The sequence below is a fragment of the Variovorax sp. GW821-FHT10C12 genome (assembly GCF_059415405.1).
Genome location: NZ_JBWKNE010000004.1, coordinates 961 through 225,606 on the forward strand (window position 1 = coordinate 961; position 224,646 = coordinate 225,606).

Consider the following 224,646-nt stretch of genomic DNA (forward strand, 5'->3'; position numbering starts at 1 on the left):
CAGGCTGCTGACATTGCTGTTCGCTGTGCTCAGGCCGGACGACGTCGAGGTCGACAGGCTGCTGACGTTGCTGTTCGCTGTGCTCAGGCCGGACGACGTCGAGGTCGACAGGCTGCTGACGTTGCTGTTCGTCGTGCTCAGGCCTGTGGACAGACTGGAGATTCCGCTGGTCGCGGTGCTCAGACCTGACGACGTCGACGTCGACAAACTGCTGACGTTGCTGCTCGCGGTGCTCAGACCGGACGACGTCGAGGTCGACAGGCTGCTCACATTGCTGTTCGTCGTGCTCAAGCCGGTAGACAGGCTGGAGATGCCACTGGTCGCGGTGCTCAGGCCAGACGACGTGGAGGTCGACAAGCTGCTGACGTTGCTGTTCGCTGTACTCAGACCGCTCGAAGTGGACGTCGACAGACTACTGACATTGCTATTCGCTGTGCTCAGACCGGACGACGTCGAAGTCGACAAGCTGCTCACATTGCTGTTCGTCGTGCTCAAGCCGGTAGACAGACTGGAGATGCCACTGGTCGCCGTGCTCAGGCCAGACGACGTTGAGGTCGACAAGCTGCTGACGTTGCTGTTCGTGGTGCTCAGACCCGTCGACAGACTGGAGATGCCACTCGTGGCCGTACTCAGACCGCTCGAAGTCGACGTGGAGAGACTGTCAATGCGGCTGTTGGTGGTGCTCAGGCCCGACGAGGTCGAAGTCGACAGGCTGCCGACGTTGCTGTTTGCTGTGCTCAGCCCGCTCGACGTGGAAGTCGAAAGACTTCCGACATTGCTGTTTGTGGTGCTGAGGCCAGTGGACAGGCTCGAGATGCCGCTCGTGGCCGTGCTCAGACCAGACGATGTGGAAGTCGAGAGGCTGCTGACGCTGCTGTTCGCTGTACTCAGACCCGACGACGTCGAGGTCGACAGGCTGCTGACGTTGCTGTTCGTGGTGCTCAGGCCCGTGGACAGGCTGGAGATGCCGCTGGTCGCTGTGCTCAGACCCGACGACGTCGAGGTCGAGAGACTACTGACGCTGCTGTTCGCTGTGCTCAAACCGGACGACGTCGAGGTCGACAGGCTGCTCACATTGCTGTTCGTCGTGCTCAAGCCGGTAGACAGGCTGGAGATGCCACTGGTCGCGGTGCTCAGGCCAGACGACGTCGAAGTCGACAGGCTGTTCACGTTGCTGTTCGCCGTGCTAAGACCACTCGAAATGGACGTCGACAGACTACTGACGTTGCTATTCGCCGTACTCAGGCCCGACGACGTCGAGGTCGACAGGCTGCTGACGTTGCTGTTGGTCGTGCTCAGGCCCGTGGAAAGGCTGGAGATACCGCTGGTCGCCGTACTCAAACCGCTCGAAGTGGACGTCGACAGACTACTGACGTTGCTATTCGCCGTACTCAGACCCGACGACGTCGAGGTCGAGAGACTACTGACGCTGCTGTTCGCTGTGCTCAGACCGGACGACGTCGAGGTCGACAGGCTACTCACGTTGCTGTTCGTGGTGCTCAGTCCGGTAGACAGGCTCGAGATGCCACTGGTCGCAGTGCTCAGGCCACTCGAAGTGGACGTCGAAAGACTACTGACATTGCTATTTGCTGTGCTCAAACCCGACGACGTCGAAGTCGACAGGCTGCTCACATTGCTGTTCGTCGTGCTCAAGCCGCTCGACGTGGACGTCGAAAGACTGCTGACGTTGCTGTTCGTGGTGCTCAGACCCGTCGACAGGCTCGAAATGCTGCTCGTGGCCGTGCTCAGCCCCGACGAGGTCGAGGTCGACAGGCTGTTGATGCGGCTGCTCGCCGTGCTCAGGCCCGACGATGTAGAGGTCGACAGGCTGCCGACGTTGCTGTTGGTGGTGCTCAGGCCGGTCGACAGGCTGGAGATGCCGCTGGTCGCCGTGCTCAGGCCGCTCGAAGTCGAAGTCGACAGGCTGCCGACATTGCTGTTCGTGGTGCTCAGCCCGGTCGACAGGCTGGAGATTCCACTGGTGGCTGTGCTCAGACCGCTCGAAGTCGACGTCGACAGACTGTCCACTTCGCTGTTCACCGTACTCAAGCCCGTGGACAGGCTCGAGATGCCGCTGCTCGCCGTGCTCAAGCCGCTCGACGTGGACGTCGAAAGACTGCTGACGTTGCTGTTCGTGGTGCTCAGGCCGGTGGACAGGCTCGAAATGCTGCTCGTGGCCGTGCTCAGCCCCGACGAGGTCGAGGTCGACAGGCTGTTGATGCGGCTGCTCGCCGTGCTCAGGCCCGACGACGTGGACGTCGACAGGCTGCCGACGTTGCTGTTCGTCGTGCTCAGGCCAGTCGACAGGCTGGAAATACCGCTGGTCGCCGTGCTCAAACCGCTCGACGTGGAAGTCGACAAACTGTCCACTTCGCTGTTCACCGTACTCAAGCCCGTGGACAGGCTCGAGATGCCGCTGGTCGCCGTGCTCAACCCGCTCGATGTGGACGTCGAGAGGCTGTTGACGCGGCTGTTCGCCGTGCTCAGACCCGACGACGTGGACGTCGACAGGCTGCTCACGTTGCTGTTCGTGGTGCTCAGGCCGGTCGACAAACTCGTGATGCTGCTGGTCGCGGTGCTCAAGCCCGACGAAGTCGAGGTCGAAAGACTGCCAATGCTGCTGGCCGTCGTGCTCAGGCCTGTGCTCAGCTGCGCGACCGTCACGGCGTCCTGGAGCGCAGAGCCATCCGCCACGTTCGTGATACGGCGGCGAGCCGTGGTGGAGCCAACGGCGACCTCGGATGCGGGCGCCGCCGTACCAGTGAGAAAGCCTGTGCCTGTAGGCGCCGCAGCACCTGTCACGCTGCCCTGACCCAACGCGACGCTGCCATCGTAGGCAGCGTTCGAACCATTGCCGATGGCGACAGTCGCCGTGCCATTGCTGATAGCCAGAACGCCCAACGCGACCGAATTCGCCCCGACAGCGCTTGCCCCCGTACCTGCAACAGACGCGCCCCCGATTGCCACGCTGTTCAAACCGCTCGCGTTGCTGGATCGACCGATCGCTACGGCCTGCGGGCCCGAAGCAATTGCACCTCCGGTGTTCTGGCCGCTGCCGCCGCCAATAGCGACTGAAGACTGTCCAGTTGCCGTGGTGTCATTGCCCAGCGCAAAGGCCCCTGCGGCACTGGCGATGGCACCGGAGCCGATGGCTGTTGCACTGCCCCCTTGGCTGCTGGACCCAGTCGCAAACCCTGCCGTTGCGCTCGCATTGTTGCCAATCGCGATGTTGTAGCCAAATCCGCCGGTAGTCGTGGCGCCGATGCCGATCGCGACGTCCGCCACGCTGTTGGCAAAGGCATTTGTGCCGATCGCAACCGAGTTGGCACCATTCGCGTTGGCCCGAGCGGTTGCGCCGGTCCCGGAACCAATAGCAATACCTGACGCATTGGCCGTACCGACGACGGAACTGCTGCCGACATATGAAGCCTGCGCCATGCCCCCCAAGCCCCCTGCGGCAGCCACGGCCAGGACGGCCGCAGCCACCTTCGACTTGCTGCGCTTGCCTCTCGCCGAAGTGATTTCAGACGCCGCAACCCAGGCCCCCAGGGCTTCATTCCAGATACTTCGGTAAGACTTGTTCATATTCTTCAGCTCAGTTCAGAGGGCGGGCGCGGGATCAACGGCGGAGAAGAAAGGGCAACGACTGCCCGCAGTTCGTTGCCCCAGCCAGGGTCGTAGTTACCCTGACGTTCACAATGGACGCGGTAATGTACGCAGCCGTTTACATTTGCAGCCATTTCGGGCTACCGGAAACCGTCAAATGATGATTTAGTTCACAAACTTTCACGATTGGCGACAAATCCGAGCCCGCCGATGTCGCCGTGGAACGTCGATCCGAACGCCACGCCTAGAATCGCCGCCGCTGTCTGTCACAGCGGTTTTCCTCACAAAAGGTGCCCAATGAAGCCGTTTCTCCCCCGTTTCCTGGCCGCATGCACGCTGGCCCTGGCCGGTTCCTGCGCCCTGGCGCAGGACGGCAACTCCGCCGACGAACTCGTCCAGTCGGGCCTCGCCAACCTCAAGCAGATTGATGAGGACCGGTCGGGAGATATCTGGGACACCGCGTCGGCGTTCGTGAAGACCCGCTTCTCAAAGGATGAGTTTGTTGCCAATACACGACGCTCGCGCCAGGGCGTTGGCACCGTCGCCCGCCGCGACTGGGCCAGCGTCGTGCGAATCCGCTACCTCGACGACAGCACCGGCGTTCCCGCGGGCCAATACGCCAATGTCGATTTCGCTACCCATCTGACCAACAACAAGACGGTCTTCGAAAAGCTCAGCTTCCGCCTCGAACCCCAAGGCTGGCGCCTGACCGGCTACATCCCCCGCGAAAACCAATGACCACCGCCTCGGGTGCCGGCCTGCGCATCGGCATCACGATCGGCCTCCATCACGAGGCCGAGACCCTCTGGAACAACGGCATCAAGCAGAACGCCGTGTTCCTGGCAGAGGCGCTGAAGCACTGCCCCAGCGTCGCTTCGGTGGTGCTGGTCAACACCACCGCCACCCCCATCACCCCCGCTCTGCCCTGGGACCAGGCCCGCTGGCCGACCGTGACTTTCGAGGCGGCCAAGGACAGCGTGGACGTGCTGATCGAGCTGGGCGGCCAGATCGACGCCGACCAGACCGACCACCTCAAGCGCCGCGGCGCGCGGCTGGTGTCGTACTGCTGCGGCTTCGAGTACGTGCACGCGATGGAGTCGATGCTGTTCGGCAAACCGCTGTGGGGCCGCAACCTGTTCATCAACCAGCGCTACGACGACATCTGGATGGTTCCGCAGGTGGCCCACATCAGCCAGCCGTACTTCGAGGTGCTGCGCCGCGCCGAGGCGCGCGCGGTGCCCTTCGTCTGGAGCCCGGTGTTCCTGGAAGAGCGCGCCCGCGCCCTGCCCGACGGCGGCGCGTACCAGCCGCGCAGCGGCCCGCGGCGGCTCAGCGTGATGGAGCCGAACATCAACGTGGTGAAGTTCTGCGTCTACCCCATCCTGATCGCCGAGCTGGCGTATCGCGCCCGGCCCGACGCGATCGGGCTGCTGCAGGTCACGAACGTGGAGCGCATGGCCAAGGACAGCATGGAGTTCATCACGCTGATGAACCAGCTCGACCTGGTGCGCCAGCACAAGGCGGTCTTCCTGGGCCGGCACGAAACCCCGGTGTTCCTGGCGCAGAACACCGACATCGTGGTCTCCCACCAGTGGGAGAACCCGCTCAACTACTTCTACCTCGAGACCTGCTGGCAGGGCTATCCGCTGGTGCACAACGCCCACCTGTGCGCGGACCTGGGCTACTACTACGCAGAGAACGACGTGGCCGCGGGCAGTGCCCGCGTGCTCGAGGCCATCGACGGGCACGACGCCCAGGCCCAGGCCTACCGCGACCGACAGCGCGCACTCATCGGGCGCTACCTGCCCGGCGACGCGACGGCCACGCAGACCTACGACACCCTGCTGCAGGGCCTGATGCAGCGCCCCGCCCGCTAGACCCACGGAGCCCCCTCGCATGCTCGATCCGTCCGAACTCCGGCACTTCTACCCCGTGATCGTGACGCCGAGCCACGATGGCAAGTTCTTCCAGAACTACGTGGCGTCGCTGCTGAACTTCACCATCAATGCCGAGCGCGCCGGCATGAAGATGCAGGTGCTGATGCACCAGGGCGAGAGCCTGGTCACGCGCGCGCGCAACAACTGCGTGGCCCAGTTCCTGGCCAACCCCGAGTGGACCCACCTGTTCTGGATCGACGCGGACATCGGCTTCTCGGCCGAGGCGGCGTTCCGCCTGCTGCTGTCGGGCTACGACATCGCCGCCGGCGTGTACCCGTTGAAGCGCGAGAACTGGCCGCAGGACGGTGTGGCGGCAGGCACCACGCAGCAGCAGTTCGAGGCCGCCTTCACGCGCTACACGGTCAATGCCCAGCCCGAGGAAGGCGCAACGCAGATCGAGCTCGAGGTGCAGCCCGACGGCTTCATGAAGATGACCGAGGCCCCGACAGGCTTCATGGCGATCCGGCGCCAGGTGTTCGAACGCCTCATGGCGGCCTACCCCAACCTGCAGTACACGCCTGACAGCATCGGCGAGACCGACCGCGGGCTGCACTACCGTTTCTTCGACGTGATGGTCGACCCCGTCACGCGGCGCTACCTGTCGGAAGACTACGGCTTCTGCCGGCTGTGGTCGGGGCTGGGCGAGTCTGTCTACATCGACGCCAATTCGAACCTGACCCACCAGGGCGCCAAGCTGTACCGGGGAGACTTCGCCCACTCGCTGCAGGCATCGCTGCCCAATGCAGTCGGCGGTACGACCGGGATGGCGATGCTGTTGAAGGGCCAGGAGCACTTGAAGTCCAATCCGTCGCACGGCTGAGACCGAACGAACGCCCATGAAAAAGCCCCGCCAAAGCGGGGCTTTTTCACGAGGCCGGCAAATCGCTCGCCGGCTGCAAAGACCCTCAGGCCGTGACCGTGTCCGCCACGCCCTTGTAGTCCTCGATCTTGTCGAAGTTCAGGTACTGGTAGATCTGCGCGCTGGACGCGTCGATCACGCCCGTGGCGGCCATGTACTCCTCGCGGGTCGGGATGCGGCCCAGGCGCGAGCAGATGGCGGCCAGTTCGGCCGAGCCCAGGTACACGTTGGTGTTCTTGCCCAGGCGGTTCGGGAAGTTGCGGGTGCTGGTCGACATCACCGTCGCGCCTTCGCGCACCTGCGCCTGGTTGCCCATGCACAGCGAGCAGCCCGGCATTTCGGTGCGGGCGCCAGCATTGCCGAACACGCCGTAGTGGCCTTCTTCGGTGAGTTGCTGCGCGTCCATCTTGGTCGGCGGTGCGATCCACAGTTTGACCGGGATGTCGCGCTTGCCTTCGAGCAGCTTCGACGCGGCGCGGAAGTGGCCGATGTTGGTCATGCACGAGCCGATGAACACTTCGTCGATGGTGGCACCGGCCACGTCGCTCAGCGTCTTCACATCGTCGGGGTCGTTCGGGCAAGCCACGATGGGTTCGTGGATCTCGGCCAGGTCGATCTCGATGACGGCGGCGTATTCGGCGTCGGCATCGCCCTTGAGCAGCTGCGGGTCCTTGAGCCAGGCTTCCTGCGCGGCGATGCGGCGTGCCAGTGTGCGGGCGTCGGCGTAGCCTTCGGCAATCATCCACTTCATCAGCGTGATGTTGCTGTTGATGTACTCTTGGATCGGTTCCTTGTTCAGGTGCACCGTGCAACCGGCGGCCGAGCGTTCGGCCGAGGCGTCGCTCAGCTCGAAGGCTTGCTCGACCTTCAGGTCGGGCAGGCCTTCGATTTCGAGGATGCGGCCCGAGAAAATGTTCTTCTTGCCTTGCTTGGCCACGGTCAGCAGGCCCGACTTGATGGCGTACAGCGGAATGGCGTTGACCAGGTCACGCAGCGTCACGCCGGGCTGCATCTTGCCCTTGAAGCGCACGAGCACCGACTCGGGCATGTCCAGCGGCATCACGCCGGTGGCGGCCGCGAAGGCCACGAGGCCGGAGCCCGCGGGGAAGCTGATGCCGATGGGGAAGCGGGTGTGGCTGTCGCCGCCCGTGCCCACGGTGTCGGGCGTCAGCAGGCGGTTGAGCCAGCTGTGGATCACGCCGTCGCCCGGGCGCAGCGACACGCCGCCGCGGTTGGCCATGAACTCGGGGAGTTCGTGGTGCATCTTGACGTCGACCTTCTTGGGGTACGCCGCCGTGTGGCAGAACGATTGCATGACGAGGTCGGCCGAGAAGCCCAGGCAGGCCAGGTCCTTCAGCTCGTCGCGGGTCATCGGGCCGGTGGTGTCCTGCGAGCCGACCGAGGTCATCTTGGGTTCGCAGTAGGTGCCCGGGCGCACGCCCTGGCCTTCGGGCAGGCCGCAGGCGCGGCCGACCATCTTCTGTGCGAGCGAGAAGCCCTTCTTGGTGTCGACCGGGCTTTGCGGCAGGCGGAACAGCGTGGAAACGGGCAGGCCGAGGGCCTCGCGCGCCTTGGCCGTGAGGCCACGGCCGATGATCAGCGGAATGCGGCCGCCGGCGCGCACTTCGTCGAACAGCACGTCGCTCTTGACCTGGAATTCGGCGATGACCTGGCCGTCCTTCAGGGCCTTGCCTTCGTAGGGACGCAGCTCGACCACGTCGCCCATGTTCATCTGCGTCACGTCGAGCTCGATGGGCAGTGCGCCCGAGTCTTCCATCGTGTTGTAGAAGATGGGAGCGATCTTGCCGCCGAGGCAGACGCCGCCGAAACGCTTGTTCGGCACGAAGGGAATGTCTTCGCCGGTGAACCACAGCACCGAGTTGGTGGCGCTCTTGCGCGACGAACCCGTGCCGACCACGTCACCGGCGTAGGCCACGAGGTGGCCGCGCGCGCGCAGGTCTTCGATGAACTTCACCGGGCCGCGCTTGCCGTCTTCTTCAGGGACGATGCCGGGGCGGGCGTTCTTGTGCATCGCCAGGGCGTGCATCGGAATGTCGGGACGCGTCGTCGCATCGGGTGCGGGCGACAGGTCGTCGGTGTTGATTTCGCCAGCCACCTTGAAGATGCTGACGGTGATGCTTTGCGGCACTTCCGGGCGGCTGGTGAACCACTCGGCATCGGCCCAGCTTTGCAGCACGCCCTTGGCGTGGGCGTTGCCCTTGTCGGCCTTTTCCTTGACGTCGTGGAACTGGTCGAACATCAGCAGGGTTTTCTTCAGGCCTTCGGCTGCCGTGCTGCCTACTTCGGCGTCGTCCAGCAGGTCGATCATGGGGCTGATGTTGTAGCCGCCGAGCATGGTGCCGAGCAGTTCAGTGGCGCGGGCGCGCGTGATGAACGCATTCTGCTCGGTGCCGTGGGCCACGGCCGCGAGGTAGCTCGCCTTGACCTTGGCGGCGTCGTCGACGCCGGCGGGCACACGGTAGGTGAGCAGGTCCAGCAGGAAGGCGCCGTCCTTGGCATTCGCGCTCTTCAGGAGCTCGATCGCTTCGGCGGTCTGCTTCGCGCTCAGGGGCAGCGGCGGGATACCGAGCGCGGCGCGTTCGGCAACATGATCAACGTAGGCTTGCAACATCTTCTTTTCTCCGGAAACTAGGCTATCGGGTGTGCGCAGCGGTCTCGAGCGGCCAAGCAAGAGCCGCGCCGCACCCCGGGTTCGGTGCTCTTCTTACTTCTTGGCTGCGTCGGCACCTTCGAAAAGGGCCTTCGGGGGGTTCTTCTTCATCTCGTCGGCGAAGGCGACCTGGGCGGCGGTCTGGCATTCGTCGGCGATGCGCAGGCCGGCCTTCTGGTTCATCAGCATCGACTTGTTGCCGAGCTGGAGCCACATGGCGCCGGCACGCGGGTCTTCGAGGCGGATGGCGCCGGTGCGGCTTTCGACCGGGTGCATGCGGTACTTCAGGCCCTTGGTGGTCACGTTGAAGAAGCCGGGCTTCTTCTCGTCGGCCGTCACGGTCACGTCGGCGCCGAGTTCGCACTGGGCCTTGCCGGTGGACACGCGCTGCGCCACGGCCAGGTCGGCGTCGTTGAGCACCACATCGGTGTCGGTGTTGATCGGCGTCACTTCCTCGACGGCCTTGGCGGCCTTGCGGGTCACCTGGCGCTTCGGCGGGGTCTTCTTGGCTTCGGCCTTGGCGGCAGCCGGCTTGGTGGCGGTGGCGTTCTGCGCCACGGCGGCCAACGGCAGGGCCAGGGCAACGGCGGCGATCAGTGCAATTTTCTTCATGTGCGGGGTTCCTTCAGGCTGATTCAGTGGGTTTCAGGAGACCGCGATGCAAACCAGGCTTTCGCCTCGGAGGGCAACGCGCGCCCTGTTGCGTGGGCGCGCGTCAGGACCTGCCAGAAGTGGCGGTAGCTCGCGCGGTCGTGCAATGTGCCATCAATTTGTGTCGGTGCCCAATCCGCGTCTGCGGCTTTTGTAATGATTTTTGTGGCAATTTGAATCTGCGCCTCGTCGGGCGCGAAGGCCTCGAGGATCGGCCGGATCTGGTTCGGGTGGATGCTCCACATGCGCGTGTAGCCGAATTCGGTGGCCGCCTGGCGGGCCGCGGTGCGCATCGCATCCATGTCGTTGAACTCGGTGACCACGCAGTGCGAAGGCACCTTGCCGTAGGCATGCGCGGCCGAGGCCAGTGCCAGCTTGGCACGCACGACCAGCGGATGGCTGAACTGCCCCGCCGCGCCCATGCCGTCGGCCGGAATGGCGCCGGCATGCGCCGACACGAAATCCATGAGGCCGAAGCTCAGCGACTGCACGCGCGGATGCGCGGCGATCTCGAAGGCGTTGTGCACCGCCAGGGGCGATTCGATGAGCACGTGCAGCGGCAGCGCGCCGGCATCGGCGGCGTCGAGCGCGGCAACAGCCTGACACACATCGGCCACGGATTCGACCTTGGGCACCATGAGGTGGCTCAGCCGATGACCGGCGCGTCCGGCGATGGTGACCACGTCGCCGGCGAAGGCCGGGTGGTCGACCGGGTGCACGCGCACGCCCACGCGCATGCCGGGCTCGGCGGCCAGCGCGAGCTCGGTGACAAGCGCGGCATGCTCCGCCTCGCCGCCGACCGGGGCACCGTCTTCGCAGTCGAGGGTGACGTCGAACACGCAGGCCCCGAACTCCTGCGCCATCTCGGCCTGGAGCGCGAGGCTCTTCTTCATGCGGGCTTCGACGCCGCTGTAGTGGTCGCACACCGGCAGGGTCACGGCGCCGGCCTGTGCGCCGAGCAGCACGTCCGCGGGATGGGCGACGTTCTTGGTGGTCATGCGTCTTTTTTCTTGTGCGCCACGATGAACATGCGTGGGAAAGCGAGCAGGCGCTTGCCGTCGGTGCGCACCGGATAGGCCTCGTCCACCCGGCGTTCGTATTCGGCGAGATAGCTCGCCTGCAGATCGGGCGGCAACCGGTCGACGAAGGGCTTCAGGCCCGTGCCGCGCACCCATTCGACGATGGAAGCGGCATCGGCCATGCGGTGCTGATAAATGGTGTGCCAGACATCGACGTTGGCCGCCTGCGGCGCCAGCAGGTCGTAGTAACCGCCGAGCGGCAGCAACAGGGTGCGCAGCTTGTCGGCGTCGCCGATGGGCTCGGCCCAGGGCGCTTCGGCCGCCACCGCCCGCATCAGGCGGTGCGTGGGCTCCTGGCGGTTGTCGGGCATCTGGACGGCGAGCACGCCGCCCGGGGCCAGCGCGTCGAACAGGCGGGGGATCAGCGTCTCGTGATCCGGCACCCATTGCAGGGACGCGTTGGCATAGATGAGATCGGGCGCTTCCTTTTCACGCGGCGCCCAGGTCGCGATGTCGCTCAACTCGAAGCGCGCCGCCGGCAGCCGCTCGCGCGCGCTGACCAGCATGGCTTCGGAGTTGTCGGTGCCCGTGACCTGCGCCTTCGGGAACCGACGTGCCAGCAGCTCGGTGGAATTGCCCGGTCCGCATCCGAGGTCGACCACATGGGCGGCCTCGGCAAGCGGGACCCGCGCCAGGAGTTCCTGTGCGGGCCGGGTACGCTCGTCCTCGTAGCGACGGTAGAGCGCGGGGTTCCAGTCGAGCATGCGGGCGGGTTTGCTTTACAGCAGGTGGGCGACGCCGGCGCGTTCGCCTTCGAGCTCTTCGAGCGTCTTGTTGATGCGTTCCTGGCTGAAGGCGTCGATCTCGAGGCCCTCGACCAGCTTGTACTCACCGTTTTCGCAGGTGACCGGGAAGCCGAACATCACGTCCTTCGGAATGCCGTATTGGCCGTCCGACGGAATGCCCATCGTGACCCACTTGCCGTTGGTGCCCAGGGCCCAGTCGCGCATGTGGTCGATGGCGGCGTTGGCGGCCGAGGCAGCCGACGACAGGCCGCGTGCTTCGATGATGGCCGCGCCGCGCTTGCCGACGGTCGGCAGGAAGGTGTTGGCGTTCCATTCCTGGTCGTTGATCATCTTGGCGACGCTTTCGCCGTTGATGGTCGCAAAGCGGTAGTCGGCGTACATCGTGGGCGAGTGGTTGCCCCAGACGGTGAGCTTTTCGATGTCGGCCACGGCCTTGCCGGTCTTGGCGGCGATCTGGCTGGCAGCGCGGTTGTGGTCCAGGCGCAGCATGGCGGTGAAGTTCTTGCGCGGCAGGTCGGGCGCCGACTTCATGGCGATGTAGGCGTTGGTGTTGGCGGGGTTGCCGACGACCAGCACCTTCACGTTGCGCGAGGCGACGGCGTTCAGCGCCTTGCCCTGTGCCGTGAAGATGGCGCCGTTGACGGCCAGCAGCTCGGCACGTTCCATGCCGGGGCCACGGGGGCGCGAACCGACCAGCAGGGCGTAGTCGGCGTCCTTGAAGGCGGTCATCGGGTCGCCGTGGGCTTCCATGCCGGCCAGCAGCGGGAAGGCGCAGTCGTCGAGTTCCATCATCACGCCCTTGAGCGCCTTCTGGGCCTTCTCGTCGGGGATTTCGAGCAGTTGCAGGATGACCGGCTGGTCTTTGCCGAGCATTTCGCCGGAAGCGATACGGAACAACAGGGCGTAACCGATTTGACCGGCGGCACCGGTAACGGCAACGCGGACAGGCTTTTTGCTCATGGGAAGACTCCAGAAGGTAGTGAAACGGGTTAGCGCTCTCGTGGGGCGCCGCGGTCCAGCGGGGGGAAGCTTTCCCGCGGCGCGGGACCGGGCCGCATTTTAAGCCGATTCGACAAAGGCCGTCTTATGTCTTATATAAGATATCCTCTGGGGGTCCGCCACGGCGCACCCCACCGCTGCCATGAACACGCCCTCCACCCTCGACGAGCCCACGACGCCGTCCTTCAGTCCGCTCTACCAGCAGATCAAGACCCTGATCCTGCAGAGCCTGCAGGCCGGCGAGTGGAAGCCGGGCGAGCCCATCCCCAGCGAGATGGACCTGGCGGTGCGTTACCGCGTGAGCCAGGGCACGGTGCGCAAGGCGATCGACGAGCTGTCGGCCGAAAACCTGGTGGTGCGCCGCCAGGGCAAGGGCACCTTCGTGGCCACGCATGCCGAGCAGCACGTGCAGTACCGCTTTCTCAAGCTGGTGCCCGACGCCGGCAGCCCGAGCGCCGAAGGTCCGGCCGAGCGCACCATCGTCGACTGCAAGCGCCTGCGCGCCTCGGCCGACGTGGCGCGTGCGCTGAGCCTGCGCACCGGCGACGCCGTGCTGCAGGTGCGCCGCGTGCTCGCTTACTCCGGCGTGCCGACCATTCTCGAAGACCTCTGGCTGCCCGGCGCGCCCTTCAAGGGCCTCACGGCCGACCGGCTGCGCGCCTGGCCCGGCCCGATGTACGCGATGTTCGAAACCGAATTCGGCGTGCGCATGGTGCGCGCCGAAGAAAAGATCCGCGCCGTGCTGCCCGATGCCGAACAGGCGCAGCTGCTCGACGTGCCGCTGCAGATGCCGCTGCTGAGCGTGGAGCGCGTGGCACACACGTACCACGACATGCCGATGGAACTGCGCCGCGGCCTGTACCGCACCGACACCCACCACTACCGCAACCAGCTGGGCTGATCCGATGGCGCCGAAGAACCTCGCCCGCGCGGGCACAAACGCGCACACTCAGCCCGCGCAACGCAAGCTCAATCCCCGAGCATCCGACTGCCACAGTGCGTTGACTCCTGTGCGTCCGGTGCGCGATGGTGCATTGCAATAGAATTTTGCGTTGTTTGCATTCCGCAGAAGAAACAAAAGCGTTCGCTCTCAGAACAAGCCAACAAGTCACAAAGCCACGAAAGCCATCTCCCTATGACAGAGCTTGCAACTCCCCCCCGGCCGCCGCGTCGCGAATTCCGGAACATCAACGCCTTCACCGATCTCACGACCTACCGGCTGCCGCCGGCCGGCATCGTGTCGATCCTGCACCGCGTGAGCGGTGTGCTGATGTTCCTGCTGATGCCCTTCATCATCTGGATGTTCGACACCTCGCTGTCATCTGACTATTCGTTCGCGAAATTCAAGTCTGCTTTCAACATCGGCATCGGCTTTGCCCCGGGATGGTTCTTCAAGCTCGTCGCACTGGCGCTCATCTGGGCCTACCTGCACCACTTCATCGCCGGCCTGCGCCACCTCTGGATGGACGTGAGCCACTCCGCCGTGACCAAGGAGTTCGGCCACAGCTCGGCCATCTTCACGCTGCTCGCGAGCATCATCCTCACGCTGGTGCTTGGCGCCAAGCTGTTCGGCCTGTACTGAAAAGGAGCCCCCATGTCTGTGAATTACGGCTCCAAGCGCATCGTCGTCGGCGCGCACTACGGTCTGCGCGACTGGCTCAGCCAACGCATCACCGGCGCCCTGATGGCGCTCTTCACGATCATCCTGCTCGCGCAGGTGATCTTCTCGCGCGGCCCCATCGGTTACGACCTGTGGGCCGGCATCTTCGCCGCACAGTGGATGAAGGTCCTGACCTTCTCCGTGATCGTTGCCCTGCTCTATCACGTGTGGGTCGGCATGCGCGACGTGTGGATGGACTACGTCCAGCCTGTCGCCATCCGCCTCGTGCTGCAAGTTTTCACCATCGTCTGGCTTGTCGGTTGTGCGGGTTGGGCCATTCAAGTGCTTTGGAAGATCTGACCCACCATGACCTACACAAAAGAAAACATCACCAAGCGCAAGTTCGACGTCGTCATCGTCGGTGCCGGCGGCTCCGGCATGCGCGCCTCGCTGCAACTCGCCCGTGCCGGCCTCAACGTGGCCGTGCTCTCCAAGGTGTTCCCGACCCGTTCGCACACCGTCGCTGCCCAGGGCGGCGTGGGCGCCTCGCTCGGCAACATGAGCGAGGACAACTGGCACTACCACTTCTACGACACGATCAAGGGTTCCGACTGGCTCGGCGACCAGGACGCGATCGAGTTCATGTGCCGTGAAGCACCGAAGGTCGTGTACGAGCTCGAGCACTTCGGCATGCCCTTCGACCGCAACCCCGACGGCACCATCTACCAGCGTCCGTTCGGCGGCCACACCGCCAACTACGGCGAGAAGGCCGTGCAACGCGCCTGCGCCGCGGCCGACCGCACCGGCCACGCGATGCTGCACACGCTCTACCAGAAGAACGTCGAAGCCCGCACCCAGTTCTTCGTCGAATGGATGGCGCTCGACCTCATCCGTGACGACGAAGGCGACGTGGTCGGCGTCACGGCCCTCGAAATGGAAACCGGCGACCTGCACATCCTGCAGGCCAAGACCGTGCTGCTGGCCACCGGCGGCGCAGGCCGCATCTTCGGTGCGTCCACCAACGCGTTCATCAACACCGGCGACGGCCTGGGCATGGCCGCACGTTCGGGCATCCCGCTGCAGGACATGGAGTTCTGGCAGTTCCACCCCACCGGCGTGGCCGGCGCGGGCGTGCTGCTGACCGAAGGCTGCCGCGGCGAAGGCGCCATCCTGCTGAACAGCAACGGCGAACGCTTCATGGAGCGCTATGCGCCCACCCTGAAGGACCTGGCACCGCGCGACTTCGTGTCGCGTTCGATGGACCAGGAAATCAAGGAAGGCCGTGGCTGTGGTCCCAACAAGGACTACATCCACATGAAGCTGGACCACCTGGGCGCCGACACCATCCACAAGCGACTGCCGTCGGTCTACGAGATCGGCATCAACTTCGCCAACGTCGACGTCACCAAGGAACCGATTCCCGTGGTGCCCACCATCCACTACCAGATGGGCGGCATCCCGACGAACATCAACGGCCAGGTCGTCATCCAGAAGGGTGAAGACAACAGCGCCGTGGTGAACGGCCTGTACGCCGTGGGCGAATGCTCCTGCGTGAGCGTGCACGGCGCCAACCGCCTGGGCACCAACTCGCTGCTCGACCTCTTGGTGTTCGGCCGCGCGGCCGGCAACCACATCGTCGAGTTCAACGACAAGCTCAAGGAACACAAGGAACTGCCCAAGGATGCGGCCGACCGCACCCTGCAGCGCCTGAACGAACTCGAAGCCTCCACCGGCGGCGAGTACGCCCAGGACGTGGCCGGCGAGATCCGCGCCGTCATGCAGCAGCATGCCGCCGTGTTCCGCAAGCAGGCCTCGATGGACGAAGGCGTGGTCAAAATCGCCGCCGTGCGCGAGCGCGTCAAGTCGATCGGCCTGAAGGACAAGTCCAAGGTGTTCAACACCGCCCGCATCGAAGCGCTGGAAGTCGACAACCTGATCGAAGTGGCGCAAGCCACGATGGTCTCGGCCGCTGCCCGCAAGGAATGCCGCGGCGCCCACACGGTGGAAGACTACGAGCGTCCCGCGGACGACCCGGTCGCACCGCTGGGCCGCGACGACGCCAACTGGATGAAGCACACGCTCTGGTACAGCGCGGACAACCGCCTCTCGTACAAGCCCGTCAAGCTGCAGCCGCTGACGGTGGCATCCGTGCCGCCCAAGGTCCGCACGTTCTAAGAATATTTACAAGGTCCATACGATGAAGCGCACATTCCAGATCTACCGCTACGACCCGGACAAGGACGCCAAGCCCTACATGCAGACGGTCGAGGTCGAACTCGACGGCCACGAACGCATGCTGCTGGACGCCCTGATGAAGCTCAAGGCGCAAGACCCGACGCTGTCGTTCCGCCGCTCGTGCCGCGAAGGCGTCTGCGGCTCCGACGCGATGAACATCAACGGCAAGAACGGTCTGGCCTGCCTGACCAACATGAACACGCTCAAGGGCACCGTCGTGCTCAAGCCGCTGCCGGGCCTGCCCGTCATCCGCGACCTGATCGTCGACATGACCCAGTTCTTCAAGCAGTACAACTCGATCAAGCCGTACCTGCAGAACGACACCGTGCCCCCCGAGAAGGAGCGCCTGCAGTCGCCCGAAGAGCGTGAAGAGCTCGACGGCCTGTACGAGTGCATCCTGTGCGCGAGCTGCTCCACGAGCTGCCCGAGCTTCTGGTGGAACCCCGACAAGTTCGTCGGCCCGGCCGGCCTGCTGCAGGCCTACCGCTTCATCGCCGACAGCCGCGACGAAGCCACCGCCGAGCGCCTGGACAACCTGGAAGACCCGTACCGCCTGTTCCGCTGCCACACGATCATGAACTGCGTCGACGTGTGCCCGAAGAGCCTGAACCCGACCAAGGCCATCGGCAAGATCAAGGAACTGATGGTGCGTCGCGCCATCTGACCTTTTTTCAAGACACCACCATGCAAACCGCCGACGAACTCCAGCAGCCGCTCAGCGAACGTGCGCTGAGCAAACTGAAATGGCGTTGCCGGCGCGGCCTGCTCGAGAACGACCTGTTCATCGCCCGCTTCTTCGAGCGGCACGAATCCCACATGACCAACGGTCAGGCGGGAGCGATGGAGACATTGATGGACCTGTCGGACAACGACCTCCTGGACCTTTTGCTGCGCAGAAAGGAGCCCGAGCCCGAATGGGCCGGCGCCGAGGTGGTCGCATTGCTGCATCTGATGCGTACCGATGGCGCGCAGCGTCCCGCAATCTCTCCTTCGTCCTGAATCCTCCTCTGAAAGTAAACCGAAATGAAAGCATCCGATACCAAGGCCACGCTGTCGTTCAGCAATGGCGGCGACAACGTCGAACTGCCGATCTACAAGGGCACCATCGGCCCTGACGTGATCGACATCCGCAAGCTGTATGCACAGACCGGCATGTTCACGTACGACCCGGGCTTCATGTCGACCGCCGCTTGCCAGTCGGCCATCACCTACATCGACGGTGACAAGGGCGAGCTGCTGTACCGCGGCTACCCCATCGAGCAGCTCGCGACCAACTGCGACTTCATGGAGACCTGCCACCTGCTGCTGTACGGTGAACTGCCAGACGCAGGCAAGAAGGCCAGCTTCACCAAGCTCGTGACGAACCACACGATGGTCAACGAGCAGATGCAGTTCTTCCTGCGCGGCTTCCGCCGTGATGCCCACCCGATGGCCATCATGACCGGCCTCGTGGGCGCCCTGTCGGCCTTCTATCACGACAGCACGGACATCAACAATCCCGAGCACCGCGAGATCGCCGCGATCCGCCTGATCGCGAAGATGCCCACGCTCGTGGCCATGGCCTACAAGTACACCGTCGGCCAGCCGTACATGTACCCGAAGAACGAACTCAGCTATGCAGGCAACTTCCTGCACATGATGTTCGCCACGCCGTGCGAGGAGTACAAGGTGAACCCGGTGCTCGAGCGCGCGCTCGACCGCATCTTCATCCTGCACGCAGACCACGAACAGAACGCCTCGACCTCGACCGTGCGCCTGTGCGGCTCGTCGGGCACGAACCCCTTCGCGGCCATTGCAGCCGGCGTGGCGTGCCTGTGGGGCCCGGCCCACGGCGGTGCCAACGAAGCAGCGCTGAACATGCTGTACGACATCCAGCGCGAAGGCGGCGTGGAAAAGATCGGCGAGTTCATCAAGAAGGTCAAGGACAAGAACTCGAACGTCAAGCTGATGGGCTTCGGCCATCGCGTGTACAAGAACTACGACCCGCGCGCCAAGCTGATGCAGGAAACCTGCAACGAAGTGCTGACCGAGCTGGGCCTGGAAAACGACCCGCTGTTCAAGCTCGCCAAGGAACTCGAGAAGATCGCCCTGGAAGACGAATACTTCGTGTCGCGCAAGCTGTACCCGAACGTCGACTTCTACTCGGGCATCGTGCAGCGCGCCATCGGCATCCCCGTGCCGCTGTTCACCGCGATCTTCGCGCTGGCCCGCACCGTCGGCTGGATCGCCCAGCTGAACGAAATGATCGGCGACCCCGAGTACAAGATCGGCCGCCCGCGCCAGCTGTTCGAAGGCTCGCCCAAGCGTGACGTGAAGCCGATCTCGGCCCGCTGATCGACCGGCTGCGGAACCTCCGCCCCCTGAAAAAGCTGCCTCCGGGCAGCTTTTTTATTGCCCGTTCGGCATGCCCCTCCTCGCCAGTCGGCAGCGAGGTCATCGCGCATCGCGATGGCAGCGGCCTAAAAACAGGAAGAAAATAGACAACTCATCGCCAAATGCGATGCCCAAGCCCCCATGAGCACCTCCGAACGCAACTTCGCCCGCCGCATCGACCTCACGTCGCTGCAGCTGTTCGTGGCTGTGTGCGAGCTGGGCAGCATCGGGCGCGCGGCGGAGCGCGAGTTCATCGCGGCCTCGGCCGTAAGCAAGCGGCTGTCCGACCTGGAAGCCACGCTCGGCACCGCCCTGCTCTACCGCCATGCGCGCGGCGTCGACCTCACGCCGGCCGGCGAAAGCCTGCTGCACCACGCCCGCTCGGTGCTCTACAGCCTCGAGAAGATGCAGGGCGAGCTCAGCGAATACGCCGACGGCGTGCGCGGGCACGTGCGGGTGCACGCCAACATCTCGGCGATCGTGCAGTTCCTGCCGGAAGACCTGGGCGTGTTCTCGCGCGCCCACGAGGCCATCAAGATCGACCTCGAGGAGCACCTGAGCAGCGAAGTGATCCGCGCGGTGCAGGAAGGCGCGGCCGACCTGGGCGTGTGCCACGTGGCCGGCGGCGCGGGCGAATTGCAGAGCCTTTCCTACCGGCACGACCGCCTCGCACTGATCGTTCCCGAGGGGCACGCGCTGGCCGCGCACGAAGCGATCGATTTCATCGACTCGCTGGCCTTCGACCACGTGGGCCTGCACACCAACAGCTCGATCTACGTGGCAATGCACGAAGCGGCGCTGAGCGCCGGGCGCAGCGTGAAGCTGCGCATCCACGTCACGGGCCTGGACGCCATGTGCCGGATGATCGACAACGGCCTGGGCATCGGCGTGATGCCGCAGCGCGCCTTCGAACTCATGCACAACGGCATCGGCCGCGGCCTCGTGAGCGTGACGCTCAACGACGCCTGGGCGGCGCGCGAGATCCGGCTGGTGGCGCGCGACTTCTCCACCCTGCCGGTGGCGGCGCGCACGCTGGTGAACCACCTGCACGCAGCGGCCGATTCGGCCGACGCCACCGAACGACTCGCGGCCTAGACCGCGTCGACAGACAATCCATTTCCCCACGAAAGACAAGAGACCGACATGGCACGCACGCTCTACGACAAGATCTGGGACGAACACGTCGTCCACACCGAGGAAGACGGCACCGCGATCCTCTACATCGACCGCCACCTGGTGCACGAAGTGACCAGCCCGCAAGCCTTCGAAGGCCTGCGCGAAGCCGGCCGCAAGCTGTGGCGCATCAGCTCGGTGGTGGCCACCGCCGACCACAACACGCCGACCACCGGCTGGGAGCGCGGCTACGAAGGCATTGCCGACCCGACCAGCAAGGAACAGGTCACCACGCTGGACCACAACATCGCCGAGTTCGGCGCCGCCGCGTTCTTCCCGTTCCTGAGCAAGCGCCAGGGCATCGTGCACGTGATCGGCCCGGAAAGCGGCGCGACGCTGCCGGGCATGACGGTGGTCTGCGGCGACTCGCACACCTCCACGCACGGCGCGTTCGGCGCGCTGGCGCACGGCATCGGCACCAGCGAGGTCGAGCACGTGATGGCCACGCAGACGCTGCTGGGCAAGAAGGCCAAGAACATGCTCGTGAAGGTCGAAGGCAAGCTGCCGCTGGGCTGCACGGCCAAGGACATCGTGCTGGCCATCATCGGCAAGATCGGCACCGCCGGCGGCACGGGCTACACGATCGAATTCGCCGGCTCGGCCATCCGCGACCTGAGCATGGAAGGCCGCATGACGGTCTGCAACATGGCCATCGAGGCCGGCGCACGCGCCGGGCTGGTGGCGGTCGACGAGAAGACCATCAGCTACGTGAAGGGCCGTCCGCTCGCGCCCACCGGCGTCGAATGGGACCAGGCCGTGAGCTACTGGCGCACGCTGCAGTCCGACCCGGGCGCGACCTTCGACGCCGTGGTCGAGCTCGACGCCGCGCAGATCCAGCCGCAGGTCACCTGGGGCACGTCGCCCGAGATGGTGGTCGACATCAACGGCCGCGTGCCCGATCCCGACAAGGAAAAAGACGCCAGCAAGCGCGGCGCCATCGAACGCGCGCTGGTCTACATGGGCCTGGAGCCCAACAAGGCCATGAACGACATCTTCATCGACAAGGTGTTCATCGGCTCGTGCACCAACAGCCGCATCGAGGACATGCGCGAAGCCGCCGCCGTGGTGAAGAAGCTCGGCCAGAAGGTCGCGAAGAACGTGAAGCTCGCGATGGTCGTGCCCGGCTCGGGCGTGGTGAAGGAACAGGCCGAGCGCGAAGGCCTCGACCTGATCTTCAAGGCCGCGGGCTTCGAATGGCGCGAGCCCGGCTGCTCGATGTGCCTGGCGATGAACGCCGACCGGCTCGAGCCCGGCGAGCGCTGTGCATCGACCAGCAACCGCAACTTCGAAGGCCGCCAGGGCGCGGGTGGCCGCACCCACCTCGTGAGCCCCGCGATGGCCGCCGCCGCCGCCGTGCACGGCCACTTCGTCGACGTGCGCACCTTCGCCTGACCTGGAGACATCACATGCAGAAATTCACCGTGCACAAGGGCCTCGTGGCCCCCATGGACCGCGAGAACGTCGACACCGACGCGATCATTCCCAAGCAGTTCCTCAAGTCGATCAAGAAGACCGGTTTCGGCGTGAACCTGTTCGACGAGTGGCGCTACCTGGACGCCGGCTTTCCGGGCCAGGACCCGGCCAGCCGCAAGCCGAACCCCGACTTCGTGCTGAACCAGCCGCGCTACGCGGGCGCTTCGGTGCTGCTGGCACGCAAGAACTTCGGTTGTGGCTCGTCGCGCGAACACGCGCCGTGGGCGCTCGACCAGTACGGCTTTCGCGCGATCATTGCGCCGAGCTACGCCGACATCTTCTTCAACAACAGCTTCAAGAACGGCCTGCTGCCGATCGTGCTGCCCGAGTCGCAGGTCTCGCAGCTGTTCGACGAAGCCTTCGCCTTCCCGGGCTACACGCTGACCATCGACCTGGAGCGCCAGGTGGTCGTGAAGCCCGACGGCCAGGAGTTCGCGTTCGACGTGCAGGCCTTCCGCAAGTACTGCCTGATCAACGGGCTGGACGACATCGGCCTGACGCTGCGCCACAAGGACAAGATCAAGGCCTTCGAGACCGAGCGCCTGGCGCAGAAGCCCTGGCTCGCGCACACGATGATCTCGTGATCGGCGGCATTTCCGTTTTCAAGAAAAAACCTCAGACCAACTTATGAAAATCGCAGTTCTCCCGGGTGACGGCATCGGCACCGAAATCGTGGCGGAAGCCGTCAGGGTGCTCGAAGTCCTCGACCTGAAGTTCGAGATGGAATCGGCCCTGGTCGGCGGCGCGGCCTACGAGGCGCACGGCCACCCGCTGCCCGATTCGACGCTCAAGCTCGCGAAGGAATCCGACGCGGTGCTGTTCGGCGCCGTCGGCGACTGGAAGTACGACAAGCTCGACCGCCCGCTGCGTCCCGAGCAGGCCATCCTGGGGCTGCGCAAGAACCTGGGCCTGTTCGCCAACTTCCGCCCGGCCATCTGCTACGAGCAGCTGGTGGGCGCCTCGAGCCTGAAGCCCGAGCTGATCGCGGGTCTGGACATCCTCATCATCCGCGAGCTGACCGGCGACATCTACTTCGGCCAGCCGCGCGGTCGCCGCGTCGCCACCGACGGCCACTTCCCCGGCGCTGAAGAAGCCTTCGACACGATGCGCTACTCGCGCCCCGAGGTCGAGCGCATCGCACGCGTGGCCTTCGAGGCCGCCCGCAAGCGCAGCAAGCGCGTGACCAGCGTGGACAAGGCCAACGTGCTCGAGACCTTCCAGTTCTGGAAGGACATCGTGACCGAGGTCGGCAAGGAGTACCCGGACGTCGAACTCGACCACATGTACGTCGACAACGCGGCCATGCAACTCGTGAAGGCGCCCAAGAAGTTCGACGTGGTGGTCACCGGCAACATGTTCGGCGACATCCTCTCGGACGAGGCCGCGATGCTCACCGGCTCCATCGGCATGCTGCCCTCGGCCTCGCTCAATGCGAGCAACCAGGGCCTGTACGAGCCCAGCCACGGCAGCGCGCCTGACATTGCTGGCAAAGGGGTTGCCAATCCTTTGGCTACAATCCTGTCCGCTGCCATGATGCTCCGCTTCTCCCTCAACCAGCCCGAAGCTGCCGACCGTATCGAGTCGGCGGTCAAGCACGTGCTCGCCTCCGGGCTGCGCACGGGCGACATCTGGTCCGAAGGCACGAAGCGCGTCGGCACCCGCGAAATGGGCGACGCGGTCGTAGCAGCCATCACCAAAAAGACGATTACCGGCTAACCGCAGCCCGCTTCGTCACGCCCTCCCCCGGCCGACGAGTCGGGGGCAAAAAAGACTGATTTTTTCTTTCTTCACTAAGGGCAAACTGAAATGGCGAACGCATCCAAGCAACCTCTGGTCGGCCTCGTGGGCTGGCGCGGCATGGTCGGCTCGGTCCTCATGGACCGCATGCAGGCCGAAGGCGACTTCGGCCTCATCGAGCCGGTCTTCTTCTCGACCTCGAACGCGGGCGGCAAGGCCCCGGCGATGGCCAAGAATGAAACCACGCTCAAGGATGCGAACGACATCGAGGCACTGAAGAAGTGCGACATCGTCATCACCTGCCAGGGCGGCGACTACACCAGCGAGGTCTTCCCCAAGCTGCGCGCCGCCGGCTGGAACGGCCACTGGATCGACGCAGCCTCCACGCTGCGCATGAACGATGACGCGATCATCGTGCTCGACCCCGTCAACCTGCCCGTGATCCAGAACGCGCTCGCCAAGGGCGGCAAGAACTGGGTCGGCGGCAACTGCACCGTGAGCTGCATGCTCATGGGCGTGGGTGCCCTCTACAAGGCCGGCCTGGTCGAGTGGATGACCAGCATGACCTACCAGGCGGCCTCGGGTGGCGGCGCGCAGCACATGCGCGAGCTGCTGACCCAGTTCGGCACCCTGAACGCCGAAGTGCGCGCGCTGCTCGACGACCCGAAGTCGGCCATCCTCGAGATCGACCGCAAGGTGCTGCACAAGCAGCAGAACCTGAGCGCCTCCGAAATCGCCAACTTCGGCGCCCCGCTGGGCGGCTCGCTGATCCCCTGGATCGACAAGGACCTGGGCGACGGCATGTCCAAGGAAGAGTGGAAGGGCGGCGCCGAGACCAACAAGATCCTCGGCCAGGGCGCGGGCTTCGGCACCGCCGCCACGCCGGTGGACGGCTTCTGCGTGCGCATCGGCGCGATGCGCTGCCACAGCCAGGCCCTGACATTCAAGCTCAAGAAGGACGTGCCGGTGGCCGACATCGAAGCGATGATCGCCGCCGACAACCCCTGGGCCAAGGTCGTGCCGAACACGCGCGAAGCCACCGTGAAGGACCTGACGCCGGTGGCCGTGACGGGCACCATGGACATCCCGGTCGGCCGCATCCGCAAGCTGGCGATGGGCCCCGAGTACGTCGGCGCCTTCACCATCGGCGACCAGCTGCTGTGGGGCGCGGCCGAACCGCTGCGCCGCATGCTGCGCATCCTGCTCGAAGCCTGATGCGGGCAGCTCAGGGCCTTGAAATACAAAAATGTTGCCGAAAGGCAACACAGGATGTCATCGGAAGTATGCGCGCACTGGGTAGATCAGGCGCATTGCCTTGTCAGTGCATGTTGATGATGCTAACGTCCTCTTACAAATTCAGGGCCTGAGCCGCCCCTATCAGCATGACAAGACATCTGTTGCCCGCGGCCCGCCCTTCGGCCGCCCGCCCCGCCCTGCCGTCGAATGGCTGGCGCCTTTCCATCCTGGGTGCCGCTGCGGCCCTGACGCTGGGACTGGCCAGCGCCGACGCCAGCGCCTTCGCGCTGGGACCACTGCGGGTGCAGTCGGCACTGGGCGAACCGCTGCGTGCCGAGATCGATGTCACTGAAATGGCCGCCAACGAGGCAGAAGGCCTGAAGATCAACATCGCCACGGCCGAAGCCTTCAAGAACGCAGGCATCCCGTACAACGCGGCCCTCGGTGACGTGAAAGCCACGCTGCAACGCCGCGCCGGTGGCCAGTACGTCGTGCGCCTGGCCGGCAACCGCCCGCTCAACGACCCCTTCATCGACCTGCTGCTCGAAGCCAATGGCGCCTCGGGCCGCATCGTGCGCGACTACACCGTGCTGCTCGATCCGCCGGCCACGCGCCAGGCGGCAGCCGCACCGGCGACGCCCATCGCGCCGCAGATCACCACGCCGGTCGAGCGCCCCGCGCCCGCCCCGCGCGTGCGCCGCGAACCCGCGCCTGCCGTTGCCGCAACGCCCGCACCCGCTGCGGCTGCGCCGGCCCCTGCAGCCGCACCGGCTCCTGCGCCGGCACGTGCCGCCGTCGCCGCCCCTAGCGGCGGAAGTGGCGGCAGTGGCGAACAAGTCACGGTGCGCCGTGGCGACACCGCCGGCAAGATCGCCTCTGCGCACAAGCCAGCCGACGTGTCGCTTGACCAGATGCTGGTCGCGCTGCTGAACGCCAACCCCGACGCCTTCGTCGGCGGCAACGTCAACCGGATGAAGGCCGGTGCCGTGCTCGACCTGCCGAACGCCGCCGCAGCGAGCGCCGTGCCAGCCGCCGACGCACGCCGCACGATCACCGCGCAAAGCCGCGACTTCGGCAGCTACCGCCAGCGCCTCGCCGAAAACGCCCCGACCACCAACGTGGCCGCAGCGAGCCGTCAGGCCTCGGGCAAGCTGCAGGCCAGCGTGGAAGACCGCAATGCCGCCGCCAGCGCACCCGACAAGCTCACGGTGTCGCAAGGCAACGCCGCCGCACGCGCCGCTGACGAAAAGGTCGCGCAGGCCCGCCAGGCGCAGGACAGCAGCAACCGCGTCGCCGAGCTCGCGAAGAACATCAGCGAGCTGAACAAGCTCAAGGCCGGTGCTGGCACCGGCACCGGATCGTCCGCTGCGGCCGCCGCGCCTGCGGCGCCGGCCACCACGCCCGGCATCGCCGTTCCCGCGCCGCTGACCGGCGCCACGACGCCGTCGCCTGCGATCACGGCCGGTCCTGCACCGGTCGCGGCCCCTGCAGCCGCTGCCACTGCACCGGCAACGCCGGCTCCGGCAGCCGCACCAGCCGCTCCCGCTGCAACGCCCCCTGTCGCCGCTGCCTCTGCTGCAGCCCCCGCCGCAGCAGCCGCAGCAGCCGCACCGTCCGCCACCGACGCAGCCGCCCTCCCCGTGGCTGCCGCTGCCAGCGCTGCGGCAGCCGCAGCCCCCATCGTCGCGCCCAAGCCGGTGGTCAAGGCCTCGCCGCCGCCGCCCCCGCCGGAGCGCAGCTTCTTCGACGAGCTGCTCGACAACCCGCTGATGCTCGCGGGCGCTGCGCTGATCGCGCTGCTGGTCGGCTTCCTGCTGTACCGCGTGCTGGGCCGCCGCCGCGAAGAGATGAGCGAAAGCGTGTTCCTCGAGAGCCGCATTCCCAAGGACTCGTTCTTCGGCGCCAGCGGCGGCGAATCGGTCGACACCAAGAACCGCGGCGACTCCACCGTGTCGTCGCTGTCGTACTCGCCGAGCCAGCTCGACGCGGGCGATGTCGACCCGGTCGCCGAAGCCGACGTGTACCTCGCCTACGGCCGCGACCTGCAGGCCGAAGAAATCCTGCGTGAAGCGCTGCGCCTGAACCCGGACCGCACTGCGATCCACCTGAAGCTGCTCGAGATCCATGCCAAGCGCCGCGATGTGCGCGCCTTCGACGGCCTGGCCACCGAAGTGCACAAGCTGACCAACGGCGCGGGCTCCGAATGGAACCGCGTGGTCGACATGGGCAAGGACCTCGACCCGGGCAACCCGCTGTACGAATCGGGCACGGGCACCGCGCGTGGCGCCAGCCAGGCCGAGACCGCCGCATTCGCCGGCGCGCTGGCAGCCGCTGCCAAGCCGGCTGCTGTAGCCGCAGCAGCCGTCGTGGCACCGCCGCCTCCAGCCGCACCGCCCGTGGCGTCGGCCCCGCCGGCCTTCATGCCTTCGGTCGCACCGCTGGACTTCGACCTCGATCTGACCCAGCCACCTGCTCCGGCGCCCGCCCCGGTCGGCGCCAGCCTGCCGAAGTCGGTCTACGCCCCGACGGCCGCCCCCGCCCCGCTGAGCAACGGCCACGCCGCGGCACCGGTCGACCTTGAAAACGACTTCGACACGGCCCCCGGCGCGTTGACGGCCCACACGCGCCCCTCGTCGCTGAACGACGCAGAGCACAACACCCGCCCGGCCATGCTGCGCGACACGCTGCCCGCCGACTCCGGCTTCATCGAGTTCGACATGAGCGCCCTCGCCGGTCTGCCGGCCCGCTCCGCCGCAGCCGAAGCACCGCGCTCCGCAGCCGTGGCCACCTCGCCGTCCGCACTGGACGACGACGGCGACGACAACCCGCACGCCGTGAAGCTCTCGCTGGCGCGCGAACTGCAGGCCATCGGCGACGTCGAAGGCGCGCGCTCGCTGGTCGAGGAAGTCGAAGCCGAAAGCGCCGGCGACCTCAAGTCGCAAGCCAAGCAGCTGCTCGCCGAACTGCGCTGAGCCGCTTGCCGACTGCCCTTCTGATCGCTTCGTGAGGCTGGCACTCGGCATCCGCTACAACGGCCAGGCATACGAGGGCTGGCAGAGCCAGCGCTCGGGCCGCACGGTGCAGGACAAGCTCGAAGCCGCCCTCGCGAAGTTCGCCGGCATGCCCGCCGGCAGCCGGGTCAGCACGCTGTGCGCCGGCCGCACCGATGCCGGTGTGCACGGGCTGATGCAGGTGGTGCACTTCGACACCGACATCGAACGCGACCCGTTCTCCTGGATGCGCGGCACCAACCGCTACCTGCCCGACGACATCGCGGTGCAGTGGGCGCATCCGGTGCCTGACGAATTCCATTGCCGCGCCAGTGCCCTGGCGCGTCGCTACGTCTACGTGCTCTCGCAGTCGCCCGTGCGCCCCAGCCTCGATGCGGGCCGGGTCGGTTGGTCGATGTACCCGCTCGACGGCGATGCGATGCGCGCCGCGGCGGCGCTGCTCGTCGGCCGGCACGACTTCAGCTCGTTCCGCGCCTCGGCCTGCCAGGCCCTCTCGCCGGTCAAGGACCTGCGGCGCCTGGAGATCACGCGCGTGGGCGACGGCGAACGCTGCCGCTGGCACTTCGAATTCGAGGCCGACGCCTTCCTGCACCATATGATCCGCAACCTGATGGGCAGCCTGGTGCGCATCGGCCGCGGCGATGAGCGGCCCGAATGGATCACCGAGGTGCTCGAAGCGCGCAGCCGCAAGGTCGCGGCGCCCACCTTCTCCGCCGACGGCCTGTACTTCCTCGGCCCGTTGTACGACGCCAAGTGGGGTCTGCCGGCCGAGGCCACGTTCCAGGGCAAGCGGGCTTCGTATGATGGCCCGCCATGACATCCCCTGCTCCTCTCGCCCCGCGCACCCGCATCAAGATCTGTGGCCTCACGCGTGAGGCCGACGTGGACGCGGCGGTCGAGGCCGGCGCCGACGCGATCGGCTTCGTGCTCTACCCGAAGAGCCCGCGCGCCGTGAGCGTCGAGCGCGCCGCCGAGCTGGCCTCGCGCCTGCCGCCCTTCATCACGCCGGTGCTGCTTTTCGTGAACGCGGACGCTCCCGAAGTCCTGGCTTCTCTGGCCCGCGTGAAGGGCGCCATCGCGCAGTTCCACGGGGAAGAAACGCCCGAACAGTGCGAGGAAGCCACCGGCCCGGGACGCTTTCGTTACATGCGCGCCGCCCGGATTCCGCTGGGGGCTGCCGGGGCCGGCTTCGACCTCGTAAAATACGCGTCCGATTACTCCCGCGCCCAGGCCATCCTGCTCGACGCCCATGTCGAAGGTTATGGCGGAGGCGGCAAGGCTTTCGATTGGTCACTTCTTCCACCCGCCGTCGACGCTCACCTCGTCTTGAGTGGTGGGCTCACACCTGCAAACGTGAGCGATGGCATTCACAGCCTGCGGACGCGCTGCAAGACGCTGTCCGTTGATGTGAGCTCGGGCGTCGAAATCGACGGTCCCGGGCACAAGGGCCTCAAGGACGCCGGAAAGATCCGGGCATTCGTCGCCGCCGTGAGAGCCGCAGATACGGCGCACACTGTCAAAGCCTCGGCTGCCGACGCTTCGTCCTTCTCCAGTTAGCCGCCGCACCCGATCGCATTCGGGCTGCGGCCCATCGATCGAGAACCATGCAAAGCCAATTCCAGGACTACCAGCAACCCGACGCCAGCGGCCACTTCGGCCCCTACGGCGGCACCTTCGCGAGCGAAACGCTCACCCACGCGATCAACGAGCTGCGCGACGCGTATGCGAAGTTCAAGGACGACCCGGCCTTCCTGGCCGAGTTCCACTACGAGCTGAAGCACTTCGTCGGCCGCCCCTCGCCGATCTACCACGCCGCGCGCACCAGCCGCGAAATGGGCGGCGCGCAGATCTACCTGAAGCGCGAAGACCTCAACCACACCGGCGCGCACAAGATCAACAACGTGATCGGCCAGGCGATGCTCGCGCGCCGCATGGGCAAGCCCCGCGTGATCGCCGAGACCGGCGCCGGCCAGCACGGCGTGGCCACGGCCACCATCTGCGCGCGCTACGGCCTCGAATGCGTGGTCTACATGGGCAGCCAGGACGTGAAGCGCCAGAGCCCGAACGTCTACCGCATGAACCTGCTGGGTGCGACTGTCGTGCCCGTCGAATCGGGCAGCAAGACGCTCAAGGACGCGCTCAACGAGGCCATGCGCGACTGGGTCACCAACGTCGAAAACACCTTCTACATCATCGGCACGGTGGCGGGCCCGCACCCCTACCCGACCATGGTGCGCGACTTCCAGAGCGTGATCGGCACCGAGTGCATCGCGCAAATGCCCGCCATGCTGGCGGCCGACGGCATCACCGGTGAAGCCGAGGGCAGGCAGCCCGACGTGGTGGTCGCCTGCGTGGGCGGCGGCAGCAACGCGATCGGCATCTTCCACCCCTACATCCCATTTGCCGGCACACGCCTCATCGGCGTGGAAGCGGCCGGCGAAGGCCTGGACAGCGGCAAGCACGCCGCCTCGATCCTGCGCGGCAGCCCCGGCGTGCTGCACGGCAACCGCACCTACCTGCTGCAGAACGACGACGGCCAGATCACCGAGACGCACAGCGTCAGCGCCGGCCTCGACTACCCGGGCGTCGGCCCCGAGCACGCCTACCTGGCCGACATCGGCCGCGCCGAGTACGTCGGCATCACCGACGTCGAGGCGCTCGAAGCCTTCCACTACCTGTGCCGCACGGAGGGCATCATCCCCGCGCTCGAATCCAGTCATGCCATGGCCTACGCCCTGAAGCTCGCCAAGACCATGCGCCCCGACCAGTCCATCCTCGTGAACCTCTCGGGCCGTGGCGACAAGGACATCGGCACCGTCGCCGACCTGTCGGGCGTCGATTTCTACGACCGCCCCTCGATGCGCGGTCTGAGCGTGAAGGGAGGCAAATGATGAGCCGCATTGCCGCCAAGTTCCAGGCCCTGCAAACGCAAGGCCGTCGCGCGCTGATCCCTTACGTCACCGCCGGCTTCCCCTTCGCCGACATCACGCCCGAACTCATGCACGGCATGGTCGAGGCGGGTGCCGACGTGATCGAGCTGGGCGTGCCCTTCTCCGACCCGATGGCCGACGGCCCCGTGATCCAGAAGGCCGGCGAGGCCGCGCTGGCGCTGGGTGTCGGCATGAAGCAGGTGCTCGCCATGGTGGCTGCGTTCCGCGCCCAGGACACGACCACGCCGGTCGTGCTCATGGGCTACGCCAACCCGGTCGAGCGCTACGACCTCGTGCACGGCAAGAAGGCCTTCATCCGCGACGCGGCCGCGGCCGGCGTCGACGGCCTGCTGGTCGTCGACTACCCGCCCGAGGAATGCGAGGACTTCGCCGCCGACCTGAAAGCCGCCGGCATCGACCTGATCTTCCTGCTGGCCCCCACGAGCACCTCCGAGCGCATGGCGCAGGTGGCGCGCATCGCGAGCGGCTACGTGTACTACGTGTCGCTCAAGGGCGTGACCGGCGCCGGCCACCTCGACACCGAGGCGGTCGGGCGCATGATCCCGCGCATCCGCGAGCACGTGAGCATTCCGGTCGGCGTGGGCTTCGGCATCCGCGACGCGCGCACGGCGCAGGCCATCGGCTCGGCAGCGGACGCCGTGGTCATCGGCACGAAGATCATTCAACTCATCGAAGACCAGCCGCGCGAGAACGTGGTGCCCACGGTGCGCGAATTCCTGGCCGGCATCCGGGAGGCGCTCGACGCCCTGCCGGCGGCTACCGCCAAGAACGCGGCTGGCCGATAATCGCTGCTGCCCTCACCCCCAACCCCTCTCCCGTGCGGGAGAGGGGAGCTAAGTGTCAGGAAGGCATCCTTCCTGAGAAATTCGGAGTCCCATGAGCTGGCTTGAAAAACTGCTACCCGCCAAGATCGCACAAACCGACCCGTCCGAGCGCCGCCAGGTGCCCGAGGGCCTGTGGATCAAATGCCCGGCCTGCGAGACCGTTCTGTACAAGACCGACCTCGAGCACAACCAGAACGTCTGCCCGAGCTGCAGCCACCACCACCGCATCGGCGCCCGCGCCCGGCTCGATGCGTTCCTGGACGCCGAAGGCCGCTACGAAGTCGGCCAGGAAGTGCTGCCGGTCGATGCCCTGAAGTTCAAGGACAGCCGCAAGTACCCCGAGCGCCTGAAGGAAGCCCTGGAAAACACCGGCGAGACCGACGCACTGGTCGTGCTGGGCGGCTCCGTCCACAGCATCAGCGTGGTCGTGGCCTGCTTCGAGTTCGAGTTCATGGGCGGCTCCATGGGCAGCGTGGTCGGCGAGCGCTTCGTGCGCGGCGTCGAGACCGCCATCGAACAGAAGGTGCCCTTCATCTGCTTCACCGCCACCGGCGGCGCGCGCATGCAGGAAGGCCTGCTCTCGCTCATGCAGATGGCCAAGACCAACGCCGCGCTCACGCGCCTGGCGAAGAAGGGCCTGCCCTACATCAGCGTGCTGACCGACCCGACCATGGGCGGCGTGAGCGCCGGCTTCGCCTTCGTGGGTGACGTGGTGATCGCCGAGCCCAAGGCGCTGATCGGCTTTGCCGGCCCGCGCGTGATCGAATCGACCGTGCGCGTGACCCTGCCCGAAGGCTTCCAGCGCGCCGAGTTCCTGCAGACCAAGGGTGCGATCGACTTCATCAGCGACCGCCGCGAACTGCGCAAGACCATCGCCAGCACGCTGGCCATGCTGCTGCGCCAGCCGGCCGACGCGGTGCTCTGACCTTCACCGTAGCTCAGGCTTCGGCCTGTACGCCCGCACGCCGAGAGGCGGAGCGGGCGTTTTGCTGTCCGGGGTACCCCGACGCGTCAGGCGCCGAGCCGGAACGCGAAGACCAGCAGGTTGCCCAGCACGATCGCCGCCACCTGCAGCACCACGATGGCGGCCAGCGGCGACAGGTCGACCCCGCCGATCAGCGGAATGAAGCGGCGGAAGGGCCGCACCAGCGGCTCGGCCAGGCGCGAGATCAGGTCGAGCAGCATCGGCGAGGCGCCCGGAATCCACGACAGCACCGCGTACACCACCAGCAGCGCCGTCAGGCCCGACACCGCCAGCTGCAGCAGGCCGACCAGCGACACCAGCGGCAGCGCCGTGATCCGCGCCAGGCTGCCGGCCAGCAGCCACAGCACCAGGAACTTGAGCATCACCAGCAGCCAGGCCGCGATCAGGCTCGCGAGGTCCCAGCGCTTCACCGCGGGCACGATGCGCCGCAGCGGCAGCACGATCCAGTCGGTGATGGCGAACACGAAACGCCCCAGCGGATTGCCGAAGGGCACGCGGTGGTACTGCATGTACAGGCGCAGCAGGCAGGCGCCGCCGAGCAGGCCGACGATCACGTCGAGAAGAAACGAGGGTATCTGGTACAACATGTCGGATGGGCAGAGAGGTGCGCACGCGCGCGACTGCTCCGATTCTGGACCACAAGCCTCGCCCCCGGCCACACCGCCCTACGGAACTCCATGCCTTTGCTCAGCGTCGTTCTCCCCACCTTCAACAGCGGCGACCTCCTGACCGAAACGCTTCAATCGGTGCTGACGCAGAGCTTCACCGATTTCGAACTGCTCGTCATGGACGACGCCAGCACCGATGGCACCTGGGAGCGGCTGGCGGGTCTCGACGACCCGCGCATCCGGCGGCACCGCAACGACTGCAACCTCGGCCTGCCGGCCAACATGAACATCGCGATGGCGATGGCGCGCGGCAAGTACCTGGCGCGCGTCGACCACGACGATTGCGCGATGCCGAGGCGGTTCGAGAAGCAGGTCGGCTTTCTCGAGGACAACCCCGAGGTCACCATCGTCGGCAGCCAGCTGGAGCACTTCCACGACCAGTCGGGCATCACCGGCCTGCCGCTGGACGACGCGATGATCAAGGCCCGCATGGTCGAGGGCGCCAACTACCTCGCCAACCAGAGCACGATGGGGCGCATGGACTTCTACCGCGCACACGCGCTGCGCTTCGACCCCAACCTCTACGTCGTCGACGACCTCGGCTTCTGGATGGACTGCATGCTCCACGGCGCGCGTTTCGCCAACCTGCCCGAACCGCTGACCCGTTACCGCATCCATGCGGGCATGACCTCCCGCACCCTGCAGCGGGACCGCCTCTATGCCTCGAAGGACCGCATCTACCGGCGCTTCCTGCCGCTCGTCTTCCCGCGTCTTCAGGGCCGCGAATGCGAACAGCTGTTGACCCTGTACCGCCAGCCAGAAGACATGCCGCAGACACTGCAGCACCTGGTCGACCTGCATCGCGCGGCCCACTCCGCCTTCCTGGATATCGACACCCGCTGGGGCCAGAGTGCGAGCGGCTGCAAGGAGTCGCTGGTCAAGCTGCTCAATGGCGCGCGCCACGCCTGCCAGGCCAGCGGGCTGCTGCGCCCCGAACACGCGGCGGTCCTCGACGTGATCTTTCAATCCAGCTGATCCCTGCACCTGCGCAGGGCCCTTTCAACGTGCTCATTCCCCTTTTCCCGCTCGGTACGGTCCTGTTTCCCGATGGCCTGCTGCCGCTGCGCATCTTCGAGGTCCGCTACCTCGACATGATCGGCAAGTGCCGCAAGGCCGGTGCCCCCTTCGGCGTCGTCAGCCTGACCAGCGGCACCGAGGTGCGCAAGGCCGGCGCCGAAGCCGAAAGCTTTGCCGCCGTCGGCACGCTCGCCGACATCCGCACGTTCGACGCGCCGCAAAGCGGCCTGCTGCAGATCGAATGCGTCGGCACGACGCGTTTTCGCGTGCGCAGCAGCGAGCTGCAGAAGCACGGCCTGTGGGTCGCCGAGGTCGAAGCCGTTGCCGAAGACATCGCGCTCGACATCCCCAACGACCTGCGCCACACCGCCACCGCGCTGCGCCGCCTCATCGACACCCTCGAAGAGCGCCGCCGCGCGCAAGGCGACGCGGTGCGCCTGCCGATCGGCGCGCCCTACCGCTTCGACGATTGCGGCTGGGTGGCCAACCGCTGGTGCGAGCTGGTGCCGATGCAGGTCGAGCTGAAGCAGCGCCTGATGGAACTCGACAGCCCGCTGATGCGCCTGGAACTGGTCAGCGACCTGCTGACGCGCACCGGCATCACCGAATAGATCGGTCGGCGAGATGAGCCCGGCGCCGGTCCGCTTCCACTCGATCCTGCTGCGCGCGGGCGCAGACGCCTTCGCGGACAACCACCGCGCCTACTGCGCCCGCTGGGGCTACACGCACCGGCTGCACGCCATCGGCACGCCGCACAACAGCGCGCGCACGCTGCTGGTCTACAAGTACAGCGTGGTGAGCGCCGCGCTGGCCGATGCGCCCGACGGCACGCTGCTGGTCTTCGCGGACGACGACGCGGCCTTTCTCGGGCCGCTGCCGGCACCGGCCGTGATCGGCGACGCAGCGCACTGGATCGCCGAGAACGAGCACCACCACCGCCCCGAGGGCAGCTGCTTCATGCTGCGCGCCGGCCCTGAAGCCACGGTCCTGGTGAACGCCGTGCTCGACCGCCTGCGCATCGCGACCGAAGCGGACACCGACCGCTGGGCGCACCGCGAGCTCGAAGGCATCGCGGCCCATCCGCACCACCAGCTCATCGACGGCCGGCACTACCCCAACCTGCTGTTCGCCCGCTTCGGCCACTACCTGCCGGAGGTCTCGGCCTTCGTGCTCTCGTTCAATCCCGCGGTCCACGTCGATGTGCAGGACCGGCGGGTGCGGGGCATCTTCGTGGACTACCTCAACACGGTGCTGGCGCGCGACGGCCAGCTCTACGACGACCTGCCGCCCCCCCCCACGGGCCAGCCGGACTACGCCGTGCGCAACGCCGGCCGCCCCGTTGCCTTGCTGACCAGCTACACGCCCAACATCGCCGGCTATGCCACGCTGTCGGAGCGCAACATCGCCGCCTACGCCGACCACCACGGCTACACCCACCACGTCTACCGTGACCTGCCCGCCGACCTGCGGGGCCGCGTGGCCGGCAACTGGATCAAGCCCCGGCTGCTGCTCAAGCACCTGGCCGAGCACGAACAGGTCGCGTGGGTCGATGCCGACATCCTGATCCACGACCGCACACGGCCGCTCGCGTCCCTGCTGCGCGGCCGGCCGGTGGCGCTGGCGCGCGACGTGTCGGGCTACGAGTTCAACAGCGGCTTCATGGTGTTCTCGAACACGCCGGCCTGCATCGCGTACCTGGAGCGTGTGCAGGCGCTGATCGACGAGGTCGCCGACAAGAGCGGCATCTACCTGTCCGGCGGCGACCAGGCATTCTTCGTCGCCGCCTGGCGCGAAGCGGGCAGCGAGGCGGCGATGCCGCTGTCGGATGGCGTGTCCTTCAACTCGCACCCCGCGCTGCAGGACAGCGACAGCCTCATGCTGCACTACATGGGGTACCCGGACCGCTTCCGGGCGGTGGTCATGGGCCATGACGCCCTGCGCATCGAACAGGGGGCCGGCCGGCCGCACGACACGAAGGCCCCGGCGGCGCTGCGGCCTGCGCGCCGCAAGCCGCGGCTGCACTTCACGCACCTGCACGGCATGGCGGACATCGACCAGTTCGACGACATCGTCGAGTCGTACCGGCTGGCGGCGGAAGCGCTCGGCTACGAAACCCGTTTTTCGCCGCACCAGGTCGACCCCGACCCCGATGCCGTGAATGTCGTGTTCTTTGCCTGGCAGGGCGATTGGCGGTGGTTCAAGGACATCCACTCGCGCTGCATCATCGTCAACTTCGAGCACCTGGCGCCGGGCAATTTCTGCTTCACCGAGGGTTACAGGGCCACGCTGGGGGCGTACTACGTCTGGGAGTACAGCCTCGCCAACTTCCAGAAGAACGTCGAGCTGGGCTTCACCGCCTCCGACCACGTGCCGCTCGCCTACCAGCGCGGTGCCGGTGCCGAGCCGGCCGCGGACGCCGTGCTGCCCGATGCCGAGCAGGACATCGACGTCGTCTTCTTCGGCGCCACCACCCCGCGCCGCGTGCAGGTGCTGGAAGCGCTGATCGCGCGGGGCGTTCGCGTGGTGCTGCCCATGCCGCAGCCGTGGCGCAATGCCGAGCGCGATGCCCACCTGCAACGCGCCAAGGTGGTGATCAACATGCACCAGCTGGACAACTCGCGCATCGTCGAAATTCCCCGGCTGACGGTCCTGCTGCGCAACCGCAAGGCGGTGGTCTGCGAGCTCTACCCGGACAGCGACATCGATCCGAGCCTGCGCGACGCGGTGGAAGGCGCCCCGTGGGAAGGCCTGGTCGATGCCACGCTTCGCCTGCTGGCCAACCCGGCGCGACGGGCCGAGCTGGAACGCATCGGGTACGAACGCCTGACCGCCCGGGCGCAGACGCGCTGGCTCGGTCCGGCGCTGGACCGCTTCTTCCAGTGGCAGGCCCAGCAGCCCGGCACCTGGCGCGAGGCGGCGCATGCGCAGCGATTCCGGGTGGCGGTCGTGATTGCGGCGGAACATACGGCAACCCAACTCCTGCCCGGCCTCGCGGCACAAGTGCAATGCGAGCTGGCGGTCATCCGGGCCACGTCCGCTGTGCGCGCCGGCGAGATGACGGCTTACCCCGACGACACGGTCATCCTGCTGCCGGGCAAGTTCAACCGGGCCAACGCCCGCGACGCCGCGGTCCGCCAGGCCGATGCCGACTACCTCGTGTTCTGGGACAACGGCGACACCGCCGCCCCCGACCGGCTCCACCGCCAGGCCGCCTTCCTGGCCGCGCATCCCGAGATCGACATCGTCGGCAGCTGGCTCGAGGAAGGCGAAGGCGAGACACTGCAGATGCACCGGGCACCCGAACTCGACCACGAAATCCGCGCCGAGTTTCTCGGCACCGACCGTGTGCTGCGCGCACGCACCTGCATGTACCGGCGCGAATTCCTCGTGCGGCACGACCTGCGCCATGACGATGCGTTCGACGGCGACCTCGAGGCTCAGTATTTCCTGCACCGCTGCGCGACGGCGGGCGCCCGCCTGGCCGCCATCGCCGCGCCGCTGTGCCGTCGCGGTACGCCGACGACGCCGAGCGAGGACGAGGCGCTCGCGGCCAGCGACGCTGCCGTTCGTTCGCAGCATGCCTTGCTGCGCGAGTACTTCCCCTCGCTCGCGGCACACGAACACGAGCAGCTGGCGCAGATGCGCGCCGCCTACTGGCCACCCGACGCCGCGTTTGCCGCGTCCGTGCTGGGCCTGATGGCACGCGTCGCGGCACTGCCGTCCCTTCCCTCGAACCTGGAAACCGCCACGCTGGCACGCGTACTCCGGCGCGAGGCCGTGCGGCTGATCCTTCGCTACCGCATGGCCGGGCTGATCGACGCCGCCTGGCTGGCGCAGCGCATGGACACCCCGGAAGTCGCGTACTTCCTGGCCCCCGCGCGCGATCAACTGATCGGAAAAATCTGACCCACGCAAGGAGCGCCCTTGACTGATATGCTCCTTTTTTCATAGCGCATTGCACAAGACCGACGGGCGCTCGCTGCAGCTTTTGCGCAAGACCTATCGGCTAAAATGCCAACCCCGCGCACGCTCCCGGTTGCGCCTCACCCGCCTCCCATGTCCGACCCACAGACCCCCCCCGTTTCCACGCCCGCCGTCGACGACAACCAGCTCATCGTCGAACGCCGCGAAAAGCTCAAGCTGCTGCGCACGGCGCAGACCGAAGGCAAGGGGGTCGCATTCCCGAACGACTTCAAACCCGGCCACCGCGCCGCGGCGCTGGTCGAGCAGCACGGCGGCACCGAGCCCGAGGCGCTGGAAGCGCAGGCCGTGGCCGTCAGCGTGGCCGGCCGCATGATGCTCAAGCGCGTGATGGGCAAGGCCAGCTTCGCGACCGTGCAGGACGCCACCGGCCGCATCCAGCTCTACGTGACGCGCGACGCCATCGGCGAAGAGGCGTATGCCGACTTCAAGCGCTGGGACCTCGGCGACATCCTCGGTGCCGAAGGCACGCTCATGAAGACCAAGACCGGCGAACTGTCGATCAAGGTCAGCCGCCTGCGCCTGCTCACCAAGAGCCTGCGTCCGCTGCCCGACAAGTTCCACGGCATGGCCGACCAGGAGCAGAAGTACCGCCAGCGCTATGTCGACCTGATCACCGACGAATCGGCCCGCGTGCGCTTCACCGCGCGCAGCAAGGCCGTGAGCGCGCTGCGCGAGTTCATGGTGGCCAACGACTTCCTCGAAGTCGAGACGCCCATGCTGCACCCCATTCCGGGCGGGGCGAACGCCAAGCCCTTCAAGACGCACCACAACGCGCTCGACCAGGAGATGTTCCTGCGCATCGCGCCCGAGCTGTACCTCAAGCGCCTGATCGTCGGCGGCTTCGAGCGCGTGTTCGAGATCAACCGGAGCTACCGCAACGAGGGCATCTCGGTGCGGCACAACCCCGAGTTCACGATGATGGAGTTCTACGCGGCCTACTGGAACTACCGCGACCTGATGGACTTCACCGAGACGCTGATCCGCACCATCGCCGACAAGGCCGTGGGCACGCAGCAGCTCACCTACGGCGGCAAGGCCGTCGACCTCACGCAACCCTTCGAGCGCCTGACGATCCGCGAAGCGATCCTCAAGCACACCGATGCCGGTGATGGCGTGGACGACAGCGCCTGGCTCATCAACGCCCTGCGCAAGCTCGGCCTGAGCGAAGAAAAGGACAAGCTCTCGCAGCGCAGCCTCGCCAGCCTGCAGGTGATGTACTTCGAGGAGACCGTGGAAGAGAAGCTCTGGCAGCCGACCTTCATCATGGAGCACCCGACCGAGATCTCGCCGCTGGCACGCGCCAACGACGAGCGCCCCGAGGTCACCGAGCGCTTCGAGCTGTACATCACCGGCCGCGAGTTCGGCAACGGCTTCAGCGAGCTGAACGACGCCGAAGACCAGGCCGCGCGCTTCAACGCGCAGGTGGCCGCCAAGGACAGCGGTGACGACGAAGCCATGTTCTACGACCACGACTTCGTGCGCGCCCTCGAATACGGCATGCCGCCCACCGGCGGCTGCGGCATCGGCATCGACCGCCTGATGATGCTGCTGACCGATTCGCCGAGCATCCGCGACGTGATCCTGTTCCCCGCGCTGCGCCGGGAAAGCTGACGACACCGCCCCCCTTCGCGCTCACCATCTTTCTGCACCCATGACCACCCAGGCGCCCGAAACTGTCTTCTCCGACATCTTCAAATCGAACGCCTGGGGCTCGGCAGAGAGCGTGTCCGGCGCGGGCTCCGAGCTCACGAACACCGCGCAGGTGATCCGGGAGCTGCCGCACCTGCTGCGCGAGCTGCAGGTGCACAGCCTGCTCGACGTGCCCTGCGGCGACTTCAACTGGATGCAGCACGTCGACCTGACGGGCATCGACTACCACGGCGCCGACATCGTCGATGCGCTGGTGGTGCGCAACACGGGGCGCTTCGCGCGGCCGGGACGCCGTTTCAGCCGGCTGGACCTTCTGAGCGACGCCTTGCCGACCGTCGACCTCGTCCTGTGCCGCGACTGCCTGTTCCATTTTTCCCATGCCGATGCCTTCCGGGCCCTGCATGCGGTGGCGGCCAGCCGGTCGAAGTGGCTGCTGACCACCACCTTCACCTACCGCTCGCTGCCGCGCAATGCAGACATCCAGACGGGCGGCTGGACACCGATCAACATGGAGATGGCGCCCTTCCATCTGCCGCCGCCCCGGCGCCTGATCGTCGAGGGCAACGTCACCGAATCCATCATCTACGCCACGGACGACGGCTCGCGCCAGTACCCGCAGAGCGATCGCAGCCTCGGCCTGTGGCTGGTGGACGACGTGCGCGACACGCTGCACAAGCTGGGCCGCTGAGCGCCCCGCTTCAGCTTCAGCTCAACCCAGGCGCTTGGACCGCGCGTCCACGTCCGCCATGTACACCGACCGGTAAGGCTCCCCGAGCCCCACGAAGTGCACCAGCAGGCTGTCGTCGCCCGCCAGGTGCGGCGGCGTGTTGATGCTCAGCAGGTCGGTAATGACCGCATCGCCGATCAGGCCGTGCTCGCCGAGCACCACGTTCGTGTAGTACTGGTCGCCCTGGCTGGCGTACACGGTCGACTTGTCGTCGACGCCGGTGATGCGCTCCCACAGCTGCGTGAGCAGCGCGAGGTTGCCCTCGGTGTGGCGGAAGCCCATCACGCCCGAATTCACGTCCCACGCGCCGATGTCCTTCGCGAACAGCAGGTCGCGGCCTTCGAGCAGCGGCTCGATGCGTTTCGCCTGGTTGACGAACAGCGTGTCGGCATCGACCCACACCACCCACTGGTGCTGTGCGAGATGCCGCTTCACGAGCCAGCTCTTCACCCAGGCGCCGCTGATCGACGGATCGAGTTCGTCCGGGATGCCGCGGTAGACGTGGTAGCCATACCCGTGCCGCTCGCAGTAGCGCCGCACGTTGTGCTCCGACACGCGCGCGTAGTCGTTGATGTGGTGCGTGTAGAGCGTGACGAAGGCGATGGACGCCTGCGGGTTGACGCACGAATACGCGTCTTCAGAGATCGCCGGGTAGGCCGGCGACGGCAGCACGGGCTCGCCGTCGATCAGCGCCGCGTTCACCCGGCGCACCAGCAGGCGCTGCAGGTTCGCGTCGTGCAGCAGCTCTTCCATCACGCGGCCTTCGGCATCCAGCTCCGGCAGGGCCGCCAGGTGCACCACGAAGATGCGGGCATGGAACCAGGTCGCGATGCGCCACGAGACGTTCACATAGCAGTCGCCGATGGGCCCGTTGCACGGCAGCAGGCCGGCCGGCTGCAGCAGCGCCGCCGCGTCGAGACGGGGCGTGACGCGCGCGACGACCTGGCTCGCCGCCCGGATGAGCGCATGCAGCAGCGCGCGGTTGGCCGCCGTGTTGCGCAGGATCATCAGGTTGACGAGCGGCAGGCCCTTGGGCCCGTCCACCACGAGCAGGTCGCGACCTTCCAGGAGCGTTTCGACGGCCACCGGGTGGAACACCACCGAATCACCATCGAGAAAGAGCAGCCAGTCGCCCTCGTCGAGCCCGCGCAGGCGGCGCAGCATCTCGGCGTATTTCGCGCAGTCGCGCAGCGCGGGGTGCCCGGCGCGCTCGGTCTCCACCCAGGCATGGGGGTAGCCGAAACGGCGGCAGTAGTGGCTGTGGTTGCGCAGCACCGGCTCGTCGAGCCGGTCGAAGAAGGTCAGGCACAGCGGCATCGACGGCGTCCGGGTGGGGTGGTCATTGGGCCGCAGTCTATCGCGCGCTTCGGCCGACCCTCTACACTCTTGGGCCCTCCGATTTCCTGCTTGAATGAATCCCCTACGCACCCCGGCCATCGGCATCGATTTCGGCACTTCGAATTCCGCGGTCTCCTACGCCTCCCCCGGCGAGGCCGCGCGCCTGCTGCCCATCGAAGGCAGCGCCACCACCCTGCCGACCGCCCTCTTCTTCAACGCCGAGGACCGCAGCACGCACTTCGGCCGCGACGCCATCGCGCTGTACCTGTCCGGCGTCGAAGGCCGGCTCATGCGCTCGCTCAAGAGCCTGCTCGGCAGCCCGCTGATGCAGGAAAAAACCGCCGTCTACGACGGGCTGGTCAGCTTCGAGGACATCATCGCGCGCTTCCTGCACGAACTGGTGACGCGCGCCGAACGCGAGCTGGGGCAGCGCCCCGAGCGCGTGGTCATCGGCCGCCCGGTGCACTTCGTCGATGACGACGCCAAGCGCGACCAGCGTGCCGAAGAAAGCATGCGCCACGCCGCGCGTGCGGCCGGCCTGCGCGACGTGTCCTTCCAGTACGAACCCATTGCCGCGGCCTTCGACTACGAGCAGCGCGTCACGCGCGAGTCGCTGATCCTGATCGTCGACATCGGCGGCGGCACCTCCGACTTCACCGTGGTGCGCCTGGGCCCCGAGCGCATGGCGCGCCCTGACCGCGCCGACGACGTGCTGGCCACCAGCGGCGTGCACATCGGCGGCACCGACTTCGACCAGCGCCTGAACCTGGAGCGCGTGATGCCGCTGCTCGGGCTGCGCCACCTCGGCCCGAGCGGGCGCGAGGTGCCCAGCAAGGTGTTCTTCGAGCTGTCGTCCTGGCACCTGATCAACTGGCTCTACGCCCCGAAGGCCGTGCGCCAGGCGCGCGAACTGCGCACCAGCTACAGCGACCGACACCTGCACGACCGCCTGATGACGGTGCTCGAGGAGCGCCACGGCCACCGCATCGCCAGCGAGGTCGAACAGGCCAAGATCAACGGCTCGGTCAGCGACGCCGAGGTACAGATCGACCTGTCGTGCATCGAGGCGGGGCTGGTGTCGGCGCTGACGCCGGCCGACATGGCGCAGCAGCTCGCGGCGCCGCTGGAGAACGTGGTGGCCTGCGCCCACGCCTGCGTGAAGCGCGCCGGCCTGCGCAGCGGCGACCTCGACGCCATCTACCTCACCGGCGGCTCGTCGGCCCTGCGCCCGTTCCAGCGGGCGCTGCGCGCGAGTTTCGCCGGCGTGCCGCTGATCGAAGGCGACCTGCTCGGCGGCGTCGCGGCCGGGCTCGCCTATTCGGCGCGCACGGCGGGGTGAGCCGCAGATGAAGTACCTGTCCGCGTACCCGCCCGCGCTGCTGGCGCAGGTGAGTGAGCTGATGGCGGCCGACAAGCTCGGCGCCCTGCTGCGCGGACGCTACGCCGGCCTGCACGACATCCGCACCGACCGCGCGCTGTACGACTACGCCTGCGAACTCAAGGGCGAGTACATGCGCAAGGCCGAGCCGCTGGCCAAGGCGGTGTTCGACAACAAGCTGCATGTGGTGCGCCACGCGCTGGGCACCCACACCACCATCGCCCGCGTGCAGGGCAGCAAGCTCAAGACCAAGCGCGAGATCCGCGTGGCCAGCCTGTTCAAGACCGTGCCGCTCGAATGGCTGCGCATGATCGTCGTGCACGAACTGGCCCACACGCGCGAGAAGAACCACGACAAGCCCTTCTACGCGCTGTGCACGCACATGGAGCCCGAGTACCACCGCTTCGAGTTCGAGCTGCGCCTGTACCTGACGCACCTGGAGGCGGGCGGTGCGCCGCTGTGGCCCGCGGTGGTGGGCGCGCCAGGTTCGGATTGACCTGACCCGCTACAGTCGTCGCCATGACCCTGCCACGGCTGCACTTCACGTCACTGTCCGAGGACGCGGTCTGCGGCGACATCGTGCGCACCTACCAGCTGGCGGCCGAGCGGCTGGGCTACCCGACGACGTACACGCCGCACAACATCGATCCGGGCGCGATCAACCTGCTGTTCTTCTTCTGGAACATCCCGTGGCAGCGCATCGCGGCATTCCACCCGAACTGCATCGTCGTGAACCTCGAGCCAATGATCGAGGGCACGCATGCCTGGAACGCCAACTACCTCGACCTGCTCCCGCGCTGCTACCTGTGGGAGTACAGCAAAACCAACTTCCAGCGTCACCGCGAGCTCGGCTACCAGAACGCCGACTGCGTGCCACTCGGCTGGGAGCCTGACGCGGCGCGCACCCTGCCGTGGTCCGAGGTGCTGCCCGAGGAAGCACGGGACATCGATGTCTGCTTCTTCGGCTCGCTCACGCAGCGGCGCATCGACATCATCGAAGCGCTGCAGGCGCGGGGCCTGCGCGTCGAGGTCACGAACGGCGGGTTCTGGTCGCTGGAGAAGCGCGAAGCGACCATGCGCCGCACCAAGGTCCTGCTGAACCTGCACAACTGGGAGGACTCGCGCGTGGTCGAGACGCCGCGCCTGTCGACCTTGCTGCGCCACCGCAAGGCCGTGGTCTGCGAGCTCTATCCCGACAGCGAGGTCGACCCGGCCTTCCGCGATGCGGTGGTGGGCGTGCCCTACGACCAGCTGGTCGACACCGTCGTGGCGCTGGTCGCCGATGCGCCGCGCCGCGCCCGACTCGAACGCGAGGGGCTCGACAAGATCAACGCAGCCGTGGCGCCGCCGGACATCGGCCCCGCGCTCGAACGCTACTTCGCCTGGCGCGCCCAGCAGCCCGACCGCGTACCGCCCGTGACCATGCCGCGCGTGACGGTCTGCCTGACGCCCGACGGCAGCCGCGACGACTGGCTGCAGGACTTGCGCGACTGGGCCGCACAGGCCGACGTGGCGCTGGAGCTGGTCGTGGTCGCGGCAGGCCTTCCAGCAGCGGCTGAAAGCGAGGCGCGCGCCATCGCCCCCGGCCTGCGGTGGATCGCGCTGCCCATGGCCTGCGACCGCCCCACCCTGCGCAACCTCGCGCTCGCGCAGGCCACCGGCGACCACGTGGTCTTCGCCGATGCAGGCGACCGCGCCCTGCCCGGCCGCCTGCAGCGCCAGGCCGCGCTGCTCGCCGCCTGCCCGGACCTGGACATCGTCGGCTGCTGGAGCGAGACGCCGGCCGGACCGCTGAAGTGCGCCCAGCGGCACGACGAGATCGTGGCCGAAGCCTTGGGCCCCGAGCCGCTGCGGCTGTCGGCCTGCCTGGTGCGCCGCGGCTTCCTGGAACGCACCGGCGTGCGCCACGACCCCGAGTTCGCGGCGGTGCACGACGACCTGCAGATGCTGTGCCGCTGCATCGTGGCCGGCGCGCGCTTCGCGGTCATTCCCGAACTGCTGCACCGCGCGGCGCCGGTCGAGCCGCCAGCCAACCTCGCGCATGCCGCCTCGCTCGCCATGCGGGCGCGACGTGCGGTGCTGCGCCACCTGCTGCCGCGCAGCCGCGTGGAAGACATCGACCTCGTGGCCCAGCTCTACGCGCACCTGTGGCCGCCGCAGCGCGACTTCGCCGAACAGGTGTTGCGCACCGTGGCGCAGGCCTGCGCGGCGCTGACGCCCGTCGGCACGCCGCGGATCGACGCTGAAATGCTGACGCGCGCGCTGCGCACCGAAACCCTGCGGCTGCTGCAGGTCTTCTTCCGGGCCGGCCTGGCCGACAAGCCCTGGCTGGAATCGCTGTTCAAGACACCCGAGGTGGCCGCGTTGCTCGGCCCCGCGGCGAATCAGCTGCCGGTGCGGCCCTTCCGCGACTGAGCGCCGGCCAGCAGGCGCTGCGCCTGCACGTAGCGCGTCGAGGCCGTGAGCGCCTGCCAGTCAAGCGCTTCATCGCTCGGCAGCAGCGACCGGCGCCGTGCTTCGCTGGCCGCATCGCCCTGCCAGCGGCCGTCGGCCGCCGCGGCGGTGAAGCCGTCGAGCATCTCGTCCAGCGGCCGGCCTTCGCCGATGCTCTGGTTGCACAGCAGCGCCAGGTCGCAACCCGCCGCGAGCGCCGCCAGTACGGCATCGGTGTAGCTCAGCAGCTGGCCGTCGATGTAGCGCCCGGCCTCCATGCTCAGGTCGTCGCTGAACACGGCGCCGTCGAACGCGAAGCGCTGGCGCAGGATGTCCTTCAGCCATTTTTCGGAGAAACCCGCCGGCCGCTTGTCGACCTTCGGGTAGATCACGTGCGCCGGCATCACGGCCGCGAGCGTGCCGCCCAGCCAGTCGTAGGGCCGTGCGTCGTCGGCCAGGATGGCCTTCAGGCTGCGCCGGTCGACCGGGATCTCGACGTGCGAATCGGCCTGCACGAAGCCATGCCCCGGAAAGTGCTTGCCGCAATTGCGCATGCCCATCTGCAGCATGCCGTGCATCACGCTCTTGGCGAGCAGCGCGACCACGCGCGGGTCGCGGTGGAAGCTGCGGTCGCCGATCACGCTGCTGCCACCGTAGTCCAGGTCGAGCACCGGTGCGAAGCTGAAGTCAACGCCGCAGGCGCGCAGCTCGCCGGCCAGCACCTGCCCGGCGGCGGTGGCGACCTGCGTGGCGCGCAGGGCATCGTGCATCCACAGTTCGCCCAGGCTGCGCATCGAGGGCACCCGCGTGAAGCCGTCGGTGCGAAAGCGCTGCACGCGGCCGCCTTCGTGGTCGACGCAGATCAGCAGGTCGGGGCGGATCGCCTTGATCTCGGCGTTCAGCGCAGTCATCTGCGCGCGGTCCTGCCAGTTGCGGGTGAAGTGGATCACGCCGCCCACATGCGGGTTCGCGAGGCGCCGGCGGTCGGCGGCGGTGAGTTCGGTGCCGGCCACATCGATGAGGAGCGGCGCGTGGTTCAGGTCGGTCATGTCGGTCGATCGGTCGGCAAGGCGCAACGGCGCCGGAGATTCGTTCAGGCCTTTTCCACCACCACGAAGCTGGCGGCGTACTCGGTTTCGTCGGTGACGGTCACGTGCGCCGTCAGGCCCTGCGCCTCGAACCAGTCTTTCAGCTCGCCGTGCAGCACGATCACCGGCTTGCCGCTGCGCAGGTTGGCGATCTCGCACAGGCGCCAGCTCATCGGCATGCGCATGCCCAGGCCGATGGCCTTGCTGAAGGCTTCCTTGGCGGAAAAGCGCGTGGCGAGGTAGCTCAGGCCGCGCTTGGGCCAGCGTGCAGCGCGGGCCTGCCAGATGGCGAACTCCGCGTCGCTCAGGACCCGGCGGGCGAAGCGCTCGCCCTGGCGCTCGAAGGTGGCCGCGATGCGGCGCACGTCGCAGATGTCGGTCCCGATGCCGTAGATCATGCGGCGTCGGCGATGCAGCGCAGGTAGTCGCGCGTGGTGGCGGCGTACCCGAGTTCGAGCGCATCGGCGACGAAGGCATGGCCGATCGACACCTCGTGCACGCCGCGCACCGCGCGCAGGAACGGCGTGAGGTTGTCGCGGCTCAGGTCGTGGCCGGCGTTGACGCCCAGGCCCGCCGCATGGGCGGCCTGCGCCGCGGCCACGTAGCGCGCGAGCACGGCGGCTTCCTGCGGCGTGCCGCGCGAGGCGGCGTAGCCCTCGGTGTAGAGCTCGACGCGGTCGGCGCCCACGGCCTTGACGGCGGCCATCATCTCGGGGATCGGGTCCATGAACAGGCTCACGCGCACGCCCAGTGCCTTGGCTTCGGCGATCAGCGGGCGCAGGCGCTCGGCGTCTTCCGGGAAGCTCCAGCCGTGGTCGCTGGTCGACTGGGTTTCGCTGTCGGGCACGAAGGTGGCCTGGTGCGGCTTGAGCTCGCGCACGAAGTCCATCAGGTTGTGGAAGGGATTGCCTTCGATGTTGAACTCGATCTTTGGCCAGTCGCGCGCCAGCAGTTCCGACAGGTCACTCACGTCGTGCACACGGATGTGGCGCGCGTCGGGGCGCGGATGCACGGTGATGCCCTGCGCGCCCGCCGCCAGGCAGGCCTGGGCGGCGCCCACCACGCTCGGGATGCCCAGGTGGCGCGTGTTGCGCACCAGGGCCACCTTGTTGAGGTTGACCGACAGGGCCGTGGTGGTGCGAGGGAGGGAGGAGGAGGTGCCGGAGGTATCGCTCATGGACGCAATCGCTTTCTTCTCTTCGTTCATGCGCCGCCCGCGCCGGCCCGGAGGTCGTCGGTGGGGGTGACAGCAAGCCAGTGACAGTAGCCGCCGAGCGTCGTCCTGTCGATGTCGCCGGGCGCCATGTGGTCGTAGGCGCCGGCACGGAAATGATGCTTGGACCAGTACTGGTCGGTGTGCCAGCCGTGGATGTGCAGCACGTCGCCGCCCAGCCTGCGGTCGGTGTACGGCAGGTGGTCGAGCAGGCCCAGCGAGCAGCGCTGGGGGTAGGTGCGCCGCAGCGCCAGCTCGCCGGCGTACATGGTGAGCACGTTCTTGCACCAGCCGGGCCACTCGCCCTGGAAGTCGCGAAACTCTTCGTCGAGCAGCTTGTGGCAGTAGTCCAGCTGGGCCTGCACGAAGTTGCCCACGAACTCGGTCGGCCCCAGCACCGACGCGCCCACGTTGTGCAGCCCCGAATGCGGAAAGCCCCAGCGCGCGCTGCACTCGGACAGCTTGCGGCGCACCTCTTCCTGGTACGCATAGGCGCCGAAGCCGAAGCACAGGCCAGTCGGCTCGAAGCTGGCCAGCGCCGGCGTGACGAAGGTGTCGCAGTCGGTCTTGAGGATGGCGTCGTAGTTGCGGCATACGGCGAGCACCGCCGGGTCGCACAGGTTCGCGATCGAATTGATGTAGCCGTAGCCGGCCCACTCGGCGTACTGGTCGGCGTAGGGCAGGCCCGGAATCACGACGATCCGGTCGTCAGTCGGCAGCCGGGCGATCACGTTCGGGTGGCACACCGCGATCAGCTCCCCGCCGCGCGCGAAGACGCCGGAGACGATCATGCTCCGGTACAGCCAGTGGAACTCGTCGACGATTTCTTTCTTGTCGTCGACGTAGACGAGGACACCCAGACGCATGGCTTCGGTTCTCAGGTTGGCGTTTCGATCGATCGTGCGCCGGGCTAGAGCGCTTGCAGGTCTCTCATCATCTGCCGCGTGCGCAGCGTGGTCACGCCGCAATGGTAGTTGAGCAAGGCCCGCAGCTGGTTGCGCAGGGCACTGTTGCTGCCGACGTTCATCGTCGCGACCTCGCGCAGGGTGGCGGTGAACGGCGTGCGATCGTCGAGCACGCTCTGCAGCGCCCGCCAGTCGGCACCGGCCAGCGCGGCCTCGTCCTTGGCCGCCTGGCGCAGGCCGGCTTCCGGCACGAGGCTGTAGCGCGTGCGGGCCGCCAGCGGCTCCAGGGTGAGCGTCTGCGCGTCGAGCGAAGGCAGCAGGCCGACCGAACGCAGCAGCAGCAGTTCGAAGGCGCGCAGCGCGGCGGCCTGTGTCGCGGCCTGGGCGCCCGCGTGGTCGCCGGCCAGCACCTGCACCACGCCGGTGTAGGCGTCGAACAGCGCCTCGTGCGCGTCGTCGCGCGCCAGCAGGCGCAGCAGGAGTTCGTTGACGTAGTAGCCCGAGAGCAGCGCCTCTCCCGTCGGCATGACGTGGCCGCCCATCCACTCGGCGCCTTTCAGCGTGCGGATCTCGGCGTCGCCGCCGTAGTTGAGCTGCAGCGGCTGCAGCGGCAGCAGCACCGGACGGAAATTGGAACTCGGCCGCTTCGCCCCCTTGGCCACGAGCGCGATGCGCCCGTGGTGGCGGGTGAAGACCTCGAGGATCAGGCTCGACTCGCTCCAGTCGTAGCGATGGAGCACGTAGGCCGGTTCATGCGAAACGCGATGAGCGGCGGCCACTTCATTCGTAGCCGAAGGAGCGCACGCGGGCTTCGTCGTCGGCCCAGCCGGAGCGCACCTTCACCCACAGCTCGAGGAACACCTTGGCGTCGGCCAGCTTCTCAAGCTCGACGCGGGTTTCCATGCCGATGCGCTTGATGCGCTCGCCCTTGTCGCCGATCACCATGGCCTTGTGGCCGTCGCGCTCGACCACGATGGTGGCGGCAATGCGCAGCAGGCGCTTCTGGCCCTTTTTCTGGGGCGGCTCTTCCTCGAACTTGTCGATGATGACGGTCGAGGTGTAGGGCAGCTCGTCGCCCGTGAGGCGGAAGAGCTTCTCGCGCACCAGCTCGCCGGCGAGGAATTTCTCGCTGCGGTCGGTGAGTTCGTCTTCGTCGTAGAACCAGGGCTGTTCGGGCAGGTACTTCTCGCAGATGCCGAACAGGCGCTCGACGTCCTTCGCGTTCTTGGCCGACATCGGCACGAATTCGGCGAAGCTGTGCTTGGCCTGCATGGTCTGCAGCCAGGGCGCGATGTCGCCGCGGCGGTGCACGTTGTCCAGCTTGTTGGCCAGCAGCACGGTCGGGATGCCCTTGCCGAGCAGCTTGAGCACGCGCTCGTCGGCCGGCGTGAAGCTGCCGGCCTCGACCACGAACAGGATCAGGTCGACGTCGCCGACCGCGCCCTGCACGGTCTTGTTGAGCGACTTGTTCAGAGCGTTGGCATGCAGGGTCTGGAAACCCGGCGTGTCGACGAACACGAACTGCGTGGCGCCCAGCGTGCGCATGCCGGTGATGCGGTGGCGCGTGGTCTGCGCCTTGCGCGAGGTGATGCTGATCTTCTGGCCGACCAGTGCATTGAGCAGCGTCGACTTGCCCACATTGGGCTTGCCGACGATGGCGATCAGGCCGCAGTGCTGCGGCCCGGTGGCAGGCGTGTCGCCTGCGGTGTCTTCGGGTCCCGCTTCGGGATGGGTCACATCGTTCATTCTGATTTCACGCGGCGCCGCGTGCCTTGAGCCGGATCAACATGGCGGCCGCGGCAGCTTGCTCGCCGGCGCGGCGCGAGCCGCCGATGCCGCGCTCGCGAAGGCCCAGCTCGGGCACCTCGCACTCGACATCGAAGGTCTGCTTGTGCGCTGCACCCAGCGTCGCTGCCACGCGGTACACCGGCAGCTTCATTTTGTGGCCCTGCAGCCATTCCTGCAATTCGGTCTTCGGGTCTTTCGCGGCCGCCTCCATGCGCGGATTGATCTCGACCGCCTCGTAGAGCCGGTGCACCAGCGCCTGCGCGGCGGCAAAGCCGGCGTCGAGGTAGACCGCGCCGATCAGCGCTTCGAGCGCGTCGGCCAGGATGGAGGGCCGGTTCGGGCCGCCCGAGCGGGCTTCGCCCTCGCCCAGGCGCAACAGCGGCGACAACGCCAGCCCCAGCGCGAGCTGGTGCAGCGTGTCCTGCTTGACCAGGTTGGCCCGCACGCGCGACAGGTCGCCCTCGGGCAACGCCGAGAGACGGATGTACAGCAGATGCGAAACGGCCAGGTTCAGCACCGAGTCGCCGAGAAACTCGAGGCGCTCGTTGTGATCGGCCGAGAAACTGCGGTGCGTGAGCGCGAGCTGAAGCAGCCGCGGGTCCGAAAACGTGTGCTGAAGGCGCGCCTGCAGCGCGACGAGGCTGCCGTCCACCTTCTTGTTCGACACCGCGGTCAGCGGGACGCGCCCTTGTATTTGAGCGTCAGGTAGGCCGGCCCGAACAGGGGAATCTCGCGTTCGTACGCATACGACACGACGACCTTGTCGCCCACCTTCTTGATCTCGAGGTCCCGGCCGCTGACCGACTTGAAGTCGTCGATGGCCTGGGCGCGGTCGAAGATCGCGCGGATCTCGGGCACCGTGGCGCCTTCCTTGGCCTTGTTGGCGGCCTTGTCGATGGCCTGCCACTCGATCAGCGTCGGAATGACCTGCGCGATGACGACGCCCGCGCAGCCCAGCACCGCCGCGACGAACACCAGGCCGATGAACGAGATGCCGCGCTGGTGCGCGGCACTGCCACGGACGGACCGACTGTTGGTTCTCATGCCCTCTTACCCCTCGAACAGTAACGTTGACTGTTGATTAATTATTGAAACGGACCGATGCGACCGAGATCGCCGAAGTTCATCCAGACAAAGAAGGCCCTGCCCACGATGTTCTTGTCCGGCACGAACCCCCAGAAACGGGAATCGGCCGAATTATCGCGGTTGTCGCCCATCATGAAGTAGTTGCCTTCGGGCACCTTGCACACCACGCCCTCGACCGAGTAGCGGCAGTTCTCGCGGAACGGGAAGTCGCTGGCGCCCGGCACGAAGGCGGGGGCGTTCTCGTCGTTGAGGATCTTGTGCTGCTTGCCGCCGAGGTCTTCGTCGAACTGCTTCAGGATGCGCATCGACTCACCATCGAGGTAGTCGGCGATCGGGGCCTTGCCCACCGGCTGGCCGTTGATCGTGAGCTTCTTGTTCAGGTAGGCCACCTCGTCGCCCGGGATGCCGACCACGCGCTTGATGTAGTCCATGCTGGGCTTGGGCGGGTAGCGGAACACCACCACGTCGCCACGCGCCAGCGGCGTGCCGTCGGTGATCTTGGTGTTGATGACCGGCAGGCGCAGGCCGTAGGTGAACTTGTTCACCAGGATCAGGTCGCCGGTCAGCAGCGTGGGCATCATCGAGCCCGAGGGAATTTTGAAGGGCTCGTACAGGAACGAGCGCAGCAGGAACACCACCAAGATCACCGGGAACAGACCCGCCGTCCAGTCGAGCCACCAGGGCTGCATCAGCAGGCGCTCGCTGGCCTTGGCGTCGGTGGTGTCGACCTGGGTGATGCCCTGCCCTGCCAGCCGCGTGTTGCGTTCGGCGATGGAGCTGTCGAGTGCGGCGGCGGCGCGTTCGCGCTGCGGCAGGAAGTAGAAGCGCTCGGCCAGCCAGTAGACCCCGGTGACCACCGTGGCCACGAACAGCAGCAGCGCGAAGTTGCCTTCGAGCGCGCCGAAATACCAGGCGCCGACGTAGCTGGCGAACGCCGCGAGAACCAGGGTGGTGAGGTATGCCATGTTCGTGGTGATCAGTCTTCGACTTGCAGAATCGCGAGGAAGGCCTCTTGCGGGACTTCGACGGAGCCGATCTGCTTCATTCTTTTCTTGCCCGCCTTCTGCTTCTCGAGCAGCTTCTTCTTGCGGGAGATGTCGCCGCCGTAGCACTTGGCGAGCACGTTCTTGCGAAGCGCCTTGATTGTCTCACGCGCAATGATCGTGACCCCGATGGCCGCCTGGATCGCCACGTCGTACATCTGGCGCGAAATGATCTCGCGCATCTTCGACACCACGGCCCGGCCGCGGTACTGCGACTGGCTGCGGTGCACGATGATCGACAGCGCATCGACCTTGTCGCCGTTGAGCAGGATGTCGACCTTCACCACGTCGGAGGCGCGGTACTCCTTGAACTCGTAGTCCATGGAGGCGTAGCCGCGGCTCACCGACTTCAGCTTGTCGAAGAAGTCGAGCACGATTTCGCCCAGCGGCATCTCGTAGGTCAGCATGACCTGGCGGCCGTGGTAGGCCATGTTCAGCTGCACGCCGCGCTTCTGGTTGGCCAGCGTCATGACCGAGCCGACGTATTCCTGCGGCATGTACAGGTGCACGGTGACGATGGGCTCGCGGATCTCCGCCATCTTGCCGACGTCGGGCATCTTGGACGGGTTCTCGACCATGATCACTTCGCCGTCGTTGCGCACCACCTGGTAGACCACGCTCGGCGCGGTCGTGATCAGGTCCTGGTCGAACTCGCGCTCCAGGCGCTCCTGCACGATCTCCATGTGCAGCAGGCCGAGGAAGCCGCAACGGAAGCCGAAACCCAGCGCCTGGCTCACTTCGGGTTCGTAGCGCAGCGACGAGTCGTTGAGCTTGAGCTTCTCGAGCGCGTCGCGCAGCGAGTCGTACTCGCTGGCTTCGGTCGGGTACAGGCCCGCGAACACCTGCGGCTGGATTTCCTTGAAGCCGGGCAGCGCCTCGGTGGCCGTGGCGGCCGCGCCGCCGGTGCCGGGCCGGATCAACGTGACCGTGTCGCCGACCTTGGCCGCCTGCAGCTCCTTGATGCCCGCGATGATGTAGCCCACCTCGCCGGCTTCGAGCGACGCGCGCGCTTCGTTGGCGGGCGTGAAGACGCCGATGCTGTCGGCGTTGTACATCGCGCCCGACGCCATCATCTTGATGCGCTCGCCCTTCACGAGGCGGCCGTCGACCACACGCACCAGCATGACCACGCCGACGTAGGCGTCGAACCAGCTGTCGATGATCATCGCGCGCAGCGGGCCGTCGGGATTGCCGCGCGGCGCGGGCATGCGCGCGACGATGGTCTCGAGAATCTCGTCGATGCCGACGCCGGTTTTTGCGGAGCACGGAATCGCGTCGGTCGCGTCGATGCCGATCACGTCTTCGATTTCGGTGCGCGCGTTGTCGAGGTCTGCGTTCGGCAGATCGATCTTGTTGAGCACCGGGATCACCTCGACGCCGAGGTCGAGTGCGGTGTAGCAGTTGGCCACCGTCTGCGCTTCGACGCCTTGCGATGCATCGACGACGAGCAATGCGCCTTCGCATGCCGACAGCGAGCGACTCACTTCGTACGAGAAGTCGACGTGGCCCGGCGTGTCGATCAGATTGAGGTTGTAGACCTGTCCATCGCGTGCCTTGTAGTGCAGCGCGGCGGTCTGTGCCTTGATGGTTATCCCACGCTCTTTTTCGATGTCCATCGAGTCGAGCACCTGCGCTTCCATCTCGCGTTCAGCGAGACCGCCGCAACGCTGGATCAAACGGTCTGCGAGTGTCGACTTGCCATGGTCGATGTGCGCAATGATCGAAAAATTTCTGATGTGATTCATCAACGGGAACGCTTAAGTACTTGAATTGGCTCGGGCGCCGAGGGGCGAGGCCAAGAAAAAAGGGCGCGTCTTCTGGAGACGCGCCCTGAACCAACAAGCAATGGCAACTGCAGTAGTTGGAACTTCATTGTAGGCAAAAAGGGAAGCACGTACATCCGGGAACAGGGTCCAAAGGGCTCGTTGCAGGTCCACAACATCAAAGATACAAACAGGTTATCCACAGGATGGGTGGAGCACTCACTGAACAACTTGTGGGCGATCTGTGGAGCACCGGTGGACGGCTGTCTGACATCTCGCATCGTGAAGGCCATCGCCCTCTTTATGCGCTGACTGGCCGCCAGGAGCTGTCTATTCTACCGAAATTCGTCCTTAGGCCTTTTATAAGTTAGTGAATGCAAACAAGTTTTGGCGTTTTCAAGGCCCCGGATTTTTTTAGAGGCCAGCGCCGAAGCGTCGTAAACACCTCGAAAAAATGGCCCCAAACCCGACTGCCGGGTGGGGCCACTTGACGCCGGCGCCGTATCAGCGTGCGGGTCGGATCAGGGCGTACTGCGCCCAGTCGCCTCGGCGATAGAGCACGCTCAGCGGCTTGCCCTTGTCCGCCTTGGCGACCGCCGCCTCGAATTCGCGGGCATTCGCCACCTCGAGATTGCCCACGGCCATGATGATGTCGCCCTCGCGCAGGCCGGCCCGCGCGGCAGCATCGTTGGCGGCATCGACCTTCACGCCGCCCTTGAGCTTGAGCTCTTTCTTCTGCGCGTCGGTGAGGTCGCTGACCCCGAGGCCCAGCGACTTCAGGGCTGCGGAGGCAGACGGCTTCGCGGCCGGCTCGTCACGATCGCTCGCGCGCTTGGCCGGCTTGTCGGGCTCGATCTCGGCGATGGTCACGCTGAGGTCGCGCGCGCTGCCGCGGCGGAACACGGTGAGCGTGCTCTTGGTGCCCGGCTTGGTGTTGCCCACGAGGCGCGGCAGGTCGCTCGGTTTCTCGATGGCCTTGCCGTCGAACTTGGTGATGACGTCGCCCGGCTCCACGCCGGCCTTCTCGCCCGGCGAACCGGCCTCGACGCCGCGCACCAGCGCACCCTGCGCCTTGCTCAGGCCGATGGCTTCGGCCACGTCCTTGGTGACCTGATCGATCTGCACACCGATGCGGCCGCGCGAGACGCGCCCCGAGGTGCGCAGCTGGTCGCTCACGCGGATGGCTTCGTCGATCGGAATCGAGAACGAGATGCCCATGAAGCCGCCCGAGCGCGAATAGATCTGGCTGTTGATGCCCACCACCTCGCCGCGCATGTTGATCAGCGGGCCGCCCGAGTTGCCGGGGTTGATGGCCACGTCGGTCTGGATGAACGGCAGGTACTCGCCGGTGTCGCGCTGCTTGGCGCTCACGATGCCGGCCGTGACGGTGTTCTCGAGGCCGAAAGGCGAACCGATCGCCATCACCCACTCGCCGACGCGCAGCTTGGAGATGTCACCCACCTTCACCGCGGGCAGTCCCGTGGCTTCGATCTTGACCACGGCCACGTCGGTGCGCTTGTCGGCGCCGATGATCTTGGCCTTGAACTCGCGCTTGTCGGGCAGCGTGACCAGCACCTCGGAGGCGTCTTCCACCACGTGTGCATTGGTCATGACGTAGCCGTCGCCCGTCAGGATGAAGCCCGAGCCCACGCCGCGCGGGCGCTCTTCTTCCTGCTGCGGACGGTTCGGGCGCGGTCCCTGGCGCGGGGTGCCCGGCGTCGGCTGGCCGAAGAAGCGACGGAAGAACTCCTGCATCTCCTCGTCCATCTCGCCGTTGCCGCCGCCACGCTGCGCGACCTTCTCGACGGTGCGGATGTTGACCACGGACGGACCGACCTGGTCGACCAGGTCGGTGAAGTCGGGCAGCGTGCGCGTCTGCGCATGCACCGACTCGACCGGCAGGAAAGTGGCACCGGCCGTCAGCGCCAGCGCAAAGGCCAGCAGACCGGAACGAAGCTTGTGTCCCTCGACTTTGAACATCATCGGTTGTCTTTCAAAAAGAACAGAGCTGCAAATAACGACAGAGGCTATGAGTGCGCGACGCCAGCTTGGTTCAGCATGAGCGCCTGCATGGCGTCAGCCCATCGCCCGTCAGCGCGTGCGCGCAAGGCTCTGGGCAAAGGCATTGAGCGTCTGCTGCGGCACCTCGCCGACCGCGGTCAGCCACCAGTCACTGGCCGGTGCGGGCAGTCGCCGGCGGATCGCGTTGGTGGCGCCGATGGTCAGCACGCCGTCGCCCGGCGTGCGCGTGGGGTCGTAGCGTTCGATGAAGAGCGAGACCGTCGCGAGGCCGTCGGAGAAGGTCCACTGGACGGTGGTCGCCTCGGGCTTGGGCGGCTTGCCGTCGCTGCCGGGCAACGCGGGGCGCCGGAAGAAGCTTCGAGGCTTGAATCCGGCCACGGGTGTGCGCAGCATCCAGCCTTCGTCCTGCGCCGTGCTGCGCTCGAGTTCGAGCCTCTCGATGCGGTAGCCGTTCGTGTTGGCCATCATCTGCGCGAGCGCCTGTGCCTTCACGGGCGCGTCGAGCTGCAGCTCGGAGAACGCCGACTGCTCGACCACGCGGGTGTCGCTGTCGACGGTCTGGAGCTTCACCACGAGGCCGGAGCGTCGCTCGCTCCAGATGCGGTAGCCGAAGCGCAGGCCGTCGCGCGGCACCAGCTGCACCACGTCGGTATCGAAGCCCGCGACGCGGTCCTTGCCGATCGCGCGCACGTCGTAGTAGTCGCCCACCGACGAATCGGGCTTGTCGGGCAGATTGGGGAAGAGGTCGAGGTTCTCGCGCTTCTCGACCTTCACGACCTTCGCCTCGGGAAGGAAGGTCATCACGTTGCGGTTACGCCGGAAGGTCGAGCGCGGCGGGCCCGACAGCGCTTCGATGCGCTCCAACTGGTGATCGCCGTCGCGCACATGCCAGATGCGCGCGCTCGACAGGTCACCGCCCGGGGCCGACACCACGAAGGTGCCCACGTAGCTGCGCTGCCGTGCGCCCGCATGCATGCGCTGCAGCCATTCGGTCACGCCCATGGCCGGCGGTTCGTCGGTCTGCGCCGAGGGCACGCTCTTCGTGTTCGCCGCACCGTAGCGGGTCTGCGCGGTGGCCATCTGCCCCAGGCAAAGAACAGCAAACGCGAGCACCAGGGTGCGTGCGGAAATCGGCATGTGAACAACGGTCATTGCAGGCGGCGACGGGCGCGCAATCAGCGCGTGGGGCCCTCGAAGGTGGCGTTGCGCAGGAAGCCGGACGGCATTTGCGATGCGCCACCGGCCTGCTGGTGGGCTTCGAGCAGCTGGTCCAGGCGCGGATCGCGCAGCATGACCTGCGGATTGCCGCTGCCGACCAGCACGCGGGTCGGTGTCAGGGCACCGTTGCCCGGCAGTTCGCTGCCACCGGCTGCGGCCGCCAGCACCGAGTTCGCCACGGGCGGCTGCACCGCGGCAAGTTGGGCACCGCCGCTCGGCACCGCGGCGCCGTTGCCGACCAGCGTCCAGCTGATGGCCGCCACGGCCATCAGCGACGCGGCGCCCGCCACCAGCTTCCAACGGAACACCGGCTCGTTGGCCGCTTCGGCACGCTGCCGCACGGGCATCGCAGCCGGCACAGCGGCCAAGGGCGCCACGGCCGCGGGCGGAGCGATCACGACCGGCTCTTCAGCAAGCCGCTGCTGGAAGCGCGCCAGGAAGGCCGAGGTGTCGCTGCAGCGCGAATGCGCCGACGAGCGCAACACATCGCCCACCACGTGGTACGCGTGCCAGGCGTCGCGCGAGTCGTCTTCAGCGCAGACGGATTCGATCGCACGCGCGAACGCTTCGCCCTGCAAATGGCCGTCCGCGAGTGCGGACACCTGTTCCCGAACCGTCATCGTCTGATTCATGTCATTCACCTGCTGATCTACCAACGCTTGCCGGACTGGTTGTCCAGCAGCGGCTTGACCCTGGCCGAAATGGCCTCGCGCGCCCGGAAAATACGCGAACGCACCGTGCCGATCGGACAATCCATGACCTCGGCAATCTCTTCGTAACTCATCCCCTCGATCTCGCGCAGCGTGACCGCCTGGCGCAACTCCGTGGGGAGCGCTTCCATGGCAGCCTCGACGGCACTGGCGATTTCGTTCGCCGCCATGACCGATTCGGGGGTTTCATCGGTGGTTGGTTCGTTTCCAGGGCGGTAAGTTTCATCTTCGTCGTCCGAGGACGAACGCAGTGCGCTTTCGGAGACGGTCGGATCGCGCTTCATGTCCACCAGCGCCTTCTTGGCGGTGTTCACCGCGATCCGGTACAGCCAGGTGTAGAACTGCGCCTCGCCGCGGAACTGGTGCAGCGCGCGGTAGGCGCGAATGAAGGTTTCCTGGGCGATGTCCTCGATCAGGTCGACATCGCGCACCATGCGCCCGATCAGGCGCTCGATGCGACGCTGGTACTTGATGACCAGCAACTCGAACGCCTTCTGGTCGCCCGCGACGGTGCGCTGGACCAGCTGGAAGTCGACCTCACCCGGGCGCGGCGCCTCGGCCGCCCCATCGGGCGGCGCGGACTCCGGGGGCGCGGGCGGCAAGGAAGTGGTCATCGAAACGGGTCAGGGCGCATCGGCCGGAGCGGTCGCGCGCCAGGGGTCGCCGGCCGGTTCGGCCGCCGGGGGCCGCGCGTAGACCGCACGGCGCACGTCGCGCCAGCGTTCGGGCATGGCCCGCTGCTCGAGCCAGACCCAACGCGCCGCGCGGCCGGGTTCGGCCAGGCGGATCAGCAGCAGCGACTGGAAATCGAGCGCCACGACGGCGCGCGCGGCGAGCACGCCACGCGTCGGATCGGCACCGGTCAGCGACCAGTGCGATCCGTCGAAGTGCAACGTGGCTGCACCGTCCCGCCGCAGGCCAAAGCCCGCGGCGACACCGGAAAAGACGACGCTGAGGAGCAGCAGCAGCTGGCGCCAGCCATTGCTATCGAACAGATAGCAAGCCGCGCCCGCGCAGCAGACGCCCAGGGTCCAAAGGGCCAGGAGAATCCGGGTTGCGCCGCGGGTGCGCCCCACCGGATAGGTCACCGACGGTGCGCTGTGCATGGGAGAGCGACGCTCAAGCGCGCTTGAACACCAGCGTACCGTTGGTACCGCCGAAGCCGAAGTTGTTCTTGACCGCGACGTCGATCTTCAGATCGCGCGCCTCGTTGGCGCAGTAGTCGAGATCGCACTCCGGATCCTGGTTGAAGATGTTGATCGTCGGCGGGCTCTTCTGGTGATGCAGCGCCAGCACCGTGAACACCGATTCGATGCCGCCCGCGCCGCCCAGCAGGTGGCCGGTCATGGACTTGGTCGAATTGACGACGAGTTTCTTCGCGTGATCGCCGAAGGCGAGCTTGACCGCGTTGGTCTCGTTGAGGTCACCGATCAGCGTCGAGGTGCCGTGCGCGTTCAGGTACTGGACCTCGTCGGCGTTGACACCCGCATTGGCCAGTGCCATCGCCATCGAACGGCGGGGGCCGTCGACGTCGGGCGCGGTCATGTGGTACGCGTCGCCGGTCATGCCGAAGCCGGAGACTTCGGCGTAGATCTTGGCGCCGCGCGCCTTGGCGTGTTCGTACTCTTCGAGCACCAGCACGCCGGAGCCCTCGCCCAGCACGAAGCCGTCGCGGTCCTTGTCCCACGGGCGCGAGGCCGTGGCGGGATCGTCGTTGCGGGTGCTCAGCGCGCGAGGCGCGGTGAAGCCACCGATGCCCAGCGGAGAGATGGTCGATTCGGCACCGCCTGCAATCATGACGTCGGCGTCGCCGTACTCGATCATGCGTGCCGACGTGCCGATGGCATGCAGGCCGGTGGTGCAGGCGGTCACGACGGCGATGTTCGGGCCCTTGAAGCCGTACTTGATCGACACGTGGCCCGAGATCATGTTGATGATCGACGCCGGCACGAAGAACGGCGAAATGCGGCGCGGGCCGCGGCTCGCGTATTCGCCGTGCGTCTGCTCGATCATCGGCAGACCGCCGATGCCCGAACCGATGTTGCAGCCGATGCGCACGGCCTTTTCATAGGACAGCGCGTCGCCGGTCGGCAGTCCGCTGTCCTGCACCGCCTGGATGGCGGCGGCGAGTCCCAGATGAATGAAGCGGTCCATGTGACGCGCTTCTTTCTCCGAGATGTATTGGGTGATGTCGAAACCCTTGACCTCACCGGCGAACTTGCAGGCGAAGGCGCTTGCATCGAACGCGGTGATGTTCGCAATGCCCGACTTCCCGGCCAACAGGTTGGTCCAGGATTCGGTTGCGGTGTTTCCGACAGGAGCGATGCAACCGAGTCCGGTCACGACGACGCGGCGTTTGGTCATGCCGGCAAACCTTTCTGGAAGCGCTGGACAGCTGCCGAGCGGCGCGGGCGGTTGAAAAAAGAGCCGCCGGCCGTCGTTGCAGTGTCAGCTGGCCGATCAGGCCTTTTGATTCTTGGTGGCGTAGTCGACGGCGTTCTGCACCGTCGTGATCTTCTCTGCGTCTTCGTCCGGGATCTCGATGCCGAACTCGTCTTCGAGTGCCATCACGAGTTCGACCGTGTCGAGCGAGTCAGCGCCGAGGTCGGCCACGAAAGCCTTTTCGTTCGTCACTTGGGACTCTTCCACGCCGAGCTGCTCGGCGATGATTTTCTTGACACGTGCTTCGATATCGCTCATTTGATTCCCTCTAAGGGTTGTAGGTAACTGGTGGATTTTAGCCGGGCGGCCCGTGGCATTTGCCCCGCGCTCCGGTACGGAAAAAGATTGCGCCTTTCGGCTACATGTGCATGCCGCCGTTGACGTGCAGTTCCTGCCCCGTCACGTACGAGGCCTGCGGCGATGCGAGGTAGGCCACCGCATGCGCGATGTCGGCCGGCTTGCCCAGGTGGCCCAGCGGGATCTGCGAGAGCAGCGCCTGTTGCTGGGCTTCCGGCAGGCTGGCCGTCATGTCGGTTTCGATGAAGCCCGGCGCGACGCAGTTGACCGTGATGTTGCGGCTGCCCAGTTCACGGGCCAGTGCGCGGGTCATGCCCGACACGCCGGCCTTGGCGGCCGCGTAGTTGGCCTGGCCGGCATTGCCGGACGCACCCACCACGCTCGTGATGCTGATGATGCGGCCGTAGCGCTGCTTCATCATCGGGCGGATCACGGCGCGCGAGAGGCGGAACACGGCCTTGAGGTTGGTGTCGAGCACCGCGTCCCAGTCGTCGTCCTTCATGCGCATGGCGAGCGTGTCGCGCGTGATGCCGGCGTTGTTGACCAGCACGTGGATCGCGCCGTAAGCCTGCACGATCTCATCGATCAGGGCTTCGACGGCAGCACCGTCGTTCACGTCGAGCGCACGGCCACGGCCGTCGAACGCGCTCAGCGCCTGGGTGATCTTGGCGGCGCCGTCGTCGGTGGTGCCAGTGCCCACGACCTTGAGGCCGCGCTGCGCGAGTTCGAGCGCAATGGCAGCGCCGATGCCGCGCGTTGCGCCGGTGACCAGGGCGACCTGGCCTTCGAATTTGGGAGTGCTCATAAAAGAGAAAGAGTATCGGGGCCTGGCGGCGTTCAGCCGGCGAGCGATTGTCGGACGTCCGCGAGGGTGGCCGGGTCGTACACCGACGCGGCTTCCAGTTCGGGGGCGATGCGCTTCACCATGCCGGCCAGCACCTTGCCGGGACCGCACTCGATGATGGCGGTTGCACCGCGCAGTTTCAAGGCCTGAACGCTCTCGACCCAGCGCACCGGGCCGGCAGCCTGGCGCACCAGGGCGTCGCGGATGCGGTCGGCATCGGTCTCGACGGCCACGTCGATGTTGTTGAGCACCGGAATCTGCGGGGCGGCCAGCACCACGCTCGCGAGCTTCTCGCGCAGGGCTTCAGCTGCGGGCTTCATCAGGCTCGAATGAAATGGCGCCGACACCGGCAGCGGCAATGCGCGCTTGGCGCCATTGACCTTCAGCAGCTCGCAGGCCTTGTCGACCGCGGCCTTGCTGCCGGCGATCACGGTCTGCATCGGATCGTTGAAATTCACGGCCTCGACCACCTCGGCGCTGCCGGGGCCGAACGTGGCGGTAGCTTCCGCGCAACCTGCGATGACCTTGTCCGACGCCATGCCGAGGATCGCCGCCATCGCGCCGACGCCGACCGGCACCGCCTGCTGCATGGCCTGCGCACGAAAACGCACCAGCGGCGCGGCCTGCGCGAGCGTCAGCACGCCCGACGCCACCAGCGCCGAATACTCACCCAGCGAATGGCCGGCCACCACGGACGGCGTGGCGCCGCCCTCGGCCAGCCAGGCGCGCCATGCGGCCACACCGGCCACCAGCATCACGGGCTGCGTGTTGGTGGTGAGCGCCAGCTCTTCCTTGGGGCCGTTCTTGATCAGGGCACCGATGTCTTCGCCCAGCGCTTCGGAGGCTTCGCGCAGGGTCTCGGCCACGGCCGGGTGATCGCCCCAGGCGTCGAGCATGCCGACCGCCTGCGAGCCCTGACCCGGAAAGACAAAAGCAAAGGATTTCATTGTTGTTTCTTCGTCACCGCGCCGACGCCCGCTCCGGGGCGCCGCGACACACTACAGATTCAATAGCACCGCGCCCCAGGTGAAGCCACCGCCCACGCCTTCCAGCATGAGGGTCTCACCCTTCTTCACCTTGCCCGAGCGCACGGCTTCGTCGAGCGCCAGCGGGATCGAGGCGGCCGAGGTGTTGCCGTGCTCGTGCACCGTGACCACCAGCTTCTCGCGCGGCAGCTTCAGCTTCTTGGCCGTGCCTTCCATGATGCGGATATTGGCCTGGTGCGGGATCAGCCAGTCGATGTCGGCTTCGGTCTTGCCCGCCTTGGCGAGCGTGGCGCGCGCGGCATCTTCGAGCACGCGCACCGCCAGTTTGAAGACGGCCTGGCCGTCCATGTGCAGCAGCGGCGTGCCGAGCACGTTGCCGCCCGACACATGGCCGGGTACGCACAGGATGCCGACGTGCTTGCCGTCGGCATGCAGGTCGCTGGCCAGGATGCCGGGCTCGTCGGAGGCTTCGAGCACCACCGCGCCCGCGCCGTCGCCGAACAGCACGCAGGTCGTGCGGTCGTTGAAGTCGAGGATGCGGGAGAACACTTCGGCGCCGATCACCAGCGCGCAGCGCGCAGTGCCCGTGCGGATCATCGCGTCGGCCACTGTCAGTGCGTAGACGAAACCGCTGCAGACCGCCTGGACGTCGAAGGCCGGGCAGCCGGCAATGCCGAGCTTGTGCTGGAGGATCGCGGCCGACGACGGGAACACCATGTCCGGCGTCGAGGTCGCGACGATGATCAGGTCGACATCGCTCGCCTTGCGGCCGGCGGCTTCCAGCGCGTGCTTTGCGGCTTCGAGGCCGAGATCGCTGCTGCTGACATCGGGCGCGGCGAAGTGGCGCGCGTGAATGCCGGTGCGCTCGACGATCCACTGATCGGAAGTTTCGATGCCGCGTGTCGCCAGATCCTTGGCAAGGTCGTCATTGGTGACGCGGCGGGGGGGCAGGTAGCTGCCGGTGCCGGTAATGCGCGAAAAAGGGGTCATCAAGCGTGAAGGGCTGTCGCGTCGGCCGGCGCCGCCGACTCCTGCCGCGCGAGCAAAGGCGCGGCGTGGGCGATGCGGGCCCGCACGCGATCGAGCAGGTTGTTGCGAGCGGCATCATAAGCGCGATCCAACGCATGGCCGAAAGCCACTTCGTCGGCCGAGCCATGGCTCTTGAATACCAGCCCGCGCAGACCCAAAAGGGCTGCGCCGTTGTAGCGCCGGTGATCCAGACGACCTTTGAACGCTTTTAGAACCGGGTAAGCGACAACTGCAACCAGTTTGGTGAAAATATTCCGCGAGAACTCGACCCGAATGAACTCGCCGATCATCGAGGCGACACCTTCGCTGGCCTTCAACGCCACATTGCCGACAAATCCATCGCACACGACGATGTCGGTCGTGCCCTTGAAAATGTCGTTGCCTTCCACGTTGCCGTAGAAGTTCAGATCCTTGGAGTTGGCAGCCGTACGCAGCAGTTGGCTCGCCTTCTTGATGGTTTCGCTGCCCTTGATGGCTTCTTCGCCAATATTGAGCAGACCCACTGAAGGCGACTCGTTGCCAGTCAGCGCCGAAACGAGCGCCGAACCAAGCACGGCGAACTGCAGCAGGTCTTCGGCGTCGCAATCAACGTTGGCACCGAGATCAAGCACGGTGGTCGCCCCGCCCTTCACGTTCGGCAGCTGGGGAGCGATGGCCGGCCGATCGATACCATCGAGCGTCTTGAGCAGATAGCGTGCAATCGCCATCAATGCACCCGTGTTGCCAGCAGATATGGCCGCTTGCGCGGTGCCATCTTTGACTTGCTGGATCGCGACGCGCATCGAAGAGTCCTTCTTCTTGCGCAAGGCGATTTCAATGGGATCGTCCATGCCGACCACTTCGCTGGCCGGCACGATGCGGGCACGCGGATGGTCGGCAAACCCTGCCAAAGCGGCCGGCGCACCGACCAGCAGCAACGAGGCTTCGCTGTGCCGCTCGAGAAACGCGCGGCAGGCCGCGAGCGTGACACGCGGCCCATGGTCACCCCCCATGCAATCCACGGCGAGCGTGATTGCGGCGGGCGCAGCAGTGAGTTCGGGAGAAAAAGGCGCAGCCATCAAAACAAAGGCCCGACGCTACAGCAAAAGTAGCTTCGGGCCTTGGCCTTGGGATTCGAGATCAGGCTTCGGACTTGTTCTTGAGCACCTGACGGCCACGGTAGAAACCGTTGGGGCTGATGTGGTGGCGCAGGTGCGTTTCGCCAGTGGTCGGCTCCACGGCGATGCCGGGGACAACCAGAGCGTTGTGTGAACGGTGCATGCCGCGCTTGGAAGGCGACTTCTTGTTTTGCTGGACGGCCATGATGGCTCCTGGACGGTTAGGTGGGTGACTGGATGCGGGCTCAAGCGGTGGCAATGAGGCGAAAGCTCCGGCGGCATGCATGGAATGCCACGTTCTGCCTTTGCCTTGTATGCATTGCTGCTCACGGCGGCGCGCGCGAAGCCCATGATTATAGCCCAGCTGCAGAGAAAGGGCTACTTGCCCTCTTCCGGCTTGCGCGGACGCAACGCGCCGAGCACGGCAAAGGGGTTCGGCTTGGCCTCTTCGGCCGCCTGGAAATCGTCGTCGCTGGACGAGAGGCGGACCGGCGTCGGGCATACGTCGTGGACCGGCATGGTGGGGATTTCCATCAGCAGCTCGTCCTCGATGAGCTCGCGCAAATCGAAATCGCGGCTGATCACCAGCAGGTCCTCGTCGGAATCCTCGTCTTCCGCCTCGGCCGTGGCTTCATCGGCCACGAAACGGAACCAGCGGTCCACGAACAGCTCGGTATCGACGGGCGACAGGCAGCGCTGGCACACCAGCGACACGGTGGTTTCGACGTCCAGGTGCAGCCAGGACGTCGCCTTGCCGTCGGCGCCGGGGCGCTCCTCGCCAGTCGCTTCCCAGTGGACCAACGCATCGGTGGCCGGCGTTGCCAGTTCGGCGGCGAGGCGCGCAAAGCCAGGAACCGGGTCGTCGCCGTCCAGGGTGGCGGCCGCCGCGGTGAACGCGGGCACATTGAGCCTTTCGGGGGCAAATTCTCTCTTCATCCGTCCCAGTCTAGCGCGCCGGCCGGCTTCCCAGGCGAGCAACCCACCGCACGGGTCGGGTCCGGTCGCTCACGCACAATCGCTGCATGCAACGCACCGTGATCCTTGCCTCGACCTCGCGCTACCGCCGCGAACTGCTCACCCGCCTCCATCTGCCCTTCGAGGTGCATGCCCCCGACGTCGACGAAACCCCGCACGCAGGCGAAACGCCCCGCGCGCTGGCCGAGCGCCTGGCGCTTGAAAAGGCCAATGCCGTGGCCGCACGCTTTCCCGACGCGGTGGTGATCGGCTCCGACCAGGTCGCCGACCTGGCGGGCGAGGCGCTCGGCAAGCCCGGCGACCACGCACGGGCCACCGCCCAGCTGCGCCGGATGCGCGGCCAGACGCTGATCTTCCAGACCGCCGTGGCCGTCGTCTGCCATGCCACGGGCTTCGTCCAGCGCGACATCGCCCCCGTGCGCGTGGTGTTCCGCGACCTCTCCGATGCCGCCATCGAGCGCTATCTATTGGCAGAGCAGCCCTACGACTGCGCCGGCAGCGCCAAGAGCGAAGGCTTCGGCATCGCGCTGCTCGACGCCATCGACAGCGACGACCCGACCGCGCTGGTCGGCCTGCCCCTGATCCGCACCTGCCGGATGCTGCGCGCCGCGGGGGTCGACCTGCTGTGACCACCCCAGGCAAGCTCTACCTCGTTCCCGCGCCGCTCGATTTCGGCTGCGACCTCCAGGCACCACTGCAGGACGCCCTGCCCCTAGGCACGCTGCAGGCCGCCGCCGGCATCACGCACTGGATCTGCGAGAACGCCAAGTCGGCGCGCGCCTACCTGAAGCGCATCGACGCAGTCGCCCCGCTGGCCGCGCCGCTGCAAGCGCAGAACATCCAGGAACTGCCGCGCGAAGTGCACAAGAAAGGCGACCACGCCGGCCAATTCGACGCCCGGCCGCTGCTGGCCCCCGCACTCCAGGGCCACGACGTCGGCCTGCTGAGCGAAGCCGGCATGCCCGCCGTGGCCGACCCGGGCTCGTCGGTGGCACGCGCCGCGCACGACCTGGGCATCACCGTCGTGCCGCTCACCGGACCGGTGTCTTTGCTGCTGGCCCTCGCAGCAAGCGGCCTGAACGGACAGAACTTCGCCTTCGTCGGCTACCTGCCGCAGGACGGCGGCGAACGCCAGGCGCGCATCCGCGAGCTCGAGGCGCTCGCACTCAAGACCGGCCAGACGCAGCTCTTCATCGAAACGCCGTACCGCAACGCCGCCCTGCTGCAGGCGCTGGTGCAGACGCTGCAGCACAACACCCGGCTCGCGGTCGCGCGCGGCCTGACGCTGGCGACCGCGCAGGTGCGCAGCGAGACGGTGAAAGCCTGGCGCGCCGCCAAGCCGCAGGCCACGACCGACGAGCGCCTGCCCGCCGTGTTCGCGATCGGGCGCTGACGGTGGGGCCGGGCGTCACGGCCGGTACGCGCTGGGCGTCGCGCGCCCAGTTCTTCGCGTCGGGCTTCATCTTTGCGACCTGGGGCGTGCATGTGCCGACGGTCAAGGCGCACTACGCCATCGACGAGGCCCAGCTTGGGCTCGCCATGCTCGCGGCCGGTGCCGGCGCGATGGTCGGCCTGACCAGCGCCGGGCGCTGGATCGGCCGTCACGGCCCGCGCCGCATGGCCGCGCTCTGCGGCTGCATCTACGCACTGCTGATCGCCGGCCTCATCGCGATGCCGGGCTATGCCGCGCTGCTGGGCCTGCTGGCGGTGTTCGGCCTCGTCACCAGCGTGTTCGACGTGGCGATCAACACCGAGGCTGCGCAGCTCGAGTTGCGCGGCAACCAGCCGTTGATGAGCGGCATGCACGGCATGTTCAGCCTCGGCGGCATGGTCGGCGCCGCGAGCGGCAGCGCGGCGCTGGCCGCCGGCATGGCACCCCAGACGCACTTGTGGACAGTGGCCGTAGTGATGATCGGGGTCGTCGCAATCGCATCGACGCGCATGCTGCTCACGCCGACCGCACCCGCTGACGGCGCAGCCGCAGCGGACCACGGCTTTCGCCTGCCGCGCGGCGTGCTCGCGGTGCTCGGCGTGCTGGCCGCGCTGGGACTGATCGCCGAGGGCGCCATCTACGACTGGAGCGTGCTCTACATGCAGCAGGAACTGGGAAGCCCGCAGCAGCAGGCCGCACTGGCCTATGCGAGCTTTTCCGCCGCGATGGCGGCCGCGCGTTTCGGCGGCGACGCGATGCGCGCCCGCTTCTCACCCACCGCATTGCTGCGTGGCAGCGGCCTGCTCGCGGCAGCGGCCATGACGTTGGTATTGCTGACCGACCTGCCCTGGCTCGCGCTGCTCGGCTTCGCGGGGGTCGGCGTCGGTTTTGCGAACGTGGTGCCGATCCTGTTCGGGGCCTCGGCCCGCGTGCCGGGCGTGGCGCCCGCCAACGGCATTGCGGCCGTGTCGGCCATCGCTTACTTGGGGTTCATGGCAGGGCCTGCGGTGATCGGCCTGCTGGCGCGGGTCAGTTCGCTGACCGCCGCGCTCTATGTGGTGGTGGCCTTTGCCGCCGCGCTGGCAGCCTTGGCCCGGTTCACCGGCAGCGGCGACAGCAGCGCCGCCTGACAAGAGCCGCGCTCAGCGCAGCGCCGGCGAAGTCCTCAGTGCGCTCACCGAAGCCGCGCCCATGGCGGCGCCGAACTTCTTGGCCAGCTTCTCAGCCACGTTGTCGCGGCGCGTGTAGTCGATGACTTCCTCGGCCTTGATCACCTCGCGTGCCACGAAGTCGACGTTGCCCAATTGGTCGGCCAGGCCGAATTCGACAGCCTGCTCGCCGCTCCAGAAGAGGCCGCTGAACAGGCCCGGGGTGTCAAGCTTGAGGCGGTCGCCGCGGCCGGTCTTCACGACGTTGATGAACTGCGTGTGGATCTGGTTGAGCATCGTCTGGGCATGCGCGCGCTGTGCGTCGCTCATCGGACTGAACGGGTCGAGGAAGCCCTTGTTCTCGCCGGCCGTCAGCAGCCGGCGCTCCACGCCGACCTTTTCCATCACGCCGGTGAAGCCGAAGCCGTCCATCAGCACGCCGATGCTGCCGACGATGCTGGCCTTGTCGACGAAGATCTTGTCTGCGGCGGCGGCGATGTAGTACGCCGCCGAAGCGCAGGTTTCTTCGACCACCGCATAGACCGGCTTCTTGTGCTTGGCCTTCAGGCGCTTGATCTCGTCGTTGATGATGCCGGCCTGCACCGGGCTTCCGCCGGGCGAGTTGATCAGCAGCACCACGCCCTTGGCGCCCTCGTCCTCGAAGGCCGTCTTCATGGCGGCAATCACGAACTCGGCGCTGGCGTCGCCGCCGTTGGCGATCTCGCCCTTGATCTCGACGACGGCCGTGTGGGCCGTGGTCTTGGCGGTGCTGGGCGTGCTGCGCGAGAACGCGAACCAGGCCAGGAACACGAAGAAAGCCAGCCAGCCCAGGCGCACGAAGGTCTTCCAGCGGCGCGTGGCCTTCTGCTCATTCAGGGAGGCGAACGCGAGTTTCTCGAGCGTGGCGCGCTCCCACCCGGGGCGCTGCGTGGGGTCTTGGGCCATGGTACGGGGGCTGTCTTGGGATGTCGTGAGGGGGACGGCCGGCTCCAGCGGTTCGAAACCCTGGGGTTCCCTGCGGTTCGGATCGGTCATGTCAGAAGGAAAGAGGTTGGAGGTTCCAGTCAGTATGCCAGTGCACCACGCCGTCTTCTTCGCTCAGCGCGATCTTCACGAGCCCGCCGCGACACGGCCCGCCCGCGCATTCGCCGCTGTCGGGCTTGTAGACGGCGCCGTGGGTGGCGCACAGCAGCCACTGGCCGCTGTCGTCGAAGAAGCGGTCGGGCTGGAAGTCCATCTCCATCGCCACATGGCTGCAGCGGTTGAGGTACGCATGCGGCAGGCCCTCGAAACGCACTGCGAAGGCGCGACAGGTTTCGCCGCCGTGGACCACGTCGAAGGGCACGGCGTTGCCGCCCTCGACCAGGTCCGAAGCGTTGCACAGCGGGATGCGCTGGTTGCTCATGCCCTGCCCCTCAGGCGTTGTCGAGCAGCCAGGCCTGCAGCTCGGCGATCGACTGCGCCACGTACAGCGGCTTGAATTCGTCGAAGGTCGACGACGCATGCGCGCCGAAGCCCACGCCCACGCTGGCACAGCCGGCGTTCTGCGCCAGCTGCAGGTCGTGCGTGGTGTCGCCGATCATCAGCGTGCGCTCGGCCGGCACGTCGAGCTCTTCCATGAGTTCGAGCAGCATGCGCGGATGCGGCTTGCCGAAGGTTTCGTCGGCGGTGCGCGAGGCGTCGAAGCGGTCGCGCAGCGCCACCGTCTTCAATGCTTCGTTGAGGCCGCGGCGCGACTTGCCCGTGGCCACGGCCAGCTTGTGGCCGCGCGCGCGCAGCGCGTCGAGCATGGGCAGCACGCCGTCAAACAGCACAAGGTCGTCCTGGTGCTGCAGGAAGTGGTAGCGGTAGCGGGCGCCGAGTTCGGGGTACTTTTCCTTCGGCACGTCGGGCGCCGCGCGCGCGAGCGCCTCGGCCAGGCCCAGGCCGATCACCCAGGCGGCATCGTCCTCGCTGGGCTTGGCGCCGCCGACATCCACCACGGCCGCCTGGATGCAGCGCACGATCAGGCGGGTGGAGTCGTAGAGCGTGCCGTCCCAGTCGAAGGCGATCAGGTCGAAGCGAGGGGAACGTGCAGGGCGGGCGGAAGAATCAGTCATGGGCCGTGGGGGTGGGATGTTGGGCCATCGCCTCGAGCGCCGCACGCGACATCAGCGCATGCAGCTCGGGCGGCAGTCCGGCCTGCAGCGCGATGCGCTCGCCACTGGCCGGGTGGTTGAATTGCAGCCGCCACGCATGCAGGAACATGCGCTTGAGGCCGAGCTTGTGCAGGGCACGCTGCCGATCGGACTCGCCGTACTTGTCGTCGCCGGCAATCGGATGTCCGGCCGAGGCCAGGTGCACGCGGATCTGGTGGGTTCGCCCGGTCTTGATGGTCACCGCCAGCAATGACAGCGGCGTGGCGTCGCCCGGCAGGCTGAGGCGGGCCAGCACGCGCACCAGCGTGACGGCGCGCATCGCGTCGGGGTGGTCCTTGGCGACCACGCGCACGCGGCGCTCGCCGGCACCGGCGCCCGAACCATCGGGCAGCAGGTACTTGGCCAGCGGCGCGTCGAGCACCTTCTTGTTGGCAGGCCAGTCGCCTTCGACCAGCGCCAGGTAGGTCTTGCCAGTTTCGCGCTCGCGAAACTGGTCCTGCAATGCCACCAGTGCGCTGCGCTTCTTGGCGACCAGCAGGATGCCGGAGGTTTCGCGGTCGAGCCGGTGCACCAGTTCCAGGAACTTGGCGCCCGGACGCGCCGTGCGCAATTGTTCGATCACGCCGAAGCTCACGCCGCTGCCGCCGTGCACCGCGACACCGGCCGGCTTGTCGATGGCCAGCACGGCCTCGTCTTCGAGCAGCACCGGAAACTCGCGCGCCGGCGCGGGCGGCGTGGCGCCCTCTTCGGCGCGTGGCGAGATGCGGACCGGCGGAATCCGGACCAGGTCACCGTCTTCGATGCGGGTCTCGGCCTGGGCCCGGCCCTTGTTGATGCGCACTTCGCCCGACCGGATGATCCGGTAGACGTGCGTCTTCGGCACGCCTTTCAGATGGCGAAACAGGAAGTTGTCGAGCCGCTGCCCTGCGGATTCAGCGTCGACGGTCAGGAAGTGGATGGCGGCGTGCGGCGTGCCGGTGTCGGCGCCCGCGGGTCGATCCGCGGGATTTGGAGCCCCCGCGGGGCTTTTCTTCGCACCTATAATGTTTTTCACCAGCGCGGTCGTGTAAGTGCTTGATTAGACAGAAGTTTAGAGCACTGACGACCATGCTGTGAGGTCGATGCCGCTTTGGCGTCCAGCCCGCAAACCCCGCGCAATCGCGCAAAGTGGCAGGCCAGGCACCCAAGTCAAGCCGACACCCACGAAACACCGATACGGAATACCCAGCCTGCAGCTTCCAAGCTGCAGGCGGATCGAAGCGAGTCCCTTGTTGTGTTGATGCTGCTGATTCAAATATGCCTGCGCTGGTCGACCTGGTTTCGACCAGTCGCCTCAGGCATTGAATCGCCTGCAGTGCGCGCCACCCTTGCGCAATCGGCTATCAAAAAGATAGCTACCCAACACCGAATCTGGCTCGCGCCCATCCACGCGCCCCCACCCCGGCTGTCTTCTTGAGCTGACGCTCGAGAGGCCTGCTCGCGCCTGGCGCGGCAGTCACAGCATCCGGGGCCAAGCGGCAATTCCCTGGTTTCGCGGGCGTCGTCCGTGCATCGTTGGCTCGTCATGAGCCGCAAGAACGATACATATAAGGACAACGCATCATGAAGCGGATGCTGATCAATGCCACGCAGGCCGAAGAACGCCGCCTGGCCATCGTCGACGGGCAGAAACTGCTCGACTACGAAATCGAAATCGAAGGGCGCGAACAGCGCAAGGGCAACATCTACAAAGCGGTCGTGACCCGCGTCGAGCCGTCGCTCGAAGCCTGTTTCGTCGACTACGGCGAAGACCGCCACGGCTTCCTGCCGTTCAAGGAAATCTCCAAGCAGTACTTCGCCGAAGGCGTGTCGGCCAGCCAGGCCCGCATCCAGGACGTGATCCGTGAAGGCCAGGAACTCACCGTCCAGGTCGAAAAGGAAGAACGCGGCAACAAGGGCGCGGCCCTCACCACCTTCATCTCGCTGGCCGGCCGCTATGTCGTGCTGATGCCCAACAACCCCCGTGGCGGAGGCGTGTCGCGCCGCATCGAGGGTGACGACCGCGCCGAACTCAAGGAGGCGATGGACCAGCTCGAGTACCCGAAGGGCATGAGCATCATCGCGCGCACCGCCGGCATTGGCCGCTCGGCGCCCGAACTCCAGTGGGACCTGAACTACCTGCTCAAGCTGTGGACCGCCATCGACGGCGCGGCCAAGGGCGGCAAGGGCGCCTTCCTGATCTATCAGGAATCGTCGCTCGTCATCCGCGCCATCCGTGATTACTTCAATCACGACATCGGCGACATCCTGATCGACACCGACGACATCTACGACCAGGCGCAGCAGTTCATGGCGCACGTCATGCCCGAGCATGCTGCCCGCGTGAAGCGCTACCGCGACGACGCGGCGCTGTTCAGCCGCTTCCAGATCGAGCACCAGATCGAGTCGGCCTACGCCCGCACCGTGCAACTGCCCTCGGGCGGCGCCATCGTGATCGACCACACCGAAGCACTGGTGTCGGTCGACGTGAACTCGGCCCGCGCCATCAAGGGCGGCGACATCGAAGAAACCGCCACCCGCACCAACCTCGAAGCCGCCGACGAAGTGGCCCGCCAGATGCGCCTGCGCGACCTGGGCGGCCTGATCGTCATCGACTTCATCGACATGGACGAGTCGAAGAACCGCCGCGAAGTCGAAAGCCGCCTGCGCGATGCGCTGCGCCAGGACCGCGCCCGCGTGCAGTTCGGTTCGATCAGCAAGTTCGGCCTGATGGAAATGAGCCGACAGCGCCTGAAGCCGGCGCTGTCCGAAGGTTCGTCGATCCCCTGCCCCCGTTGCGGCGGCTCGGGCCACATCCGCGACACCGAATCGAGCGCGCTGCAGATCCTGCGCATCATTCAGGAAGAGTCCATGAAGGACAACACGGCCGCCGTGCATGTGCAGGTGCCCGTGGAAGTCGCCTCGTTCCTGCTGAACGAAAAGCGCCCCGAAATCGCCAAGATCGAGCTCAAGCAGCGCGTCACCGTGCTGATGGTGCCCAACAAGACGCTCGAAACGCCGAACTACAAGCTCGAGCGCCTGAAGCACGACGATCCGCGCCTCGATCACATCGAAGCCAGCTACAAGATGGCCGACGAGATCGAAGACCCGACCTCGGTCACGCGCCGTTCGCAAGAACCCACCAACAAGCAGACGCCGGTCATCAAGGGCGTGCTGCCCGACGCACCCGCGCCGGTGGTCCCGCCCAAGCCCGAAGCGGTGCGCGCTGCGCCCGCGCCCGCACCGGTGGCCCCGCCCGTGGTGGTCGCTCCGGCCCCGGCACAGACCGGCTTCATGGCCTGGATCAAGAGCTTCTTCGGCGGCGCCTCGCCGGCGCCCGCACCGGCTCCGGCCCCCAGCGCCATTCCGGTCGAAGCACCGAAGCCCCGCCGCGATGGCGGTCGTGGTGCAGGCCGTGACGGCGAAACGCGCGGTGCGCGCGGCGCCGACGGCGAACAGCGCCGCGGCGGACGCGGCGGCGAAGGCCGTGGCGAAGGCGGCGGCCGTTCGGGTGGGCGCGACGGCGACCGCCGTGGCGGACGCGGTGGCGAGCGCCGTGAAGGCGGCGGTGGCGAACGCCGCGGCGAGGCTCGCAACACCGAGCAGCGCAACGACAGCACCAACCCGGCACGCGAGCAACGCGAGCCCCGTGAAGCACGCGCACCGCGCGACGGCGAACAACGCCGTGGCGGTCGCGGCGAGCGCCGCGAAGGTGGCGAAGGCCGCAACGCGCCGGCCGAAGCCTTGCTCGACGGCAACCTGAACCTCGACGCGCAGCAACAGCAACCGGCACCCGGTGGCGACGAGAACGGCAATGCCGCAGCGGAACGCGCACCCCGCGCCCGCGGCGAGCGCCGTGAACGTGGCGAGCGCGGCGAGCGTGGTGAACGTGGCGGCGAACGCAACGAGCGCGGTGAGCGCAACGGCGACGCGCAGCAGCAACAGCCGCGCGATGAAGCCACCGCCGGCGACGGCGAACGCCAGCCCCGCAACGGCCGTGGCGACGAGTCGCGCGGCCCGCGCGGTGAGCGCAACGACGGCCGCCGCGAGCGCCGCAACGACGCGCCCGCTGCCAACGAAGGCGACGCACGCGTGGCCGAATCGGCTGCCGCTGGCGATGCCGAGCAAGGCAACAACGAAGGCAACGAGCAGCAAGCCCCGCGCCGCGAAGGTGAAGAGCGCCGCGGCCGTTCGCGCGACCGTTACGGCCGTGACCGCCGCGAACGCGGTCCGCGTGACGACGCCGGCAACGGTGGCAACGAAGCCAACGGCGCGGAAGCCGCACCGGTCGCCGAAGGCGCCGTGGCTGCCGAAGGCCAGGCCGAGCGCCAGCCGCAGCAGCAACTGCCGCTGGTGGCGGAAGCCGCCGCAGTGGCCGTGGTCGCCACCGCGGTCGAAGTGCGCGAACCCGCGCCGCAAGTGCAAGAGCAGCCGCGCTTCGAGCGCCCCGCCGCACCGGCACCGGCACCCGTCGCAGCGCCCATCGTGGTCGAAGCCGCAGCCAAGCCCGCAGCAGCAGCAGCGCCCGCCGGCAACGGCCGCGCACTGCCCAAGGTGCAGGCCTTCGAACTGCCGCTGAACGAGCTCGCGCAGATCGCCGAAAGCTCGGGCCTGCAGTGGGTCAACTCGGATGCCGACCGCATCGCGCAGGCGCGCGCCGCAATCGCCGCCGAGCCGAAGCCGGTGCACGTGCCGCGCGAGCGCCCGCCGGTGATCGTGCTCGACGAAGGTCCGCTGGTGCTGGTCGAAACCCGCCGCGACCTCGGTTCGATGTCGCTGCCGTTCGAGCAACAGCAGCAGCCGCAGGAACAGCAGCGCTCGCTCTGAGCCCTGCTCCCTCGCAAATGAAAACGGCGCCTTCGTGGCGCCGTTTTTTTTGGTCTCGCGCTGCTTCAGGCCTGCGGTGGCAGCGCCTCGACGCCGGGCAGGTCCGGCATCTCCAGGATCAGCTGCCCGAAGCGGCAGGCGCACGGCGTCTTGCCGTTCTCGCTCCAGATCAGCGAGAAGTTCGCGCTCGGCAGCGGCGGCAGGCCGTAGCGGCCGTCGACGATCTTCATGCCCGGCTCCACCTCCTCGCGCGTGAGCACCGTCACCGCGAGCCCCGCCAGCACCGCCGCGCGAATGCCCTGCGGACTGGCCGAGGTGAAGACCACGTGCCAGTCGAGCGACGACGTGAGGTCGAGCGCCGACCCGGCCACCTGCCGGTTGACGCACGGCTTCGGAAAGAAGGCCAGCGGCAGCGATGCGCCCTTCGGCACCTCGAAGGTCTCGGCCGCGGCCCACACCAGCTGCGTGCGCCGCAGGCAGGTGCCCTCCACCACGTCGGGCGGCGACATCACGACCGCGAGGTCGAGCTCGCCGGCGCGGATGGCCGCGCGCAAGTCGGTGTGCATGCTCACGCAGACCTCCATGCGCACCGCCGGGAACCCGCGCGCGAACTGCGAGAGCAGCGGCGGCAGGCGGTCGCCCATGAAGTTGTCCGGCACGCCGAAGCGCACCACGCCCGAGATCGGCGAGGGCTGGAAGCGCCGCGTCATCGCGTCGAGCGTGTCGAGGATCTGCGTCGCGTAGCGCAGGAAGTCTTCACCGTCCTCGGTCACCGTGAGGCGGCGCGTCGTGCGGTGCAGCAGCGGCCGGCCCACCTGCTCTTCCAGCTTGCGGATCTGGTGGCTGATGGCCGACTGCGTCAGGTGCAGGCGCTCGGCGGCGCGCGTGAAGCCACCGGTTTCCTTGACGGCCACGAAGGCGCGCAACAGCGTGGGGTCGAAGTCCATGGCGAATCTTGATCAATGATGTTTCCTAATGAATTCTAGGAAATCAAATCATTTCCATCATGAAGAGGGTTTCACCAGAATCGGCCGCTCTGCCTTTTTGGAAACCGTCCGATGTCCCTCTCCCCTGCCGGCAAGAACCGGATCGCCCTGTCCGCGGTCTGCCTCATTGCCTTGATGTTCGGCCTGGAAATCTCCAGCGTGCCGGTCATTCTTCCCACGCTCGAAAAATCACTGCACGGCGACTTCAGCGACATGCAGTGGATCATGAACGCCTACACCCTCGCCTGCACCACGGTCCTGATGGCGGCCGGCACCGTGGCCGACCGCTACGGCCGCAAGCGCGTGCTGATCGTCGGCGTGGTGCTGTTCGGCCTCACCTCGCTGGCGTGCGGCATCGCGGGCAACGCATGGGTGCTGATCGTCAGCCGCTTCCTGCAGGGCCTGGCCGGCGGCGCGATGCTGATCTGCCAGCTCGCGGTGCTCTCGCACCAGTTCCAGGAAGGCAAGGAACGCAGCAAGGCCTTCGCCATCTGGGGCGTGGTGTTCGGCATGGGGCTGGGCTTCGGGCCGATCGTCGGCGGCGCGATCGTGGCGCTGTCGAGCTGGGAATGGGTGTTCCTGGTCCACGTGCCGCTGGCCGTGGTGGCGCTGGCGCTCGTGTGGGGCAGCGTGGAAGAGTCGAGCGACCCCGACGCGAAGCGGCTCGACCTGCCGGGCATCGTCACGCTGTCGCTCGCGGTGTTCGGCCTCACGTACTTCATCACGCAGGGGCCGGGCCTCGGGTTCGCGAGCCCCACGGCCATCGGCATCCTCGTGGCGACGCTGGCCTGCTTCGCGGTCTTCCTGTGGGTGGAGAAGATCAACCCGCACCCGATGTTCGACTTCTCGGTCTTCCGCATCCGCAATTTCTCGGGCTCGATCGTCGGCTCCATCGGCATGAACTTCAGCTTCTGGCCGTTCATGATCTACCTGCCGATCTACTTCCAGAGCGGCCTGGGCTACGACGCCGTCACGGCCGGCTCGGCGCTGCTGGCCTACACGCTGCCCACGCTGGTGCTGCCGCCGCTGGCCGAGCGGCTGTCGATGCGCTACCGGCCCGGCGTGGTCATCCCGGCGGGGCTGTTCGTGATCGGCCTGGGCTTCGTCGCGATGCGCTGGGGCAGCGGCGTGGCGCACGCGAGCTGGCTCACGCTGCTGCCCGGCTGCCTGCTGGCCGGCATCGGGCTGGGGCTGACGAACACGCCCGTCACCAACACCACCACCGGCTCGGTGTCGAGCGCCCGCGCGGGCATGGCCTCGGGCATGGACATGAGCGCGCGGCTGATCACGCTGGCCGTGAACATCGCGCTGATGGGGTTCCTGCTGCTCGAAGGGATTCACGCGCACCTGAAGCAGGCCTTGTCTGCGTCGCTCGATGCAGCGCAGCTGCGCGCGCTGGCCGAGAAGGTCGCGGCGGGCAGCTTTGCGTCGCTGCCCGAGAGTTTTCCGGTGCTGTCACAGGTCGATCCGTCGGGCACCGCCGTGCATGCGGCGCTGGTGCACAGCTTCGGCTGGGTGATGCTCTACGGTGGGATCGGGGTGTGGGTGCTGGCCGGCTTCAGCCTGCTGATCTTCGGCAACGGCAAGCCGTCGGTGCGAACGACCGGCCTGGCGACCGCCAAGGAATCCGCATGCTCTTGAAGCCGGCGGACCGAGACAACGCTCAGGGGGTGTTGTCGATCTGCGCCGCGCGCTTCCACGCGTCGGCCGCCTGCGCGTGGTCTTCGCGCGCCTCGGCCAGCTGGGCCAACGCGAGCCAGGCGCGCCGGTAGAGGTCGGGGTCCTGCAGGCCCAGCCCGGCCTGCGTGAGCAGCTGCTGGGCCTTGCCCCAGAGCTGGCGCTTCATGCAGGCCATGCCGGCGAGGTACTGCAGGTTCGGGTCGCGCGGATTGTTGCGCTGCGCGCTCTCGATGCGCGCGAGCCAGTCGGCGTCCACCGAGTCGAGCCCCGCTTCGAGTGCGCGCGTGAGCTTCACGCGCAGCCCGTCGCCGAGGCCGCGCGGGTTCGCCACCATGCGCTCCCAGGCCGGCAGCAGCCAGCCGCGTGCCAATGCCAGGTCACCGCGCAGCGCGACCATGCGCTGGGCCGCGTGGATGGCCACTTCGGGCATCTGGCGCTCGGCCGAATCGAGTTCGGACCACGCACGCAGCAGCTGCGCCGGGTCGTGCGCGCCGGTCAGCAGCTCGGTCGCGAGGCCGCGCACGATGCTTTGCGCCGCCGCGTCGGAGAAGGCGCGGTGCTTGGCCAGCAGGCGCGCGGTGTCGAGCGCCTCGACCGTGCGACGGTCCTGCCGCGCGGCCTTGAGCCGCAGCCGCAGCGCCAGCGTGCGGCGCTGCGCGCCTTGCGGCAGTTCTTCGAGCCGTGCGAGCGCGGCCGTGGGGTCGCGGTCGTCGAGCGCCCAGCGTGCGGCGCGCAGCTGCACGCCTTCGCGGGTTTCAGGGCTCGCGAGCACGGTGCGGTCGGCGCTTTCGTTGAGGGCCTGCTGCAGATGGGCGTCGCGCGCGGCCTTGTCCTGCAGGGCCTGCGCGCTTTCGGCGGCCAGCAGGTGCGACAGCACGCGCACCTGCTGCGCCTGCGGCAGGTCGGCGCCGAGCGCGGCCAGTGTCTTTTCTTGGGTGAGCGCGGCCTGCGCGGCCTTGCGTGCGCGCGAGAAGCGGCCGGCGATCAGCTGCACCATCGCATCGAGCAAGGCGGAGTGCAGCATGCGTTCCTTCTGCTGCAGCCGCCAGTGGCGCGCCTGCGTGGGCAGCGAGAACAGCGCCGCGAGCGCGCGCAACGCGACGTGCAGCAGCACGAAGGTCAGCAGCAGGATCACGAGCACGAGGTTCAGCGAAAGGTCGACCCGCCACGGCGGCCAGAACACGGTGATCGTGCCCTGATTGTTGCCGGCGAACAGCGCCACCGCCGCAGCGACGGCGAACAGCGCGAGGAGCCAGATTGCAGCGCGCATGAACGGATCAGCGCCCTGCGGCCGCGGTGGTCAGCGCGGCCAGCGTGTCGTCGATGCGCACCGGCTCCGTGCTGCGCACGAGCTGCTGCAGTTGCTGCAGCTGCGTGGCTGCGGCCTGCGTGCGGCGCGAGGCCGGATCGAAATAGCGGTTGAGCGACGCGGTCACCTGGCCCAGTTCGCCACGCGCGGCATCCATCTGACGCGACAACAGCGACAGCCGCGCGTTGAGCAGCTTGAGCTTGAGGTTCTCGCGCAGGAAGTACGACTGCTCGGGCGCCAGCAGCACCGCCTCGGGGCTCTCGATGCGGCCCACGCGCACCAGCGAGCGGGCCTCGCCGCGGATGGTCAGCAGCACGCGCTGCCACCAGGGCGCATCGGCGGGAATGGGTTCGGGCCGCCAGGCGTTGACGCCGTTACCGCGCACAGCCACCGCGTTGAGCGTGGGCAGGTCGTCCACGCTGCGCACCAGTTCGTCGAGCTTCTGCAGCGCTTCGGCGCTGTCGGTGCTGGCGCTGCTGCGCAGGCGGTCGGCATCGCGCTGCATCGCGCGTTGCACGGGCGCCAACCGGGGCTGCGCGGCGCGTGCGATGCGCAGGTCGCCGGCCTTGAGCGCGGCGAGCAGCGGCTCGAGGCTGCCGGTGACCTGTGCCTGCTGCAGCGCGAGGCGCACGGCGGATTCGATGTCGATCACCAGGTTCTCGTCGCGCGAACGCGAGAGGCTTTGAATGAGTTCTTCGAGCTGCGAGCGCTGCAGCGCGACTTCGGCCACTCGGGTCTCGATGAGGGCCACGCGGGCGGCGGCATCGCGCACCGTGTCGCTGGCCTGGCGCGCCAGCGTGCGCGCTTCCATCGACTGGGCGGTGGCCTCGGCGCTCTGGCGCGCGAGCTGTTCCTTCATGCCGCTGACCTTCTGCCACAGCGCGATCGTCGACAGCAGCGCGATCAGCGCCACGAGGGCCACGAGGCCCATGCCGATGCGCACCAGCAGGGTGGCCGCGGCCGCCTGGGCGGCGGGCGTCTGGTGCGGCGCCACCGTGGCGGGCACATGCGCCGTGGGGGCGGAAGGGGGAGAAAGGTCGTCGGACGGGGACGCGGCGCTCATGCGAAGGATTCTATCGACGCGATCAGCGCTTCCCGCAGGGGTGTGCAGACACGCAACGCCCCGAAACCCGCGGCCTGCGCGGCTTCGCCGATGCGTGCATGGGTGGCGATGGCGCGCGCGGCCTGCCACGAGGTGCCCGGCATGGCGCGCTGCAGGTTGCCGATGGCTTCCGAACTGCTGAAGAGCCAGATGCCGTGTCCGGCGGCGGCTTCGGTCGCGATGCGGCGTTGCGCCTCGTCGAGCGCGGGCGCCAGGCGCCGATAGGCCACGACGGTGTCGCGCACGCCGCCGGCGGCGTCGATCTCGCGGGCCAGCCATTGGCGCCCGGCCGGCTGGCCGGCTTCGTCGCCGCCGCGCACGATGAGCACGCGCACGCCCGGCGACACCTGCCCGTGGGCCAGCGCCCACAGCGCCTCGGAGTCGAAGCGCGTGGCGCCGGGTGGTGGCGCGTCGATGGCGGCGGGCGGCACGCCGGCGCGCAGCAGCGCACGCTCGGTGCCGGGGCCGGTGGCCCAGAAGCGGCAACCGGCGAGGGTCGAGCTGCCCCGGTGCTGGAAGAAGTGGTCGACGGCGGTGGCGCTCACGAACATCAGCGCCGCATAGTCCGCGAGCCGCGCCCACGCTGCGCGCAGCGGTTCCACATCGAGCGCAGGCGCAATGGCGATCAGCGGCAGCGCCACGGCATCAAGGCCGGCCGACTGGAAATCACGAACCCACGCCGCCGCTTCGTGCGCCGGCCGCGTGACGATGACAGGCCCCGCGCTCATCGCTCGGCGCCCACCGTGATCAGTGGGCACCGGCGTCGCGCAGCAGCCCGGCGGCGCGCTGGCCGAGGGCATCGGCCCCCGCGAAGTCGCCGGCCTCGGCCTGGGCGTGCACGCGCACCAGCGGCGCGTCGCCTTCCGGGTCGCCCCAGGCGGCGTCGATGCGCAGCGTGCCGTCGGGCTGGCGGCGCGCATGGGCCGCGAGCGGCATGGAGCAGCTGCCGCCCATCGCGCGGCTCACGGCGCGCTCGGCGGTGGTGCTGAGCCAGTCGCCCTTGTGGGCCAGCGGCGCCAGCAGGTCGATGAGGTCTTGCCGGTCGGCGCGCACCTCGATGCCGAGGGCGCCCTGCCCTGCGGCGGGCAGCATGGTGTCGGGGTCGAAGGCGACGCGGATGCGGTCTTCGAGGCCCAGCCGCTTGAGCCCGGCCGCTGCGAGCACGATGGCGTCGTAGTGGCCTTCGTCGAGCTTGCGCAGGCGGGTGTCGAGGTTGCCGCGCAGCGGTTCGATGCGCAGGTCGGGCCGCTGCGCGCGCAGCAGCACCACGCGGCGCAGGCTGGAGGTGCCGACCACCGCGCCTTGCGGCAGTGCGTCAAGCGAGGCGTAGCGCGGCGACACCAGCGCGTCGCGCGGATCTTCGCGTTCCAGCACGCAGGCCAGCGTGAAGCCCTCGGGCAGCTCCATCGGCACATCCTTGAGCGAATGCACGGCGATGTCGGCGCGCCCGTCTTCGAGCGCGGCTTCGAGTTCCTTGACGAAGAGGCCCTTGCCGCCGACCTTGCTCAGCGTGCGGTCCAGGATCTGGTCACCACGGGTCGTCATGCCCAGCAGGCTGACGCTGTGGCCTCGTTCTTGCAAAAGCGTTTGCACGTGTTCGGCCTGCCACAGGGCCAGCCGGCTTTCGCGCGTGGCGATCACGATGTTGCTCAAGATCGCTCCCAAAAAAGTACATGGTTTCTGACCTCTGGAATGCTAGCATGTTGCGCCGCAGCAACGGAGGCGGCGCGTCCATTCAAGTCCCCAGGAACAACATCGAATGAAAGCCAGCAAGACTCCTGCATCTCCCGCCAAGCGCCGCCAGACCGAAGACCAGCCATTGATCGACGACATCCGGCTGTTGGGCCGAATCCTCGGCGACGTGATCCGGGAGCAGGAGGGTGACGAAACCTACGCGCTGGTCGAGAAGATCCGCACCCTGTCGGTGTCGTTCCGGCGCGACGCCGACCATGCCGCCGACCGCGCGCTGAAAAACTTGCTCAAGGGCCTGAGCGCCGCCGAAACGGTGCGCGTGATCCGCGCCTTCACCTACTTCAGCCACCTGGCCAACCTGGCCGAAGACCGCCACCAGATCCGCCGCCGCACCGAGGCCGAGCGCGAAGGCGTGCAGGCCGACGGCGACCTGCAGACCGCCCTGGCCCGCATCCGCAAGGCCGGCATCAAGCCCGACGAGATCGTCGCCTCGCTGGCCCACAGCTACGTGTCGCCCGTGCTTACGGCGCACCCGACCGAAGTGCAGCGCAAGAGCATCCTCGACGCCGAGCGCGCCATCGCCCTGCTGCTGACCACGCGCGACGAGATCAAGCTGCGCCAGAACGCCTATGCGGGCGGAAAAGACGCGCTCTCGCCCATCGAGCTGGCCGACAACGAAACCCAGGTGCGCATCCGCGTCACGCAGATCTGGCAGACGCGCATCCTGCGCTTCTCCAAGCTCACCGTGGCCGACGAGATCGAGAACGCGCTGAGCTACTACGAAGCCACCTTCCTGCGCGAAATTCCGCGCGTGTACGCCGACCTCGAGAAGGCGCTGGTGCAAGGCGGGCAGACGCCCTCGGTCGCGCCCTTCCTGCGCATGGGCCAGTGGATCGGCGGCGACCGCGACGGCAACCCCAACGTCACGGCCGAAACGCTCGAGTACGCGCTGAGCCGCCAGTCGGAACTCGCGCTGCGCCACTACCTCACCGAGGTCCACTACCTGGGCGGCGAGCTGTCGCTGTCGGCCACGCTGGTCGACGTGTCGGTCGAGATGCAGGCGCTGGCCGAGCGTTCGCCCGACACCAATGAGCACCGCAAGGACGAGCCCTACCGCCGCGCCCTCACCGGCGTGTACGCGCGCTTGGCCGCCACGCTGCGCGAACTCAGCGGCGGCGAGGCCGCGCGCCATGCGGTCGCGCCGCAGAACCCGTATGCGAACGCCGAAGAATTCCTGGCCGAGCTGCGCACCATCGAGGAATCGCTGGTCGAGAAGCACGGCACCGTGCTCGCCGCGCCGCGCCTGCGCCCGCTGATCCGCGCGGTGGAGGTGTTCGGCTTCCACCTGGCCACCGTCGACCTGCGCCAGAGCTCCGACAAGCACGAGGCCGTGATCGCCGAGCTGCTGGCCACCGCGCGCATCGAGCCGTCGTATGCGTCGCTGGCCGAAGAGGCCAAGCAGACGCTGCTGCTCAAGCTGCTCGACGACGCGCGCCCGCTGCGCGTGCCCGACGCCGACTACTCGCCGCTCGCCAGAAGCGAGCTGGCCATCTTCGCGGCCGCGCGCACCGCGCGTGCACGCTACGGCGCGGCGGCCATCCGCCACTACATCATCAGCCACACCGAAACGGTGAGCGACCTGCTCGAGGCGCTGCTGCTGCAGAAGGAAGTGGGCCTGCTGCGCGGCGCGATGGACAGCAACGCGACCTGCGACCTGATCGTGGTGCCACTGTTCGAAACCATCGAAGACCTGCGCAACGCCGCGCCCATCGTGCGCGCCTTCTACGCGCTGCCCAACATTCAGGCGCTCATCGAGCGCTCGGGCGCCGAGCAGGACGTGATGCTGGGCTATTCCGACAGCAACAAGGACGGCGGCATCTTCACCAGCAACTGGGAGCTGTACCGCGCGGGCATCGCGCTGGTGTCGCTGTTCGACGAGCTGAACAAGAAGAAAAAGAACCCGATCCGCCTGCGCATGTTCCACGGCCGCGGCGGCACGGTGGGACGCGGCGGCGGCCCGAGCTACCAGGCCATCCTGGCGCAGCCGCCGGGCACGGTGCGCGGCCAGATCCGCCTCACCGAGCAGGGCGAAGTGATCGGCTCGAAGTACGCCAACCGCGAGATCGGCCGGCGCAACCTCGAGACGCTGGTGGCCGCCACGCTCGAGGCCACGCTGCTGCCGCAAGGCAAGTCGGCGCCAGCGAACTTCCTGTCGGCCGCGGGCGAACTCTCGACCGCAAGCATGGCCGCGTACCGCAAGCTGGTGTACGAGACCCCGGGCTTCGGCGACTACTTCTTCGGCTCCACGCCGATCCGCGAGATCGCCGAGCTCAACATCGGCTCGCGCCCCGCTTCGCGCAACCCGAGCCACAAGATCGACGACCTGCGCGCCGTGCCATGGAGCTTCAGCTGGGGCCAGTGCCGCCTCACGCTGCCGGGCTGGTTCGGCTTCGGATCGGGCGTGGAGCAGTTCCTGGCCGCCGCCGGCACCGCCGCGGGCAAGAAGGAGCGCCAGGCGCTGCTGCAGCGCATGTACGCGCAGTGGCCGTTCTTTCGCACGCTGCTGTCGAACATGGACATGGTGCTGGCCAAGAGCGACCTCGCGCTGGCCTCGCGCTATGCCGAGCTGGTCACCGACCGCAAGCTGCGCCAGAAGGTGTTCTCGATGATCGAGGCCGAATGGCAACGCACCTCGGACGCGCTCACGCTCATCACGGGCGCCAAGCAGCGGCTCGAGGGCAATGCCGAGATGCAGCGCTCGGTGCGCCACCGCTTCCCCTACATCGACCCGCTGCACCACCTGCAGGTCGAGCTGATGCGGCGTTACCGCGCGGGCGACGGCGGCGAGCGGCTGCAGCGCGGCATCCACATCTCGATCAACGGGGTGGCGGCGGGGCTGCGCAACACGGGCTGACCGGCAGGCAGCCTCCATGGACAAAGGGCGCCTTGTGCGCCCTTTCCTACGTGCGCTGTCGGCAATGAGGTACCTGTAAGGTCATTTAAAAGGGTACGGTCGGGACACGTTCACAGTTCTCGCAATCGCGCGGCAGCTCGAAGTCGTTTCACAGGAGCCCGTTGCAATGTCCGTCCCGCAGTCCCTTTCCCATTCGCATGTCGATTTCGTCGGCAGCGATTTCGAGGCCCTGGCTTCCCACATGCACCACTGTGCACGTGCCCACGGGCGGTGGTTCTCGCTGCGAAGCCACATGCAACGTGTGCGCGCGCTCGCTGCGGGCCGCATTGTCACGATGGCCTGCGTGGCCGTGGTGTTGGGCATCGGCCTGTTCGCGGTCACTTGAGCGCCGCTGCCGTCGTCGACCGCCTCCAAGGGCTCAGTCACTACGCCCGGACCCTTCTGCTTGGTCCGCACGACCCGGTAGCCCTCCCGATCCGCGCCGAACTCTTCGGCGCCCAACGTTTCGAACAGCACGGCCACAGCCTGGCCCGTGCCCAGGTGGTGGAAGACGAACACCACCGCGCGCGCGAAGGCGCGCCCTTCTTTCCGCGTGTCGACGAAAACCTCGAGTCGCTGCGCGCCGCCTTCGACTACATCGCGCTGATCTCGCTGAGCGGGCGCTATGTGTCGCCGGCGGCCGAATGGCTGCTCGACAACTTCCACCTCGTCGAGGCGCAGCTCCAGCAGATCCATGACGGCGTGCCGCGCAGCTACTACGCGCGCCTGCCCAAGCTCGTCACGCCGCCGCTGGCGGGACTGCCGCGCGTGTACGGCATTGCGTGGGCGTATGTGGCGCACACCGACAGCGTGCTCAACAAAACGCTGTTCACGGCCTTCCTCAACGCCTACCAGGACATCGACGAGCTGATGCTCGGCGAGCTGTGGGCGCTGCCCACCACCCTGCGCGTGGTGCTGCTCGAAAACCTGCGCCGCGTGGCCGAGCGCATTGCCGAGAACAAGGTCGCGCGCGAGATCGCCCATGCCGCGTGGGACGCGGCGCCGCACCTCTCGGTGCAGGACCTCGACGTGCTCTACCGCGCACTGCAAAGCCACGGCCTGCAGGACAGCTACCTCACGCAGCTGTGGCAGCGCCTGCCCGTCGAGCACGGCGACGACATGCCCGCGCTGGTGCGCTGGACCGAGCAGCACTGCCCCAACGGCCCGGCGCTGATCGGCGACGCGCAGAACGCGCAGGCCGCGGCCAACCTCACGGTCGGCAACATCATCACGACCTTGCGCATGATCGGCCAGGTCGAATGGAGCGACCTCATCGAACCGGTGAGCCGCTCGCTGCGCGTGCTGCGCGAACTGCCGAGCTTTGCGAACGAGAGCGAACTCACGCGCCAGCAGATCACGCATGCGATGGAGCAGGTGGCGCGCAGCACCGAACGGCCCGAGCGCGAAGTGGCGCAGGCCGTGGTCACGCTGGCATCGGGCGCGCCGGCCGACGAAGCCGGTGCGGAGACCGACCGCGCCGACGGCACCGCCGGCTACTACCTCTTCGGCCAGGGCCGCCCCGCGCTGATCGCATCGCTGCAGGCGAACGCAACGCCGGGCCAGGCCGCACGCACCGCGCGCACACGCCCCGCGCGCAGCCATCGCGGCTGGCGCCTGCCCGTCTACGTGGGGTCCGTCGCCCTCGGCACGGCGCTGCTGCTGGCGGCCGTGGTGCACAGCCTGCCGCATCGCGGCGACTGGACCACCGTCGCGGCGTTGCTGCTGCTCGCGTGGCCGCTGTCCGAGGCGCTGATTGCGCTGGCGCAACGCATCATGGCGGAGTCGGTGCGTGTGCAGGCCCTGCCACGCCTCGATTTTGCGAACGGCATTCCCGAGCGGCACCGCGCGCTCGTCGTCATGCCCACGATGCTGGGTTCGACCGCGAACAACGCCAGGCTCGCGCACCGGCTCGAACTGCACTGGCTCGCCAACCGCGAGGCGCACGCGCAGTTCGCGTTGCTGACCGACTGGGCCGACGCGTCGCAAGCCGCGATGCCCGACGACGCGCCCTTGCTCGACGACGCCCAGCAACGCATCGCCGCGCTCAACGCCAAGTACCCGCCGACCGAAGGCAGTGCGCCGCGCTTCCTGCTGCTGCACCGTCCGCGCAACTGGAGCGAGACCGAGCAGCGCTGGATGGGCTGGGAACGCAAGCGCGGCAAGCTCGAAATGCTGATGCGCCTGCTGGCCAGCGGCGACGCCAGCGGCTTTCTGCCGCTCGCACCGGGCCAGCAGCTCGCGCCCGGCCGCACGCCCTATGTGCTCACACTCGACAGCGACACGGGCCTGCCGCCCGGCGCGCTGCGCGACCTCGTGTCCATTGCCGCGCATCCGCTGAACGCGCCCGAGATCGACATGCCGAGCCGGCGCGTGGTCGCGGGCTTCGGCATCCTGCAGCCGCGCATCGTCACGCCGTTCCCGATGCGCAGCGAGCGCTCCTTCTTCCACTGGGTGTTCGCCGGGCAGTGCGGCCTCGACCCCTACGGCAGCGGCGCCTCCGACATCTACCAGGACGTGTTCGGCAGCGGCTCCTTCACCGGCAAGGGCTTGCTCAACGTGCGCGCGGTGCACGCCACGCTGAACGACCGCCTGCCCGACAGCGCCGTGCTGAGCCACGACCTGCTCGAAGGCAGCGTCGCGCGCTGTGCGATGGTGAGCGACGTGGTGCTGGTCGAAGACCATCCGCACCATGCCGGCGTGGCCGCTTCGCGTGTGCACCGCTGGGTGCGCGGCGACTGGCAGCTGCTGCCCCTGATGTGGCGCGCGCGCCGTTTCGGCATCGACGCGCTGGGCCTCTGGAAAATGTGCGACAACCTGCGCCGCTCGCTGGTCGCGCCGGCGTCTTTCGCGCTGCTGGTGCTGGTGATCTTCACGCAGGCCATGCCGCTGGACTGGGCGCTGGCGGCCGTCGGCGCGGCGCTCACGCTGGGCCCGCTGCTGGGCGCGCTGGCCGGCCTGGTGCCGACACGGCGCGCCATCGAGCTGCGTCACTTCTTCGACGTGGGCGCGGTCGAGCTGCTGCGCGCCATGGCCGGTGCGGCCTGGCAGTTCGTGCAGCTGGCGGCGCAGACGCGCCTGCAGCTCGATGCGGCCTTCCTCGCCACCTGGCGGCTGGTCGTGAGCCGCAGGCACCTGCTGCAGTGGACGACGGCCGACCAGGCGCAGGCGCAATCGAGCCAGCGCCTGAAGCCTTTCGTGCGCAGCGCGGCCCTCAGCAGCGCCGTGTGCCTGGTGCTCGCCCTTCTCGCGAACTGGAGCGCCTGGCCGGTGCTCGGGCCCCTGCTCTTCGTGCTCTGGGCGCTGGCGCCCATTGCAGCCTGGTGGGGCAGCCGCGTCGACGCACACGCCGAAGACCCGCTCGCGCCCGCGCAACGCAGCTACCTCGAGACGCTGGCGCACGACACCTGGCGCTTCTTCGAGCACGTGGTCGGCCCGGACGACCACCACCTGCCGCCCGACAACCTGCAGCTCGAGCCGCAGCCGACCCTCGCGCACCGCACCTCGCCGACCAACATCGGCATGTACCTGCTGGCCACCTGCTGCGCGCGCGAGTTCGGCTGGATCGACACACAAGCCCTGCTGGCGCGCCTCACGGCCACGCTCGACACCGTCGACCGCATGCACAAGCACAACGGCCACCTGTTCAACTGGTACGACACGCAGACGCTCAAGCCGCTGCCGCCGGACTATGTGTCGAGCGTGGACAGCGGCAACTTCGCAGGCCACCTCGTGGCCGTGGCGCAGGCCTGCCGCGCTTTCTCAGCGGAAGAAGGCTGCCAGAGCCATGAAGCCCCCGCGCTGGAAGCACTGGCCCGACGCTGCGACGCACTGCACGACGGCACGGACTTCAGCGGCCTCTACGACGCCAAGCGCCACCTGTTCCACATCGGCCTGCGCGTCGAAGAGAACGTGCTCGACGCGAGCTACTACGACCTGCTGGCCTCCGAGTCGCGCCTGTTGAGCTTCCTGGCGATTGCGAAGGGCGACGTGCCCCGCCGCCACTGGATGGCACTGGGCCGGCCCTTCCTGCTGGTGGGCTTCCAGCCCAGCCTGAAATCATGGTCGGGCTCGATGTTCGAGTACCTCATGCCGGCGCTCGTGATGACCGAGCCCACCGACGGCCTGCTGCAGGTGGCCAACGCCGCGGCCATCGCCGAGCAGCAGGCCTTCGGCCGTGCACAGAAGATGCCGTGGGGCGTGTCCGAGTCGGCCTACTTCGCGCAAGACCATTCGCTGGCGTACCAGTACTCGCCCTTCGGCGTGCCGCGCCTGGCGCTGCGGCGCACGCCACCGACCGATCGCGTGGTGGCGCCCTACGCCAGCCTGATGGCCGCGCCGTTCGCGCCCGAAGCGGCGGTGCACAACCTCGAACTGCTCGAATCGCTCGGTGCGCGCGGCGAATTCGGTTTTCACGACGCGATCGACTTCACCACCTCGCGCCAGGCCGAGGGCCAGGACTTCACCGTGGTGCGCAACTTCATGGCGCACCACCAGGGCATGTCGCTGGTGGCGCTGTGCAACGTGCTGCGCGACGACGCGCCGCGCCGCTGGTTCGGCAGCGCCGCGCTGGTGCAGGCGCACGAGTCGCTGCTGCACGAGCGCACGCCGCGCCAGATCATCGGCAGCGCCGACCCGCGCACACCGCCCGAGCCCAGCCAGGCCGAGCTGGCGCCGCTGTTCCAGCCGCGCCTGGTCGACCCGACGGGGCCGGGCTTCCAGCCCACGCACCTGCTGTCGAACGGCCGCTACACGGTGGCGCTGCGGGCCAACGGCGCGGGCGTGAGCCGCTGGCGTTCGTTCAACGTGACGCGCTGGCGCGACGATCCGCTGCGCGACAGCTACGGCACTTTCTTCTATGTGCGCGACGAAGGGAAAGCCGAGCTCACCTCGCTCACCGCCCTGCCCGCGCCCGGCGCCGACTGGCACTACCGCACCCGCTTCCTGGCCGACCAGGTGCAGTTCGATGCGACCGGCTCCGGCCTGCAGGTGCGCACCACGGTGCTCATCAGCCCCGAGGACGACACCGAGCTGCGCAACATCACGCTGCACAACTCGGGCGACGAAACGCGCACGCTCGAACTCATCTCGTACTTCGAGCCGGTGCTGTCGAACCCCAAGGCCGACGAGGCGCATCCGGCCTTTGCCAACCTGTTCGTCGAATCGCGCTGGGAGCCCACGTGGCGCGCGCTGCTGCTGTCGCGCAAGCCGCGCCTGCATGGCGATGCGGTGGTGGCCGCGGTGCACTTCGTGGCCTCGGTCGATGCCCACGTGCTGTCGATCGACTGCATGACCGACCGGCGCGCCTTCATCGGCCGCAACCGCACGCTGGCCGATCCTGCACTCGACCCGCAACCGCTCACAGCCCAGGGCAAGCCGATGAACGGCCTGGACCCCATCGCCTGCCTGCGCGTGCGCCTGTCGATCGCGCCGGGCACCACCGCGCGCCTGAGCTTCGCCACCGCCGCCGACGAGAGCATCGAGGCGCTGATGCCCTGCATCGACCGCTACCTGCAGCCCATGCACGTGGAACGCGCCACCCGCATGGCGGCCACGCTGGCCCAGGTGCGGCTGCGCGACCTGAGCATCGCGCCCGCGCAGAACCTGGCGCTGCAGGACCTGACGACCATCCTCACCTACACCACGCCCCGCGTGATGAGCGACCGCGGGCTGATCGACCTGCGCCAGATCTGGCGCTTCGGCATCTCGGGCGACAAGCCCATCGTGCTCGTCTACATCCACTCGATGAACGGCATGGGCCTCATCAACACGCTGCTGCGCGCGCAGCCGTGGTGGGGCTTCGGCGGCGTGGCCTGCGACCTGGTGGTGCTCAACAGCGAACCGAACTCGTACCTCATGCCGCTGCAGCGCGAGATCGAGATGCTGCGCACGCGCGTCGCACAGCAGACGCAGAACAGCTTTCCGCGCAACGACACCGCCGGCTTCTACCTGCTGCGCGACCAGGACGTGGTGCCGTCGGAAAAGGCCGCGCTCTCCAGCCTGGCGCGCGTGGTGTTCACGGCCGACGGCCGCGCGCTCGAAGTGCAGGTGGCGGCGTTGCATGAGGCACGCAGCCCGACGATTGCGGACGACAGCAGCGCGCCGGTTCAACATCGCACGCCGCTGCTGACGCGGCAGGCAACCTCGTCGAATGTCACCGTAGCCACCGGCGACTTCGATGCCGAGAGCGGCGAGTTCCGCTTCGAGGTCGGCCCCGACCGCCGCACGCCGCGCCCGTGGATCAACGTGATCGCCAACGCCACCTTCGGCTTCCAGGTGTCCGAATGGGGCACCGGCTACACCTGGGCCGGCAACAGCCGCATGCACCAGGTCACACCGTGGTCGAACGACCCGGTGCAAGACCCGGCCTTCGAGCACTACCTGCTGCAGGACGTGGCGACGCGCGAGATGCTGCCGCTGACACCTGCCGGCGGCGGCGACGGCGCCACCCGCCACCGCGTGCGGCACGGCCAGGGCTACACCGTCTTCGAGTGCCGCCACGGCGACCTCGTGCTCGACACCACCTTCTTCGCGGACCGCGACGAGGCCGTCAAGCTGGTGCACGTGCGCGTGCGCAATGAAGGCGCCGGCCAGCGCCGCCTGCGCGCGCTCGCGATGGTCGAGTGGCAACTGGGCGCCGCGCGCGGCGAACGGCGCACCGTGCATTGCTGGAAGCCCGAAGACCAGCCGGCCGTGTTCGGCCAGCAGCGCGAATCGAGCGCGGGCTTCGGCGGCAGCGCGGCTTTCCTGCTGCTCGCAGGCCTGCAAGGCGCGACGACCGGGGCCACGCAATGGACCTGCGACCGCAGCGAGTTCTTCGCCGGCCGCGGCATCGTCGAAGTGCCCGACACGCTGGCGCGGCGCGCGGGCAGCGGGCTCGATGCCTGCGCGGCGATTGGCGGTGAGTTTGTCGTGGCGGCGGGCGAGACCGCGCGCTTCAGCTTCGTGCTGGGCCACGCCGGCACTGCCGACGCGGCGCTCGAGCTTGCGCGCCGCTGGCGGCAGCGCGACGTGCCCGAGGCGCTGGCGCAGGTGCGCGGCTTCTGGGACGACCTGCTGGGTCGCCTGCAGGTGCGCACGCCCGACCCGCTGTTCGATGCGCTGGTCAACCGCTGGCTCGTGTACCAGACGCTGGCCTGCCGGCTCTGGTCGAAGGCCGGCTTCTACCAGGCCGGTGGCGCCTTCGGCTTTCGCGACCAGCTGCAGGACGCGATGGCCTTCGCGCTCACCGACCCGCCGCGCCTGCGCGCGCAGATCCTCGTGAACGCGGCGCGCCAGTTCCCCGAAGGCGACGTGCAGCACTGGTGGCACATGCCCGGCGGCGCCGGCGTGCGCACGCATTTCTCCGACGACCTGCTGTGGCTGCCGTACGCGTCGGCGCACTACGTCGAGGTGACGGGCGATGCCTCGCTGCTCGACGAGATGGTCGGCTTCATCGAAGGCCCCGGCATTCCCGAGGGCGCCGAAGACGCCTACTACGCGCCGCAGAACAGCGGCCGCATGGCCACCGTGTTCGACCATGGCGCGCGCGCCATCGACCGCAGCCTGAAGACCGGCGTGCACGGCCTGCCGCTGATGGGCACCGGCGACTGGAACGACGGCATGAACCGCGTCGGCCACGAGGGCCGTGGCGAATCGGTGTGGCTCGCATGGTTCCTGTGCAGCGTGGTCGAGCGCTTCGCGCCCCTCGCGCAAGCACGCGGCGAACACGAACGCGCCGCGCGCTGGACCGCGGCGCGCACGGGCTGGATCGCCGCGCTGCACGACGCCGGCTGGGACGGCGCCTGGTTCCGCCGCGCCTTCTTCGACAACGGCGCGCCGCTGGGTTCGTCGACCAACAGCGAGTGCCGCATCGACCTGATCGCGCAGGCCTGGTCGGTGCTCTCGGGCGCCTCGGACGCGGCCCACACCGGCCCGGCCATGGCCGCCATCCAGAAGCACCTGCACGACGAACCGGCCGGCCTGCTGCGGCTGCTGGCGCCGCCGTTTGCCCAGTCGACCCACAACCCGGGCTACATCCAGGCCTACCCGCCGGGCGTGCGCGAGAACGGCGGCCAGTACTCGCACGGTGCCGTGTGGGCACTGATGGCGCAGGCGCTGCAGGGCGACCATGAAGCGGCCTGGCAAAGCTTCGAGGGCCTGAGCCCGGCCCACCGCGCAAAGCACCCCGCGCGCGGTCCGGTCTACGAGCTGGAGCCCTATGTGATGGCGGGCGATGTCTACGGCGCCGCGCCCTATGTGGGCCGGGGCGGCTGGAGCTGGTACACCGGCTCGGCCGCATGGCTGCACCGCGCGGCGGTCGAGACCTTGCTGGGCCTGAACGTGAAGGGCAGGCAGTTGTCGATGACGCCGCATGTGCCCGCGCACTGGCCGGGCTTCGAGCTCGCGCTGCGGCTCGGCCAGCGCCGGCTGACGCTGCAGTGGGGCACCGTCGAAGGCGCCGCTGCGCCCACGCACCATGCGGCGGTGGGCGAATGGATCGACTGGCAGGCGCTGCCGGCGGAGGCGGTGCTGCGGGTAGGGTAAGGTCCGAAGCCGCTTTCACTCCCGCCCCGCCGCGCATTCATGACCAAAATCCAATTCCGCCGACGCGTCATCGTCCTGATCCTCCTGTGCGTGGCCGTGGGCGGCGGCATCGTGCGGCACTACGCGGCGCCCGGCTCCACCACGCGCGACATCGCCACGCTGCTGATGGTGCTGTGGGTGCCGATCATCGGCAACGTCATCACCTGGCTCATCGGCAAGCTGCCGCGCCGCGCGCCCAAGCAGGCCCCGCCCGCGGGCTTCGACGCGCTGCCCGCGTTCACGCCGCACCTGCAAGCGGAGCTGACCTTCCGCCGCCCCTCGGTGCCGTCGCAGGACGTGCCGCTGGGCCCCGGCGAATACCGGGGCGCGCTGGTGCTCGACACCGAAGGCTTCTCGGTGCGCTGGCGCGTGCCGCAGGGCGAATCGCTGGTGCGCGGCACGCCCATCGCGCTCGACATCGAATTTCTCTCGCCGGCCGTCGCGCAGCCGAAGTTTCCGCAGGGCACGGCCTTCCGCGTGCTGGTCGACGAGGCGTTCGTGGCCGATGGACGGGCGCTCGAGTTGCGCCCCGCCCACACTTAATCTCGGCAACTCAAGAAGACGGTGATGGCGAAAGGCGCCATTGCCGCATCCCCGGGCGGCTGCAGACAGCAAAGAGGTCGATTGTTCGCCGCAGGGAAACTGTCTACTGCTCCACCGCCCCTTGGTCGCAAGCCCCCCGGCTCGCACACTCCAATGCCCCCTCACCGGCATTGGCGCCTTCATCGCCGATGCGTTCAAGGACTGCATCTCCATGATGAATTCTTCCGGCAGCAACCCCTGCATCGACGACCTGGCGGCGCCCGCGCGCGACGCCGTGGCCGCCCCCACCCGCTCCGCGTGGCTCGCGGTCGGCTCCATCGCCGTCGGCACCTTCGCGATGGTGTCGACCGAGTTCATGCCCATCGGCCTGCTCACCGACATCGCGCGCGGCCTGAACGTGTCGGACGGCACGGCCGGGCTGATGATCACCATGCCCGGCGTGCTCGCCGCCTTCGCCGGGCCGGCGCTGATCGTCGCCTCGGGCCGGCTCGATCGGCGCACGGTGCTGATCGCACTCACCTTGCTCCTGATCGCCTCGAACCTGCTGGCCGCGTTCGCGCCCAACTTCACGACGATGGTGGTCGCGCGCCTGATGCTCGGCCTGGCCGTGGGCGGCTTCTGGACCTTCGCGCCCGCTGCCGCCACGCAGCTGGTGCCCGACGCCTCGAAGCCGCGCGCCATGTCGCTGGTGCTGGCCGGCGTGTCGGCCGCCACGGTGCTCGGCGTGCCCGCGGGCTCGTGGCTGGGCACGATGTTCGGCTGGCGCGCCTCCTTCGCCGTGACCGGCGCGCTGGCCGCGGCCGTGCTGCTGGTGCAGCTGTGGCTGCTGCCCGCCATTCCGCCGCAACGCGCCATCGGTGCGCGCGACCTGCTCACGCCGCTCACGCGCCGCATGGCGCAGGTCGGCCTGCTCGCGGTGCTGTTCTTCATTGCCGGCCACTTCGCGGCCTACACCTACCTGAAGCCGCTGCTGCAGCAGGTGTTCGGCCTGCAGGCCAACGCGGTCTCGACGCTGCTGCTGGTCTACGGCGCGGTGGGCTTCATCGGCACCTTCCTCGGTGGCAGCCTGGTGGCGCGCAGCGTGCGCGGCACCACCTTGCTGGCGGCGCTGATGCTCGCCACGGCGCTGCTGCTGTCGACGCTGATCGGCACCGGCATGGTGGCCGGCGCGGTGGTGGTGGTGATCTGGGGCGTGGCCTTCGGCCTGATCCCGGTGGCGCTCACCGGCTGGATGATGGAAGCCGTGCCCGACGCGCAGGAAGCCGGCCAGGCCCTGCTGGTGACGGGCTTCCAGGTGGCGATCGCCTCGGGCGCGCTGATCGGCGGCCTGATGGTCGACAGCCGCGGCATCTCGCCCACGATGGTGCTCAGCGGCGTGCTGGTGCTGATCGCCGCGCTCATCGTCGGCACGCTGGGCCGCGCACGCGGCGGCGCCGCGCCGCTGGCGGCCATTCCAGAGTAAGGACTCCTAGCGGCGGCCCGGCTTCTTGCCGGCCGCCACGATCGCCTCGAGCACCGTGCGCAGCGCCTTGTTGAGCGGCTTGTCGCGACGGATCACCACCGCCAGCGTGCGGTGCATGCGCGGGGCGAGACGGCTGGCCTTCAGCGCCGGGTGGGCGCCGCGCCCCGCCATCGACATGCCGGGCACCAGGCCGTAGCCCAGCCCCGCGGCCACCATCTCCTTCATCGCCTCGACGCTGCCCAGCTCCATCACGGGCTGCGGCTGCAGGCCCTCGGCAGCAAACCAGCGATCGACCAGCTTGCGCGTGTTGGCCGCAGGCTCGAACAGCACCAGCGGCAGCGTCGCCAGGTCGGCCGGCGTGACGCGGGCCTTGAGCGGCGCGAGGTCGGCGCGGCCGATGGCGACGAACTCGTCGTCGCACACGGGGATCACGCTCAGCGAACGCCCGGCCGCGGGCAGCGTGACGAGTGCGAGGTCGATGCTGTTGTCTTCCACCTTGCGCACGTGCTCGTCGGTGTTGCCGGTGCTCACCACCACGCTGAGTGCGGGGAACGCCTCGCGCAGCTGGCGCAGCACCGCGGGCAGGAAGTACAGGCAGGCCGTGGCGCCCGTGCCCAGCCGCACGCGGCCCGTGACGCCGCGCGCATGGTCGGCCACCGCGTCGACGGCGTTCTCGACCGCGGCCTCGATCTGCGGCACGTGACGCAGCAATTCCGCGCCGGCCGGCGTGGCCCGCGCGCGCTTGCCGACGCGCTCGATGAGCCGCACGGCCAGCCGTCGTTCGAGCTGGCGCACCTGCAGGCTCACGGCCGGCTGCGACAGGCCGAGCCGGTCGGCCGCGGCGGAGAAGCTGCCGGTGTCGATCACCAGGACGAAGGTGGCGAGCTGGTCGAGGTTGAGGTTCTTTTCCAAAGTATTTCTTATGCGCTGCATAGGCAGGCCAAGCTTCACTTATCGATCTTGCCTCGTCAAGATCGACCCATGTCCTCCTCTTCCATTGCTTCCGCCGCGCTAGACATCGCCGATGCCGAGCCCCACCACATGGCCCGCGTGCAGGCCATCTACAGCCACTACGTGCGGCACGACCTGTGCTCGTTCGAAGAAGAAGTACCCACCCTCGCGCAGATGCAGGCGCGCCGCATCGACGTGCAGGAACGCGGCCTGCCGTACCTCGTGGCGCTGAAGGATGGCGAGGTGGCCGGCTACGCCTACGCCGGCCCCTACCGCGCGCGCTCGGCCTACCGGCACACGGTGGAAGACTCGATCTACGTCGCACCCGACATGCACGGCCACGGCATCGGCACGGCGCTGCTGCAGGCGGTGATCCACCGCTGCACCGAGGCCGGCTTCACGCAGATGGTCGCGTGCATCGGCCACAGCGGCAACGCAGGCTCGCAGCGGCTGCATGCGAGCCTGGGCTTCGAGACGGTCGGCGTGCTGCGCAATGTCGGCTTCAAGTTCGGCCGGTGGGTCGACACCGTGCTGATGCAGCGTGCACTGCGCTGAACACACCCCAGCGCCGCAGCGCGGATGGCTCGCGCTGCTGTGCGCGAGCCGGCTGCTGCAGGGCATGATCGTCACGGCCTACTCGGGCGTGCTGCCGTTCATGCGGGACGACTGGCAGATGACGGCCGCGCAGGCCGGTTCCATCCAGAGCGCCTGGCACGTGGGCTACATGAGCTCGCTGTTCGCGGTGGGCCTGCTGGCCGACCGCTTCGGCCCGCACCGCATCTTCGCGGTCGGCGGCGCGATCGGCGCGGCCGCCTCGCTGGCCTTCGCGCTCTTCGCGCACGACCACCGCTCGGCCCTGCTGCTGTACGGCCTGGCGGGCCTGTGCGCGGGCGCCTCGTACACGCCGGGGCTGCAGCTGCTGTCGCTCAACGCCGGGCCGGCGGTGCGCGGGCGCGCGATGGGGCTGTTCCTCGGCGCGGCATCGATGGGCTATGCGCTGTCGCTCGCGGTGGTGGCGGGGTTCAGCGTGGTGGCGCACTGGCGCACCGGGCTGCTGGTGGCGGCGGGCTGCACGGTGGCGGGCGTGCTGCTGGCCCAGCTCGCGCTGCGGCGCATGGCACCGCCTGCGCCACGGGTCGCCGGCACGCCGCGCGAAGGCGTGCTGCGGGCGCTGAACGCGACCGTGCGCGACCGGCCCGCGATGGCCGGCAACTGGGCCTACGCTTTCCACTGCTGGGAACTCATGGCGCTGTGGGCCTGGCTGCCCGCCTACCTGATGGCCTCGTCGCGCGGCGGCGCGACCGCATGGCCGGCCGCGGGCATCGCGCTGGCGGCGTTCGCACACCTCGTGAGCGTGTTCGGCAGCGTGGTGGGCGGCGCCGCGTCCGACCGGCTGGGCCGCGCGCGCGTGATGATGATCGCCACCCTCGCGAGCCTGAGCCTGTCGTTCGCCTTCGGCTGGATGTGGACCTGGCCGCTGTGGGCGCTGGCCGCGATGGCGGCGCTGTACAACCTGCTCGCCATCGCCGATTCGTCGGTCTACTCGACCGCGCTGGCCGACGTGGTGGCGCCGCACCGGCTCGGCGTGGCCTTCTCGGTGCGCTCGGTGATGGGCTTCGGTGCGGGCGCGCTCAGCCCGTGGGTGTTCGGGCTCGCGCTCGACTGGGGGCAGGCGCGGTTCGGCGTCGGCAGCACGTACGCGTGGGTCGCGGCCTGGAGCTCGGTCGGGCTCGGGGCGCTGCTCGGGCCGTGGATGATCGTGCGCTTCGCGCGGCTCAGCGCGGCAGTGCCGCCCCGCGATAACCCAGCATCGCGTCGTACAGATCGGTTCGCCGGTCGCGGTGCAGGTCGTTGAGCGGCGTCCAGATCGGCGCCGAACGCGCGGCGCCCAGGTCGACGTCGGCGTAGAGGATGGTCTCTTCCTCAGGCCCGGCGATGCGCCCCATCGGCCAGCCGTTCGTGCCCGCGATCAGCGAGTTGCCCATGAAGCCCGTGCCGCGCTCGCGGCCCACGCGGTCGGCGGTGGCGATGAAGACGTTGTTGGCGTGCGCGGCCGTCATCGTCAGGTAGGCCGCCATGCACACGCCGCTGGCGTCGTACAGCGGCGGCGGCGTCCAGACCCAGCCCGTGGGCACGCAGATGATGTCGGCGCCCTGCTGCGCCACGATGCGCGGCGCCTCGGGAAACCAGATGTCCCAGCACACGAGCAGGCCGATGCGGCCGATCTTCGTCTCGAACACCGGGTAGCCCTCGTTGCCGGGCGTGAACCACAGCTTCTCGTGGTTCCACAGGTGCGTCTTGCGGTAGCGGCCGATGTAGCCCTCGGGGCCGACGAGCACGGCCGTGTCGAACAGCTGCATGCCGTCCTGCTCGGCCAGGCAGCCGACGAGGTACACGCCGTGCTTCGCCGCGAACGCGACCCAGCCCTGCACGGTGGGGCCGTGCGGCACGGGCTCGGCATGGGCGAAGGCCTCGGCGCGGCCGTTGAAGCAGTAGCCGGTGGTCGCCAGCTCGGGCAGCACGATGAGCTGCGCGCCACCGGCCACCGCCGCTTCGAGTTGTGCGCGCACGGCGGCAGCGTTGCGCGCGAGGTTCTCGACGCCGACCTGCGGGTCGAACTGCACGACGGCCACGCGCACGGGGCTGGCGCGCAGACCGGGCACGGCGTCGCCGCCGGAAGGGATGTCGTGGGGAGCGGGGGTTGGGAGGGTCATGGCCACCTCAGGTTTCAAATTAAAACCATACGGATGCTAGTCGCATCGGTTTTAATTTGCAACCAATCCAACGCTACGGTCTAATCCCGCCATCCCAGGGACGCACAGGAAACACACGATGGCCAGGAGAAAAAGTCTGAGGTTCGACGCCTGCCCGATGGCACGCGCGCTCGAGATCGTCGGCGACCAGTGGTCGCTGCTGATCGTGCGCGACGCCTTCGACGGCATGCGGCGCTTCGGCGAGTTCCAGCAGAGCCTGGGCGTGGCCAAGAACATCCTGGCAGACCGGCTGAAGTGGCTGGTGCAGGAAGGCGTGTTCGACCTCGTGCCGGCTTCGGACGGCTCGCTCTACCAGGAGTACGCGCTGACGGCGAAGGGGCGCGGCCTGTTCCCCGTGGTGGTCGGCCTGCGGCACTGGGGAGAGGCGAACCTGTTCGCGCCCGGCGAGCCGCATTCGGTGCTGCTGGAGCGCGGCAGCGGCCAGCCCGTGGCGCCGATCGAACTGCGCACGCGCGACGGCCAGCCGCTCGAGGCGGCCGACACCGTGGTGCAGAAGCTGCCGGTGCCCGCCGCCTGATCTGCCCTGCTACTCGCCGAGCAGTTCGCCGATGGGCTGCAGGTCTTCCACCCGGTCGCAGATCGACTTGATGACCATGGTGATCGGGATGCCCAGCAGCAGCCCCCAGATGCCCCACAGCCAGCCCCAGAAGATCACGCCCACGAACACGGCCACCGGGTTCATGCGGCTGGTTCGGCTGGTGAGCCAGGGCATCAGCAGGTTGCCCACCACCGTGTGGATGGCCAGCGAGACGCCGCCCACCAGCAGCGCCATCTCGATGCTGCTGAACTGCAGGAAGGCCATGAGCCCCGCCGCCACCAGCACGATCACCGAGCCGATGTAGGGAATGAGGTTGGTCACGGCCGCGATGATTCCCCACACGGCCGCGTTCTCCACGCCCATGAGCCAGAACGCCAGGCCGGTGGCGAGCCCCACCAGCGCGCTCACCAATATCTGCACCAGCAGGTAGCGTTCGATGTTGCGCGTGATGTCGTCCAGCACGTGCACCGTGACCTTCTTCTTCTGCAGGCTGGGCCCGGTGATCTTGATGAGCTTGCGCCGGAAGGTGTCGCCCGAGCACAGCGCGAAGTAAGTGAGGAAGGCCACCAGCGTGAGCTGCCCCAAGGCGTTGAGCAGGCCGACCGTGCCGCTGAGCAGGTAGTCGCGCACGTTGAAGCCCGGGCGCTCGATCACGACGCGCGCCACGCCCTTGCGCGAGGCGACGCGCGCGGAGTTTTCCTCGGCCGCCTTCTCGAGCTGCGCGGCGGCCTGCTGCACGCTGTCCAGCGGGGTGGCGCTGGCGTTCTTGTCGCGGCGCATGGCCTGGCCGAGTTTCTGCGCGGCGACCGGCAGCGAGTCGAGCAGTTGCGAGGCGCTGCCCGAGAGCGAATAGCCGGTCCACCCGAGCCCGCCGAACAGGCCCAGCAGGATCACCGCCGAACCGATCCAGCGCGGCACGCGCCAGCGGTGCAAGCGCTCGACCAGCGGCGACAGCGCGTAGTTCAGCAGCAGGCTCAGCATCAGCGGCACGAACACGGCCTGGCCCCAGCGCAGCGCGAAGACGCTGGCGAGCACGGCCAGCACCACGAGCGAGGCACTGCGCACGTCGACGGGCATGTGCAGCACGAAGCGCCTGCGCAGGGCGGAGGTGGAATCTTCCTGCGGCTCGACAGGCGCAGCGGACTCGGCCGGCGGCGCCGGAGCGGGTGCAGGCGCAGGCGGCGGCTCTTCCGCAGCCACCGGCCGCTCGGGCGGGGGCTTCGGGCCAGCCGGGACGTCGTCGGTCATCGCGATTCCTTCAGCATCTCGCGCACCGCGGCCAGCTGGCGGCGCGACACCGCCACGGGCTCGGGCACCGAGTCCAGCCGCAGCGCCCAGCCATCGGCGTCCTCGCCGTCGTCGTAGCGCTCGAGCGCGCGGATGGCCGAGCGCGCCACCAGCGCATTGCGGTGCACGCGCAGGAAGCGGTTCGGGTAGCGCTCCTCGAAATCGTTGAGAGAGCCGTCGAGGATGTGGCTGCGCGTGGCGGTGCGCACCGTGAGGTACTTGTATTCGGACTTGAGGTAGAGCACCTCGGACAGCGGCACGCGCTCGGCGCGGCCCCGGTCCTGGATCAGCACGCACTCGGGCGTGGCCTCGGCGACCGGCTGTGCGGCGCGGCGCTCCTTCAGGAAGCGCTCGACCTTCTGCAGCGCCTGCTGCAGCCGCTCAGCGCGCACGGGCTTGGTGAGGTAGTCGACCGCTTCCAGCTCGAAGGCCGTGACCGCGTGGCTGGCGTGCGCCGTCACGAACACCACGGCCGGCGCGTCGGGCCGGTGGCGCAACGCGCGCGCCACCTCGATGCCGTCGACGCCGGGCATGTGCACGTCGAGCAGCACCAGGTCGAGGTCCATCGCGGCCAGGTGGGCCAGCGCCTCCTCGCCCTGCGCGGCCTCGGCCGTCACCTCGGCGGCGGGCGAGCTGCAGTCGCGCAGCAGCGTGCGCAGGCGCGAGCGGGCCAGGGCTTCGTCGTCAACGATCAGGGTCTTGAGGCTCATGATTCGGCGGGGATGGCAATGCGTACGCGGTAGTTCTTCTGGTCCATGCCGGCGCTGAACTGCATCTGCATGTCGTGCAGCAGGCGCAGCCGCTCGCGCACGTTGTCCAGGGCGATGCCATGGCCGCGCGGCAGCGGCTCGTCGGCCCAGCGCAGCGGCGGCAGGCTGTTGACCACCTCGATCACGACCATGCCGCCACGCCGCTCGGTGCGGATGCGCAGCTTGCCGCCGTCGGGGCTGGGCTCCACGCCGTGCTTGATGGCGTTCTCGACCAGCGGCTGCAGCAGCAGCGGCGGCAGGCGCGCGTCGCTGGCGGCAGCATCGAGGTCCCAGCGGATGCGCAGGCGCTCGCCGAAGCGCACCTGCTCGATGGCCAGGTAGCGCTCGGCCAGCGCGATCTCGTCGGCCAGCGTGCCCGATTCGCCGGGCACGGTGAGCGCCTGGCGGAACAGCTCGGCCAGGTCTTCGAGCATGGTCTCGGCCTTGGCCGGCTCCTCGCGCACCAGCGCGATGGCGCTGTTGAGCGTGTTGAACAGAAAGTGCGGGCGGATGCGCGACTGCAATTCTTCGAGCCGGGCCGTGGTCGCGGCCGGCGTCTGGCCGCGCGCGCGCAGCACCATCGCCGCCATCACCAGCCCCGCGAACAGCGCGCCGGCCAGCGCGCTCGCCAACCAGGGCGCGCTGGCGATCACGCCGGTCAGGCGCAGCAGGCCGCAGCCGTAGAGCGAGGCCACGGCGCCCAGCACGGCGCCCGCGGCGTACTGGCCCGGGGGCGGCAGGCGCCGCAATTGCTTCTTGAGCCCGCAGGCCGCCACCAGCCACAGCAGCGTGGCGGGCAGCGCGCCGCCCGTGACCGTGGCCGCCTGCACCAGCCATTCGCCGAAGGTGCCGACCACGAACAGCGTGGCCACCGCCACCACCGCTTCGACGAACACCACGGTGCGCAGCACCACGCCGATCTGGCAGGCGTCGAACAGCGCCGGGCCGCCGCGCACGGGCGCGCGCACGCGTTCCGGCGACGAAGCGGACGTGGAGGGGGAGCTGGCCGATAAAATCGCCGGGTTGCGCATCGCAGACATCAGATCCATCGGGTGACCAACCCATTATTGCCTTCCTGGACGGCTCCCATGACCCAAAACCAACTCGACAAGAAATCCGAAGCCTGGTCGGCCCTGTTCTCCGAACCGATGAGCGACCTGGTGAAGCGCTACACCTCCAGCGTCTTCTTCGACAAGCGCCTGTGGCAGGCCGACATCGAGGGCTCGCTGGCGCACGCCGGCATGCTCGCGGCCCAGGGCATCATCAGCGTGACGGACCACGCCGCCATCGAGCGCGGCATGACGCAGATCCGCGGCGAGATCGAGGCCGGCAGCTTCGAATGGAAGCTCGACCTCGAGGACGTGCACCTGAACATCGAGGCCCGCCTGACCCAGCTGGTCGGCGACGCCGGCAAGCGCCTGCACACCGGCCGCAGCCGCAACGACCAGGTCGCCACCGACGTGCGCCTGTGGCTGCGCGGCGAGATCGACCTCATCGGCGACCTGCTGGTCGAGCTGCAGAAGGCGCTGGTCGACATCGCCGAGAAGAACGTCGAGGTGATCCTGCCCGGCTTCACCCACCTGCAGGTGGCCCAGCCCGTGAGCTTCGGCCACCACATGCTGGCCTACGTGGAAATGTTCAGCCGCGACGCCGAGCGCATGGGCGAGGTGCGCAAGCGCGTCAACCGCCTGCCGCTGGGCGCCGCCGCCCTGGCCGGCACCAGCTACCCGCTGGACCGCGAGCTCGTGGCACGCACCCTGAAGATGGACAGCGTCTGCCAGAACAGCCTGGACGCCGTGAGCGACCGCGACTTCGCGATCGAGTTCACCGCCGCCGCCAGCCTGTGCATGGTGCACGTGAGCCGCCTGAGCGAAGAACTCATCATCTGGATGAGCCAGAACTTCGGCTTCATCAACATCGCCGACCGCTTCACCACCGGCTCGTCGATCATGCCGCAGAAGAAGAACCCCGACGTGCCCGAGCTGGCGCGCGGCAAGACCGGCCGCGTGGTCGGCCACCTGATGGCGCTCATCACGCTCATGAAGGGCCAGCCGCTGGCCTACAACAAGGACAACCAGGAAGACAAGGAGCCGCTGTTCGACACCGTCGACACGCTCAAGGACACCCTGCGCATCTTTGCCGAGATGATCGGCGGCATCACCGTGAAGCCCGAGGCCATGGAAGCCGCCGCGCTGCGCGGCTACGCCACCGCCACCGACCTGGCCGACTACCTCGTGAAGAAGGGCCTGCCCTTCCGCGACGCGCACGAAACCGTGGCCCACGCCGTGAAGGCCGCCACCTCGCACCAGGTCGACCTGTCGGAGCTGCCGCTGTCGGTGCTGCAGCAGTTCAATCCGAACATCGAGAAGGACGTGTACGACGTGCTGAGCCTGCGCGGCTCGCTCAACGCCCGCAACGTGCTGGGCGGCACCGCGCCCGTGCAGGTCAAGGCACAGGTCGCCCGCCACCGCGCCCGCCTGGGCTGAAGCCTGCGGCCACATCCACGAGGGCCGCGCTTCATGTTCTACGCCATCCCGCTCGAAAACAAGCCGAGCTGGCGCAACCCGCCGTGGATGACGGTGCTGCTGATCCTCCTGAACATGATCGTGTTCTGGGGGCCGCAGCGCAGCGAAGAAAACGGCCGCGAGCGCGCCGCGCAGTTCTACGTGCAGAGCGTGCTGCCCGAACTGGAGCTGCCACCCTTCGTCGAGTGGCTCGAGAAGACCGACCCCAAGCGCGGCAAGCTGGCGCGCCGCATGCTGGCCCATGAAGAGGCCTACCCGCAGTTGCTCGAAGGCCTGCAGAACGACCAGCCCTTCCTGAAGAAGCTGCGCGCCGACCAGGTCGTGACGCCCGCGAACCCGCGCTTCGACGAATGGCAGCGCGACCGCCGCCAGTACGAGGCGATGCTGCCCGCGCCGTTCACCGCGCGCTGGTCGCAGGACTACGGCAAGGACGCCGAATTCAAGCCCTGGACCTGGCTCACCGCCACTTTCCTGCACGGCAGCACGGGCCACCTGCTGGGCAACATGCTGTTCCTCTTTTTGTTCGGCTTCTCGGTCGAGCTGGCGCTGGGGCGCGGCACCTACCTGAGCTTCTACCTGCTGGGCGGCGTGGGCTCCGCGCTGCTGGCCGGCTGGGCCTATGCGGGCAAGGGCGGCTACGGGCTGGGGGCCTCGGGTGCGATCTCGGCGCTGATGGGCATGTACGCCGTGATGTACCGGCTGCGGCGCATCCGCTTTTTCTACCAGCTGTTCTTCTATTTCAACTACGTCACGGCGCCCGCCCTGCTCTTGCTGCCGGCCTGGATCGCCAACGAGCTGGTGCAGCACTGGATCGGCGGCCAGGGCATCGCCTACATGGCCCACCTGGGCGGCCTGCTGACGGGCGCGGCGCTGATGGCCGGCGCCATGTGGCTGGGCCGCGTGAAGACGCCCGAGACCGTCAAGTCGGAAATGGTGACCGACGACCACCGCTTCGAGCAGCACGTGGCCGCCGCGCGCAAGCTGTCGGCGGCCATGAAGTTCGAGCCCGCGTGTGCCGAATGGCGCGCCGCCGCGGCCCTGCGCCCCGGCGACACCGACACGCTGCGCGCCTGGTTCCACACGGCGCGCCTGCAGCCCGCGAGCGACGACTTCCACCAGGCCGCGCGCCGCATCTTCCGCCTGCCCGCCACCGACGCCGACACGCTGGCGCTGCAGCACGCCAGCTTCACGACCTACCTCGACCAGGCCAAGCCGGGCGTGCGCCTGAAGCCCGACGACATGGCCCGGCTGGCGCGCCGCTTCGCGCGCATCCGCCAGTTCGGCGACGCCGACAAGCTCTGCCGCATCCTGCTGAAGACCGCGCCCGACCATCCCGAGCTGGCCGACACGCTCTCGGTGTGCGCCAACGGGCTGCTGCACGCGGGTGAACGCGATCGCGCCCTGGGCCTGCTGCCGCACCTGCTGCGGCTGGCGCCCAACGACATGGTCACGCGCGCCTTGCAGCGCACGTAAAAAACCCGGCGCGAGGCCGGGTTCGTTGATGAAGCGGCGCTGCGCTTACTTGTCGTTGTGCAGGTAGGTGGCCTGCTTCGGCAGCAGCAGGCTGACCAGGAAGGCCACGCCCATCATCGCCGTCACGTACCAGTAGAAGTACGACTCGTGGCCGATCGACTTCAGGCCCAGCGCCACGTACTCGGCGCTGCCGCCGAAGATGGCGTTGCCCACCGCGTACGACAGGCCCACGCCCAGCGCGCGCACTTCGGGCGGGAACATCTCGGCCTTCACGATGCCGCTGATCGAGGTGTAGAAGCTCACCACCGCCAGCGCCAGCGTGATCAGCACGCCGGCCATCAGCGGGCTGCCCACGCTTTGCAGGTTGCTCAGCACGGGCACCGTCATCAGCGCGCCCAGGGCGCCGAACAGCAGCATGTTGCTGCGCCGGCCGATGCGGTCCGACAGCGCGCCGAACAGCGGCTGCATGCACATGTACAGGAACAGGCACGCCGTCATCACGTTGCTGGCGGTCTTGATCGACATGCCGGCCGAGTTCACCAGGTACTTCTGCATGTAGGTGGTGAAGGTGTAGAAGATCAGCGAGCCGCCGGCCGTGTAGCCCAGCACCACGAGGAAGGCGCGCTTGTGGTGCTTGAACAGCTCGGCGACGCTGCCGGCGCCCTTGGCGGCGCGGGTCTTGGTGCTGGCGGTCTCGGTCAGCGTGCGGCGCAGCATCAGCGCCACGACGGCGGCCAGGGCGCCCAGAACGAAGGGAATGCGCCAGCCCCAGGCCTTGAGCTCGGCCTCGGTGAGCAGCTGCTGCAGCACCACCACGGCCACCACGGCCAGCAGCTGGCCGCCGATCAGCGTGACGTACTGGAACGACGAGAAGAAGCCGCGCTGGCCGCGCATGGCCACTTCGCTCATGTAGGTGGCGGTGGTGCCGTACTCGCCGCCGACCGACAGGCCCTGCAGCAGGCGCGCGGCCAGCAGCAGCGCGGGCGCCCAGGCGCCGATCTGCGCGTAGGTGGGCAGGCAGGCAATGACCAGCGAGCCGACGCACATCATGACGACCGAAGTCACCATCGAGGTCTTGCGGCCCTTGCGGTCGGCCAGCCGGCCGAACAGCCAGCCGCCGATCGGGCGCATCAGGAAGCCGGCGGCGAACACGCCGGCGGTGTTCAGCAGCTGGACCGTCGGGTCTGACTTGGGGAAGAACGAGGGCGCGAAGTAGATCGCGCAGAAGGCGTAGACGTAGAAGTCGAACCACTCCACCAGGTTGCCGGACGAGGCGGCAAAGATGGCGAAGATGCGCTTGCGCTTTTCCTCGAAGGTGTAGGGGGTGGTGTCGCGGGTCGCGTCCGGGCTGGAAGCGCCGGCGCTCGTGCTGCTGCTGGCAATGGCGGTCATGCGGGGGGTCCTTGTCTCTGGCTGCAGCCCCCGCGAAGCCCGCGGAAAGCCGTGCCGGGGAGTCTGGTCCGCCGGGGGCGCGCTGTCGTCCGTAGACCCCGGCCGCGGGACTGCGTACCCGTACGCAGGGGTAAACCCTAAGTTCTAGTGGGGTGTCCCGCAAATAGCTGCGCAAATGAAATCGATGCGTTTCGCGTCAGGGCAAGGCGCAAACCGCAGCGATACCCGCAGGTATCGCGAGGATTTGCAACGCCGCCCTGGCGTGAAAGGCGCGATTTCATGCGCAGCTATTTGTGGGACACCCCACTAAAGTCCATGTTCCCGCAGGAAGCGGTCCAGCTCCAGGCTGCTCGAAAAGCCCAGCTTCGCGAACATGTGGGCCCGGTGCGTTTCCACCGTGCGCAGCTCCAGCGGCGCGAGTTCCTGCGCGATGCGCTTGTTGGGCAGGCCTTCGGCCACGAGCCGGGCGACCTGCATCTCGCGCGGCGTGAGCTTGGCCCACAGCGCCTGCGCGGCCTGCCGGGCCTGGCGGCGCACGGCGATCTCTTCGGCCTTGTGCAATGCCTTGGCGATGCTGTCGAGCAGGCGCTCGTCGTTGCAGGGCTTCTCCAGCCAGCCGAAGGCGCCGTTCTGCACCGCCTCCACCGCCATCGGGATGTCGCCGTGCCCGGACAGGAAGATCACGACCAGCGGACTGTCCTGCGCGCGCAGCGCGTCGAACACCTGCAGGCCGCTCATGCCTTCCATGCGCAGGTCGAGGATGGCGCAGCCCGGGCGCTGCAGGTCGGCGCCGGCCAGGAAGGCCTCGCCCGAGGCAAAGGCCTGCACCGCATGGCCGCGCGACAGCAGCAGCAGGCCCAGGGAGCGGCGCACGGCCTCGTCGTCGTCGACGACGCACAGGTGGTTGGCAAGCAGGGGTGCGTTCACGGGGAAGCCTCCAGTTCGAGGGTGAAGACCGTGCCGCCGCCGGGCCGGTCGGCGAACGACAGCCGGCCGCGGTGGGCCTCCACGATGGTGCGGCAGATGTTCAGGCCCAGCCCGAGGCCGCCGGCCTTGGTGGTGAAGAACGGCGCGAAGACCTGCTCGGCCAGCGCGGCGTCGATGCCCGGGCCGTGGTCGGCGATGCGGATGTGCACGCGGCCTTCATGCAACTCGGCCTCGACCTCGACCACGCGCCGCTCGGGCGGCGTGCCCTGCTGCATCGCCTGCAGGCTGTTCGACAGCAGGTTCAACAGCACCTGCTCGAGCAGCACGCGGTCGCCGCGCACCGGCGGCAGCGCGGGCGGAATGCGCACCTCGGCGCGCACCTGCCGCTGGCGCATCTCGCCCTGCAGCAGCGCCAGCGCATTGCTCACCAGCGCGGCCACGGCGCAGTCTTCGGTGCCGGCGGTGCGCTGGCGCACGAAGCCGCGGATGCGCCGCACGATCTCGGCGCTGCGCTTGGCCTGCGCCACAGTCTCGTCGAGGCTGCTGGCCAGGAGCAGCTGGTTGCCCTGCGCGGCGAAGGCCTTGGCGGCGCTGGCGAAGTTGCTCAGCGCCATCAGCGGCTGGTTGAGTTCGTGCGCCAGCGTGGAAGCCATCTCGCCCAGGCTGGCCAGGCGCTGCGCGTGCTGCAGCTGCTCGTCGTTCTGGCGCTGGCGCAGCTCGGCGCGCTTTTGCTCGGTGATGTCGACCACCGAGCTCATCCAGCCGCTGTGGCGGCCGTCGGCGTCGATGAGCCGCGCGGTGTAGACCATGGTGATGACCTCGTGCCCGTCGCGGTGCCGCAGGCGCGACTCGAAGCCCGAGCGCGCGGGCTGCCCGCTCATCATGGCCTCGTAGTGGAACCAGTGCTGCGTCACGTCGTCGGGGTGCCAGTAGGGGTACGGCGGCAGCCGCCCCAGCAGTTCGTCGGCGCCGTAGCCGGTCATCTCGCAGAAGGCCGGATTGACGTAGATGATGCGGCCCTGCAGGTCGCGTGCGCGCATGCCGACCAGCAGCGAGTCTTCCATCGCCTTGCGGAAGGCGTGGGCCTGGTCCAGCTCGTGGGTGCGCTCGCGCACGCGCAGCTCGAGGTCGCGCCGCGCGTCGCGCTGCTCGGCGAAGCGGCGCTCGCGCAACTGCCAGTACAGCGCGCCCAGCAGCAGCACGCCGGCGCCCAGCAGGCCGAGCATCCAGGTGCGCTCGCGCGCGCGGGTGACTTCGGCGTGGTCGGCCATCACCGTCAAGGTCCAGCCCAGGTCGGGCAGCGGCTCGTCCACCGCGAGAAAGCGGCGCGCCTTGCCGCCGACCGTGGTGCGCACCAGGTAGCCCGGCGCGCCCTCGAGGTGCTCGACGCGCCAGGGCAGCGGCGCGAAGCGGGTGCGCGCGCCGTACTGCTGGTCGTGCTCGATGCCGGCCAGGTCGGCGGGGCTCAGCGCCCGCGTGGCCTGGTACATCCAGCCCGGCACCGAACTCAGGAACACGATGCCGCGCGCGTCGGTCAGCAGGATCGGGTCGCGCACGAAGGCCCAGGCGTCGTGCAGCTGGCGCAGGCTGACCTTGACGGTGACCACGCCCAGCACCTCGCCGCCGCCCTCGGCGCGCACCGGCGCCGACATGAACAGCCCCGGCTCGCCCGTGGTCTGGCCCACGCCGTAGAACAGGCCGCGCCGCCCGGCCCGCGCGTCGAGAAAGTACGGCCGGTTGGCGTACGACTCCCCCACGAAGCTCTGCGGCGTGGCCCAGTTGCTCGCGGCCAGCGTGAGGCCCTGCGGATCGGTGAGGTACAGCGCGTCGGAACCCGCGAGGCGGTTCACCTCTTCGATGTGGTGGTTGGCGCGCTGCCGCGCGGCGGGGTCCTGCGGGTGGGCCAGCACGGCCAGCACGTCGGGATGCATGCCGGCGGTGAACGGCAGGTAGCCGTACTTGCCGGCGGCGTCGCGCAGGCCGAGCACGTGCACTTCCATGGCGCGGCGGATCGAGTCGGCCTGGAAGTTCGCCTCGCGCCGCGCGGCCCACTGGCCGGCCACGGCGATCAGCAGCAGCGCCAGCGCGACGGCAGCCGCCCAGGCCACCAGCGCGCGGCGGCGGGAACGCGTCGGCGATGGAGATGAAGGAGCAGGAAGGGACGGTTCGGGCGTGAGGGGCGGCATGGGAGGCAGGTCCGCAGGTCCGGCCGGCGCGGCGTGCGGAATTTTGCCCTGATCCGCGGGCTGGCCCTCTCTCAGGCCGCCGGCCGCAGCAGCCAGCGCACTTCCTGCGTCTGCTCGCTCTCGGGGTAGCGGGCCTCGAGCGTGGTGAGGATCGGCTGCGCCATGTCCGCGCGGCCCAGCCCCTGCACCAGTGCGCGGGCCGCGAGCTCGTAGGCCTGCGGGATCGCCGCGTGGCCGCGGAAGCGCTTGTCGAAGCCCGACAGCAACGCGAGCGTGCCGTGCGCGTCGCCGCCGCGCCACTCGGCGCGCGCCATGGCGATGACCATGGCCGGGTCGTCGAGCACGAAGGTCTTGTCGATCGCGCGGCAGGCCTTGAAAACCTTCAGTGCGTCCGACGCGAGGTCGCGCCGCATCAAGAGCGGAATGAAGCGGCGCGCGTGGTCGAACAGCGTGTCCTTCTTCTCGGGCATGAGCGCCAGCACGCGGTGGTAGCGGCGCTGCGCGGCCAGGTCGTCGGCGTCGGCGGTGCGCTGCGCCTCGTAGGCGATGCCCAATGCGGCGGCCAGGTCGCCGTCGGTGATGCACTGCGCCACCTCGGCGTCGGTGCGCTGCGCGGCGATCTGCGCGGGCGTGCGGCGGTCGGCCGGTGCACCGATGTCGGCGCCCGCGCCGGGCACGAGGTCGATGCCGAAGGCGTCGTGGTGCTGGTACATCACGTAGCCCAGGAGGCTCGCCATCACCCAGCCGAAGTAGATGAACGCGAAGTTGACGATCGGCAGCACGATGCGCCCGTCGAACACCGGCAGCACCATCGAGATCGCCACCTGCGCGCCCGTGCTCAGCAGGAACAGGAAGAAGCACAGCAGCGCATAAGGCCAGCCGATGGTGCGCATGGCGTCCATCACGTAGCCCGGGTTCATGGCCTGGAAGAAGCTGCCCGACTGCACCAGCACGATCACCGCGGCCGGGAAGGTGAAGGACATGATGAACAGCCCCACCGTGCCCAGCACCGGCTCGTACCACGCGAGCCAGCCGATGAGCATCGTCTGCACCAGCGAGATGGCGAAGAGCTTCCACGGCAGGTAGGTCCACTCGTCGCTGGCTTCGCGCCCGAAGTCGGCCGAGTCGCGGATGCCGCGCGCACCCAGTGCAATGACCTTGAAGCCGTAGCGGCTGGCCGCCAGGATGATGCCGACCTCGATGACGACGAAGGCCAGCGCATCGGGCAGGAAGAACACGGCCTCGAACAGCAGACTGCAGAACGACAGCACCAGGCCGTAGGCCAGCGGTCGCAGCTGGAGCGGAAAGGCGAAGAAGCTGTTGAGGCGGTGCCAGAACGGCGGGGGCGGCGGCAGGGAGTCGCGGTCGATCATGGCGGGGCCTGGGGTGCTGATGCGGCTACTTGCGGAAGAAGTCGCTCTGGCTCATGGCGCCCGCGCCGCCCAGGCGCACCACGGTGACGCCGTTGGAATGCACGAGGCGCATCTGGCCGAGTTCGCGCTCCAGGCGCTGGGTGAAACTGCTCTTGTACTGCAGCACCGACTCGCCCATCTTCAGCACGCTGGTGCCCGTGACGGTCGCGCTCTTGCGGTCGGTGGCCACCTCGATGTTGTCGATGTGATAGTCGTACTCGATGGTGAGGATGCCGCCCATGCGGTCGCCGACGGTGCGAAACAGCTCGATGTTCTCCTTCACCGTGTCGCAGGCTTCGTCGCGGTTCTGGGTGGTCTCGAGGGTGCGGCCCATGGCCGTGACCTTGCTCTCGATCACCGCCTTGCGGCTGAGTTGCTTGCAGATCGCCTCGGCGTCGCGCGAGTACACGGCGTGGGCGTCCTTCCGGTAGTAGTCGCGCACCATCGCCTCGTCGAGCTTGCGGCCGCCGACAAAGAAGAACCACGCGCCCACGCAGAGCGCGATCACGATCGCAATTTGCTTCATTCCCGCCCCCGCGCGCACGCGGTCCCGCTCCGTTTTGCGGCGCAGTATACGTTGCCGAATGTTTCCAAACGGCGGCGAAACAGGGGCTCGGCCGGCCTTAGCCCGCGCGGTAGAAGATGTAGTCGGCCTGGTACTTCACGACCTGCTTCTGGCCCATGTTCGTGGCGCCACAGGCGGCGGCGGGGGCCACGCCGCCCTGCGTGGCGACGCGCTGGATGTAGCTCACGCCCTGCATGGCGCCCATGCCGGTGGCGGGGTTGGCCTTCACCAATTGGTGGGGAATGTTGCCGCTGCCGTTCGGCGCCACCGCCACCTGCGTGGCCGTCACCTTCGAGCCGTCCGCGTTCTCCCAGGTGGCGGGCGGGCCGTAGTACTTGCCGACCTGCTTGCCGGCGCGGTCCATCAGCTTGGCGTCGGGGCCGACGAAGACCCACTCGTGCGCGCCCGGCGTGTTGGCCTTGGCGCGGCATTCGTAGGTGATGTCGCCGGCGCCCACGGTTTCCATGGCCACGCGGTGGCCGGCGGGCACCTTCACGGCGTCGGGCAGGCTGGCCTGCGAGAACACCGGCATGGGCTTGGCGCCCATGCCGGAACAGGCGGCCAGGCCAAGCGCCGCTGCGGTGGTGGAAGCCAGGACGGTCAGGGTGCGGATGTGCATGGTCGTTTCCTTGGTGTCTGATCGGTGGTGAAAAAGAAAGAGCCGCCGTCTGGAGTTCTGCATGTCGACGCCCCCCTGCCCCGTGTACGCAGCCCGACGCCCGTTGGATTCAGACCGGCCGCGCTGAATCCGCCCGCGCCGCCGGGCCGTACCTTGGGCATGCGCACCGATGCCCCACAATCCGCCGATGACCGCACCCAGCCCCGACGCCGAACTGATGGCGCTGATCGACCGGATCGGCCATCGCGACGAAGCCGCCCTGCGGCAGCTGTACGACCGCACCTCGCCCCGCCTCATGGGCCTGGCGATGCGGGTGGTGCGCCAGCGCGAGTGGGCCGAAGACGTGCTGCAGGAGTCCTTCCTCACCGTCTGGCGCGTGGCCGGCGACTACCGCGCCTCGCTGAGTCCGCCGCTGGCCTGGCTGGGGCTCATCGTGCGCAGCCGCTCGCTCGACCTGCTGCGCCGCCGCACCGCCGACCGCGCCCAGCTCACGCAGGAGTTCGACGAGCTGATGGCCGACACCTTCGAATCCGACACGCCCAACCCGGCCGACATGGCCGATGCGAGCGAGCAGGCCTGGGCGCTGCACCAGTGCCTGAGCCAGCTCGAGGGCCGCCAGCGCGAGGTGGTCAGCCTGGCCTACCTGCGCGAGATGAGCCACAGCGAGCTGGCCGACCAGCTCAAGCTGCCGCTGGGCACCGTGAAGACCTGGATCCGGCGCGGGCTCGACAAGCTGCGCACCTGCATGGGCCGCTTCGCCTGACCACGAGACCCGCCCCATGAACCTCCTTGCCCACCCCGAACTGCTCGAACTGCTGGCCGCAAGCCATGCACTGGGCACGCTGCGCGGCGGTGCCCGCCGCCGCTTCGAAACCCTGGCACGCGAGCAGGCGCCCGTGCGCGCCGCCGCGCTGGTCTGGCAGGGCCGGCTGGCCGGCATGACCGAGCTGCAGCAGCCCGTCGCGCCGGACCCGGCCGTCTGGACCCGCATCCGCAACCTGATCGACGCCGAGCAGGCGCAGCAGGCCCTCGAGCGGCAGCGCGACAACGCCGCGCCCATTGCCTCTGCATCGACCGGCGGCTGGCTGCGCAGCCTTGCGCTGTGGCGCGGCGCCGCCGCGGCTGGCGCGCTCGTGGCCGTGCTGGCCGTGGGCGTGGGCCTGAACCTGCGCGAGCAGCTGATCAACGCGCCCGCCGTGCAGTACGTGGCCGTGCTGTCCGACGACAAGGCCGCCGCCTCCATGCTCGTGACCTTCGATCCGAAGAAGAAGCAGCTCGTGCTGCAGCGCGTGGGCAACTTCCGCGAAGGCACCGACAAGTCGCTGCAGCTGTGGGCCCTGCCGCCCGGCGGCGCGCCGCGCTCGCTCGGCGTGCTGGACAATGCACCGGCGCTGCGGCTGGCCGCCTCGGAATCCGATGTGCGCGTGCCGGCGCTGGCGATCAGCCTGGAGCCCAAGGGCGGCGTCCCGAGCGCGGGCGGCCCGACCGGGCCGGTGCTGTTCCATGGCCCGCTGATCGAAAAGACGCTCTGACCCTGTTCTGAATTCCCTGTCTCCTGTCCGTTCGATGCCTTCGATGAAATCCGTCCGCGCGGCGGCGCTGCTTCTTGCAGCCGCCCTCGCCTTCACCGCCCAAGCGCAAACCGCAGCCGCCGCCTTCCCCTACGAAGCCGACGGCGCCACGGCCGCCGACACCGCCCCCGCCTACCTCGCCGCCAAGGCCCGCTGGCACAACGAACTGGCCGCCTTCGCGCGCGCCGACCAGGAGCGCTTTCCGGCGCCGGGCGGCGTGGTGTTCGTGGGCAGCTCCACGGTGCGCATGTGGACCCGCCTGTCGCAGGATTTTTCCCGCGTGCCGGGCGGCATCGTCAACCGCGGCTTCGGCGGCTCGACGCTGGCCGACTGCGCCCTGTTCGCGCGCGACCTCGTGGTGCGCTACAAGCCCCGGCAGGTGGTGCTCTATGCCGGCGACAACGACCTGGCCGAAGGCCGCACGCCGCTGCAGGTGCTGGACAGCTTCGCGCGCTTTGCCAACGCGGTGCGCGCCGAGCTGCCCGACGCGCGCATCAGCTTCATCTCGGTCAAGCCCAGCCCGTCGCGCGAGCAGCTCATGCCGCAGATCCGCGAGACCAACCACGTGATCTCGGCCTACCTGAACCTGCTGCCCAACAGCGAGTACATCGACATCCATACGCCGATGCTCGGCGCGGATGGCCGCCCGCGCCCCGAACTGTTCCGCGGCGACCGGCTGCACCTGACGGACGAGGGCTACCGGCTGTGGCAGTCGGTGGTGGCGCCGCACCTGCCACAGCCGCCTGCGCCGCCAGTTGCGCCGACCAACGCGCCCTGATCAGGGCGGCGGCAGCAGGTCCTGGTATTCGGGGAGCGTGAGCAGCTCCAGGTCGGGGAACTTGCGCACCGCCTCCTTGATGTTCTTCAGCGTCTGCACCATGCGGGCGCGCACCGTCTTGCGCACCCAGGCTTGGTCGTCGGGCGAGAGGCTGGCCAGGTAGTAGGCGCCCGGCACGCAGCCGTGCAGGAAGTTCTCGGCCCTGGCCTTGGCTTCGTTGAGCCGCTTCGCGTGGACCTGGGCGATCACTTGCTTCAGGTCGGCGCCCGGCGAAGCCTTGCGCGCATCGCTCAATGCCGACATCGTGGGCCCGCTGCTCTCGAACGACGCGGGATGGCAGTGGACCCACGACAGGAACATCCGGTCGGCCGCCGACTGGCGGTCTGTCCCGTCGAAGTCGATGCTTCCGCCCAGATGTTTCGCCGCAGCGGCGTGGCCGTGCTCAGCGGCCAGCCAGCGCCATTGCAGGCTCTCGCTCCGACCGGCACCGCGCCTGAGAAAGACCGCGAGAGATTCATAGGCCGGCGTATAGCCTTCCTCCGCCGCCGAGCGGAGGTCTTCCATCGCCCGGGCACGGGTCGCGGCATCGACCTCCGAGCCGAGCAGGAGCGCCGAGCCGCGGAACACGCGGCCGAACGGGGTGCCGCTGTCTGCCAGCGTGATTTCGCAGGCCGATGGGTTGGCGGCGCCGTAGCAATCCAGCCGCCGTTGCACGTCCTGTTGCGCTGCTTGCGGCAAGGCCGAATGCGCCGCCGCACCCCACGCCAGCACGCAGGCCGCCAGTGCACGTCTCCAAAGCACGGAATCGATCATCGCCCTCCCCCTCTTCTCAAAAAAACGAGCGGCGCTCCCTGCGGACACCTACGCCGGCGCGGGCTCCGAAGGCACATCGTCCGCCGGCGGCGGCACGTCGGCGCCGCGCGTGAAGCGCGCCACGAAGTACATCCCCGCGAACACCGCCGCCAGCAGCAGGCCGTCGCCCCACCAGGGCCGCGCCATCTGGTTGTCGCCGTAGAAGGCCAGCACCAGCAGCACCGCCACGAGGTGCGCGCAGAACACCGGCAGCGAGGCCGAGCCCATGGCTTCGAGCCAGTGCAGGCGCGGGATCTTGCGCATGAGCCAGGGCCCGAAGCGCACCGCCAGGATGCCCAGTGCCACCAGGTTCACGATCCGCAGCGGGCCGAGCTGCCACTTGTCGAACAGCAGGTTCATTTCCACATCGCCGCCGAACGGCGCCTGGCCGTTGATGCCGGTGTGGCGCCAGTAGAAACCGTAGAGCGCGATGCCCGCTGCCAGCACCAGCAGCCAGGCCGGAAAGCGCAGCGGCCGGGCGTCGGGCGCGTTGCGGCTGGCGCCCAGGCACAGGCCGGCGAACCACAGGAACTGCCAGGCGTAGGTGTTGAAGGCGCCCATCTCGTGGAACGGCACCGGCATGCCGAGGTAGCGCACCGCCAGCCCGTAGACCCATTCGCTGAGCCCGAACTGCGCCATCGCCCAGACCGTGGCGCTGGCCACCATCACGAGCGTCCAGCCGTGGCGCATGGCGAAGGCCAGCACCCAGGGGCTCATGAGCATGAAGAAGATGTACATCGGCAGGATGTCCAGCAGCGGCGGTTCGTAGATCAGCAGCAGCCCGAACAGGAAGCCGTCGCGCGGCTCCGCCAGGTAGTACGACACGAGGTTCTTGACCGCCGGCTGGTCGATGTGCACGCCGAGCGCGGCGATCACGGTGAACAAAAACAGCAGGATCGCCGCCTGGCACAGGTAGACCTTGAGCACGCGCCGCCAGAAGGCCTGGCGCATCGAGTCGACCCCGCGCACGTGGCCGATGCGGCTGTAGACCAGCCCCGCCACGAAGGCCGACAGCAGCACGAAGCCCTCGGCGGCCGACACGAAGCCGAAAGGTTGACCCAGCGGATCGGTCAGCCGCGTGGGCAGGTGGGTGACGGTCATCAGCACGAGCATCAGCCCGCGCAAGGCGTCTATTTCCCAGTAGCGTTTCATTCGGTCGGCGGCGAGGTCTTGGTGGCGGTCTGCGCAGCGCACGCACGACGTCAGCGATTGTAAGAAGACCGGCGTACGTCAACAGAACGCGCGCTCCAAACACGCACGGCCTATGACGCTTGGCACTCCCGGCGCGCCATGCAAATCGGCTACGCTGCGCGCTGCCTCAAGGTGGAGAATTCCGTGAACCGTTTCATTCCGACATTGCTACTGGCCGCCGGCACCCTCGCGGCAGGCCCGGGCCATGCACTTCAGATCACCAGCCTGACCCCGCAGGGCGAAGTGGCGCGCGTGCGCCAGGTCGTCGCCAAATTCGATCAGGCGGCGGTCAATTTCGGCGACCCCAAGGCGCCCGCCCCGCTCACCGTGAGCTGCTCCGACGCGCAGGCCGGCAAGGGCACCGGCCGCTGGACCGACGCCAAGGCCTGGGTCTACGACTTCGAGAACGACCTGCCGCCCGGCGTGCGCTGCTCGGTCACCCGCATTCCCACCTTCAAGCCGGCCGGCGGCGGCGAGCTGACCGGCCCTGAACGCTATCAATTCAATAGCGGCGGCCCGTTCGTGCGCAACCAGTTGCCGAGCACCTTCGAGCGCATCGACGAACAGCAGATGTTCCTGCTCGAGCTCAACGGCGCGGCCACGATCGAGAGCGTGCGCCAGAACGTCTGGTGCGCGGCCGACGGCGTCGGCGAACGCATCCCGGCCAAGCTGCTCGAGGGCGAGGCGCGCACCGGACTGCTCAAGGCCTTCCACCGCGAGAAGGAAGCCGCGAAAGACCCGCTGCGTTTCATCACGATGCAGTGCAACCGCACGCTCACGCCGGGCACCAAGGTGCAGGTCGTCTACGGCAAGGGCGTGGCCACGCCGTCGGGTGTGGCCAACGTCACGGAACGCCGTTTCGACTACCAGGTGCGCGAGCCCTTCGCGGTGTCGTTCAGCTGCGAGCGCGAGAACGCGCAGGCCGCCTGCCTGCCGCTGCGCCCGATGCAGCTGCAGTTCAACGCGCCGGTGACGCGCAAGGTGGCCTCGCAGATCGAGCTCAAGGGCGACGGCAAGACGATCAAGGCCAAGCTGGAGAACGACGGCGGCACGCAGAACGACGACGACGTGGTCAGCAGCGCGAGCTTCGGCCCCCCGCTGGCCGAGAGCGCGCAGTTCAGCATCGAGCTGCCCTCCGGCTTCCAGGACGCCTCGGGCCGCGCGCTGGGCACGCCCGGCAGCTTTCCGCTGAAGGTGGCGACCGGCGCGATGCCGCCGCTGGCCAAGTTCGCGGCCTCGCCCTTCGGCGTGATCGAGCGGCTGGCCGAGCCCGACACCCCGGCCATGATGCCGGTCACGGTGCGTCGCGTGGAGCCGCAGCTCATGGTGCAGGCGCTCACGCCCGGCAAGGTAAGCGACCTCAACCCCAAGACCGACGCCGAGATCATCGCGTGGTACCGCAAGGTGCGCCGCTACGACAGCTACTCCGTCAGCCGCGACGACGCGCGCCGCGACGTGAAGGGCGCCCTGCCCCCGGTGATCGACAAGAACGAGCGCTCGCACGTGCAGACCCGCATGCTGTCGCTGCTCGGCGGCCAGCCGGGCGTGAAGGCGCTGGACATGCCCAAGGCCGAGAGCGGCGACCCGCGCCCCTTCGAGGTCATCGGCATCCCGCTGACGCCGGGCTTCCACGTGCTCGAGATCGCCTCGCAGAAACTCGGCGAGGCCCTGCTCGACGAGCGCTACAAGGCCGGCCGCACGATGTACGTGCGCACCACCGCGCTGGCCACCAACCTGGCCGTGCACTTCAAGCTGGGCCGCGAGAACTCGATGGCCTGGGTCACCACGCTCGACAAGGGCAAGGTGGTGGCGGGCGCCGAGGTGCGCGTGTCCAGCTGCGACGGCAAGGCCGTGGCCACCGGCACCACCGACGCCAGCGGCATCGTGATGCTCAACGGCGTGTCGCCCGACGCACCGAGCTGCAACGGCCCGAACGAGTACGAGACCAGCGCCTGGTTCGTGAGCGCGCGCGCCAAGGACGACAAGGGCGTGGAAGACCTCGCCTTCACCTGGAGCGACTGGCAGCGCGGCATCGAGCCCTGGCGCTTCAACGTGCCCACCAGCCTGGACGTGCGCCCCGACGGCATCGCCCACACCATCTTCGACCGCACGCTGCTGCGCGCCGGTGAAACCGTGTCGATGAAGAGCCTGCTGCGCACGCAGACCAGCAAGGGCTTCGGCCTGCCGGCAGACCGGCCCGACACGCTGGTCATCACCCACATGGGCAGCGGCCAGCGCTTCACCCAGCCGCTGGTCTGGCGCAAGACCGCCACCGGCGGCCTGAGCGCCGAGAACAGCCTGACCATTCCGCCGGCCGCCAAGCTCGGCGTGTACCAGGTCGAGCTGCGCACCGGCGACGGCACCAGCGACGAAGGCATCAACCGCACCTTCTCGACCGGCATGTTCCGCGTCGAGGAGTTCCGCCTGCCGGTGCTCGAAGGCCGCATCGCGCCCACCGAGAAGAAACCGCTGGTGGCCGCCACGAGCGTGCCCACCGACGTGCAGATCAACTACGTGGCCGGCGGCGGCGCCGCCAACCTGCCGGTGCGCGTGTCGGCCATGGTGCGCGGCAAGGGCCTGAGTTTTTCCGACTACGACGCCTTCAGCTTCAACCCGCCGCGCGCTTCCGACGGCAGCGAAGCCGCCACCGCCGCCGACACGAGCGCCGGCGAGGAAGACCTCAACAGCGTGAACGACACCCGCGTGATCGCCGACAAGCTGCCGCTCACGCTGAACAAGGACGGTGCCGGCAAGGTCACGATCGACAAGGTGCCCAAGGTGAAGGCCGCGCGCGAGCTGCTGCTCGAAGCCACGTATGCCGACCCGAACGGCGAGGTGCAGACGATCCGCAGCACGCAGACGCTGTGGCCCGCGTCGGTCATCGCCGGCATCAAGACCGAGGGCTGGGTCTCGACCAGCCAGAAGCTCAAGTTCCAGGCGCTCGCGCTCGACCTCACGGGCAAGCCCCAGGCCGGCGTGACGCTCAACGTGCGCGCCGTGGCGCGCATCACCACCACCAGCCGCAAGCGCATGGTGGGCGGCTTCTACACCTACGACAACAAGACCGAGACCAAGGACATCGGCACCGTCTGCTCCGGCAAGAGCGACTCGCGCGGCCTGCTGCTGTGCGAGTCGGAGCTGAAGGAAGCCGGCGAGGTCGAGCTGGTGGCCAGCGCCACCGACAGCGAGGGCCGCAGCGCCAGCGCCGTGAGCTCGGTCTACGTGACCAAGCAGGGCGAACTGTGGTTCGGCGGCGAGGACAACGACCGCATCGACGTGCTGCCCGAAAAGAAGAGCTACCAGCCCGGCGAGGTCGCCAAGTTCCAGGTGCGCAGCCCGTTCCGCTTTGCGACCGCACTGGTGGCCGTGGAACGCGAAGGCATCATCGAGACGCACGTGGTGCAGCTCGACGGCAAGGACCCGACGGTCAGCCTGCAGGTCAAGCCCGAGTGGGGCCCGAACGCCTACATCAGCGTGCTCGCGCTGCGCGGGCGCCTGCGCGAAGTGCCGTGGTACAGCTTCTTCACCTGGGGCTTCAAGGCGCCGCGCGAGTGGTGGACCGCCTTCTGGTACGAGGGCAAGGAGTACGTCGCGCCCACCGCGATGGTCGACCTGAGCAAGCCCGCCTACCGCCTGGGCATGGCCGAGATCCGCGTCGGCACGCGCGCGCACCAGCTCGACGTGACCGTCACCAGCGACAAGCCCAGCTACCCGATCCGCAGCAAGGCGCAGGTCACCATCACCGCCAAGCTGCCCGACGGCAAGCCGGCCGCCGGCGCCGAAGTGGCGCTGGCCGCGGTCGACCAGGCGCTCTTGGAGCTCATGCCCAACGACAGCTGGAACCTGCTCAACGCGATGCTGCAGCGACGCAGCTGGGGCGTGAGCACCTCCACCGCGCAGATGGAAATCGTCGGCCGGCGCCACTACGGTCGCAAGGCCGTGCCCGCGGGCGGCGGCGGTGGCAAGGGCCAGACACGCGAACTGCTCGACACCCTGCTCGTGTGGAACCCGAAGATCGTGCTCGACGCCAACGGCCAGGCCGTGGTGACGGTGCCGCTCAACGACGCGCTCACCACCTTCAAGATCGTGGCTGTGGCCGATGCGGGCACCAGCCTGTTCGGCACCGGCCAGGCCAGCATCCAGGCCACGCAAGACCTGCAGATCATCAGCGGCCTGCCGCCGCTGGTGCGCGAGGACGACCAGTTCCGCGCGCAGATCACCTTGCGCAACACCACGCAGAAGCCGATGAAGGTGGAAGCCACGCCGCGCGCCACGCTGCTCACGCTCGAAACGCAGACCGTGGACATTCCGGCCGGCGAATCGCGTGAAGTGGCCTGGAACGTGACCGCGCCCGCGCAGCTCGCGCAGACGCGCGCCGAAGCCATCCTGTGGGAGATCGAGGCCAAGGACACGGTCGGCGGCGCGCGCGACGCACTCAAGGTGCGCCAGCGCATCGTGCCCGCCGTGCCGCTCACGGTGCAGCAGGCCACGCTGGTGCAGATCGACGGACCGTTCACGCTCGACGTGGCGCCGCCCGCCGACGCCCTGCCCGGCCGCGGCGGCCTGAAGTTGTCGCTGCAGCCCAAGCTGGCCGAAGGCCTGCCGGGCGTGCGCGACTGGTTCGCCAACTACCCCTTCAGCTGCCTCGAACAGAAGACCAGCAAGTCGGTCGGCCTGCGCGACCCGAAGATGTGGCAGGGCGTGCTGGCCACGTTGCCCACCTACCTGGACAGCGACGGCCTCGCCAACTACTTCCCGCCGCGCGACGGCGAAGCCAACCGCGGCAGCGACATCCTCACGTCGTACCTGCTCGCGGCCACGCACGAGGCGGCGCAGCTCAATCCGGCCTTCGCGCTCGCCGACGACGCGCGCGCACCGATGGAATCGGGCCTGATCGCGTTCGTCGAAGGCCGCGTCACGCGCGACTTCTGGAGCCCGCGCAAGGACCTGGACGTGCGCAAGCTCGCCGCGCTCGAAGCGCTCTCGCGCTACGGCAAGGCCAAGGGCAGCATGCTCGGCAGCATCACCATCGCGCCGAACCAGTGGCCCACCAGCGCGGTGATCGACTGGCTCAACATCCTCAAGCGCGTGAACGACGTGCCGCAGCGCCAGCAGCGCCTGGACGAAGCCAACAACGTGCTGAAGGCACGTCTGTCCTACCAGGGCACCAAGCTCATCTTCAGCACCGAGCAGGACGACTACTGGTGGTGGCTCATGACCAACGGCGACGTCAACACCGCGCGCCTGCTGCTCACGGTGATGGACGACCCGGCCTGGAAGGACGACATCGGCAAGCTGGCCAACGGCTTCATCGGCCGCCAGCAGAACGGCGCCTGGCACACCACCACCGCCAACCTGTGGGGCGGGCTGGCGCTGGAGAAATTCAGCAAGGTGTTCGAGAGCACGCCGGTGGCCGGCGTCACCGCCGCCACACTGGGCGCGGTGAAGGCGCAGGTCGACTGGAGCAAGGTGGAGCGCGTGAAGGCCAGCGACCCGACCGGCGCCCCGAACCAGACCACCCTATTCGGCGCGCCCGCCTCGCCGGGCAACCTGCGCAACAACACCATGTTCCTGCCCTGGTCCGCATCGCCCACGGGTGCGCCCGTGCGCGACACGCTGCTGGTGACGCAGCAAGGCACCGGCAAGCCGTGGTTCACGCTGCAGTCGCTGGCCGCGGTGCAGCTGAAGGCGCCGTTCGCGGCGGGCTACGCGCTCAAGAAGACCATCACGCCGGTCGAGCAGGCCGTGGCCGGCAAGTACACGCGCGGCGACGTGCTGCGCGTGAACATCGAGGTCAACGCCAGCACCGACATGACCTGGGTCGTGATCAGCGACCCGATCCCGGGCGGCGCCACCATCCTGGGCAGCGGCCTGGGCCGCGACTCAGAGATCGCCGCACAGGGCGAGAAGAGGAGCGGTTCCTTGCCGGCGTTCGAGGAACGCAGCTTCGAGGCCTTCCGCAGCTACTACGCGTACATGGCCAAGGGCGTGATGAAGCTGGAATACACCGTGCGCCTGAACAACGTCGGCGACTTCGCGCTGCCGCCCAGCCGCGTGGAAGCGATGTACGCACCCGAGATGTTCGGCGAGACGCCGAATGCGCGGGTGAAGGTGGAGGCGGCGAAGTAAAGGGGCCGCGGTGAAGGCGGGCCGTCATCCCGCCTTCACCGGTCCTCGTCACCATCGCGGCGAACCCACCACCTGGAGAACCCCATGGGCCTGGCCATTTGCGTCGGCATCCTCGCCGACCTGATCGAAAACGATCCCGAGAGCGTCGAACACTTCGAGGCAGATTTCGCCGCCGCGAACCGCAAGCTCGCCGAAGCCGGCCTGCCGCCGCACGTCGAGCCTCGCACCTTGCCGCCGCTCGAATCCCGCGCGCCGCTCGACGGCCTGCCCTACTCGTTCATTCACTACCTGCGCCGTGCCTACGCGCACCGCGTGACGACGCCCGGCTGGATCGCCACGCCCCTGCCGGAAGACACCGACCCCACGGAAGACGAGACGCTTGAAGACGTGGCCCACATGTTCGAAAGCCACCTGCTATGCCACTCCGACGCGGAAGGCTTCTATCTGCCGGTCGACTTCCAGGACGTGATCTTTGCCGAGGAAGACGAGACCGACCTGCCCGGCGGCATGCTCGGCTCGTCGTACCGCCTGCTCGAGGAACTGGTGCTGGTGGCCCCCGCGCTCGGCATCACGCTCTCGGACGGCGAGCTGTCGGACGAGGAAGCCGCGCGGATCGCTGACAGCATGGGCGAGGACGAAGGCCTTTACCGCGAGACCGAGTCGTGGCTGCTGCTGTACGAATCGGCGCGGCTGAGCATCGCGCACAAGACGGCGATCGTTTTCACCTGAGGGCGATGCGGCTGATCGATCGGTTGTAAGGTCCGCAGACCATGTTCGAGACCACCATCCACTGGGTCCGCGACATACAGCCGCATCGGCTGGGCCTGATGGCACGCCCGCGCGGCGGCGACCAGCTGCGCGAGGAGGTGGCGTCCTGGCAGCGTGCCTCGCTGGACATCGTCGTCTCGTTGCTCGAGGCGCAGGAAATCAGGGCGCTCGAACTGCAGGAAGAGCCTGCGCTCTGCGCCGAACATGGCATCGTGTTCCGGCATTTCCCGATTCCGGACCGCGGCATCCCGGCATCGCGGCGGGACGCGGCGGCCCTCATTGCCGAACTGGGCGTCGAACTGGCGAGCGGCAAGGCCATCGCCATCCACTGCCGCGCAGGCATCGGCCGCACGGGCCTCATCGCGGGCAGCCTGCTGCACGGGCTCGGCGTTCCGGGCCAGAACATCTTCCGCCTGCTGAGCCGCTCTCGGGGCCTCGACATGCCCGACACATCGGAACAGGCGGAATGGGTCGCGCAGTACGTCTTCGGCACCCGCCGTCCGCCGCCCCCGTGAACTCCGACTCAGGCCGCCTTGCCCCGTGACGCACGCGTGGCGGCGCCAGGCGCCGCGGGCTTGCGCGTGCCGCTCGCGGGGCCCGTGCCAAGCCCGACAAGCAGGCTGTCGATCAGTCCCTCGACAAAGCCCGCGTCCAACGGCGCGTGCCCCATCAGCAGCCTGAAGAACAACGGCCCGTAGATCTGGTCGAGCACGATCTCGAGGTCGGCATCCGGCCGGATCTCGCCCGCCTCGGCCGCTTGCTGCAGCAGCACCCGCCCTTCGTCGCGGCGCGACAGGATGAAGTGATTGCGAAAGGCCTTCGACAGCTCGGTGTCGGGGTCCGCGGCCGCGATGATCGTCGTGATGTTGCGCCCCATGTGCGACGACAGCGTGCGCACCACCGTGTCCAGCTGCTGCGACAGCGCATGCAGCGCGGAAGTCGCGGCGCGCGGCGGCTTCTTTTTCTCCGGCGCGGTCGAGGCCATCAGCGCATCCATGGTCACCGCGTGCCGGTTCGGCCACCACCGGTAGACCGTCGGCTTGCCGACGCCCGCCTTCGCCGCCACCGCCTCCATCGTCACGCCCGACGGCCCGACCTGCGACAGCAGTTCGCGTGCCGCGTCGAGCACGGCCTGGCGCAATTGCAGGTTGCGCGGCCGACCGCGGGCGGCCGCAGGCGCGGCAACTTCCGGCGTCTCTTTGACAACAGGTTTCATTTATGGAACGATGCGTAACGTAATTAAATTCTAGACCCACAAGGACACCCTGCCCATGCGTACTTTTCTTCCCGTTCCGGCGCAGTGCCTTGCGCCCTACCTCATTGTTGCCGACGCACCCGGCGCGATCGATTTCTACCGCCGCGTGTTCGGCGCCGAAGAGCTGTTCCGGCTCACGGAACCCAGCGGCAAGGTCGGGCATGCCGAACTGCGCATCGGCGATGCCAAGCTGCTGCTGGCCGACGAGTACCCCGATTTCGGCGCGCTGGGCCCGGCGCGCGTGGGCGGCACGCCGGTGTCGATCCACCTGTACGTGGCGGACGTCGATGCCACGCTGGCCCTGGCCGAGGAAGCCGGTGCCACGGTCATGCGCGCCGCCAAGGACGAGTTCTTCGGCGACAGGTCGGGCATGCTGCTCGACCCCTTCGGCCACCGCTGGCATGTGGCCTCGCGCCTCGAAGAAGTCAGTCCGCAAGAGATGCAACGCCGCTGGAACACCGCCATGCAGGGGTAGGCGGCACGCGGGTGGTCGCGGACACCGCGAAGATCGCGCTGGCCTATGCCGGCGACTGCAGCTACAAGTACGACTTCAGCGCGCGGCTGCACGACGTCGACGCACCGCGCATTCCCGCATGAACGCCGCCGTCCATTCCCATGAAGCGCCTGCTCGAAATCCGCACCTACCGCCTCAAGCCCGGCACCCTCGACGACTTCCACCGCGCGATGCATGAACGCGCGGTGCCCATGCTGCGCAGCAAGGGCATGGACGTGGTCAGCTACGGCCGGTCGGACCACGAGGAAGAGAGCTACCACCTCGTGCGCGCCTACGCGAGCCGCGAGGCGCTGGAGGCCGAGCAGGCGGCGTTCTACGGTTCCACCGAATGGCGCGAGGGCCCGCGCAGCGCGCTGGTCGACCGCATCGAGACCTACCTGAACACGCTGCTGTGGCTCTCGCCGGAGGGCGTCGACAGCCTGCGCGCGCTCAACGGGCCAGTGGGTTAACCGCCTGTCGACGCCGCGCGGTGCGCGGGCCTACACTGCGCCTCCCGTCATCCCCCCAACTCACTGGAGAAACGCATGAAAACCCAGGAAATCGCCGCCAAGCTCGTGGCGCTGTGCAAAGCAGGGACATTCGATGAAGCCCAGGCGCTCTACGCGCCCGAGGCCGTCAGCGTCGAGGCCAGCGCGCCGCCCGGCCAGTCGCGCGAATCGGTGGGCCTGTCGGCGATCCGCGCCAAGGGCGAATGGTGGGTGGCCAACCACGAGGTGCATTCGTTCCAGGTGGCCGGCCCGTGGCCGCACGACGACCGCTTCATCGTCGGCTTTCGCTTCGACGTGACCGTGAAGCCCACGGGCCAGCGCTTCACGATGGAAGAGATGGCGCTGTACACCGTCAAGGACGGCAAGATCGTGCGCGAAGAGTTCTTCTACGCCGGCGACTGAGCCCCGGCAGGCGCGCGGCCGGATCGCCCGTCTGCTTCACCATTGTTGACGATTGAATCGTTCTCTCCATGGCAACGCCAATGGGCGCCTCCCGCCTTCTGAATTAACGTCGAAACCGACGCCTGCACGGGCTGTCCGGCGGGCGCACCGGCGTTCATTCACAGAGGGAGGAAATCATGGTCACAGGACTGCACGTCACGCAACAACGCTCGTTCACCAACCCGGCGGACTACGAGGCTTTCTCGCTGATCCGCGTGCACAACCAGCGGCTGGCGCCGCTGGGCGGGCGCAACGCCTGGGTGGTGCTGAAGACGAACGCCGGCAAGCGCTGCTGCCGCATGATCCGGGGCATCGGCCGCGACCCGGGCTTCCCCGAAGACGGCATCGAGATCGACTACGAAACCCGGCTCGCGCTGCAGATTCCCAAGAGCAGCATCAACATGCAGGGCTTTCACGGCTGCGCGATGGAAATCCGCCGGGCCACCGCGCTGGAGGTGCTGCGCGCGCACTGGGACCACCCCGATCCCGCCTACCGCATCCCGCTGCAGCTCAGCCTCGTGAGCTTCGTGCTGGGGGTGATCGGGCTGGGGCTGGGTGTCCTGAGCCTGAAGTAGCCTTTGCCCGGCGGGTGCTGCGCAAGAAAATGCGATTTCGCTAGACTGGCCGCGCGGCCCTTGCGCCGCGCCCGACCGGAGCATTCGCCATGTGCCGCAGCATCAAGACCCTCTACAACTTCGAGCCCCCTGCCACCGAGCAGGAGATCCGCGCCGCCGCCCTGCAGTTCGTGCGCAAGCTCAGCGGCTTCAGCGTGCCCTCGCGCGCCAACGAGCAGGCCTTCGAGCGCGCCGTGGGCGAGGTGACCGCCACGGCCGCGCGGCTGATCGACTCGCTGGTGACCACGGCCGAGCCGCGTGACCGGGCCATCGAGGCCGAGCGTGCCAAGGCGCGGTCTGCGCTGCGTTTCGGCGCACCCGCTTCGACCTCGGACGCATGAAAAAGACTTCGTTCCCGCGCTGAACGGCGCACCGCCCTTCCCACACCACCAGGAGCATCCATCCCCATGCCCATCGAACTCTGGCTCGCCTTCGTCGCCGCGTCCGCGCTGCTCTTGATCATTCCGGGGCCGACCATCCTCACGGTGATCAGCTATTCGATGTCGCACGGCCGACGCGCCAACGTGCCGCTGGTGGCCGCCGTGGCGCTGGGCGATTCGACCGCGCTGGTGGTGTCGCTGCTGGGCCTGGGTGCGCTGCTGGCCGCGTCGGCGTTCTGGTTCACGGTGGTGAAGTGGGTCGGCGGCCTGTACCTGCTGTACCTGGGCATCAAGCTGCTGCGCGCCGGCATCTCGTCCACCGAGACCGCCGCACCGGCCGCACCGGCCTCGCGCTGGCGCCTGTTCGCCAACACCTACCTAGTGACGGCGCTGAACCCCAAGGGCATCGTGTTCTTCGTGGCCTTCCTGCCGCAGTTCATCAGCACGGGCGCCGACGTGTCGCATCAGATGTGGGTGCTGGCGCTGACCTTCGTGGCGCTGGCCACGCTCAATGCCACGCTCTACGCGGTGTTCGCCAGCTCGGCCGGCCGGCTGCTCGCCTCGCCGCGCGCGCAGCGGCGTTTTCACCTGGCGGGCGGCTCGCTGCTGAGCGCGGCCGGCCTGTGGGCGCTGATGGCGCGCCGCGCTGCCTGAGCACATCCACACGCGCACAAGAAAAAAGACCGCGAGGCTGCGCGCCTCGCGGTCTTTTTCTTTTGGGGGCCTTCGGCCCCGGTGTCAGTAGCGGTAGGGATTGTTCGGCCGGCGGTCGTAGCGATTGGGCACGCCGTCGTTGTCGCGGTCACGGTCGTAGCGGTTGGGCACGCCGTCACGGTCGCGGTCGTAGCCATGGCCGCGCGGGGGCGGGCCCCGGTCGTAGGGTGCGACCACGCAACCAGCCAGGATGGCCGAGGCGGCCAGCAGAAGCGCGAGTGTTTTCGTCATGCGGAGTTCTCCTTGGGTGGGGCTGTACGGTCGGGCGCGCCTCCTGCGAGCCCGTACCGTATTGAAGCCCCGCCGCGTGCGCATCGGGTGTCCAGATGCAGGCGCTTGTGTGAAGTTCGTTACCGGATGTGGAACCTTTGCCTGCGCTTGAGCACGCCGTAGCGACGTGGCACGATCCCGCCGATGACCGCCACGCAGCCCCAGCCCTCCTTGCCCGACCTCGCACGGCTGCGCCGCGTGCGCGACCGCATCGACCGCGAGCACGCGCAGCCGCTGGACGTGGAAGCGCTCGCGCGCGACGCGAACATGTCGGCCGGACACCTCAGCCGCCAGTTCCGCCTGGCCTATGGCGAGTCGCCCTACGCCTACCTGATGACCCGGCGCATCGAGCGCGCGATGGCGCTGCTGCGCCGCGGCGACCTGAGCGTGACCGAGGTCTGCTTCGAGGTCGGCTGCGCCTCGCTGGGCACCTTCACCACGCGCTTCACCGAGCTGGTGGGCGTGTCGCCCGGCGTCTACCGGCGCGAGGCGGCGCAGGCGACGGCGGGCATGCCGGCGTGCGTGGCCAAACAAGTGACACGCCCGATCAGGAATCGAGAAGCGCGAAACCCCGCGTCGCACCTAGCATGACGGCCCGACACAACCACGGACCCTCGCCATCATGAATCTCAGCATCCATTCGAGCTTTCTCCCGCACACCGACGCGCAGGCCTCGCTGGCCTTCTACCGCGACACCCTGGGCTTCGAAGTGCGCAACGACGTCGCCTATGGCGGCATGCACTGGATCACGGTCGGCCCGGCCGGCCAGCCCGCCACCTCCATCGTGCTGTACCCGCCGGCCGCCACGCCCGGGCTCACCGACGACGAGCGCCGCACCATCGCCGAGATGATGGCCAAGGGCACCTTCGCCTCGCTGCTGCTGGCCACGCCCGACCTGGCCGGCACCTTCGAACGGCTGCAGGCCCGCAACACCGAGATCGTGCAGGAGCCCACCGACCAGCCCTACGGCGTGCGCGACTGCGCGGTGCGCGACCCGGCGGGCAACCTGATCCGCATCCAGCAGACGCGCTGAGCCGGCCACTCCGGCGCCGCCGCAGCCACTTGACCTCCCGCACGGGCGCCACCGCCGCGGCGGCCCCGTGTCCCTTCCAGAGACGAAAGACCCGATGAGCAGCAAGGCCCCGAAGAAGGAAGCAAAGAGCACGAAGGACGCGAACGGCGGGCACGCCGCCGACCACCACGACCTCATCCGCGTGCAGGGCGCGCGCGTGAACAACCTGAAGGACATCAGCGTCGAGCTGCCCAAGCGCCGGCTCACGGTGTTCACGGGCGTCTCGGGCTCGGGCAAGAGTTCGCTGGTGTTCGGCACCATCGCGGCCGAATCGCAGCGGCTCATCAACGAGACCTACAGCGCCTTCGTGCAGGGCTTCATGCCGACGCTGGCACGGCCCGAGGTCGACGTGCTCGACGGCCTGACCACCGCGATCATCGTGGACCAGGAGCGCATGGGCGGCGACCCGCGCTCCACCGTCGGCACCGCGACCGACGCCAACGCGATGCTGCGCATTCTGTTCAGCCGCCTGGGCAAGCCGCACATCGGCTCGCCCAGCGCCTTCGCCTTCAACGTGCCCTCGGTGAAGGCCACCGGCGCGATCACGGTGGAGCGCGGCGCCAGCAAGACGGTGAAGCAGACCTTCAGCCGCACCGGCGGCATGTGCCCGCGCTGCGAGGGCCGGGGCGCGGTCACCGACTTCGACCTGACGGCTTTCTACGACGACAGCAAGTCGCTCAACGAAGGCGCGCTCACCATCTCGGGCTTCAGCATGGAAGGCTGGTACGGGCGCATCTTCAACGGCTGCGGCTTCTTCGACCCCGACAAGCCGATCCGCAAGTTCACCAAGAAAGAGCTCGACGCCCTGCTCCACAAGGAGCCGACCAAGATCAAGATCGACGGCATCAACCTCACCTACCAAGGCCTCATTCCGCAGGTGCAGAAGTCGTTCCTGGCCAAGGACGTGGAGGCGATGCAGCCGCACATCCGCGCCTTCGTGGAACGGGCCGTGACCTTCACCACCTGCCCCGAGTGCGAAGGCACGCGGCTGAGCGAAGCGGCGCGTTCGTCGCGCATCAAGAAGCTCAACATCGCCGAAGCCTGCGCGATGCAGATCAGCGACCTCGCCACGTGGGTCGGCGGCCTGAACGAGCCCTCGGTGGCGCCGCTGCTGGCCAAGCTGGCGCACACGCTCGATTCCTTCGTCGAAATCGGCCTCGGGTACCTCAGCCTCGACCGCCCGTCGGGCACGCTCTCGGGCGGCGAGGCGCAGCGCGTGAAGATGATCCGCCACCTGGGCTCCTCGCTCACCGACGTGACCTACGTCTTCGACGAGCCCACCATCGGCCTGCACCCGCACGACATCCAGCGCATGAACGAGCTGCTGCTGCGCCTGCGCGACAAGGGCAACACGGTGCTGGTGGTGGAGCACAAGCCCGAGGCCATCGCCATCGCCGACCACGTCGTCGACCTCGGCCCCGGCGCGGGTTCGGCGGGCGGCACGGTCTGCTTCGAGGGCAGCGTGGCAGCGCTGCGCACCAGCGGCACGCTCACGGGCCGGCACCTGGACGACCGGGCCGCGCTCAAGAAGAAGCTGCGCCAGCCCACCGGTGCGCTGCCGATCCGCGGCGCCAAGGCGCACAACCTGCGCAACGTCGATGTCGACATTCCGCTGGGCGTGCTGGTGGTCGTGACCGGCGTGGCGGGCTCGGGCAAGAGCTCGCTGGTGCACGGATCGATTCCCGCCGGCGCGGGCGTGGTGGCGGTCGACCAGGGCGCGATCCGCGGCTCGCGGCGCAGCAACCCGGCCACCTACACCGGCCTGCTCGACCCGATCCGCAACGCCTTCGCCAAGGCCAACGGCGTGAAGCCGGCGCTGTTCAGCGCCAACTCCGAAGGCGCCTGCCCCACCTGCAACGGCGCGGGCGTGATCTACACCGACCTGGCGATGATGGCCGGCGTGGCCACCATCTGCGAAGAGTGCGAGGGCAAGCGCTTTCACGCCTCGGTGCTCGAGCACCGCTTCGGCGGGCGCGACATCAGCGAGGTGCTCGCGATGCCGGTGACCGAGGCCGCGGCCTTCTTCGGCGAGGGCCCGGCGCGCACGCCGGCCGCGCACGCCATCCTGCAACGGCTGGCCGACGTGGGCCTGGGCTACCTGAGCCTGGGCCAGCCGCTCACCACGCTGTCGGGCGGCGAGCGCCAGCGGCTCAAGCTGGCCACGCACATGGCCGAGAAGGGCGGCGTGTACGTGCTCGACGAGCCGACCACCGGCCTGCACCTGGCCGACGTGGCGCAGCTGCTGGCCCTGCTCGACCGGCTGGTGGATGCGGGCAAGTCGGTCATCGTCATCGAGCACCACCAGGCGGTGATGGCGCACGCCGACTGGATCATCGACCTGGGTCCCGGCGCCGGCCACGACGGCGGGCGCGTGGTCTTCGAGGGCACGCCGGCCGAACTGGTCGCCAAGCGCGCCACGCTCACAGGACAGCATCTCGCTGCGTACGTGGGCACCTGACGCGTCCCGGAAGGCATGGCGGAGAATGGGCCGTCTCCGCTTTGCCTGCCGCCCCGCGGCCCCGTCTGCTGCGATGCCTCTTGCGTTCTCGTTTTCTTCCACCGCCCGGCACACCCTGGCCGTGGTCCTGCTGACGGCAGCCGCCGCACCCTCGGCCTGGGCGCTGGCCAGCTTCGAAGAAGTGAAGCGCGACTTCCGCTCCTCCGAAACCGCCGTGCTCGACCGCCAGGGCGAGCTGCTGCAGCGCGTGCGCACCGACCCCACGGTGCGGCGCGGCCAGTGGACCGCGCTGGCCGACGTGTCGCCCGCGCTGCGCGCGGCCATGCTGCTGAGCGAAGACAAGCGCTTCTACGAACACAGCGGCGTCGACTGGCGCGCCGCCTCGGCCGCGGCCTGGGGCAACCTGTGGAACACGCGCACGCGCGGCGCTTCGACCATCACCATGCAGCTGGCGGGACTGCTCGACGACGACCTGCGCCGCGCGGCAGGCGGGCGCAGCTTCACGCAGAAGATCGGCCAGACCGTGGCCGCCACGCAGCTGGAGCGCCGCTGGCGCAAGGACCAGATCCTCGAGGCTTACCTGAACACGGTGCCCTTCCGCGGCGAGATCGTCGGCATCGACGCGCTCTCGCGCACGCTCTTCAGCAAGGCCCCGAGCGGGCTCGACGCGCGCGAAGCCGCCGTGGCCGCCGCGCTGGTGCGCGCGCCCAACGCCCGCCCCGCGCTGGTGGCGCAGCGCGCCTGCGAGGTGCTGCGCGTGATGGAGCCCAGCGCGAAGGCCGACTGCGAAGCGCTCGACATGTTCACCAGCGCGGTGGTGCAGCGGCGCGCGTTCGAGCCCAACGAAGGCATCGCGCCGCATGCCGCACGGCGGGTGCTGCGCGAATGGCGTGATGCCGGGAACGACAAGTCCACCCCACCCGCCAGCGTCCGCACCACGCTGCGCGCGCCGCTGCAGCGCTACGCGCTCGACAGCCTGCAGCGCCACCTGCGCGAGCTGCGCGGGCGCCACGTCGAAGACGGCGCGCTCGTGGTGCTCGACAACGCGAGCGGCGAGGTGCTGGCCTGGGTCGGCTCCTCGGGCCCGCTGAGCCAGGCCGCCGAGGTCGACGGCGTGACCGCGCTGCGCCAGCCCGGCTCCACGCTCAAGCCGCTGCTGTACGCGCAGGCCCTGGCCGAGAAGCGCATCACGGCGGCCTCGCTCATCGAGGATTCGTCGGCGCAGATCAGCACCGCGAGCGGCCTCTACATTCCGCAGAACTACGACCGCCGCTTCAAGGGCCCGGTGTCGGCGCGCACCGCGCTGGCCGCCTCGCTCAACGTGCCGGCCGTGCGCACGCTGGTGATGGTGTCGCCCGAAGCCTTCGCGCGCGAGCTGCGCGCCGCCGGCCTGCCGCTGCGCGAGAGCGGCGACTACTACGGCTACAGCCTGGCGCTGGGCAGCGCCGAGGTGTCGCTGCTGTCGCTGGCCAATGCCTACCGCATGATGGCCAATGGCGGACGCTTCGGGGCGACCACGCTCACGCCACGCCCTGCCCCGGCCACCAAGGCGAAGCCTGCAGAAGCTGCGCCACAGCTCGACCCGCGCGCCGCCTTCATCGTCGGCGACATCCTCTCCGACCCGAACGCGCGCACGCGCACCTTCGGGCTGGACAGCATCCTGTCCACCCGCTTCTGGACCGCCGTGAAAACCGGCACCAGCAAGGACATGCGCGACAACTGGGCCGTGGGCTGGTCGCAGCGCTACACGGTCGGCGTATGGGTCGGCAACGCCAGCGGCGCCTCGATGTGGGACGTGAGCGGCACCAGCGGCGCCGCGCCGGTGTGGGCCGAGGTGATGCGCTTCCTGCACGCACGCGAACCCAGCCGCGCGCCCGCGCCGCCCGCCGGGCTGGTCGAGGCGCGCGTGAGCTTCGGCCCGGGCGCCGACGGCAGCCCGCTCGAAGCGGCGCGCAGCGAATGGTTTCTGCAGGGCACCGAGCAGCCGCTGTTCGCGCTCGACACCGGCATGGCGAGCGACGCCGCCTCGGCGCGCATCACGGCGCCGGCCGACGGCACGATCCTCGCGCTCGACCCCGACATTCCGCCGCAGCGCCAGCGCGTGCGCTTCGAAGCCGAAGGGCGCGGCGTGCAGTGGCGCATCGACGGCAAGTTCCACGCGCGCGGCAACAGCGCGCAGTGGCTGCCGTGGCCGGGGCGGCACCTGATCGAACTGGTGGACGCCAGCGGCAAGGTGGTCGACCAGCGCCGGGTAGAGGTGCGCGGCGCGGGCGTGGTGGCGGCCAAAGGCGCGCGCCGATGAACACGCCGATGCGCGCGCCGTTGTCGCTGCCCCGCTGGCTGTCGCTGTGCCTGGGCCTGCTGCTGTTGGTGCTGTGCCTGGCCGTCCCGCGCGCCGCGCAGGCCAAGCCCGTGCCGGTGCCGCCGATGAGTTCGCGCGTGGTCGACCTCGCGCAGGCGCTGCCGGCCGGCGAGGCCGAGGCGCTGCGCGCGCAGATCGCCGACATCCAGAGCCGCACCCAGGCCCAGCTCGCCGTGCTCATCGTGCCGACCACGGGCGAGGACACCATCGAGAGCTACGCCACGCGCGTCTTCGCGAAGTGGCGGCTGGGCCGCAGCGACGCCGACGACGGCATCCTGCTGCTCGTGGCGCAGAAAGACCGCCGCATGCGCATCGAGGTCGGCACCGGGCTCGAAGGCACGGTGACCGACATCCAGGCGGCCCGCATCATCGACCGCGAGATGGCGCCGCGCTTTCGCGAGGGCGACTTCGCCGGCGGCGTGCAGGCGGCCGTGGGCGCGCTCGCGCGGCTGCTCGACGGCGAAGTGGGCGTCGTCGCGCCCGAATCGCAGCAGATCGTCGTGGACCACGCCGCCGCACCTGACGAAGAGAAAGTCACCAGCCTCTCGCGCGGCGGCCGCGTCACGCCCGAGGGCTGGGGCCTGCTGGGCGTGGTGCTGTGGGGCCTGGGCCTGGGCATCTGCCACGGCCGCGGCATCGAGCGCGACCCGCCGCGCGGCAGCTCGGCCTCGCGGCGTGCCGAAGAGAAAAAACGCAAGGGCCAGCGCAAAGGCAGCGCGGGCCCCGAACCCTGGGCCGACGCCCTGGCGGCAATGAAGCCCGAACCGACGCGTGCGCGCCCTGCCCCACGCGACCTGCGCCTGGTGCTCGGCCTGCTCGGGGCCGGCCCGCTGGCGGCCGGCGCGGCGCTGCTGAACCCGGCCATCGCGCTGGTGCTGGCGATGCCGGCGATCTTCGGCTACGGCCTGGGCTTTCTCTGCGGCATATCGCGCACGGCAGCCATCTTCATGGGCGGCTTCGTGCTCGTGATCGCGTCGCTGGTCGCCATCGCGTGGACGGTCGGCGCCGACCGCTTCTGGTGGGGCTTCCTGTGGGCGCTGTGCATCGGCGGCGTGACGCTGTTCGCGGTGGTCATCGTGCGCTGCATGGTCAACACCTTCCAGCGCAGCATGGTCAGCTTCCTCATCCGGCTGGCCATCGTGGCCGGCATCTGCGGCTACGTGTTCCACATCACCTCACCCGGCCCGGTGCCGGACACCTCGTGGATTCCCATCGCGCTGGCGGCGTTCTTCTCGATGCTGATCGGCTTCCTGCCGCCCGGCGTCATGGAGTCGGGCAGCGGCGACGACGACGACAGCGGCTGGAGCAGCAGCAGTTCATCCTCTTCTTCATCCTCGTCGTCTTCGTCCTCCTCGGACAGCGGCGGTTCCAGCAGCGGCGGCGGCGCCTCGGGCAGCTGGTAAACCAGGCGGCCCGGCACCCCGTCGCGCCGCCTTCATGCCCCTCCCGTTGACCGCGTCTTTTTAACAATGGTTAAATTCATCCAATCATTCAATGAATAAGCCGGCCTGATCCCATGCTCGTCCAACCTCCTCGCACCTCCCTGGCCGACGCCGCCGCGAACAGCATCCGCACCGAGATCGCCTCGGGCCGCTGGCCCATCGGTTCTCGCATTCCCATCGAGCCCCAGCTGGCGCAACTGCTGGGCGTGAGCCGCGGCACGGTGCGCGAAGCGGTGAAGACGCTGGTCTCGCGCGGCCTGCTCGAGGTGCAGCAGGGTTCGGGCACCTACGTGCGATCGGGCTTCGACCCCTCGGCCAGCCTGCAGAAGCTGCGCCTGGCCAGCCTGCGCGACCAGTTCGAGGTGCGCCGCGCGCTCGAGGTCGAGGCCGCCCGGCTCGCCGCCGTGCGCCACACCGCGAAAGACCTGCGCCGGCTGCACGCCCTGCTCGACAAGCGCGGCCAGCCCGACCTGGCCGACGGCGGCGCGGCCTTCATCGAGCGCGACCTGGCCTTCCACCTGGCCATCGTCGATGTGTCGGGCAACCTGGCGCTGGTCGAGACCTGCCGCTTCATCACCGGCTACATCAAGGAAACCATCGCCAGCACGCTGAGCGCCAGCCTGCCCGAGCCCGACGAGGCGGCGCACCGCGCCATCGTCGAAGGCATTGCCAGCCGCGACCCCGAGCGCGCCGCCGCCGCCGTGCGCGAGCTGATGGCGCCGACGCTCAACGCGCTCGCACTGGGCACCGCATGAGCGCCATGACCTTGCCCACGGGTGCCGCCACCGCTGCGCGCACCCAGGCGGCGCCATCGGGCGCCGAAGAACTGCTGATCGACGCCGAAGTCGACAGCCTGCCCGCGCCGCGCCCCACGCCCACCCCCAGCCGGGGCCGCCGGCTGCTGCTGGGCCTGACGGTGGTGCTCATCGCCTTCAACCTGCGGCCGGTGTTCGCCAGCCTGTCGGTGGTGCTGCCGGAAATCATCCGCGCCACCGGCCTGTCGGCCACCGCCGCGAGCCTGTTGACCACGCTGCCGATCGTCTGCCTGGGCGTGTTCGCGCCGATGGCGCCCTGGCTCGGGCGCCGCTTCGGCACCGAGCGCACGCTGCTGGGCTGCATGGTGCTGATCGGCGTGGGCACGGTGCTGCGCGGCACCGGCAACATCCCGCTGCTGTTCCTGGCCTCGGCCATCGCGGGCAGCGGCATCGCGGTGTCGAATGTGCTGCTCTCGGGCCTGGTGAAGCGCGACTTCGCCAAGCAGGCCGCGCTGATGATGGGCCTGTACACCATGGCCGTCTGCGGCGGCGCCGCCAGCGCCGCGGGCCTGACGGTGCCGCTGGAGCACGCGCTGGGCGGCGGCTGGACGCTGGCGCTCGCCATGTGGGCCGTGCCGGCCGCGCTGGTCACGTTCATCTGGGCGCCGCAGGCGCTGCCGCTCAAGCCGGTGGCGAGCGAGTCGGGCTTCACCGTGCGCGGCCTGTGGCGCGACCGGCTGGCCTGGCAGGTGACCTTCTTCATGGGCCTGCAGTCGGCCCTGGCGTACATCGTGATGGGCTGGCTGGCGCCGATCCTGCGCGAGCGCGGGCTCAGCGGCGAAATGGCCGGCTACGTGGTGTCGCTGTCGGTCATGACGCAGGTCGTGACCTGCCTCGTGGTGCCGGCGCTGGCCGTGAAGCTGCGCAACCAGCGCGCGCTGGCGGTGGTGCTGTCGGCGATGACGGTGGCGGCCATGCTGGCCATGCTGTTCGCGCCGCTGGACGCCCCCGGCGGCATGTGGACCTGGGCCGTGGTGCTGGGCATTTCGCAGGGCGGCACCTTCGCGCTGGCGCTCACCATGATCGTGCTGCGCTCGCCCGATTCGCACATTGCCGCGCACCTGTCGGGCATGGCGCAGGGCGTGGGCTACATGGTGGCGGCCTTCGGTCCGCTGCTGGCCGGGCTGCTGCACGGCTGGACCGGCAGCTTCCGCGCCTCGGCGTGGCTGTTCGTCGGCCTGGGCGTGGTGCTGGTCATGGCGGGGCTGGGCGCAGGGCGCACGCTGCACGTGGGCGCGGTGACCGTGCCGCGGCACTGATCCGCTGCTGCTGTCTGGCTACTGCAGCCCGCCGTCGCAGGCGGTCGGCTTCTGCGCGCTGTCGTCCGTGAAGTCGACGCTGGTGCGCTTGTTGCCGGCCGGCCCCGTGTGCGCCGGCCACTCGCTCTGCAGCCAGGTGTAGCGCCACCCATAGGGACCGCCGGCCTTCGCCGGCACGTCGTAGGCGATGCGCAGGCTGCCGCGGCTTTCGTCGTGGCAGTGCTTCGAGGTCTTGTATTCCTTCTCGCTGAAGCAGGCACGGATCGACCGCGAACACCAGTACGGGATGCCCTCGCGCGCGGCCTTGGCGCGCTGCCCGGGCGGCGTGTCCAGCGGCACGAAGTCGGCCGTCACATAGGACGCGCCGCCGCCCGAATAGCTTTCCGATTCGCGCTGGGTCACGGCCACGGCCCAGCGGCCTTCGGCCAGCGGGTAGAGCACCGGCGCGAGGGCCAGGTGCAGCTCGGGGTGGTCGCTGGGGCGGTCGCGCTGCTGCGAGGCCACGTAGGTCGAGAAATCGTGCAGCTGCGCGAGCTGCCAGCCACCGGTGCCGGCGTCGCGCTTCAGGCGCGCCATGGCCAGGGGCTTTTCCGAGGTGAGCAGGTAGTCGTCGGGTGCGCCGCCGTCGCGCGGGCGGTGCAGCTTCAGCGCCTGCGCATCGCAGGGCTGGGGCAGCAAGGCGCACAGGTGGGCGCGCCACATGGCGTCGACGGCCTCGGGTGTCTTGACGGCCACGAAGACCTGTGCGGCAGGCGCGGCGAGCACGGGGCCGGCCGGCAGCGACGCGAGAAGACCGACGATCCCGGCAAGAGGCAGCTTTTTCATGGGGCGCAATGGTAGCCATCGCGCGAAGCCCTGGCAGAGGGGTCATCGGGGTTTCTCCGACCGCGCCCCGGCCCGACCGGGCGACAATGGGGGGCTCCGGCGAAAGTCCATTTCGCCCAATGAAATTTCAGCCCTCTCGACAACCCAGAACCTACGGAAGCAAGCGCATGAGCACGAAGCAACCCACCATCGTCTACACCCTCACCGACGAGGCGCCCCTGCTGGCGACCTACGCCTTCCTGCCCATCGTGCGCGCCTTCACGGCTCCGGCCGGCATCAACGTGACGACGAGCGACATCTCGGTGGCCGCCCGCATCCTGGGCGAGTTCCCCGAATTCCTGAGCGACGACCAGAAGGTGCCCGACAACCTGGCCGAACTGGGCAAGCTCACGCTGCAGCCCGACGCCAACATCATCAAGCTGCCCAACATCAGCGCCTCGGTGTCGCAGCTCAAGTCGGCGATCAAGGAACTGCAGGGCAAGGGCTACAAGATCCCCGACTACCCGGAGAACCCGACCTCGGACGAGGACAAGGACATCCGCACGCGCTACAACAAGTGCACCGGCAGCGCCGTGAACCCCGTGCTGCGCGAAGGCAACTCCGACCGCCGCGCGCCCCGCGCCGTGAAGGAATACGCCCGCAAGAACCCGCACAGCATGGCCGAGTGGAGCCAGGCCTCGCGCTCGCACGTCTCGCACATGCACGGCGGCGACTTCTATCACGGCGAAAAGTCCATGACCCTGGACCGCGCGCGCAACGTCAAGATGGAACTGCTGACCAAGAGCGGCAAGACCATCGTGCTCAAGTCCAAGGTCGCCCTGCTCGACCGCGAAGTCATCGACTCCATGTTCATGAGCAAGAAGGCGCTGCTGGCCTTCTATGAAAAGGAGATCGAAGACGCGCACAAGACCGGCGTCATGTTCTCGCTGCACGTGAAGGCCACCATGATGAAGGTCTCGCACCCCATCGTGTTCGGCCACTGCGTGAAGATCTTCTACAAGGAAGCCTTCGAGAAACACGGCAAGCTGTTCGACGAGCTGGGCATCAACGTCAACAACGGCATGGTCGACCTGTACAACAAGATCGCCACGCTGCCCCAGAGCACGCAGGACGAGATCAAGCGTGACCTGCACGCCTGCCACGAAGGCCGCCCCGAGCTGGCCATGGTCGACTCGGCCAAGGGCATCACCAACTTCCATTCGCCCAACGACGTGATCGTGGACGCCTCGATGCCCGCCATGATCCGCAACGGCGGCAAGATGTGGGGCGCCGACGGCCGCCTGAAGGACGTCAAGGCCGTGATGCCCGAATCGACCTTCGCCCGCATCTACCAGGAGATCATCAACTTCTGCAAGTGGCACGGCGCCTTCGACCCCAAGACCATGGGCACCGTGCCCAACGTCGGCCTCATGGCCCAGAAGGCCGAAGAGTACGGCTCGCACGACAAGACCTTCGAGATCCCCGAAGACGGCGTGGCCAACATCACCGACCTGGACACCGGCGAAGTGCTGATGAGCGAAGACGTGGAGCAAGGCGACATCTGGCGCATGTGCCAGGTCAAGGACGCCGCCATTCGCGACTGGGTGAAGCTGGCCGTCAACCGCGCACGCAACTCCGGCATGCCGGTCGTGTTCTGGCTCGACGCCTACCGCCCGCACGAGGCGCAGCTGATCACCAAGGTCAAGATGTACCTGCACGAGCATGACACCACGGGCCTGGACATCCAGATCATGAGCCAGGTGCGCGCCATGCGCTACACGCTGGAGCGCGTCGTGCGCGGCCTGGACACCATCAGCGCCACCGGCAACATCCTGCGCGACTACCTGACCGACCTGTTCCCCATCATGGAACTGGGTACCTCGGCCAAGATGCTGTCGATCGTGCCCCTGATGGCCGGCGGCGGCATGTACGAGACCGGCGCGGGCGGCTCGGCCCCCAAGCACGTGCAGCAGCTGGTGGAAGAAAACCACCTGCGCTGGGATTCGCTGGGTGAATTCCTCGCGCTGGCCGTGAGCCTGGAAGACCTGGGCCTGAAGACCGGCAACGCGCAAGCCAAGATTTTGGCCAAGACGCTCGACGCCGCCACCGGCCAGCTGCTGGACAACAACAAGAACCCGTCGCCCAAGACCGGTCAGCTGGACAACCGCGGCAGCCAGTTCTACCTGGCCATGTACTGGGCCCAGGAACTCGCCGCGCAGACCGAGGACAAGGACCTGCAGGCCAAGTTCAAGAAGCTCGCCGAGACGCTGACCGCCAACGAGAAGAAGATCGTCGACGAACTCGCCGCCGTGCAAGGCAAGGCCGTGGACATCGGCGGCTACTACCTGGCCGACCCGAAGAAGTACGAAGCCGTGATGCGCCCGAGCGCCACGCTGAACGCGGCGCTGGCACCGGCGGCCTGATTCCGCTGCGCCTGCGTCTTCCGGGTCTGCACTGACCCGGAAGCCCCCACACCAACGGCCTGTCGCTCGCGCGGCAGGCCGTTTGTTTTTGCGTTTGTCTTTGCGTCTGCCGCCGCGCAGCGCGAAACTAGACGTCGACTCCCCCGCCCCCATTCCACTGCAAGAGAAAAGAAAGGCAGGCCCTCATGAAACTCCGTCTGCTTGTGACTGCTGCTGCCGCCTCGACCCTGCTCGTGGCCGCCGGCGGCGCCCACGCCCAGAGCAACTGCGACACGCTGCGCGCCGAGATCGAGGCCAAGATCGCCACGTCGGGCGTGACGAACTTCAGCGTCGTCACCGTCGATGCCACCGCCACGGCAAGCGGCCAGGTGGTGGGCAGCTGCGACCTCGGCACCAAGAAGATCGTCTACCAGCGCGAAGGCGGCGCGGCCTCGCCGGCCCCTGCATCCCCATCAGCCCCCGCACCGCGCGGCGAGCCGATGCTCACCGAGTGCAAGGACGGCTCGGTGTCCATGGGCGGCAACTGCAAGCCCTGAGCCGAGGGCAGCATCCCGTGATCTGGCCCGCCCTGCGCCTCTTCTTCGGCCTGCTGACCCTGGTGGCGATCGGCTGGCAGCTGGCGATCCATGTCCGCATGGGCTTCGACGTCGTCAACTTCTTCAGCTTCTTCACCAACCTCTCGAACCTGTTCGCGGCGATCGTGCTGGTGCTCGGCGCGCGCCGCCTCTGGCAGCCGGCGTCCACGGGGCCCGACGAGGGGCTGCGCGCCATCTCGGCCGTGAACATGGTAGTGGTCGGCATCGTCTTCTCGCTGCTGCTGTGCGACGTCGACCTCGGCGCGCTGCGGCCGTGGATCAACACGCTGCTGCACTACGTCATGCCGTGCGTCGTGCTGCTCGACTGGCTGCTGCAACCGCCGCGCACGCGCCTCGGCGGCCGGCAACTGCTGTGGACGCTGGTCTTTCCGATGGCCTACCTAGTCTACACGCTGGTGCGCGGCAGCCACATCGGCTGGTACCCCTATCCCTTCCTCAATCCCGCCAACGTGGGCGGCTACGGCGGCGTGGCCGTCTATGCGGCGGGTATCGCGCTGACCTTCGGGTTGGCGGGATGGGGGCTGCTGGCTTTGGGGAATCGGCTGGGCCGGCGCGCCTGACACGGCCAAATGCACGGCCCGCCTTTTTCTGCATTTCGCAGGATCAGGCAAAAACCTCGTTCGATCCGGATACCGCCTCCGGCCCCTTCGCCCCGAGACTCCTCTGCATGCCCGGCGCACCCTTCGCGCCATGGCGCACCGACCCGCATGAGGAGTTTTGTATGAGTGCAATCCAGGACACAGTGGTTCTCGTCACCGGCGCCAGCAGCGGCATCGGCGAGGCGACGGCGCGGCGGCTCGCGCGGCGTGGCGCCCATGTGGTGCTCGGCGCGCGCCGCACCGAACGGCTCGCGGCGCTTGCGGCCGAGATCAATGCCACCGGCGGCTCGGCGAGCTTCCGTCGGCTCGACGTGACGCACCGGCCCGACATGGAGGCCTTTGCCGAGTTCGCCCTCGACACGCACGACCGCATCGACGTGCTGGTGAACGCCGCCGGCGTGATGCCGCTGTCGCCGCTGTGGCAGCGCAAGATCGAGGAGTGGGAGCTGATGATCGACGTCAACCTGCGCGGCATGCTGCTGGGCGTGGCGGCCGTGCTGCCCACGATGCAGGAGCAGGGCTGGGGCCACATCGTCAACGTCGCACCGGTGGCCATGGGCGGCGCCACGCCCGACTCGGCCGTGTACCACGGCACGCAGTACGCGGTGCAGGCAATTTCGGAAGGGCTGCGGCGGGAACACGCGGGGCGTGTGCACGTCTCGCTGGTGAGCCCCGACGTGGCCGAAGCCGCCGACCCGCTGGCCGAGCGCATCGCCGACAGCTACGCCTTCGAGCGCATGCGCACGCGGCGGCGGCTGACAACACCGGTCGACGGCGTGGCGCGTGCCATTGCGGGTGCCATCGAGGGCGCACGCTACGGCATGGCGGGCCCCGGCTGGCGCCCGGCCCCGACGCCGCGGCCGAAGCCTGCGGCACCGGTGTACTGACTGAAAGCCGAACGTCAGTAGCTCTTGTACGGCAGGAACTTGCCCGACAGCACCACGTTGACGCGGTCGCCCTTCGGGTCGGGCTGGCGCTGGATGTCCATGCTGAAGTCGATGGCGCTCATGATGCCGTCGCCGAACTCCTCGTGGATCAGTTCCTTGATGGTGGTGCCGTACACGCTCACCACCTCGTACCAGCGGTAGATCAGCGGGTCGGTGGGCACGGGCGTGGGCAGCGAGCCCTTGTAGGGCACGACCTGGAGCCACTTCTGCTCCTCGGGCGTGAGGCCGAAGATCTTGCCGACGGCCTTGGCCTGCTTGTCGTCGAGCGTCATCTGGCCGAGGCAGGCGGCGGTGGTCCACTCCTTCGACAGGCCGATCTTCTTGGCCACGTCGGCCCACTGGATGCCCTTGGACACCTTCACGGTGATGATCTTCTCGGTGACGTCGTTGCGGTTCATGTGGCTTGGCTCCCGGGTTGAAACGGATGCAACAGGACTAGCAACAGACATGCCCAGCTGACTTGCTCCCTCCCCTTCCGGGGGAGGGCTGGGTTGGAGGCACGCGGCCTCCGAAAAAACATGGCGCCTGTTCGAAGGCCTGCCCCCATCCCAACCTTCCCCCAGCGGGGGAAGGAGCAAGACCGCTTCAGCGCTCCCAGCGGAACTTGCGCTCCGATTCCGCAATGGGCTGGTCGTTGATGCTCGCGTAGCGCCTTTGCATCAGCCCGTTCTGCGCAAACTCCCAGTTCTCGTTGCCATGGCTGCGGAACCACTGGCCCGCGGCGTCGTGCCATTCGTACTCGAAGCGCACCGCGATGCGGTTGTCCATGAAGGCCCACAGCTGCTTCTTCAGGCGGTAGTCGTGCTCGCGCTCCCACTTGCGCGACAGGAACGCCACCACCTGTTCGCGGCCATTGACGAAGTCCGCGCGGTTGCGCCATTCGGTGTCGGGCGTGTAGGCCAGGCTCACGCGCACGGGGTCGCGCGAGTTCCAGGCATCTTCGGCGGCCTGGACTTTCTGGTGAGCGGATTCGAGGGTGAAGGGCGGCAGCGGCGGACGGGATTCCATGGCGGTCTTTCAGTCAAAAGATGAAGTGATGAAGGCCCGCAATGTGCCATGAGTAGACAGACCTGTCTACATGCCTACAATCGCCGCATGGACATCTCTGCACTGCCTGCGCGCGAGCGCATCCTGCTCACGGCGCACGAGCTCTTCTATGCCGACGGCATCCGCGCCACCGGCATCGACCGCGTGATCGCCGCGTCGGGCGTCACCAAGGTCACCTTCTACCGGCACTTCCCGTCGAAGGACGATCTGGTGCGCGCCTTTCTCGACCACCGGCACGGCGTGTGGATGGCCTGGTTCGTCGATGCGCTGGGCCGGCGCGACGCGCAGCAGCGCATCGCGCAGGGGCAGGCGCTGCCGGTGCTGGCCGACGTGATGGCCGAGTGGTTCGCCGACCCGCTGTTTCGGGGCTGTGCCTTCATCAACTCGGTGGTGGAAGTGGGGGCCAGCGTGGCCGGCGCCGCCGACATCGCGCGCGAGCACAAGCGCGAGATGGTCGAGGTGATCGCCGGCCTGCTGCCCGACGGCCCGCAGCGCATGGCCGTTGCGCAGGCGGCCGCGCTCGGCGTCGACGGCGCCATCGTCAAGGCGCAGATGGGCGATGCGGCGCTGGCGCGCGAGGCGGTCGACGACCTGCGGCGGCTGCTCGATGCGCTCGTCGCCCTTCGATAACATCGCATCGCTCACTCCTTCCCAAAACACATGGCATCGACGCGACTTCCCTCGACCCAGGGCCTGCAGGCCTTCGAGGCCGTCGCGCGGCTGCGCAGCGTGAACCTGGCGGCCGAGGAGCTCAGCGTGACGCCCAGCGCCGTGAGCCACCGCATCCGCCAGCTCGAGACGCAGCTCGAGCTCAAGCTCTTCACGGGCAACGACTTCGGCCTGAGCGCCGACGGCGTGGCCTACCTGGCGCGCGTGCGCGAGGCCATCGCGGCGCTGCAGCAGGTGCCGGGGCGCGAGCCCGCGTCGCAGGTGCGGCGGCTGCGCGTGGCGGTCACGCCCACCTTCTCGCGCCAGATGCTGCTGCCCCGGCTGGCCGAGTTTCGCGACGCCTACCCGACCATCGAGCTGATGCTGCAGGTGACCATGCCGGTGCGCAACTTCACGGCCGAAGACGCCGACATCGAGCTGCGCTTCGGCACCGGCCCGTTCCACGACCGCGAGTTCTGCCAGCTGCTGGCCGACGACGTCTCGCCGGTGTGCAGCCCGGCCTACCTGGAACGCCACGGGCCCTTCGAGCAGCACTTTTCGACCGATGCCGAGGTGGCGCGCGTGCAGCTGCTGCGCACGCCGCTGGAGTCGTGGCGCATCTGGTTCAAGGCCTGCGGCATCGGCCTGCCCGAGCCGGCCGTGGGTCACCAGTTCAACGACCTGGGGCTGGCGCTCGATGCCGCCGCTGAAGACTTCGGCGTGGTGCTCATGCACCTGCGGCTGGGCCGCGCCTGGCTCGACAACGGCCGGCTGGTGCGCCTGTCGCCGCACAGCGCGCCCTCGCCCAACGCCTACTTCCTGTGCTGGCGCCCCGGCACCATGGAGCGCTGGGAATGCGCCACCTTCGTCGAATGGCTGCGCCAGGCGCTGCGCGAGCCGGGCTGAATAATTTTCAGCCGGGGTGTGGGCTTTTTTCAGGTGGCCGGCGCGTTTCCCCTGCAGACTCGACCCCCGGCGCTGCCGTGGCCCGCATGGGCTGCAGCGCGCCGCGCCCCCCATAACACCAGCCAGGAGACTCCCCCGTGCCCGACCTTTCCAAGATCACCTGCATCGAAGACCTGCGGGCGATCGCCCAGCGGCGCGTGCCGAAGATGTTCTACGACTACGCCGACTCCGGCGCCTGGACCGAGGGCACCTACCGCGCCAACGAGAGCGACTTCCAGAAGATCAAGCTGCGCCAGCGCGTGGCCGTGAACATGGAGGGCCGCTCCACCCGCACCACCATGATCGGCCAGGAGGTCGCCATGCCCGTGGCCATCGCGCCCACGGGCCTGACCGGCATGCAGCACGCCGACGGCGAAATCCTGGGCGCGCGCGCGGCCAAGGCCTTCGGCATTCCGTTCACGCTCTCGACCATGAGCATCTGCTCGCTGGAAGACATCGCCGAGAACACCGACCGGCATCCCTTCTGGTTCCAGCTCTACGTGATGAAGGACCGCGACTTCATCGAGCGCCTGATCGACCGCGCCAAGGCCGCCAACGTGTCGGCGCTGCAGCTCACGCTCGACCTGCAGATCCTCGGCCAGCGCCACAAGGACATCAAGAACGGTCTGTCGACGCCGCCCAAGCCCACCATCAAGAACCTCATCAACCTGGCGACCAAGCCGCGCTGGTGCATGGGCATGCTGGGCACCAAGCGCCGCACCTTCGGCAACATCGCCGGCCATGCCAAGGGCGTGAAAGACCTGTCGTCGCTGTCGTCGTGGACCGCCGAGCAGTTCGACCCGGCCCTGAGTTGGGCCGACGTCGAGTGGATCAAGAAGCGCTGGGGCGGCAAGCTGATCCTCAAGGGCATCATGGACGCCGAAGACGCACGCCTGGCCGTGGCCAGCGGCGCCGACGCGCTCATCGTGTCGAACCACGGCGGGCGCCAGCTCGACGGCGCCCCGTCGTCCATCGCCGCGCTGCCGGCCATCGCCGATGCCGTGGGCAGCCAGATCGAGGTGTGGATGGACGGCGGCGTGCGCAGCGGCCAGGACGTGCTCAAGGCCCGCGCGCTCGGCGCACGCGGCACGCTGATCGGGCGCAGCTTCCTGTACGGCCTAGGCGCCTACGGCCAGGAAGGCGTGACGCGCGCGCTGCAGATCATCCACAAGGAACTGGACATCACGATGGCCTTCTGCGGCCGCACGCAGATCGACGATGTGAAGTCGGACATCCTGTTGCCGGGCACGTTCTGAGGGGCGGCTGAAGCCCTTGCCGGGGGCGAGCCGCCCCCGCATGGCGGCACTGAAGGCTCAGCGCGAGGCCAGGCTGTCCATGTAGACGCAGAACATGTCGGCCATCGCGTCCGCCCACGCCTCGATCTCGGCGTCGGTGCGGGGGCTCTCGGAAAACTCTTTTCCCACTGCGCTGAGCGTCACCACGATCAGGTCGCCTGCGATCTGGCGCGTGGCATCGGACGCCGCTGGCAGCGCCTGCTGCATGAACACGCGAACGATCTCGTCGCCGGCGGCGCGCACCTCTTGTGCCTCGGGTGCATCGCGGTAGAACGGCGCGGCGTCACCCAACGCCGTTCGCACATCCGCCTCTTCGCATTCGGAGCGGACGAACGCGTGCGTCAGCAGGCGCAGGCGCTCGAGTGCGGGCCGCTGCGTATCCCCGAGGATGCCGCGCATCATCTCCGTCGTCTGCCGCCATTCATCGCTCTGCAGACGGAACAGGATCGACGCCTTGTTCGGGAAGTATTGGTAGACCGACCCGACGCTCACGCCCGCCCTTTCGGCGACGCGCGTCGTCGTGAAGCGGCGCACGCCTTCTTTCGCCAAAACCTGAACAGCTGCCTGAAGAATGGCGCCGAGAAGGTCGGCCGAGCGCGCCTGCTTGGGCTGCCGGCGAGAGGAGATCGGGGTGCTTTGACGGTCGGTCATGGGAGCGCTGCGGAACGCGAATGGAAAACATGAAGGGTTCTTCATAGTATTTCTCATCTGCTTTTCACACGAAAGAACCCCGTGACCACCTTGACCATCGCACCCCTCGCGCCCTTGCTGGACCGCCTGTTCCAGGAGGCCAGCGCGGCCACCAGCCCGGCCATCGCCGACGTCAGCCCGCAGGAGCGCCACCGGCTGATGCACAGCAAGACCGAGTACATCGCGCTCTACAGCCGGCTCAAGGATGTGTGGCTGCCGGTGTCGCGCGAGACCGGCGTGCTGCTGTACCAGCTGGCGCGCAGCACGAACGCGCGCCACATCGTGGAGTTCGGCACCTCGTTCGGCCTGTCCACCCTGTACATGGCCGCGGCGCTGCGCGACAACGGCGGCGGCCGCCTGATCGGCAGCGAGTTCGAACCCTCGAAGGTCGCCAGGGCCCGCGCGCACCTGGCCGAAGGCGGCGTGGCCGACCTGGTCGAGATCCGCGAAGGCGATGCGCTGCAGACGCTGGCGGTCGACCTGCCAGCCTCCATCGACCTCTTGATGCTCGATGGCGCGAAGGCGCTCTACCCCGACGTGCTGGCGCTGGTCGAACCGCACCTGCGGCCGGGCGCGCTGATCGTGGCGGACAACGCCGACCACAGCCCGGAGTACCTGGCGCGCGTGCGCTCACCTGAAAACGGGTATCTGTCGGTGCCGTTCGGCGGTGACGTGGAGTTGTCGATGCGGTTGGGGTGAGGGCTCGCGATCGGTTTGCGATTGCAGCGGCTCACAAGCTACTTGCGTCACGGTCATTGCTGATTCCCGCGTGACCTGCTGCGCGTGCATGAGACAGCGCTCCCTATGATTTTGAGGAGGCCACAACGGTCCGACAGGGAGAGAGAAAAATGACAGCACAGAACTCAGCCAACACAGCAGGCATGGCGATCCGATTCACGCTGAGCGTGCTCACGTGGGCCGTTTCGATCCCGGTCCTCAACGTCCTTCTCACCGGCCTGGCTCGACGCCAGGTCCTGACATTGACGGGGACCGGTGTAGCCCTCGCCGCCTGCGCCCTGCTCTTGTGGGCAGGGTTGATCTACTGGAGGCAGGTTCCAGCCACCCCCAGCATCGCAAGACGCGTGACGTACTTCATCGCCTACGTCGCCGTCATGGCACTGCTGGGGCTGATCGGCGTGTGGGCCACCTTCTGGGCCACCGTTGCCATCCACGGGCTCTGAGCGCGATGCGCGCGGCCGACAACCTCAGTCCGCGTACACCCCCGCCGCCTTGATGATCGGGCTCCACTTCGCAATCTCCGCCGCCACGAACTTCTTGTGGCCCTCGGGCTCGATACGGCCGTCGGTGGCGACCACGGCGCCGAGCGCTTCCTCGCGCTTGATGAAGTCGGCGTCCTTCAGTGCCGCCTTCAGCGCGTCGCTGATCTTCTTGAGCACCGGCGCGGGCGTGCCCTTGGGCGCGTACAGGCCGTGCCAGATCGTCACCTGGAAGTTCTTCAGCCCGGCCTCCTCGAGCGTGGGCAGGTCTTTCAAGAGCGGCGTGGTCAGGCGTTTGGGCGTGGTCACGGCATAGGCCTTGACCTTCTTCGCCTCGATCTGCGGCGAGGTGTTGGTGCTCTGGTCGCACAAGAGGTCGATCTGGCCGCCGATGAGGTCGGTGATGGCGGGCGCCGTGCCCTTGTAAGGCACGGGTGTCATCTCGGTCTTCGTGGCGCTCTGGTAGAGCAAACCGCACAGGTGCGAGGCCGAGCCGATGCCCGCGTTGCCCAGGTTGATCTTGCCCTTGTTGGCGGCGATCCAGGCGGTCAGTTCCTTGTAGTTGGTGGCCGGAAGGCTGGGCTTGGCGATGAGCGTCATGGGCACGTCGTTGACGATGCCCAGGTACTCGAAGTCGGTCTCGACCTTGAACGGCACGTTGCGCACCAGCGTCGGCACGGTCGCCATCGCGATGTGGTTGAGCAGCAGCGTGTAGCCGTCGGGGTTGGCGCGCGCGACCTTGGCCGCGCCGATGGAGCTGCCCGCGCCGGGCACGTTGTCGATGATGACGCTGGCGCCGCCCAGCGGCTTGCGCAGTGCCTCGGCGAGGTCGCGCGCGACGCGGTCGGTCGGGCCGCCGGCCGCGAAGGGCACGACGATGGTCACGGGCTTGCCCGCGGGAAAGTCCTGCGCGTGGGCGCACACGGCCAGGGCCATCGCCGCGAGGGCGAACAGTTTTTTCATGGAAGTCTCCGTCAAGGTCAAAAAGAGAATCAGGGGGCGCGCGAAGGCACGCGGCTTTCGAGCGTGGGCGGTTGCCACTCGGGCTGGATGTGGCAGCCGTTCTTGCCGTCGGTGTCGTAGCGCGGCATGAGCGCCACGCAGCGCTGCGCCAGGCTCTGGGGCGTGGGCTTCTCGCCCTTGTCGATCCAGTCGAGCAGCGCGCCGAAGAGCGCGGGGTATTCCGAATCGCTGAGGTAGCTGTGCTCGCGCTCGGCGCTGAAGCTTTGCACGAGGTTGCCGCCGGTGCCGGCTGTGTCGCGGATGCGGCGGTAGGCGTTCTCGAGTTCGACGAACGCCGTGGGGTCGTCGATGGCATGCAGGCCTACGGTGGGCAGCGAGGTGCGGCCGGTGGGCTGGCTGTCGGCCGCGAGTGCGCCCTGGGCCTGCGGGTCGGCCGCGTAACGCAGCACGCCGGCGTTGAGCACCGCATCGTCGGCCGAGCCGCTGTAGACCACGCCGATGTTGCCGAAGGGGTTGCGGCCCTGCAGGCGCTGCTGCACGAGGTCCTGGAACAGCCAGGTCGCCCAGTTGAGATGGCCGACGAGCGAGCGTTCGGGAATCTTCACGACCGACAGGATCGTCTTCAGCCGCGCCGCCTGTTCGGGCGTGCGCTGCGCGGCCGGCATGCCGACGCCGGTGCAGTCCTTGGCGCGCGCAGCGAGGTCCGCGCGCGTGAGCTTCGCGTCCATCGGCAGGCCCATCCACAGCGGGTACCGCGGCTCGTCGGGCTTGGGATGGTTGCGGCAGACGTACTGGTAGACCACGCGCAGGTCGAGCCGGAAGTCGTAGGCGCTGTTGCCACCGCCGAGCACGCCGCTGGTGAGCAGCAGGCCGTCGTACGGCGACTTCGCATCGCCCACCGGCGCATAGAGCTCGGCCGCCTTCGCCGCCACGCCCGCGCCATAGCTCTGCCCGTGCAGCAGCGTGCGCTTCGGCACGCCGAAGTGGCGCACGACGATCTGGCGCAGCCGCTCGGTGTCTTGCGCCGCCATCGTCACGCCGTAGCCGCCGCGCCGGTAGGTGGAGCCGGCCCAGGCATAGCCGGCCTTCACGGTGACGGCCCAGCGCTTGAGGTCTTCCTCGCTGCGCGCGAGCTTGGGTGCGCCGGTCTCGGGGCCGCCGTGCGCGTGCATCACGAGCACGCCGCGCTGCCAGTCTTTCGGGATGGCGATCCAGTAGAACGAGCCCACGCCGTCCTCACCGGTGTAGCAGCGCGCGCTCTCCGGCACCGGCGACGGGCAGGCCGTGGGCTTGGGCGCGGTGGCGGGCGCCGCGTGCGCGGACAGCAGCGGCGTTGCACCCAGCCAAGCGAAGGCGGCCAGTTGCGAGAGGTATTTTTTCAATGGCGTACTCCGAGGTCCAGCGTCGCGTTCGCTCCGTCGGTGGTGACGAAGCCCACGACGCCGCTGTTGAAGATGAGGTGGCCCGGCCGGCCGGCGCCGGCCTGCGCCACGCCGAGCACCGGCGTGTCGTAGCCCAGCGTGGTGGCCGCGCCGCCGAGGTTGAAGGCCGTGCCGACCACGGTGGCCTCGCGGCCCTCGCCCTTCACGCTGGCCATGGCGTAGCTGCCATCGGCCGCGCCGGGCATCAGGGTCTGCTGCACCGCGAGCAGGCGCAGGCCCGGCTGGATGACGGTGGCCGCGCCGCTGCTGGTGTCGCCCGCCGGCACGGCGGTGGCCACGCGGCGCAGGTACAGCGGCGTCGACACGCCGTTGACCAGCCCGATCACCACCGAGCCGGTGAGCGTGCCGCCCTCGGTCTCGGCGGTGCCGCTCGACGAGGTCGAGGTCGTGTACATGTCGAAGGCGCCGCGCGCCGTGCTGTAGCTCAGGTAGCCCTTCTCGGTGTTCTTGCAGGTCTGGTCGTAGGTCATGAAGCTGTTCGACGCCGGGCTGCGGCAGAACTGGAAGGTGCCCGCATTGCGCAGCCGCCCCGCCGACGAGAACGCCGCCGTGGTGCCCGCGCCGAGCTGCTCCACGCCGGCCGCGTTGAAGATCAGCGACACCGAGCGGAAGTCCGTCGACGGCAACACATTCTGGAAGGTGTTCTGGAACGCCACCAGCGGCGAGAAGCCGCTGCCGCTCGGCGGATTCACGCCGCCCAGCAGCACGCCGCCGGCCCCGAAGCTGAACACCGCCCCGCTCTCGCCGCTGGTGTAGCTGCAGCTGCCCTGCGACACGAGCGAGCCGCTGCGCTGCGTGCCGACCCGCGTGGGTGCGTGGCTCGCATCGATGGTGACGATGTAGGCCATGGTGGCCGGGTCGATCTGCACCTGCAGTTCCTCGCCGAAGCTGTTGCCGCCTTTGTAGCGCGTTGCGCTCGCGGGCAGGTTCGGGCAGGCGAGCGGGTCGCCGACCTCGGTCACGCAGCTGTAGTTGACGGCCGCATCGAGGCTGCCGCTGCCGCGGTACCTGGGCCACGACGGAAACTGACACAGCGGGCGCGTGCGGCCGTAGCTGCCGGCCACGGCGTCCACCGCCACGGGCGTGGCGGGCGCGAGGCCGGCCTCGACCCAGCCTTCGAGCGCCGCGAGCGAGTCCCAGTTGGGAATGAAGCTGCCGGTGCCATGGCCCATGCCGGGCACGGTGTAGAAGCGCACGCTCTGCGTGACCGCGGCCTGGCCCAGCGTGGCGACGAGCTGCCGGTAGTAGTCGATGGTCGAGTTGGGGCTGATCACCTCGTCGGCCAGGCCGTGCAGCATGATCAGCTTGCCGCCGCGCGCGAAGAAGGGCGCGAGGTTCGGGTCGGTCGCGTCGGTGAGCTTCGACACCTCGGTCACGCGCGCCGCGTACGTGCCGGGGTTCTGCGGATCGAAGGTGAGCGTGTTGAAACCGGCATCGCGCGTGACGAAGAACTTCACCCACTGGTCGCCCGTGACGTACATGTTGGCGTCGGCCGAGGTGGCGGGGTTGCCCGGTGCCTTGCGCGTGCCGAGGTCGCGCGTGGTGTACGGGCCAGCCACGAGCGCGCCTTCGAGCAGGTTGTAGCCACCCGCGCGCTTCACGCCGTTGGCCAGCGAGTACGTCGTGAACTCGAGCGGCGATTCGATGGCGTGCACCGTGTCGATCTGCGCGTCCGACAGGCAGGTGTCCGCCGTGTCGGCGCCGTTGGGGCAGCGCAGCGACGCGAGGATCTGCGTGTTGAGCTGGCGACAGCTCTCCACATTGCTCACGATGTTGTCGATCGCGCCGTCGAGCTTGTCGCAGGCCTGCATCGCGGCCTTCTGCACCAGCAGCGTCTCGGTGAGGTTGAGCCAGCCCTTGCCGCCGTCGTTGTACAGCGCGCGACCCACAGCCACGTTCGACAGCCGCGTGCCGGTGTAGTTGAGCGCCGGCTCGTTGGCGATCACGCCGTCGTAGTCCTGCGGCCAGCGCTGGATGTAGCTCAGCGCGTCGCGCCCGCCGGTCGAGGTGCCGAGGAAGTAGGCGTGCCTGGGCTTGACTGCGTAACGCGCGAACACCAGCGCCTGCGCCACATCGCGCGTCTTCTTGAGCGACTGGCCGCCGTAGTTGGCCAGTTGTTCGTCGTTGGCCGCGAACTTGCCGTCGGTGATGCTGCTCGACTGGTGGCCCGAGTCGTCGCCGTAGGTGGCGTAGCCCAGCGCCAGCGGCGCGGGCTTGCCGGCGGGGCCGAAGCGGATGACCTCGGTGCCGTCGATGAGCACGCCGTCGAAACCGCCGCCACCGAAGTGGATGGTCTTCTGGTTCCACTGCTCGGGCAGGTTGACCGCGAAGTGGATGAGCTGCGAGGCCGGGTCCACCGGCGCGATGGTGCCGCGCACGCGGCAGTAATCGCCCAGGGTGTTGCCCGCGTCGCCGGCCGCCACGGGCGTGGCGCTGGTGACGATGGCGCCCTGCGTGGGCAGGCTGATGAGTGCGGCGGGCAGGCTCTTGCCGGCCAGGTCGGCGCAGGCCACGACGGGCAGCATGGGCGGGGGCACTGTGCCCAGCGGCTCCTCGGCCGGCGGGTTGTTGCCGCTGGCGGGCGGCACGGTCGGCAGGAAGAAGCCGGGGCTTCCTCCTCCACCGCCACCACCGCAGGCGGCCAGGACCAGCGAGAGACCGATCAACGAAACGACGACACGAAACTTCGAGGCAGGGCGCGGTGTGCGCATGGATTTGTCTCCGGCATGCAGCCTCGGCGGGCTGCTTGTTTTGAAGGGGCGGCCGGACGATAGATTCCGTGTGACCTAGGGTCAAATAAAATAACAAGGCCTATTCAATACAAAAAACATATGGACATGCGTGCCCTGAGGTACTTCGTGGCCGTGGCCGGCACCGGCCACATGACGCGCGCCGCCGAGCAGCTGGGCATCCAGCAGCCGCCGCTGAGCCTGCAGATCAAGGCGCTGGAACGCGAGCTGGGCGTGCTGCTGTTCAAGCGCCATCCGCGCGGCGTGGCGCTCACCGATGCCGGCCGGCTGTTCCAGGCCGAGGCGCTGCGCATGCTGCAGGACATGGAGGCCATGAAGCAGCGCATGGCGCGCGTGGCCCAGGGCCAGACCGGCACGCTCGCGGTCGGCTTCACCAGCTCGGCCGCGGCGCACCGCTTCATGCCCGAGGCATTGCGCGCCTTTCGCCGCGCGCACCCCGGCGTGGAGCTGCAGCTGCGCGAGGACAACGCCGCCGAGCTCACCGAGGCGCTGGCCGCGGGCCGGCTGCACTGCGGCCTGCTGCGCGTGCCGGTGGCGCGGCCCGAGGGGCTGGTTTTCGAGACGCTGCTGCGCGAGCCGGTGTGGGTCGCGATGCCGAGCGATCACCGCTTTGCGCCTGCCGCAAATGGCAAGAAGCCCGCGAAGCCGCTGCCACTGTCGAAACTCTGCGAAGAGGGCATCATCCTCGTGCGCCGCCCGGGCGCGCCCGGCCTCTATGCCGAGCTGCTCGCGCTGTGCCACGCGCAGGGCCTGCGCCCGCGCGTGGTGGCCGAAGTCGATCGCATGATGACCAACCTGAACCTCGTGGCCGCGGGCGTCGGCCTGTCGGTGGTGCCGACCTCGATGACCGGCGTGCACGCGCACGCCATCGCCTACACGCGGCTGGCCGACGGCGGCCAGCTCGACGCGCCGCTCACGCTGGTGTCGCGCGCGGACGAGGACAACCTGCCGGCGCGGCACTTCGCGGCGCTGCTGCGCGGGCTGGCCGAGGGGAAGCCCGCCGCATGACCCTGCCGCTGCTGCGCCGCCATTTCCTGCAACGCATCGGCTTCGCGGCTGCGTGCGCGTTGCCGCATCTGTCGCACGCAGCTTCGTCGCCCTGGCCCAGCCGCCCCGTGCGCCTGATCGTGGTCTACCCGCCGGGCGGCGTGAGCGACGGCATGGCGCGCGCGCTGGCCGAGCCGCTCGCGCAGTCGCTGGGCATGCCGGTGCTCATCGAACACCGCGCCGGCGCCGGCGGCAGCCTGGGCATGGACGCGCTCGCACGCGCCACGCCCGACGGCCACACGCTGGCCTTTTCGGCCATCAGCCCGCTCACCCTGCATCCGCTGCTCGCACGCGCGCCCTACGACCCGCTGCGCGCCTTCGTGCCCGTGGCCAGCGTGATGCGCACGCCGGTGCTGGTCGTGGGCACGCCGGCCTTCGCGGGCCGCGGCTTTGCGGAACTGATCGCGCTGGCGCGCCGCCAGCCCGGCGCGGTGCGCTGGGCCACCTCGGGCGTGGCGACCATCGGCCACATGGTGCTCGCGCAGGTGCGCCTGCAAAGCCGCACCGACATCACGCACATCCCCTACCAGGGCGGCGGCCCGCAGCTCAACGATGCGCTCGGCGGGCAGTTCGAGGTGCTGTCGACCAACGTCGCAGCGCAGCAGCTGCAGTACATCGAGAGCGGCCGGCTGCAGGCGCTGGCGGTCGGCGCGCCCGCACGCATCGAAGCCTTGCCTGCGGTGCCCACGCTCGCGGAGCTGGGCTACGAGAAGGCGAACCGCGATTCGCTCTTCGGCATCTTCGCGCCCGCGCGCACGCCGGCGGCAGTGGTGCAGCGCCTCAACGCCGAGATCAACCGCCTGCTGCAAGGCGACCCGCTGCGCGCGCGCCTGCGCGAGGCCTACAACCTGCCGGCCGGCGGGAGCCTCGAGGACTTCGCGCAGGAGATTGCGGCAGACCGGCGGCGCAACCGCGCGCTGGTGGCGGGGGCGCGAGCGCAGTTCGACTGACGGTCAGCCTTGCGCGGCCCAGAGTCGCGGATAGTCGCTCACGAACCCGTCCGCCGTGACGCCCAGCACCTCCGCGTAGTCGAAGCGCTTGGCCTCGTACGCGTACGTGCTGTCGCTGCGCCGCTCATAGCGCTGCATCAGCTCGCTGAGCCCGCCGTCTTCGATGTCGACCCAGGCCGCCGGTGCATCGGCGCTTTCGCCGGGTGCGAGGTTCAGGCGGCGCAGTTGCAGCAGGTTGGTGGCGGGGGTGAAGCCCAGGTCGAGGTCGACGCAGTGCGACATGTCGGACACGGCTTCGTCGTTGAGCTTCCAGTGGCCGCGCGCGTCGCGCGTGATCGACAGGTCGATGGCCGACTCGCCGAGCCAGCCGCGCACGGTGCCCCACTGCGTGTGCCAGAGCAGGTCGCAGCGCACGCGGTAGTGCAGCTGCGCGATGCGCCCGCCTTCGGTGCGGAACACCGCCGCGCCGTCGAGTTGCCAGGCCGAGGCATTGCGTTCGAGGCGACAGGCATCGTGGCCCGGTGCATCGAGCCTGCGCCAGAGGATGGAGGCGACGGTTTGCATATGGCGCGGATCATGGCACCGGCATGCCGCGGGGCGCAAGCGGCATCCCGCAAAATGCCCTGCATGTCGAAAGCCCTTTATCCGTTGCTGTCTACCCTCCTTGCCCTTCTGACAGCGGGCGCCGGCCACGCGGCCACCGCCTTGAGAGACGGCGACATCATCTTCCACACCTCGCGCTCGGCGCAAAGCGTCGCCGTGCAGCGCGCCACGGGCTCGCGCTACAGCCACATGGGGATCGTGCTGCTGCGGGAGGGCAAACCCTACGTGTTCGAGGCGGTCTCGACGGTGCGCTACACGCCGCTGGCGCAGTGGACCGCGCGCGGCAACGGCGGCCACTACGTGGTGAAGCGGCTGCGCGACGCCGACACGCGGCTCACGCCCGGCGCCGTGGCGCGCCTGCATGCGCGCACCTCGGACTTCGCGGGCCGGCCGTACGACCTGACCTTCGAATGGTCGGATTCGCGCATCTACTGCTCGGAACTGGTGTGGAAGCTCTACGACCGCGCGCTGGGCGTGCGCATCGGCGAGCTGCAGAAGATCCGCAGCTTCAACCTCAGCGACCCCGCCGTGCGCGCCAAGATGCGCGAGCGCTATGGCGACACCGTGCCGATGGACGAGCCGGTGATCTCGCCGGTGGCGATGTTCGACTCGCCGCTGCTGGTGACAGTCGAGTCGCGCTGACGACCTGCTACTGCACCGCGGCCCGCACGCTGTCGAAAAACTGCTTCGCCGACGTGCCGAAATCTTCAGGCACGTAGCCGCGCGAGAAGTCGCGCGCGAACGCCGCCTCCAGGTCGTCGTGCGAGCCGAGGTAGTCGGCGATCTCGGCACGCAGCGCGGCCAGTTCGGCCTCGGTGCTCGATTCGCGGTACGAGGCCATGATCTCGGCGCCGGTGTCGCCGAAAAGAAGGTCGGCGTCCTGGCCGAAATAGACCGTGGTGAGGTGGTCGATCAGTTCGAAGCGCATCGTGGGTCGTGAGGAAAAAAGTGTCGGGCCGGCTGGCCGTTGTCCATCTGCATCCGGCGCGTTGCGCGCGCCGATGCGCCCTCGTCGTCCCTCTCGGGGGACTGAATTTCCGCCGCATTCTTGCACGCGACACGGGCGCGGGCGAACATGCCGCGAGAGCGAGACAATCGTCACCGTGAGTTCCCAGCCCGCGCCGCCCCCGGCCCCTCCGATCCGCCGCATTGCCCACCTCGACATGGACGCGTTCTACGCGTCCGTCGAGTTGCTGCGCTACCCGCAGCTCAAGGGGCTGCCGGTGGTCATCGGCGGTGGCCGGCGCCGCGTTGACGAGGCGATCCGCGAACTGCCCGAGGGCGCCACGCTGGCCGACATTCCGATCGAGGCCTTTCCGCGCCTGAAGGACTACACGGGGCGCGGCGTGATCACCACCGCCACCTACCCCGCGCGGCAGTTCGGCATCGGCTCGGCCATGGGGCTCATGAAGGCCGCCAAGCTGTGCCCGCAGGCGCTGATCCTGCCGGTCGACTTCGACGAGTACCGGCGCTTCTCGCGCACCTTCAAGCAGGTGATCCTGGAGGTCGCGCCGCTCATGGAAGACCGCGGCGTGGACGAGGTGTACATCGACTTCACCGACGTGCCCGGCGGCCAGCGCGACGGCGGGCGCTCGCTGGCGCGGCTGATCCAGAAATCGATCTTCGACGCCACGGGCCTCACGTGCTCGATCGGCGTGGCGCCCAACAAGCTCATCGCCAAGATGGCCAGTGAGTTCGAGAAACCCAACGGCATCTCGGTGGTCTACGAGCACGACCTCGAAAGCCGCATCTGGCCCCTGCCCTGCCGCAAGGTGAACGGCATCGGCCCGAAGGCCGACGAGAAGCTCAAGCGCTTCGGCATCGAGACCGTGGGCCAGCTCGCGGCGCGCGAGCGCGGCTGGCTCATCGACACCTTCGGCAAGGCCACCGGCGCGTGGATGCACGAGGTGGCCTGGGGCCGCGACAACCGCCCCGTGGTGACCGAGAGCGAGCCCGTGTCGATGAGCCGCGAGACCACCTTCGAGCGCGACCTGCACGCGGTGCGCGACCGCGCCGAGCTGGGCGCGATCTTCACGCACCTGTGCGAGAAGCTGGCCGAAGACCTGCAACGCAAGGGCTACGTGGGCAAGACCATCGGCATCAAGCTGCGCTACGACGACTTCAAGATCGCCACGCGCGACCAGACCATCGACCGCTTCACCGACGACGGCAAGACGATCCGCCAGGTCGGCGGCCAGTGCTTGAAGCGCGTGCCGCTGGAGCGGCCGCTGCGCCTCTTGGGCGTGCGCGTGGGCGCGCTGGCCAAGGTCGGTAGCCCCGAGGCACTGGCGCCGGCTGGAAGCGCCCGCAGCGCGGAACCGGTGGCGACCACAGCCTCGCTCTTCTGACACCCCCATGATCCGACGCTGGCTGCGACGCATCGCCTTCACCCTGCTGGGGCTGCTGCTCGCGATCACGCTGTACGTGGCCGTGGCTTGCGCGCTGGTCTTCCTGCCGGCCAACGAGAAACCGCCGGCCGAGCCTGCGACCGTCGAGGCCTGGGTGCTGAGCAACGGCGTGCACACCGACCTGGTGTTTCCGGTCCGCTCGGCCACCGTCGACTGGTTGCAGCTCTTTCCGCTGTCCGACTTCAAGGCGCCGCCGCCCGATGCCGAGTTCGTCGCCATCGGCTGGGGCGACCGCGAGTTCTACCTGCACACGCCGACCTGGGGCGACCTGACGGCCGCGCGCGCCTTCGGGGCGCTGTCGGGTGGCAACCGCTCGCTGCTGCACGTGACCTACCTGCAGCGCGCGCAGCTGCGGCGCGGGGCCTACAAGCTGCCGCTCTCGCAGGCGCAGTACGCGCAGCTCGTGGCCCATGTGCGCGCCACGCTGCCTTCAGGCCGTGCGACGCCGATCGCGGGCGCGCACTACGCGAGCGACGATGCCTTCTACGAAGCCCGGGGCAGCTACCACCTGTTCGAGACCTGCAACACCTGGACCGGGCGCGGCCTGCGCCAAGCGGGCGTCACGGTGAGCCGCTGGACGCCCTTCGACTTCAACGTGACGTGGCATCTGCAGCCCGTGCTGCAGCCCTGACGATCTTCAGGGCTTGGGCACGCCCGCCGACCAGGTGGGCCAGTTCTTCACGATGTGATCGACCACGCGCGTGCCCACCAGCGCGATGTTCTCCACCGTCTCGGCAAAGCCGCCCGCCGTCTCGCCCGGGGCCGGGTCCAGATGCTGCAGCGTGCTTTCCTTCGGATTGCCCTGGTCGAAGTTGACCGCACCGCGCAGGCTCATCACGCGGTCGGTGCCGTGGGTGCGCTGGATCACGAGGGTGATGGCGGCGGCTTCCATCTCGGTGATCACGTAGTCGTCGGCGCCATACAGCTTGGCGATGTACTGCGCCTGCTTGGACATGCCGGGGCCGTGGAAGAAGGTGTCGCCCGTCATGTGCGTGCCGGTGCCCACGAAGGGGGCGCGGCGCGCGGCGGCGTCGGGGTAGCGCAGGCGGTACTTGCGCGCCGATTCCGAATCCTTGAGCGGCGTGTCGGCCGACAGCTTCATGGCCCAGCCGACGAGGTCGGGGTTGAGCTTGAAGCGGCGGTACTCCTCGTAGCCCTTGCGCGGCATGAAGGTGGGTTCGCCGGGCTTGTTCTCTTCGGGCGCCCAGCGGTGGCCGAGGTCGTAGTCGACCAGCCAGGTGGCCCAGCTCACCTCGCCGATGGTGCCGCGCTGGGGCGGCGTGCCGGCCACGCCGGAGATCACGTAGTAGGCCTGCGAGAAGTCGAGCTGCGGGTTCAGCAGGATGGCCTGCATCGACGACGACGAGTTGACCTTGCCCATGCCCAGCACCGCGCCGCACACGCCGTCGGTGTTGCAGTACACGGGCTGCAGCGCGCCGGGCACGGCCATCGGCTTGGCGCCCTTCCAGTAGCGCTCGTACCAGTGCTGGAACTCGCCGGCGCGGTCGCCGGTGTTCTGGCCGATCTCGAACATGGCGGCGACGAACACCTTCACCTTGACGGGCGGCACCGCGGCCGTGGCCGACGGCGCGCGCGGGTCGGTGGAGGCGCAGGCCGTGGCCAGCAGCGCGACGGCGCCGAGCGACAGCCAGCGACCGCAGGAAGAGGCCCGGGAGAGAGAAGACAGCGTCATGGGGAAACTCACGAAAGAGGAGAAAAAGAAAAAAGGAAGCTCAGGCTCCGGTGCCAGCAACCATCGTGCCCGCCGGCCCATTCACCCCGCGGGGGCCGCCAGCGCGAAGCGCACGCTGTCGGGCGTGATGGCCACGGCGTAGCCCATGTCTTCGGCCAGGTTCTGCAGCGCGACGGCATCGATGGCCAGCGCGCGCGGCGCGCGGTGTGCATCGAGCACGGCGGACGCACCGCCCGCCTCGCGCGGCCCCGCGCTCAGGCGCAGCCCGTCGGTACCGTCGGCTTCGATGCGGATGGCGCCGGCCTCGGCCACGCCGTCGTGCAGGTAGCCCAGTGCGCCGAGGACCAGGTAGCGCTGCGCGGCAGCGTTGGGCCGGCGCGGTTCGTCTTCCTGCGGTGCGAGCGCGTCGTCGACCTCGAGCGCCACGCCGTGCAGGTCGAAGGCCGAGCGCATCAGCGTCATGCATTGCGCCACCAGCGCGCCGCGCGTGATGCCGTCGTCGGTGGTGGCCAGTTCCCAGTCGCGCAGCGAGCGGATCGCGCCCACCAGTTCGGAGACCTGGTTGTCGATGAGGTTCACCCGCTCTTCGCAGGCGGCGGGGTCGACGGGGTCGGTCGCCACCTGGCGCTTGAGCATCAGCACCGCCATGCGGATCACCGAGACGGGTGCGGTCATGTCGTGCCGCAAGGCCGGCAAGGCGCGCGTGAGCAATTCGTGCCGCACGCCGGCCGCGATCCAGCTGCGGGCGCTGGGTGCGGCCTTCATGCCCGCTCGCCCGCGAAGGGAGTTGCCGGGTGGACACGGCAGGCGGTGCGGCAAATGAAGGGAGGCACGGTCACGGCGGACTTTCTGGATCGAACGGGAGAAGAGGCCCCCAAGTATCGGCCCCGGCCTCGGCCGCCGCGTGTAGGAGGCAGCCTACGTCCGCACGGCGCCAGATGGAAAGGTCCGGAAGCAGCGGGCCGGCGCCACGCCGCGCACCTATCGTCGCCGCTCCTTCACTTCATCCCCGCACACCCCATGACCCCCGAGCAGAACAAGCGCGCCGTCGTCGACGCCTGGAAGGCCTTCGCCAGCCGCGACCCGCAGCGCGTGCGCGCCGCCTTCACCGACGACGCCGAATGGCTGGCGCCCAAGGACAACGCCACCGGCGTGGCCCTGGGCTTCACGGACCACATGATCGGGCCGGACACGATCGTGCGCTTCCTGGTCGAGGAGTTTCCGAAGCTGTTTGTGGCCGACGTGTCGGTGGACTTCACCCACCTGCTCTGCGACGGCGACACCGTGGTGCTGGAGATGCGCCTGCAGGCCACGCTCGCCAACGGCCGACACTACGACAACGACTACTGCTTCATCCTCGCGCTGCGCGAGGGCCGCATCGCCCGCATGCGCGAGTACATGGACACGCAGAAGGGCCGCCGCAGCGTCATCGGCGACCTTCCCGTCGACCTCAGGGCCGCCGGGCCCGTGCTTGCAGTTCCCGCTTGAGCAGCTTGCCGTTGGCCGTCGTCGGCATCGCGTCGATCACCTCGATGCGCGCGGGCCGCTTGTAGGGCGACAGGTGCTCGGCCAGGTGGGCGCGCAGCGCCGCCTCGTCGAGCGACGCGCCAGGGTTCAGCTCGACGAAGGCGACGATCTGCTCGTTGCCGTCGGCCTCGGGCACGCCGACCACGGCGCACAGGTGCACGCCGGCAAAGCGGCCGATCACCGCCTCGACCTCGGTCGGGTACACGTTGAAGCCCGAGCGGATGATCATTTCCTTGAGCCGCCCCACCACGAACAGCGCGCCGTCGGCGTCGAAGCGGCCGAGGTCGCCGGTGGCGTACCAGCCGCCCGGGCGCATCACCAGCGCGGTGGCGGGCGCGTCGCGGAAGTAGCCCAGCATCAGGCCCGGGCCGCGCAGCCAGATCTCGCCGGTGTCACCGATGGCGGCTTCGGTGCCCTCGGGCGTCACGATGCGCCCTTCGCCGCCCTCGACCACATAGCCGGCCGAGGTGTCGGCGCGTGGCGCCTCGGTGCGCGTGAGGAACACCGAGCCCGCGTACTCCGACAGGCCGTAGCCGTAGTGCAGCGGCTGGCCGAACAGCCGCTCCACGCGCTGCTTGAGCGCCGGGTCGAGCGGCGCGGAGCCGGTGTACACGTAGCGCAGCTGCGGAAAGCGCACCGCCAATTGCTGCGCCTCGATGTGCGCCAGCAGCCGCGCGTACATGGTCGGCGGCCCGAGCAGGTTCGACACCTGCCCGTGCGCCAGCGCCTCGAGCATGTCAGCCGGCGAGAAGCTGGCGCGCAACACCAGCGCGGCCCCGCCCGTGAGCGCGGCCATCAGCACGGTGCCGATGCCGAAGATGTGGGTCATCGGCAGGAAGGCGTAGACGCGGTCGTGCGTGTCGAGCGCACGCACCGCCGCCGACACGCGGCCGAAGTGCAGCAGCCCGCGGTGCGACACCATCACGCCCTTGGGCGTGCCCGAGGTGCCCGAGGTGAAGATGATCGCGGCGGCATCGGCCAGCGCCGGGTCGGGCTCGGGGCGGGCGTCGGCGCGCGCGGCGGTGAACATCACGCCGGGCAGCGTGGCCGACACGGCCGACGCGCGCTGCGCATGCGTGCGCGCCGCGTCGGAGGCATCGGTGGTGAAGCAACACAGGCGCGCGTCGGCGCGCTCGGCAATCGCCGCGATCTCGCCCGGCGACATGCGCGCGTTGACGCCGCACGACCACGCACCCACGCGGCTGCAGGCCAGCAGCAGCGCGATGTGGGCGGCGCAGTTCTCGGCCACCAGCAGCACGCGGTCGGTCGGCCGCACGCCGGCGGCGAGCAGGTCGTTCGCGGCGGTCTCGACCATGGCCTGCAGGGCGCCGTAGGTGGTGGTGCCGTCCAGTTCGTGGAGGAACACCGCGTCCGGCGTGCGGGCCGCGCGGTCTTCGAGCAGGTGATGAATGCGGGGCTGCATCGGCTATTCCGCCTCGATGCCCTTGGAGGCGCTGGCCCACAGCCTGCGGTCCGACACGCCCTTGGTCGCCAGCACTTCCGGCGCGCCCGTCCAGACCTCGTAGCCCTGCTCGCGCAGGCGGTGCGCGATGTCTTCGCGCGCCAGCATCTTCTGCGCCGCGGCGTTCACGCGCGCCACCAGCGCCGGGTCCATGCGCGCCGGGCCGTACAGGCCGAACCAGCCGCCCACGTCGTAACCGGGCACGCCCGACTCGATCATGGTCGGCACGTCGGGCAGCATGCGGTTGCGCTGGCGCGAGGTGACGGCCAATGCGCGCAGCTTGCCCGACTGGATGAAGGGCCGCGAGGTGGCGATGATGTCGAACATCATCGGCACGGTGCCGGCCATCACGTCGGCCAGCGCCGGGGCGCTGCCCTTGTAGGGCACGTGCGTGAGCTGCACGCCGCTCATCTTCTCGAGCAGCGCGCCGCTCAGGTGGTTCGACGCGCCCACGCCCGCCGAGCCGTAGAACAGCTTGCCGGGCTTGGCCTTGGCATAGGCCAGCAGCTCGCCCACGTTGCGCACCGGCAGGTCGTTGTTGACCACCAGCACGTTGGTGTAGTCGACCAGCGGCGCCAGCGGCGTGAGGTCCTTCATCGGGTCGAAGGGCATGCTGCGCTGCACGTTCGGGTTGATGGTGATGGTCGGGCTCGCGCCGAAGAACAGCATCGCGCCGTCGGGCGGTGCCTTGGCCACGGCGTTGCCGCCGAGCGATCCGGCGGCACCGGGCCGGTTGTCGACGATCACCTGCGTGCCCAGCTCCTGGCCCAGCGCGGGCGCGAGCAGGCGCGCGGCGCCATCCACCGGCCCGCCGGCCGAATAGCCCACCACCAGCTTGATGAGCGGCGGCAGCGGCTGCTGCGCGAAGGCGCGGTGCGGCAGTGCGGCCAGCGCCGCGCCGCCCGCCAGCGCAGCCATGAGCTGGCGGCGCGAAAAGAGGTCGAGGGATTGCATGAGCGTTGTCTCCAGTTGTGTATGTCTTTGGCGGCTCACATCGCTCAGGCCGGCAAGTCCAAAACTTGTCGCGCGAGGATGTTGCGCTGGATCTCGTTCGTGCCGCCGTAGATCATGGCGGCGGTGGAACCGATGAGCGGCGAGAGCACGTTGAAGCTCTGGCCGTCGAGCACCTGGTCGCCCGCGACCGCGCCCTGCTCTTCGCCGGCTTCGACCAGCAAGGCGCCGATGCGGTGGTAGGTCTCGCTGGCCCAGATCTTCAGCAGCGACACCGACGCGGGCAGCGGCTTGCCCGCGCGCACGATGTTTGCGAAGCCCGTGTAGGCGGCCGACAGGTCGAGCACGTCGAGCCGCAGCGCCGCGAAGCGCTGCGCGAACACCGGGTCGGCGAACAGACGCCGTGCCTGACCGAGCCGCGCCAGCTGGCCCAGCGCGTACTGCGACTGCTTGGGGCTGCCCAGGAAGATGCGCTCGAAGCCCAGCAGCGCCTTCGCGATGGTCCAGCCGCCGTGCAGCCGGCCCACGAGTTGGTCGGCCGGCACGCGCACGTTGTCGAAGAACACCTCGCAGAACTCGGGCTCGCCCGCCAGCGTGTGGATCGGCCGCACCGTGACGCCCGGCGTGCGCAGGTCGCACAACAGGAAGCTGATGCCCTCCTGCTTGCGCGCGCCCTTGTCGGTGCGCACGAGCATGAAGATGTGGTTCGCATCCTGCGCGAGCGTGGTCCAGATCTTCTGGCCGTTGACGACGAAGTGATCGCCCTGCGCATCGTGCCCGGCCACCGCCTCGGTGCGCAGGCCGGCCAGGTCGGAGCCGGCATTGGGCTCCGAGTAGCCCTGGCACCACACGTGCTCGCCGCTGAGGATGCGCGGCAGAAAGCGCTGCTGCTGTTCGGGCGTGCCGTGCTGGATCAGCAGCGGCCCGATCATCACGATGCCCTGGTCGGGCGCGCGCGCCACGCCGTGCTGCTCCAGCTCCTCGATCCAGGCGATGAGCTTGTCGGCCGGCAGGCCCATGCCGCCGTGCGACTGCGGCCAGGCCGGCGCGATCCAGCCCTGCGCCGAGAGCGTGAGGTACCACTCGCGAACCTCGCTCCAGCGCGCGCGGTGCGACAGGTAGCGCAGGTGCGCCGGATAACGCTGCTGCAAAAAGCCGCGCACCATGCGGCGGAACTCGGCCTCGGGCATGGTGGACCAGTCGGTGGTGCGCGCGAGGAACTCGCCGTTCCAGGCTGCAGCACTGCTCGCAGCAGCTTCAGCTTCGCCAGTCAGCGCGGCATGGCGACGCTGGTGCGCCGTGGCATTGCCCAGCCACGCCGACAGGCACAGCACGCGCTTGTAGAACAGGCTCAGGTCGCACTCCTGCGTGTAGCCGATGGCCCCGTGCAGCTGCACCGCCGCGCGCGACGCCTGCAGCGCGGCAGCCGTGCAACGCGCATTGACGCGGCTGGCCTCGGCTTCGAGCCGGTCAGAAGGCAAGGTGCCGTCGCTTGCCAGCGCCAGCACCTCGTTCAGCGTGGCCTGCGCCACCTCGAGGTGGATGAACATGTCGACGCTGCGGTGCTGCAGCGCCTGGAAGCTGCCGATGGCCTTGCCGAACTGCGAACGCGTTCGCAGGTAGGCCAGCGTCTGCGCCAGCATCGCCTGCCCGGCGCCGAGCAGCTCGGCCGCCTGCAGGATCTGCCCCGCGGCGAGCGCCTGGCGAAGCGCCTCCTGCGCGGCCGGCCCACTGGCCAGCACGGCGTCGGCCGGCAGCACGACCTCTTCGAAGCGAAGGTTGGCTGCCTGGCTGCCATCGACCAGCGGCACGATCGTCTCGCTCACGCCGGCTGTGCCGCGCGGCACCCACAGCAGCACGGCGTCGTCCTCGCCGCGCGCCGACACCAGCCAGCCGCTGGCGGCGGCACCGGGCAGCACCATGAGCTTGTCGCCTTGCAGCAGCACGCCGCCCCCCTGACCCGCGCGCGCCTCGCAGCCGCAGGCCAGCGGCACGGCGCTGAGGTCGCCCGCGCTTTCCTGCCAGGCCAGCGCGGGCAGGCTGCGGCCCGCCACCAGCTCGGCCAGCAGGGCACGCGCCGCCGGCGTGTCGAGCCGCGCCAGCAGCAGCGCGCTCAGGCCCGCCACCGCCAGCAGCGGCTCGGGCGCCGCGTGCTCGCCGGCCGCGCGCAGGATCTCGGCGGCGCCGTCGAGCCCCAGCGCAAGGCCACCGGCCGCTTCGGGCGCCAGCATGCCGGGCCAGCCGAGCGCGGCGATCTCGCCCCAGCCTTCCGCCTCGTCGGCCTGCGGGTGTTCGGTGCGGGCACGGCGCCGCGCGGTGGCGCCGCTGCGGGTGAAGTAGTCGAGCGCCGCTTCGCGCACGGCCAGGAGTGAGTCGGAATCCATCGCGCTGTCTGCCTTTTCTTTTCCGTTGCAATGACGAGTCGCAGCGTGCCCGAAGACCTCGCCGGCGGGCATTCGCGATTGCGGAAGGGAGGGTTTCGCAATCACTGAGCGCCTGCGGGCGCGTGCGGGGATAGATTTGCAGCCATGACAAAGATCAAGAAATCCCTGCACACCGACCTCGGCCACAGCACGCCCGACAAGATCACCGTGCGCGGGCGCGACCTGCCCTCGGAAATCCTCGGCCACCTCAACCTGGGCGACATGGCCTTCCTGGAGCTGACGGGCCGCATCCCGACGCCGCAGGAGTCCGTGACCTTCAACGCCATCGTCGTCACGCTGGTAGAGCACGGCGTCACGCCCAGCGCGCTGGCCGCGCGGCTCACCTACGCCGGCGCGCCCGAGGCCCTGCAGGCCGCCGTGGCCGCCGGCCTGTGCGGCCTGGGCACTGTGTTCGTCGGCAGCACCGAGGGCGCCGCGAAGATGCTGTACGAGGCCATTCCCTTCGGCGAGAAGCCGAGCCGTCCGCTGGCCGACATGGCGAAGGACATCGTGGCCGACCACCGCGCGCGCAAGATCATCGTGCCGGGCCTGGGCCATCCGCTGCACAAGCCGATCGACCCGCGCACGCCGCGCCTGTTCCAGATCGCGGCCGAGAACGGGCTCTCTTCGCACTACGTCGCGCTGATGCAGGCCGTGCAGGAAGAGGCCGAGCGCGTGTCGGGCAAGTCGCTGCCGATCAACGCCACGGGCGCCATCGGCGCGATTGCGGCCGAGTTCGGCTTTCCGTGGAAGATCATCCGCGGCTTCGGCGTGATGGCGCGCGCCATCGGCCTCGTGGGCCACATCCTCGAGGAGATCGACGACCCGATGGCCATCGAGATCTGGCAACGCGTCGAGAAAGAAGCGGGCGGCCCCCGCCAGGACTGAACACGATGATCGCTACCGACAACCGTTTCCCCGACATCCGCGACGCCGTGCGCGACCTGTGCGCGCAGTTTCCCAACGAGTACTTCCGCAAGGTCGACGAGGCGCGCGGCTACCCCGCCGAGTTCGTCGACGCACTCACGAAGGCCGGCTGGATGGCCGCCCTGATCCCGCAGGAGTACGGCGGCTCGGGCCTGGGCCTGACCGAAGCCTCGGTGATCATGGAAGAGATCAACCGCTGCGGCGGCAACTCGGGCGCCTGCCACGGCCAGATGTACAACATGGGCACGCTGCTGCGCCACGGCAGCGAGGCGCAGAAACGCCAGTACCTGCCCAAGATCGCCAGCGGCGAGCTGCGCCTGCAGTCGATGGGCGTGACCGAACCGACCACCGGCACCGACACCACGAAGATCAAGACCACCGCCGTGAAGAAGGGCGACCGCTATGTGGTCAACGGGCAGAAGGTGTGGATCTCGCGCATCCAGCATTCGGACCTGATGATCCTGCTGGCGCGCACCACGCCGCTGGCGGACGTGAAGAAGAAGTCGGAAGGCATGTCGATCTTCATCGTCGACCTGCGCGAGGCCATCGGCAAAGGCATGACCGTGCGCCCGATTCTCAACATGGTGAACCATGAGACCAACGAGCTGTTCTTCGAGAACCTCGAGATCCCGGCCGAGAACCTCATCGGCGACGAAGGCCAGGGCTTCAAGTACATCCTCGACGGCCTCAATGCCGAGCGCACGCTGATCGCGGCCGAGTGCATCGGCGACGGCTACTGGTTCATCGACAAGGTGACGGCCTACACGAAGGACCGCGTGGTGTTCGGCCGCCCCATCGGGCAGAACCAGGGCGTGCAGTTCCCGATTGCCGAAGCCTTCATCGAGACCGAAGCGGCCAACCTGATGCGCTACGAGGCCTGCCGCCTGTTCGACGCGCGCCAGCCCTGCGGCGCGCAGGCCAACATGGCGAAGTACCTCGCGGCCAAGGCGAGCTGGGAGGCCGCCAACGCCTGCCTGCAGTTCCACGGCGGCTTCGGCTTTGCGTGCGAATACGACATCGAGCGCAAGTTCCGCGAGACGCGGCTGTACCAGGTGGCGCCGATCTCGACCAACCTCATCCTGAGCTACGTCGCCGAACACATGCTCGGCCTGCCCCGCTCGTTCTGAAGGACTGCACATGAACGCCATCGACCACCCCAGCAAGGTGCTCGCGACCTTCGCGGCCGAGCTGAAGTTCGCCGACATTCCCGCGCCTGTGCTGCGCCGCACCGAGGACCTGATGCTCGACTGGCTCGGCTCGGTGCTCGCGGCCCGCACGGCGCGGCCGATACGCAGCATCGAGCGCTTCGCGCAGATGATGGGCCCGGCCGACGGCCCGAGCGAAATCCTCACCTCGCGGCGCACCAGCTCGCCGCTGTTCGCGGCGATGGTCAACGCGGCGGCCTCGCACTACGTGGAGCAGGACGACGTGCACAACGGCTCGGTGTTCCACCCGGCCGCCGTGGTCATCGCGCCCGCGCTGGCCGTCGCACAAAGCCTCGGTGCCAGCGGCGCGCAGCTGCTGACGGCCGTGGTCGCGGGCTACGAGGTGGGCATCCGCGTCGGCGAGTTCCTGGGCCGCTCGCACTACCGTACCTTCCACACCACGGCGACGGCGGGCACGCTCGCGGCAGCCGCGGCGGTGGGTCGGCTGCTCGAGTTGTCGCCGCAGCAGATGCTGCATGCCTTCGGCTCGGCCGGCACGCAGTCGGCCGGCGTGTGGGAGTTCTTGCGCGACGCCGCCGATTCGAAGCAATTGCACTGCGCGCACGCGGCGGCCAGCGGGTTGATGTCGGCCTACCTCGCGCAGGACGGCTTCACGGGCGCGGCGAAGATCCTCGAAGGCGCGCAGGGGCTGGGCGTGGGCATGTCGAGCGACGCCGACCCGGCCAAGCTCACCGACGGCCTGGGCACGCGCTGGACGCTGGCCGAGACCTCGTTCAAGTACCACGCCTCCTGCCGCCACACGCACCCGGCCGCCGACGCGCTGCTGCAGGTGATGGAACAGAACCAGCTCCAACCGGCCGACGTGTCCCGGGTCACGACCCACGTGCACCAGGGCGCCATCGATGTGCTGGGCCGCGTGACGGTGCCGGCCACGGTGCACCAGGGCAAGTTCTCCATGGGCACGGTGCTGGGCCTCATCGCCGTGCACGGCCGCGCGGGCCTGGGCGAGTTCGACCGCGACTTTCTCTCGCCCGAGGTCTCGGCCTTCCGCGAGAAGGTGACGATGGCACTCGACGACGAGGTCGACACCGCCTACCCCGCGCGCTGGATCGGCAAGGTCAGCGTGCACACCGCCGACGGCCGCACATTGGCCGGCCGCGTCGACGAGCCCAAGGGCGACCCCGGCAACAGCCTGAGCCGCGCCGAGATCGAGGACAAGATGCAGCGCCTGGCGCACTACGGCGAAGGCGCGACGGCCGACGAAGCGAAGGCGCTGTGCGAACGCGTCTGGCAGCTGGCCGGCACGGCCCGCGTGGGGCGCTGGCTCGACTGAGGCCGTTCAGGCGAACAGCCGTCCCTGCCCCGGCGAGCGCGCATCGAGCCCGGCGGTGCGCACGAGGTCCCAGAAGCCCGCGGGCGAACTGGACACCACGGGCACCCGCAGGCGCGCCTCGACCTCGCGCACGGCATCGAGCGTGACGAGGCCGCCGCACGAGATGAGGAGGCCGTCGGCGCCAGGCTGGTCCTCGAACACCTTCAGGCACAGGTCGACCAGCACCTCGGTCGACACCTGGCCCACGGCCTGCACGTCGGAGATGGCCAGGCCTTCGAGCGCCAGCGGTTCGAAGTCGCTCTGTTCGAGGTACGTGCGCAGCTGCGTGTTGACCTCGTCGATGTAGGCGGTGGCGACGGCCACGCGCCGCACCTTCAAATGGCGCAGGCCCGCGAGGATGGCGTCGCTCATCGTCGTGCAGGGCAGGCCCGTGGCCTGTTCCATCTCGCGCTGCAACTGGCGCGTGAAGGCGACGCCGCGAAAGAAGCTCAGCGAGGTGCCCATGAGGGAGACGGCGCTGGCGCCCTCTGCCTTCAACTCCAGCGCCTTTCCGATGACCGAGTCGATCACCTCGGTGTAGCCGCGCGTGGAGATTTCGCCGAGGCCCAGGCCCTTGGCGCTGAAACGGATGCGGTCGCCGTAGAGCAGCGGGCCATCGACGGGCACGGCGCCGGCTGCGGGAGGAACGATGAGGCCGAGATGGGGCTGTTGTGTCACCTCAGTTCCCCTCCGCCACGATGCGCTGGTCCGTGATGATGCGTTTCCATCGCGTCGTTTCCTCCGCCATGTCCTTGCCCAGCTGGGCCGGCGTGGCGTAGGCGCGCAGCGTGCCTTGCGCGGCGGCGGCCGTGCCCGTCTCGGGCATGTCGAGCACGGTCTTCACGGCGGCCGAGAGCTTGTCGACCACGTCGTTGGGCGTGCCCGCCGGTGCGAGCAGGAAGATGCGCGGCGCGACGTCGAAGCCCGGCAAAGCCTCGGCCAGCGGCGCCACGCCTTCGGCGCCCTCGAGCTTCGCGTTGTTCAGCAGCGCGAGCGCGCGGAGCTTGCCCGCCTTCGACTGCGCCATGGCGGCGGTGGCGCTCACCACGCCCAGCGGCACCTGGCCGCCGACCACGTCGGGCACGATCTGCGCCGCGCCGCGATACGGCACATGCACCACGAACGCGCCCGTGGACTGCTTGAGCATCTCGAAGCCCAGGTGCTGCACCGTGCCGACACCCGAAGACGCATAGGAGTAGCGGCCCGGATGCGCCTTGAGTTCCTTGACGAGTTCGGCGGGCGTCTTGGCGGGAAAGTCGTTGCCCGCGACGATCATCAGCGGCGACACGAAGGCACCGGCCACGGGCTTGAAGCTGGTCAGCGGATCGATCGCGATCTTCGGCTGCAGCAGCTTGGCGATGAGCAAGGCGCTGTCGCCCATCATCAGCGTGTAGCCGTCGGGCGGCGCCTTGGCGACGAGGTCGGCCGCGATGAGGCCGGTGGCGCCGGTGCGGTTTTCGACCAGCACCTGCTGGCCCAGCACGGCGGGCAGGCGCGCGCTGAGCATGCGCGCGACCGCGTCGACACCGCCGCCGGCCGAGTAGCCGACGACGATGCGGATGGGCTTGTCGGGAAACTTCTGCGCCCACGCGGCGGGTGCGGCGGCCAGCAGGCCGGCCAGGGCCAGGGCGGCCTGCAGGGCATGCCGGCGCGATGGCCGCATGGCGTCTGTTCTTCTGTCGTTCATCTTGTCTCCGTGGTGGTCGGGATGCGCCGGCCGTCTGCGCGGCCTGGTCGTGGTCGGAAGTGTCGTCGGGTGGCGCTCAGGCCTTGCCTTTCCCGTGCGAGGTCGGCAGCTTCGCGAGCTCGCGCACGCGCTCGGCGTTGGGCGTGAAACCCAGCCCCGGCGCCTCGGGCAGCGTGAGCCAACCCTGGTCGGGCACGGGCAGGCCGTCGAAGATCTGCTTGAGCATCTGCACCGCGACGTAGTGGTACTCGACCAGCCCGCCGTTGGACACGCCCGCGTGCAAGTGCATGTTGTGGAAGGGCCAGGCGCCGCCGTTGTCGATGGGCACGTTGAAGGCGGCGGCCATGCCCGCGATCTTCAGGCACTGCGAGTAGCCGCCCGAGATGGTCACGTTGGGCTGCAGCACGTCGGCCGCCTGGTTCACCAGCAGGTCGCGAAAGCGGAAGGCCAGGCCCTCGTTCTGCCCGCAGGCCAGCGGGATGCGCGTGCGCGCGCGCAGCTGGGCCATCTGGCGCACGTCGTTCTGCGTGAGCGGCTCCTCGAAGAAGCTGATGCCGTAGGGCTCGATGCGGTGCGCGAGTTCGGTGGCGTGGAACAGGTCGAGGCCGCAGTTGGCGTCGACATACAGCTTCACGTCGGGGCCCACGGCCTCGCGCACGGCGGCGACGCGGCGCACGTCTTCGGCAATGACCTCGTCGAGCGGGCGTGGCTCGTCGCGGCGCGCCAGCGCGTGGTTGCCGACGGTCATCTTCAGGCGATTGAAGCCTTGCGACACCCACAGCCTGGCGGCGGCGGCGAGCTGGTCGCGCTCGAAGAAGCCGAAGCCGAAGGTGGCGTACACCGGCACCTTGGCGCGCGCGCCGCCGAACAGGCGCCACAGCGGCTGACCCAGCGCCTTGCCCTTGAGGTCCCACAGCGCGATGTCGAGCGCGGCGATGGTGTGGCTCGCGTAGCCGGTCTGGCCGCGCGGCGAGAGCAGCCAGTAGAGCTTCTCCCACAGGCGCTCGGTGGCCATCGGGTCTTCGCCGATCAGCGCGGGGCCGGCCACTTCGCGCACGGCGGCGGCAATGATTTCTTCTTCGGTGATGGCGGTCATGCCGTGGCCGACGAGGCCGGTGTCGGTCTCGATCTCGGTGAGGCACAGCGACAGCGAGGTCTGCTTGTTCAGGCCGACCACGTCGATGGTCACGGGGATGTTCAGCGGCGTGGCGCTGACGCGGATGATCTTCAAGGGTGTCTCCTTTGGTGTGCCCGCATCTTTGCGCGAGGGCCGCGGGAGAACAATTCGTTTTTGGCGAGTTCGAGCCTTCGCGCGACACGAAGGCTCGTCGCCCCGATGACCTCAGTCGGGGCGGCCGAGGTGTTCGAGCACCGAGCGCGCGGCGGCCGTGAGCTCCTGCTGACGGCGCACGCACAGCAGGTGGCGGCGCAGCGCCCAGGGCGCGTCGAGCTTGAGGCAGCGCAGCTTGAGGATCTGCAGCTGCGGCAGGATGGCCGCATAGGGCAGCACGCCGATGCCCACGCCCTGCTCCACCATGCGGCAGACCATGTCGAAGCTGCCCACCTGCATGCGCACCTTGAGCGGCACCTGGGCCTCGAGCGCGGCGGCCAGCAGCACGCGGTGCAGCGCCGTGCCTTCGCGCACCACGATATGGTCGTGGCGCAGCACCTCGGCCACATCGATGCGCTTGCGGCGCGCCAGCGGGTGGTCGCGCGCGACCACCACGGCCAGCTCGTCGGTGCGGTAGGGCAGACATTCGAGGCCGTCGGCGGGCGTCTGGCCCTCGATCACGCCGATGTCGGCCAGGCCGGCCTGCACGGCCTTCACCACCTCGGTGCTGGCGCGCTCCTGCAGGTCGATCTTGAGCACCGGATGCAGGCGCAGGAACGAGCCGATCTGCGCCGGCAGGAACTGCGCGATGGTCGAAGCGTTGGCCGTGATGCTGACCACGCCCGCCACACCGTTCTGGAAATCGTCGAGCTCGGCGCCCAGCCGGTCCATGGCCGAGAGCACGGCGCGCGCATGCAAGAGCAGCCCATGGCCGGCCGAGGTGAGCGTGACGCCGCGCGCATGGCGCACCAGGAGCGGCAGCCGGGCACGGGCTTCAAGGTCGGAGATGCGTTTGCTCGCAGCAGCCAGCGCGATGTGGCAGCGTTTGGCGCCTTCGCTGATGCTGCCGTGGTCGGACACGGCCACGAACAGGCGCAGCGATTTCAGGTCGGCGGACATGCGAGTTCGTTCACCCCTTCTCAGGGCGCCACGAGGTGGTCGAACAGTTCGCGCGCCGACGCCGGCAGTTGCTCGCGGTCGCGCGCGATGAGCTTGAGTTCGCGTTCGGCCCACGCGTCGCTCAAGGGCACCGTGGCGATCCGCATCGCCATCGACAGCCGCTGCGCCGACGACGAGGGCAGCACGCCGACGCCCACGCCGGCTTCAATCATCAGGCAGATGGCCTCGAAGCTGCTGACTTGAATGCGCGGGTTGAAGCCGCGCCCCGCCAACTCCGCGCGGCGCTGCAGGAAGCGATGGATGGCGCTGCCGTGATGCAGGCCCACGTGCTGCTCGTCGAGCGTGTCGACAAAGGCCACCGAGGGCGCGCCCGCAAGGTGGTGCGCGGCCGGCACGACCAGCACGAGCTGGTTGCGCCCGAACGGGCGCGCATCGAACTCGCCGGTGTGCACGTCGCCCGCGAGGATGCCGATGTCGGCCTCGCCGTCGGCCACGGCGCGCACGATCTCTTCGCTCAGGTACTCGCGCAGGTCGACCTGCACGGCCGGGTGCTGCGTGAGAAAGCCCGCAAGCTTCTGCGGCAGGTACTCGGTGATCGAGGTGGTGTTGGCGAACACGCGCACATGGCCCTTGATGCCCTTGCCGAAGTCCTGCATGTCGCAGCGCAGGTGCTCCATCTGCTGCATCACGCGCTTGGCGTGGTACAGCACGGCCTGCCCTGCCGCCGTGAGGCTCACGCCCTGCGCACTGCGGTGCAGCAGCTTGCCGCCCACCGCCTCTTCCATCTGCTTGATGCGCGTGGACGCGGCGGCCAGCGAGATGCAGGCCTTCTCGGCGCCGCGCGTGAGGCTGCGCGCGTCCGCCACGTAGACGAACAGTTTCAGGTCGAACAGGTCGAAGTGCAGGTTCACCGGGCGGGCACGAAGGAAGCGGGAGGAACGCGCATTGTCCGGCGAACGGCGTCGCCTGCAGCCGCTTGCGGGTTTGTCCTCAGAAGGTGTGAATGAATCCGGACATGGCGGGTTCGTTCACGCCTTCTCAGACCGGGTCCCAGCTGAACACGTCGGCCGAGCGGTCCAGCGGGAAGAAACTGGCGCGCATCGCGGGCATGGCGTGCTCGGCGATGCTCTGGGGCGTCCAGCCTTCCGAGCGGTGGATGGAGCGCACCGGGCGCGGCTGGCTGATGAGCGAAATCTCGTTGTTGCGCACCGAGAAAATCTGGCCGTTCACGGCCGCCGCCGCATCGCTCGCCAGGTACACCGCGAGCGGCGCCACCTTGGCGGGCGTCATCTGCTTGATCTTGTCGACGCGGGCGCGCTGCTCGTCGGTGTCGGTGGGAATCGCGCCGATCATGCGGCTCCAGGCGAAGGGCGCGATGCAGTTGGAGCGCACGTTGAACTTCAGCATGTCCAGCGCGATGGACTTCGACAGCGCCGCGATGCCGAGCTTGGCCGCCGCGTAGTTGGCCTGGCCGAAGTTGCCGATCAGGCCCGAGGTGGAGGTCATGTGCACCAGCGCGCCCGAATTCTGTTCCTTGAAGTGCGTCGCAGCCGCGCGGCTCACGAAGTAGGCGCCGTACAGGTGCACCTTGATCACCGCGTCCCACTCGTCGACCGACATCTTGTGGAAGAACCGGTCGCGCAGGATGCCCGCGTTGTTCACCACCGCATCGATGCGCCCGAAGCTGTCGACCGCGCATTCCACGATGCGCCCCGCGCTCGCCGCGTCGGCCACGCTGTCGGTGTTGGGCACGGCCTGCCCACCCGCCGCGCGGATTTCCTCGACCACCTGCTGCGCCGGCCCGGCACTGCCGCCCGCGCCGTCGAGCCCCGCACCGATGTCGTTGACCACCACCTTCGCGCCATGCCGCGCCATCGCGAGCGCGATGTCCCGCCCGATGCCGCCGCCCGCGCCGGTGACGACGATCACTTTGCCTTCAACCATTTTGTCTCTGCTCCGGATGTTCGACCGCGGGTTCGCGGGATCGATTCCAGAATGCCACAGGGGGCGGGCTGCGGGTTCAGGAATTCCGAAGAGGGGCTTCGCCTGCGCCCTGTGAACTCAGCAACGCGCGCTGGCCTTGAAGGCCGTCACCTGCTCTGGCGTCATGCGTTGCTGCGTGGCCCTGTTGATGTAGTTGGCCTCTTCGCGAATGGCCTGGAACGAACCGTCCGCCTGGCCGTACCAGACGACAAAGCCGCAATGGGTGTCCATGTTCTGGAACTGACTCACCAGGTCGGCCGCGATGTAGACACCAGGCCGCGGAGCCGACGGCGGGTTGTCATAGCGCGTGATCTTCCGGATGCGGCGGCTCGTGACCGGCCCGGAAAGCGCGTTGAACTCCTTCTGGGCAGCGCTCCAGCTTTCCTGCGAAACCGTGGCCTTCATCGAATCTGCAAAGAAGCCATAAGCCCTCGCAAAATCACCCGAATCCTTGGCCTTCAGATATTGGTATGTCAGCGCTTCGACCTGCTTCTGGTCTTCTTCGGGCGTCGATGACCGCCTCATCGCGGAGGGTGCGGCGGCCACCTTTTCCGGCGTGGCCTGTCCGCATCGGATCTCCTGGCGAAGCGCCAGTTGGCCCGACGCCGCTGAAGAGGCCGGATCAACGGGCTCCTGACGTGCGAAGCTGTAGCGCCCGAAGGTGACCTGGTTTTCGCCGCACAGCTTCTGCGCCGTGGGCCCCAGTCGGGCTTGCCCGGCGGCAATTTCGAGCGGTTCGCTCACCTTGAGCGTCAACTCGTACGCGGCATTGCCGAGCTGCCTGACGGCAACTTCCTCGCCCGCGATGGCGGGACATGCGGTTGCCATGAACAGCAATGCGCCAGCCGTCGCGCGTGAAAGCACTGAACGCATTTTTTCTCCCCGATGGACAACGAGATAGCGACTTACTGCCGCGCCGTGCGGATGTTCGCCGGCAGCGTCTGCGGCCAGCTCGTGCGGAACGGGTTGATGTCCAGCCCGCCGCGCCGCGTGTAGCGCGCATACACCGCGAGCTTGGTCGGCTGGCATTGGCGCCAGATGTCCGTGAACATGCGCTCGGCGCAGGGTTCGTGGAACTCGTTGTGGTTGCGAAAGCTCACGATGTACGCCAGCAGGCCGGCCTGGTCGATGGGCGGGCCGCTGTAGCGGATCTGCACGCTGCCCCAGTCGGGCTGGCCTGTGACGAGGCAGTTGCTCTTGAGCAGGCGGCTGGTGAGGGTTTCGTTCACGTGCACCTGCGTCGTGTCGCTGCTCAGCAGCTCGGGCGCGGGCTGGTAGTGGGTGCATTCGATGTCGAGGCGGTCGAGGTCCAGGCCGTCGATCTCGTGCACCGGTTCGCGGTCGAACAGGTCGGGCGTGAGCAGTTTCACGCCGATGCCGGCCGACTGGTCGCTGCCGCGCCATGCGGCTTCGGCGAGGTCGGTGCGCAGGTGCTCGCGCACCGCATCGATGCTGGCGAAGGTGCTGTTGTTGAAGCTGTTGAGGTACAGCTTGAACGACTTGCTCTCGATGATGTTGGGCGTTTCGCAGGGAATGGTGAAGTGCGCGATGGCCACCTGCGGCTTGCCGCGCGGGTTCAGCCAGCTCAGCTCGAAGGCGGTCCAGAGGTCGGCGCCGAAGAAGGGCAAGGCGCCGGCCTGGATGCCCATGGCTTCGCGCTGCGTGGTGCGTGCGATGGGGAACAGCAGGCTCGGGTCGTATTTGTCGGCGTAGGCCGAGGCGCGGCCGAGCTGCGACTGTTCGGGGGTGTTGGGGTTCGTGTTGGGGTTGGTGGGGTCGTGGCTCATGGGGCGGTTCCGGCATCCGCCGCGTGTGCGAACGGAGCGATGTGGTGGGCGAGGATCGTGCAGACCTCGGGCGGCAGGTCGTGGCCCATGCCGGGCACGGCGATGAAGGTCGCCCCTGGAATGCGCTGCGCCGAATCCCGGCCGCAGGCGATGGGCACGAGCGCGTCGGCGTCGCCGTGCAGCACCAGCGTCGGGCGCTGGATGCGCGCCAGCACCTGGGGGCGGTCGTCGTCGGCGCCGATCGCGAGCATCTGGCGCATCAGGCCGGCCGGGTGGTAGGCGCGGCGCATGCTGAAGGTGAGGCGCGTGGCCAGTTGCTCGTCGGTCTGCGGGTAGGCCGGGCTCTGGATGAGCCGCAGCAGCTTGATGCTGTGCGCGACCAGCGCAGCCTCGTCGTGGCTGCGCGGGCGGCGCATGAGCATGGCCCCGACCTCGCGGCGCGGACCCGGCAGGCCGCGCGCGCCGCTGGAGCTCATGATGCTCACGAGGCTGGCGGTGCGTTCGGGCGCAGTGGCGGCGATGCGCTGGGCGATCATGCCGCCCATCGAGGCGCCGACGATGTGGGCGCGGGCAATGCCCAGCGCGTCGAGCACGCCGAGCGAATCGAGCGCCATGTCCTGCAGCGTGTAGGCGCTGCGCACCTTCAGGCCGATGCGGTGGCGGATGGTTTCCCACACGAGGTTGCCGGTGCCGAGGTGGTCGAAGCCCTGGCTCAGGCCGATGTCGCGGTTGTCGTGGCGCACCACGCGAAAGCCCGCATCGACCAGCTGCTGCACGAAGCCGTCGGGCCACGCGACCAGCTGCATGCCCAGCCCCATGATCAGCAGGATGACGGGGCGCCCTTCGCCGCCGGTGTCGTCGACTTCGATCTGCAGGCCGTTGGCGGTGACTTTCATCGGTTCCCTGTTTTTCTTTTTACTTGAACTCGCGCTCGCGCAGCCACTTGGTGGCGACCCATTTCTCGCCCGCGAGCACCGGCGCGCCGCCGTGCAGCGTGCGGGTGGCGGGGTCGGGCCGGTCGTAGCTGAAGAAGACGCCGGTGCCGCGCACCGGGGCCACTTCGAGTCCGATGTCGGGGAAGGTGGTGGCGCCGCCCTGCTCGGGCTCCTGCAGGTACATCACGAGCGTGGCCACGCGCTGGCCGCCGCGCTTGAGGATGGTGGGCGTGCCGGGCTCGTGCGGATCGAAGTAGTCGTAGTGCGGGCGGTACTGCGCGCCGGGCGCGTAGCGCAGGATCTGCAGGCCTTCGCCGTACTCGAGCGGCCAGCGCAGCAGCATGGCCAGGCGCTGTTCGAGGCGCGCGACGATCTCGTTCTCGCCGCGCTCGAAGAACATGCCGTCGCTGGTGCGGTCGACGTTGAGCACCTCGCCGCCGGTGCGGGTCTCGACGGTGAGCGAGCGCGCCAGCCGCACGCGCGCGGCGGCGATCAGGCCTTCGCATTCCTCGGCCGACAGCAGGTTGCCGAACACCACGACGCGCGGATGCCGCACGGTCTGCAGCACCTGCACGCGGCGGTCGCCGGCCTCGATGTACAGCGGCGCGCCGTCCAGGTCGGGGCCGGGCATCTCGGTGCGCGCCGGCGCCAGGGCCGCTGCGACATCGGGGAAGCCGGCCTCGAGCTGGGCCAGCGCCAGGTCGGTGGCGGCATCCTGCCAGCCGGCCGCCCGCATCGACATGCGCAACGCGGGCACCGAATGGCCGGCCGCGAGCTGGGCCACCAGCCATTCGCGCAATTCCGGACTGATCGCTTGGGACATGTCAGTGCTCCTCCACTCTGCAATGAGACCCGCAACACATGACTCCACGCAGTTCTTCGCCAGAAACACCGCGGAACCGGCTTTGCCGGGCCGCTGGTGTTGCCCCCTGGAAGGGGGTTGGCGAAGCGACACGAAGTGCGCGCAGCCTGGGGGTCATGCTAGCTTTCTTCTGAACACCAGCCTTTCGGCTGTCGACACATCGGCGTCGAAACCATAACCCTCGAGGTCGAATTTTTCCAGCGCCTTGGGCGTGGCCGCCTGGTGCAGCACGGCCCAGCGCGCCAGCAGGCCGCGGGCGCGCTTGGCGAAGAAGCTCACGATCTTGTACTTGTCGCCCTTCCATTCCTGGAACACGCATTCGACCACGCGCGCCTTGAGCACCTTCTGGTCGACCGACTTGAAATACTCCTGCGAAGCGACGTTGATGACGACCGGCGTGCGGTCGGCCGCCAGGCGCTCGTTCAGGTGCTCGGCGATGCGCGAGCCCCAGAAGGCGTACAGGTCCTTGCCGTGGCGGTTGGCCAGCGCGGTGCCCATTTCGAGCCGGTAGGGCTGCAGGCGGTCCAGCGGGCGCAGCAGGCCGTACAGGCCGCTGAGGATGCCCACATGGTCCTGCGCCCAGGCGAGCTGGGCGGGCGTGAGGCTGCGGGCGTCGAAACCGCCGTAGACGTCGCCGTCGAAGGCGAAGGCGGCCTGGCGGGCGTTCTTGTCGGTGCTCTTGGACGACCAGGCGGCGTAGCGGGCCACGTTGAGGGCCGAGAGCTTGTCCGACAGGTGCATCAGCTCGGCGATGTCCTGGGGCGACTTCTCGCGCAAGAGCTTGATGAGTTCGACCGAGGGGCCGCGGGGGGCTTCGAAATGGGGTTGGGTGGCGGGGGTTTCGGAGGGGACGGGGGTGTCGTAGTCGAGCGACTTCGCGGGGGAAAGCAGGAACAGCATCAGTCGATTATGTGGGGCTGGGGTTACCCCGGGCCGCCCCGGTAAAATCCCGGGCAATCCCACCCTGTCACCAACGGCACCCGAGGGTGCCGTTTTGCATTCCCCATGAGCGAACCTACCTCCCAGCCCGGCCTCGAGAGCCTGTCCAAATCGTTCGAACCCGCCGCCATCGAGGCGCACTGGGGCCCGGAATGGGAGCAGCGCGGCTACGCCAAGGCGGGCTTCCGCGGCACGCAGCAGCCCAAGGAAGGCGCCGAGTCGTTCGCGATCCAGCTGCCGCCGCCCAACGTGACGGGCACGCTGCACATGGGCCATGCGTTCAACCAGACGATCATGGACAGCCTCACGCGCTACCACCGCATGAAGGGCGCCAACACGCTGTGGGTGCCGGGCACCGACCACGCGGGCATCGCCACCCAGATCGTGGTGGAGCGCCAGCTGCAGGAGCAGAAAGTCAGCCGCCACGACCTGGGCCGCAAGAACTTCGTGGCGCGCGTGTGGGAGTGGAAGGAAAAGTCGGGCAGCACCATCACCGAGCAGATGCGCCGCATGGGCGACACGGTCGACTGGAGCCGCGAGTACTTCACGATGGACGACGACCTCTCGAAGGTGGTCACGCACACCTTCGTGAAGCTGTATGAAGAAGGCCTGATCTACCGCGGCAAGCGCCTGGGCAACTGGGACCCGGTGCTCAAGACCTCGGTGAGCGACCTCGAAGTCGAGAGCGAAGAAGAAGACGGCTCGCTCTGGCACATCGCCTACCCGCTCGAAGACGGCAGCGGCACGCTCACGGTGGCCACCACGCGCCCCGAGACCATGCTCGGCGACACGGCCGTGATGGTCCACCCCGAAGACGAACGCTACAAGCACCTGATCGGCCAGCGCGTGAAGCTGCCGCTGGTGGACCGGCTGATTCCCATCATTGCCGACGACTACGTCGACAAGGAGTTCGGCACCGGCGTGGTCAAGGTGACGCCCGCGCACGACTACAACGACTATGCCGTGGGCCAGCGCCACAAGCTCGAGGTGATCGGCATCCTGACGCTCGACGCGACCATCAACGACAACGCGCCTGAAAAATACCGCGGCATGGACCGCTTCGTGGCGCGCAAGGCCATCGTGGCCGACCTGGAGGCGCTGGGCCTGCTGGTCGAGGTGAAGAAGCACCGCCTCATGGTGCCGCGCTGCGCGCGCTCGGGCGCCGTGGTCGAGCCCATGCTCACCGACCAGTGGTACGTGGCCATGACGCGCCCCGGCGCCGACGGCCAGTCGATCGCGCAGAAGGCCATCGACGTGGTGAAGTCGGGCGAGGTGCGCTTCGTGCCCGAGAACTGGGTCAACACCTACAACCACTGGATGGAGAACATCCAGGACTGGACCATCTCGCGCCAGCTCTGGTGGGGCCACCAGATTCCGGCCTGGTACGACGAAGACGGCAAGGTGTACGTGGCCGAGACCGAAGCCGAGGCGCAGGCCAAGGCACCCGGCAAGACGCTCACGCGCGACGAAGACGTGCTCGACACCTGGTACTCGTCGGCGCTGGTGCCCTTCTCGTCGCTGGGCTGGCCCGAGAAGACACAAGACCTGGCGCTGTACCTGCCCTCGACCGTGCTCGTCACGGGCTACGACATCATCTTCTTCTGGGTCGCCCGGATGATCATGATGACCAAGCACTTCATGGGCACGGTGCCGTTCAAGGACGTGTACATCCACGGCCTGGTGCGCGACGCGCAGGGCAAGAAGATGAGCAAGTCCGAAGGCAACGTGCTCGACCCGGTCGACCTGATCGACGGCATCGAGCTGCCCGCGCTGCTCGACAAGCGCACCCAAGGCCTGCGCAAGCCCGAGACCGCACCGGCGGTGCGCAAGAACACGCAGAAGGAATTCCCCGAGGGCATTCCGGCCTTCGGCGCCGATGCGCTGCGCTTCACTTTTGCCTCGCTGGCCTCGCTGGGCCGCAGCATCAACTTCGACTCGAAGCGCTGCGAGGGTTATCGCAACTTCTGCAACAAGCTGTGGAACGCCACGCGCTTCGTGCTGATGAACTGCGAAGGCCAGGACTGCGGCCTGCTGGAGCACACGAAGGAAGACTGCCAGGTCGGCGGCAAGGCGCACGGCTACCTGAAGTTCAGCCGCGCCGACTTCTGGATCGTCTCGCAGCTGCAGCGCGTCGAGGCCGAAGTGGCCAAGGGCTTCGAGGAGTACCGCCTGGACAACGTGGCCAACGCGATCTACCAGTTCGCCTGGGACGAGTTCTGCGACTGGTACCTCGAAATCGCCAAGGTGCAGATCCAGACGGGCGACGACGCGCAAAAGCGCGCCACGCGCCGCACGCTGATCCGCGTGCTCGAGGCGCTGCTGCGCCTGGCGCACCCGATCATTCCGTTCATCACCGAAGAGCTGTGGCAGAAGGTGTCGAAGGTCGCGGGCCGCGAAGGCGCGTCGATCATGATCGCGGCCTACCCGCAGAGCCAGCCGGAGAAGATCGACGAAGCCGCAGAGGCCCATGTGGCCCGCCTGAAGGCACTGGTCGACGCCTGCCGCACGCTGCGCGGCGAGATGAACGTGTCGCCCGCCACGCGCCTGCCGCTGTACGCGGTGGCCGACGACGCCGAGGGCGCGGCCTTCCTGCGCGACGCGGCCCCGGTGCTGCAGGCGCTGGCCAAGCTCAAGGAAGTGAAGGTGTTCGACGACGAGGCCTCGTGGCAGGCCGCCGCCGAAGCGGCGCCCGTGGCGGTGGTGGGCGCGGCGCGCCTGTGCCTGCACATGGAGATCGACAAGGCGGCCGAGAAGCTGCGCATCGGCAAGGAAATTGCACGCATCGAGGGCGAGATCGCCAAGGTGCACGGCAAGCTCGGCAACGAGGCCTTCGTGGCCAAGGCGCCGCCCGCCGTGATCGAACAGGAGCGCACGCGCCTGGTCGATTTCACCGCCACGCTGGAGCGCCTGCGCGACCAGCTTGTGCGCCTCGGCTGACAGACGCGGCCCGGGTGGGGGACTAGGATTTGGTCATCGGCTTCGCGCCGTAACCCTCCTCATCCCTCTCCTTTTTCCTGCATCCAACGACACTGAACCGCCCATGTCCACTTCTTCCCCGACGCGCATCCGCAAGGCCGTATTCCCTGTTGCAGGCTTCGGCACCCGCTTTCTGCCGGCCACCAAGGCCCAGCCGAAGGAAATGCTGCCGGTCGTCGACAAGCCGCTGATCCAGTACGCCGTCGAAGAAGCCTATGCCGCGGGCATCCGCGACATGATTTTTGTGACCGGGCGCAACAAGCGCGCGATCGAAGACCACTACGACACCGCCTACGAGCTCGAAAGCCAGCTCGAAGCCAGCGGCAAGGACGCGCTGCTCGAAATCGCCCGTTCGGTGTCGCCCGACGACATGACCTGCTCCTACGTGCGCCAGCCGCGCATGCTGGGCCTGGGCCACGCCGTGCTGTGCGCCGAGCACCTGGTGGGCAACGAGCCCTTCGCCGTGCTGCTGGCGGACGACCTGATGGTCGGCCCTGTCGGTGGCCAGCCGGTGCTGGCGCAGATGACCGAAGTCTTCGCGCGCCTGGGTGCCTCGGTGCTGGCCGTGCAGGAAGTGCCGCTGGAACACGTCAAGCGCTACGGCATCGTGGCCGGCGAGAACGTGGAAGACGGCCTCGTGAAGGTCAACCGCATGGTCGAGAAGCCCAAGCCCGAAGACGCGCCCTCGCGCCTGGGCGTGGCCGGCCGCTACATCCTCACGCCCGGCGTGTTCGACGAGATCCGCAACCAGCCCAAGGGCGCGGGCGGCGAGATCCAGCTGACCGACGGCATCGCGGCGCTGATGAAGAAGGAATCGGTCTACGCCTACTCGTACAAGGGCATCCGCTACGACTGCGGCAGCAAGGAAGGCTTCCTGCAGGCGTCGGTGGAACTGGCGCTGGCGCACCCCGAAGTGGGCGCGCAGTTCCGCGAATACCTCAAGAGCCTGAAGCTCTGAGGGCGCTCGGAAGCACCAACGAAAAGGGGCCGTGAGGCCCCTTTCCTTTTGTCGGTCGCTGGCGTTAGCGCCGCTTCAGCACATGGATGAAGTCGCTGCCCACGGTCTCCTGCGCCACCAGTTCGTTGCCGGTCTGGCGCGCAAAGGCCTGGAAGTCGCGCACCGAGCCCGGGTCGGTCGACACCACCTTCAGCAGCTGGCCGCTCGCCATGTCGTTGAGCGATTTTTTCGCCTTCAGGATCGGCAGCGGGCAGTTGAGGCCGCGCGTGTCGATTTCGCGGTCAACTTGCATTGCCAGGCTCCGGCGGCAGGTTCAGGCCGCGGCGACGCTCTTCGTTTTCCGCGGCGGTGAAGAACACCGGCTCGTGGCCGCGCGTGCGCAGCCAGTCGGCCAGCGCATAGCCGGTGCCGGCAGGCCAGCACCGCAGGTCGGGCAGGTCGTAGAGGCGGTAATCCACCAGCTCGGGCGAGAGCTTCACCTCGCCGTCGGCCACCACGTGGTACGCGATGATGATCTGGTTCATGCGCTGGAAGTCATAGGCGCCGACGAGCTTGGCGGCGCTGACATCCAGGTTGGTCTCTTCCTTGACCTCGCGCGCGATGCCCTCCTCGGGCGTCTCGCCGGCCTCCATGAAGCCGGTGATGAGCGCGAACATCTTGCCCGGCCAGGCCGCATTGCGCGCCAGCAGCACCTGGCCGCGGTACTCGACGATGGCCGCCAGCACGGGCGTGGGGTTGTTCCAGTGCGTGTGGCCGCAGTTGGGGCAGCGCAGGCGCTCCTTGGGACCGCCGTCTTCCATCAACGCGATCCATTCGAGCGGGGTGGCGCAGGCCTGGCAGAACTTGGGGTGGGGCATGGAAAGTCTCTGTTCTTTTTCTCGGGCGTGCGGCGCCCGGTGGGCACCGCCGCAGTGTGAAGGGATCAGGCGGGGAAAACGCCCGTCGACAGGTAGCGGTCGCCGCGGTCGCAGACCACGAAGACGATGGTCGCGTTCTCGACCTTCTTCGACACCTCGATGGCCGCCCACAGTGCGCCGGCCGCCGAAATGCCGCCGAAGATGCCCTCTTCGCGCGCCAGGCGCCGGCACATCTCCTCGGCATCGTCCTGGCTCACGCTGATTTCTTCGTCGACGCGGCTCGGGTCGTAGATCTTGGGCAGGTACTCGACCGGCCACTTGCGGATGCCGGGAATGCGCGAGCCTTCGGCCGGCTGCGCGCCGACGATGCGCACCGCCGGGTTCTTTTCCTTCAGGTAGCGCGAAACGCCGGTGATGGTGCCCGTGGTGCCCATCGCGCTCACGAAGTGCGTGATCTTGCCCTGCGTGTCAGTCCAGATCTCGGGGCCGGTGGTCTCGTAGTGGATGCGCGGGTTGTCGGGGTTGGCGAACTGGTCGAGCACGCGGCCCTTGCCCTGGGCGACCATCTGCTCGGCCAGGTCGCGCGCGTATTCCATGCCGCCGCTCTTGGGCGTGAGCACCAGCTCGGCGCCGAAGGCCTTCATGGTCTGGGCGCGTTCCACCGAGAGGTCCTCCGGCATGATCAGCACCATGCGGTAGCCCTTGATGGCCGCGGCCATCGCCAGCGCGATGCCGGTGTTGCCCGAGGTGGCCTCGATCAGCGTGTCGCCGGGCTTGATTTCACCGCGCTCCTCGGCCCGCTTGATCATCGACAGCGCCGGCCGGTCCTTGACCGAACCCGCCGGGTTGTTGCCTTCGAGCTTGCCCAGGATCACGTTGCCGCGCTTGGCGTTTTCCGCGGCGTGGATGCGTTGCAGGGCAACCAGGGGGGTCTTGCCGATGGCGTCTTCGATCGTCGGATAATTCATGCCAGCCACTGTGCCATAATTTTGGGCTTCCTTCCGGATGTGCCCGGGTGGTGAAATTGGTAGACGCAGGGGACTCAAAATCCCCCACCGAAAGGTGTGCCGGTTCGATTCCGGCCCCGGGCACCACGAGACGACACCGTCTCACCCCCACATCAAGAAACCCGCTCGCTTCACTGGCGCAGCGGGTTTTTCTTTGCCTCGGGGCCTTTCAGGCCGGGCAGCGCCCCGCCCTAGCCAAGCACGTCGGCGAGCTTCACCTGCAGCGACAAGGCGGCCTGGTGCAGCAGCTCGAACTCGTCGTCCGGCAGCGGCACGGCCGTGAAGTTGAAGTGGCACAGGGTGCCGGCGACCGCGCCCGCGGGGTTCAGCAGCGGAACGCCGTGGTAGCTGATGGTGTAGTCCCGCCCGGGATGCGTGGCAAAGCGCTCGTCCACGCTCGAGTCGTCGGTGCGGAACCACCCGTCGCGCAGGACAAAGGGACAGATGCTCGCCTCGAAGGGCACGACGGCGATGTTCTCGGGGATCAGCTCGCCTTGCTTGTCATGCAGGTAGAGGCTCGTGACCAGGTCGGAGCGGATCTTGTAGATCCCGGTGTACCGATGCGGCACGCGCGCATTCAGGTAGGCGAGGACAGCCTGTGCGCCTTGATCGGCAAGCAACGCTTCAATCGTTTGGGGCATTCGTTTTGTCCGCTTCGCTTCGATCGGTTCGATCTGGAACCTGTCCTGCCATGGTACGCCCGGCCCCTGGGCTTCCGCTTCGGTGTCAGCCCGCTTGCGCAGTCTTCAACGCCGCCACCGCGCGAATCTCCACCCGCAGCGCCGGCCGCGCCAGCGCCGCCACGCCGAGGATCGTCCACGCCGGGAAATCCTCGGTGATGTAGCGGTCCTTCACCTCGCGAAAGCCCGCCAGCTCGTGCTCGACGTCGACGTGGTAGCTCACGATCTCCACCAGGTCGGCGAAGCCGAGCCCCGCGCTCTCGAGCACCACGCCCAGCCGCCGGAAGGCCCAGTCGGCCTGTTCCGCGGCGCTCTCGGGCACGCTGCCGTCGGCACGCAGGCCGACCTGCCCTGCCACGAACAGCAGGCCGCCGGCCTTGACGCCGGGCGCGTACTTGAAGGTGTCGAAGACGGCGGTCGAGCCGAAGGTCGGATGGCCGTCGGGAATGCGCACGCTCTGTTTGTTCACGGGTTGCGTCCTTTCAGGCTTCGACAGGCTGCAGGCCGGTGTACACCGTCGGATGCGCCAGCCGCACGCGCAGCTCGCGCTTGAGCCGCGTGTTGTCGAGCCGGCGCGATTCGCCCATGAAGCTCAGCAGTTGCAGCGGCAATTGCCGCTCGGCCTCGCCACGCGCCACGCGCGGCGGGCGGGGCATGCCGTAGAGGTCGGCGGCCAGGTCGAAGTAGTCGCCCATGCGCAGCTCGGTGTCGTCCGACGCGTGCACCACGCGCTGGGGCTTGCCGCGAAACAGCGCCGCCACGCAGGCGCGCGCGAGGTCGTCGGCGTGGATGTGGCTGGTGTAGACGTCGTCCTCGCGGCGCAGCACGGGCGTGCCGCGCTCCAGGCGGCCGCGCGGGGTGCCGTTCTCGCGGTCGGGCGCGTAGATGCCCGGGATGCGCAAGATGCTGGTGCGCACGCCGGTGCTGCGGCCGAACCAGCGCACAGCGCGCTCGGCATCGACGCGCCGGTGGGAGCGCGGGGTGTCGGGGCGCACGCCGCGCGTTTCGCTCACGCGCGCGCCGCCGCAGTCGCCGTACACGCCGCTGGTCGAGCCGTAGACCAGCGCCGAGGGCAGCGAGCGCAGTCGCAGCGCCTGCGCCAGCGATACGGTGCGCTGGTCGCGCCACCAGGCCGCGCCGCCCTCGCGCGCGGGCGGCGCCAGGTGCACCACGCGGGTGGCGATGCCTGCCAGCCGGCGCAGGGTGGCGCGGTCGTCCAGGTTGCCCACCAGCGGCCGGATGCCGGCCGCGCGCAGCGCCGCGACGCGGTCGGCCGAGGACGTGAGCGCGACCAGCTGCATGCGCCCGCGCAGGTTGCGCGCCACGCGCTGGCCGACGTCGCCGCAGCCGACGATCAGCAGGCGCTCGCGCCGGAAGCGGGCCGGCAGTGCGCCGGAGGGACTATTGATTGAAGGCAAAATCCGGGTTTCCTGTCTCAATTCAGTTGTCCCGGCCGCACGCAGCCGGGAAAGTTCACCCCCGAAGAATACCGATGACTGCTACAGCGCCGCACGAAGCGGGCTTTTCCATCACCGTCGAGCCCAGCGGACGCCACTTCGTGGTCCAGGGCGACGAAACCATCCTCGCGGCCGGCATCCGCCAGGGCATCGGCCTCCCCTACGGCTGCAAGGACGGCGCCTGCGGTTCCTGCAAGTGCAAGAAGCTCTCGGGCGAGGTCACGCTCGGCCCGCACCAGAGCAAGGCGCTGAGCGCCGAAGAACAGCTGGCCGGCTACGTGCTGACCTGCTGCGCCCACCCGACGAGCGACGTGGTGCTGGAGTCGCGCCAGGTCACCGAGGCCGGCGCGCTGCCGATCCGCAAGATGCCGGTGCGCGTGATGGCGCTCACGCGCCAGTCGCACGACGTGATGATGCTGCGCCTGCAACTGCCGGCCGGCGAGCCGCTGCAGTTCTATGCGGGCCAGTACGTCGAATTCATCCTGCGCGACGGCGCGCGCCGCAGCTACTCGATGGCCAATGCGCCGCACACGGTGGCCGTGCCGGGCACGGGCCTGGAGCTGCACCTGCGCCACCTGCCGGGCGGCAAGTTCACCGACCACGTCTTCGGCGCGATGAAGGAAAAAGAGATTCTGCGCATCGAAGGCCCGTTCGGCAGCTTCTTCCTGCGCGAAGACTCCGACAAGCCGATGATCCTGCTGGCCTCGGGCACGGGCTTCGCGCCGATCAAGGCGCTGCTGGAGCACATGCAGTTCAAGGGCATCGAGCGGCCCGCCGCGATCTACTGGGGCGGGCGCCGCCCCGAAGACCTGTACATGGACGCCTGGCTGCGCGAGCAGCTGGCCGCGATGCCGAACCTGCGCTACGTGCCCGTGGTGTCGAACGCCACGCCGGAAGACAACTGGACCGGCCGCACCGGCTTCGTCCACCAGGCGGTACTGGAAGACTTCACGGACCTGTCGGGCCACCAGGTGTATGCCTGCGGCGCGCCGATCGTGGTCGACTCGGCCAAGCGCGACTACGTGGCGCTCGCGGGCCTGCCCGAAGAAGAGTTCTTCGCCGACGCCTTCACCACCGAAGCCGACAAAGCCCTGCCCTGAGCCTTCGCGCTCCCCTTCCCTTTCCGTAGAACAACATGAAGACGAGACACTTCCTCCTGACCCTGATCGCCGGCGCCGCGGTGCTTGCCACCAGCCACGCGGTCGCACAACAACACCGCCCGATCCGCCTCGTCGTGCCCTATGCGGCCGGCGGCCCGATCGACAACACGGCGCGCATCCTGGCCGAGCAGGTGAAGGACACGCTGGGCGGCCCGGTCATCATCGACAACAAGCCCGGCGCGGGCGGCAACATCGGCGCCGACTTCGTCGCCAAGGCGCCGGCCGACGGCCTCACGATCGGCATCGCGGCCACGGCCACGAACGCGGTGAACCCGTGGCTGTACAGCAAGATGCCGTTCAACGCCGCGACCGACTTCGCGCCGATCACGCAGATGGTGCGCGTGCCCAACGTGCTGGTGATGAACGCCGAGACGGCCAACCGCCTGAACATCCGCACGCTGGCCGACCTGATCCGCTACGCCAAGGCCAACCCGGCCAAGCTCAACTACGCCAGCGGCGGCAACGGCAGCGCCGGCCACCTGGCGGGCGAGCTGTTCAAGAAGGAAGCGGGCATCTTCGCGGTGCACATTCCGTACAACGGCGGCAACCCGGCGCAGCTGGCGCTGCTGTCGGGCCAGGTCGACTTCAACTTCGACAACCTCGCCACGGCCGCGCCGAACATCCGCTCGGGCAAGCTGAAGGCGATCGCGGTCACGACGCTCAAGCGCAGCAGCGCCCTGCCCGACGTGCCGCCCGTGGCCGACACGCTCAAGGGCTTCTCGATCGACACCTGGTGGGGCCTGGTCGCGCCAGCCGGCACGCCGCCCGAGGTGGTCGCGAAGCTCAATCAGGCCTTCGTCGCCGCGCTGAACGCACCGGAAACGAAGACCCGCTTCGCCTCGATGCTGGCCGAGCCGGTCGGCAACTCGTCCGAGCAGTTCGGCAGCTTCATGAAGAGCGAACTCGCCAAGTACGAGAAGGTGGTCAAGGCCACCGGGGCGAAGGTGGACTGACGAGGTCGTCCAGGGGCGCTGCGGCCTGCGTGTCGGTGGCCGCAGCCACGGCCGCCGCCGCTTCGGCCGCCCCGCTCTGGTAGGTGCGCAGGCCCGCGAGGTCGAGCACTTCCACGCCGCCATGTTCGATGCGCAACAGGCCGTCGCGCTGCAGCGCATGCAGCGCGCGGTTGGCACGCTGGCGCGACACCGCCGACAAGAGGCCGATCTCGTCCTGGCTCAGCCGCACGAAGCGGGTGGCGCGCGGATAGAGGATGGGGTCGAACAGGCTGGCCAGGCAGCGCGCCACGCGCGCGTCGGGGCCGAGCAGGCGATCGAATTCCATGAGGCCGATGAACAGGCTCAGTCGCGCATTGATGTGTAACAACAGAAACCGATTGAAGTCGATGCTGGTGGACATCAGCCGCTCGAAGCTGTGCCGCGGCACGCAGGCCACGCGCGTGGGCCGCAGTGCCACGCCGTCGTAGCGCCAGCATCCGGGGGTGAGCAGCGAGCCTTCGCCGCCCCAGCCGCCGGCGGTCACGCCGGTGAAGGTGGACACGCGCCCGTCGGGCAGCGACACCGACATCTTCATGAGGCCGTCGATCACGCCGATCCAGTGATCGGCCGGCTCGCCGCGCCGCACGACGAAGCCGCCGGCCGGCACCACGCGCTCGTGCGACTCCTGGACGACGCGGTCGAGTTCATCGTCCGTGAGCGCGCGCGCCCACAGGCTCTCGCGAAGCATGTTCTCCAACGCGTTCGACATCGCGCCTCCTGCTGTCGTCCCTCGTGACATCGCATCGGCCGAACCGTCGCAGGCGCCGGTCGGCGGGGACCGTAAGAAATGTCGTTGCAACGACATCTTCGGCGCGGCGATGGTGCCACAGTCATCCGCGTTCGCCAAACAACAAGGAGACAACGATGAAGCGTTCGAACAAGGACCCGCGCCCCGCGCGTGGGCCGGACGACGGGGATGCGCACGGCCTGCGCCGGCGCGACGTGCTGGGCTACGCCACGGCCGCACCGCTGGCATCGGCGGCGGCCGGCATCGTGGGGCTCGGCGCCCTCACGGCGCCCGCCTCCGCGGTGGCCGCGCTGCTGCCCATGACCCCGCCCGACACCACCGACCTGATCGACATCGGCGACGCGGTCACGCTGACGTCGCTGCTGACCATGCCGCTGGTGAAGGTGACGAACACCGACGACGGCCGCGTTCGCCTTGCGCTGCCGCGCCTCGAAGTGGGCCAGGGCATCGCCACGGCCAGCGCCATGATGCTGGCCGACAAGCTGCGCCTGCCGCTGAGCGCCATCGAAGTCACCTCGGCCGACGCGAGCCCCGAGCTGATCTGGAACCAGCTCACGGGCGGCTCGTCGAGCGTGCGCTCGATGCACGCCGGCATGCCAATGCTGGGCGGCCTCGGCGGCCTGCTCTCGGGCTCGACGCCTTCGGTGGTCGGCCAGCGCGTGACGCGGCTCGATGCGCTGGACATCGTCACCGGGCGCAAGAAGTTCACGCTCGACCAGGCGGTGCCCGGCGCCAAGCCGACGATGGTGCGGCGCCCGCCGACCATCAACGGCAAGTTCGTCGGCATCAACAACCTGAACACGGTGATGGGCATGCCGGGCGTGATCGGCGTGGTGCCGATCCCCGCCACCAACGGCATCACGCCGACACCGCCGGGCGTGGCGGTGATGGCCGAGACCTTCGGCCAAGCCTGGGCCGCGGTGAACGCGCTCGACGTGACCTGGGCCGCCGGCCCGCTCGACGGCGAATCGAACGCCACCATCATGCGCAAGCTGAAGTCGTCGCTGCTGCCCTTTGCGCTGCCGCCGCTGGGCGCGCTGACGGTCGAGGCCGAGTTCGAGTTCGCGCCAGCCGCGCACTGTCCGATGGAAGTCGAATGCGCGATTGCCGACGTGCGAGCGGATCGCGCCGAGATCTGGGCCGGGCTGCAGAGCCCCATCGTCACCCAGCAGGCGGTGGCCGCCGAGCTGGGCCTGCCGCTGAACAAGGTCGTCGTGCATGCGGTGCCCTCGGGCGGCTCCTTCGGGCGGCGCCTGTTCTGGGACCCGGTGCTGCAGGCGATCCAGGTGTCGAAAGCGCTGGGGCGCCCCTGCCGCCTGATGTACCACCGCACCGACGACATGCGCCACACGCGCATCCGCCCGCCGATCTACCAGAAGGCACGCGCCACGATGCTGCTGGGCCAGGTCATCGCCTTCGAGCAGCGCATCGCCAGCGTGCGCCTGGACACGCGCCACGGCTTCGGCAACATGCTCGAGGCCGCCGCCATCGCGCTGCCCAATGCCTTCCCGCAGACGGTGGGCAACTTCGCGATCGAGCAGGTCATGTTCAAGACCATGGTGACCTCGCCCTACAACTTCGGCGTCACGACCAAGCTGCTGACGCCGGTGCCGATGGACATGAACACCTGCTCGTACCGCTCGGTGCACATCCAGCCCGCGCGGCTGGTGGAAGAGATCCTGGTCGACGAGATGGCCCGCACCGCGCGCAAGGACCCGATCGCCTTCCGGCTCGAGTACCTGCGCCTGCCGCGCGCCCGCGCGGTGCTGAAGGCCGTGGCGGAGGCCGCGCAGTGGGGCAAGGCGATGCCGGCGGGCTTTGCGCAGGGCGTGGCCGTGCACCAGGAGTCGAAGTCCTTCACGGCCTGCATCGTCGAGATCGACGCGCGCGTGCCGGCGCAGGCGCGCGTGGTGCGCGCGACCATCGCCATCGATGTCGGCACGCCGATCAACCCCTCGGGCATCGAGGCGCAGCTGCAGGGCGGCCTGTGCGAATCGATCGCACTCGTGCTGTCGGCGGGGCTGCACATCCAGAACGGCCTGCCGCTGGAAGGCAGCTACTCGCAGTACCACTTCTCGCGCATGAAGCACTACCCGAAGGACGTGAAGATCATCATCATGCCGGCCAGCGGCGAGGCCATCGGCGGCCTGGGCGAGGTGGGTCTGTCGGCGAGCTCGGGCGCCATCGCCAACGCCTATGGGCGCGCCACCGGCATCAAGCCGCGCAGCTTCCCGCTGAACTTTCCGGTCGACTTCACGCCGATCCCGCCGGGCAAGCTGCCCACGCCCGTCAACGTTCCGATTCCCGCCTGAGGAGACCCGCCATGCCTGTGCAATCTTTCAAGGTGAACGGCCAGAACGTCGACGTCGAGGCGCCCGACGACCTGGCGCTACTGTGGGTGCTGCGTGACAAGCTCGGCATCACCGGCCCGAAGTACGGCTGCGGCATCAACGTGTGCAAGGCCTGCACCTGCCACGTCGACGGCAAGGCCGTGACGACCTGCTCGGTGCGCGTGTCCGACGTGCGCGGGCGCCAGGTGACGACCATCGAGGGGCTGGCCAACGGCAACACGCTGCACCCGGTGCAGCAGGCCTGGATGAACCTCGATGTGCCGCAGTGCGGCTTCTGCCAGCCGGGCCAGATCATGGCCGCGGTCGACCTGCTGCGCCGCACGCGCACCCCGACGGATGCCGACATCGACGCCATCGAGAACGTGTGCCGATGCGGCACCTACGGGCGCATCCGCGAGGCGATCAAGGCCGCCGCCGCGATGATGGGATAGACGTAAAAACGGCCAGCCACCGCATTGGGCGGTGCTGGCCGGTCGGCGCTGGCGGGCGCTTACTCGCCGAGGTAGGCGGCGCGCACGCGCGGATCGCGCAGCAGTTCCTTGGCGTCGCCGTTCATCGTGATGAGGCCCGACTCCATGACGTAGCCACGGTCGGCCAGTTGCAGCGCGCGGTTGGCGTTCTGCTCCACCAGCAGGATCGTGACGCCTTGCGAGGCCACGGTCTGCACCACCTCGAAGATCTTGTCGCACATGATCGGCGACAGGCCCATGGTGGGTTCGTCGAGCAGCAGCACCTTCGGACGCGCCATGAGCGCGCGGCCCATGGCCAGCATCTGCTGTTCGCCGCCCGACATCGTGCCGGCCAGTTGGTCCTTGCGCTCGCGCAGGCGCGGGAAGGTCACGAACACGCGCTCCATGTCGCTCGCGATCTCGGCCTTGTCGTTGCGGATGTAGGCGCCGATCTGCAGGTTTTCGGTGATCGTCATGCGCGTGAACACGCCGCGGCCCTCGGGCACCATCACGAGGCCCTCGCCCACCAGGTCCCAGGCGCCGCGGCCCTTGATGCTGCGGCCCAGGAACTCGATGTCGCCCGCGCCGGCCGGCAGCGTGCCGGTGATGGCCTTCATGGTGGTGGTCTTGCCGGCGCCGTTGGAGCCGATGAGCGAGACCAGCTCGCCCTCGAACACGTCGAAGTCCACGCCCTTCACGGCCTGGATGCCGCCGTAGCCCACCTTCAGGCCGCGGACCTTGAGCAGGTTCTTGCCCGCTGCCTTGGCGGCGGCCGCTGCCGTCGTGGGTGCCATCGTTGCTTCTGCGGTGCTCATCTCAATGTCCTCCGGTGCCGAGGTAGGCCTCGATCACCTTTTCGTTCTTCTGTACCTCGACCGGGTTGCCCTCGGCAATCTGCTTGCCGTAGTCGAGCACGGTGACGCGGTCGCACAGGCCCATGATGAGCTTGACGTCGTGTTCGATGATCAGGATCGTGCGGTTGTCCTTGCGGATGCGGTCGATCAGTTCGCGCAGCAGGACCTTCTCGGTCGAATTCATGCCGGCGGCCGGCTCGTCCAGCGCGATGAGCTGGGGGTCGGTGGCCAGGGCGCGGGCGATCTCGAGGCGGCGCTGGTCGCCGTAGCTCAGCGTGCGCGCCTTGTAGTCGGCGAACTTGCCGATGCCCACGTAGTCGAGCAGCTCCTGTGCGCGCTTGGCGATGGCCGCTTCTTCGGCCTTGAAGCCCCTGGTGCGCAGCATGGCGCCGAACACGCCCGAATGCGTGCGGATGTGGCGCCCGACCATCACGTTCTCCAGCGCCGTCATTTCGGCGAAGAGGCGGATGTTCTGGAAGGTGCGCGCAATGCCGGCCTTGGCCACTTCGTGCACGGCCGTCGGCTGGTAGGGCTTGCCGGCCAGTTCGAAGGTGCCGCTGTCGGGCGTGTACAGCCCGGTGATCACGTTGAAGAAGGTCGTCTTGCCGGCGCCGTTGGGCCCGATCAGGCCGTAGACCTGGCCGCGCTTGATGGTGATGCCCACATCGGAGAGGGCCTGCAGCCCGCCGAAACGCTTGGAGATGCCGCGAACTTCGAGGATGGTGTCTGTCGTCATGTCTGTGTGTCCTTGGCTCACGGATTGATGGACATGGGACGCGATGCCGCACCCGGCACTTCGTCAGCGGGGCTGTCAATGCCCGGTGCGTGGGTCTGGAGCGTTCCGGGCGCCACGGCCGCATGGGTCGGGTCGACGGGCACGCCGCCCTTTTTCGTCAGCGTCTTGCCGTGCTCCGGCGAGGGCCACAGGCCGCGCGGGCGCATCAGCATGATGATGATCATGGCGAGGGCAATGAACAGCTGGCGCAGGATGGACGCGTCGAGGCGGCCGTCGGTCAGCGCCTGCAGCGGGCCGGCCACGTAGCGCAGCACTTCGGGCAGCGCGGCCAGCAGCACGGCGCCCAGGATGACGCCGGGCAGGTGCCCGAGGCCGCCGAGCACGACCATGGCGACGATCATCACCGACTCCATCAGGCTGAAGGACTCGGGCGACACGAAGCCCTGGAAGGCCGCGAACATCGCGCCCGACACGCCGCCGAAGCTGGCGCCCATGCCGAAGGCCAGCAGCTTCATGTTGCGGGTGTTGATGCCCATCGCCTTGGCAGCGATTTCATCTTCGCGGATGGCCATCCAGGCGCGGCCGATGCGCGAGATCTGCAGCCGGTGCGAAATGATGATGGTGGCCACCACCAACGCCAGGAACAGGTAGTAGTACAGCGTGACCGAGGAGATCGTGAAGCCGTCGAACTTCCACGCCTTGCCGAGGTCGAGGCCCCAGAACTTGATGGAGTCGATCGCCGTGATGCCCTTCGGCCCGTTGGTGATGTTGATCGGCTGGTCCAGGTTGTTCAGGAACACCCGGATGATTTCGCCGAAGCCGAGTGTGACGATCGCGAGGTAGTCGCCACGCAACTTCAGCGTGGGCGCCCCCAGCATCGCACCGAGCACCCCGGCCACCACCAGCGCGAGCGGAACCACGATCAGGAGCGAGGTGTGCAGCCCGTTCGGGAACATCGCCTTGAACCACGGGAAGGTGTCCGAGAGGTGCGACGAGCCCATCAGCGCGTAGAGGTACGCGCCGACCGCAAAGAAGGCCACATAGCCCAGGTCGAGCAGGCCGGCGTAGCCGACCACGATGTTCAGGCCGAGCGCGAGCATCACGTAGAGCAATGCGATGTCGGCGATGCGCACCCAGGCGTTGCCCTGGGTCTGCAACAGGATCGGCAGCGCCAGCACGGCGACCACGCCGAGGATGTAGAGCGCGAGGTTCTTGCTGTTTTTCATGGTGTGCTGCTCCTCAGGCCCGGTCCGCCACGCGCTCGCCGAGCAGACCCGAAGGCCGCAGCGTGAGCATCACGATCAGCACGATGAAAGCGAAGATGTCGCTGTAGTTGCTGCCCAGCACGCCACCCGTGAGGGTGCCGATGTAGCCGGAGCCGATGGCCTCGATGAGGCCCAGCAAAATGCCGCCGACCACCGCGCCGGCCAGGTTGCCGATGCCGCCGAACACGGCCGCCGTGAAGGCCTTGAGGCCGGGCAGGAAGCCCATCGCATGTTGCGCGATGCCGTAGTTGGAGGCGTACATCACGCCGGCGATGGCCGCGAGCACGGCGCCGATGATGAAGGTGGCCGAGATGACCATGTCGGGCCGGATGCCCATGAGCGCCGCGACGCGCGGGTTCTCGGCGGTGGCGCGCATCGCGCGGCCGAGCTTGGTGTAGTTGACCAGCCACATCAGGATCACCAGCGAGAACGCCGTGACGCTGAGGATCATGACCTGCGTCGGCGAGATCACGGCACCGCCCACGTGGATGGGGTCGGTCGGCAGCAGGTTGGGGTAGGCCTTGTTGGTCGGCTTCCAGATGATCATGGCCAGCGTCTGCAGCAGGATCGACACGCCGATGGCGGTGATGAGCGGTGCGAGCTTGGGGCTGTTGCGCAGCGGCCGGTAGGCCACTTTTTCGATCACGAAGTTCAGGCTTGCCGCGACGACGCAGGCAATGATCAGCGCGACGAAGAGGATCAGCCAGCCCGGTGTGTTGGGCATTCCGTCCTTCATGAGCCCGATGATGGTCCAGCTTGTAAGCGCCCCCACCATCAGCACTTCACCGTGCGCAAAATTGATCAGATTGATGATGCCGTACACCATGGTGTAGCCCAAGGCTATCAAGGCATACATGCTGCCGAGAACCAGACCGTTGATGATCTGCTGCAGCAATATTTCCATAACGCGATTCCCTATGTGTTGCACCTTGCGGGTGCCATTCACCTACCGAGGCACCGGTTTGGCGCCCCTGGCTTGACAAGCAAAAAACCAGCCAACATGTGCCGTCGGTAGGTTTGGTGGGCGGGATTTTAGACATGCCCCGGCGCTGTTTTGGGGCGCTTTGACCGGGGTTTACCCGCTCACTTCATGCTGTATGCGCGTGAAGTCATGCAGATGAGCAAGCGTGTATCAGCGGTCTGAATTTGTGTTGAGGCGGCGCAGCTCGCGCAGCTTTTCCGCGATGCGGATTTCGAGCCCCCGTTCGACCGGTTCATAGAAAACCTGGCCTTCCAGCCCCTCGGGCAGGTAGCGCTCGCCGGCGGCAAAACCGCCCTCCTCGTCGTGCGCGTAGCGGTAGCCCTTGCCGTAGTCGAGCTCCTTCATGAGCTTGGTCGGCGCATTGCGCAGGTGCATCGGGACCGGGCGCGTGCTGTCCTTCTTCACCAGCGCGCGCACCGCGTTGTAGGCCTTGTAGACCGCGTTCGACTTGGGCGCGATGGCCAGGTAGACCACGCATTCGGCCAGTGCCAGCTCGCCTTCGGGGGTACCCAGTCGCTCGTAGACCTCGGCCGCATCGAGCGCCAGGCGCAGCGCACGCGGGTCGGCCAGGCCGATGTCTTCGCTGGCCATGCGCACGAGGCGGCGCGCCATGTAGCGCGGGTCGGCGCCGCCGTCGAGCATGCGCACGAACCAATACAGGGCTGCATCGGGGTCGCTGCCGCGCACCGATTTGTGCAGCGCGCTGATGGTGTCGTAGAACTGCTCGCCGCCCTTGTCGTAGCGGCGCATGCGCTCGCCGAGCACGCGCAGCAGCCACTCGTCGGTGATGTTCGTGAGCTTCTCGGCGCCGGCCGCAACGGCCAAGGTCTCGAGCGTGTTGAGCAGGCGGCGCGCGTCGCCGTCCGCGTAGGCGACCAGACGGTCGATGGCCGCCTCGTCGATGGCCGGAACCGCCTGGATCGCTTGCGCCTTGGCGACGATCTGCTTCAGGTCGCCTTCGTTGAGCGACTGCAGCACGTACACCGCCGCCCGCGACAGCAAGGCCGAATTGACTTCGAACGACGGGTTCTCGGTGGTCGCGCCGATGAAGGTGAACAGGCCCGACTCGACGTGCGGCAGGAACGCGTCCTGCTGGCTCTTGTTGAAGCGGTGCACCTCGTCCACGAAGACGATGGTGCGCTGCTGCGTGAGCCCGTCGCGCGCGGCCGTGGCCTGCTCGACGGCCTCGCGGATGTCCTTCACGCCGCCCAGCACCGCGCTGATGCTCAGGAACTGGGCGTCGAAGGCGTCGGCCATGAGCCGCGCGATGGTGGTCTTGCCGGTGCCCGGCGGGCCCCAGAGGATGCAGGAGTGCGGCTGGCCCGACTCGAAGGCGATGCGCAGCGACATGCCCGGACCGAGCAGGTGCTGCTGGCCGATCACTTCGCCGAGCGTCTTGGGACGCAGGCGCTCGGCGAGGGGCTGGTGGGAGCGCGTGGCCAAACCGGAACGACCGTCTTGCTGTGTGTGACTACTGCTTGAGCACGTCCGCGCCCGCGGGCGCCTTGAACTCGAAGGTGCTGGCGGGCAAGGCCGGGTTCACCTCGACCTTGCTGAACTTAAGCATCGAGCGCTGGCCGAAGCTGTCCAGGATCTCGAGGGCCGCCAGCGCGTCACCCTGGAAGCCGACCATCACGCTCTGCAGCTGACCGTCCTTGTTCTTCGGCGTGGCCTTGACCCACTGCAGGCCGTCGCGCTCGGGCGCGGCTTCCAGCGCGAAATCGGCCTGCAGGGCGCGCAGGTCGGCCGCGGAGGCAATCAGCGCCGCAGGTGTCGAGCCCAGCGCCTGCGCCTGGGTGCGCTGCGTGACCTGGTTCAGGTCGGCGTCGTACAGCCACAGCGTCTTGCCGTCGGCCACGATGCTTTGCGCAAAAGGCTTGCGATAGTCGAACTTGAATTTGCCGGGGCGATGGAATTCGAAGGTGCCAGTCGACGTCTTGACGCGGCCCGGCTGGCCCTCGCGCGGCGGGGCCGTCACGGTCTGGGTGAACTCGGCGCGGCCGGACTTGACGGTCTTCACGAAGGCTTCGAGGCTCTCGAGCCCGTCGGCCCAGGCACTGCCGGCCACCGTGCAGAACAGGCCGGCCAACAGCCAGAGGCGGGTTTTCTTCATGGGAGGTTCCTCGGAAAAACGTTGCTGCGATGTCCATCGACACTACCCGCAGCAGATGCCGGCATCTGTAGGCTTTGATGAAGATTTGCAGCAGCACCGGTGCGCGTTTGCAAATTGCCTCTCAGCACGTAACCGGCCCTGCAGCGGTGATCGTCGGTGGCGCGTCGGCGGTTCACTCCGCCTGGCGCGCGGGCACGAGGATCTCGCGCTGGCCGCTGCCGCTCATGGCGCTCACGAGGCCGGCTTTTTCCATGTCCTCGACCAGGCGCGCGGCGCGGTTGTAGCCGATCTTCAGGTGGCGCTGCACCAGCGAGATGCTGGCCTTGCGGTTCTTGAGCACGACCTCGACCGCCTGGTCGTACATCGGGTCTTTTTCGCCGTCGCCCCCGCCACCGAGCAGGTCGCCGTCACCGTCGCCATCGACCGTGCCGCCTTCGAGCACGCCCTCGATGTAGTCGGGCTCGCCCTGGCTCTTGAGGTAGGCCACCACGCGGTGCACTTCCTCGTCGCTCACGAAGGCACCATGCACGCGGATCGGCAGGCCCGTGCCGCTGGCCATGTAGAGCATGTCGCCCATGCCCAGCAGCGCCTCGGCGCCCATCTGGTCGAGGATGGTACGGCTGTCGATCTTGGAGCCCACCGAGAACGCGATGCGCGTGGGGATGTTGGCCTTGATGAGGCCGGTGATCACGTCGACGCTGGGGCGCTGCGTGGCCAGGATCAGGTGGATGCCGGCGGCGCGGGCCTTTTGCGCAAGGCGGGCAATCAGCTCTTCGATCTTCTTGCCGACCACCATCATCAGGTCGGCCAGTTCGTCGATGACGACCACAATGTGCGGCTCGCGGCGCAGCGGTTCGGGATCGTCGGGCGTGAGGCTGAAGGGGTTGTAGATGAACTCCTCGCGCGCCTTGGCTTCGTCGATCTTGGTGTTGTAGCCGGCCAGGTTGCGCACGCCGAGCTTGCTCATGAGCTTGTAGCGGCGCTCCATCTCGGCCACGCACCAGTTCAGGCCGTGCGCGGCCTGGCGCATGTCGGTGACCACCGGCGCCAGCAGGTGCGGGATGCCTTCGTAGACCGACATTTCGAGCATCTTCGGGTCGATCATGAGCAGGCGAACGTCGCGTGCCTCGGCCTTGTAGAGCAGCGACAGGATCATCGCGTTGATACCCACCGACTTACCCGAGCCGGTGGTACCGGCCACCAGCACGTGCGGCATCTTCGCGAGGTCGGCCACCACGGGATTGCCGATGATGTCCTTGCCCAGGCCCATCGTGAGCATCGACTTGCCTTCGTTGTAGACCTGCGAGCCCAGGATTTCGCTGAGCTTGATCGACTGGCGCTTGGCGTTCGGCAACTCGAGCGCCATGTAGTTCTTGCCGGGGATCGTCTCGACCACGCGGATCGACACCAGCGAGAGCGAGCGCGCCAGGTCTTTGGCCAAACCGAGAATCTGCGAGCCCTTGACACCGGTGGCGGGCTCGATTTCGTAGCGCGTGATGACGGGGCCGGGCGAGGCGAGCACCACGCGCACCTCGACGCCGAAGTCTTTCAGCTTCTTCTCGATCATGCGCGAGGTCATCTCGAGCGTGTCGGAAGAGACGGTTTCCTGGCGCACCAGCGCGGCGTCGAGCAGGTCGACCTGCGGCAGCTTGCTGTCGGGCAGTTCATTGAAGAGCGGCTTCTGGCGCTCCTTGACGACGCGGTCGCTGCGGGGAACCTCGGTCATCGCGGGTTCGATCTGCACGGGCGGCGATGCGGGGCGACGCTTGGGCGCGACTTCTTCCTCTTCGTCGTCGAAGCTCGGCTCCTGCGGGCCGGAGGCGTCGCCGAACACGGGTTCCTTGTTGGCACGCGTTTTCTTGACGCGTGGCGCGGGCGCCTGCTCTTCTTCGTCGCCGGCGCGTTCGCGCGCGGCCTGCTTGCCCATGGCAATGTCGGCCGCCATTTCGCGCTTTTCACGGCGCGACTCGAACAGCGAGTACGCACGGGCACCGATGCGCTCGGCGATCAGGCTCCACGAAAAACGGAAGACCAGCGCCGAGCCGATCACGCCGCCGGCAATGGCGACCAGCGCCGAGCCCGTGAAGCCCAGCCAGCGCACGCTCGCCGGCCCCACGAGGTAGCCGAGGGCGCCGCCGCCCGAACCCGGCAGGTGCGATTCGAGCCGGTACAGGCGCGACCACTCGAGCACCGCGCTCGCGCACAGCAGCAGGACGAGGCCGAACCAGAAAGCGAGCCGGCTGCGATTGAAGCGACCGCGCGGGGGCTGTTGCTCGACCGCCGCCGTCGGTTCACCGCCGCGCAGCCAGCCGGCCAGCGACGAGAGCCACGCGCGCAGGCCCGCCGCAAGGCACCACCAGACGGAATAGCCAGCCAGGAAGTAGCTGCCATCGGCCAGCCAGGCGCCGATGCGGCCGCCCCAGTTCTTGATCTCACCGCCCGTGCCCGAGGTCGACCAGGCGGCATCGGACGGGGTGAAGCTCAGCATCGCCAGCAGCCAGAACAGGAGGGCTGCAAACCCGGCGATCAAGGTGATTTCGTGGGCGAAGCGCAGGGCGCGCAGGCGCACGGGTTGCCCTTCGGCAGCGGAAGAAGAGGAGGACGATTGAAGCGTATGGAGCGAATAGGTCATGAAAAGCACGGCGCCCGGCCCGAAAAAACGCAGGCCGGCCGCCCCGAACACTACAACAAAAGGCCGTGGACGCCGAAAGCGCCCGGCCTATGGGCTCAGGTCAGCGTCAGGAGCCGGTCCTTGATGATCACCGAGCCGTCTTCCTGGGACTGGACGAAACCGCGCTCTTCCAGGTCCTTCATGACGCGGCTCACCATTTCGCGCGACGCGCCGACCATCTTGGCCAGGTCCTGGCGGGAGATCTTGTCGCGGACCTTGAGGTTGCCCATGCCGTCCTGGCTGGCGAACTCGAGCAGCGCACGGGCGACGCGGCCGTACACGTCCATCAGCGCCAGCGACTCGATCTTGCGGTCGGCGTGGCGCAGACGCTGCACCAGGCCGCGCATGATGTTGTAGGCCATCGAGGAGTTCTCGGGCAGGCAGCGCGCGAAGGCGTCGCGACCCAGCATGAGCACGTCGCACTGGATTTCGGTACGCACGGTGGCCGAATGCGGCTCGTCGTCGATCAGGCTCATCTCGCCGAGATAGTCGCCGGGATGCAGCGTGGCCAGGATCACCTCGCGACCACGGCTGTCGGCGCTCGTGACGCGGGCGCGGCCGGTCAGGATGATGTACAGCGCATCGGATTTCTTGCCCTGCTCTACAACGACCTCGGCGCGTTTGAAGCGCTTCTTGATGATCGCATCCGCAATGCTTGCGGACTGCGAGGCCGTCAACGACGCGAACAATGGAACGCGCCGAAGCAATTCAAGGTTGGACAGCATCGACATTAATCAATCCCTGAAACAGCGCGCAATGTGATCCTGATGCTGAGCCCATGGATTACTACAATCGCGCGCATTGAAAACACCGTGCACCCGGTGTTGAACCGGGCGGTGATACTCCCCACGTATCGCTACCACCCTGAAAATGTACACGCTGACGCAGCGTCCATCCTAGGTTTTCTACTCATGTCCGCACCCCAACACGCCAAGGTTCTCATTCTGGGCTCCGGCCCGGCCGGCTACACCGCCGCCGTCTACGCCGCACGCGCCAACCTCCAGCCTTTGCTCATCACGGGCATCGCGCAAGGCGGTCAACTCATGACCACGACCGAGGTCGACAACTGGCCGGCCGACGTGCACGGCGTCCAGGGCCCGGAGCTGATGCAGCGCTTTCTCGAGCACGCCGAACGCTTCAAGACGCAGATCGTGTTCGACCACATCAACAAGGTCGACCTGAGCAAGCGCCCGTTCACGCTCACGGGCGACAGCGGCACCTACACCTGCGATTCGCTGATCATCGCCACCGGCGCATCGGCCAAGTACCTGGGCCTGGATTCCGAAGAGAAGTTCATGGGCCGCGGCGTCTCGGCCTGCGCAACCTGCGACGGCTTCTTCTACCGCGAGCAGGAGGTCTGCGTGATCGGCGGCGGCAACACGGCCGTCGAAGAGGCGCTGTACCTCTCCAACATTGCCAATAAGGTGACGCTGGTGCACCGCCGCGACAAGTTCCGCGCCGAGCCCATCCTGATCGACAAGGTCATGGAAAAAGTGGCCGAAGGCAAGATCGTGCTGAAGCTGCACAACCAGCTTGACGAGGTGCTCGGTGACGGCACAGGCGTGACGGGCATCCGCATCAAGAACACGCAGACCGGCGCCACCGAAGAGATCGGGCTCAAGGGCTGCTTCATCGCGATCGGCCACCATCCGAACACCGACATCTTCCAGGGCCAGCTGGAAATGAAGGACAACTACATCGTGACCCGCTCGGGCCTGAAGGGCTTCGCGACGATGACCACCGTGCCCGGCGTGTTCGCCGCCGGCGACGTGCAGGACAACATCTACCGCCAGGCCATCACGAGCGCCGGCACGGGCTGCATGGCCGCCCTCGACGCGCAGCGCTTCCTCGAGGAACACTGAGGCCTTTCCCTGCGGAACGGGATACCGGCCCGCAGGGTCTGGCTTCCCGCTTCTGCGGCACGGCCAGTCCAGCCGGCCCTGAAAGGGCTATAATCCGAGGCTTTGCCGAAACAGGGCCTACCTCCCACCGGGAGTCGGGTTGCGGCAAATCCGGGGTACCGCCACCCGTTTCTGGCGAGGTCAAGCTGCAAAACACCCTGCAATCACCCTGATTGCGCCGGTGCCAGCTGTTCAAGAAAGAGTGTCCACATGGCACGCGTATGCGACGTAACGGGCAAAGGCCCGATGGTCGGAAACAACGTTTCCCACGCCAACAACAAAACCAAGCGCCGGTTCCTGCCGAACCTGCAATACCGCCGTTTCTGGGTCGAGACCGAAAACCGTTGGGTTCGCCTGCGCGTTTCGAGCGCTGCACTGCGCCTGATCGACAAGAACGGTATCGATGCCGTGCTCGCAGACCTGCGTGCCCGCGGCCAAGCTTAAGGAGCTGAATCATGGCAACGAGCAAAGGCGGACGCGAAAAGATCAAGCTGGAATCCACCGCGGGTACCGGCCACTTCTACACGACGAGCAAGAACAAGAAGACGATGCCTGAAAAGATGTCGATCATGAAGTTCGACCCCAAGGCGCGCAAGCACGTCGAATACAAGGAAATCAAGCTGAAGTAATTCGGCCTGTTCTCCAAAAGAAAAACCCGCTGCTCACCCAGCGGGTTTTTTATTGCCTGTCGTTTTTGCGAAAGCAGAAAAGGCAGACACAAAAAAGCCGACCCTCAGGTCGGCTTCTTTATTGAGCGAGGGCCGCAGCGCACGAGGCGCTGGCGCCCAGCTTCTTCAGGCGCGTGCGGCGCGCAGGCGGGTCGAGAACTCGCGCAGGCCGGCGATGCCGCTGGCTTCCGCACGGTGGCACCAGGCCGCCAGATCGGCCGCCAGCTGCTCGCGCGACTGCGAGGTGTTCAGCCAGAGCTGACGCAGCTCTTCGCGCATCGTGACCATCTTGTCGAGCACCGGGTGCGCGGCACGGGCCTGCACCAGATGGGTGCGCGCCGAGGCGGGCACCTTGTCGTCGTCGCGATGCAGCCAGCGCTTGGCCGCCTTGAGCACCGACAGGTCGGCGCCCTTGGCCTTGAGCACGTCGATTTCTTCGCTGGTGGCGCGGCGCATTTCGCGGGCGTAGCCGGCCATCACTTCGTAGCGGTTGGCAATGACGGCCTCGAGCGTCTTCTCGTTGGCCACGGGCTGGATGTCGCCCATCTGCATCTTCGGCGGCACCTTCTTGACCTTGGCCCAGCCAAGCTTCTGGAACACTTGGATGTAGACCCAGCCGATGTCGAACTCGTACTTCTTGACCGAGAACTTGGCCGAAGTCGGGTAAGTGTGGTGGTTGTTGTGCAGCTCTTCGCCACCGATGATCAGGCCCCAGGGCATGATGTTGCGGCTGGCGTCGGACGCCTCGAAGTTGCGGTAGCCCCAGTAGTGACCAATGCCGTTGATGATGCCGGCGGCGGTGATCGGGATCCAGAGCATCTGGACCGCCCACACGGTCAGGCCGAGCGCGCCGAACAGCGCGAGGTTGATCACCAGCATCAGGCCCACGCCTTGCCAGCTGTAGCGCGTGTACAGGTTGCGCTCGATCCAGTCATCGGGCGTGCCGTGACCGTAGCGCTCCATCGTTTCCTTGTTCTTCGATTCCTTGCGGTACAGCTCGGCGCCGCGCCAGAAGACTTCGTCGATGCCCTTGACCTGCGGGCTGTGCGGGTCGTCGGCGGTTTCGCACTTCGCGTGGTGCTTGCGGTGGATGGCGACCCACTCCTTCGTCACCATGCCGGTGCCGAGCCAGAGCCAGAAACGGAAGAAGTGCGAGGGGATCGGACCGAGGTCCATCGCCTTGTGCGTCTGCGTGCGGTGCAGAAAGATCGTGACCGCTGCGATGGTGATGTGCGTGGTGACGAGCGTGTACAGCACGACCTGCCACCAGGCAATGTCCCACAGGCCGTGTCCGAGCCATTGGATGACCGCGTTCAGAACGGCGGAGTCAGGAAGCATCATTGAGTCAGGTACTCCATGGCCACACGAAGGTGCAGCCTTCAGGTAAGTAACCCGCGATTTTAGGATGTCAGGGCCAAAACGAGGCCTTTTGTCCTTCTGTCACACCGCAGATTTACCCTAGTTTGGAGCCCTGTCCCTATTTCCGGTTCCACACGGCGGCAAAAAAGCCGTCGGTGGCGTGGCGATGAGGCCACAGGCGCAGGTAGCGGCGGCCGTCTTCCCCGCCCGCACAGAGGGCCTCGGCGCCCTCCACCTTGAGGCTCTGGAGCAATTCCGCTGCGTCCATGGGCTCGAAATCGGGGTTCGCGGCGGCAAAAGCCTCGGCGATGGCCTCGTTTTCCTCCGGCAGCACGCTGCAGGTGGCGTACACCAGCCGGCCGCCCGACTTCACGAGCCGGGCCGCGCTTTGCAGGATGGCGGTCTGCTTGGCCGTCAGCTCGGCCACCGACTTGGCCGATTGACGCCATTTGAGGTCAGGATTGCGGCGCAGCGTGCCGAGCCCCGAGCAAGGCGCGTCGACCAGCACGCGGTCGATCTTGCCGGCCAGGCGCTTGATCCGGTCGTCGCGCTCATGGGCGATCGCGGCCGGGTGCACGTTCGACAGCTTGCTGCGCGCCAGCCGCGGCTTGAGCGCGTCCAGGCGGTGGGCCGAGGTGTCGAAGGCGTAGAGCCGGCCCGTGTTGCGCATGGTCGCGCCGATGGCCAGGGTCTTGCCGCCCGCGCCGGCGCAGAAATCGACCACCATTTCGCCGCGCTTGGCGTCCAGCAACAGCGCCAGCAGTTGCGAGCCTTCGTCCTGCACCTCGATGGCGCCGCGGACGAACGCATCGAGCTTGGTCAGCGCAGGCTTGCCGTCGATGCGCAGGCCCCAGGGCGAGAACGGCGTCACTTCCGATTTGATAGCAGCCTTCGCAAGCTCCGCCTTCACTTCGGCCCGTTTGTCGGTGAACGCATTGACGCGCAGGTCGAGCGGCGCCGGCTGCTGCAGGCTCTCGACCATCGGCCAGAAGCCGTCGCCCAGCTGCGCCTTGAGCGGCGTGACCAGCCATTCGGGCAGGTTGTGGCGATGGCGTTCGAGCAGGTCGTCGGGCTTGACGGCGTCGCAGTTGTCGAGCCAGCGCTTCTCGGTGTCGTTGAGCGCGCTCTTCAGAAAGTCGCGCGGGCCGTGAAAGCCCAGGATCGCCATGCGGCGCTCCTTCGAACCGCTGCCCGAGGGCGACAGGTGATCGAACAGCAGCTTCTTGCGAAGCACGGTGTAGACGGTTTCGGCGAGCGTCGCGCGCTCGCGCGGGCCGAACTCGCGGTGGTCGCGGAAAAAGCGCGAAACGACCTGGTCGGCCGGGTGATCGAATTTCAGGACCAGGCCGACCAGATCGGCGGTGGCCTCCAACAGGGCTTTGGGATGCATAGCCCCGATTGTCTCAGCCGGCCGGCCTCGCGGCCGAAACGCCTCAGGCGCCGCGCACCCAGACGGTTCCGAAGGCCTGCCGCTCGATGTCTTCCAGCGTGGGCGAATGCCCCGCCCAGAGCACCAGTGCCGCCCCCGGCAGGGTCAGCGTCTGTTCGAGTTCGCGGCACAGGTGCCAGCGGTCCTCGTCATCGAGCCCCGGCACCTCGACAAACACGATGTACGCCCGCCGCCAGGCGAACTCGCGCAGGTTCTTGCGCACCACCCACAGCCGCGACACGGGCAGGCAGCGCGCGATGTCGGCGCGCAGCTCGCCCAGCTCGTGGTCGTTCAGGTCGTGCCGCGAAATCTGGCTGAAGAACGGCGTGTCGGTGATCTCTTCCCAGGCGCGCGCCTCGGCCTCCTCCGCCTCCTTGAGCCGCGCGCGCCACAGCTTGAGCCCCTGTTCGTCGTGCGGCCCGGCTTCGGGATCTTCGAGGGACGCGACGGCGTTCTTGGCCGCCCACCAGCGGCTGGCCACGCCCGACTGGTGCAACCGCTCGAGCACCACCAAGCGCTCGGCGCGCTCGCGCACGGGCAGCATCTGGGCCAGCCCGCGCAGGGCGCCCGGATGGTCCGGCGCGATCCGCAGCGCGCTTTCGTAGCGCGCACGCACCGGCGCCGCCGGGTCGAGCCGGCGTTCGGCATCGGCCCATTCGACCATCTCGTCGGGCGTGTTGCGCTCGCCGCGGGCCGCCAGCACGGCGATGCGCTCGCGGATGCGCGAGCGGTGCGCGTGGTGCTGCTTCCAGTCGGCGGCATGGGCGCGGCGCCAGGCGTTGTCGAAATGCGAAATCCACTTGTGCTTGTCGGCCAGCATGTCCAGCGCGGGCCGCTGCGACCAGGCCGGCAGCGCCGCCTTCTGGTTCAGCGCTTCCAGCCGGTCGCGCAGCACCGGGTGGGTGTCGTCCAGGTCGCTGACGCGGCGCATGGCCTCGCGCAGCGCCTGGCGTGCGAACTCCTCGCTCGGCGGCGTGCGGGCGCGCTGCCGCAGCGCGGCGAACGGGCCGGGCGGCAGCGGCTCGCGCTCGGCGCGCGCCCAGTGCCAGGGCCAGAACTCGCTGGCGTACCAGTTGCCCTTGATGGCCACTTCGGTGAGCGCGGCCGCGGCCACCGCGGTGCCGAGCAGCCGGCCCGAGATGCGGTCGGCCTCGTACTCGTCCTGGCGGGCCAACGCGAAGGTCTTGGCGGCAAAGCGCGGAAAGTACCAGCGGAAGAAAGCCTGCGACACCAGCGCCATCACGCCCTCGTCGCGCTGCAGGCTGGCATCGAGCCGCAGCCACGACAGCCGCGTACGGTAGATCCAGGCGCTGAGGCGGCCGTGGTTGCCGCGCAGGTGTCCGTATTCGTGGGCCAGCACCGACAGCAGGCGCTGCCGGTCCAGCATCATCAGCAGCGGCAGGCCGATGCTCAACGAGTTGAGCGCGCCGCCGAACAGGCCGAAGCGCGGCACCTGGCTGATGCTGGCGTTGAAGTTGTCGTCCAAGTAGACGCGGTGCACCGGCGGTCCCTTGATGCGCTCGCGGATGCGGTCCAGCGCCTCGAACAGCCCGGGCGCGTCGGCGCGCGTGAGCGGCTCGCCATCGGGCTCGTCGAAATGCACCCAGAGCGCGCGCAGGGTCGCCCAGAACAGGCCCAGCGCAAACACGAGCAGCCAGCCGCGGGTGAAGTTGAAACGCCCCTCGGCCACCGACACGACCACCCAGGCCACAATGCCCACCGCCAGCCCGAGGCAGGCCAGCACCCAGAGGTAGCCGAGCGCGGCGAACGCCGCGACGCCACGCCGGTAGCGCGCGCTGTCGTCCGCACTCGCGTGCTCGCTCAGGCGAACCAGGTGAACAAAATCCGCACGGTCCATCCGACTCCCGTCAAATACGTATCCGACAGTTGTTATTCGAAGAAAGAAGTGCCCCGTTGAACGACGAAGACCTCCCTCCCCTGATCGAAACGCCCCCCGGTCGCTACCGCCACTACAAAGGCGGCGAGTACGACGTGATCGGCACCGTCCGCCACAGCGAAACGCTGGAGCCGATGACGCTGTACCGCGCCCTCTACGGTGCCCGCGGCCTGTGGGTCCGGCCCGCCGCGATGTTCGAAGAAACCATCGAGATCGACGGCCGGCCGCAACGCCGCTTCACCCCGATCGACGCTCAGCCGCAGTGAACTTCCTTGACGCGGCCGCGCGCGTCGACGCTGATGTTGAGCCGTCCGGGGTTGAGTTCCATGGTGACCGCCTGGTTCGGCTTGAGCACCCGCGCCGTGCCGGCGCCGGCACGTGCGCGCGCGGCGGCTTCAAGCTGAGGCGTCACCTGCTGGCCCACGGCAAAGCGGGCGCCCTCGGCGTTGCACTGGAAGACGGGTTCGGCCGGCGCGGCGGGCGCGGGCGCAGCGGCGGCGCCCGGTGCGGGCGCTGGGGCCGGAGCGGCGCAGGCGGCCAGCAGGGCCGCGGTGGCCATCGTCAGCAGTAGCGATTGGGTTTTCAAAGTTCTGTGCTCCCGAAAACCCAGCAATATAAACAACTTTAAGCTTTGTGACTCAATGTATCCAAAAGCCATCCAGCGATGGCGCGCGGGTACAGCAGGTGCTCCTGGGACAGCACCCGGGCGGCCAGCGTGGCCGCCGTGTCGTCCGGCAGCACCGGCACCACGGCCTGCGCCAGGATCGGCCCGTGGTCGAGTTCGGCCGTGACCTGGTGCACCGTCACCCCCGCCACCTTGCAACCCGCCTCGATGGCGCGCTGGTGCGTGTGCAGCCCTGGAAAGGCCGGCAGCAGCGAGGGGTGGATGTTCACCAGCCGCCCCGCGTAGCGCGCCACGAAGCCGGGCGTCAGGATGCGCATGAAGCCCGCCAGCACGACCAGCGCCGGCGCATGGGCGTCGACCGCCTCGGCCAGCGCCGCGTCGAAGGCCTCGCGGCTGTCGAAGGCCTGGTGCGGCACCACGGCGGTCGCGATGCCGTGCGACCTGGCGAGCGCCAGCCCGCCGGCTTCCGTCTTGTTGCTGATGACGGCGGCAATGCGCGCGCCGAAGCGCTCGGCCCAGCGGTCGCGCTCGGCGGCGCGCACGATGGCCGCCATGTTCGAGCCGCCGCCGGAGATCAGGATCACGATGTTCTTCATGGGAGGCCGGGATTATCCGTGCCCCACCAACACCCCGATCAGCCTCCCGTCGACCCGCACGCTAGCGGGCTTGTCGCGACGCGGACACCGGATCGCAGCACGACCGTGCTAAAACTCGCAGTTCCGGAGACACCCCGCGTCTGCGGTGGACCGATCAACACAGCGAGGCACGCATGGATTTGAGCTTCACACCCGAAGAACAGAAGTTCCGCGAAGAAGTTCGCGCATGGGTCAAGGACAACCTCCCCCAGGAGATTTCGCACAAGGTGCACAACGCGCTCGAACTGACGCGCGACGATCTGCAAGGCTGGGCCAAGATCCTCGGCAAGAAGGGCTGGCTGGGCTACGGCTGGCCCAAGGAATTCGGCGGCCCCGGCTGGACCGCCGTGCAGCGCCACCTGTTCGAGGAAGAAACCGCCCTGGCCGGCGCGCCGCGCATCATCCCGTTCGGCCCCGTCATGGTGGCCCCGGTGATCATGGCCTTCGGCAACGCCGAGCAGCAAAAGCGCTTCCTGCCCGGCATCGCCAGCGGCGAAGTCTGGTGGAGCCAGGGCTACAGCGAACCCGGCTCGGGTTCCGACCTGGCCTCGGTCAAGACCAAGGCCGAGCGCAAGGGCGACAAGTACATCGTCAACGGCCAGAAGACCTGGACCACGCTCGGCCAGCACGGCGACTGGATGTTCAACCTCGTGCGCACCAGCAACGAAGGCAAGCCCCAGACCGGCATCAGCTTCCTGCTGCTGGACATGAAGTCGCCCGGCGTCACCGTGCGCCCGATCAAGCTGATCGACGGCGGCGTCGAGGTGAACGAGGTGTTCTTCGACAACGTCGAAGTGCCCGCCAAAAACCTGATCGGTGAAGAGAACAAGGGCTGGACCTACGCCAAGCACCTGCTCTCGCACGAGCGCACCAACATCGCCGACGTGAACCGTGCCAAGCGCGAACTCGAGCGCCTCAAGCGCATCGCCAAGAGCGAAGGCGTGTACGACGACCTGCGCTTCCGCGACGAGATCGCCAAGCTCGAAGTCGACATCGTCGCCCTCGAGATGATGGTGCTGCGCGTGCTCTCCGCCGCCACCTCGGGCAAGAACTCGCTGGACGTGGCCGGCCTGCTCAAGATCCGCGGCAGCGAGATCCAGCAGCGCTACGCCGAGCTGATGATGCTGGCCGGCGGCCCCTACTCGCTGCCGCTGATCCGCGAAGCCATGGAAGCCGGCTGGCAGGGCAACTTTCCCGGCGGCAACCCGGCGCTGGCACCGCTGGCATCGACCTTCTTCAACATGCGCAAGACCACGATCTACGGCGGCTCGAACGAAGTCCAGCGCAACATCGTGGCGCAAACCGTCCTGGGCTGAGGAGACACCAACATGGATTTCAATTTTTCGGAAGACCAGGACCAGCTGCGCGACGCTGTTCGCAAGTGGGTCGACAAGGGCTATGACTTCGAGCGCCGCCGCGGCATCGAGGCCAAGGGCGGTTTCTCGCGCGAAGCCTGGGACGAACTGGCCGAGCTCGGCCTGGGCGGCCTGTACATCAGCGAAGACGACGGCGGCCTGGGCATGGGCCCGGTGGCCGGCATGGTCGTGATGGAAGAACTGGGCCGCGGCATCGTGCTGGAGCCCTTCGCGCAGACGCTGATCGCCGGCGCCGTGCTCGGCGGCTACGCCGATGCGGCCACCAAGGAAAACTGGCTGCCGCGCATCGCCGGCGGCCAGGCCCTCGTGGTGCTGGCCTACCAGGAGCGCAAGGCGCGCTACCGCCTCGACGTGTGCGAGGCCACGGCCGTCAAGTCGGGCAACGGCTACTCGCTGACCGGCGCCAAGAGCGTGGTGCCCGTGGGCGACGAGGCCGATGCCTTCATCGTGCCCGCCAAGGTCGACGGCAAGATCGCCCTCTTCCTGGTCGAGCGCAGCGCCAGCGGCGTCGAAGCCCGCGGCTACGGCACGCAGGACGGCGGTCGCGCGGCCGAAGTGGTGTTCGACAAGGCCGACGCCACACTGGTCACGGCCGACGGCCTGGCCGCGCTCGAATACGCGGTCGATGTCGGCATTGCCGCCACCTGCGCCGAAGCGGTCGGCGTGCTCGACAAGACGCTCGACGTCACCATCGACTACATGAACCAGCGCAAGCAGTTCGGCGTGGTCATCTCCAGCTTCCAGGCGCTGCGCCACCGCGTCGCCGACATGAAGATGCAGCTGGAGCTGGCACGCTCGATGAGCTACTACGCGACGCTCAAGCTCAACGCCCCGGCCGACGAGCGCCGCCAGGCGCTGGCCCGCGCCAAGTACCAGCTGGGCACGTCGATGCGCTACGTGGCCGCGAACTCGGTGCAGCTGCACGGCGGCATCGGCGTGACCGACGAATACATCGGCAGCCATTACTTCCGCAAGCTCACGCAGCTCGAGCTCACCTTCGGCGACACGCTGCACCACCTGGGTGAAGTGTCGGCCCGCATGCAGGACACCGCCGGCGTCTTCGCCTGACGGCTGTTTGTCGATAGCATCCAACGCCCGCCCGCCTTGCGCCGGCGGGCGTTTTCACTTGCGGGCCCCCGCCCCCTGCCAGGAGAGAGACAGACATGCCTTCCCGCCGCACCCTGCTTGCCTTGGCCCTTGCCGGAAGCACCGCCGTCACCTGGCTGACCGGCTGCGCCACCTCCACACCCTCTTCCACCGAACGCCCGCCCATCGTCTTCATGCACGGCAACGGCGACTCGGCCGCGCTGTGGCAGACCACGATCTGGCGCTTCGAATCGAACGGCTGGCCGCGCGAGCGGCTCTTCGCCATCGACCAGCCCAATCCCCTGGCCCGTGACGACGACGCCGTGGCCCAGCCGGGGCGCAGCTCCGCCGCCGACTCGGCCGCGTTCCTGCGCGTCGAGGTCGAGAAGGTGCTGAAGGCCACGGGTGCGCCCAAGGTCGTGCTCATCGGCAATTCGCGCGGCGGCAACACCATCCGCAACTACGTGCAGAACGGTGGCGGCGCGGCCGTGGTGAGCCACGTGGTGCTGGGCGGTAACCCCGCGCACGGCATCTGGAAGGTGAAGGGCCTGCGCGAGAACAACGAGTTCTCGGGGCTCTCGGCCTTCATGCAGCAACTCAATGCGCCCAAGGGCCCGAACGGCGACGAGGTCACACCCGGCGTGCAGTGGCTCACGCTGCGCTCGGACACCAACGACAAGTACGCCCAGCCCGACGGCCTGTGGATCGGCGCGCCGGGCCAGCCGACGAATATCGGCTTCGACGGGCCGGCACTCAAGGGCGCCACCAACCTCGTGCTGCCGCGCGTGGACCACCGCGAGACCTCGTTTTCGCCCTCTGCCTTCGCGGCAACCTGGCGCTTCCTGACCGGCCAGGCGCCGGCCAGCACGGCGGTGGCGCCGGAGTCGAAGGTCGTGCTCGACGGCCGCGCGACCGGCGCGGACAACCTGGCACTGGCCGGCGCACGCGTCACGGTCTTTGCGGTCGACCCGGCCTCGGGTGCGCGGCGCGGCGAGGCGGCGCACCAGCAGACGGTCGGCGCCGACGGTCGCTGGGGCCCGTTCAGCGCGCAGCCCACGGCGCGCTACGAGTTCGTCCTCGACGCGCCCGGCCAGGGCACCACGCACATCTACCGCAGCCCGTTCGTGCGCAGCAGCGGCGTCGTCAACCTGCGGACCGAGCGCCTGGCGCCGGCCGAGAGCGGCGCGGGTGCGGTGGTCGTCTTCACGCGCCCGCGCGGCTACTTCGATGCGCAGCGCGACACGATGAACTTCGACAGCCAGAGCCCGCCCCCCGGCGTGCCGGCCCAGGGCGCGGGGCAGTCGAGCTCGCGGCTGCGCATCGCGGCCGGCGCGCCGCAGCGCACGGTCAGCGCCGAGTTCAACGGCGAGCGCCTCACCGGCCAGAGCTGGCCCGCCGCGCAAGGGCACACGACGGTGCTCGAGCTGACGTACTGAACGGCCATGGACGACACGACCCCCTTCGTCCTGACGGCGCGCGACGCGCGCGGCGTGGTCACGCTCACGCTGAACCGCCCCGCCGCCTTCAACGCGCTCTCCGAAAGCATGCTCGGCGCGCTCGAAGAGGCGTTTGGCGCCATCGCCGCCGATGACACGGTGCGCGCCGTCGTCATCGCCGCGGCGGGCAAGGCCTTCTGCGCAGGCCACGACCTGAAGGAGATGCGCGCCGAGCCGTCGCTCGGCTACTACCAGCAGCTGTTCGACCGGTGCGGCGCGATGATGCTGTCGATCCAGCGGCTGCCCGTGCCGGTGATCGCGCGTGTCCACGGCATTGCGACGGCGGCCGGCTGCCAGCTGGTGGCGGTCTGCGACCTCGCGGTGGCTGCCAGCGACGCGCGCTTTGCCGTCAGCGGCGTCAACGTGGGCCTCTTCTGCGCCACGCCCGGCGTCACGCTGTCGCGCAACCTGGGTCGCAAGGAAGCCTTCGAGATGCTGGTGACGGGCGAATTCATCAGCGCCGAAGAAGCGCGCGAGAAGGGCCTGGTCAACCGGGTCGCACCGCCCGAGGCGCTCGATGCCACGGTCGAGGCGCTGGTCGCCAGCATCGTCGCCAAGCCCCGCACGGCGCTCGCGCTGGGCAAGGCGCTGTTCTATCGCCAGCTCGAGACCGGCATCGAGGCCGCGCTGGCCGACGCCAGCCGGACCATGGCCTGCAACATGATGGACGAGAGCGCGCTGGAAGGCGTGCAGGCCTTCATCGAGAAACGGCCACCGGCCTGGAAGGGCTGAATCAAAAAAGAGGCTCAACGCCTCTTTTTTTCAGATGTCGTGCAACCGGGACGACTGCGGCAGGTGCGCCATCAAGAACTCCATCTGGTCCGCCAGGATGCGGCGGTTGCGCAGGATGAAGTCTTCCCACAGGCTCGGCACATAGGGCGCGTACAGCAGCGGCATGTTCGCCTGCTCGGGCGTGCGGCTGCTCTTGCGGTGGTTGCAGGGCTTGCAGGCCGTGACCACGTTCATCCACGTGTCGATGCCGCGCTGCGCGAACGGAATGATGTGTTCGCGCGTGAGTTCGTCTTCGTGGAAATGGCCACCGCAGTAGGCGCAGATGTTGCGGTCGCGCGAGAACAGCTTGCTGTTGGTCAGGCCCGGGCGCTGCGCGAAGGGATTGATGCGCGGCACGCCCTTGGTGCCGATGATGCTGTTGATCGCGATCTGCGACTGCTCGCCCGTGATCGCGTTGTGGCCGCCACGGAACACGGCCACCTGCGCGCCCACTTCCCAGCGGACTTCGTCCGCCGCGTAGTGGATCACCGCCTGTTCCAGCGATATCCATGACTGGGGCAGCCCTTGGGCCGACAGCTTCAAGACCTTCACACACGCCTCCTCGACACGAGAAAAACACGCAGAGACCAGAGACTCGGGGTGCATCGGCGACTCACGCCAACCCACGCACTGCGTCACAATATACCGGCTTTGTGACAAATCGGCCTGATTTGCCCATTCGACGGGCATCAGGCGCTATCAAAAAGATACTCTCCCATGCAGGTTTTCCGCGGCTTCCGACACCCGGGCGTAGCTCCGGCCTGCGCCCTCACGATCGGCAATTTCGACGGCGTCCACCGCGGCCACCAGGCCATGCTGGCGCTGTTGCAGACCGAGGCCCGCCATCGCGGGCTGCCCAGCTGCGTGCTGACCTTCGAGCCGCACCCGCGCGACTATTTCGCCGCCGTCACCAAGAAGCCCGACCTGGCCCCGGCGCGCATCGGCACGCTGCGCGACAAGCTGACCGAGCTGGCATCCTGCGGCGTCGACCAGACCATCGTGCTGCCCTTCGACGGCCGGCTGGCGTCCCAGTCGCCCGAGGCGTTCATCCAGAACGTGCTGATCGATGGCCTGGGTGCGCGTTACGTGCTGGTGGGCGACGATTTCCGCTTCGGCGCCAAGCGCGCCGGCGACTACGCCATGCTCGATGCGGCCGGTGAAACCCACGGTTTCGACGTCGCGCGCATGAACAGCTACGAGGTGCACGGCCTGCGGGTGTCCAGCTCGGCCGTGCGCGAAGCGCTGGCCGAAGGCCGCATGGCCGACGCCCACACCCTGCTGGGGCGCCCGTACACGATCTCGGGCCACGTGGTCCACGGCCGCAAGCTGGGCCGGGCGCTGGGCGCGTCGTCGCCAGGCAAGGACGACGGGTTTCGCACCCTCAACCTGCGCTTCAAGCACTGGAAACCGGCCGCCAGCGGCATCTTCGCGGTGCTGGTGCACGGCCTGGCCGACCAGCCGTTGCCGGGTGTCGCGAACCTCGGCGTGCGGCCCTCGCTGGACGCCAACGACGTCAACGCGGGGCGCGTGCTGCTCGAGACGCATTGCCTGGAGTGGCCCTCGCATCTGGGGGCCGAAGGGGCCTACGGTAAAATCGTGCGCGTGGAACTCCTGCACAAACTGCACGACGAATTGCGCTACACCAGCCTCGAAGCCCTCACTGCGGGCATCGCGAAGGATGGCCGCGACGCACGCGCGTTCTTCGCATCGACCCACGCCGAGACCCACCGCCAGACCACGCGCGACCGAATTTAGCCCTGCACGCCCCGTGCTGCCGCCCTTCGACAAGCTCAGGGCGAACGGCTATATCTTCCGCACCGACCGCTCAATGCAGTTCGGGCTGAGCCTGTCGAAGCCCCTCTGTTTCGCCGCACCCAACATGTCTGACGCTGCTTCCCCCAAAGATTACCGTTCCACGCTGAACCTGCCCGACACCCCCTTCCCGATGCGCGGCGACCTGCCCAAGCGCGAACCGGGCTGGGTGAAGGAATGGAACGACGAAGGCCGCTACCACCGTCTGCGCGACGCCCGCCACGGCGCGCCCAAGTTCATCCTGCACGACGGCCCGCCGTACGCCAACGGCCAGATCCACATGGGTCACGCGGTGAACAAGATCCTCAAGGACATGATCACCAAGGCGCGCCAGCTCGAAGGCTTCGACGCGCTGTACGTGCCCGGCTGGGACTGCCACGGCCTGCCGATCGAGAACGCCATCGAAAAGCAGTTCGGCCGCAACCTGAGCCGCGACGAGATGCAGGCCAAGAGCCGCGCCTACGCCACCGAGCAGATCGCCCAGCAGATGGTCGACTTCCAGCGCCTGGGCGTGCTGGGCGAATGGGACCACCCCTACAAGACGATGGACTTCGCCAATGAAGCCGGCGAGCTGCGCGCGTTCAAGCGCGTGATCGAGCGCGGCTTCGTGTACCGGGGCCTGAAGCCCGTGTACTGGTGCTTCGACTGCGGCTCGTCGCTGGCCGAATTCGAGATCGAATACGCCGACAAGAAGAGCCAGACCATCGACGTGGCCTTCAAGGCGCACGAGCGCGAGAAGGTGCTCAAGGCCTTCGGCACCGACCACACGATCCTGGGCGACATCTTCGCGGTGATCTGGACCACCACCGCGTGGACGATCCCCGCCAACCAGGCGATCAACCTCAACCCGGAGCTCGAGTACTCACTGATCGACACCGAGCGCGGCCTGCTGATCCTGGCCAACTCGCTGGTCGAGATGTGCATGACGCGCTACGCGCTCGACGGCAAGGTGCTGGCCACGGTCAAGGGCGAGGCGCTCGGCGGGCTCGAGTTCGAGCACCCGCTGTACGACGTGGATGCGGGCTACAAACGCCTGTCGCCCATCTACCTGGCCGACTACGCCACCGCCACCGACGGCACCGGCCTCGTGCACTCCTCGCCTGCCTACGGCGTGGACGACTTCAACTCCTGCATCGCCCACGGCGTGGCGTACGACGACATCCTGAACCCGGTGCAGGGCAACGGCAGCTACGCGCCCGACTTCCCGCTGTTCGGCGGCCAGAACATCTGGAAGGCCGTGCCGGTGATCATCGCCGCGCTGCGCGACGCCAACCGCCTGCTGACCACCGAGACCATCACCCACAGCTACCCGCACTGCTGGCGCCACAAGACGCCGGTGATCTACCGCGCGGCCGCGCAGTGGTTCGTGCGCATGGACGAGGGCGAAGGCGTGTTCACCAAGGACAAGGCGCCCAAGACGCTGCGCCAGACCGCGCTCGACGCCATCGAGCAGACCAGCTTCTACCCCGAGAACGGCAAGGCCCGCCTGCACGACATGATCGCCGGCCGGCCCGACTGGTGCATCAGCCGCCAGCGCAGCTGGGGCGTGCCGATCCCGTTCTTCCTGCACAAGGATTCGGGCGAGCTGCACCCGCGCACCATGGAGATCCTCGACCAGGCCGCCGACATCGTCGAGAAGGGCGGCATCGAGGCCTGGAGCCGCGTCACCGTCGAAGACATCCTGGGCGCCGAAGACGCACCGAGCTACACCAAGAGCACCGACATCCTCGAGGTGTGGTTCGACTCGGGCTCGACCTTCTCGCACGTGCTGCGCGGCACGCACCCCAACGTGCACCACGAGACCGGCCCCGAAGCCGACCTGTACCTCGAAGGCCACGACCAGCACCGCGGCTGGTTCCACTCGTCGCTGCTGATCGCCTGCATGCTGGAAGACCGCGCACCGTACAAGGGCCTGCTCACGCACGGCTTCACGGTGGATGCCAAGGGCATCAAGATGAGCAAGTCGCTCAAGAACGGCATCGACCCGCAGGAAATCAGCAACAAGCTGGGCTCGGAAATCATCCGCCTGTGGGTGGCCGCGAGCGACTACTCGGGCGACATCGCGGGCGACGACAAGATCCTCGCGCGCGTCGTCGACGCCTACCGCCGCATCCGCAACACGCTGCGCTTTTTGCTCGCGAACACCAGCGACTTCGACATCGCGAAAGATGCCGTGCCGCTCGACCAGCTGTTCGAGATCGACCGCTACGCCATGTCGCGCGCGGCGCAGTTCCAGGCCGAGATCCTCGCGCACTACCAGGTGTACGAGTTCCATCCGGTGGTGGCCAAGCTGCAGATCTACTGCTCGGAAGACCTGGGCGGCTTCTACCTCGACATCCTGAAGGACCGCCTGTACACGACGGCCCCGGGCTCGCTCGCGCGCCGCAGTGCGCAGACGGCGCTCTGGCACATCTCGCAAGCCATGCTGCGCTGGATGGCACCGTTCCTGAGCTTCACGGCCGAAGAGGCCTGGAAGATCGTGGGCACCGGCAAGGCCGGCGAGTCGATCTTCACGCAGACCTACAGCCAGTTCGCCGCACCCGACGAGGCGCTGCTCGCCAAGTGGGGCCGCATCCGCGAGATCCGCGACGGCGTCAACAAGGACATCGAGGCGGTGCGCGCCGAGGGCAAGGTCGGCTCGTCGCTGCAGGCCAACCTGCAGCTGAACGCACCGGCCGACGACCTCGCGCTGCTGGGCTCGCTGGGCGACGACCTGAAGTTCGTGTTCATCGCCTCGGCCGTGGCGCTGGCGGCGGGCGACACGCTGTCGACCGTGGTCACGCCGAGCACCGCACAGAAGTGCGAACGCTGCTGGCACTACCGCGAGGACGTGGGCCACGACCCGGCGCACCCGACCATCTGCGGCCGCTGCACGAGCAACCTGTTCGGCGCGGGCGAATCGCGCAGCGTGGCCTGATGGCGACCGCACGTTCTGCCTCGTCGGCCTCGCGTTCGCGCGGGGCCAGCATCTGGCCGTGGCTCGGGCTGGCGACGATCATCGTGATCATCGACCAGTTCACCAAGACGCTGATCCTGGGCTACTACAAGCTCGGCGATGCGACCTACGTGACGAGCTTCTTCAACGTCGTGCGCGCGCACAACACGGGCGCCGCCTTCTCGTTCCTGGCCGACCATTCGGGCTGGCAGCGCTGGTTCTTCACGGCGATCGGCGTGGCGGCGGCGATCTTCATCGTCTGGATGCTGAGGTCGCACGCGGGCCAGAAGCTCTTCTCGTTCGCGATGGCCTGCATCCTGGGCGGCGCCATCGGCAACGTGGTCGACCGCATGATGCACGGCTACGTGGTCGACTTCCTGAGCTTCCACTGGGGCAACTGGTACTTCCCGGCGTTCAACGCGGCGGACAGCGCCATCACGCTCGGGGCCATCTGCCTGATCGTCGACGAGATCCGGCGAGTCCGACGCGGCAAGTAAGCCAGTTCTCGACCAAAGGGGCCCACGGGCCCCTTTTTCTTTGGGCCGCGTGCTGCGCCCGCGGCCCCGGGGTTCTCCCCACTTCCCTGCCCTGTCATCGCGAAGTCATACTGCGCCGGTCCAATGTAATCGATTACATGAACCGCACCACGGACCCCGCACGATGAGCATCCAAGCAGTAGCCGCCCAGGCCGGGGTCTCCGTGGCCACGGTCTCGCGCGCCTTCAATTTCCCCGACAAGGTGACGCCGGCCACGCGCGAACTGGTCGAGCGCGTGGCGCGCGAACTCAACTACCTGCCCAACGCCAGCGCCCGCACCTTGCGCACCCAGCGCAGCCGCACGCTCGGCGTGGTGCTGCCCACGCTGCTGAACCCGACCTTTGCCGAATGCCTGCAGGGCATCGCGCGCGCGGCCGTCGCGGGCGGCTACGCGATCCTGCCGGTCACCACGGGCTACCGGCTCGACGAGGAAGAGCGCGCCGTCCAGCTGCTGCTGGCGGGCAACGTCGACGGGCTGATCCTCGTGGTGTCGAACCCGTCCACCTCGGCCGCGCTGCAGCGCCTGCAGGCCGCCGGCGTGCCCTACGTGCTGGCCTACAACCGGCACGCCGACCACCCCTGCGTGTCGGTCGACAGCGAAGGCGCGGTGGCCGATGCGGTCACGCGGCTCGTGCTGCTGGGCCACCGCCGCATCGCGATGGTCAGCGGCACGCTGGCCGCGTCGGACCGAGCGCAGCAGCGCTACCGCGGCTACCAGCGCGGCATGGCCGAAGCAGGCCTTGCCGCGCCACCGCTGGTCGAAGTGCCCTTCGTCGAGACCGCCGTCGATGCGCTGTGCGCCGAGCTGCGCCCGCACAAGCGCCCCACCGCGCTGGTCTGCTCGAACGACCTGCTCGCCATCCGCAGCATCCGCGCCGCGCATTTGAGCGGCCTCGCGGTGCCCGACGACCTCAGCGTGGTCGGCTTCGACGGCATTGCGCTCGGCGAAGACCTCACGCCCGCGCTCACCACCATCGCGCAGCCCAACAGCGACATCGGCCGCCACAGCGTCGAGCTGCTGGCGCAGGCGATCGCCGGCGGCCGCGCGCTGCAGGCCGACGCGAGCCTGCTGCTGCCCCATGCCTTCCGAGACGGCGAGTCGTGCGCGAATGCGCGCGAAGACAACGACGCCGCACTGTCCTGACCTCACCACCCCTCCCAGGAGTTTTTCCATGTCCCTGCGCTTTCACCGCCTCGCCCGCCTCGGCGTGCTGGCCGCCGCCCTCGTCGCCGCCGGCGGCGCCATGGCCCAGACCGCCATTTGCTACAACTGCCCGACCGAATGGGCCGACTGGGGCACCCAGCTCAAGGCCATCAAGGCCAGGACGGGCATCACCGTGCCGGCCGACAACAAGAACTCGGGCCAGTCGCTCGCACAGCTGGTCGCCGAAAAGGCCAGCCCCGTGGCCGACGTCACCTACCTCGGCGTGACCTTCGCCGTGCAGGCCGCGAAAGACGGCGTGGTCGAGCCCTACAAGCCGGCCGCCTGGAAAGACATCCCCGACGGCCTGAAGGACCCGGCCGGCAACTGGTTCACCATCCACTCGGGCACGCTCGGCTTCATGGTCAACGTCGATGCGCTCAAGGGCAAGCCGGTGCCCAAGTCGTGGGCCGACCTGCTCAAGCCCGAATACAAGGGCCTCATCGGCTATCTCGACCCCGCCTCGGCCTTCGTGGGCTACGTGGGCGCCGTGGCCGTGAACCAGGCGCGCGGCGGCACGCTCGACAACTTCAAGCCGGCCATCGACTACTTCAAGGCGCTGCAGAAGAACGAGCCCATCGTGCCCAAGCAGACCTCGTACGCGCGCGTGCTGTCGGGCGAGATCGCGATCCTGCTCGACTACGACTTCAACGCCTACCGCGCCAAGTACAAGGACAAGGCCAACGTCGCCTTCGTCATTCCCAGCGAAGGCACGCTGGCCGTGCCCTACGTGATGAGCCTGGTCGCCAAGGCGCCGCACGCGGCCGATGCCAAGAAGGTGCTCGACTTCACGCTGTCCGACGAAGGCCAGGCGATCTGGGCCAAGGCCTACCTGCGCCCGGTGCGCGCCAGTGCCATGCCCAAGGAGATCGAGG

The 224,646-nt window shown here is 68.3% G+C and carries 200 protein-coding genes and 1 tRNA gene (1 of these 201 only partly in view); 100 read left to right on the forward strand and 101 right to left on the reverse strand.

The genetic code is table 11. From position 1 onward, the window contains the following. The coding region (locus AC07OH_RS19415) for an ESPR-type extended signal peptide-containing protein (RefSeq protein WP_495302032.1) at window positions 1-3,585 on the reverse strand (3,585 nt) is incomplete at its 3' end. Window positions 3,586-3,903: 318 nt separating this feature from the next. Between AC07OH_RS19415 and AC07OH_RS19420 the strand changes: the two genes are divergently transcribed. Genes AC07OH_RS19420 through AC07OH_RS19430 form a run of 3 tightly spaced genes read left to right on the forward strand, consistent with a single transcriptional unit; the run spans window position 3,904 to window position 6,363 of the window. Beyond that, a complete protein-coding gene (locus AC07OH_RS19420) occupies window positions 3,904-4,344 on the forward strand; it encodes a DUF4019 domain-containing protein (RefSeq protein WP_495301796.1) in 441 nt (146 codons plus the stop codon). Further along, a complete protein-coding gene (locus AC07OH_RS19425) occupies window positions 4,341-5,483 on the forward strand; it encodes a DUF2827 domain-containing protein (protein ID WP_495301797.1) in 1,143 nt (380 codons plus the stop codon). Before AC07OH_RS19420 ends, AC07OH_RS19425 begins: the two co-directional genes overlap by 4 nt. A 19-nt stretch (window positions 5,484-5,502) precedes the next feature. Beyond that, on the forward strand, window positions 5,503-6,363 hold the full coding sequence (locus AC07OH_RS19430) for a hypothetical protein (protein WP_495301798.1): 861 nt from the start codon (window positions 5,503-5,505) through the stop codon (window positions 6,361-6,363). Window positions 6,364-6,448: 85 nt separating this feature from the next. Here AC07OH_RS19430 and AC07OH_RS19435 read toward each other — a convergent pair whose 3' ends face one another. The 5 genes from AC07OH_RS19435 to AC07OH_RS19455 all read right to left on the reverse strand — a co-directional run bounded on the left by AC07OH_RS19435 (window position 6,449) and on the right by AC07OH_RS19455 (window position 12,509). Next, the gene (locus tag AC07OH_RS19435) at window positions 6,449-9,034 is read right to left on the reverse strand and encodes a bifunctional aconitate hydratase 2/2-methylisocitrate dehydratase (protein WP_495301799.1); all 2,586 of its coding nucleotides are present in this window, start codon (window positions 9,032-9,034) and stop codon (window positions 6,449-6,451) included. Between the two features lie 93 nt (window positions 9,035-9,127). Further along, the gene (locus AC07OH_RS19440; protein WP_489057983.1) at window positions 9,128-9,685 is read right to left on the reverse strand and encodes a hypothetical protein; all 558 of its coding nucleotides are present in this window, start codon (window positions 9,683-9,685) and stop codon (window positions 9,128-9,130) included. Window positions 9,686-9,708: 23 nt separating this feature from the next. After that, window positions 9,709-10,722 (reverse strand): HpcH/HpaI aldolase/citrate lyase family protein, encoded by a 1,014-nt coding sequence (locus AC07OH_RS19445; protein WP_495301800.1) that lies wholly within the window; start codon window positions 10,720-10,722, stop codon window positions 9,709-9,711. Then, entirely contained in the window at window positions 10,719-11,507 is a 789-nt protein-coding gene (gene tam / locus AC07OH_RS19450; RefSeq protein WP_495301801.1) for a trans-aconitate 2-methyltransferase, read from the reverse strand. The genes AC07OH_RS19445 and tam overlap by 4 nt, the downstream gene beginning before the upstream one ends. A gap of 15 nt (window positions 11,508-11,522) precedes the next feature. Beyond that, window positions 11,523-12,509: a malate dehydrogenase gene (locus AC07OH_RS19455; protein ID WP_042578072.1), complete on the reverse strand. Its 987-nt coding sequence runs from the start codon at window positions 12,507-12,509 to the stop codon at window positions 11,523-11,525. Window positions 12,510-12,690: 181 nt separating this feature from the next. On the opposite strand from AC07OH_RS19455, the gene AC07OH_RS19460 reads away from it, so the two are divergent. From AC07OH_RS19460 to accD, 18 genes are all read left to right on the forward strand, one after another. Continuing rightward, entirely contained in the window at window positions 12,691-13,449 is a 759-nt protein-coding gene (locus AC07OH_RS19460; RefSeq protein WP_495301802.1) for a GntR family transcriptional regulator, read from the forward strand. A 234-nt stretch (window positions 13,450-13,683) separates the two neighbouring features. Then, window positions 13,684-14,130 carry a succinate dehydrogenase, cytochrome b556 subunit gene (sdhC, locus tag AC07OH_RS19465; RefSeq protein ID WP_495301803.1) on the forward strand — a complete coding sequence of 149 codons (447 nt, stop codon included), beginning with the start codon at window positions 13,684-13,686 and terminating at the stop codon, window positions 14,128-14,130. A 12-nt stretch (window positions 14,131-14,142) separates the two neighbouring features. Further along, window positions 14,143-14,508 carry a succinate dehydrogenase, hydrophobic membrane anchor protein gene (gene sdhD, locus AC07OH_RS19470; protein WP_056572026.1) on the forward strand — a complete coding sequence of 122 codons (366 nt, stop codon included), beginning with the start codon at window positions 14,143-14,145 and terminating at the stop codon, window positions 14,506-14,508. A gap of 6 nt (window positions 14,509-14,514) precedes the next feature. Further along, entirely contained in the window at window positions 14,515-16,323 is a 1,809-nt protein-coding gene (gene sdhA / locus AC07OH_RS19475; RefSeq protein ID WP_056572028.1) for a succinate dehydrogenase flavoprotein subunit, read from the forward strand. Between the two features lie 22 nt (window positions 16,324-16,345). Next, complete coding sequence (locus tag AC07OH_RS19480; protein ID WP_062479706.1) at window positions 16,346-17,047, forward strand: succinate dehydrogenase iron-sulfur subunit; 702 nt, start codon at window positions 16,346-16,348, stop codon at window positions 17,045-17,047. A 20-nt stretch (window positions 17,048-17,067) separates the two neighbouring features. After that, window positions 17,068-17,382 (forward strand): FAD assembly factor SdhE, encoded by a 315-nt coding sequence (locus tag AC07OH_RS19485; RefSeq protein WP_099795593.1) that lies wholly within the window; start codon window positions 17,068-17,070, stop codon window positions 17,380-17,382. A 24-nt stretch (window positions 17,383-17,406) separates the two neighbouring features. Further along, the gene (gene gltA / locus AC07OH_RS19490; RefSeq protein WP_062479703.1) at window positions 17,407-18,717 is read left to right on the forward strand and encodes a citrate synthase; all 1,311 of its coding nucleotides are present in this window, start codon (window positions 17,407-17,409) and stop codon (window positions 18,715-18,717) included. A 180-nt stretch (window positions 18,718-18,897) separates the two neighbouring features. Next, entirely contained in the window at window positions 18,898-19,851 is a 954-nt protein-coding gene (locus AC07OH_RS19495) for a LysR substrate-binding domain-containing protein (RefSeq protein WP_489057979.1), read from the forward strand. Window positions 19,852-19,899: 48 nt separating this feature from the next. Next, on the forward strand, window positions 19,900-21,321 hold the full coding sequence (gene leuC / locus AC07OH_RS19500; protein ID WP_495301804.1) for a 3-isopropylmalate dehydratase large subunit: 1,422 nt from the start codon (window positions 19,900-19,902) through the stop codon (window positions 21,319-21,321). 14 nt (window positions 21,322-21,335) lie between these two features. Beyond that, the gene (gene leuD / locus AC07OH_RS19505) at window positions 21,336-21,986 is read left to right on the forward strand and encodes a 3-isopropylmalate dehydratase small subunit (protein WP_062479700.1); all 651 of its coding nucleotides are present in this window, start codon (window positions 21,336-21,338) and stop codon (window positions 21,984-21,986) included. A 43-nt stretch (window positions 21,987-22,029) separates the two neighbouring features. Next, entirely contained in the window at window positions 22,030-23,118 is a 1,089-nt protein-coding gene (gene leuB, locus AC07OH_RS19510) for a 3-isopropylmalate dehydrogenase (RefSeq protein ID WP_495301805.1), read from the forward strand. Window positions 23,119-23,208: 90 nt separating this feature from the next. Continuing rightward, window positions 23,209-24,354, forward strand: a complete 1,146-nt coding sequence (gene asd, locus AC07OH_RS19515; protein WP_062479697.1) for an aspartate-semialdehyde dehydrogenase — start codon at window positions 23,209-23,211, stop codon at window positions 24,352-24,354. 167 nt (window positions 24,355-24,521) lie between these two features. Then, window positions 24,522-27,347, forward strand: a complete 2,826-nt coding sequence (locus AC07OH_RS19520) for a FimV/HubP family polar landmark protein (protein WP_495301806.1) — start codon at window positions 24,522-24,524, stop codon at window positions 27,345-27,347. 31 nt (window positions 27,348-27,378) lie between these two features. After that, window positions 27,379-28,203 carry a tRNA pseudouridine(38-40) synthase TruA gene (truA, locus tag AC07OH_RS19525; RefSeq protein WP_495301807.1) on the forward strand — a complete coding sequence of 275 codons (825 nt, stop codon included), beginning with the start codon at window positions 27,379-27,381 and terminating at the stop codon, window positions 28,201-28,203. Then, window positions 28,200-28,943 carry a phosphoribosylanthranilate isomerase gene (locus AC07OH_RS19530; RefSeq protein WP_495301808.1) on the forward strand — a complete coding sequence of 248 codons (744 nt, stop codon included), beginning with the start codon at window positions 28,200-28,202 and terminating at the stop codon, window positions 28,941-28,943. Before truA ends, AC07OH_RS19530 begins: the two co-directional genes overlap by 4 nt. A gap of 47 nt (window positions 28,944-28,990) precedes the next feature. After that, window positions 28,991-30,277 (forward strand): tryptophan synthase subunit beta, encoded by a 1,287-nt coding sequence (gene trpB, locus AC07OH_RS19535; protein ID WP_487848984.1) that lies wholly within the window; start codon window positions 28,991-28,993, stop codon window positions 30,275-30,277. Next, on the forward strand, window positions 30,277-31,122 hold the full coding sequence (trpA, locus tag AC07OH_RS19540; RefSeq protein WP_495301809.1) for a tryptophan synthase subunit alpha: 846 nt from the start codon (window positions 30,277-30,279) through the stop codon (window positions 31,120-31,122). The genes trpB and trpA overlap by 1 nt, the downstream gene beginning before the upstream one ends. 91 nt (window positions 31,123-31,213) lie before the next feature. After that, entirely contained in the window at window positions 31,214-32,086 is an 873-nt protein-coding gene (gene accD, locus AC07OH_RS19545) for an acetyl-CoA carboxylase, carboxyltransferase subunit beta (RefSeq protein ID WP_101493314.1), read from the forward strand. A gap of 86 nt (window positions 32,087-32,172) precedes the next feature. Here the strand turns inward: accD and AC07OH_RS19550 are convergent, their stop codons facing one another. Next, a complete protein-coding gene (locus AC07OH_RS19550) occupies window positions 32,173-32,733 on the reverse strand; it encodes a YggT family protein (protein ID WP_119556833.1) in 561 nt (186 codons plus the stop codon). Between the two features lie 90 nt (window positions 32,734-32,823). On the opposite strand from AC07OH_RS19550, the gene AC07OH_RS19555 reads away from it, so the two are divergent. The 5 genes from AC07OH_RS19555 (at window position 32,824) to AC07OH_RS19575 (ending at window position 40,153) form a co-directional block, all read left to right on the forward strand. After that, complete coding sequence (locus tag AC07OH_RS19555; protein ID WP_495301810.1) at window positions 32,824-33,789, forward strand: glycosyltransferase family 2 protein; 966 nt, start codon at window positions 32,824-32,826, stop codon at window positions 33,787-33,789. Between the two features lie 29 nt (window positions 33,790-33,818). Beyond that, a complete protein-coding gene (locus tag AC07OH_RS19560) occupies window positions 33,819-34,442 on the forward strand; it encodes an LON peptidase substrate-binding domain-containing protein (protein WP_495301811.1) in 624 nt (207 codons plus the stop codon). Window positions 34,443-34,455: 13 nt separating this feature from the next. Beyond that, window positions 34,456-37,737: a glycosyltransferase gene (locus tag AC07OH_RS19565; RefSeq protein WP_495301812.1), complete on the forward strand. Its 3,282-nt coding sequence runs from the start codon at window positions 34,456-34,458 to the stop codon at window positions 37,735-37,737. A 150-nt stretch (window positions 37,738-37,887) separates the two neighbouring features. Then, entirely contained in the window at window positions 37,888-39,426 is a 1,539-nt protein-coding gene (gene lysS, locus AC07OH_RS19570) for a lysine--tRNA ligase (RefSeq protein ID WP_495301813.1), read from the forward strand. 40 nt (window positions 39,427-39,466) lie between these two features. Next, complete coding sequence (locus tag AC07OH_RS19575) at window positions 39,467-40,153, forward strand: class I SAM-dependent methyltransferase (protein WP_495301814.1); 687 nt, start codon at window positions 39,467-39,469, stop codon at window positions 40,151-40,153. 21 nt (window positions 40,154-40,174) lie between these two features. On the opposite strand, the gene AC07OH_RS19580 is transcribed toward AC07OH_RS19575, so the two are convergent. Next, on the reverse strand, window positions 40,175-41,509 hold the full coding sequence (locus tag AC07OH_RS19580) for a galactosyl transferase GMA12/MNN10 family protein (RefSeq protein WP_495301815.1): 1,335 nt from the start codon (window positions 41,507-41,509) through the stop codon (window positions 40,175-40,177). 94 nt (window positions 41,510-41,603) lie between these two features. On the opposite strand from AC07OH_RS19580, the gene AC07OH_RS19585 reads away from it, so the two are divergent. The 3 genes from AC07OH_RS19585 to AC07OH_RS19595 are packed head-to-tail and all read left to right on the forward strand — an operon-like array spanning window position 41,604 to window position 45,323. Further along, window positions 41,604-42,869 carry an Hsp70 family protein gene (locus AC07OH_RS19585; RefSeq protein WP_495301816.1) on the forward strand — a complete coding sequence of 422 codons (1,266 nt, stop codon included), beginning with the start codon at window positions 41,604-41,606 and terminating at the stop codon, window positions 42,867-42,869. 7 nt (window positions 42,870-42,876) lie between these two features. Beyond that, the gene (locus AC07OH_RS19590; protein ID WP_495301817.1) at window positions 42,877-43,404 is read left to right on the forward strand and encodes a YgjP-like metallopeptidase domain-containing protein; all 528 of its coding nucleotides are present in this window, start codon (window positions 42,877-42,879) and stop codon (window positions 43,402-43,404) included. 23 nt (window positions 43,405-43,427) lie between these two features. Further along, window positions 43,428-45,323 carry a glycosyltransferase family A protein gene (locus tag AC07OH_RS19595; RefSeq protein ID WP_495301818.1) on the forward strand — a complete coding sequence of 632 codons (1,896 nt, stop codon included), beginning with the start codon at window positions 43,428-43,430 and terminating at the stop codon, window positions 45,321-45,323. On the opposite strand, the gene nagZ is transcribed toward AC07OH_RS19595, so the two are convergent. The 23 genes from nagZ to AC07OH_RS19710 all read right to left on the reverse strand — a co-directional run bounded on the left by nagZ (window position 45,293) and on the right by AC07OH_RS19710 (window position 65,808). Then, a complete protein-coding gene (nagZ, locus tag AC07OH_RS19600) occupies window positions 45,293-46,390 on the reverse strand; it encodes a beta-N-acetylhexosaminidase (protein WP_495301819.1) in 1,098 nt (365 codons plus the stop codon). The two genes, AC07OH_RS19595 and nagZ, sit on opposite strands and share 31 nt — an antisense overlap. A 44-nt stretch (window positions 46,391-46,434) precedes the next feature. Continuing rightward, window positions 46,435-46,827: a holo-ACP synthase gene (gene acpS, locus AC07OH_RS19605; protein ID WP_056572075.1), complete on the reverse strand. Its 393-nt coding sequence runs from the start codon at window positions 46,825-46,827 to the stop codon at window positions 46,435-46,437. Continuing rightward, the gene (locus AC07OH_RS19610; RefSeq protein ID WP_495301820.1) at window positions 46,824-47,606 is read right to left on the reverse strand and encodes a pyridoxine 5'-phosphate synthase; all 783 of its coding nucleotides are present in this window, start codon (window positions 47,604-47,606) and stop codon (window positions 46,824-46,826) included. The genes acpS and AC07OH_RS19610 overlap by 4 nt, the downstream gene beginning before the upstream one ends. Window positions 47,607-47,632: 26 nt before the next feature. Further along, the gene (locus AC07OH_RS19615) at window positions 47,633-48,508 is read right to left on the reverse strand and encodes a DUF7164 domain-containing protein (protein ID WP_495301821.1); all 876 of its coding nucleotides are present in this window, start codon (window positions 48,506-48,508) and stop codon (window positions 47,633-47,635) included. 44 nt (window positions 48,509-48,552) lie between these two features. Next, window positions 48,553-49,326 carry a DNA repair protein RecO gene (gene recO / locus AC07OH_RS19620; protein WP_495301822.1) on the reverse strand — a complete coding sequence of 258 codons (774 nt, stop codon included), beginning with the start codon at window positions 49,324-49,326 and terminating at the stop codon, window positions 48,553-48,555. A gap of 1 nt (window position 49,327) precedes the next feature. Then, window positions 49,328-50,293, reverse strand: a complete 966-nt coding sequence (era, locus tag AC07OH_RS19625) for a GTPase Era (RefSeq protein ID WP_495301823.1) — start codon at window positions 50,291-50,293, stop codon at window positions 49,328-49,330. A gap of 7 nt (window positions 50,294-50,300) precedes the next feature. Next, a complete protein-coding gene (gene rnc / locus AC07OH_RS19630; RefSeq protein ID WP_489058338.1) occupies window positions 50,301-50,987 on the reverse strand; it encodes a ribonuclease III in 687 nt (228 codons plus the stop codon). Between the two features lie 20 nt (window positions 50,988-51,007). Beyond that, window positions 51,008-51,379: a DUF4845 domain-containing protein gene (locus tag AC07OH_RS19635; protein WP_489057956.1), complete on the reverse strand. Its 372-nt coding sequence runs from the start codon at window positions 51,377-51,379 to the stop codon at window positions 51,008-51,010. A gap of 41 nt (window positions 51,380-51,420) precedes the next feature. Continuing rightward, entirely contained in the window at window positions 51,421-52,386 is a 966-nt protein-coding gene (gene lepB / locus AC07OH_RS19640; protein WP_489057955.1) for a signal peptidase I, read from the reverse strand. Window positions 52,387-52,397: 11 nt separating this feature from the next. After that, on the reverse strand, window positions 52,398-54,209 hold the full coding sequence (gene lepA / locus AC07OH_RS19645) for a translation elongation factor 4 (protein ID WP_489057954.1): 1,812 nt from the start codon (window positions 54,207-54,209) through the stop codon (window positions 52,398-52,400). Window positions 54,210-54,731: 522 nt separating this feature from the next. Beyond that, window positions 54,732-56,210: a DegQ family serine endoprotease gene (locus tag AC07OH_RS19650; RefSeq protein WP_492681500.1), complete on the reverse strand. Its 1,479-nt coding sequence runs from the start codon at window positions 56,208-56,210 to the stop codon at window positions 54,732-54,734. Between the two features lie 108 nt (window positions 56,211-56,318). Further along, window positions 56,319-57,386 (reverse strand): MucB/RseB C-terminal domain-containing protein, encoded by a 1,068-nt coding sequence (locus AC07OH_RS19655; protein ID WP_495301824.1) that lies wholly within the window; start codon window positions 57,384-57,386, stop codon window positions 56,319-56,321. A 38-nt stretch (window positions 57,387-57,424) separates the two neighbouring features. Further along, window positions 57,425-58,099, reverse strand: a complete 675-nt coding sequence (locus AC07OH_RS19660) for a sigma-E factor negative regulatory protein (RefSeq protein ID WP_495301825.1) — start codon at window positions 58,097-58,099, stop codon at window positions 57,425-57,427. Window positions 58,100-58,116: 17 nt separating this feature from the next. Continuing rightward, window positions 58,117-58,791 carry an RNA polymerase sigma factor RpoE gene (gene rpoE, locus AC07OH_RS19665; RefSeq protein ID WP_307694818.1) on the reverse strand — a complete coding sequence of 225 codons (675 nt, stop codon included), beginning with the start codon at window positions 58,789-58,791 and terminating at the stop codon, window positions 58,117-58,119. Window positions 58,792-58,800: 9 nt separating this feature from the next. Next, window positions 58,801-59,283 carry a hypothetical protein gene (locus tag AC07OH_RS19670; RefSeq protein ID WP_492681506.1) on the reverse strand — a complete coding sequence of 161 codons (483 nt, stop codon included), beginning with the start codon at window positions 59,281-59,283 and terminating at the stop codon, window positions 58,801-58,803. A gap of 13 nt (window positions 59,284-59,296) precedes the next feature. Further along, window positions 59,297-60,541 (reverse strand): beta-ketoacyl-ACP synthase II, encoded by a 1,245-nt coding sequence (gene fabF / locus AC07OH_RS19675; RefSeq protein WP_153282466.1) that lies wholly within the window; start codon window positions 60,539-60,541, stop codon window positions 59,297-59,299. 96 nt (window positions 60,542-60,637) lie between these two features. After that, window positions 60,638-60,877 (reverse strand): acyl carrier protein, encoded by a 240-nt coding sequence (gene acpP / locus AC07OH_RS19680; protein WP_007830471.1) that lies wholly within the window; start codon window positions 60,875-60,877, stop codon window positions 60,638-60,640. 100 nt (window positions 60,878-60,977) lie between these two features. Further along, window positions 60,978-61,721: a 3-oxoacyl-ACP reductase FabG gene (gene fabG / locus AC07OH_RS19685; RefSeq protein ID WP_062475549.1), complete on the reverse strand. Its 744-nt coding sequence runs from the start codon at window positions 61,719-61,721 to the stop codon at window positions 60,978-60,980. A gap of 32 nt (window positions 61,722-61,753) precedes the next feature. Next, entirely contained in the window at window positions 61,754-62,707 is a 954-nt protein-coding gene (gene fabD / locus AC07OH_RS19690; protein WP_495301826.1) for an ACP S-malonyltransferase, read from the reverse strand. Between the two features lie 51 nt (window positions 62,708-62,758). After that, complete coding sequence (locus AC07OH_RS19695) at window positions 62,759-63,736, reverse strand: beta-ketoacyl-ACP synthase III (RefSeq protein ID WP_070062242.1); 978 nt, start codon at window positions 63,734-63,736, stop codon at window positions 62,759-62,761. Then, window positions 63,736-64,833, reverse strand: coding sequence for a phosphate acyltransferase PlsX (gene plsX, locus AC07OH_RS19700; protein WP_495301827.1), 1,098 nt, complete (start codon window positions 64,831-64,833; stop codon window positions 63,736-63,738). Before plsX ends, AC07OH_RS19695 begins: the two co-directional genes overlap by 1 nt. A gap of 61 nt (window positions 64,834-64,894) precedes the next feature. Further along, window positions 64,895-65,077 carry a 50S ribosomal protein L32 gene (gene rpmF, locus AC07OH_RS19705; RefSeq protein WP_007830466.1) on the reverse strand — a complete coding sequence of 61 codons (183 nt, stop codon included), beginning with the start codon at window positions 65,075-65,077 and terminating at the stop codon, window positions 64,895-64,897. A 173-nt stretch (window positions 65,078-65,250) separates the two neighbouring features. Next, window positions 65,251-65,808, reverse strand: coding sequence for a YceD family protein (locus AC07OH_RS19710; protein WP_495301828.1), 558 nt, complete (start codon window positions 65,806-65,808; stop codon window positions 65,251-65,253). Between the two features lie 86 nt (window positions 65,809-65,894). Here AC07OH_RS19710 and AC07OH_RS19715 point away from each other — a divergent pair, with 86 nt between their 5' ends. Genes AC07OH_RS19715 through AC07OH_RS19725 form a run of 3 tightly spaced genes read left to right on the forward strand, consistent with a single transcriptional unit; the run spans window position 65,895 to window position 68,409 of the window. Continuing rightward, window positions 65,895-66,476, forward strand: coding sequence for a Maf family protein (locus tag AC07OH_RS19715; protein ID WP_495301829.1), 582 nt, complete (start codon window positions 65,895-65,897; stop codon window positions 66,474-66,476). Next, window positions 66,473-67,240 carry an SAM-dependent methyltransferase gene (locus AC07OH_RS19720; RefSeq protein ID WP_495301830.1) on the forward strand — a complete coding sequence of 256 codons (768 nt, stop codon included), beginning with the start codon at window positions 66,473-66,475 and terminating at the stop codon, window positions 67,238-67,240. The genes AC07OH_RS19715 and AC07OH_RS19720 overlap by 4 nt, the downstream gene beginning before the upstream one ends. A 2-nt stretch (window positions 67,241-67,242) precedes the next feature. Then, window positions 67,243-68,409, forward strand: coding sequence for an MFS transporter (locus AC07OH_RS19725; protein ID WP_495301831.1), 1,167 nt, complete (start codon window positions 67,243-67,245; stop codon window positions 68,407-68,409). 12 nt (window positions 68,410-68,421) lie between these two features. On the opposite strand, the gene AC07OH_RS19730 is transcribed toward AC07OH_RS19725, so the two are convergent. Genes AC07OH_RS19730 through AC07OH_RS19745 form a run of 4 tightly spaced genes read right to left on the reverse strand, consistent with a single transcriptional unit; the run spans window position 68,422 to window position 71,619 of the window. Further along, window positions 68,422-69,462 carry a S49 family peptidase gene (locus tag AC07OH_RS19730; RefSeq protein WP_495301832.1) on the reverse strand — a complete coding sequence of 347 codons (1,041 nt, stop codon included), beginning with the start codon at window positions 69,460-69,462 and terminating at the stop codon, window positions 68,422-68,424. A gap of 1 nt (window position 69,463) precedes the next feature. Then, window positions 69,464-69,832 (reverse strand): Rieske (2Fe-2S) protein, encoded by a 369-nt coding sequence (locus tag AC07OH_RS19735; RefSeq protein WP_495301833.1) that lies wholly within the window; start codon window positions 69,830-69,832, stop codon window positions 69,464-69,466. Window positions 69,833-69,842: 10 nt separating this feature from the next. Next, window positions 69,843-70,526 carry an HAD family hydrolase gene (locus tag AC07OH_RS19740; RefSeq protein ID WP_099795552.1) on the reverse strand — a complete coding sequence of 228 codons (684 nt, stop codon included), beginning with the start codon at window positions 70,524-70,526 and terminating at the stop codon, window positions 69,843-69,845. Further along, complete coding sequence (locus AC07OH_RS19745; RefSeq protein ID WP_062475576.1) at window positions 70,519-71,619, reverse strand: RluA family pseudouridine synthase; 1,101 nt, start codon at window positions 71,617-71,619, stop codon at window positions 70,519-70,521. The genes AC07OH_RS19740 and AC07OH_RS19745 overlap by 8 nt, the downstream gene beginning before the upstream one ends. A gap of 548 nt (window positions 71,620-72,167) precedes the next feature. On the opposite strand from AC07OH_RS19745, the gene AC07OH_RS19750 reads away from it, so the two are divergent. After that, window positions 72,168-75,410 (forward strand): Rne/Rng family ribonuclease, encoded by a 3,243-nt coding sequence (locus AC07OH_RS19750; RefSeq protein ID WP_495301834.1) that lies wholly within the window; start codon window positions 72,168-72,170, stop codon window positions 75,408-75,410. Between the two features lie 65 nt (window positions 75,411-75,475). On the opposite strand, the gene AC07OH_RS19755 is transcribed toward AC07OH_RS19750, so the two are convergent. Further along, window positions 75,476-76,357 carry a LysR family transcriptional regulator gene (locus AC07OH_RS19755; protein WP_495301835.1) on the reverse strand — a complete coding sequence of 294 codons (882 nt, stop codon included), beginning with the start codon at window positions 76,355-76,357 and terminating at the stop codon, window positions 75,476-75,478. 111 nt (window positions 76,358-76,468) lie between these two features. Between AC07OH_RS19755 and AC07OH_RS19760 the strand changes: the two genes are divergently transcribed. Then, window positions 76,469-78,037 (forward strand): MFS transporter, encoded by a 1,569-nt coding sequence (locus AC07OH_RS19760; RefSeq protein ID WP_495301836.1) that lies wholly within the window; start codon window positions 76,469-76,471, stop codon window positions 78,035-78,037. A 22-nt stretch (window positions 78,038-78,059) separates the two neighbouring features. Here AC07OH_RS19760 and AC07OH_RS19765 read toward each other — a convergent pair whose 3' ends face one another. From AC07OH_RS19765 to hemC, 4 genes are read right to left on the reverse strand one after another with little or no spacing between them, the layout of a single operon-like run. Continuing rightward, the gene (locus tag AC07OH_RS19765) at window positions 78,060-79,346 is read right to left on the reverse strand and encodes a heme biosynthesis protein HemY (protein WP_492681530.1); all 1,287 of its coding nucleotides are present in this window, start codon (window positions 79,344-79,346) and stop codon (window positions 78,060-78,062) included. Between the two features lie 7 nt (window positions 79,347-79,353). After that, the gene (locus AC07OH_RS19770) at window positions 79,354-80,448 is read right to left on the reverse strand and encodes a uroporphyrinogen-III C-methyltransferase (protein WP_495301837.1); all 1,095 of its coding nucleotides are present in this window, start codon (window positions 80,446-80,448) and stop codon (window positions 79,354-79,356) included. Continuing rightward, on the reverse strand, window positions 80,445-81,215 hold the full coding sequence (locus AC07OH_RS19775) for a uroporphyrinogen-III synthase (protein ID WP_495301838.1): 771 nt from the start codon (window positions 81,213-81,215) through the stop codon (window positions 80,445-80,447). Before AC07OH_RS19775 ends, AC07OH_RS19770 begins: the two co-directional genes overlap by 4 nt. A gap of 19 nt (window positions 81,216-81,234) precedes the next feature. Then, window positions 81,235-82,140, reverse strand: a complete 906-nt coding sequence (hemC, locus tag AC07OH_RS19780; protein WP_495301839.1) for a hydroxymethylbilane synthase — start codon at window positions 82,138-82,140, stop codon at window positions 81,235-81,237. A 106-nt stretch (window positions 82,141-82,246) separates the two neighbouring features. Between hemC and ppc the strand changes: the two genes are divergently transcribed. From ppc to AC07OH_RS19800, 4 genes are all read left to right on the forward strand, one after another. Then, the gene (gene ppc, locus AC07OH_RS19785; protein WP_070062227.1) at window positions 82,247-85,093 is read left to right on the forward strand and encodes a phosphoenolpyruvate carboxylase; all 2,847 of its coding nucleotides are present in this window, start codon (window positions 82,247-82,249) and stop codon (window positions 85,091-85,093) included. 381 nt (window positions 85,094-85,474) lie between these two features. Next, window positions 85,475-93,655, forward strand: coding sequence for a glycoside hydrolase family 94 protein (locus tag AC07OH_RS19790; RefSeq protein WP_495301840.1), 8,181 nt, complete (start codon window positions 85,475-85,477; stop codon window positions 93,653-93,655). Window positions 93,656-93,694: 39 nt separating this feature from the next. Next, window positions 93,695-94,237: a hypothetical protein gene (locus AC07OH_RS19795; protein WP_495301841.1), complete on the forward strand. Its 543-nt coding sequence runs from the start codon at window positions 93,695-93,697 to the stop codon at window positions 94,235-94,237. 211 nt (window positions 94,238-94,448) lie between these two features. Further along, the gene (locus tag AC07OH_RS19800; RefSeq protein ID WP_495301842.1) at window positions 94,449-95,699 is read left to right on the forward strand and encodes an MFS transporter; all 1,251 of its coding nucleotides are present in this window, start codon (window positions 94,449-94,451) and stop codon (window positions 95,697-95,699) included. Between the two features lie 6 nt (window positions 95,700-95,705). Here AC07OH_RS19800 and AC07OH_RS19805 read toward each other — a convergent pair whose 3' ends face one another. After that, a complete protein-coding gene (locus AC07OH_RS19805) occupies window positions 95,706-96,632 on the reverse strand; it encodes a LysR family transcriptional regulator (RefSeq protein ID WP_495301843.1) in 927 nt (308 codons plus the stop codon). Window positions 96,633-96,680: 48 nt separating this feature from the next. Here AC07OH_RS19805 and AC07OH_RS19810 point away from each other — a divergent pair, with 48 nt between their 5' ends. Both AC07OH_RS19810 and AC07OH_RS19815 read left to right on the forward strand, forming a co-directional pair. Then, entirely contained in the window at window positions 96,681-97,205 is a 525-nt protein-coding gene (locus tag AC07OH_RS19810; protein ID WP_495301844.1) for a GNAT family N-acetyltransferase, read from the forward strand. Further along, window positions 97,192-98,505 carry an MFS transporter gene (locus tag AC07OH_RS19815; RefSeq protein ID WP_495301845.1) on the forward strand — a complete coding sequence of 438 codons (1,314 nt, stop codon included), beginning with the start codon at window positions 97,192-97,194 and terminating at the stop codon, window positions 98,503-98,505. Before AC07OH_RS19810 ends, AC07OH_RS19815 begins: the two co-directional genes overlap by 14 nt. Here AC07OH_RS19815 and AC07OH_RS19820 read toward each other — a convergent pair. Further along, window positions 98,426-99,364: a nitrilase family protein gene (locus tag AC07OH_RS19820; protein ID WP_495301846.1), complete on the reverse strand. Its 939-nt coding sequence runs from the start codon at window positions 99,362-99,364 to the stop codon at window positions 98,426-98,428. The two genes, AC07OH_RS19815 and AC07OH_RS19820, sit on opposite strands and share 80 nt — an antisense overlap. Before the next feature lie 118 nt (window positions 99,365-99,482). On the opposite strand from AC07OH_RS19820, the gene AC07OH_RS19825 reads away from it, so the two are divergent. Further along, a complete protein-coding gene (locus tag AC07OH_RS19825) occupies window positions 99,483-99,941 on the forward strand; it encodes a winged helix-turn-helix transcriptional regulator (RefSeq protein WP_495301847.1) in 459 nt (152 codons plus the stop codon). 9 nt (window positions 99,942-99,950) lie between these two features. Here the strand turns inward: AC07OH_RS19825 and AC07OH_RS19830 are convergent, their stop codons facing one another. The 3 genes from AC07OH_RS19830 to AC07OH_RS19840 are packed head-to-tail and all read right to left on the reverse strand — an operon-like array spanning window position 99,951 to window position 103,029. Next, window positions 99,951-101,210 carry an AI-2E family transporter gene (locus AC07OH_RS19830; protein ID WP_495301848.1) on the reverse strand — a complete coding sequence of 420 codons (1,260 nt, stop codon included), beginning with the start codon at window positions 101,208-101,210 and terminating at the stop codon, window positions 99,951-99,953. Beyond that, a complete protein-coding gene (locus AC07OH_RS19835) occupies window positions 101,207-101,959 on the reverse strand; it encodes a LytR/AlgR family response regulator transcription factor (protein WP_495301849.1) in 753 nt (250 codons plus the stop codon). Before AC07OH_RS19835 ends, AC07OH_RS19830 begins: the two co-directional genes overlap by 4 nt. After that, on the reverse strand, window positions 101,956-103,029 hold the full coding sequence (locus AC07OH_RS19840) for a sensor histidine kinase (protein WP_495302033.1): 1,074 nt from the start codon (window positions 103,027-103,029) through the stop codon (window positions 101,956-101,958). Before AC07OH_RS19840 ends, AC07OH_RS19835 begins: the two co-directional genes overlap by 4 nt. Window positions 103,030-103,086: 57 nt before the next feature. On the opposite strand from AC07OH_RS19840, the gene argH reads away from it, so the two are divergent. Both argH and AC07OH_RS19850 read left to right on the forward strand, forming a co-directional pair. Beyond that, complete coding sequence (gene argH, locus AC07OH_RS19845; protein ID WP_489057919.1) at window positions 103,087-104,484, forward strand: argininosuccinate lyase; 1,398 nt, start codon at window positions 103,087-103,089, stop codon at window positions 104,482-104,484. Between the two features lie 33 nt (window positions 104,485-104,517). Then, the gene (locus AC07OH_RS19850; RefSeq protein WP_495301850.1) at window positions 104,518-105,996 is read left to right on the forward strand and encodes a rhomboid family intramembrane serine protease; all 1,479 of its coding nucleotides are present in this window, start codon (window positions 104,518-104,520) and stop codon (window positions 105,994-105,996) included. A gap of 45 nt (window positions 105,997-106,041) precedes the next feature. On the opposite strand, the gene AC07OH_RS19855 is transcribed toward AC07OH_RS19850, so the two are convergent. The 6 genes from AC07OH_RS19855 to AC07OH_RS19880 form a co-directional block, all read right to left on the reverse strand. Further along, window positions 106,042-107,388 (reverse strand): MFS family transporter, encoded by a 1,347-nt coding sequence (locus AC07OH_RS19855; protein WP_062474325.1) that lies wholly within the window; start codon window positions 107,386-107,388, stop codon window positions 106,042-106,044. 306 nt (window positions 107,389-107,694) lie between these two features. Further along, window positions 107,695-108,315 (reverse strand): response regulator transcription factor, encoded by a 621-nt coding sequence (locus tag AC07OH_RS19860; protein WP_139702402.1) that lies wholly within the window; start codon window positions 108,313-108,315, stop codon window positions 107,695-107,697. Continuing rightward, window positions 108,312-110,501, reverse strand: coding sequence for an ATP-binding protein (locus AC07OH_RS19865; RefSeq protein WP_495301851.1), 2,190 nt, complete (start codon window positions 110,499-110,501; stop codon window positions 108,312-108,314). The genes AC07OH_RS19860 and AC07OH_RS19865 overlap by 4 nt, the downstream gene beginning before the upstream one ends. Before the next feature lie 71 nt (window positions 110,502-110,572). Continuing rightward, a complete protein-coding gene (locus tag AC07OH_RS19870; protein WP_495301852.1) occupies window positions 110,573-111,874 on the reverse strand; it encodes a hypothetical protein in 1,302 nt (433 codons plus the stop codon). A gap of 25 nt (window positions 111,875-111,899) precedes the next feature. Next, window positions 111,900-112,439, reverse strand: a complete 540-nt coding sequence (locus AC07OH_RS19875) for a hypothetical protein (RefSeq protein ID WP_159275602.1) — start codon at window positions 112,437-112,439, stop codon at window positions 111,900-111,902. A 97-nt stretch (window positions 112,440-112,536) separates the two neighbouring features. Next, window positions 112,537-113,097, reverse strand: coding sequence for a DUF3455 domain-containing protein (locus AC07OH_RS19880; RefSeq protein WP_495301853.1), 561 nt, complete (start codon window positions 113,095-113,097; stop codon window positions 112,537-112,539). Window positions 113,098-113,284: 187 nt separating this feature from the next. Here AC07OH_RS19880 and AC07OH_RS19885 point away from each other — a divergent pair, with 187 nt between their 5' ends. From AC07OH_RS19885 to AC07OH_RS19895, 3 genes are read left to right on the forward strand one after another with little or no spacing between them, the layout of a single operon-like run. Further along, complete coding sequence (locus tag AC07OH_RS19885) at window positions 113,285-113,860, forward strand: RNA polymerase sigma factor (protein WP_307694848.1); 576 nt, start codon at window positions 113,285-113,287, stop codon at window positions 113,858-113,860. A 16-nt stretch (window positions 113,861-113,876) separates the two neighbouring features. Continuing rightward, on the forward strand, window positions 113,877-114,629 hold the full coding sequence (locus tag AC07OH_RS19890) for an anti-sigma factor (protein WP_495301854.1): 753 nt from the start codon (window positions 113,877-113,879) through the stop codon (window positions 114,627-114,629). A 43-nt stretch (window positions 114,630-114,672) separates the two neighbouring features. Beyond that, window positions 114,673-115,446 (forward strand): SGNH/GDSL hydrolase family protein, encoded by a 774-nt coding sequence (locus AC07OH_RS19895; RefSeq protein WP_495301855.1) that lies wholly within the window; start codon window positions 114,673-114,675, stop codon window positions 115,444-115,446. On the opposite strand, the gene AC07OH_RS19900 is transcribed toward AC07OH_RS19895, so the two are convergent. Further along, the gene (locus AC07OH_RS19900) at window positions 115,447-116,259 is read right to left on the reverse strand and encodes a hypothetical protein (protein ID WP_495301856.1); all 813 of its coding nucleotides are present in this window, start codon (window positions 116,257-116,259) and stop codon (window positions 115,447-115,449) included. A 48-nt stretch (window positions 116,260-116,307) separates the two neighbouring features. Next, window positions 116,308-117,450 (reverse strand): OpgC domain-containing protein, encoded by a 1,143-nt coding sequence (opgC, locus tag AC07OH_RS19905; protein ID WP_492681577.1) that lies wholly within the window; start codon window positions 117,448-117,450, stop codon window positions 116,308-116,310. Between the two features lie 183 nt (window positions 117,451-117,633). Here opgC and AC07OH_RS19910 point away from each other — a divergent pair, with 183 nt between their 5' ends. The 3 genes from AC07OH_RS19910 to AC07OH_RS19920 all read left to right on the forward strand — a co-directional run bounded on the left by AC07OH_RS19910 (window position 117,634) and on the right by AC07OH_RS19920 (window position 124,901). Next, window positions 117,634-123,618, forward strand: coding sequence for an alpha-2-macroglobulin family protein (locus AC07OH_RS19910; RefSeq protein WP_495301857.1), 5,985 nt, complete (start codon window positions 117,634-117,636; stop codon window positions 123,616-123,618). Window positions 123,619-123,702: 84 nt separating this feature from the next. Next, window positions 123,703-124,347: a putative DNA-mimic protein gene (locus AC07OH_RS19915; RefSeq protein WP_495301858.1), complete on the forward strand. Its 645-nt coding sequence runs from the start codon at window positions 123,703-123,705 to the stop codon at window positions 124,345-124,347. A 41-nt stretch (window positions 124,348-124,388) separates the two neighbouring features. After that, complete coding sequence (locus AC07OH_RS19920; protein WP_495301859.1) at window positions 124,389-124,901, forward strand: phosphatase domain-containing putative toxin; 513 nt, start codon at window positions 124,389-124,391, stop codon at window positions 124,899-124,901. Window positions 124,902-124,909: 8 nt separating this feature from the next. Here AC07OH_RS19920 and AC07OH_RS19925 read toward each other — a convergent pair whose 3' ends face one another. Further along, entirely contained in the window at window positions 124,910-125,602 is a 693-nt protein-coding gene (locus AC07OH_RS19925; protein ID WP_495301860.1) for a TetR/AcrR family transcriptional regulator, read from the reverse strand. Between the two features lie 55 nt (window positions 125,603-125,657). Here AC07OH_RS19925 and AC07OH_RS19930 point away from each other — a divergent pair, with 55 nt between their 5' ends. From AC07OH_RS19930 to AC07OH_RS19955, 6 genes are all read left to right on the forward strand, one after another. Next, window positions 125,658-126,116, forward strand: coding sequence for a VOC family protein (locus AC07OH_RS19930; protein ID WP_489057906.1), 459 nt, complete (start codon window positions 125,658-125,660; stop codon window positions 126,114-126,116). A gap of 140 nt (window positions 126,117-126,256) precedes the next feature. After that, window positions 126,257-126,604, forward strand: a complete 348-nt coding sequence (locus AC07OH_RS19935; protein ID WP_495301861.1) for an NIPSNAP family protein — start codon at window positions 126,257-126,259, stop codon at window positions 126,602-126,604. Window positions 126,605-126,679: 75 nt separating this feature from the next. After that, window positions 126,680-127,045, forward strand: a complete 366-nt coding sequence (locus tag AC07OH_RS19940) for a SnoaL-like domain-containing protein (protein WP_495301862.1) — start codon at window positions 126,680-126,682, stop codon at window positions 127,043-127,045. A 176-nt stretch (window positions 127,046-127,221) separates the two neighbouring features. Continuing rightward, window positions 127,222-127,659, forward strand: coding sequence for a hypothetical protein (locus tag AC07OH_RS19945; RefSeq protein ID WP_307694858.1), 438 nt, complete (start codon window positions 127,222-127,224; stop codon window positions 127,657-127,659). 89 nt (window positions 127,660-127,748) lie between these two features. Beyond that, the gene (locus AC07OH_RS19950) at window positions 127,749-128,039 is read left to right on the forward strand and encodes a DUF2277 domain-containing protein (protein WP_495301863.1); all 291 of its coding nucleotides are present in this window, start codon (window positions 127,749-127,751) and stop codon (window positions 128,037-128,039) included. Between the two features lie 66 nt (window positions 128,040-128,105). After that, window positions 128,106-128,732: a LysE family translocator gene (locus AC07OH_RS19955; protein ID WP_495301864.1), complete on the forward strand. Its 627-nt coding sequence runs from the start codon at window positions 128,106-128,108 to the stop codon at window positions 128,730-128,732. A gap of 84 nt (window positions 128,733-128,816) precedes the next feature. Here AC07OH_RS19955 and AC07OH_RS19960 read toward each other — a convergent pair whose 3' ends face one another. Then, window positions 128,817-129,023 (reverse strand): hypothetical protein, encoded by a 207-nt coding sequence (locus tag AC07OH_RS19960; RefSeq protein WP_062474353.1) that lies wholly within the window; start codon window positions 129,021-129,023, stop codon window positions 128,817-128,819. Between the two features lie 183 nt (window positions 129,024-129,206). Between AC07OH_RS19960 and AC07OH_RS19965 the strand changes: the two genes are divergently transcribed. The 7 genes from AC07OH_RS19965 (at window position 129,207) to AC07OH_RS19995 (ending at window position 138,470) form a co-directional block, all read left to right on the forward strand. Then, complete coding sequence (locus tag AC07OH_RS19965) at window positions 129,207-129,653, forward strand: helix-turn-helix transcriptional regulator (RefSeq protein ID WP_159273156.1); 447 nt, start codon at window positions 129,207-129,209, stop codon at window positions 129,651-129,653. 31 nt (window positions 129,654-129,684) lie between these two features. Then, window positions 129,685-130,095 (forward strand): VOC family protein, encoded by a 411-nt coding sequence (locus tag AC07OH_RS19970; RefSeq protein WP_489057903.1) that lies wholly within the window; start codon window positions 129,685-129,687, stop codon window positions 130,093-130,095. Between the two features lie 94 nt (window positions 130,096-130,189). Then, window positions 130,190-132,592: an ATP-binding cassette domain-containing protein gene (locus AC07OH_RS19975; RefSeq protein WP_495301865.1), complete on the forward strand. Its 2,403-nt coding sequence runs from the start codon at window positions 130,190-130,192 to the stop codon at window positions 132,590-132,592. A 73-nt stretch (window positions 132,593-132,665) separates the two neighbouring features. Then, window positions 132,666-134,894, forward strand: a complete 2,229-nt coding sequence (gene pbpC, locus AC07OH_RS19980) for a penicillin-binding protein 1C (RefSeq protein WP_495301866.1) — start codon at window positions 132,666-132,668, stop codon at window positions 134,892-134,894. Further along, window positions 134,891-136,357, forward strand: coding sequence for a TPM domain-containing protein (locus AC07OH_RS19985; protein ID WP_495301867.1), 1,467 nt, complete (start codon window positions 134,891-134,893; stop codon window positions 136,355-136,357). The genes pbpC and AC07OH_RS19985 overlap by 4 nt, the downstream gene beginning before the upstream one ends. 113 nt (window positions 136,358-136,470) lie before the next feature. After that, a complete protein-coding gene (locus tag AC07OH_RS19990) occupies window positions 136,471-137,151 on the forward strand; it encodes a FadR/GntR family transcriptional regulator (protein ID WP_495301868.1) in 681 nt (226 codons plus the stop codon). Then, a complete protein-coding gene (locus AC07OH_RS19995) occupies window positions 137,148-138,470 on the forward strand; it encodes a CynX/NimT family MFS transporter (RefSeq protein WP_495301869.1) in 1,323 nt (440 codons plus the stop codon). Before AC07OH_RS19990 ends, AC07OH_RS19995 begins: the two co-directional genes overlap by 4 nt. An 18-nt stretch (window positions 138,471-138,488) precedes the next feature. Here the strand turns inward: AC07OH_RS19995 and AC07OH_RS20000 are convergent, their stop codons facing one another. Next, window positions 138,489-139,295, reverse strand: a complete 807-nt coding sequence (locus tag AC07OH_RS20000; RefSeq protein ID WP_495301870.1) for a hypothetical protein — start codon at window positions 139,293-139,295, stop codon at window positions 138,489-138,491. A gap of 167 nt (window positions 139,296-139,462) precedes the next feature. Between AC07OH_RS20000 and AC07OH_RS20005 the strand changes: the two genes are divergently transcribed. The 4 genes from AC07OH_RS20005 (at window position 139,463) to AC07OH_RS20020 (ending at window position 143,779) form a co-directional block, all read left to right on the forward strand. Beyond that, the gene (locus tag AC07OH_RS20005; protein ID WP_495301871.1) at window positions 139,463-141,697 is read left to right on the forward strand and encodes an NADP-dependent isocitrate dehydrogenase; all 2,235 of its coding nucleotides are present in this window, start codon (window positions 139,463-139,465) and stop codon (window positions 141,695-141,697) included. Between the two features lie 185 nt (window positions 141,698-141,882). After that, a complete protein-coding gene (locus tag AC07OH_RS20010; protein WP_495301872.1) occupies window positions 141,883-142,233 on the forward strand; it encodes a DUF1161 domain-containing protein in 351 nt (116 codons plus the stop codon). A gap of 17 nt (window positions 142,234-142,250) precedes the next feature. Then, complete coding sequence (locus AC07OH_RS20015; RefSeq protein ID WP_495301873.1) at window positions 142,251-142,853, forward strand: Pr6Pr family membrane protein; 603 nt, start codon at window positions 142,251-142,253, stop codon at window positions 142,851-142,853. A 161-nt stretch (window positions 142,854-143,014) separates the two neighbouring features. Beyond that, window positions 143,015-143,779, forward strand: a complete 765-nt coding sequence (locus AC07OH_RS20020) for an SDR family oxidoreductase (protein WP_062478031.1) — start codon at window positions 143,015-143,017, stop codon at window positions 143,777-143,779. 14 nt (window positions 143,780-143,793) lie between these two features. On the opposite strand, the gene cynS is transcribed toward AC07OH_RS20020, so the two are convergent. Both cynS and AC07OH_RS20030 read right to left on the reverse strand, forming a co-directional pair. Next, window positions 143,794-144,237 carry a cyanase gene (gene cynS, locus AC07OH_RS20025; RefSeq protein WP_495301874.1) on the reverse strand — a complete coding sequence of 148 codons (444 nt, stop codon included), beginning with the start codon at window positions 144,235-144,237 and terminating at the stop codon, window positions 143,794-143,796. A gap of 187 nt (window positions 144,238-144,424) precedes the next feature. Continuing rightward, a complete protein-coding gene (locus AC07OH_RS20030; RefSeq protein WP_495301875.1) occupies window positions 144,425-144,847 on the reverse strand; it encodes a nuclear transport factor 2 family protein in 423 nt (140 codons plus the stop codon). A gap of 87 nt (window positions 144,848-144,934) precedes the next feature. Between AC07OH_RS20030 and AC07OH_RS20035 the strand changes: the two genes are divergently transcribed. The 3 genes from AC07OH_RS20035 to AC07OH_RS20045 all read left to right on the forward strand — a co-directional run bounded on the left by AC07OH_RS20035 (window position 144,935) and on the right by AC07OH_RS20045 (window position 147,735). After that, window positions 144,935-145,516: a TetR/AcrR family transcriptional regulator gene (locus tag AC07OH_RS20035; protein WP_062478023.1), complete on the forward strand. Its 582-nt coding sequence runs from the start codon at window positions 144,935-144,937 to the stop codon at window positions 145,514-145,516. Between the two features lie 30 nt (window positions 145,517-145,546). Continuing rightward, window positions 145,547-146,440, forward strand: coding sequence for a LysR substrate-binding domain-containing protein (locus AC07OH_RS20040; RefSeq protein ID WP_062478020.1), 894 nt, complete (start codon window positions 145,547-145,549; stop codon window positions 146,438-146,440). 137 nt (window positions 146,441-146,577) lie between these two features. Next, the gene (locus tag AC07OH_RS20045) at window positions 146,578-147,735 is read left to right on the forward strand and encodes an alpha-hydroxy acid oxidase (protein WP_101493230.1); all 1,158 of its coding nucleotides are present in this window, start codon (window positions 146,578-146,580) and stop codon (window positions 147,733-147,735) included. 57 nt (window positions 147,736-147,792) lie between these two features. Here the strand turns inward: AC07OH_RS20045 and AC07OH_RS20050 are convergent, their stop codons facing one another. Next, on the reverse strand, window positions 147,793-148,425 hold the full coding sequence (locus AC07OH_RS20050) for a TetR/AcrR family transcriptional regulator (RefSeq protein WP_495301876.1): 633 nt from the start codon (window positions 148,423-148,425) through the stop codon (window positions 147,793-147,795). 81 nt (window positions 148,426-148,506) lie between these two features. On the opposite strand from AC07OH_RS20050, the gene AC07OH_RS20055 reads away from it, so the two are divergent. Then, a complete protein-coding gene (locus AC07OH_RS20055; protein ID WP_495301877.1) occupies window positions 148,507-149,163 on the forward strand; it encodes an O-methyltransferase in 657 nt (218 codons plus the stop codon). 149 nt (window positions 149,164-149,312) lie between these two features. Continuing rightward, window positions 149,313-149,645 carry a hypothetical protein gene (locus tag AC07OH_RS20060; protein WP_495301878.1) on the forward strand — a complete coding sequence of 111 codons (333 nt, stop codon included), beginning with the start codon at window positions 149,313-149,315 and terminating at the stop codon, window positions 149,643-149,645. Between the two features lie 24 nt (window positions 149,646-149,669). Here AC07OH_RS20060 and AC07OH_RS20065 read toward each other — a convergent pair whose 3' ends face one another. Genes AC07OH_RS20065 through AC07OH_RS20075 form a run of 3 tightly spaced genes read right to left on the reverse strand, consistent with a single transcriptional unit; the run spans window position 149,670 to window position 154,797 of the window. Next, entirely contained in the window at window positions 149,670-150,644 is a 975-nt protein-coding gene (locus AC07OH_RS20065) for a tripartite tricarboxylate transporter substrate-binding protein (RefSeq protein WP_495301879.1), read from the reverse strand. A gap of 29 nt (window positions 150,645-150,673) precedes the next feature. Beyond that, window positions 150,674-152,026: an alpha/beta hydrolase family protein gene (locus tag AC07OH_RS20070; protein ID WP_495301880.1), complete on the reverse strand. Its 1,353-nt coding sequence runs from the start codon at window positions 152,024-152,026 to the stop codon at window positions 150,674-150,676. Continuing rightward, window positions 152,023-154,797, reverse strand: a complete 2,775-nt coding sequence (locus AC07OH_RS20075; protein WP_495301881.1) for a tannase/feruloyl esterase family alpha/beta hydrolase — start codon at window positions 154,795-154,797, stop codon at window positions 152,023-152,025. The genes AC07OH_RS20070 and AC07OH_RS20075 overlap by 4 nt, the downstream gene beginning before the upstream one ends. Before the next feature lie 120 nt (window positions 154,798-154,917). Between AC07OH_RS20075 and AC07OH_RS20080 the strand changes: the two genes are divergently transcribed. Both AC07OH_RS20080 and AC07OH_RS20085 read left to right on the forward strand, forming a co-directional pair. After that, a complete protein-coding gene (locus AC07OH_RS20080) occupies window positions 154,918-155,844 on the forward strand; it encodes a LysR family transcriptional regulator (protein WP_495301882.1) in 927 nt (308 codons plus the stop codon). After that, window positions 155,841-156,833: a Bug family tripartite tricarboxylate transporter substrate binding protein gene (locus AC07OH_RS20085; RefSeq protein ID WP_495301883.1), complete on the forward strand. Its 993-nt coding sequence runs from the start codon at window positions 155,841-155,843 to the stop codon at window positions 156,831-156,833. The genes AC07OH_RS20080 and AC07OH_RS20085 overlap by 4 nt, the downstream gene beginning before the upstream one ends. Window positions 156,834-156,836: 3 nt before the next feature. On the opposite strand, the gene AC07OH_RS20090 is transcribed toward AC07OH_RS20085, so the two are convergent. Then, window positions 156,837-157,397 carry a putative glycolipid-binding domain-containing protein gene (locus AC07OH_RS20090; RefSeq protein WP_492738858.1) on the reverse strand — a complete coding sequence of 187 codons (561 nt, stop codon included), beginning with the start codon at window positions 157,395-157,397 and terminating at the stop codon, window positions 156,837-156,839. A 63-nt stretch (window positions 157,398-157,460) separates the two neighbouring features. Between AC07OH_RS20090 and AC07OH_RS20095 the strand changes: the two genes are divergently transcribed. Beyond that, entirely contained in the window at window positions 157,461-158,078 is a 618-nt protein-coding gene (locus AC07OH_RS20095) for a YiiX family permuted papain-like enzyme (RefSeq protein ID WP_495301884.1), read from the forward strand. 7 nt (window positions 158,079-158,085) lie between these two features. Here the strand turns inward: AC07OH_RS20095 and AC07OH_RS20100 are convergent, their stop codons facing one another. Beyond that, window positions 158,086-158,364, reverse strand: coding sequence for a contact-dependent growth inhibition system immunity protein (locus AC07OH_RS20100; RefSeq protein WP_495301885.1), 279 nt, complete (start codon window positions 158,362-158,364; stop codon window positions 158,086-158,088). A 235-nt stretch (window positions 158,365-158,599) separates the two neighbouring features. Between AC07OH_RS20100 and AC07OH_RS20105 the strand changes: the two genes are divergently transcribed. Further along, window positions 158,600-159,784 carry a Y-family DNA polymerase gene (locus AC07OH_RS20105; protein ID WP_495302034.1) on the forward strand — a complete coding sequence of 395 codons (1,185 nt, stop codon included), beginning with the start codon at window positions 158,600-158,602 and terminating at the stop codon, window positions 159,782-159,784. Window positions 159,785-159,791: 7 nt separating this feature from the next. Next, the gene (locus AC07OH_RS20110) at window positions 159,792-160,475 is read left to right on the forward strand and encodes a TIGR02117 family protein (RefSeq protein WP_495301886.1); all 684 of its coding nucleotides are present in this window, start codon (window positions 159,792-159,794) and stop codon (window positions 160,473-160,475) included. A 6-nt stretch (window positions 160,476-160,481) separates the two neighbouring features. On the opposite strand, the gene AC07OH_RS20115 is transcribed toward AC07OH_RS20110, so the two are convergent. Both AC07OH_RS20115 and AC07OH_RS20120 read right to left on the reverse strand, forming a co-directional pair. After that, entirely contained in the window at window positions 160,482-161,537 is a 1,056-nt protein-coding gene (locus tag AC07OH_RS20115) for a purine-nucleoside phosphorylase (protein ID WP_495301888.1), read from the reverse strand. A gap of 81 nt (window positions 161,538-161,618) precedes the next feature. Continuing rightward, complete coding sequence (locus AC07OH_RS20120; protein ID WP_495301889.1) at window positions 161,619-162,302, reverse strand: hypothetical protein; 684 nt, start codon at window positions 162,300-162,302, stop codon at window positions 161,619-161,621. A gap of 255 nt (window positions 162,303-162,557) precedes the next feature. Here AC07OH_RS20120 and AC07OH_RS20125 point away from each other — a divergent pair, with 255 nt between their 5' ends. Next, window positions 162,558-163,025 (forward strand): nuclear transport factor 2 family protein, encoded by a 468-nt coding sequence (locus tag AC07OH_RS20125; RefSeq protein WP_495301890.1) that lies wholly within the window; start codon window positions 162,558-162,560, stop codon window positions 163,023-163,025. Here AC07OH_RS20125 and AC07OH_RS20130 read toward each other — a convergent pair. From AC07OH_RS20130 to AC07OH_RS20140, 3 genes are read right to left on the reverse strand one after another with little or no spacing between them, the layout of a single operon-like run. Next, window positions 162,988-164,487: a class I adenylate-forming enzyme family protein gene (locus tag AC07OH_RS20130; RefSeq protein ID WP_495301891.1), complete on the reverse strand. Its 1,500-nt coding sequence runs from the start codon at window positions 164,485-164,487 to the stop codon at window positions 162,988-162,990. The genes AC07OH_RS20125 and AC07OH_RS20130 overlap by 38 nt on opposite strands. Window positions 164,488-164,490: 3 nt before the next feature. Further along, complete coding sequence (locus AC07OH_RS20135; protein WP_495301892.1) at window positions 164,491-165,480, reverse strand: Bug family tripartite tricarboxylate transporter substrate binding protein; 990 nt, start codon at window positions 165,478-165,480, stop codon at window positions 164,491-164,493. A 44-nt stretch (window positions 165,481-165,524) separates the two neighbouring features. Continuing rightward, entirely contained in the window at window positions 165,525-167,861 is a 2,337-nt protein-coding gene (locus AC07OH_RS20140) for an acyl-CoA dehydrogenase family protein (protein ID WP_495301893.1), read from the reverse strand. Between the two features lie 144 nt (window positions 167,862-168,005). Between AC07OH_RS20140 and AC07OH_RS20145 the strand changes: the two genes are divergently transcribed. From AC07OH_RS20145 to AC07OH_RS20155, 3 genes are read left to right on the forward strand one after another with little or no spacing between them, the layout of a single operon-like run. After that, window positions 168,006-168,788: a citryl-CoA lyase gene (locus AC07OH_RS20145; RefSeq protein WP_062479773.1), complete on the forward strand. Its 783-nt coding sequence runs from the start codon at window positions 168,006-168,008 to the stop codon at window positions 168,786-168,788. A 5-nt stretch (window positions 168,789-168,793) separates the two neighbouring features. Then, complete coding sequence (locus AC07OH_RS20150; protein WP_495301894.1) at window positions 168,794-169,954, forward strand: acyl-CoA dehydrogenase family protein; 1,161 nt, start codon at window positions 168,794-168,796, stop codon at window positions 169,952-169,954. A 10-nt stretch (window positions 169,955-169,964) separates the two neighbouring features. Next, the gene (locus AC07OH_RS20155; protein WP_495301895.1) at window positions 169,965-171,326 is read left to right on the forward strand and encodes an MmgE/PrpD family protein; all 1,362 of its coding nucleotides are present in this window, start codon (window positions 169,965-169,967) and stop codon (window positions 171,324-171,326) included. A 6-nt stretch (window positions 171,327-171,332) separates the two neighbouring features. Here AC07OH_RS20155 and AC07OH_RS20160 read toward each other — a convergent pair whose 3' ends face one another. The 11 genes from AC07OH_RS20160 to yaaA all read right to left on the reverse strand — a co-directional run bounded on the left by AC07OH_RS20160 (window position 171,333) and on the right by yaaA (window position 181,749). Continuing rightward, a complete protein-coding gene (locus tag AC07OH_RS20160; RefSeq protein WP_495301896.1) occupies window positions 171,333-172,043 on the reverse strand; it encodes an arylmalonate decarboxylase in 711 nt (236 codons plus the stop codon). A 1-nt stretch (window position 172,044) separates the two neighbouring features. Next, window positions 172,045-173,052 carry a Bug family tripartite tricarboxylate transporter substrate binding protein gene (locus AC07OH_RS20165; RefSeq protein WP_159273126.1) on the reverse strand — a complete coding sequence of 336 codons (1,008 nt, stop codon included), beginning with the start codon at window positions 173,050-173,052 and terminating at the stop codon, window positions 172,045-172,047. A gap of 76 nt (window positions 173,053-173,128) precedes the next feature. Beyond that, window positions 173,129-174,283 (reverse strand): mandelate racemase/muconate lactonizing enzyme family protein, encoded by a 1,155-nt coding sequence (locus tag AC07OH_RS20170; RefSeq protein ID WP_495301897.1) that lies wholly within the window; start codon window positions 174,281-174,283, stop codon window positions 173,129-173,131. Between the two features lie 111 nt (window positions 174,284-174,394). Then, a complete protein-coding gene (locus tag AC07OH_RS20175) occupies window positions 174,395-175,282 on the reverse strand; it encodes a LysR family transcriptional regulator (RefSeq protein WP_099795466.1) in 888 nt (295 codons plus the stop codon). 20 nt (window positions 175,283-175,302) lie between these two features. Then, window positions 175,303-176,193, reverse strand: a complete 891-nt coding sequence (locus AC07OH_RS20180; protein WP_495301898.1) for a LysR family transcriptional regulator — start codon at window positions 176,191-176,193, stop codon at window positions 175,303-175,305. Between the two features lie 127 nt (window positions 176,194-176,320). Then, window positions 176,321-177,226, reverse strand: coding sequence for an SDR family NAD(P)-dependent oxidoreductase (locus tag AC07OH_RS20185; RefSeq protein WP_495301899.1), 906 nt, complete (start codon window positions 177,224-177,226; stop codon window positions 176,321-176,323). Between the two features lie 117 nt (window positions 177,227-177,343). Beyond that, the gene (locus AC07OH_RS20190; RefSeq protein ID WP_495301900.1) at window positions 177,344-178,138 is read right to left on the reverse strand and encodes a DUF4019 domain-containing protein; all 795 of its coding nucleotides are present in this window, start codon (window positions 178,136-178,138) and stop codon (window positions 177,344-177,346) included. 32 nt (window positions 178,139-178,170) lie between these two features. Beyond that, complete coding sequence (queF, locus tag AC07OH_RS20195) at window positions 178,171-179,052, reverse strand: NADPH-dependent 7-cyano-7-deazaguanine reductase QueF (RefSeq protein WP_489057861.1); 882 nt, start codon at window positions 179,050-179,052, stop codon at window positions 178,171-178,173. Beyond that, the gene (locus tag AC07OH_RS20200) at window positions 179,049-179,948 is read right to left on the reverse strand and encodes an alpha/beta fold hydrolase (protein WP_354342622.1); all 900 of its coding nucleotides are present in this window, start codon (window positions 179,946-179,948) and stop codon (window positions 179,049-179,051) included. The genes queF and AC07OH_RS20200 overlap by 4 nt, the downstream gene beginning before the upstream one ends. A 19-nt stretch (window positions 179,949-179,967) precedes the next feature. Continuing rightward, on the reverse strand, window positions 179,968-180,810 hold the full coding sequence (locus AC07OH_RS20205; RefSeq protein WP_159273121.1) for a 2OG-Fe(II) oxygenase: 843 nt from the start codon (window positions 180,808-180,810) through the stop codon (window positions 179,968-179,970). Window positions 180,811-180,963: 153 nt separating this feature from the next. After that, window positions 180,964-181,749 carry a peroxide stress protein YaaA gene (gene yaaA / locus AC07OH_RS20210; RefSeq protein WP_492738834.1) on the reverse strand — a complete coding sequence of 262 codons (786 nt, stop codon included), beginning with the start codon at window positions 181,747-181,749 and terminating at the stop codon, window positions 180,964-180,966. 105 nt (window positions 181,750-181,854) lie between these two features. On the opposite strand from yaaA, the gene AC07OH_RS20215 reads away from it, so the two are divergent. Then, window positions 181,855-184,725, forward strand: a complete 2,871-nt coding sequence (locus tag AC07OH_RS20215) for a valine--tRNA ligase (RefSeq protein WP_095948708.1) — start codon at window positions 181,855-181,857, stop codon at window positions 184,723-184,725. A 103-nt stretch (window positions 184,726-184,828) separates the two neighbouring features. Continuing rightward, the gene (galU, locus tag AC07OH_RS20220; RefSeq protein ID WP_070062154.1) at window positions 184,829-185,722 is read left to right on the forward strand and encodes a UTP--glucose-1-phosphate uridylyltransferase GalU; all 894 of its coding nucleotides are present in this window, start codon (window positions 184,829-184,831) and stop codon (window positions 185,720-185,722) included. A gap of 64 nt (window positions 185,723-185,786) precedes the next feature. On the opposite strand, the gene AC07OH_RS20225 is transcribed toward galU, so the two are convergent. The 3 genes from AC07OH_RS20225 to cysM form a co-directional block, all read right to left on the reverse strand. Continuing rightward, on the reverse strand, window positions 185,787-186,014 hold the full coding sequence (locus AC07OH_RS20225) for a sulfurtransferase TusA family protein (RefSeq protein WP_056572272.1): 228 nt from the start codon (window positions 186,012-186,014) through the stop codon (window positions 185,787-185,789). Further along, window positions 186,004-186,579, reverse strand: a complete 576-nt coding sequence (locus AC07OH_RS20230) for an NUDIX domain-containing protein (protein WP_056572274.1) — start codon at window positions 186,577-186,579, stop codon at window positions 186,004-186,006. The genes AC07OH_RS20225 and AC07OH_RS20230 overlap by 11 nt, the downstream gene beginning before the upstream one ends. A gap of 65 nt (window positions 186,580-186,644) precedes the next feature. Further along, window positions 186,645-187,547 (reverse strand): cysteine synthase CysM, encoded by a 903-nt coding sequence (gene cysM / locus AC07OH_RS20235; RefSeq protein WP_062479803.1) that lies wholly within the window; start codon window positions 187,545-187,547, stop codon window positions 186,645-186,647. A 41-nt stretch (window positions 187,548-187,588) separates the two neighbouring features. Between cysM and AC07OH_RS20240 the strand changes: the two genes are divergently transcribed. Further along, window positions 187,589-187,673 (forward strand) — tRNA-Leu (locus AC07OH_RS20240). Between the two features lie 104 nt (window positions 187,674-187,777). Here the strand turns inward: AC07OH_RS20240 and AC07OH_RS20245 are convergent. The 3 genes from AC07OH_RS20245 to AC07OH_RS20255 form a co-directional block, all read right to left on the reverse strand. Further along, on the reverse strand, window positions 187,778-188,227 hold the full coding sequence (locus tag AC07OH_RS20245) for a guanylate cyclase (RefSeq protein ID WP_495301901.1): 450 nt from the start codon (window positions 188,225-188,227) through the stop codon (window positions 187,778-187,780). A gap of 85 nt (window positions 188,228-188,312) precedes the next feature. Further along, a complete protein-coding gene (locus AC07OH_RS20250) occupies window positions 188,313-188,735 on the reverse strand; it encodes a RidA family protein (RefSeq protein ID WP_495301902.1) in 423 nt (140 codons plus the stop codon). A gap of 13 nt (window positions 188,736-188,748) precedes the next feature. Continuing rightward, window positions 188,749-189,684 (reverse strand): SDR family oxidoreductase, encoded by a 936-nt coding sequence (locus AC07OH_RS20255; protein WP_495301903.1) that lies wholly within the window; start codon window positions 189,682-189,684, stop codon window positions 188,749-188,751. 74 nt (window positions 189,685-189,758) lie between these two features. On the opposite strand from AC07OH_RS20255, the gene AC07OH_RS20260 reads away from it, so the two are divergent. Together AC07OH_RS20260 and AC07OH_RS20265 are read left to right on the forward strand one after the other, a co-directional pair. Next, a complete protein-coding gene (locus AC07OH_RS20260; protein ID WP_159275545.1) occupies window positions 189,759-190,823 on the forward strand; it encodes a CDP-6-deoxy-delta-3,4-glucoseen reductase in 1,065 nt (354 codons plus the stop codon). A gap of 35 nt (window positions 190,824-190,858) precedes the next feature. Then, the gene (locus tag AC07OH_RS20265; RefSeq protein WP_495301904.1) at window positions 190,859-191,836 is read left to right on the forward strand and encodes a Bug family tripartite tricarboxylate transporter substrate binding protein; all 978 of its coding nucleotides are present in this window, start codon (window positions 190,859-190,861) and stop codon (window positions 191,834-191,836) included. Here AC07OH_RS20265 and AC07OH_RS20270 read toward each other — a convergent pair. Beyond that, window positions 191,808-192,584 carry a Crp/Fnr family transcriptional regulator gene (locus AC07OH_RS20270; RefSeq protein WP_095746547.1) on the reverse strand — a complete coding sequence of 259 codons (777 nt, stop codon included), beginning with the start codon at window positions 192,582-192,584 and terminating at the stop codon, window positions 191,808-191,810. The genes AC07OH_RS20265 and AC07OH_RS20270 overlap by 29 nt on opposite strands. A 155-nt stretch (window positions 192,585-192,739) precedes the next feature. Here AC07OH_RS20270 and AC07OH_RS20275 point away from each other — a divergent pair, with 155 nt between their 5' ends. Together AC07OH_RS20275 and AC07OH_RS20280 are read left to right on the forward strand one after the other, a co-directional pair. Beyond that, a complete protein-coding gene (locus AC07OH_RS20275; protein WP_495301905.1) occupies window positions 192,740-194,935 on the forward strand; it encodes a xanthine dehydrogenase family protein molybdopterin-binding subunit in 2,196 nt (731 codons plus the stop codon). Window positions 194,936-194,946: 11 nt separating this feature from the next. Then, a complete protein-coding gene (locus AC07OH_RS20280) occupies window positions 194,947-195,405 on the forward strand; it encodes a (2Fe-2S)-binding protein (RefSeq protein WP_056572291.1) in 459 nt (152 codons plus the stop codon). A gap of 59 nt (window positions 195,406-195,464) precedes the next feature. Here the strand turns inward: AC07OH_RS20280 and AC07OH_RS20285 are convergent, their stop codons facing one another. The 8 genes from AC07OH_RS20285 to AC07OH_RS20320 form a co-directional block, all read right to left on the reverse strand. Beyond that, window positions 195,465-196,238 carry an ABC transporter ATP-binding protein gene (locus tag AC07OH_RS20285; RefSeq protein ID WP_373866832.1) on the reverse strand — a complete coding sequence of 258 codons (774 nt, stop codon included), beginning with the start codon at window positions 196,236-196,238 and terminating at the stop codon, window positions 195,465-195,467. Between the two features lies 1 nt (window position 196,239). Then, window positions 196,240-197,013 (reverse strand): ABC transporter ATP-binding protein, encoded by a 774-nt coding sequence (locus AC07OH_RS20290; protein ID WP_099795448.1) that lies wholly within the window; start codon window positions 197,011-197,013, stop codon window positions 196,240-196,242. 17 nt (window positions 197,014-197,030) lie between these two features. Beyond that, window positions 197,031-198,239 carry a branched-chain amino acid ABC transporter permease gene (locus AC07OH_RS20295; RefSeq protein ID WP_192195314.1) on the reverse strand — a complete coding sequence of 403 codons (1,209 nt, stop codon included), beginning with the start codon at window positions 198,237-198,239 and terminating at the stop codon, window positions 197,031-197,033. Window positions 198,240-198,252: 13 nt separating this feature from the next. Next, on the reverse strand, window positions 198,253-199,182 hold the full coding sequence (locus AC07OH_RS20300; protein ID WP_062481019.1) for a branched-chain amino acid ABC transporter permease: 930 nt from the start codon (window positions 199,180-199,182) through the stop codon (window positions 198,253-198,255). Window positions 199,183-199,410: 228 nt separating this feature from the next. After that, a complete protein-coding gene (locus AC07OH_RS20305; protein ID WP_159273113.1) occupies window positions 199,411-200,703 on the reverse strand; it encodes a replication-associated recombination protein A in 1,293 nt (430 codons plus the stop codon). Between the two features lie 28 nt (window positions 200,704-200,731). Further along, complete coding sequence (gene lolA / locus AC07OH_RS20310) at window positions 200,732-201,373, reverse strand: outer membrane lipoprotein periplasmic chaperone LolA (RefSeq protein ID WP_101493173.1); 642 nt, start codon at window positions 201,371-201,373, stop codon at window positions 200,732-200,734. A gap of 172 nt (window positions 201,374-201,545) precedes the next feature. Further along, window positions 201,546-204,005 carry a DNA translocase FtsK gene (locus AC07OH_RS20315; RefSeq protein WP_495301906.1) on the reverse strand — a complete coding sequence of 820 codons (2,460 nt, stop codon included), beginning with the start codon at window positions 204,003-204,005 and terminating at the stop codon, window positions 201,546-201,548. 95 nt (window positions 204,006-204,100) lie between these two features. Then, the gene (locus AC07OH_RS20320; protein ID WP_062481025.1) at window positions 204,101-204,775 is read right to left on the reverse strand and encodes a Crp/Fnr family transcriptional regulator; all 675 of its coding nucleotides are present in this window, start codon (window positions 204,773-204,775) and stop codon (window positions 204,101-204,103) included. Window positions 204,776-204,955: 180 nt separating this feature from the next. Here AC07OH_RS20320 and trxB point away from each other — a divergent pair, with 180 nt between their 5' ends. From trxB to rpmG, 3 genes are all read left to right on the forward strand, one after another. After that, complete coding sequence (gene trxB, locus AC07OH_RS20325) at window positions 204,956-205,906, forward strand: thioredoxin-disulfide reductase (RefSeq protein ID WP_495301907.1); 951 nt, start codon at window positions 204,956-204,958, stop codon at window positions 205,904-205,906. Window positions 205,907-206,155: 249 nt separating this feature from the next. Beyond that, the gene (gene rpmB / locus AC07OH_RS20330) at window positions 206,156-206,389 is read left to right on the forward strand and encodes a 50S ribosomal protein L28 (protein ID WP_007830293.1); all 234 of its coding nucleotides are present in this window, start codon (window positions 206,156-206,158) and stop codon (window positions 206,387-206,389) included. Window positions 206,390-206,400: 11 nt separating this feature from the next. Beyond that, window positions 206,401-206,574 (forward strand): 50S ribosomal protein L33, encoded by a 174-nt coding sequence (gene rpmG, locus AC07OH_RS20335; protein ID WP_007830291.1) that lies wholly within the window; start codon window positions 206,401-206,403, stop codon window positions 206,572-206,574. A gap of 165 nt (window positions 206,575-206,739) precedes the next feature. On the opposite strand, the gene AC07OH_RS20340 is transcribed toward rpmG, so the two are convergent. From AC07OH_RS20340 to AC07OH_RS20350, 3 genes are all read right to left on the reverse strand, one after another. Continuing rightward, entirely contained in the window at window positions 206,740-207,954 is a 1,215-nt protein-coding gene (locus AC07OH_RS20340) for a DesA family fatty acid desaturase (RefSeq protein WP_070062144.1), read from the reverse strand. Between the two features lie 136 nt (window positions 207,955-208,090). Further along, entirely contained in the window at window positions 208,091-209,362 is a 1,272-nt protein-coding gene (locus AC07OH_RS20345) for an RsmB/NOP family class I SAM-dependent RNA methyltransferase (protein ID WP_492681734.1), read from the reverse strand. A gap of 43 nt (window positions 209,363-209,405) precedes the next feature. Continuing rightward, window positions 209,406-211,259, reverse strand: coding sequence for a M48 family metalloprotease (locus tag AC07OH_RS20350; RefSeq protein ID WP_495301908.1), 1,854 nt, complete (start codon window positions 211,257-211,259; stop codon window positions 209,406-209,408). 56 nt (window positions 211,260-211,315) lie between these two features. On the opposite strand from AC07OH_RS20350, the gene AC07OH_RS20355 reads away from it, so the two are divergent. Then, on the forward strand, window positions 211,316-211,564 hold the full coding sequence (locus AC07OH_RS20355) for a DUF1653 domain-containing protein (protein WP_062483076.1): 249 nt from the start codon (window positions 211,316-211,318) through the stop codon (window positions 211,562-211,564). Here the strand turns inward: AC07OH_RS20355 and AC07OH_RS20360 are convergent. Then, complete coding sequence (locus AC07OH_RS20360) at window positions 211,552-211,857, reverse strand: I78 family peptidase inhibitor (RefSeq protein WP_495301909.1); 306 nt, start codon at window positions 211,855-211,857, stop codon at window positions 211,552-211,554. The two genes, AC07OH_RS20355 and AC07OH_RS20360, sit on opposite strands and share 13 nt — an antisense overlap. Window positions 211,858-211,922: 65 nt before the next feature. Further along, window positions 211,923-212,519, reverse strand: a complete 597-nt coding sequence (gene purN, locus AC07OH_RS20365) for a phosphoribosylglycinamide formyltransferase (protein WP_495301910.1) — start codon at window positions 212,517-212,519, stop codon at window positions 211,923-211,925. Between the two features lie 173 nt (window positions 212,520-212,692). On the opposite strand from purN, the gene AC07OH_RS20370 reads away from it, so the two are divergent. The 4 genes from AC07OH_RS20370 (at window position 212,693) to AC07OH_RS20385 (ending at window position 217,248) form a co-directional block, all read left to right on the forward strand. Next, on the forward strand, window positions 212,693-213,874 hold the full coding sequence (locus tag AC07OH_RS20370; protein ID WP_495301911.1) for an acyl-CoA dehydrogenase family protein: 1,182 nt from the start codon (window positions 212,693-212,695) through the stop codon (window positions 213,872-213,874). Between the two features lie 12 nt (window positions 213,875-213,886). Then, entirely contained in the window at window positions 213,887-215,002 is a 1,116-nt protein-coding gene (locus AC07OH_RS20375; RefSeq protein ID WP_062482928.1) for an acyl-CoA dehydrogenase family protein, read from the forward strand. A 95-nt stretch (window positions 215,003-215,097) separates the two neighbouring features. After that, the gene (locus AC07OH_RS20380) at window positions 215,098-216,456 is read left to right on the forward strand and encodes an alpha/beta fold hydrolase (RefSeq protein WP_495301912.1); all 1,359 of its coding nucleotides are present in this window, start codon (window positions 215,098-215,100) and stop codon (window positions 216,454-216,456) included. 6 nt (window positions 216,457-216,462) lie between these two features. Beyond that, on the forward strand, window positions 216,463-217,248 hold the full coding sequence (locus AC07OH_RS20385) for an enoyl-CoA hydratase (RefSeq protein WP_495301913.1): 786 nt from the start codon (window positions 216,463-216,465) through the stop codon (window positions 217,246-217,248). 30 nt (window positions 217,249-217,278) lie between these two features. Here AC07OH_RS20385 and AC07OH_RS20390 read toward each other — a convergent pair whose 3' ends face one another. After that, window positions 217,279-217,839, reverse strand: coding sequence for an HNH endonuclease (locus tag AC07OH_RS20390; protein ID WP_062480919.1), 561 nt, complete (start codon window positions 217,837-217,839; stop codon window positions 217,279-217,281). A 165-nt stretch (window positions 217,840-218,004) separates the two neighbouring features. Between AC07OH_RS20390 and AC07OH_RS20395 the strand changes: the two genes are divergently transcribed. From AC07OH_RS20395 to AC07OH_RS20415, 5 genes are all read left to right on the forward strand, one after another. Beyond that, complete coding sequence (locus tag AC07OH_RS20395) at window positions 218,005-219,042, forward strand: bifunctional riboflavin kinase/FAD synthetase (protein ID WP_153282352.1); 1,038 nt, start codon at window positions 218,005-218,007, stop codon at window positions 219,040-219,042. 124 nt (window positions 219,043-219,166) lie between these two features. After that, entirely contained in the window at window positions 219,167-222,016 is a 2,850-nt protein-coding gene (gene ileS / locus AC07OH_RS20400; RefSeq protein ID WP_495301914.1) for an isoleucine--tRNA ligase, read from the forward strand. Then, a complete protein-coding gene (lspA, locus tag AC07OH_RS20405) occupies window positions 222,016-222,531 on the forward strand; it encodes a signal peptidase II (RefSeq protein ID WP_062480914.1) in 516 nt (171 codons plus the stop codon). The genes ileS and lspA overlap by 1 nt, the downstream gene beginning before the upstream one ends. A 163-nt stretch (window positions 222,532-222,694) precedes the next feature. Beyond that, window positions 222,695-223,714, forward strand: coding sequence for a LacI family DNA-binding transcriptional regulator (locus AC07OH_RS20410; RefSeq protein WP_495301915.1), 1,020 nt, complete (start codon window positions 222,695-222,697; stop codon window positions 223,712-223,714). A 28-nt stretch (window positions 223,715-223,742) separates the two neighbouring features. After that, window positions 223,743-224,646, forward strand: partial view of an ABC transporter substrate-binding protein gene (locus AC07OH_RS20415; RefSeq protein WP_495261117.1) — the 5' portion only. 110 nt of this gene lie beyond the right edge of the window; only the first 904 of its 1,014 coding nucleotides appear in the window; it begins with the start codon at window positions 223,743-223,745; its stop codon lies off the right edge, out of view.

Excerpts from the sequence above, each read along its gene's own strand:
- AC07OH_RS19825 (WP_495301847.1), top strand. The coding sequence starts at position 99,483 with ATGGCCAGGAGAAAAAGTCTGAGGTTCGACGCCTGCCCGATGGCACGC.
- AC07OH_RS20000 (WP_495301870.1), bottom strand. The coding sequence starts at position 139,295 with ATGAAAAAGCTGCCTCTTGCCGGGATCGTCGGTCTTCTCGCGTCGCTG.
- AC07OH_RS19650 (WP_492681500.1), bottom strand. The coding sequence starts at position 56,210 with ATGATGTTCAAAGTCGAGGGACACAAGCTTCGTTCCGGTCTGCTGGCC.
- AC07OH_RS19495 (WP_489057979.1), top strand. The coding sequence starts at position 18,898 with ATGAGCACCTCCGAACGCAACTTCGCCCGCCGCATCGACCTCACGTCG.
- AC07OH_RS19960 (WP_062474353.1), bottom strand. The coding sequence starts at position 129,023 with ATGACGAAAACACTCGCGCTTCTGCTGGCCGCCTCGGCCATCCTGGCT.
- AC07OH_RS19920 (WP_495301859.1), top strand. The coding sequence starts at position 124,389 with ATGTTCGAGACCACCATCCACTGGGTCCGCGACATACAGCCGCATCGG.
- lepA (WP_489057954.1), bottom strand. The coding sequence starts at position 54,209 with ATGAATCACATCAGAAATTTTTCGATCATTGCGCACATCGACCATGGC.
- AC07OH_RS19935 (WP_495301861.1), top strand. The coding sequence starts at position 126,257 with ATGAAGCGCCTGCTCGAAATCCGCACCTACCGCCTCAAGCCCGGCACC.
- AC07OH_RS20200 (WP_354342622.1), bottom strand. The coding sequence starts at position 179,948 with ATGAAAGTCACCGCCAACGGCCTGCAGATCGAAGTCGACGACACCGGC.
- sdhC (WP_495301803.1), top strand. The coding sequence starts at position 13,684 with ATGACAGAGCTTGCAACTCCCCCCCGGCCGCCGCGTCGCGAATTCCGG.
- AC07OH_RS20375 (WP_062482928.1), top strand. The coding sequence starts at position 213,887 with ATGGATTTCAATTTTTCGGAAGACCAGGACCAGCTGCGCGACGCTGTT.
- AC07OH_RS19850 (WP_495301850.1), top strand. The coding sequence starts at position 104,518 with ATGTTCTACGCCATCCCGCTCGAAAACAAGCCGAGCTGGCGCAACCCG.
- AC07OH_RS20140 (WP_495301893.1), bottom strand. The coding sequence starts at position 167,861 with ATGGATTCCGACTCACTCCTGGCCGTGCGCGAAGCGGCGCTCGACTAC.
- AC07OH_RS20270 (WP_095746547.1), bottom strand. The coding sequence starts at position 192,584 with ATGTCGAACGCGTTGGAGAACATGCTTCGCGAGAGCCTGTGGGCGCGC.
- AC07OH_RS20110 (WP_495301886.1), top strand. The coding sequence starts at position 159,792 with ATGATCCGACGCTGGCTGCGACGCATCGCCTTCACCCTGCTGGGGCTG.
- AC07OH_RS19895 (WP_495301855.1), top strand. The coding sequence starts at position 114,673 with ATGAAATCCGTCCGCGCGGCGGCGCTGCTTCTTGCAGCCGCCCTCGCC.
- AC07OH_RS20050 (WP_495301876.1), bottom strand. The coding sequence starts at position 148,425 with ATGACCGACCGTCAAAGCACCCCGATCTCCTCTCGCCGGCAGCCCAAG.
- AC07OH_RS19670 (WP_492681506.1), bottom strand. The coding sequence starts at position 59,283 with ATGCACAGCGCACCGTCGGTGACCTATCCGGTGGGGCGCACCCGCGGC.
- AC07OH_RS19735 (WP_495301833.1), bottom strand. The coding sequence starts at position 69,832 with ATGAGCAACCAGCGCATCCCGCTGTGCAACGCTTCGGACCTGGTCGAG.
- AC07OH_RS20230 (WP_056572274.1), bottom strand. The coding sequence starts at position 186,579 with ATGCCCCACCCCAAGTTCTGCCAGGCCTGCGCCACCCCGCTCGAATGG.
- AC07OH_RS20005 (WP_495301871.1), top strand. The coding sequence starts at position 139,463 with ATGAGCACGAAGCAACCCACCATCGTCTACACCCTCACCGACGAGGCG.
- AC07OH_RS20280 (WP_056572291.1), top strand. The coding sequence starts at position 194,947 with ATGCCTGTGCAATCTTTCAAGGTGAACGGCCAGAACGTCGACGTCGAG.
- AC07OH_RS20345 (WP_492681734.1), bottom strand. The coding sequence starts at position 209,362 with ATGCATCCCAAAGCCCTGTTGGAGGCCACCGCCGATCTGGTCGGCCTG.
- leuB (WP_495301805.1), top strand. The coding sequence starts at position 22,030 with ATGAAAATCGCAGTTCTCCCGGGTGACGGCATCGGCACCGAAATCGTG.
- rpmB (WP_007830293.1), top strand. The coding sequence starts at position 206,156 with ATGGCACGCGTATGCGACGTAACGGGCAAAGGCCCGATGGTCGGAAAC.
- AC07OH_RS20175 (WP_099795466.1), bottom strand. The coding sequence starts at position 175,282 with ATGTCCGCCGACCTGAAATCGCTGCGCCTGTTCGTGGCCGTGTCCGAC.
- acpS (WP_056572075.1), bottom strand. The coding sequence starts at position 46,827 with ATGATCTACGGCATCGGGACCGACATCTGCGACGTGCGCCGCATCGCG.
- AC07OH_RS19840 (WP_495302033.1), bottom strand. The coding sequence starts at position 103,029 with ATGCGCAACCCGGCGATTTTATCGGCCAGCTCCCCCTCCACGTCCGCT.
- AC07OH_RS19870 (WP_495301852.1), bottom strand. The coding sequence starts at position 111,874 with ATGATCGACCGCGACTCCCTGCCGCCGCCCCCGCCGTTCTGGCACCGC.
- AC07OH_RS19710 (WP_495301828.1), bottom strand. The coding sequence starts at position 65,808 with ATGAAGAGAGAATTTGCCCCCGAAAGGCTCAATGTGCCCGCGTTCACC.
- AC07OH_RS20020 (WP_062478031.1), top strand. The coding sequence starts at position 143,015 with ATGAGTGCAATCCAGGACACAGTGGTTCTCGTCACCGGCGCCAGCAGC.
- AC07OH_RS20245 (WP_495301901.1), bottom strand. The coding sequence starts at position 188,227 with ATGCCCCAAACGATTGAAGCGTTGCTTGCCGATCAAGGCGCACAGGCT.
- cysM (WP_062479803.1), bottom strand. The coding sequence starts at position 187,547 with ATGAATTATCCGACGATCGAAGACGCCATCGGCAAGACCCCCCTGGTT.
- AC07OH_RS20035 (WP_062478023.1), top strand. The coding sequence starts at position 144,935 with ATGGACATCTCTGCACTGCCTGCGCGCGAGCGCATCCTGCTCACGGCG.
- tam (WP_495301801.1), bottom strand. The coding sequence starts at position 11,507 with ATGCTCGACTGGAACCCCGCGCTCTACCGTCGCTACGAGGACGAGCGT.
- AC07OH_RS20135 (WP_495301892.1), bottom strand. The coding sequence starts at position 165,480 with ATGCAATCCCTCGACCTCTTTTCGCGCCGCCAGCTCATGGCTGCGCTG.
- asd (WP_062479697.1), top strand. The coding sequence starts at position 23,209 with ATGGCGAACGCATCCAAGCAACCTCTGGTCGGCCTCGTGGGCTGGCGC.
- AC07OH_RS20190 (WP_495301900.1), bottom strand. The coding sequence starts at position 178,138 with ATGCGTTCAGTGCTTTCACGCGCGACGGCTGGCGCATTGCTGTTCATG.
- lepB (WP_489057955.1), bottom strand. The coding sequence starts at position 52,386 with ATGGCATACCTCACCACCCTGGTTCTCGCGGCGTTCGCCAGCTACGTC.
- AC07OH_RS19760 (WP_495301836.1), top strand. The coding sequence starts at position 76,469 with ATGTCCCTCTCCCCTGCCGGCAAGAACCGGATCGCCCTGTCCGCGGTC.
- AC07OH_RS20315 (WP_495301906.1), bottom strand. The coding sequence starts at position 204,005 with ATGACCTATTCGCTCCATACGCTTCAATCGTCCTCCTCTTCTTCCGCT.
- AC07OH_RS19580 (WP_495301815.1), bottom strand. The coding sequence starts at position 41,509 with ATGCCGCTGTGCCTGACCTTCTTCGACCGGCTCGACGAGCCGGTGCTG.
- AC07OH_RS20145 (WP_062479773.1), top strand. The coding sequence starts at position 168,006 with ATGACAAAGATCAAGAAATCCCTGCACACCGACCTCGGCCACAGCACG.
- AC07OH_RS19805 (WP_495301843.1), bottom strand. The coding sequence starts at position 96,632 with ATGCAGCGCATAAGAAATACTTTGGAAAAGAACCTCAACCTCGACCAG.
- AC07OH_RS19440 (WP_489057983.1), bottom strand. The coding sequence starts at position 9,685 with ATGAAGAAAATTGCACTGATCGCCGCCGTTGCCCTGGCCCTGCCGTTG.
- AC07OH_RS19900 (WP_495301856.1), bottom strand. The coding sequence starts at position 116,259 with ATGATCGATTCCGTGCTTTGGAGACGTGCACTGGCGGCCTGCGTGCTG.
- AC07OH_RS19970 (WP_489057903.1), top strand. The coding sequence starts at position 129,685 with ATGAATCTCAGCATCCATTCGAGCTTTCTCCCGCACACCGACGCGCAG.
- sdhD (WP_056572026.1), top strand. The coding sequence starts at position 14,143 with ATGTCTGTGAATTACGGCTCCAAGCGCATCGTCGTCGGCGCGCACTAC.
- AC07OH_RS20125 (WP_495301890.1), top strand. The coding sequence starts at position 162,558 with ATGACCCCCGAGCAGAACAAGCGCGCCGTCGTCGACGCCTGGAAGGCC.
- AC07OH_RS20165 (WP_159273126.1), bottom strand. The coding sequence starts at position 173,052 with ATGAACGACAGAAGAACAGACGCCATGCGGCCATCGCGCCGGCATGCC.
- AC07OH_RS19610 (WP_495301820.1), bottom strand. The coding sequence starts at position 47,606 with ATGAGCGATACCTCCGGCACCTCCTCCTCCCTCCCTCGCACCACCACG.
- AC07OH_RS20410 (WP_495301915.1), top strand. The coding sequence starts at position 222,695 with ATGAGCATCCAAGCAGTAGCCGCCCAGGCCGGGGTCTCCGTGGCCACG.
- ileS (WP_495301914.1), top strand. The coding sequence starts at position 219,167 with ATGTCTGACGCTGCTTCCCCCAAAGATTACCGTTCCACGCTGAACCTG.
- purN (WP_495301910.1), bottom strand. The coding sequence starts at position 212,519 with ATGAAGAACATCGTGATCCTGATCTCCGGCGGCGGCTCGAACATGGCG.
- galU (WP_070062154.1), top strand. The coding sequence starts at position 184,829 with ATGTCCACTTCTTCCCCGACGCGCATCCGCAAGGCCGTATTCCCTGTT.
- ppc (WP_070062227.1), top strand. The coding sequence starts at position 82,247 with ATGAAAGCCAGCAAGACTCCTGCATCTCCCGCCAAGCGCCGCCAGACC.
- accD (WP_101493314.1), top strand. The coding sequence starts at position 31,214 with ATGAGCTGGCTTGAAAAACTGCTACCCGCCAAGATCGCACAAACCGAC.
- AC07OH_RS19925 (WP_495301860.1), bottom strand. The coding sequence starts at position 125,602 with ATGAAACCTGTTGTCAAAGAGACGCCGGAAGTTGCCGCGCCTGCGGCC.
- AC07OH_RS20155 (WP_495301895.1), top strand. The coding sequence starts at position 169,965 with ATGAACGCCATCGACCACCCCAGCAAGGTGCTCGCGACCTTCGCGGCC.
- AC07OH_RS19795 (WP_495301841.1), top strand. The coding sequence starts at position 93,695 with ATGACCAAAATCCAATTCCGCCGACGCGTCATCGTCCTGATCCTCCTG.
- queF (WP_489057861.1), bottom strand. The coding sequence starts at position 179,052 with ATGAGCCACGACCCCACCAACCCCAACACGAACCCCAACACCCCCGAA.
- AC07OH_RS19950 (WP_495301863.1), top strand. The coding sequence starts at position 127,749 with ATGTGCCGCAGCATCAAGACCCTCTACAACTTCGAGCCCCCTGCCACC.
- AC07OH_RS20360 (WP_495301909.1), bottom strand. The coding sequence starts at position 211,857 with ATGGCCACCGCGGCCCTGCTGGCCGCCTGCGCCGCTCCGGCCCCAGCG.
- trpA (WP_495301809.1), top strand. The coding sequence starts at position 30,277 with ATGAGCCGCATTGCCGCCAAGTTCCAGGCCCTGCAAACGCAAGGCCGT.
- AC07OH_RS19435 (WP_495301799.1), bottom strand. The coding sequence starts at position 9,034 with ATGTTGCAAGCCTACGTTGATCATGTTGCCGAACGCGCCGCGCTCGGT.
- argH (WP_489057919.1), top strand. The coding sequence starts at position 103,087 with ATGACCCAAAACCAACTCGACAAGAAATCCGAAGCCTGGTCGGCCCTG.
- AC07OH_RS20205 (WP_159273121.1), bottom strand. The coding sequence starts at position 180,810 with ATGTCCCAAGCGATCAGTCCGGAATTGCGCGAATGGCTGGTGGCCCAG.
- AC07OH_RS20060 (WP_495301878.1), top strand. The coding sequence starts at position 149,313 with ATGACAGCACAGAACTCAGCCAACACAGCAGGCATGGCGATCCGATTC.
- AC07OH_RS19875 (WP_159275602.1), bottom strand. The coding sequence starts at position 112,439 with ATGAAGCAAATTGCGATCGTGATCGCGCTCTGCGTGGGCGCGTGGTTC.
- sdhA (WP_056572028.1), top strand. The coding sequence starts at position 14,515 with ATGACCTACACAAAAGAAAACATCACCAAGCGCAAGTTCGACGTCGTC.
- fabD (WP_495301826.1), bottom strand. The coding sequence starts at position 62,707 with ATGAAATCCTTTGCTTTTGTCTTTCCGGGTCAGGGCTCGCAGGCGGTC.
- AC07OH_RS20120 (WP_495301889.1), bottom strand. The coding sequence starts at position 162,302 with ATGAAGGCCGCACCCAGCGCCCGCAGCTGGATCGCGGCCGGCGTGCGG.
- AC07OH_RS20350 (WP_495301908.1), bottom strand. The coding sequence starts at position 211,259 with ATGGACCGTGCGGATTTTGTTCACCTGGTTCGCCTGAGCGAGCACGCG.
- AC07OH_RS20150 (WP_495301894.1), top strand. The coding sequence starts at position 168,794 with ATGATCGCTACCGACAACCGTTTCCCCGACATCCGCGACGCCGTGCGC.
- AC07OH_RS19775 (WP_495301838.1), bottom strand. The coding sequence starts at position 81,215 with ATGAGCGCGGGGCCTGTCATCGTCACGCGGCCGGCGCACGAAGCGGCG.
- leuC (WP_495301804.1), top strand. The coding sequence starts at position 19,900 with ATGGCACGCACGCTCTACGACAAGATCTGGGACGAACACGTCGTCCAC.
- AC07OH_RS19740 (WP_099795552.1), bottom strand. The coding sequence starts at position 70,526 with ATGACTGATTCTTCCGCCCGCCCTGCACGTTCCCCTCGCTTCGACCTG.
- AC07OH_RS20105 (WP_495302034.1), top strand. The coding sequence starts at position 158,600 with ATGGACGCGTTCTACGCGTCCGTCGAGTTGCTGCGCTACCCGCAGCTC.
- AC07OH_RS19995 (WP_495301869.1), top strand. The coding sequence starts at position 137,148 with ATGAGCGCCATGACCTTGCCCACGGGTGCCGCCACCGCTGCGCGCACC.
- AC07OH_RS19445 (WP_495301800.1), bottom strand. The coding sequence starts at position 10,722 with ATGACCACCAAGAACGTCGCCCATCCCGCGGACGTGCTGCTCGGCGCA.
- gltA (WP_062479703.1), top strand. The coding sequence starts at position 17,407 with ATGAAAGCATCCGATACCAAGGCCACGCTGTCGTTCAGCAATGGCGGC.
- nagZ (WP_495301819.1), bottom strand. The coding sequence starts at position 46,390 with ATGACCGACCTGAACCACGCGCCGCTCCTCATCGATGTGGCCGGCACC.
- trpB (WP_487848984.1), top strand. The coding sequence starts at position 28,991 with ATGCAAAGCCAATTCCAGGACTACCAGCAACCCGACGCCAGCGGCCAC.
- AC07OH_RS19595 (WP_495301818.1), top strand. The coding sequence starts at position 43,428 with ATGACCCTGCCACGGCTGCACTTCACGTCACTGTCCGAGGACGCGGTC.
- AC07OH_RS20215 (WP_095948708.1), top strand. The coding sequence starts at position 181,855 with ATGAGCGAACCTACCTCCCAGCCCGGCCTCGAGAGCCTGTCCAAATCG.
- AC07OH_RS20030 (WP_495301875.1), bottom strand. The coding sequence starts at position 144,847 with ATGGAATCCCGTCCGCCGCTGCCGCCCTTCACCCTCGAATCCGCTCAC.
- AC07OH_RS19430 (WP_495301798.1), top strand. The coding sequence starts at position 5,503 with ATGCTCGATCCGTCCGAACTCCGGCACTTCTACCCCGTGATCGTGACG.
- AC07OH_RS19635 (WP_489057956.1), bottom strand. The coding sequence starts at position 51,379 with ATGAGAACCAACAGTCGGTCCGTCCGTGGCAGTGCCGCGCACCAGCGC.
- AC07OH_RS20185 (WP_495301899.1), bottom strand. The coding sequence starts at position 177,226 with ATGGTTGAAGGCAAAGTGATCGTCGTCACCGGCGCGGGCGGCGGCATC.
- AC07OH_RS20065 (WP_495301879.1), bottom strand. The coding sequence starts at position 150,644 with ATGAAAAAACTGTTCGCCCTCGCGGCGATGGCCCTGGCCGTGTGCGCC.
- rpmG (WP_007830291.1), top strand. The coding sequence starts at position 206,401 with ATGGCAACGAGCAAAGGCGGACGCGAAAAGATCAAGCTGGAATCCACC.
- AC07OH_RS19730 (WP_495301832.1), bottom strand. The coding sequence starts at position 69,462 with ATGACCGATCCGAACCGCAGGGAACCCCAGGGTTTCGAACCGCTGGAG.
- AC07OH_RS19715 (WP_495301829.1), top strand. The coding sequence starts at position 65,895 with ATGCAACGCACCGTGATCCTTGCCTCGACCTCGCGCTACCGCCGCGAA.
- AC07OH_RS19880 (WP_495301853.1), bottom strand. The coding sequence starts at position 113,097 with ATGCACATCCGCACCCTGACCGTCCTGGCTTCCACCACCGCAGCGGCG.
- AC07OH_RS19890 (WP_495301854.1), top strand. The coding sequence starts at position 113,877 with ATGAACCTCCTTGCCCACCCCGAACTGCTCGAACTGCTGGCCGCAAGC.
- AC07OH_RS20265 (WP_495301904.1), top strand. The coding sequence starts at position 190,859 with ATGAAGACGAGACACTTCCTCCTGACCCTGATCGCCGGCGCCGCGGTG.
- AC07OH_RS19455 (WP_042578072.1), bottom strand. The coding sequence starts at position 12,509 with ATGAGCAAAAAGCCTGTCCGCGTTGCCGTTACCGGTGCCGCCGGTCAA.
- rpmF (WP_007830466.1), bottom strand. The coding sequence starts at position 65,077 with ATGGCCGTCCAGCAAAACAAGAAGTCGCCTTCCAAGCGCGGCATGCAC.
- AC07OH_RS20130 (WP_495301891.1), bottom strand. The coding sequence starts at position 164,487 with ATGCAGCCCCGCATTCATCACCTGCTCGAAGACCGCGCGGCCCGCACG.
- rpoE (WP_307694818.1), bottom strand. The coding sequence starts at position 58,791 with ATGACCACTTCCTTGCCGCCCGCGCCCCCGGAGTCCGCGCCGCCCGAT.
- AC07OH_RS20080 (WP_495301882.1), top strand. The coding sequence starts at position 154,918 with ATGGACATGCGTGCCCTGAGGTACTTCGTGGCCGTGGCCGGCACCGGC.
- lspA (WP_062480914.1), top strand. The coding sequence starts at position 222,016 with ATGGCGACCGCACGTTCTGCCTCGTCGGCCTCGCGTTCGCGCGGGGCC.
- AC07OH_RS20225 (WP_056572272.1), bottom strand. The coding sequence starts at position 186,014 with ATGCAAGTTGACCGCGAAATCGACACGCGCGGCCTCAACTGCCCGCTG.
- AC07OH_RS19590 (WP_495301817.1), top strand. The coding sequence starts at position 42,877 with ATGAAGTACCTGTCCGCGTACCCGCCCGCGCTGCTGGCGCAGGTGAGT.
- AC07OH_RS19765 (WP_492681530.1), bottom strand. The coding sequence starts at position 79,346 with ATGCGCGCTGCAATCTGGCTCCTCGCGCTGTTCGCCGTCGCTGCGGCG.
- AC07OH_RS19615 (WP_495301821.1), bottom strand. The coding sequence starts at position 48,508 with ATGCGTCTGGGTGTCCTCGTCTACGTCGACGACAAGAAAGAAATCGTC.
- pbpC (WP_495301866.1), top strand. The coding sequence starts at position 132,666 with ATGCCTCTTGCGTTCTCGTTTTCTTCCACCGCCCGGCACACCCTGGCC.
- yaaA (WP_492738834.1), bottom strand. The coding sequence starts at position 181,749 with ATGCTGTTCCTGCTTTCCCCCGCGAAGTCGCTCGACTACGACACCCCC.
- AC07OH_RS20040 (WP_062478020.1), top strand. The coding sequence starts at position 145,547 with ATGGCATCGACGCGACTTCCCTCGACCCAGGGCCTGCAGGCCTTCGAG.
- AC07OH_RS19975 (WP_495301865.1), top strand. The coding sequence starts at position 130,190 with ATGAGCAGCAAGGCCCCGAAGAAGGAAGCAAAGAGCACGAAGGACGCG.
- AC07OH_RS19425 (WP_495301797.1), top strand. The coding sequence starts at position 4,341 with ATGACCACCGCCTCGGGTGCCGGCCTGCGCATCGGCATCACGATCGGC.
- AC07OH_RS19575 (WP_495301814.1), top strand. The coding sequence starts at position 39,467 with ATGACCACCCAGGCGCCCGAAACTGTCTTCTCCGACATCTTCAAATCG.
- AC07OH_RS19915 (WP_495301858.1), top strand. The coding sequence starts at position 123,703 with ATGGGCCTGGCCATTTGCGTCGGCATCCTCGCCGACCTGATCGAAAAC.
- AC07OH_RS19530 (WP_495301808.1), top strand. The coding sequence starts at position 28,200 with ATGACATCCCCTGCTCCTCTCGCCCCGCGCACCCGCATCAAGATCTGT.
- trxB (WP_495301907.1), top strand. The coding sequence starts at position 204,956 with ATGTCCGCACCCCAACACGCCAAGGTTCTCATTCTGGGCTCCGGCCCG.
- AC07OH_RS20275 (WP_495301905.1), top strand. The coding sequence starts at position 192,740 with ATGAAGCGTTCGAACAAGGACCCGCGCCCCGCGCGTGGGCCGGACGAC.
- AC07OH_RS19835 (WP_495301849.1), bottom strand. The coding sequence starts at position 101,959 with ATGAGCCTCAAGACCCTGATCGTTGACGACGAAGCCCTGGCCCGCTCG.
- AC07OH_RS19810 (WP_495301844.1), top strand. The coding sequence starts at position 96,681 with ATGTCCTCCTCTTCCATTGCTTCCGCCGCGCTAGACATCGCCGATGCC.
- lolA (WP_101493173.1), bottom strand. The coding sequence starts at position 201,373 with ATGAAGAAAACCCGCCTCTGGCTGTTGGCCGGCCTGTTCTGCACGGTG.
- AC07OH_RS19930 (WP_489057906.1), top strand. The coding sequence starts at position 125,658 with ATGCGTACTTTTCTTCCCGTTCCGGCGCAGTGCCTTGCGCCCTACCTC.
- AC07OH_RS20075 (WP_495301881.1), bottom strand. The coding sequence starts at position 154,797 with ATGCGCACACCGCGCCCTGCCTCGAAGTTTCGTGTCGTCGTTTCGTTG.
- era (WP_495301823.1), bottom strand. The coding sequence starts at position 50,293 with ATGAACGATGTGACCCATCCCGAAGCGGGACCCGAAGACACCGCAGGC.
- AC07OH_RS19945 (WP_307694858.1), top strand. The coding sequence starts at position 127,222 with ATGGTCACAGGACTGCACGTCACGCAACAACGCTCGTTCACCAACCCG.
- AC07OH_RS19965 (WP_159273156.1), top strand. The coding sequence starts at position 129,207 with ATGACCGCCACGCAGCCCCAGCCCTCCTTGCCCGACCTCGCACGGCTG.
- AC07OH_RS20320 (WP_062481025.1), bottom strand. The coding sequence starts at position 204,775 with ATGTCGATGCTGTCCAACCTTGAATTGCTTCGGCGCGTTCCATTGTTC.
- AC07OH_RS19565 (WP_495301812.1), top strand. The coding sequence starts at position 34,456 with ATGAGCCCGGCGCCGGTCCGCTTCCACTCGATCCTGCTGCGCGCGGGC.
- AC07OH_RS19420 (WP_495301796.1), top strand. The coding sequence starts at position 3,904 with ATGAAGCCGTTTCTCCCCCGTTTCCTGGCCGCATGCACGCTGGCCCTG.
- AC07OH_RS19940 (WP_495301862.1), top strand. The coding sequence starts at position 126,680 with ATGAAAACCCAGGAAATCGCCGCCAAGCTCGTGGCGCTGTGCAAAGCA.
- cynS (WP_495301874.1), bottom strand. The coding sequence starts at position 144,237 with ATGAACCGCAACGACGTCACCGAGAAGATCATCACCGTGAAGGTGTCC.
- AC07OH_RS19820 (WP_495301846.1), bottom strand. The coding sequence starts at position 99,364 with ATGACCCTCCCAACCCCCGCTCCCCACGACATCCCTTCCGGCGGCGAC.
- AC07OH_RS19855 (WP_062474325.1), bottom strand. The coding sequence starts at position 107,388 with ATGACCGCCATTGCCAGCAGCAGCACGAGCGCCGGCGCTTCCAGCCCG.
- AC07OH_RS19955 (WP_495301864.1), top strand. The coding sequence starts at position 128,106 with ATGCCCATCGAACTCTGGCTCGCCTTCGTCGCCGCGTCCGCGCTGCTC.
- AC07OH_RS19460 (WP_495301802.1), top strand. The coding sequence starts at position 12,691 with ATGAACACGCCCTCCACCCTCGACGAGCCCACGACGCCGTCCTTCAGT.
- AC07OH_RS20380 (WP_495301912.1), top strand. The coding sequence starts at position 215,098 with ATGCCTTCCCGCCGCACCCTGCTTGCCTTGGCCCTTGCCGGAAGCACC.
- AC07OH_RS19655 (WP_495301824.1), bottom strand. The coding sequence starts at position 57,386 with ATGCCGATTTCCGCACGCACCCTGGTGCTCGCGTTTGCTGTTCTTTGC.
- AC07OH_RS19660 (WP_495301825.1), bottom strand. The coding sequence starts at position 58,099 with ATGAATCAGACGATGACGGTTCGGGAACAGGTGTCCGCACTCGCGGAC.
- AC07OH_RS19830 (WP_495301848.1), bottom strand. The coding sequence starts at position 101,210 with ATGACCGACGACGTCCCGGCTGGCCCGAAGCCCCCGCCCGAGCGGCCG.
- opgC (WP_492681577.1), bottom strand. The coding sequence starts at position 117,450 with ATGAAACGCTACTGGGAAATAGACGCCTTGCGCGGGCTGATGCTCGTG.
- plsX (WP_495301827.1), bottom strand. The coding sequence starts at position 64,833 with ATGGCTGCGCCTTTTTCTCCCGAACTCACTGCTGCGCCCGCCGCAATC.
- AC07OH_RS19865 (WP_495301851.1), bottom strand. The coding sequence starts at position 110,501 with ATGCCGCCCCTCACGCCCGAACCGTCCCTTCCTGCTCCTTCATCTCCA.
- AC07OH_RS20285 (WP_373866832.1), bottom strand. The coding sequence starts at position 196,238 with ATGAGCACCGCAGAAGCAACGATGGCACCCACGACGGCAGCGGCCGCC.
- AC07OH_RS20395 (WP_153282352.1), top strand. The coding sequence starts at position 218,005 with ATGCAGGTTTTCCGCGGCTTCCGACACCCGGGCGTAGCTCCGGCCTGC.
- AC07OH_RS19550 (WP_119556833.1), bottom strand. The coding sequence starts at position 32,733 with ATGTTGTACCAGATACCCTCGTTTCTTCTCGACGTGATCGTCGGCCTG.
- AC07OH_RS20295 (WP_192195314.1), bottom strand. The coding sequence starts at position 198,239 with ATGAAAAACAGCAAGAACCTCGCGCTCTACATCCTCGGCGTGGTCGCC.
- AC07OH_RS20115 (WP_495301888.1), bottom strand. The coding sequence starts at position 161,537 with ATGACGCTGTCTTCTCTCTCCCGGGCCTCTTCCTGCGGTCGCTGGCTG.
- AC07OH_RS20385 (WP_495301913.1), top strand. The coding sequence starts at position 216,463 with ATGGACGACACGACCCCCTTCGTCCTGACGGCGCGCGACGCGCGCGGC.
- AC07OH_RS19585 (WP_495301816.1), top strand. The coding sequence starts at position 41,604 with ATGAATCCCCTACGCACCCCGGCCATCGGCATCGATTTCGGCACTTCG.
- AC07OH_RS19755 (WP_495301835.1), bottom strand. The coding sequence starts at position 76,357 with ATGGACTTCGACCCCACGCTGTTGCGCGCCTTCGTGGCCGTCAAGGAA.
- AC07OH_RS19770 (WP_495301837.1), bottom strand. The coding sequence starts at position 80,448 with ATGAGCGCCGCGTCCCCGTCCGACGACCTTTCTCCCCCTTCCGCCCCC.
- AC07OH_RS19800 (WP_495301842.1), top strand. The coding sequence starts at position 94,449 with ATGATGAATTCTTCCGGCAGCAACCCCTGCATCGACGACCTGGCGGCG.
- AC07OH_RS19990 (WP_495301868.1), top strand. The coding sequence starts at position 136,471 with ATGCTCGTCCAACCTCCTCGCACCTCCCTGGCCGACGCCGCCGCGAAC.
- AC07OH_RS19750 (WP_495301834.1), top strand. The coding sequence starts at position 72,168 with ATGAAGCGGATGCTGATCAATGCCACGCAGGCCGAAGAACGCCGCCTG.
- AC07OH_RS19885 (WP_307694848.1), top strand. The coding sequence starts at position 113,285 with ATGACCGCACCCAGCCCCGACGCCGAACTGATGGCGCTGATCGACCGG.
- AC07OH_RS19485 (WP_099795593.1), top strand. The coding sequence starts at position 17,068 with ATGCAAACCGCCGACGAACTCCAGCAGCCGCTCAGCGAACGTGCGCTG.
- AC07OH_RS20370 (WP_495301911.1), top strand. The coding sequence starts at position 212,693 with ATGGATTTGAGCTTCACACCCGAAGAACAGAAGTTCCGCGAAGAAGTT.
- leuD (WP_062479700.1), top strand. The coding sequence starts at position 21,336 with ATGCAGAAATTCACCGTGCACAAGGGCCTCGTGGCCCCCATGGACCGC.
- AC07OH_RS20100 (WP_495301885.1), bottom strand. The coding sequence starts at position 158,364 with ATGCGCTTCGAACTGATCGACCACCTCACCACGGTCTATTTCGGCCAG.
- lysS (WP_495301813.1), top strand. The coding sequence starts at position 37,888 with ATGTCCGACCCACAGACCCCCCCCGTTTCCACGCCCGCCGTCGACGAC.
- AC07OH_RS20290 (WP_099795448.1), bottom strand. The coding sequence starts at position 197,013 with ATGACGACAGACACCATCCTCGAAGTTCGCGGCATCTCCAAGCGTTTC.
- AC07OH_RS19520 (WP_495301806.1), top strand. The coding sequence starts at position 24,522 with ATGACAAGACATCTGTTGCCCGCGGCCCGCCCTTCGGCCGCCCGCCCC.
- AC07OH_RS20095 (WP_495301884.1), top strand. The coding sequence starts at position 157,461 with ATGTCGAAAGCCCTTTATCCGTTGCTGTCTACCCTCCTTGCCCTTCTG.
- AC07OH_RS19555 (WP_495301810.1), top strand. The coding sequence starts at position 32,824 with ATGCCTTTGCTCAGCGTCGTTCTCCCCACCTTCAACAGCGGCGACCTC.
- fabG (WP_062475549.1), bottom strand. The coding sequence starts at position 61,721 with ATGAGCACTCCCAAATTCGAAGGCCAGGTCGCCCTGGTCACCGGCGCA.
- fabF (WP_153282466.1), bottom strand. The coding sequence starts at position 60,541 with ATGACCAAACGCCGCGTCGTCGTGACCGGACTCGGTTGCATCGCTCCT.
- AC07OH_RS20090 (WP_492738858.1), bottom strand. The coding sequence starts at position 157,397 with ATGCAAACCGTCGCCTCCATCCTCTGGCGCAGGCTCGATGCACCGGGC.
- AC07OH_RS19480 (WP_062479706.1), top strand. The coding sequence starts at position 16,346 with ATGAAGCGCACATTCCAGATCTACCGCTACGACCCGGACAAGGACGCC.
- acpP (WP_007830471.1), bottom strand. The coding sequence starts at position 60,877 with ATGAGCGATATCGAAGCACGTGTCAAGAAAATCATCGCCGAGCAGCTC.
- AC07OH_RS19695 (WP_070062242.1), bottom strand. The coding sequence starts at position 63,736 with ATGACCCCTTTTTCGCGCATTACCGGCACCGGCAGCTACCTGCCCCCC.
- AC07OH_RS20260 (WP_159275545.1), top strand. The coding sequence starts at position 189,759 with ATGACTGCTACAGCGCCGCACGAAGCGGGCTTTTCCATCACCGTCGAG.
- AC07OH_RS20010 (WP_495301872.1), top strand. The coding sequence starts at position 141,883 with ATGAAACTCCGTCTGCTTGTGACTGCTGCTGCCGCCTCGACCCTGCTC.
- AC07OH_RS20340 (WP_070062144.1), bottom strand. The coding sequence starts at position 207,954 with ATGATGCTTCCTGACTCCGCCGTTCTGAACGCGGTCATCCAATGGCTC.
- AC07OH_RS19985 (WP_495301867.1), top strand. The coding sequence starts at position 134,891 with ATGAACACGCCGATGCGCGCGCCGTTGTCGCTGCCCCGCTGGCTGTCG.
- AC07OH_RS20300 (WP_062481019.1), bottom strand. The coding sequence starts at position 199,182 with ATGGAAATATTGCTGCAGCAGATCATCAACGGTCTGGTTCTCGGCAGC.
- AC07OH_RS20085 (WP_495301883.1), top strand. The coding sequence starts at position 155,841 with ATGACCCTGCCGCTGCTGCGCCGCCATTTCCTGCAACGCATCGGCTTC.